The sequence below is a fragment of the Stenotrophomonas sp. CASM114 genome, assembly GCF_049384325.1.
Taxonomy (GTDB): domain Bacteria; phylum Pseudomonadota; class Gammaproteobacteria; order Xanthomonadales; family Xanthomonadaceae; genus Stenotrophomonas; species Stenotrophomonas muris.
Map to the genome: position 1 here is coordinate 1 of NZ_JBMRGJ010000006.1, position 218,128 is coordinate 218,128.

The 218,128-nt window shown below is 66.8% G+C and carries 211 protein-coding genes, 14 tRNA genes, 1 other RNA gene, 1 pseudogene and 1 riboswitch; of the genes and pseudogenes, 154 read left to right on the plus strand and 73 right to left on the minus strand.

Features of this window, described 5'->3' with window-relative positions; genetic code table 11:
* Nucleotides 1-97: 97 nt before the first annotated feature.
* Nucleotides 98-676 (minus strand): superoxide dismutase, encoded by a 579-nt coding sequence (locus VG566_RS08290; protein WP_014646588.1) that lies wholly within the window; start codon nucleotides 674-676, stop codon nucleotides 98-100.
* A 120-nt stretch (nucleotides 677-796) separates the two neighbouring features.
* Between VG566_RS08290 and grxD the strand changes: the two genes are divergently transcribed.
* The 11 genes from grxD to VG566_RS08345 all read left to right on the plus strand — a co-directional run bounded on the left by grxD (nucleotide 797) and on the right by VG566_RS08345 (nucleotide 14,176).
* Complete coding sequence (gene grxD, locus VG566_RS08295; protein WP_005415957.1) at nucleotides 797-1,117, plus strand: Grx4 family monothiol glutaredoxin; 321 nt, start codon at nucleotides 797-799, stop codon at nucleotides 1,115-1,117.
* Nucleotides 1,114-1,890 carry an SDR family NAD(P)-dependent oxidoreductase gene (locus VG566_RS08300; protein WP_241884349.1) on the plus strand — a complete coding sequence of 259 codons (777 nt, stop codon included), beginning with the start codon at nucleotides 1,114-1,116 and terminating at the stop codon, nucleotides 1,888-1,890. The genes grxD and VG566_RS08300 overlap by 4 nt, the downstream gene beginning before the upstream one ends.
* Nucleotides 1,891-2,141: 251 nt before the next feature.
* Complete coding sequence (locus VG566_RS08305; RefSeq protein ID WP_053494945.1) at nucleotides 2,142-5,330, plus strand: TonB-dependent receptor; 3,189 nt, start codon at nucleotides 2,142-2,144, stop codon at nucleotides 5,328-5,330.
* A gap of 253 nt (nucleotides 5,331-5,583) precedes the next feature.
* Nucleotides 5,584-6,972, plus strand: a complete 1,389-nt coding sequence (gene ppnN, locus VG566_RS08310) for a nucleotide 5'-monophosphate nucleosidase PpnN (protein ID WP_241884350.1) — start codon at nucleotides 5,584-5,586, stop codon at nucleotides 6,970-6,972.
* Nucleotides 6,973-7,133: 161 nt separating this feature from the next.
* Nucleotides 7,134-7,649 (plus strand): GspH/FimT family pseudopilin, encoded by a 516-nt coding sequence (locus VG566_RS08315; RefSeq protein ID WP_111205955.1) that lies wholly within the window; start codon nucleotides 7,134-7,136, stop codon nucleotides 7,647-7,649.
* A complete protein-coding gene (gene pilV, locus VG566_RS08320; RefSeq protein WP_032960895.1) occupies nucleotides 7,646-8,119 on the plus strand; it encodes a type IV pilus modification protein PilV in 474 nt (157 codons plus the stop codon). The genes VG566_RS08315 and pilV overlap by 4 nt, the downstream gene beginning before the upstream one ends.
* Nucleotides 8,120-8,121: 2 nt before the next feature.
* Nucleotides 8,122-9,282 (plus strand): PilW family protein, encoded by a 1,161-nt coding sequence (locus tag VG566_RS08325; protein ID WP_241884351.1) that lies wholly within the window; start codon nucleotides 8,122-8,124, stop codon nucleotides 9,280-9,282.
* Nucleotides 9,283-9,284: 2 nt separating this feature from the next.
* Nucleotides 9,285-9,800: a PilX N-terminal domain-containing pilus assembly protein gene (locus tag VG566_RS08330; protein WP_032960888.1), complete on the plus strand. Its 516-nt coding sequence runs from the start codon at nucleotides 9,285-9,287 to the stop codon at nucleotides 9,798-9,800.
* Nucleotides 9,801-9,811: 11 nt separating this feature from the next.
* A complete protein-coding gene (locus tag VG566_RS08335) occupies nucleotides 9,812-13,558 on the plus strand; it encodes a pilus assembly protein (protein WP_032960885.1) in 3,747 nt (1,248 codons plus the stop codon).
* 38 nt (nucleotides 13,559-13,596) lie between these two features.
* Nucleotides 13,597-14,019 (plus strand): type IV pilin protein, encoded by a 423-nt coding sequence (locus tag VG566_RS08340; protein ID WP_049416370.1) that lies wholly within the window; start codon nucleotides 13,597-13,599, stop codon nucleotides 14,017-14,019.
* Between the two features lie 80 nt (nucleotides 14,020-14,099).
* Nucleotides 14,100-14,176, plus strand: a tRNA-Asn gene (locus VG566_RS08345).
* A 72-nt stretch (nucleotides 14,177-14,248) separates the two neighbouring features.
* Here VG566_RS08345 and VG566_RS08350 read toward each other — a convergent pair.
* Nucleotides 14,249-14,821 carry a GspH/FimT family pseudopilin gene (locus VG566_RS08350; RefSeq protein WP_423172631.1) on the minus strand — a complete coding sequence of 191 codons (573 nt, stop codon included), beginning with the start codon at nucleotides 14,819-14,821 and terminating at the stop codon, nucleotides 14,249-14,251.
* 92 nt (nucleotides 14,822-14,913) lie between these two features.
* On the opposite strand from VG566_RS08350, the gene uvrB reads away from it, so the two are divergent.
* The 3 genes from uvrB (at nucleotide 14,914) to VG566_RS08365 (ending at nucleotide 17,292) form a co-directional block, all read left to right on the plus strand.
* Nucleotides 14,914-16,938 carry an excinuclease ABC subunit UvrB gene (uvrB, locus tag VG566_RS08355; protein WP_014646599.1) on the plus strand — a complete coding sequence of 675 codons (2,025 nt, stop codon included), beginning with the start codon at nucleotides 14,914-14,916 and terminating at the stop codon, nucleotides 16,936-16,938.
* Between the two features lie 106 nt (nucleotides 16,939-17,044).
* A tRNA-Val gene (locus tag VG566_RS08360) sits at nucleotides 17,045-17,119 on the plus strand.
* Between the two features lie 98 nt (nucleotides 17,120-17,217).
* Nucleotides 17,218-17,292 (plus strand) — tRNA-Val (locus tag VG566_RS08365).
* Nucleotides 17,293-17,424: 132 nt separating this feature from the next.
* Here the strand turns inward: VG566_RS08365 and VG566_RS08370 are convergent.
* On the minus strand, nucleotides 17,425-17,727 hold the full coding sequence (locus VG566_RS08370) for a hypothetical protein (protein ID WP_046429817.1): 303 nt from the start codon (nucleotides 17,725-17,727) through the stop codon (nucleotides 17,425-17,427).
* A gap of 182 nt (nucleotides 17,728-17,909) precedes the next feature.
* On the opposite strand from VG566_RS08370, the gene VG566_RS08375 reads away from it, so the two are divergent.
* Entirely contained in the window at nucleotides 17,910-18,050 is a 141-nt protein-coding gene (locus tag VG566_RS08375; protein ID WP_162838510.1) for a hypothetical protein, read from the plus strand.
* A gap of 86 nt (nucleotides 18,051-18,136) precedes the next feature.
* Here VG566_RS08375 and VG566_RS08380 read toward each other — a convergent pair whose 3' ends face one another.
* Both VG566_RS08380 and VG566_RS08385 read right to left on the minus strand, forming a co-directional pair.
* Complete coding sequence (locus tag VG566_RS08380) at nucleotides 18,137-18,421, minus strand: hypothetical protein (protein WP_014646601.1); 285 nt, start codon at nucleotides 18,419-18,421, stop codon at nucleotides 18,137-18,139.
* A 29-nt stretch (nucleotides 18,422-18,450) separates the two neighbouring features.
* The gene (locus VG566_RS08385; RefSeq protein WP_053494941.1) at nucleotides 18,451-19,218 is read right to left on the minus strand and encodes a MipA/OmpV family protein; all 768 of its coding nucleotides are present in this window, start codon (nucleotides 19,216-19,218) and stop codon (nucleotides 18,451-18,453) included.
* A gap of 145 nt (nucleotides 19,219-19,363) precedes the next feature.
* On the opposite strand from VG566_RS08385, the gene VG566_RS08390 reads away from it, so the two are divergent.
* The 19 genes from VG566_RS08390 (at nucleotide 19,364) to VG566_RS08480 (ending at nucleotide 39,315) form a co-directional block, all read left to right on the plus strand.
* Nucleotides 19,364-20,035 carry a response regulator transcription factor gene (locus VG566_RS08390; protein ID WP_241884353.1) on the plus strand — a complete coding sequence of 224 codons (672 nt, stop codon included), beginning with the start codon at nucleotides 19,364-19,366 and terminating at the stop codon, nucleotides 20,033-20,035.
* Between the two features lies 1 nt (nucleotide 20,036).
* A complete protein-coding gene (locus tag VG566_RS08395; protein ID WP_014646603.1) occupies nucleotides 20,037-21,380 on the plus strand; it encodes a sensor histidine kinase in 1,344 nt (447 codons plus the stop codon).
* Nucleotides 21,381-21,439: 59 nt separating this feature from the next.
* Nucleotides 21,440-23,839, plus strand: a complete 2,400-nt coding sequence (locus VG566_RS08400) for a DNA internalization-related competence protein ComEC/Rec2 (RefSeq protein WP_241884354.1) — start codon at nucleotides 21,440-21,442, stop codon at nucleotides 23,837-23,839.
* A 3-nt stretch (nucleotides 23,840-23,842) separates the two neighbouring features.
* Nucleotides 23,843-24,505: a MotA/TolQ/ExbB proton channel family protein gene (locus VG566_RS08405; protein WP_014036619.1), complete on the plus strand. Its 663-nt coding sequence runs from the start codon at nucleotides 23,843-23,845 to the stop codon at nucleotides 24,503-24,505.
* Nucleotides 24,506-24,508: 3 nt separating this feature from the next.
* Nucleotides 24,509-24,931 carry an ExbD/TolR family protein gene (locus VG566_RS08410; protein ID WP_014036620.1) on the plus strand — a complete coding sequence of 141 codons (423 nt, stop codon included), beginning with the start codon at nucleotides 24,509-24,511 and terminating at the stop codon, nucleotides 24,929-24,931.
* The gene (gene msbA / locus VG566_RS08415) at nucleotides 24,928-26,676 is read left to right on the plus strand and encodes a lipid A export permease/ATP-binding protein MsbA (RefSeq protein WP_014646606.1); all 1,749 of its coding nucleotides are present in this window, start codon (nucleotides 24,928-24,930) and stop codon (nucleotides 26,674-26,676) included. The genes VG566_RS08410 and msbA overlap by 4 nt, the downstream gene beginning before the upstream one ends.
* Complete coding sequence (lpxK, locus tag VG566_RS08420; protein WP_032960871.1) at nucleotides 26,676-27,695, plus strand: tetraacyldisaccharide 4'-kinase; 1,020 nt, start codon at nucleotides 26,676-26,678, stop codon at nucleotides 27,693-27,695. The genes msbA and lpxK overlap by 1 nt, the downstream gene beginning before the upstream one ends.
* 75 nt (nucleotides 27,696-27,770) lie before the next feature.
* Nucleotides 27,771-28,544, plus strand: a complete 774-nt coding sequence (gene kdsB / locus VG566_RS08425) for a 3-deoxy-manno-octulosonate cytidylyltransferase (protein ID WP_032960868.1) — start codon at nucleotides 27,771-27,773, stop codon at nucleotides 28,542-28,544.
* Nucleotides 28,541-29,029, plus strand: a complete 489-nt coding sequence (locus VG566_RS08430; RefSeq protein ID WP_075674843.1) for a low molecular weight protein-tyrosine-phosphatase — start codon at nucleotides 28,541-28,543, stop codon at nucleotides 29,027-29,029. Before kdsB ends, VG566_RS08430 begins: the two co-directional genes overlap by 4 nt.
* On the plus strand, nucleotides 29,026-30,438 hold the full coding sequence (locus tag VG566_RS08435) for a hypothetical protein (protein WP_069117271.1): 1,413 nt from the start codon (nucleotides 29,026-29,028) through the stop codon (nucleotides 30,436-30,438). The genes VG566_RS08430 and VG566_RS08435 overlap by 4 nt, the downstream gene beginning before the upstream one ends.
* Nucleotides 30,435-32,279 (plus strand): excinuclease ABC subunit UvrC, encoded by a 1,845-nt coding sequence (gene uvrC / locus VG566_RS08440; protein ID WP_014646611.1) that lies wholly within the window; start codon nucleotides 30,435-30,437, stop codon nucleotides 32,277-32,279. Before VG566_RS08435 ends, uvrC begins: the two co-directional genes overlap by 4 nt.
* An 18-nt stretch (nucleotides 32,280-32,297) precedes the next feature.
* Nucleotides 32,298-32,924: a CDP-diacylglycerol--glycerol-3-phosphate 3-phosphatidyltransferase gene (gene pgsA, locus VG566_RS08445; protein ID WP_012510614.1), complete on the plus strand. Its 627-nt coding sequence runs from the start codon at nucleotides 32,298-32,300 to the stop codon at nucleotides 32,922-32,924.
* A 249-nt stretch (nucleotides 32,925-33,173) separates the two neighbouring features.
* Nucleotides 33,174-33,249, plus strand: a tRNA-Gly gene (locus VG566_RS08450).
* 138 nt (nucleotides 33,250-33,387) lie between these two features.
* A complete protein-coding gene (locus tag VG566_RS08455) occupies nucleotides 33,388-34,503 on the plus strand; it encodes an NAD(P)/FAD-dependent oxidoreductase (protein WP_423172630.1) in 1,116 nt (371 codons plus the stop codon).
* Between the two features lie 117 nt (nucleotides 34,504-34,620).
* Nucleotides 34,621-34,696 (plus strand) — tRNA-Gly (locus VG566_RS08460).
* Nucleotides 34,697-35,065: 369 nt separating this feature from the next.
* Nucleotides 35,066-36,529 (plus strand): efflux transporter outer membrane subunit, encoded by a 1,464-nt coding sequence (locus tag VG566_RS08465; RefSeq protein WP_032959318.1) that lies wholly within the window; start codon nucleotides 35,066-35,068, stop codon nucleotides 36,527-36,529.
* Nucleotides 36,526-37,665: an ABC transporter permease gene (locus VG566_RS08470; protein WP_241884356.1), complete on the plus strand. Its 1,140-nt coding sequence runs from the start codon at nucleotides 36,526-36,528 to the stop codon at nucleotides 37,663-37,665. The genes VG566_RS08465 and VG566_RS08470 overlap by 4 nt, the downstream gene beginning before the upstream one ends.
* Nucleotides 37,666-37,675: 10 nt before the next feature.
* The gene (locus tag VG566_RS08475) at nucleotides 37,676-38,404 is read left to right on the plus strand and encodes an ABC transporter ATP-binding protein (protein ID WP_049404602.1); all 729 of its coding nucleotides are present in this window, start codon (nucleotides 37,676-37,678) and stop codon (nucleotides 38,402-38,404) included.
* A complete protein-coding gene (locus VG566_RS08480) occupies nucleotides 38,401-39,315 on the plus strand; it encodes an HlyD family efflux transporter periplasmic adaptor subunit (protein WP_241884357.1) in 915 nt (304 codons plus the stop codon). The genes VG566_RS08475 and VG566_RS08480 overlap by 4 nt, the downstream gene beginning before the upstream one ends.
* 2 nt (nucleotides 39,316-39,317) lie before the next feature.
* Here VG566_RS08480 and VG566_RS08485 read toward each other — a convergent pair whose 3' ends face one another.
* Together VG566_RS08485 and VG566_RS08490 are read right to left on the minus strand one after the other, a co-directional pair.
* Entirely contained in the window at nucleotides 39,318-39,767 is a 450-nt protein-coding gene (locus tag VG566_RS08485) for a hypothetical protein (protein ID WP_014646638.1), read from the minus strand.
* Nucleotides 39,760-40,161: a hypothetical protein gene (locus VG566_RS08490; protein WP_046429875.1), complete on the minus strand. Its 402-nt coding sequence runs from the start codon at nucleotides 40,159-40,161 to the stop codon at nucleotides 39,760-39,762. Before VG566_RS08490 ends, VG566_RS08485 begins: the two co-directional genes overlap by 8 nt.
* Nucleotides 40,162-40,291: 130 nt before the next feature.
* Here VG566_RS08490 and VG566_RS08495 point away from each other — a divergent pair.
* The 5 genes from VG566_RS08495 (at nucleotide 40,292) to VG566_RS08515 (ending at nucleotide 42,248) form a co-directional block, all read left to right on the plus strand.
* Nucleotides 40,292-40,367: transfer RNA gene (locus VG566_RS08495), tRNA-Gly, on the plus strand.
* Nucleotides 40,368-40,509: 142 nt separating this feature from the next.
* Nucleotides 40,510-40,585 (plus strand) — tRNA-Gly (locus VG566_RS08500).
* 66 nt (nucleotides 40,586-40,651) lie between these two features.
* A tRNA-Cys gene (locus VG566_RS08505) sits at nucleotides 40,652-40,725 on the plus strand.
* Nucleotides 40,726-40,846: 121 nt separating this feature from the next.
* Nucleotides 40,847-41,761: an ADP-ribosylglycohydrolase family protein gene (locus VG566_RS08510; RefSeq protein WP_241884456.1), complete on the plus strand. Its 915-nt coding sequence runs from the start codon at nucleotides 40,847-40,849 to the stop codon at nucleotides 41,759-41,761.
* A 217-nt stretch (nucleotides 41,762-41,978) separates the two neighbouring features.
* Complete coding sequence (locus tag VG566_RS08515; protein ID WP_032959304.1) at nucleotides 41,979-42,248, plus strand: hypothetical protein; 270 nt, start codon at nucleotides 41,979-41,981, stop codon at nucleotides 42,246-42,248.
* A 175-nt stretch (nucleotides 42,249-42,423) separates the two neighbouring features.
* Here the strand turns inward: VG566_RS08515 and VG566_RS08520 are convergent, their stop codons facing one another.
* Nucleotides 42,424-43,497 carry a hypothetical protein gene (locus tag VG566_RS08520; RefSeq protein ID WP_241884358.1) on the minus strand — a complete coding sequence of 358 codons (1,074 nt, stop codon included), beginning with the start codon at nucleotides 43,495-43,497 and terminating at the stop codon, nucleotides 42,424-42,426.
* Nucleotides 43,498-43,757: 260 nt separating this feature from the next.
* On the opposite strand from VG566_RS08520, the gene VG566_RS08525 reads away from it, so the two are divergent.
* The gene (locus tag VG566_RS08525) at nucleotides 43,758-44,276 is read left to right on the plus strand and encodes an ATP-binding protein (RefSeq protein WP_197556754.1); all 519 of its coding nucleotides are present in this window, start codon (nucleotides 43,758-43,760) and stop codon (nucleotides 44,274-44,276) included.
* Between the two features lie 10 nt (nucleotides 44,277-44,286).
* Here VG566_RS08525 and VG566_RS08530 read toward each other — a convergent pair whose 3' ends face one another.
* On the minus strand, nucleotides 44,287-45,204 hold the full coding sequence (locus VG566_RS08530; protein ID WP_241884359.1) for a LysR family transcriptional regulator: 918 nt from the start codon (nucleotides 45,202-45,204) through the stop codon (nucleotides 44,287-44,289).
* A 103-nt stretch (nucleotides 45,205-45,307) separates the two neighbouring features.
* Between VG566_RS08530 and VG566_RS08535 the strand changes: the two genes are divergently transcribed.
* Both VG566_RS08535 and VG566_RS08540 read left to right on the plus strand, forming a co-directional pair.
* Nucleotides 45,308-46,327, plus strand: coding sequence for an aldo/keto reductase (locus VG566_RS08535; protein ID WP_241884360.1), 1,020 nt, complete (start codon nucleotides 45,308-45,310; stop codon nucleotides 46,325-46,327).
* A 19-nt stretch (nucleotides 46,328-46,346) separates the two neighbouring features.
* On the plus strand, nucleotides 46,347-46,757 hold the full coding sequence (locus VG566_RS08540) for an SRPBCC family protein (protein WP_241884361.1): 411 nt from the start codon (nucleotides 46,347-46,349) through the stop codon (nucleotides 46,755-46,757).
* A gap of 58 nt (nucleotides 46,758-46,815) precedes the next feature.
* Here VG566_RS08540 and VG566_RS08545 read toward each other — a convergent pair whose 3' ends face one another.
* Entirely contained in the window at nucleotides 46,816-47,310 is a 495-nt protein-coding gene (locus tag VG566_RS08545; RefSeq protein WP_032959297.1) for a DUF6265 family protein, read from the minus strand.
* A 134-nt stretch (nucleotides 47,311-47,444) separates the two neighbouring features.
* Between VG566_RS08545 and VG566_RS08550 the strand changes: the two genes are divergently transcribed.
* A complete protein-coding gene (locus VG566_RS08550; protein ID WP_241884362.1) occupies nucleotides 47,445-48,278 on the plus strand; it encodes an AraC family transcriptional regulator in 834 nt (277 codons plus the stop codon).
* 3 nt (nucleotides 48,279-48,281) lie between these two features.
* On the opposite strand, the gene crcB is transcribed toward VG566_RS08550, so the two are convergent.
* Nucleotides 48,282-48,674, minus strand: a complete 393-nt coding sequence (crcB, locus tag VG566_RS08555) for a fluoride efflux transporter CrcB (protein ID WP_014646672.1) — start codon at nucleotides 48,672-48,674, stop codon at nucleotides 48,282-48,284.
* An 81-nt stretch (nucleotides 48,675-48,755) separates the two neighbouring features.
* Nucleotides 48,756-48,819: riboswitch (Fluoride riboswitch) on the minus strand.
* Nucleotides 48,820-48,841: 22 nt separating this feature from the next.
* A complete protein-coding gene (locus VG566_RS08560) occupies nucleotides 48,842-49,243 on the minus strand; it encodes a helix-turn-helix domain-containing protein (protein ID WP_005415999.1) in 402 nt (133 codons plus the stop codon).
* A gap of 111 nt (nucleotides 49,244-49,354) precedes the next feature.
* Here VG566_RS08560 and VG566_RS08565 point away from each other — a divergent pair, with 111 nt between their 5' ends.
* Both VG566_RS08565 and VG566_RS08570 read left to right on the plus strand, forming a co-directional pair.
* The gene (locus VG566_RS08565) at nucleotides 49,355-49,558 is read left to right on the plus strand and encodes a hypothetical protein (RefSeq protein WP_014646673.1); all 204 of its coding nucleotides are present in this window, start codon (nucleotides 49,355-49,357) and stop codon (nucleotides 49,556-49,558) included.
* Nucleotides 49,559-49,917: 359 nt separating this feature from the next.
* The gene (locus VG566_RS08570) at nucleotides 49,918-50,154 is read left to right on the plus strand and encodes a hypothetical protein (RefSeq protein WP_005416001.1); all 237 of its coding nucleotides are present in this window, start codon (nucleotides 49,918-49,920) and stop codon (nucleotides 50,152-50,154) included.
* 9 nt (nucleotides 50,155-50,163) lie between these two features.
* Here the strand turns inward: VG566_RS08570 and VG566_RS08575 are convergent, their stop codons facing one another.
* Nucleotides 50,164-51,219: a 4Fe-4S dicluster domain-containing protein gene (locus VG566_RS08575; protein WP_241884363.1), complete on the minus strand. Its 1,056-nt coding sequence runs from the start codon at nucleotides 51,217-51,219 to the stop codon at nucleotides 50,164-50,166.
* Entirely contained in the window at nucleotides 51,216-51,503 is a 288-nt protein-coding gene (locus VG566_RS08580; protein WP_032959293.1) for a hypothetical protein, read from the minus strand. Before VG566_RS08580 ends, VG566_RS08575 begins: the two co-directional genes overlap by 4 nt.
* A 180-nt stretch (nucleotides 51,504-51,683) precedes the next feature.
* Here VG566_RS08580 and VG566_RS08585 point away from each other — a divergent pair, with 180 nt between their 5' ends.
* Together VG566_RS08585 and hemN are read left to right on the plus strand one after the other, a co-directional pair.
* Nucleotides 51,684-52,124 (plus strand): group III truncated hemoglobin, encoded by a 441-nt coding sequence (locus VG566_RS08585; protein ID WP_053494909.1) that lies wholly within the window; start codon nucleotides 51,684-51,686, stop codon nucleotides 52,122-52,124.
* A 44-nt stretch (nucleotides 52,125-52,168) separates the two neighbouring features.
* Nucleotides 52,169-53,578, plus strand: coding sequence for an oxygen-independent coproporphyrinogen III oxidase (gene hemN, locus VG566_RS08590; RefSeq protein ID WP_241884364.1), 1,410 nt, complete (start codon nucleotides 52,169-52,171; stop codon nucleotides 53,576-53,578).
* Between the two features lie 21 nt (nucleotides 53,579-53,599).
* Here the strand turns inward: hemN and VG566_RS08595 are convergent.
* Nucleotides 53,600-53,686 (minus strand) — tRNA-Leu (locus VG566_RS08595).
* 131 nt (nucleotides 53,687-53,817) lie between these two features.
* On the opposite strand from VG566_RS08595, the gene VG566_RS08600 reads away from it, so the two are divergent.
* The 4 genes from VG566_RS08600 (at nucleotide 53,818) to VG566_RS08615 (ending at nucleotide 57,918) form a co-directional block, all read left to right on the plus strand.
* Nucleotides 53,818-54,252 (plus strand): BLUF domain-containing protein, encoded by a 435-nt coding sequence (locus VG566_RS08600; protein ID WP_014646679.1) that lies wholly within the window; start codon nucleotides 53,818-53,820, stop codon nucleotides 54,250-54,252.
* 134 nt (nucleotides 54,253-54,386) lie between these two features.
* On the plus strand, nucleotides 54,387-55,673 hold the full coding sequence (locus VG566_RS08605) for a nucleotide sugar dehydrogenase (RefSeq protein WP_080376380.1): 1,287 nt from the start codon (nucleotides 54,387-54,389) through the stop codon (nucleotides 55,671-55,673).
* Between the two features lie 55 nt (nucleotides 55,674-55,728).
* Nucleotides 55,729-57,351, plus strand: a complete 1,623-nt coding sequence (locus VG566_RS08610; RefSeq protein ID WP_101765243.1) for an FMN-binding glutamate synthase family protein — start codon at nucleotides 55,729-55,731, stop codon at nucleotides 57,349-57,351.
* A 105-nt stretch (nucleotides 57,352-57,456) separates the two neighbouring features.
* Nucleotides 57,457-57,918: a GNAT family N-acetyltransferase gene (locus tag VG566_RS08615; RefSeq protein WP_241884366.1), complete on the plus strand. Its 462-nt coding sequence runs from the start codon at nucleotides 57,457-57,459 to the stop codon at nucleotides 57,916-57,918.
* Nucleotides 57,919-58,010: 92 nt separating this feature from the next.
* On the opposite strand, the gene VG566_RS08620 is transcribed toward VG566_RS08615, so the two are convergent.
* Together VG566_RS08620 and VG566_RS08625 are read right to left on the minus strand one after the other, a co-directional pair.
* Nucleotides 58,011-59,258 carry a TIGR03862 family flavoprotein gene (locus tag VG566_RS08620; protein ID WP_423172629.1) on the minus strand — a complete coding sequence of 416 codons (1,248 nt, stop codon included), beginning with the start codon at nucleotides 59,256-59,258 and terminating at the stop codon, nucleotides 58,011-58,013.
* Nucleotides 59,245-59,679: an FKBP-type peptidyl-prolyl cis-trans isomerase gene (locus VG566_RS08625; protein ID WP_014646684.1), complete on the minus strand. Its 435-nt coding sequence runs from the start codon at nucleotides 59,677-59,679 to the stop codon at nucleotides 59,245-59,247. Before VG566_RS08625 ends, VG566_RS08620 begins: the two co-directional genes overlap by 14 nt.
* A gap of 70 nt (nucleotides 59,680-59,749) precedes the next feature.
* Here VG566_RS08625 and VG566_RS08630 point away from each other — a divergent pair, with 70 nt between their 5' ends.
* The 4 genes from VG566_RS08630 to VG566_RS08645 all read left to right on the plus strand — a co-directional run bounded on the left by VG566_RS08630 (nucleotide 59,750) and on the right by VG566_RS08645 (nucleotide 62,953).
* Nucleotides 59,750-60,115 (plus strand): DUF6164 family protein, encoded by a 366-nt coding sequence (locus VG566_RS08630; RefSeq protein ID WP_032959288.1) that lies wholly within the window; start codon nucleotides 59,750-59,752, stop codon nucleotides 60,113-60,115.
* A gap of 288 nt (nucleotides 60,116-60,403) precedes the next feature.
* Nucleotides 60,404-61,171: a sulfurtransferase gene (locus VG566_RS08635; RefSeq protein ID WP_241884368.1), complete on the plus strand. Its 768-nt coding sequence runs from the start codon at nucleotides 60,404-60,406 to the stop codon at nucleotides 61,169-61,171.
* Nucleotides 61,172-61,392: 221 nt separating this feature from the next.
* Nucleotides 61,393-62,388, plus strand: coding sequence for an LLM class flavin-dependent oxidoreductase (locus VG566_RS08640; RefSeq protein ID WP_014646687.1), 996 nt, complete (start codon nucleotides 61,393-61,395; stop codon nucleotides 62,386-62,388).
* A 67-nt stretch (nucleotides 62,389-62,455) separates the two neighbouring features.
* A complete protein-coding gene (locus VG566_RS08645) occupies nucleotides 62,456-62,953 on the plus strand; it encodes a pyridoxamine 5'-phosphate oxidase family protein (protein WP_014646688.1) in 498 nt (165 codons plus the stop codon).
* 92 nt (nucleotides 62,954-63,045) lie between these two features.
* On the opposite strand, the gene VG566_RS08650 is transcribed toward VG566_RS08645, so the two are convergent.
* Together VG566_RS08650 and VG566_RS08655 are read right to left on the minus strand one after the other, a co-directional pair.
* On the minus strand, nucleotides 63,046-63,705 hold the full coding sequence (locus VG566_RS08650; RefSeq protein WP_423172628.1) for an exopolysaccharide biosynthesis protein: 660 nt from the start codon (nucleotides 63,703-63,705) through the stop codon (nucleotides 63,046-63,048).
* Nucleotides 63,689-64,993, minus strand: coding sequence for a hemolysin family protein (locus VG566_RS08655; RefSeq protein WP_032959200.1), 1,305 nt, complete (start codon nucleotides 64,991-64,993; stop codon nucleotides 63,689-63,691). The genes VG566_RS08650 and VG566_RS08655 overlap by 17 nt, the downstream gene beginning before the upstream one ends.
* 292 nt (nucleotides 64,994-65,285) lie before the next feature.
* Between VG566_RS08655 and VG566_RS08660 the strand changes: the two genes are divergently transcribed.
* Together VG566_RS08660 and VG566_RS08665 are read left to right on the plus strand one after the other, a co-directional pair.
* Nucleotides 65,286-65,912: a DUF47 domain-containing protein gene (locus VG566_RS08660; protein ID WP_004152833.1), complete on the plus strand. Its 627-nt coding sequence runs from the start codon at nucleotides 65,286-65,288 to the stop codon at nucleotides 65,910-65,912.
* A 13-nt stretch (nucleotides 65,913-65,925) separates the two neighbouring features.
* The gene (locus VG566_RS08665; protein ID WP_014646691.1) at nucleotides 65,926-67,047 is read left to right on the plus strand and encodes an inorganic phosphate transporter; all 1,122 of its coding nucleotides are present in this window, start codon (nucleotides 65,926-65,928) and stop codon (nucleotides 67,045-67,047) included.
* 265 nt (nucleotides 67,048-67,312) lie between these two features.
* Here the strand turns inward: VG566_RS08665 and VG566_RS08670 are convergent, their stop codons facing one another.
* The 3 genes from VG566_RS08670 to parE form a co-directional block, all read right to left on the minus strand.
* Nucleotides 67,313-68,809, minus strand: coding sequence for a S10 family peptidase (locus VG566_RS08670; protein ID WP_197556748.1), 1,497 nt, complete (start codon nucleotides 68,807-68,809; stop codon nucleotides 67,313-67,315).
* A gap of 110 nt (nucleotides 68,810-68,919) precedes the next feature.
* Nucleotides 68,920-69,498 (minus strand): GNAT family N-acetyltransferase, encoded by a 579-nt coding sequence (locus tag VG566_RS08675; protein ID WP_111205705.1) that lies wholly within the window; start codon nucleotides 69,496-69,498, stop codon nucleotides 68,920-68,922.
* Between the two features lie 180 nt (nucleotides 69,499-69,678).
* Nucleotides 69,679-71,568 (minus strand): DNA topoisomerase IV subunit B, encoded by a 1,890-nt coding sequence (gene parE, locus VG566_RS08680; RefSeq protein ID WP_197556747.1) that lies wholly within the window; start codon nucleotides 71,566-71,568, stop codon nucleotides 69,679-69,681.
* Nucleotides 71,569-71,739: 171 nt separating this feature from the next.
* Here parE and VG566_RS08685 point away from each other — a divergent pair, with 171 nt between their 5' ends.
* From VG566_RS08685 to truD, 10 genes are all read left to right on the plus strand, one after another.
* Nucleotides 71,740-71,973 (plus strand): hypothetical protein, encoded by a 234-nt coding sequence (locus VG566_RS08685; protein WP_014646695.1) that lies wholly within the window; start codon nucleotides 71,740-71,742, stop codon nucleotides 71,971-71,973.
* A 400-nt stretch (nucleotides 71,974-72,373) separates the two neighbouring features.
* Nucleotides 72,374-74,038, plus strand: coding sequence for a CTP synthase (locus VG566_RS08690; RefSeq protein ID WP_241884369.1), 1,665 nt, complete (start codon nucleotides 72,374-72,376; stop codon nucleotides 74,036-74,038).
* A gap of 89 nt (nucleotides 74,039-74,127) precedes the next feature.
* A complete protein-coding gene (gene kdsA / locus VG566_RS08695) occupies nucleotides 74,128-74,958 on the plus strand; it encodes a 3-deoxy-8-phosphooctulonate synthase (protein ID WP_014036736.1) in 831 nt (276 codons plus the stop codon).
* On the plus strand, nucleotides 74,955-75,302 hold the full coding sequence (locus VG566_RS08700) for a hypothetical protein (RefSeq protein ID WP_197556746.1): 348 nt from the start codon (nucleotides 74,955-74,957) through the stop codon (nucleotides 75,300-75,302). The genes kdsA and VG566_RS08700 overlap by 4 nt, the downstream gene beginning before the upstream one ends.
* Nucleotides 75,302-75,631 carry a hypothetical protein gene (locus VG566_RS08705; RefSeq protein WP_134967098.1) on the plus strand — a complete coding sequence of 110 codons (330 nt, stop codon included), beginning with the start codon at nucleotides 75,302-75,304 and terminating at the stop codon, nucleotides 75,629-75,631. The genes VG566_RS08700 and VG566_RS08705 overlap by 1 nt, the downstream gene beginning before the upstream one ends.
* A 96-nt stretch (nucleotides 75,632-75,727) precedes the next feature.
* A complete protein-coding gene (gene eno / locus VG566_RS08710) occupies nucleotides 75,728-77,020 on the plus strand; it encodes a phosphopyruvate hydratase (protein WP_014646700.1) in 1,293 nt (430 codons plus the stop codon).
* A gap of 4 nt (nucleotides 77,021-77,024) precedes the next feature.
* Nucleotides 77,025-77,378 (plus strand): cell division protein FtsB, encoded by a 354-nt coding sequence (gene ftsB / locus VG566_RS08715; protein ID WP_005412924.1) that lies wholly within the window; start codon nucleotides 77,025-77,027, stop codon nucleotides 77,376-77,378.
* Nucleotides 77,375-78,073, plus strand: coding sequence for a 2-C-methyl-D-erythritol 4-phosphate cytidylyltransferase (gene ispD, locus VG566_RS08720; RefSeq protein ID WP_423172627.1), 699 nt, complete (start codon nucleotides 77,375-77,377; stop codon nucleotides 78,071-78,073). The genes ftsB and ispD overlap by 4 nt, the downstream gene beginning before the upstream one ends.
* 34 nt (nucleotides 78,074-78,107) lie before the next feature.
* Entirely contained in the window at nucleotides 78,108-78,605 is a 498-nt protein-coding gene (ispF, locus tag VG566_RS08725) for a 2-C-methyl-D-erythritol 2,4-cyclodiphosphate synthase (protein ID WP_014646702.1), read from the plus strand.
* Nucleotides 78,602-79,633, plus strand: coding sequence for a tRNA pseudouridine(13) synthase TruD (gene truD / locus VG566_RS08730; RefSeq protein WP_241884370.1), 1,032 nt, complete (start codon nucleotides 78,602-78,604; stop codon nucleotides 79,631-79,633). Before ispF ends, truD begins: the two co-directional genes overlap by 4 nt.
* A gap of 69 nt (nucleotides 79,634-79,702) precedes the next feature.
* Here truD and VG566_RS08735 read toward each other — a convergent pair whose 3' ends face one another.
* Nucleotides 79,703-80,242 (minus strand): Smr/MutS family protein, encoded by a 540-nt coding sequence (locus tag VG566_RS08735; RefSeq protein WP_032959185.1) that lies wholly within the window; start codon nucleotides 80,240-80,242, stop codon nucleotides 79,703-79,705.
* Nucleotides 80,243-80,451: 209 nt separating this feature from the next.
* On the opposite strand from VG566_RS08735, the gene surE reads away from it, so the two are divergent.
* The 5 genes from surE to VG566_RS08760 all read left to right on the plus strand — a co-directional run bounded on the left by surE (nucleotide 80,452) and on the right by VG566_RS08760 (nucleotide 84,295).
* Nucleotides 80,452-81,231 carry a 5'/3'-nucleotidase SurE gene (gene surE / locus VG566_RS08740; RefSeq protein ID WP_032959183.1) on the plus strand — a complete coding sequence of 260 codons (780 nt, stop codon included), beginning with the start codon at nucleotides 80,452-80,454 and terminating at the stop codon, nucleotides 81,229-81,231.
* A complete protein-coding gene (locus VG566_RS08745) occupies nucleotides 81,228-81,905 on the plus strand; it encodes a protein-L-isoaspartate(D-aspartate) O-methyltransferase (protein ID WP_014646706.1) in 678 nt (225 codons plus the stop codon). The genes surE and VG566_RS08745 overlap by 4 nt, the downstream gene beginning before the upstream one ends.
* 18 nt (nucleotides 81,906-81,923) lie before the next feature.
* A complete protein-coding gene (locus VG566_RS08750; RefSeq protein WP_014646707.1) occupies nucleotides 81,924-82,538 on the plus strand; it encodes a YqaA family protein in 615 nt (204 codons plus the stop codon).
* Entirely contained in the window at nucleotides 82,535-83,320 is a 786-nt protein-coding gene (locus VG566_RS08755) for a peptidoglycan DD-metalloendopeptidase family protein (protein WP_046429908.1), read from the plus strand. Before VG566_RS08750 ends, VG566_RS08755 begins: the two co-directional genes overlap by 4 nt.
* Before the next feature lie 486 nt (nucleotides 83,321-83,806).
* Nucleotides 83,807-84,295, plus strand: coding sequence for a hypothetical protein (locus VG566_RS08760; protein WP_046429909.1), 489 nt, complete (start codon nucleotides 83,807-83,809; stop codon nucleotides 84,293-84,295).
* A gap of 27 nt (nucleotides 84,296-84,322) precedes the next feature.
* On the opposite strand, the gene VG566_RS08765 is transcribed toward VG566_RS08760, so the two are convergent.
* Both VG566_RS08765 and yhbY read right to left on the minus strand, forming a co-directional pair.
* The gene (locus tag VG566_RS08765; protein ID WP_014646710.1) at nucleotides 84,323-84,697 is read right to left on the minus strand and encodes an Mth938-like domain-containing protein; all 375 of its coding nucleotides are present in this window, start codon (nucleotides 84,695-84,697) and stop codon (nucleotides 84,323-84,325) included.
* A gap of 13 nt (nucleotides 84,698-84,710) precedes the next feature.
* Nucleotides 84,711-85,016, minus strand: coding sequence for a ribosome assembly RNA-binding protein YhbY (gene yhbY, locus VG566_RS08770; protein WP_014646711.1), 306 nt, complete (start codon nucleotides 85,014-85,016; stop codon nucleotides 84,711-84,713).
* 65 nt (nucleotides 85,017-85,081) lie between these two features.
* Between yhbY and rlmE the strand changes: the two genes are divergently transcribed.
* From rlmE to VG566_RS08845, 15 genes are all read left to right on the plus strand, one after another.
* Nucleotides 85,082-85,714 carry a 23S rRNA (uridine(2552)-2'-O)-methyltransferase RlmE gene (rlmE, locus tag VG566_RS08775; RefSeq protein WP_005409014.1) on the plus strand — a complete coding sequence of 211 codons (633 nt, stop codon included), beginning with the start codon at nucleotides 85,082-85,084 and terminating at the stop codon, nucleotides 85,712-85,714.
* 69 nt (nucleotides 85,715-85,783) lie between these two features.
* Complete coding sequence (gene ftsH / locus VG566_RS08780; RefSeq protein WP_005409015.1) at nucleotides 85,784-87,718, plus strand: ATP-dependent zinc metalloprotease FtsH; 1,935 nt, start codon at nucleotides 85,784-85,786, stop codon at nucleotides 87,716-87,718.
* 99 nt (nucleotides 87,719-87,817) lie between these two features.
* Nucleotides 87,818-88,003: a hypothetical protein gene (locus VG566_RS08785; RefSeq protein WP_014646713.1), complete on the plus strand. Its 186-nt coding sequence runs from the start codon at nucleotides 87,818-87,820 to the stop codon at nucleotides 88,001-88,003.
* A 469-nt stretch (nucleotides 88,004-88,472) separates the two neighbouring features.
* Nucleotides 88,473-89,369, plus strand: a complete 897-nt coding sequence (gene folP / locus VG566_RS08790) for a dihydropteroate synthase (RefSeq protein ID WP_241884371.1) — start codon at nucleotides 88,473-88,475, stop codon at nucleotides 89,367-89,369.
* On the plus strand, nucleotides 89,369-90,322 hold the full coding sequence (gene miaA / locus VG566_RS08795; protein WP_241884372.1) for a tRNA (adenosine(37)-N6)-dimethylallyltransferase MiaA: 954 nt from the start codon (nucleotides 89,369-89,371) through the stop codon (nucleotides 90,320-90,322). The genes folP and miaA overlap by 1 nt, the downstream gene beginning before the upstream one ends.
* 96 nt (nucleotides 90,323-90,418) lie before the next feature.
* Complete coding sequence (hfq, locus tag VG566_RS08800; RefSeq protein ID WP_004152891.1) at nucleotides 90,419-90,694, plus strand: RNA chaperone Hfq; 276 nt, start codon at nucleotides 90,419-90,421, stop codon at nucleotides 90,692-90,694.
* A 14-nt stretch (nucleotides 90,695-90,708) separates the two neighbouring features.
* Nucleotides 90,709-92,019 (plus strand): ribosome rescue GTPase HflX, encoded by a 1,311-nt coding sequence (gene hflX, locus VG566_RS08805; protein WP_049405705.1) that lies wholly within the window; start codon nucleotides 90,709-90,711, stop codon nucleotides 92,017-92,019.
* A gap of 119 nt (nucleotides 92,020-92,138) precedes the next feature.
* Nucleotides 92,139-92,633, plus strand: a complete 495-nt coding sequence (locus VG566_RS08810) for a CinA family protein (protein ID WP_005409020.1) — start codon at nucleotides 92,139-92,141, stop codon at nucleotides 92,631-92,633.
* A gap of 34 nt (nucleotides 92,634-92,667) precedes the next feature.
* Nucleotides 92,668-94,350: a 2-polyprenylphenol 6-hydroxylase gene (gene ubiB / locus VG566_RS08815; RefSeq protein WP_032962195.1), complete on the plus strand. Its 1,683-nt coding sequence runs from the start codon at nucleotides 92,668-92,670 to the stop codon at nucleotides 94,348-94,350.
* A gap of 205 nt (nucleotides 94,351-94,555) precedes the next feature.
* A complete protein-coding gene (lexA, locus tag VG566_RS08820) occupies nucleotides 94,556-95,191 on the plus strand; it encodes a transcriptional repressor LexA (RefSeq protein WP_032962190.1) in 636 nt (211 codons plus the stop codon).
* 204 nt (nucleotides 95,192-95,395) lie between these two features.
* A complete protein-coding gene (gene recA / locus VG566_RS08825) occupies nucleotides 95,396-96,433 on the plus strand; it encodes a recombinase RecA (protein ID WP_005412937.1) in 1,038 nt (345 codons plus the stop codon).
* Between the two features lie 110 nt (nucleotides 96,434-96,543).
* Nucleotides 96,544-97,035 carry a recombination regulator RecX gene (recX, locus tag VG566_RS08830; RefSeq protein WP_046429917.1) on the plus strand — a complete coding sequence of 164 codons (492 nt, stop codon included), beginning with the start codon at nucleotides 96,544-96,546 and terminating at the stop codon, nucleotides 97,033-97,035.
* Nucleotides 97,036-97,144: 109 nt separating this feature from the next.
* Nucleotides 97,145-99,793 carry an alanine--tRNA ligase gene (alaS, locus tag VG566_RS08835; RefSeq protein ID WP_241884373.1) on the plus strand — a complete coding sequence of 883 codons (2,649 nt, stop codon included), beginning with the start codon at nucleotides 97,145-97,147 and terminating at the stop codon, nucleotides 99,791-99,793.
* 147 nt (nucleotides 99,794-99,940) lie between these two features.
* Nucleotides 99,941-100,144 (plus strand): carbon storage regulator CsrA, encoded by a 204-nt coding sequence (gene csrA, locus VG566_RS08840; protein ID WP_004152909.1) that lies wholly within the window; start codon nucleotides 99,941-99,943, stop codon nucleotides 100,142-100,144.
* 78 nt (nucleotides 100,145-100,222) lie between these two features.
* Nucleotides 100,223-100,315: transfer RNA gene (locus tag VG566_RS08845), tRNA-Ser, on the plus strand.
* A gap of 59 nt (nucleotides 100,316-100,374) precedes the next feature.
* On the opposite strand, the gene VG566_RS08850 is transcribed toward VG566_RS08845, so the two are convergent.
* Nucleotides 100,375-102,705 (minus strand): TonB-dependent receptor domain-containing protein, encoded by a 2,331-nt coding sequence (locus tag VG566_RS08850; RefSeq protein ID WP_241884374.1) that lies wholly within the window; start codon nucleotides 102,703-102,705, stop codon nucleotides 100,375-100,377.
* A gap of 221 nt (nucleotides 102,706-102,926) precedes the next feature.
* Here VG566_RS08850 and VG566_RS08855 point away from each other — a divergent pair, with 221 nt between their 5' ends.
* Entirely contained in the window at nucleotides 102,927-103,409 is a 483-nt protein-coding gene (locus VG566_RS08855) for a LuxR family transcriptional regulator (protein WP_075076276.1), read from the plus strand.
* A 51-nt stretch (nucleotides 103,410-103,460) separates the two neighbouring features.
* On the opposite strand, the gene aceE is transcribed toward VG566_RS08855, so the two are convergent.
* A complete protein-coding gene (gene aceE / locus VG566_RS08860) occupies nucleotides 103,461-106,136 on the minus strand; it encodes a pyruvate dehydrogenase (acetyl-transferring), homodimeric type (RefSeq protein ID WP_241884375.1) in 2,676 nt (891 codons plus the stop codon).
* A 320-nt stretch (nucleotides 106,137-106,456) separates the two neighbouring features.
* Here aceE and VG566_RS08865 point away from each other — a divergent pair, with 320 nt between their 5' ends.
* From VG566_RS08865 to VG566_RS08880, 4 genes are all read left to right on the plus strand, one after another.
* The gene (locus VG566_RS08865; protein ID WP_129407560.1) at nucleotides 106,457-106,972 is read left to right on the plus strand and encodes an RNA polymerase sigma factor; all 516 of its coding nucleotides are present in this window, start codon (nucleotides 106,457-106,459) and stop codon (nucleotides 106,970-106,972) included.
* Nucleotides 106,969-107,991, plus strand: coding sequence for a FecR domain-containing protein (locus VG566_RS08870; protein ID WP_241884376.1), 1,023 nt, complete (start codon nucleotides 106,969-106,971; stop codon nucleotides 107,989-107,991). Before VG566_RS08865 ends, VG566_RS08870 begins: the two co-directional genes overlap by 4 nt.
* A 141-nt stretch (nucleotides 107,992-108,132) precedes the next feature.
* Nucleotides 108,133-111,066 carry a TonB-dependent receptor gene (locus VG566_RS08875; RefSeq protein WP_241884377.1) on the plus strand — a complete coding sequence of 978 codons (2,934 nt, stop codon included), beginning with the start codon at nucleotides 108,133-108,135 and terminating at the stop codon, nucleotides 111,064-111,066.
* Between the two features lie 10 nt (nucleotides 111,067-111,076).
* Nucleotides 111,077-112,672, plus strand: a complete 1,596-nt coding sequence (locus VG566_RS08880) for an alkaline phosphatase D family protein (RefSeq protein WP_241884378.1) — start codon at nucleotides 111,077-111,079, stop codon at nucleotides 112,670-112,672.
* A gap of 108 nt (nucleotides 112,673-112,780) precedes the next feature.
* Here VG566_RS08880 and VG566_RS08885 read toward each other — a convergent pair whose 3' ends face one another.
* The 4 genes from VG566_RS08885 to VG566_RS08900 form a co-directional block, all read right to left on the minus strand.
* Complete coding sequence (locus VG566_RS08885) at nucleotides 112,781-114,889, minus strand: phosphocholine-specific phospholipase C (protein ID WP_241884379.1); 2,109 nt, start codon at nucleotides 114,887-114,889, stop codon at nucleotides 112,781-112,783.
* Between the two features lie 8 nt (nucleotides 114,890-114,897).
* Nucleotides 114,898-117,276: a TonB-dependent receptor domain-containing protein gene (locus VG566_RS08890; RefSeq protein WP_164167449.1), complete on the minus strand. Its 2,379-nt coding sequence runs from the start codon at nucleotides 117,274-117,276 to the stop codon at nucleotides 114,898-114,900.
* 115 nt (nucleotides 117,277-117,391) lie between these two features.
* Nucleotides 117,392-118,318 (minus strand): c-type cytochrome, encoded by a 927-nt coding sequence (locus VG566_RS08895; protein ID WP_014646731.1) that lies wholly within the window; start codon nucleotides 118,316-118,318, stop codon nucleotides 117,392-117,394.
* Nucleotides 118,315-119,661 carry a c-type cytochrome gene (locus tag VG566_RS08900; RefSeq protein ID WP_142234571.1) on the minus strand — a complete coding sequence of 449 codons (1,347 nt, stop codon included), beginning with the start codon at nucleotides 119,659-119,661 and terminating at the stop codon, nucleotides 118,315-118,317. Before VG566_RS08900 ends, VG566_RS08895 begins: the two co-directional genes overlap by 4 nt.
* Before the next feature lie 184 nt (nucleotides 119,662-119,845).
* Here VG566_RS08900 and VG566_RS08905 point away from each other — a divergent pair, with 184 nt between their 5' ends.
* Nucleotides 119,846-120,964, plus strand: a complete 1,119-nt coding sequence (locus VG566_RS08905) for an alpha/beta fold hydrolase (protein ID WP_241884380.1) — start codon at nucleotides 119,846-119,848, stop codon at nucleotides 120,962-120,964.
* An 81-nt stretch (nucleotides 120,965-121,045) separates the two neighbouring features.
* Here the strand turns inward: VG566_RS08905 and VG566_RS08910 are convergent, their stop codons facing one another.
* Nucleotides 121,046-122,185 (minus strand): MFS transporter, encoded by a 1,140-nt coding sequence (locus VG566_RS08910; protein ID WP_032957729.1) that lies wholly within the window; start codon nucleotides 122,183-122,185, stop codon nucleotides 121,046-121,048.
* 184 nt (nucleotides 122,186-122,369) lie between these two features.
* Between VG566_RS08910 and VG566_RS08915 the strand changes: the two genes are divergently transcribed.
* Complete coding sequence (locus tag VG566_RS08915; protein WP_032957727.1) at nucleotides 122,370-123,065, plus strand: alpha/beta hydrolase; 696 nt, start codon at nucleotides 122,370-122,372, stop codon at nucleotides 123,063-123,065.
* 27 nt (nucleotides 123,066-123,092) lie between these two features.
* A pseudogene (locus VG566_RS08920) lies at nucleotides 123,093-123,332 on the plus strand (TonB-dependent siderophore receptor); the annotation flags it as partial.
* Nucleotides 123,333-123,447: 115 nt separating this feature from the next.
* Here VG566_RS08920 and VG566_RS08925 read toward each other — a convergent pair.
* Nucleotides 123,448-124,149, minus strand: a complete 702-nt coding sequence (locus VG566_RS08925; RefSeq protein ID WP_014646736.1) for a pirin family protein — start codon at nucleotides 124,147-124,149, stop codon at nucleotides 123,448-123,450.
* A gap of 140 nt (nucleotides 124,150-124,289) precedes the next feature.
* Here VG566_RS08925 and VG566_RS08930 point away from each other — a divergent pair, with 140 nt between their 5' ends.
* Nucleotides 124,290-125,210, plus strand: coding sequence for a LysR family transcriptional regulator (locus VG566_RS08930; RefSeq protein WP_046429929.1), 921 nt, complete (start codon nucleotides 124,290-124,292; stop codon nucleotides 125,208-125,210).
* A 679-nt stretch (nucleotides 125,211-125,889) separates the two neighbouring features.
* Here VG566_RS08930 and VG566_RS08935 read toward each other — a convergent pair.
* The 10 genes from VG566_RS08935 to VG566_RS08980 all read right to left on the minus strand — a co-directional run bounded on the left by VG566_RS08935 (nucleotide 125,890) and on the right by VG566_RS08980 (nucleotide 131,841).
* Nucleotides 125,890-125,966: transfer RNA gene (locus VG566_RS08935), tRNA-Arg, on the minus strand.
* A gap of 32 nt (nucleotides 125,967-125,998) precedes the next feature.
* Nucleotides 125,999-126,075: transfer RNA gene (locus VG566_RS08940), tRNA-Arg, on the minus strand.
* A 58-nt stretch (nucleotides 126,076-126,133) separates the two neighbouring features.
* Nucleotides 126,134-126,210 (minus strand) — tRNA-Arg (locus VG566_RS08945).
* Nucleotides 126,201-127,127: an alpha/beta fold hydrolase gene (locus tag VG566_RS08950; RefSeq protein WP_069117217.1), complete on the minus strand. Its 927-nt coding sequence runs from the start codon at nucleotides 127,125-127,127 to the stop codon at nucleotides 126,201-126,203. The genes VG566_RS08945 and VG566_RS08950 overlap by 10 nt, the downstream gene beginning before the upstream one ends.
* The gene (gene thiD / locus VG566_RS08955) at nucleotides 127,124-127,933 is read right to left on the minus strand and encodes a bifunctional hydroxymethylpyrimidine kinase/phosphomethylpyrimidine kinase (RefSeq protein ID WP_069117216.1); all 810 of its coding nucleotides are present in this window, start codon (nucleotides 127,931-127,933) and stop codon (nucleotides 127,124-127,126) included. Before thiD ends, VG566_RS08950 begins: the two co-directional genes overlap by 4 nt.
* A gap of 107 nt (nucleotides 127,934-128,040) precedes the next feature.
* Nucleotides 128,041-128,709, minus strand: coding sequence for a YoaK family protein (locus VG566_RS08960; protein ID WP_069117215.1), 669 nt, complete (start codon nucleotides 128,707-128,709; stop codon nucleotides 128,041-128,043).
* A 12-nt stretch (nucleotides 128,710-128,721) separates the two neighbouring features.
* On the minus strand, nucleotides 128,722-129,228 hold the full coding sequence (locus tag VG566_RS08965; protein WP_014646741.1) for a hypothetical protein: 507 nt from the start codon (nucleotides 129,226-129,228) through the stop codon (nucleotides 128,722-128,724).
* On the minus strand, nucleotides 129,225-130,625 hold the full coding sequence (locus VG566_RS08970) for a PhoH family protein (protein ID WP_014646742.1): 1,401 nt from the start codon (nucleotides 130,623-130,625) through the stop codon (nucleotides 129,225-129,227). Before VG566_RS08970 ends, VG566_RS08965 begins: the two co-directional genes overlap by 4 nt.
* Before the next feature lie 84 nt (nucleotides 130,626-130,709).
* The gene (locus VG566_RS08975; RefSeq protein ID WP_014646743.1) at nucleotides 130,710-131,189 is read right to left on the minus strand and encodes a peroxiredoxin; all 480 of its coding nucleotides are present in this window, start codon (nucleotides 131,187-131,189) and stop codon (nucleotides 130,710-130,712) included.
* Between the two features lie 91 nt (nucleotides 131,190-131,280).
* On the minus strand, nucleotides 131,281-131,841 hold the full coding sequence (locus VG566_RS08980; protein ID WP_005409051.1) for a glycine cleavage system protein R: 561 nt from the start codon (nucleotides 131,839-131,841) through the stop codon (nucleotides 131,281-131,283).
* Between the two features lie 163 nt (nucleotides 131,842-132,004).
* Here VG566_RS08980 and dapA point away from each other — a divergent pair, with 163 nt between their 5' ends.
* On the plus strand, nucleotides 132,005-132,898 hold the full coding sequence (dapA, locus tag VG566_RS08985) for a 4-hydroxy-tetrahydrodipicolinate synthase (protein ID WP_032960833.1): 894 nt from the start codon (nucleotides 132,005-132,007) through the stop codon (nucleotides 132,896-132,898).
* A gap of 32 nt (nucleotides 132,899-132,930) precedes the next feature.
* A complete protein-coding gene (locus VG566_RS08990; RefSeq protein ID WP_032960832.1) occupies nucleotides 132,931-133,446 on the plus strand; it encodes a hypothetical protein in 516 nt (171 codons plus the stop codon).
* A 187-nt stretch (nucleotides 133,447-133,633) separates the two neighbouring features.
* On the opposite strand, the gene fdxA is transcribed toward VG566_RS08990, so the two are convergent.
* Nucleotides 133,634-133,957, minus strand: a complete 324-nt coding sequence (gene fdxA, locus VG566_RS08995; RefSeq protein ID WP_005409054.1) for a ferredoxin FdxA — start codon at nucleotides 133,955-133,957, stop codon at nucleotides 133,634-133,636.
* Between the two features lie 180 nt (nucleotides 133,958-134,137).
* On the opposite strand from fdxA, the gene VG566_RS09000 reads away from it, so the two are divergent.
* Complete coding sequence (locus tag VG566_RS09000; RefSeq protein ID WP_197556961.1) at nucleotides 134,138-135,562, plus strand: sugar porter family MFS transporter; 1,425 nt, start codon at nucleotides 134,138-134,140, stop codon at nucleotides 135,560-135,562.
* A gap of 526 nt (nucleotides 135,563-136,088) precedes the next feature.
* Here the strand turns inward: VG566_RS09000 and VG566_RS09005 are convergent.
* Nucleotides 136,089-136,163, minus strand: a tRNA-Glu gene (locus tag VG566_RS09005).
* 52 nt (nucleotides 136,164-136,215) lie between these two features.
* Between VG566_RS09005 and pcnB the strand changes: the two genes are divergently transcribed.
* The 6 genes from pcnB (at nucleotide 136,216) to pgi (ending at nucleotide 141,823) form a co-directional block, all read left to right on the plus strand.
* Nucleotides 136,216-137,595, plus strand: coding sequence for a polynucleotide adenylyltransferase PcnB (gene pcnB, locus VG566_RS09010; protein ID WP_100449798.1), 1,380 nt, complete (start codon nucleotides 136,216-136,218; stop codon nucleotides 137,593-137,595).
* Between the two features lie 3 nt (nucleotides 137,596-137,598).
* Nucleotides 137,599-138,084, plus strand: coding sequence for a 2-amino-4-hydroxy-6-hydroxymethyldihydropteridine diphosphokinase (gene folK / locus VG566_RS09015; RefSeq protein ID WP_100449799.1), 486 nt, complete (start codon nucleotides 137,599-137,601; stop codon nucleotides 138,082-138,084).
* A 34-nt stretch (nucleotides 138,085-138,118) separates the two neighbouring features.
* Nucleotides 138,119-138,934 (plus strand): 3-methyl-2-oxobutanoate hydroxymethyltransferase, encoded by an 816-nt coding sequence (gene panB, locus VG566_RS09020; protein WP_014646749.1) that lies wholly within the window; start codon nucleotides 138,119-138,121, stop codon nucleotides 138,932-138,934.
* Nucleotides 138,931-139,770, plus strand: a complete 840-nt coding sequence (gene panC, locus VG566_RS09025) for a pantoate--beta-alanine ligase (RefSeq protein WP_014646750.1) — start codon at nucleotides 138,931-138,933, stop codon at nucleotides 139,768-139,770. The genes panB and panC overlap by 4 nt, the downstream gene beginning before the upstream one ends.
* 161 nt (nucleotides 139,771-139,931) lie before the next feature.
* The gene (gene panD, locus VG566_RS09030) at nucleotides 139,932-140,312 is read left to right on the plus strand and encodes an aspartate 1-decarboxylase (protein ID WP_014646751.1); all 381 of its coding nucleotides are present in this window, start codon (nucleotides 139,932-139,934) and stop codon (nucleotides 140,310-140,312) included.
* Nucleotides 140,309-141,823 carry a glucose-6-phosphate isomerase gene (pgi, locus tag VG566_RS09035; RefSeq protein ID WP_049406249.1) on the plus strand — a complete coding sequence of 505 codons (1,515 nt, stop codon included), beginning with the start codon at nucleotides 140,309-140,311 and terminating at the stop codon, nucleotides 141,821-141,823. Before panD ends, pgi begins: the two co-directional genes overlap by 4 nt.
* Before the next feature lie 198 nt (nucleotides 141,824-142,021).
* On the opposite strand, the gene VG566_RS09040 is transcribed toward pgi, so the two are convergent.
* The gene (locus tag VG566_RS09040) at nucleotides 142,022-142,591 is read right to left on the minus strand and encodes a response regulator transcription factor (RefSeq protein WP_012510702.1); all 570 of its coding nucleotides are present in this window, start codon (nucleotides 142,589-142,591) and stop codon (nucleotides 142,022-142,024) included.
* Nucleotides 142,588-143,814 (minus strand): ATP-binding protein, encoded by a 1,227-nt coding sequence (locus tag VG566_RS09045; RefSeq protein WP_032960817.1) that lies wholly within the window; start codon nucleotides 143,812-143,814, stop codon nucleotides 142,588-142,590. Before VG566_RS09045 ends, VG566_RS09040 begins: the two co-directional genes overlap by 4 nt.
* Nucleotides 143,815-143,928: 114 nt before the next feature.
* On the opposite strand from VG566_RS09045, the gene ispG reads away from it, so the two are divergent.
* The 3 genes from ispG to VG566_RS09060 all read left to right on the plus strand — a co-directional run bounded on the left by ispG (nucleotide 143,929) and on the right by VG566_RS09060 (nucleotide 146,773).
* Nucleotides 143,929-145,194, plus strand: coding sequence for a flavodoxin-dependent (E)-4-hydroxy-3-methylbut-2-enyl-diphosphate synthase (ispG, locus tag VG566_RS09050; RefSeq protein WP_041863307.1), 1,266 nt, complete (start codon nucleotides 143,929-143,931; stop codon nucleotides 145,192-145,194).
* Nucleotides 145,175-145,924: a phosphatase PAP2 family protein gene (locus VG566_RS09055; RefSeq protein WP_032958602.1), complete on the plus strand. Its 750-nt coding sequence runs from the start codon at nucleotides 145,175-145,177 to the stop codon at nucleotides 145,922-145,924. The genes ispG and VG566_RS09055 overlap by 20 nt, the downstream gene beginning before the upstream one ends.
* Before the next feature lie 201 nt (nucleotides 145,925-146,125).
* On the plus strand, nucleotides 146,126-146,773 hold the full coding sequence (locus VG566_RS09060; protein WP_005416124.1) for a response regulator: 648 nt from the start codon (nucleotides 146,126-146,128) through the stop codon (nucleotides 146,771-146,773).
* 414 nt (nucleotides 146,774-147,187) lie between these two features.
* On the opposite strand, the gene VG566_RS09065 is transcribed toward VG566_RS09060, so the two are convergent.
* The 5 genes from VG566_RS09065 to zwf form a co-directional block, all read right to left on the minus strand.
* Nucleotides 147,188-147,847, minus strand: a complete 660-nt coding sequence (locus VG566_RS09065) for a bifunctional 4-hydroxy-2-oxoglutarate aldolase/2-dehydro-3-deoxy-phosphogluconate aldolase (RefSeq protein ID WP_014646757.1) — start codon at nucleotides 147,845-147,847, stop codon at nucleotides 147,188-147,190.
* Between the two features lie 116 nt (nucleotides 147,848-147,963).
* Nucleotides 147,964-149,880, minus strand: coding sequence for a phosphogluconate dehydratase (gene edd / locus VG566_RS09070; RefSeq protein WP_032958604.1), 1,917 nt, complete (start codon nucleotides 149,878-149,880; stop codon nucleotides 147,964-147,966).
* 58 nt (nucleotides 149,881-149,938) lie between these two features.
* A complete protein-coding gene (gene pgl, locus VG566_RS09075; protein WP_014646759.1) occupies nucleotides 149,939-150,664 on the minus strand; it encodes a 6-phosphogluconolactonase in 726 nt (241 codons plus the stop codon).
* A complete protein-coding gene (glk, locus tag VG566_RS09080) occupies nucleotides 150,661-151,668 on the minus strand; it encodes a glucokinase (protein ID WP_014646760.1) in 1,008 nt (335 codons plus the stop codon). Before glk ends, pgl begins: the two co-directional genes overlap by 4 nt.
* Nucleotides 151,665-153,101, minus strand: coding sequence for a glucose-6-phosphate dehydrogenase (gene zwf / locus VG566_RS09085; protein WP_014646761.1), 1,437 nt, complete (start codon nucleotides 153,099-153,101; stop codon nucleotides 151,665-151,667). The genes glk and zwf overlap by 4 nt, the downstream gene beginning before the upstream one ends.
* 352 nt (nucleotides 153,102-153,453) lie before the next feature.
* Here zwf and VG566_RS09090 point away from each other — a divergent pair, with 352 nt between their 5' ends.
* Entirely contained in the window at nucleotides 153,454-154,536 is a 1,083-nt protein-coding gene (locus VG566_RS09090) for an ABC transporter ATP-binding protein (RefSeq protein WP_014646762.1), read from the plus strand.
* A gap of 151 nt (nucleotides 154,537-154,687) precedes the next feature.
* On the opposite strand, the gene VG566_RS09095 is transcribed toward VG566_RS09090, so the two are convergent.
* Nucleotides 154,688-155,563, minus strand: a complete 876-nt coding sequence (locus tag VG566_RS09095) for a YgfZ/GcvT domain-containing protein (RefSeq protein ID WP_046429944.1) — start codon at nucleotides 155,561-155,563, stop codon at nucleotides 154,688-154,690.
* Between the two features lie 39 nt (nucleotides 155,564-155,602).
* Between VG566_RS09095 and VG566_RS09100 the strand changes: the two genes are divergently transcribed.
* The 10 genes from VG566_RS09100 to VG566_RS09145 all read left to right on the plus strand — a co-directional run bounded on the left by VG566_RS09100 (nucleotide 155,603) and on the right by VG566_RS09145 (nucleotide 162,554).
* Entirely contained in the window at nucleotides 155,603-155,773 is a 171-nt protein-coding gene (locus VG566_RS09100) for a DUF1674 domain-containing protein (protein ID WP_241884381.1), read from the plus strand.
* 56 nt (nucleotides 155,774-155,829) lie between these two features.
* Nucleotides 155,830-156,222 carry a succinate dehydrogenase, cytochrome b556 subunit gene (gene sdhC, locus VG566_RS09105; protein ID WP_024958620.1) on the plus strand — a complete coding sequence of 131 codons (393 nt, stop codon included), beginning with the start codon at nucleotides 155,830-155,832 and terminating at the stop codon, nucleotides 156,220-156,222.
* Nucleotides 156,219-156,605 (plus strand): succinate dehydrogenase, hydrophobic membrane anchor protein, encoded by a 387-nt coding sequence (sdhD, locus tag VG566_RS09110; protein WP_005409077.1) that lies wholly within the window; start codon nucleotides 156,219-156,221, stop codon nucleotides 156,603-156,605. Before sdhC ends, sdhD begins: the two co-directional genes overlap by 4 nt.
* 31 nt (nucleotides 156,606-156,636) lie before the next feature.
* On the plus strand, nucleotides 156,637-158,427 hold the full coding sequence (sdhA, locus tag VG566_RS09115; RefSeq protein ID WP_014646765.1) for a succinate dehydrogenase flavoprotein subunit: 1,791 nt from the start codon (nucleotides 156,637-156,639) through the stop codon (nucleotides 158,425-158,427).
* A gap of 66 nt (nucleotides 158,428-158,493) precedes the next feature.
* On the plus strand, nucleotides 158,494-159,279 hold the full coding sequence (locus VG566_RS09120) for a succinate dehydrogenase iron-sulfur subunit (protein WP_005409079.1): 786 nt from the start codon (nucleotides 158,494-158,496) through the stop codon (nucleotides 159,277-159,279).
* A 98-nt stretch (nucleotides 159,280-159,377) separates the two neighbouring features.
* Nucleotides 159,378-159,626 (plus strand): succinate dehydrogenase assembly factor 2, encoded by a 249-nt coding sequence (locus tag VG566_RS09125; RefSeq protein ID WP_005409080.1) that lies wholly within the window; start codon nucleotides 159,378-159,380, stop codon nucleotides 159,624-159,626.
* Nucleotides 159,577-160,026, plus strand: coding sequence for a hypothetical protein (locus tag VG566_RS09130; protein ID WP_041863309.1), 450 nt, complete (start codon nucleotides 159,577-159,579; stop codon nucleotides 160,024-160,026). The genes VG566_RS09125 and VG566_RS09130 overlap by 50 nt, the downstream gene beginning before the upstream one ends.
* A gap of 23 nt (nucleotides 160,027-160,049) precedes the next feature.
* Entirely contained in the window at nucleotides 160,050-161,291 is a 1,242-nt protein-coding gene (locus VG566_RS09135; protein ID WP_032958619.1) for a lipoprotein-releasing ABC transporter permease subunit, read from the plus strand.
* Nucleotides 161,284-161,997 (plus strand): lipoprotein-releasing ABC transporter ATP-binding protein LolD, encoded by a 714-nt coding sequence (lolD, locus tag VG566_RS09140; RefSeq protein WP_049407617.1) that lies wholly within the window; start codon nucleotides 161,284-161,286, stop codon nucleotides 161,995-161,997. Before VG566_RS09135 ends, lolD begins: the two co-directional genes overlap by 8 nt.
* 107 nt (nucleotides 161,998-162,104) lie before the next feature.
* Nucleotides 162,105-162,554, plus strand: a complete 450-nt coding sequence (locus tag VG566_RS09145; RefSeq protein ID WP_032958624.1) for a DUF6491 family protein — start codon at nucleotides 162,105-162,107, stop codon at nucleotides 162,552-162,554.
* 74 nt (nucleotides 162,555-162,628) lie between these two features.
* On the opposite strand, the gene VG566_RS09150 is transcribed toward VG566_RS09145, so the two are convergent.
* The 3 genes from VG566_RS09150 to ftsY form a co-directional block, all read right to left on the minus strand.
* Entirely contained in the window at nucleotides 162,629-162,898 is a 270-nt protein-coding gene (locus VG566_RS09150) for an oxidative damage protection protein (protein WP_049442323.1), read from the minus strand.
* 5 nt (nucleotides 162,899-162,903) lie between these two features.
* On the minus strand, nucleotides 162,904-164,028 hold the full coding sequence (gene mutY, locus VG566_RS09155) for an A/G-specific adenine glycosylase (RefSeq protein ID WP_241884382.1): 1,125 nt from the start codon (nucleotides 164,026-164,028) through the stop codon (nucleotides 162,904-162,906).
* 82 nt (nucleotides 164,029-164,110) lie between these two features.
* Nucleotides 164,111-165,427, minus strand: a complete 1,317-nt coding sequence (ftsY, locus tag VG566_RS09160) for a signal recognition particle-docking protein FtsY (protein ID WP_134966988.1) — start codon at nucleotides 165,425-165,427, stop codon at nucleotides 164,111-164,113.
* 129 nt (nucleotides 165,428-165,556) lie between these two features.
* Between ftsY and VG566_RS09165 the strand changes: the two genes are divergently transcribed.
* A complete protein-coding gene (locus VG566_RS09165) occupies nucleotides 165,557-165,856 on the plus strand; it encodes a hypothetical protein (RefSeq protein WP_241884383.1) in 300 nt (99 codons plus the stop codon).
* Nucleotides 165,857-166,033: 177 nt separating this feature from the next.
* On the opposite strand, the gene htpG is transcribed toward VG566_RS09165, so the two are convergent.
* Entirely contained in the window at nucleotides 166,034-167,923 is a 1,890-nt protein-coding gene (gene htpG / locus VG566_RS09170; protein ID WP_241884384.1) for a molecular chaperone HtpG, read from the minus strand.
* A gap of 526 nt (nucleotides 167,924-168,449) precedes the next feature.
* Here htpG and rsmD point away from each other — a divergent pair.
* The 6 genes from rsmD (at nucleotide 168,450) to VG566_RS09200 (ending at nucleotide 173,265) form a co-directional block, all read left to right on the plus strand.
* Nucleotides 168,450-169,028, plus strand: coding sequence for a 16S rRNA (guanine(966)-N(2))-methyltransferase RsmD (gene rsmD / locus VG566_RS09175; RefSeq protein WP_014646773.1), 579 nt, complete (start codon nucleotides 168,450-168,452; stop codon nucleotides 169,026-169,028).
* 26 nt (nucleotides 169,029-169,054) lie between these two features.
* On the plus strand, nucleotides 169,055-169,564 hold the full coding sequence (coaD, locus tag VG566_RS09180) for a pantetheine-phosphate adenylyltransferase (protein ID WP_014036814.1): 510 nt from the start codon (nucleotides 169,055-169,057) through the stop codon (nucleotides 169,562-169,564).
* A 60-nt stretch (nucleotides 169,565-169,624) separates the two neighbouring features.
* Nucleotides 169,625-170,116 carry a hypothetical protein gene (locus VG566_RS09185; RefSeq protein ID WP_032959157.1) on the plus strand — a complete coding sequence of 164 codons (492 nt, stop codon included), beginning with the start codon at nucleotides 169,625-169,627 and terminating at the stop codon, nucleotides 170,114-170,116.
* 132 nt (nucleotides 170,117-170,248) lie between these two features.
* Nucleotides 170,249-170,530, plus strand: coding sequence for a YfhL family 4Fe-4S dicluster ferredoxin (locus VG566_RS09190; protein ID WP_004153175.1), 282 nt, complete (start codon nucleotides 170,249-170,251; stop codon nucleotides 170,528-170,530).
* Nucleotides 170,527-172,257 carry a gamma-glutamyltransferase gene (ggt, locus tag VG566_RS09195; protein WP_241884385.1) on the plus strand — a complete coding sequence of 577 codons (1,731 nt, stop codon included), beginning with the start codon at nucleotides 170,527-170,529 and terminating at the stop codon, nucleotides 172,255-172,257. Before VG566_RS09190 ends, ggt begins: the two co-directional genes overlap by 4 nt.
* A gap of 120 nt (nucleotides 172,258-172,377) precedes the next feature.
* The gene (locus VG566_RS09200; protein WP_019338337.1) at nucleotides 172,378-173,265 is read left to right on the plus strand and encodes an MBL fold metallo-hydrolase; all 888 of its coding nucleotides are present in this window, start codon (nucleotides 172,378-172,380) and stop codon (nucleotides 173,263-173,265) included.
* Nucleotides 173,266-173,350: 85 nt separating this feature from the next.
* Here the strand turns inward: VG566_RS09200 and VG566_RS09205 are convergent, their stop codons facing one another.
* Nucleotides 173,351-173,644 (minus strand): PsiF family protein, encoded by a 294-nt coding sequence (locus tag VG566_RS09205; RefSeq protein ID WP_014646776.1) that lies wholly within the window; start codon nucleotides 173,642-173,644, stop codon nucleotides 173,351-173,353.
* A gap of 57 nt (nucleotides 173,645-173,701) precedes the next feature.
* Here VG566_RS09205 and VG566_RS09210 point away from each other — a divergent pair, with 57 nt between their 5' ends.
* Both VG566_RS09210 and VG566_RS09215 read left to right on the plus strand, forming a co-directional pair.
* Nucleotides 173,702-174,127, plus strand: coding sequence for an ArsR/SmtB family transcription factor (locus tag VG566_RS09210; RefSeq protein WP_229767398.1), 426 nt, complete (start codon nucleotides 173,702-173,704; stop codon nucleotides 174,125-174,127).
* On the plus strand, nucleotides 174,108-174,587 hold the full coding sequence (locus VG566_RS09215) for an SRPBCC family protein (RefSeq protein ID WP_241884386.1): 480 nt from the start codon (nucleotides 174,108-174,110) through the stop codon (nucleotides 174,585-174,587). The genes VG566_RS09210 and VG566_RS09215 overlap by 20 nt, the downstream gene beginning before the upstream one ends.
* A 114-nt stretch (nucleotides 174,588-174,701) precedes the next feature.
* Here VG566_RS09215 and upp read toward each other — a convergent pair whose 3' ends face one another.
* A complete protein-coding gene (gene upp, locus VG566_RS09220; RefSeq protein ID WP_005409099.1) occupies nucleotides 174,702-175,334 on the minus strand; it encodes a uracil phosphoribosyltransferase in 633 nt (210 codons plus the stop codon).
* Nucleotides 175,335-175,552: 218 nt separating this feature from the next.
* On the opposite strand from upp, the gene VG566_RS09225 reads away from it, so the two are divergent.
* The 6 genes from VG566_RS09225 to VG566_RS09250 all read left to right on the plus strand — a co-directional run bounded on the left by VG566_RS09225 (nucleotide 175,553) and on the right by VG566_RS09250 (nucleotide 183,507).
* Nucleotides 175,553-178,066, plus strand: coding sequence for a TonB-dependent receptor (locus VG566_RS09225; protein ID WP_423172632.1), 2,514 nt, complete (start codon nucleotides 175,553-175,555; stop codon nucleotides 178,064-178,066).
* Nucleotides 178,066-179,181, plus strand: a complete 1,116-nt coding sequence (locus tag VG566_RS09230) for a phytase (protein ID WP_032959149.1) — start codon at nucleotides 178,066-178,068, stop codon at nucleotides 179,179-179,181. The genes VG566_RS09225 and VG566_RS09230 overlap by 1 nt, the downstream gene beginning before the upstream one ends.
* Nucleotides 179,178-180,545, plus strand: a complete 1,368-nt coding sequence (locus VG566_RS09235; RefSeq protein ID WP_241884388.1) for a purple acid phosphatase family protein — start codon at nucleotides 179,178-179,180, stop codon at nucleotides 180,543-180,545. Before VG566_RS09230 ends, VG566_RS09235 begins: the two co-directional genes overlap by 4 nt.
* Nucleotides 180,546-180,555: 10 nt before the next feature.
* Nucleotides 180,556-181,170: an inorganic diphosphatase gene (locus tag VG566_RS09240; protein WP_100449808.1), complete on the plus strand. Its 615-nt coding sequence runs from the start codon at nucleotides 180,556-180,558 to the stop codon at nucleotides 181,168-181,170.
* 85 nt (nucleotides 181,171-181,255) lie between these two features.
* Nucleotides 181,256-182,671 (plus strand): cryptochrome/photolyase family protein, encoded by a 1,416-nt coding sequence (locus VG566_RS09245; RefSeq protein WP_241884389.1) that lies wholly within the window; start codon nucleotides 181,256-181,258, stop codon nucleotides 182,669-182,671.
* Nucleotides 182,672-182,811: 140 nt separating this feature from the next.
* Complete coding sequence (locus tag VG566_RS09250; protein ID WP_014646784.1) at nucleotides 182,812-183,507, plus strand: OmpA family protein; 696 nt, start codon at nucleotides 182,812-182,814, stop codon at nucleotides 183,505-183,507.
* A 398-nt stretch (nucleotides 183,508-183,905) separates the two neighbouring features.
* Here the strand turns inward: VG566_RS09250 and VG566_RS09255 are convergent, their stop codons facing one another.
* The gene (locus VG566_RS09255; RefSeq protein WP_005416157.1) at nucleotides 183,906-184,937 is read right to left on the minus strand and encodes a LysR family transcriptional regulator; all 1,032 of its coding nucleotides are present in this window, start codon (nucleotides 184,935-184,937) and stop codon (nucleotides 183,906-183,908) included.
* Between the two features lie 147 nt (nucleotides 184,938-185,084).
* Between VG566_RS09255 and VG566_RS09260 the strand changes: the two genes are divergently transcribed.
* From VG566_RS09260 to VG566_RS09285, 6 genes are all read left to right on the plus strand, one after another.
* Nucleotides 185,085-185,312, plus strand: coding sequence for a hypothetical protein (locus tag VG566_RS09260; RefSeq protein ID WP_041863314.1), 228 nt, complete (start codon nucleotides 185,085-185,087; stop codon nucleotides 185,310-185,312).
* Complete coding sequence (locus VG566_RS09265; RefSeq protein WP_075077055.1) at nucleotides 185,309-186,079, plus strand: SDR family NAD(P)-dependent oxidoreductase; 771 nt, start codon at nucleotides 185,309-185,311, stop codon at nucleotides 186,077-186,079. Before VG566_RS09260 ends, VG566_RS09265 begins: the two co-directional genes overlap by 4 nt.
* 91 nt (nucleotides 186,080-186,170) lie before the next feature.
* Complete coding sequence (locus VG566_RS09270; RefSeq protein WP_014646787.1) at nucleotides 186,171-187,394, plus strand: efflux RND transporter periplasmic adaptor subunit; 1,224 nt, start codon at nucleotides 186,171-186,173, stop codon at nucleotides 187,392-187,394.
* Between the two features lie 127 nt (nucleotides 187,395-187,521).
* A complete protein-coding gene (locus tag VG566_RS09275) occupies nucleotides 187,522-190,692 on the plus strand; it encodes an efflux RND transporter permease subunit (RefSeq protein WP_014646788.1) in 3,171 nt (1,056 codons plus the stop codon).
* 64 nt (nucleotides 190,693-190,756) lie between these two features.
* A complete protein-coding gene (locus tag VG566_RS09280) occupies nucleotides 190,757-191,494 on the plus strand; it encodes an SDR family oxidoreductase (protein ID WP_241884390.1) in 738 nt (245 codons plus the stop codon).
* On the plus strand, nucleotides 191,488-192,909 hold the full coding sequence (locus tag VG566_RS09285) for an efflux transporter outer membrane subunit (protein ID WP_241884391.1): 1,422 nt from the start codon (nucleotides 191,488-191,490) through the stop codon (nucleotides 192,907-192,909). The genes VG566_RS09280 and VG566_RS09285 overlap by 7 nt, the downstream gene beginning before the upstream one ends.
* A 41-nt stretch (nucleotides 192,910-192,950) precedes the next feature.
* Here VG566_RS09285 and VG566_RS09290 read toward each other — a convergent pair whose 3' ends face one another.
* Complete coding sequence (locus VG566_RS09290; protein WP_100449811.1) at nucleotides 192,951-193,328, minus strand: VOC family protein; 378 nt, start codon at nucleotides 193,326-193,328, stop codon at nucleotides 192,951-192,953.
* A gap of 140 nt (nucleotides 193,329-193,468) precedes the next feature.
* Between VG566_RS09290 and VG566_RS09295 the strand changes: the two genes are divergently transcribed.
* Entirely contained in the window at nucleotides 193,469-193,732 is a 264-nt protein-coding gene (locus VG566_RS09295; RefSeq protein WP_032959134.1) for a hypothetical protein, read from the plus strand.
* Nucleotides 193,733-193,751: 19 nt separating this feature from the next.
* On the opposite strand, the gene VG566_RS09300 is transcribed toward VG566_RS09295, so the two are convergent.
* The gene (locus VG566_RS09300) at nucleotides 193,752-194,609 is read right to left on the minus strand and encodes an endonuclease/exonuclease/phosphatase family protein (protein ID WP_032959133.1); all 858 of its coding nucleotides are present in this window, start codon (nucleotides 194,607-194,609) and stop codon (nucleotides 193,752-193,754) included.
* 400 nt (nucleotides 194,610-195,009) lie between these two features.
* Between VG566_RS09300 and VG566_RS09305 the strand changes: the two genes are divergently transcribed.
* Nucleotides 195,010-196,236, plus strand: coding sequence for a cytochrome P450 (locus tag VG566_RS09305; RefSeq protein ID WP_241884392.1), 1,227 nt, complete (start codon nucleotides 195,010-195,012; stop codon nucleotides 196,234-196,236).
* A gap of 20 nt (nucleotides 196,237-196,256) precedes the next feature.
* Here VG566_RS09305 and VG566_RS09310 read toward each other — a convergent pair whose 3' ends face one another.
* Both VG566_RS09310 and hchA read right to left on the minus strand, forming a co-directional pair.
* Complete coding sequence (locus VG566_RS09310; RefSeq protein WP_241884393.1) at nucleotides 196,257-196,961, minus strand: PA1136 family autoinducer-binding transcriptional regulator; 705 nt, start codon at nucleotides 196,959-196,961, stop codon at nucleotides 196,257-196,259.
* Nucleotides 196,962-196,965: 4 nt separating this feature from the next.
* Nucleotides 196,966-197,838, minus strand: coding sequence for a glyoxalase III HchA (gene hchA, locus VG566_RS09315; RefSeq protein WP_241884394.1), 873 nt, complete (start codon nucleotides 197,836-197,838; stop codon nucleotides 196,966-196,968).
* Nucleotides 197,839-198,217: 379 nt separating this feature from the next.
* Between hchA and VG566_RS09320 the strand changes: the two genes are divergently transcribed.
* Nucleotides 198,218-199,441, plus strand: coding sequence for a cytochrome P450 (locus tag VG566_RS09320; RefSeq protein WP_241884395.1), 1,224 nt, complete (start codon nucleotides 198,218-198,220; stop codon nucleotides 199,439-199,441).
* An 18-nt stretch (nucleotides 199,442-199,459) separates the two neighbouring features.
* Here the strand turns inward: VG566_RS09320 and VG566_RS09325 are convergent, their stop codons facing one another.
* A complete protein-coding gene (locus tag VG566_RS09325; protein WP_241884396.1) occupies nucleotides 199,460-201,481 on the minus strand; it encodes an alpha/beta fold hydrolase in 2,022 nt (673 codons plus the stop codon).
* Nucleotides 201,482-201,627: 146 nt separating this feature from the next.
* Between VG566_RS09325 and VG566_RS09330 the strand changes: the two genes are divergently transcribed.
* The gene (locus VG566_RS09330; protein WP_241884457.1) at nucleotides 201,628-202,089 is read left to right on the plus strand and encodes a methyltransferase family protein; all 462 of its coding nucleotides are present in this window, start codon (nucleotides 201,628-201,630) and stop codon (nucleotides 202,087-202,089) included.
* Between the two features lie 14 nt (nucleotides 202,090-202,103).
* Here VG566_RS09330 and VG566_RS09335 read toward each other — a convergent pair whose 3' ends face one another.
* Nucleotides 202,104-202,589, minus strand: coding sequence for a hypothetical protein (locus VG566_RS09335; protein WP_100449813.1), 486 nt, complete (start codon nucleotides 202,587-202,589; stop codon nucleotides 202,104-202,106).
* A gap of 162 nt (nucleotides 202,590-202,751) precedes the next feature.
* Nucleotides 202,752-203,105, minus strand: a transfer-messenger RNA (tmRNA) gene (ssrA, locus tag VG566_RS09340).
* Between the two features lie 220 nt (nucleotides 203,106-203,325).
* Here ssrA and VG566_RS09345 point away from each other — a divergent pair.
* Nucleotides 203,326-203,898 (plus strand): hypothetical protein, encoded by a 573-nt coding sequence (locus VG566_RS09345; RefSeq protein ID WP_241884453.1) that lies wholly within the window; start codon nucleotides 203,326-203,328, stop codon nucleotides 203,896-203,898.
* 26 nt (nucleotides 203,899-203,924) lie between these two features.
* Here the strand turns inward: VG566_RS09345 and VG566_RS09350 are convergent, their stop codons facing one another.
* Together VG566_RS09350 and smpB are read right to left on the minus strand one after the other, a co-directional pair.
* Nucleotides 203,925-204,356, minus strand: a complete 432-nt coding sequence (locus VG566_RS09350; protein WP_014646804.1) for a GNAT family N-acetyltransferase — start codon at nucleotides 204,354-204,356, stop codon at nucleotides 203,925-203,927.
* On the minus strand, nucleotides 204,353-204,856 hold the full coding sequence (smpB, locus tag VG566_RS09355; RefSeq protein ID WP_005409231.1) for an SsrA-binding protein SmpB: 504 nt from the start codon (nucleotides 204,854-204,856) through the stop codon (nucleotides 204,353-204,355). Before smpB ends, VG566_RS09350 begins: the two co-directional genes overlap by 4 nt.
* A gap of 57 nt (nucleotides 204,857-204,913) precedes the next feature.
* Between smpB and VG566_RS09360 the strand changes: the two genes are divergently transcribed.
* Both VG566_RS09360 and VG566_RS09365 read left to right on the plus strand, forming a co-directional pair.
* Nucleotides 204,914-205,339 carry a type II toxin-antitoxin system RatA family toxin gene (locus VG566_RS09360; RefSeq protein ID WP_032959119.1) on the plus strand — a complete coding sequence of 142 codons (426 nt, stop codon included), beginning with the start codon at nucleotides 204,914-204,916 and terminating at the stop codon, nucleotides 205,337-205,339.
* A gap of 3 nt (nucleotides 205,340-205,342) precedes the next feature.
* A complete protein-coding gene (locus tag VG566_RS09365) occupies nucleotides 205,343-205,600 on the plus strand; it encodes an RnfH family protein (RefSeq protein WP_014646806.1) in 258 nt (85 codons plus the stop codon).
* A gap of 33 nt (nucleotides 205,601-205,633) precedes the next feature.
* On the opposite strand, the gene VG566_RS09370 is transcribed toward VG566_RS09365, so the two are convergent.
* Complete coding sequence (locus VG566_RS09370) at nucleotides 205,634-206,026, minus strand: outer membrane protein assembly factor BamE (RefSeq protein ID WP_014036847.1); 393 nt, start codon at nucleotides 206,024-206,026, stop codon at nucleotides 205,634-205,636.
* 103 nt (nucleotides 206,027-206,129) lie between these two features.
* Here VG566_RS09370 and fur point away from each other — a divergent pair, with 103 nt between their 5' ends.
* The gene (fur, locus tag VG566_RS09375) at nucleotides 206,130-206,546 is read left to right on the plus strand and encodes a ferric iron uptake transcriptional regulator (protein ID WP_014646807.1); all 417 of its coding nucleotides are present in this window, start codon (nucleotides 206,130-206,132) and stop codon (nucleotides 206,544-206,546) included.
* A 63-nt stretch (nucleotides 206,547-206,609) separates the two neighbouring features.
* On the opposite strand, the gene VG566_RS09380 is transcribed toward fur, so the two are convergent.
* Nucleotides 206,610-207,917: an SGNH/GDSL hydrolase family protein gene (locus tag VG566_RS09380; protein ID WP_142234589.1), complete on the minus strand. Its 1,308-nt coding sequence runs from the start codon at nucleotides 207,915-207,917 to the stop codon at nucleotides 206,610-206,612.
* 97 nt (nucleotides 207,918-208,014) lie between these two features.
* Here VG566_RS09380 and VG566_RS09385 point away from each other — a divergent pair, with 97 nt between their 5' ends.
* Nucleotides 208,015-208,932: a LysR family transcriptional regulator gene (locus VG566_RS09385; RefSeq protein ID WP_032959114.1), complete on the plus strand. Its 918-nt coding sequence runs from the start codon at nucleotides 208,015-208,017 to the stop codon at nucleotides 208,930-208,932.
* A 110-nt stretch (nucleotides 208,933-209,042) separates the two neighbouring features.
* Here the strand turns inward: VG566_RS09385 and recN are convergent, their stop codons facing one another.
* Nucleotides 209,043-210,704: a DNA repair protein RecN gene (gene recN / locus VG566_RS09390; RefSeq protein ID WP_423172626.1), complete on the minus strand. Its 1,662-nt coding sequence runs from the start codon at nucleotides 210,702-210,704 to the stop codon at nucleotides 209,043-209,045.
* 115 nt (nucleotides 210,705-210,819) lie between these two features.
* Here recN and hrcA point away from each other — a divergent pair, with 115 nt between their 5' ends.
* The 4 genes from hrcA to dnaJ all read left to right on the plus strand — a co-directional run bounded on the left by hrcA (nucleotide 210,820) and on the right by dnaJ (nucleotide 215,847).
* On the plus strand, nucleotides 210,820-211,884 hold the full coding sequence (hrcA, locus tag VG566_RS09395) for a heat-inducible transcriptional repressor HrcA (RefSeq protein ID WP_010484463.1): 1,065 nt from the start codon (nucleotides 210,820-210,822) through the stop codon (nucleotides 211,882-211,884).
* A 63-nt stretch (nucleotides 211,885-211,947) separates the two neighbouring features.
* Complete coding sequence (gene grpE, locus VG566_RS09400; RefSeq protein ID WP_014646812.1) at nucleotides 211,948-212,463, plus strand: nucleotide exchange factor GrpE; 516 nt, start codon at nucleotides 211,948-211,950, stop codon at nucleotides 212,461-212,463.
* A gap of 182 nt (nucleotides 212,464-212,645) precedes the next feature.
* Nucleotides 212,646-214,568, plus strand: coding sequence for a molecular chaperone DnaK (gene dnaK / locus VG566_RS09405; protein WP_032959111.1), 1,923 nt, complete (start codon nucleotides 212,646-212,648; stop codon nucleotides 214,566-214,568).
* Nucleotides 214,569-214,722: 154 nt separating this feature from the next.
* On the plus strand, nucleotides 214,723-215,847 hold the full coding sequence (gene dnaJ, locus VG566_RS09410; RefSeq protein WP_014036853.1) for a molecular chaperone DnaJ: 1,125 nt from the start codon (nucleotides 214,723-214,725) through the stop codon (nucleotides 215,845-215,847).
* A gap of 60 nt (nucleotides 215,848-215,907) precedes the next feature.
* On the opposite strand, the gene VG566_RS09415 is transcribed toward dnaJ, so the two are convergent.
* A complete protein-coding gene (locus tag VG566_RS09415; protein ID WP_014646814.1) occupies nucleotides 215,908-216,705 on the minus strand; it encodes an AraC family transcriptional regulator in 798 nt (265 codons plus the stop codon).
* A 72-nt stretch (nucleotides 216,706-216,777) separates the two neighbouring features.
* On the opposite strand from VG566_RS09415, the gene VG566_RS09420 reads away from it, so the two are divergent.
* Entirely contained in the window at nucleotides 216,778-217,977 is a 1,200-nt protein-coding gene (locus VG566_RS09420; RefSeq protein WP_032959108.1) for an MFS transporter, read from the plus strand.
* Nucleotides 217,978-218,128 lie beyond the last annotated feature (151 nt).

The window sequence follows — 218,128 nt, forward strand, 5'->3', positions numbered from 1 at the left end:
CGGTAGTGCCGGCCGCTGGCCGGCAACCCCGGCATCCTTGTACGTCCAGTGGGTTGCCGGCCAGCGGCCGGCACTACCCGGTGACAGAGCCGCTGCCTCAGCGCAGCTGGCTCTCGGCGAATTCCCAGTTGACCATCTGCCAGAACGCGTCCAGGTAACGCGCGCGGTCATTCTGGTAGTCGGTGTAGTACGCGTGCTCCCACACGTCGCAGCACAGCAGCGGGGTGCTGTCGCCGGTCAGGGGCGTGCCGGCGTTGCGGGTGGCCTGGATGCCCAGCTGGCCGCCCGGGTGCTGCACCAGCCACACCCAGCCCGAGCCGAACAGGCCCAGTGCAGTGCGGTTGAATTCCTCGCGCAGGCGCTGCGCGTCACCGAACTGGCGCTTGACCAGCTCGCCCAGCCGGCCCTGCGGTTCGCCGCCGCCGCGCGGGCGCAGGCACTGCCAGTAGAAACCGTGGTTCCAGGCCTGGGCGGCCGCATCGAACAGCGTGCCCTGGGCATGGCGCACGATCTCTTCCAGCGACGCCTCCTCCCACTCGGTGCCGAGGGTGCCGGCGTTGACCGCGTCGACATAGGCGCGGTGGTGGCGGCCGTGATGCAGTTCCACGGTCTGCGCGGACAGGTGGGGCTGCAGGGAGCCGGAGAGGTAGGGCAGGGCGGGCAATTCGACGGGCATGTGCAGGTTCGTGGCCAGGGGACGGCGGCAGCCTGTTCCATCCGCTTACAATGGCGGCTACCGTGGGCAGTCTAGCCGACCATCACGGTCGGGTTGTCCGGCGAAGCAAGGAGTGTGGTTGTGGCGGTAATGCAGCAAATCCAGGCCGAGGTCGATCGTTACCCGCTCGTGCTGTTCATGAAGGGCACCCCGCAGTACCCGATGTGCGGCTTTTCCAGCCGCGCCGTGCAGGCGTTGATGGCTGCCGGCGCCGTCACCCTGCGCACCGTCAACGTGCTCGAAGAACCGGAGATCCGCGCCAACCTGCCGCGCTTCTCCAACCTGCCGACCTTCCCGCAGCTGTTCATCAACGGCGAGTTGATCGGCGGCTGCGACATCGTCATGGAACTGTTTGAATCCGGCGAGCTCAAGCGCATCGTCGAAGAGGCGACCCAGGGATGAGTGCCTGGCCGTCGACGTCACCGACTGACGGGGCGCTCGATGGCCGCCCGTTGCAGGACCGCGTGGTGCTGGTTGCCGGTGCCGGCGGCGGGCTGGGCAGTGCGGCGGCGATTGCCGCTGCGGCGGCCGGGGCTACCGTGGTCCTGCTGGGGCGCAAGCCGCGCCGGCTGGACCGGGTCTATGCCCAAGTCCAGGCGGTCGGCCCGGAACCCCTGCTGTACCCGATGGACCTGGAGGGTGCCGGCCCCGATGACTATGCCGAACTGGCCCAGGCCCTGCAGCGTGAGCTGGGGCGGCTGGATGGCCTGCTGGTCTGCGCCGCGCATTTCCCCGGCCTGACCCCGTTCGAGCTGGCCGACCCGGCCAGTTTCGCTCGTGCGGTCCATGTCACCCTGACCGCCCCGGCCTGGCTGGCCCAGGCCTGCCTGCCGCTGCTGCGGCAGCGCGAGGATGCTGCCCTGGTGTTCGCGGTCGATGCCCCCGAACGGGTGGGGCAGGCCTACTGGGGCGGGTATGGCGTGGCCCAGCACGGCCTGCGTGGCCTGATCGGCAGCCTGCACGATGAGCTGGGTCGCAGCCCTGTCCGGGTCAGTGGCCTGTACCCGGGGCCCCTGCGCACGGCACTGCGCGCCCGCGCCTATTCCGTCGATCAGGACCCGGCTGCGCAAGGGCCCGAAGCGGCCGCCGCTGCGGCCGTCATCCTGTTGTCCCCGGCCGGCCATGCCTGGCGGGGGACGATTCTCGATGCCAGCGGGGCAGTTCCCCGCGAGTGAGCCCCGGGGAAAGGCGGAGTGAAGAACCCGTCACGATTGCGTTGCGAACCGGTGCCGTTTGTCGCACAACCGTCACATTGATGGCGTAGCGTGTTAATCTAGTGTTAACCGTTATGGCTGCCTTCAGCCAAGCGGTAGGGAACCCCAGATAACTCTCCGACCAGCCACCCGCAGGGCTGTTTGGATGCGCTTTTTTTTCCGCCATCGCCAACTCGCATCGAGGCTACCGAAAAATGACCCACCCACTCCGGATGTCCAAGCTTACCCTTGGTCTCGTGGCTGCACTTGCTGCCGCTCCCGCCTTCGCCCAGAGCACCTCCGCTGGTGTCGGTGGCCAGGTCGTGACCCGCGGCGGCCAGCCCGTCGCTGGTGCTGAAGTCACCATCACCCACACCGAGTCGGGCACGGTTTCGCGTGCTACCACCGATGCGGCCGGTCGCTACAACGCACGCGGCCTGCGCGTGGGTGGCCCGTACAGCATCACCATCACCAAGCCGGGTGAAGGCACCAAGACCGAAGATGGCGTCTACCTGGGCGTGAACCAGACCGGCACCATCAACGCGACGCTGACCGGCGATCTGGCCGGCGCGACCAATCTGGACACCGTGCAGGTCACCGCCGTCGGCGGCGGCTCGGAAGTGTTCAGCGCCACCAAGATGGGCTCGGGCACCAACATCAGCCAGCAGCAGATCGAAGTTGCGCCGTCCGTCGGCGGCAACATCCAGGATCTGATGCGCCTGGATCCGCGCGTCACCTTCATCGATCGCGCCTCGGGCTCGATCTCGGCCGGCGGCCAGAACCCGCGCTTCAACTCGATCAACATCGACGGCGTCTCGGCCAGCGACACCTTCGGCCTGGAAGGCAACAACATGCCGACCCGCCGCCAGCCGGTCGCGATGGAAGCCATCGAAGCGCTGGACATCAACCTGTCCAACTACGACGTCAGCATCGCTGCCGCCGCCGGTGCCACCGTCAACGCGGTGACCAAGTCGGGTACCAATGAATTCCACGGCTCGGTGTACGGCACCTACCGTGATGGCGACTGGTTCGGCGACAACCCGGAAGGCCAGCCGTTCAAGGGCTTCACCAAGGAAGAAACCTACGGCATGACCCTGGGCGGCCCGATCGTCAAGGACAAGCTGTTCTTCTTCGCCAACTACGAAAAGTTCAAGCAGGCCGCCCCGGGCGCCGACCTGAGCGGCACCGCGCTGGGCAAGGCCAACCCGCAGTTCACCCTGGCCGACGTGACCCGCGCGCAGCAGATCGCGCAGGGCTACGGCATCAACGCCGGTGGCCTGGAAAGCAACGGCGACACGGAGATGGAAGAGTACGCGCTGAAGCTGGACTGGAACATCAGCGAGAACCACCGTGCCAACATCCGCTACAGCAAGATCGACCAGAGCAAGCTGCGCATCAACGGCATGGCCACCAGTTCGGCCTCGCTGAGCTCGTATTGGTACCAGCATGACAAGACCAACGAGAGCTACGTCGCCCAGCTGTTCAGCGACTGGACCCCGAACTTCTCGACCGAATTGAAGGCGTCGTACCGCGAGTACTCGGCGATCCGCAACGTGTCCACCGACGCACCGAGCATCCGCATCTTCTTCGGCGGCAACGAGGCTGCACCGTCGGGTGACTCGCTGTACCTGGGTACCGAAGTCAACTCGCAGAACAACATCCTGGAAACCAAGGCGTGGAACTACTACGCCGCAGCTACCTGGACCCTGGGTGACCATGACGTCAAGTTCGGTGCGTCGTACGACACCAACGACATCTACAACTACTTCGGCGCCAACTCGTGGGGTGCCTACACCTTCTACGGCCTGGACAACTTCGCCGCTGGCCGCTGGAGCAGCTACAACTACAATCCGGAGCGCACCCCGGGCTCGATTCCGGCTGACTACAAGTACAGCAACCTGGCCCTGTTCGTGCAGGACACCTGGTATGTCAACAACAATCTGACCCTGACCCTGGGTGTGCGTGCCGACCGTGCCGACACCAGCCCGGCCCCGGCCTACAACGCTGCGGCGTCGACCTTCTTCGGTCGCGATAACAGCGAAGTGCTGAGCAACAAGTTCCTGATCCAGCCGCGCGTCGGTTTCAACTACACCTTCGACAGCGAGCGTCCGACGCAGCTGCGCGGCGGCGTGGGCCTGTTCCAGGGTGATGCGCCGCAGGTGTGGCTGAGCAACAGCTACTCGGCCACCGGCTTCAACAATTCGGTGTACGCCTACACTGCCTACGATCGCACGCTGCCGTTCAACCCGAACAAGGACAGCCAGCCGGTCCCGACCACCCCGGGCTCGAACCGTCAGAACGTCAACTTCGTCGGCAGCGACTTCAAGATGCCGTCGGTGTACAAGGCCAACCTGGCCTTCGATCATGAAACGCCGTGGTACGGCATCGTGGCTTCGGCAGAGCTGCTGGTCACCAAGGTCAAGGATGCCCTGTACTACAGGAACCTGAACCTGGGCCCGGTGCAGCAGCTGGGTCCGGACGGTCGTGAGCTCTATTACGCTGCGTCGCGCAACGGCAACCTGTGGACCAACAACGATGCCCGCTTCGGGCGGAACCGCGGCTACGACGCCGTCTACGAAATCGCCAACACCGACAAGGGCCGCACCTCGCAGTTCACCGTGTCGCTGAGCAAGCCGTGGTCGGACGCCAGTGACTGGTCCTGGAACATCGGTTACACCTACACCGACGCGACCGAAGTGGGCTCGCTGACCAGCTCCACCGCAAGCTCGGGTTGGAACTACCAGTACGCCTTCAACGCCAACAGCGAAACCGAGAACACCTCGCGCTACCAGATCCGTGACCGCCTGTCGGGCTCGCTGAACTGGAAGCACAAGTTCTTCGGCGACTACGAAACCAAGGTCGGTCTGGTGTATGAGGGCCGTAGCGGCCGTCCGTACAGCTACGTGTACTCGAACGATGCCAACGGCGACGGCCGCTCCGCGAATGACCTGTTCTACGTGCCGAACCCGGGCGAGGTTCTGTTCGGCAATCTGGCGGGCAGCACCTTCACCCCGGATGCGGAAATGGAGAAGTCGTTCTACGCATGGCTGGCCGCCAACCCGCAGCTGGCCAAGTACGCAGGTGGCTACGCTCCGGCGAACCAGTTCCGTACCGGCTGGATCAACACCTTCGATATCCGCATCAGCCAGCAGCTGCCGGGCTTCATGAAGGGTCACAAGTCGGAAGTGTGGCTGGACATCCAGAACGTCGGTAACATGCTCAACAAGAAGTGGGGCAACATCTACGACTACGGCTTCTTCGCCGATGCGCGTGTGGCTACCCTGCAGGGCATGAAGGACGGCAAGTACGTCTACAACTTCCGCGGTGCTGACCTGCCGACGGTGGCCAACAACGACGCAGACGGCTTCGACGTTGGTGTCTCGCAGTGGTCGCTGCAGCTGGGCTTCCGCTACCAGTTCTGATGCACTGACGTAGCGCTGCTGTAAACGGAAACGGCCGGGGAAACCCGGCCGTTTCCCGTTCAGGCGAAAGTCCTTGCGGGGTGCTGGGCAACGGCGTAGCATCTGGAACTGTGCGCGGTGCCAATGCCGCCGATGCGGTCCCGGAAAGGCGAACGCGGGCAGCACACATCCAACGGTCGGGTTTCCCGGCCGTTTTGCTTTTTAAGGGGGCGGCAGTACAGTCGGAAACCTTGAAGGAAGCGAAAAATTGGATATGACCACGAACGAAAAATCGGCCCGTGCACTGCCGGTGCAGGATGCGCGGATCTACCCGCGCGGTGGGCTGGATGTGCTGTCGCGGGCCGAGGTGGCGCGCCTGCGCGATGCCTCCGCCGGCGGCATGCATGAGCTGCTGCGCCGCTGCGCGCTGGCTGTGCTGACCAGCGGCAGCGCTTCGGACGATCCGCGCGCGGCGCGCGACCTCTACCCTGATTTCGACATCCAGGTGGCGCAGCAGGATCGCGGCGTGCGCATCGACCTGGTCAACGCACCGGCGATGGCCTTCGTCGACGGCGAGATCATCCGCGGTGTCGCCGAACTGCTGTTCGCCGTCGTGCGCGACCTGGCCTACATGGCCATCGAGATGGGCCCGGCCTACGCGGCCGAGCTGGAGTCGACCGAGGGCATCACCAACGCGGTGTTCGGCCTGCTGCGCAATGCGCGCATCCTCAACCCGGGCGATCCGAACCTGGTGGTGTGCTGGGGCGGCCATTCGATCTCGCGCGACGAGTACCTGTACACCAAGCAGGTGGGTTACGAGCTGGGCCTGCGCGGCCTGGACATCTGCACCGGCTGCGGTCCGGGTGCGATGAAGGGCCCGATGAAGGGCGCCACCATCGCCCATGCCAAGCAGCGCCGTACCGTGACGCGCTACATCGGCCTCACCGAGCCGGGCATCATCGCGGCCGAGTCGCCGAACCCGATCGTCAACCACCTGGTGATCATGCCGGACATCGAGAAGCGCCTTGAGGCCTTCGTCCGCATCGGCCACGGCATCATCGTGTTCGCCGGTGGCGTCGGCACTGCCGAAGAGATCCTGTACCTGCTCGGCATCCTGCTGCGCGAGGAGAACAAGGACCTGCCGTTCCCGCTGATCCTGACCGGCCCGACCGTGGCGGCGCCGTACTTCGAGCAGATCGACCGCTTCATCCGCCTGACCTTGGGTGATGAGGCTGCCGAGCGCTACGAGATCATCATCGGTGACCCGGTCGCGGTGGCCAAGAAGATGGCCAACGGCATCAAGCGGGTGCGCGAGCACCGCCTGGCGCAGAAGGACTCGTTCTTCTTCAACTGGTCGATCGAGATCCCGTGGGAGTACCAGCAGCCGTTCGTGCCGACCCACGAGGCGATGGCCGCGCTGGACCTGCACCACGGGCGTGCGCCGCACGCGCTGGCGGCCGATCTGCGCCGGGCGTTCTCGGGCATCGTCGCAGGCAACGTGAAGGAGGACGGCATGCGCCGCATCGAGCAGTTCGGGCCGTTCCAGATCCACGGGGATCCGGACATGATGCAGGCGCTGGATGCGCTGCTGCGCGCCTTCGTCGAGCAGCGCCGGATGAAGATCTCCGGCGAATACCAGCCCTGCTACCAGGTGCTGGCCTGAACCCGTGCCGGCGCGATGGGGATCGCGCCGGCACGGGCAGGGGAGGGCGGGTCGTCAAGCCTTTGACGCCCGTCGCCCCGGATTGACCGTTCATCCTGCCGCCGCTTGCCGGTGGCGGGACGATGGCCCATCGTGGCCACCAACACGCTGGGGAGCGTCCAATGTCTTTGCGCCGGGAAAGCGGCTTCACCTTGATCGAGCTGATGGTCACCATCGCCGTGGTGGCGATCCTGGCTGCGATCGCCTTTCCAAGTTTCCAGGGCACGATTCGTTCGAGCCGGGTGAGCTCGACCAACAACGAGGTCCTGGGCCTGCTCAGTCTTGCCCGCAGCGAGGCGATCCGCAGCAACCGCGGTGGCGGCGTCTGTGGAAGCAGCGACGGTGCCAGCTGTGATGGTGGCTGGTCGGGCGGCATGCTGGCCTTTGCCGATGCCAATGGCGACGGTGCGCTGTCGGCAGGTGAAACCGTCCTGCGCTTCGTCAGTGGCAATCCCAAGCTGAAGATCACTGGGCCGGCCACGGAGATCGCCTTCGACGGGCGCGGCCGTCGCCGCGCCAGCGCCGAGCAGGAGGTACGGCTGGAGCCGGACGTCTGCAGCAGGGGCGCACTGCACAAGCGCACACTGACGGTGAACGCCTCCGGGCAGATCCGCAGCACCAAGGAAGCCTGTCCATGACCACCCGTACCTTCCGCGCGCGCCAGGCCGGGGGCTTCACCCTGCTGGAAGTACTGATCGCCATCATCGTGCTGGCGTTCGGCCTGCTGGGTTTTGCCCTCTTGCAGACCCTGAACGTCCGCTTCGTGCAGAGCGCCAATTATCGAACCCAGGCCACCAACCTGGCTTACGACCTGACCGAGCAGATGCGCAGCAACCGCTTCCAGGCGGCCTGGTACACCGGCGCGTCGTTCGCGGCAGGCAGCAAGACCGCCGCCACTGCGTGCACCAGCGATACCGGCGACGTCTCCATTGAAAAGAAGATCGCGCGCTGGCAATGCCAGGTGGTGAAGGCGCTGGGCGACGATGCAGGCGCCAATGTCACCTTCAGTGGTGGCGTGGTCAATGTGGCCATTACCTGGGGCGACCAGCGCTGGGATCCGGATGACCCGGACAAGGCCACCACCTTTGCACTGGCTACGGAGCTGTGAGCATGCGCCTGAACCGACGTGCCACCATGGCCGGCCTGTCGCTGGTGGAACTGATGATCGCCCTGGTGATCAGCCTGGTGCTGATGCTGGGCGTGGTGCAGGTCTTCATGGCCTCGCAGGCTGCCTCGCGCCTGTCCGAGGGGGCCTCGCGCGTGCAGGAGAACGCCCGTTTCGCGCTGGATTTCCTTGAGCGCGACATCCGCATGGCCGGGCACATGGGCTGCGTGAACGACCAGGCCCACGTGGTGAAGAACCAGGGCGATCCGGTATCGCACCTGGGTGCATCCTCGGGCGATGGCAGCCCGCTTGATTTCAGCGTTTCCATTCAGGGCTTCGATGCACCGGGAACCGCGCCGGGCGGGAGGCTCGCACTCGGGGCGACATGGTCCGCACCGTCAGCGCTGCCGACAGCGATCACCCGGCTCAGCCCCGCGCCGGCAGGCGGAAGCGATGTGCTGGTGCTGCGCTACCTGGCGCCTGAGGGGGTGCCGGTGACCGGCATTTCGTCCAGCGGCGGCAATGCGCTTCTGGACATGGACAGCACCCGGGTGGCCCGACTCACCTCGGGGGGCGTGGCGGCACCGACCTTGTTCGGCATCGCCGACTGTGCCCACGCGGACATCTTCGCCGGTACGTTGAGTGCGGCCCGTGTGACCGCGCCCTCGCTGGACCTGTCGCGCTATGCCGCGCAGCCGACCGGGCAGACGATGCTCTACCGGGCCGAGTCGATGGTCTACTACGTCGGCATCAATCCGGAGACCGGACAGCCGGGCCTGCGCCGTGCCCGCGCCAACAGTGCTGGCGCCTATGCGGTCAATGAAGAACTCGTGGAAGGCATCGAAAGCCTGCAGCTGCTGTATGGCCTGGACAGTACCGCCAACATCAGCCTGGGCACGCCACCGGCCGGCAACATCACCAACCTGGCCGCCGCAACTGGCGTCAGCACCAACGCGAACGCGTCCGGTGCCGCGCAGTGGCTGCGGGTCGGGCAGGTGCAGGTGGGGCTGCTGGCACGCAGCCCGACGCCGTCGTCTTCGAGCACACCTGCCAACCCGCTGTCGGTACTCGGCGTGGGCTTTGTCAGCAGCGACAGACCTGACGGCCGCTACCGCTCCAGCTATGAAGTCTCGATTGCACTGCGCAATCGCCTGTTCGGGAACTGACCATGACGACCTTTTCACGTTCGTTCAGGCCCGCCCCCGCTCGCACCCAGCGCGGCGCCGTGCTCTATGTCGCGTTGATCATGCTTATCCTGCTGGCGCTGCTGGGCATTGCGGGCATGCAGGTGGCCGGCATGCAGGAGAAGATGGCTGCGAACTACCGCGCCGCCAACCGGGCCTTCCAGAACTCCGAGGGCGTGGTGCGTGCGGCCGAACGCTCGGTGGAGAAAATCGCCAACCGCCAGGATGTGGGGAGCGGCAGCCTGGTGCAGTCCAGCACTCTGTCGCGGGCCTGCGATGACGGCTTCGATCCGGTTATGTGGGCGGAAAATCGCCGCAACCAGACGCGTCCTGCGGTCAATGTCCGCCAGATCGACAGCTGTGTGATGGGCGAATCGTCGCTCGACATGGGCCGTCCGCTGGAAGACGTCACGCCGATTTACCAGATTACCGGCTTCGCGACCGACGATGCCGATGCGAGCTCGTCGTCGGTGGTCATCGATACCGTATTCAAACTCTGAGGACGCAGGCCATGGCTTCGCGCAAATTCCGTTTCATGGCCGCAGGCAGCGTCGCATTGGCGCTGGGGGGGGGCTATGTCATCTACAGCCTGATGGCGGCCCAGGCCCAGGGCACGCTGGCGCAGGCACCGCTGAACATCCAGGTACAGACGCCGCCGGCCTTCCTGATGGCGCTGGATGATTCCGGCTCGATGTTGTGGGAGACGTTGAACAACACGCGCGATGGCGTGTACCGCTGGGATGGCAGTGGCTTCTACAACCAGGGTGCTGTCAACGGCTACGATGGGTCCGGGCAGCGCTACCTGTACGTCTTCCCAAGCTATGGGCGCGACGACCAGGCAGCCATTCCGCCGCTTGACAGCTTCGGTTTCGCCCGATCACCTGACGTCAACTCGTCCTACTACGATCCGCGTGAGATCTATCCTGGCTGGAAGACCGGCTTGTCCGATACAGCCCTCGCCAACTATCTGGACATCAGGGCGTCCAGTGCGCCGCTGGACCCGCGTCCGGACAATGCACCGAACAAGATCGCCGGCGCCCTGGACCTGACTGTGGACTCGCTGTTGACCAGCATGGACACCGGCGGGCGGACCGGCGCGAACTGGCGCTTCCGCTTTCGTTCCGGCATGACGCTGCCGGTCGGAACCCGTATTGAGCGTGGGCGATGCAACCTGAGCGGGGGGGCTGTCCGGCAGGAAGGCTCGTTCGACAACGTGACGCGCCAGACCACCATCAGCAGCTCAAGCTGCGATGCTGCCGTCGCCTTCTATCCGGCCACGTTCTTCCTGGCAGATCCGTCTACACTCCCGGCGGAATATGGGTACACCGCGGCACCTGTTGCCGTTGCAAATCCTCCGGGCGGCCGTCCAGGTACGTTGTACAAGTACGAAATCAAGATTGCGAACTTCGGCAACAATCAAGCGAAGTACAACGCTGCCATGCAGAGCTTCGCCAACTGGTTCAGCCTGTATCGGACGCGACGCGAAGCGCTGATCGGTGCGGCCACGAACGCGCTGTACGACACTACCAATCTGCGCGTGGGCTGGTTCCGTATCAATGGCCGCCGCGCGGTGACCATGTTCAACATGACCAACGAGCCGGAGAAGCAGCAGCTGCTCAGCCAGATCATCGGCGAAATGCGGGCCAGCAGCAGTACGCCCAATCGTTCCGCCGCACAGTACCTTGGCGAACAATTCCAGCGCACGGATCAGAACGCGCCGGTACTCCTGTCATGCCAGAAGAACGCGGGCATGCTGTTCACCGATGGCTATATCAATGAGTCCGGCAACACGACGCTGATGAAGGATCTCGTGGCGCCGTACTACAACAGTTCTCTCGTGCCGGGCAAGGAGACCAATTCCGTGCCGGTGCCGGCCGAGTGCAAGGGGCCGAATCCAAATCCGTCGCTGGATTGCAAGACCCACCTGCACATGAATTTCTACGGCGTGACGCTGGGCACGCAGGGCAAGGAGTTCGGCGTCCGGTACCTGCCGGATCCGCTGCGCCCGTGGGTGCTCAGCCCCGACCCGTACGTCGTCAAGCCCAACTTCCCGACGACGACGCAGGACCTCAAGCCCGAGGCCGTTGATGAGCTGTGGAACGCGGTCTATGACACCCGCGGTGAAATGGTCAACGCCACGCGCCCGGCCGAAATCACCGCAGCCATGCGCCGCATCATCAGCAACGTCGCCCAGGGCGCCACGCCGTCCGGCTCGCGTTCGCTGACCGGCGCACGCATCGGCGTCGGCTCGTTGTCGGTGGAACCGTTCTACGAGGCCACCAACAACGGCACCGACTGGTACAGCAAGTTGCGCGCCTTCAAGCTGAGCGTCGAGCCGTCCACCCGCAAGATCGTTTCGGAAGAGGCCTGGGAAGCATCTGCGAAGATGCCGGCGCCTGCATCACGCCGCATCCGGTTCTGGCGCAACGGCGCGCTGGAAGACTTCACCGGCAGCAATGTCAGCCTGGCCAATCTGTGCACCAAGTCATCGACGCTGTATCCGGGCATCCTGATCTGCAGCGCGTCCGAGCTGGCCGGCCTGACAACGGATTCCACCACGGCCGTGGCCTACCTGCGTGGTGAAACCTCCGGCGAGAAGCGCAACGGCGGCAAGCTGCGTGATCGCAGCACGGTACTGGGCGACATCATCACCTCCACCCCGGTGCTGAGTTCGCCTCTGGATGACTATGGGTTTGGCCGCCTCCCGGGCACGATGGGCAGCAGTTACGCCGCCTACATGACCACCAAGCGCAATGGTCGCCGCTACATGGTCTACGCCGGCGCCAACGACGGCATGTTGCATGCCTTCGATGGTGGCATGGGCGCCGACGGCCAGATGGACGCTGACGGTGGCAAGGAGCGGTTCGCCTACATTCCCTCGACCGCGTTGGGCCACATGGGCAACCTGTTGTTGCCCAACGACCCGACCAACCAGAACGCCCAGCGTTTCCAGCACCGTTACTACGTCGATGGCCCGGTGACGATCAGCGACACCTACGGCAGCAACGGGTGGACCACGTCACTGGTGGGCACGGCCGGTGCCGGCGGCCGCAGTGTGTTCGCGCTGGATGTGTCCGATCCGGGCAACTTCGGCGCCACCGGCTCCCTGCTGTGGGAGATCAGTGACCTCGATGCTTCGCTTGACGATGCTGTGCGCGCCAACATCGGCCATGTGCTGGGCAAGCCGGTGATCGTGCCGGTGAAGAATGCCGACGGTTCGGTGGGCTTCAAGGCGATCTTCGGCAACGGCTACGAGAGCAGGAGTGGCAAGGCGGTACTGTTCGTGGTTGACATGGTGGCAGGCCGCACGCCGACCATCCGCATGATCGAGGCGATCGAGTCGGGTACCAACCTGCCGTCGGGCAGCAACGGGCTGGGCAACATCGTGGTGGTTGATCGCTGGGGCGGAACCGGGCAGAACGCGCGGGTGCGCGATGGCCTGGCCGATACGGTCTATGGCGCCGACAAGCGTGGCGTTATCTGGAAGTTCGACCTGCGCGGGACCACCGCGCCAACCGTACCGTTGTTCACCACCAATACCCATGTCGATCCCGCCGACCGCCGGACCTACCGTCAGCCGATCACCGGTGGCATGACGGTGACCACCGGACCGTCCGGTGGCGTGATGCTGATCTTCGGCACCGGCAGCTTCTCCTACTACGGTGACGAGAGCGATACGGCGGTGCAGGCGTTGTACGGTATCAACGACACCGCAGCGGGCCAGCCGACGACGACGCTGACCTCGGCAAACCTGAGCTCGTATACGGCCGAGATCGGTTCCGGCGTGCGGACGTTGCGTGCCGGAACCGTGCCTACGGTCAGCCGCGGCTGGACCGTGGTGCTGGCCAACAAGGAGCGTGCCGTCGGTAATCCGAGGATCGTGTCCGGCGTGGTCTTCTTCCCGACCTATATTCCGTCCGACGCTCAGGGTTGCTCGGTGGACGGTGCGAACTGGTTGCTTGGCCTGCAGGCCAGCACCGGGCAGGCAGCGATGTCGCAGGTGCGCTTCGGTGCCCCCGACGGCCGGTCGCCGGGAGCGGGTACTGCCGGCGTTGCTCTCAACACTGGCGGCAACGCGCCGGTGAGGGATGTGACGACGTCGGTGGTGCCGCGCCTGGCGCCGCCGGACAGCACTCCCGGCAACCCGCCGCCGCAGCCGCCAGGTGAGGCGTGCCTGATGCAGATCTCGGTGGCCGGTGCTGATCCGATGTACCTGCCGTACCCCTGTGGCCGCCAATCCTGGAGGCAGATCCAGTGACCGGCGTCGATCCTTCTCCGGCAGCAGGAGCCCGTGCAATGCGCCAATCTTTCGCGGCGGGTCGCCTGGCCCGCGGTTTCACCCTGATCGAGCTGATGATTGTGGTCGCGGTCGTGGCAATCCTCGCCGCGATCGCATACCCGAGCTACAGCGAACATGTGCGCAAGTCGCGCCGGGCCCAAGCCAAGGCCGACCTGGTGGAATACGCACAGTTGGCCGAGCGCTTCCACACGGTCAACAACACCTACGTCGGTTTCAAGTTCCCGGGCAATGCCGATTCGATCAACTCCCCGCGCGAGGGCGGCACGGCGGCCTACACCCTGTCCATGCAGACTGCGCAGTCCACATTCACCTTCACCGCCACAGCCGTCAACGCACAGGCGAAGGACAAGTGTGGAAATCTGACGCTCAACCAGGCCAACGTGAAGACCGCCAAGACCACGCTGTCCGAGTGCTGGTGACACTGCTGGAAACAGACGACGCAAGCATGTGAACGGGAGTGTTGCACTCCCTGTTCGACGTGATTACAATGCGCCTCCCCGCCCGAATAGCTCAGCCGGTTAGAGCACTTGACTGTTAATCAGGGGGTCGTTGGTTCGAGTCCAACTTCGGGCGCCAGATGTTACACATCAAAGGCTTGTGGACTTCCGCAAGCCTTTTTTGTTGTCTGCTTGAAGGCCAGGGCATCGTTCAGCAGGCTTGCCCGGCCCGCAGGGTGGACGAACGCGCCCGCCCACTGTTGCTGACGATGACCCGCGCGTGCTCGCGTCCCCGCACGCAGATTTGCAGTGTCAGGTTGCTGCCGGGACTGCGGCCATCCGGTTGGAAATAGAGTTGCGGTCGCCCGCTGCTGCTGGCGGCACTGATCGTGACATCCGGGCGGCCGGCCTGATGCAGGACAATGGCATCGGCCGTGGATGGGGGCTGCCACGCGCCTGCGGCCCGGTAGGCAATCCAGCCCTGGCTCCAGTCGTCCCCGCAGCGGTGGCCGTCCGCGCTGGCGCAGAGGCCGATCAGTTCGCGACGCATGATGGCCTGGCTGCGTGCCGTTGCCAAGGCGGTTTGCAGGCTGAACCGGGTGGCTTCCGCGCGCTGGTGCAGCAGCAGCGCTCGCAGCGAGGGCCAGCCGGCGGCCAGCAGCACGGCCAGTACCACCGTGATGACCAGGATCTCGATCAGGTGCATGCCGCGCGACGCGGCGCGGCTGGAAGTGTGGTCAGGGTGCATGCATCCAGCCTCCGCGCCCGGCTGCGCGGCCGCCATCGGGAATCCCCGTGGCGGGCTGCCCGGCCACCCCTCAGCCAGCCGTCACCCCTAGCCCCGTATACTCATCCTTCCCGGGAACTGGCAACACCATGAGCGACAGTTTTGAACTTGTCTCGCCGTATTCGCCGGCGGGCGACCAGCCCGATGCCATCGCGAAGCTGACCAGCAACTTCGAGGCCGGCATCGCCAAGCAGACCCTGCTGGGCGTGACCGGCTCGGGCAAGACCTACACCATCGCCAACGTCATCCAGAACATTCAGAAGCCGACGCTGATCATGGCGCCGAACAAGACGCTGGCGGCGCAGCTGTATGGCGAATTCAAGGCGTTCTTCCCGCACAACGCGGTGGAGTATTTCGTCAGCTATTACGACTACTACCAGCCGGAAGCCTACGTGCCGTCGTCGGACACCTTCATCGAGAAGGACAGTTCGATCAATGAACATATCGAGCAGATGCGGCTGGCCGCGACCAAGACCCTGCTGTCGCGCCCGGACGCGATCGTGGTGGCGACGGTGTCGGCGATCTATGGCCTGGGCGCGCCGGAAGACTACCTGTCGCTGCGCCTGATCCTGTCCAAGGGCGAGCGCATCGACCAGCGCGACCTGATCAACCACCTGACCCAGCTGCAGTACACGCGCAATGAGTACGAACTGCAGCGCGGCACCTTCCGCGTGCGCGGCGAAGTGATCGACGTGTTCCCGGCCGAGTCGGACAGTGAAGCGCTGCGCCTCGAGCTGTTCGATGGCGAGGTCGAGAAGATCACCCTGTTCGATCCGCTGACCGGCGAGACGCTGCGCAACATGCAGCGCTTCACCGTGTATCCGAAGACCCACTATGCGACCACGCGCGAACGCGTGCTGGCGGCGATCGAGACGATCAAGGTGGAGCTGAAGGAGCGGCTGGAGCAGCTGTACGCGCAGAACAAGCTGGTGGAGGCGCAGCGTTTGGCGCAGCGCACCCAGTTCGACCTGGAGATGATGGCCGAGGTCGGTTACTGCAACGGCATCGAGAACTACTCCCGGCACCTGACCGGCAAGGCCGCCGGCGAGCCGCCGCCGACCCTGTTCGACTACCTGCCGGCCGATGCGCTGCTGGTCATCGACGAATCGCATGTGACCATTCCGCAGATCGGCGCCATGTTCAAGGGCGATCGCTCGCGCAAGGAAACCCTGGTCGAGTTCGGCTTCCGCCTGCCGTCCGCGCTGGACAATCGTCCGCTGCGTTTCGAGGAATGGGAGGAGCGTTGCCCGCGCAGCATCTACGTGTCGGCCACGCCGGGTCCGTATGAATACCGCGAGGCCGGAGACGAGATCACCGAACTGGTGGTGCGCCCGACCGGCCTGATCGACCCGGTGGTGGAGATCCGGCCGGTGGGTACCCAGGTCGACGACCTGATGAGCGAGGCCAACGCGCGCATCAAGGCGGGCGACCGCGTGCTGGTCACCACGCTGACCAAGCGCATGGCTGAAAACCTCACTGAATACCTCACCGAGCATGGCATCCGCGTGCGTTACCTGCACTCGGACGTGGACACTGTCGAGCGTGTGGAGATCATCCGCGACCTGCGCCTGGGCAAGTTCGACGTGCTGGTCGGCATCAACCTGCTGCGCGAAGGCCTGGACATGCCCGAGGTATCGCTGGTGGCGATCCTCGATGCCGACAAGGAGGGTTTCCTGCGCTCCACCGGCTCGCTGATCCAGACCATCGGCCGCGCCGCCCGCAACGTGCGCGGCAAGGCGATCCTGTATGCCGACCGGATCACCCGTTCGATGCAGGCGGCGATCGATGAAACCGACCGCCGCCGCGCCAAGCAGGTCGAGTACAACGAAGAACATGGCATCGTGCCGCGCTCGGTGGCGCGCCCGATCGTCGACGTCCTCGAGGGCGCGCGTTCGGATGCCGCGGAGAAGGAAGCCAAGAAGGGCAAGGGCAAGGGCCGGGCGGGAGTGGCTGAAGAGGCGACCGACTATCGTTCGCTGTCGCCGGCGCAGCTGGCTGTCCGTCTCAAGGCGCTGGAACAGCAGATGTACCAGCACGCCAAGGATCTGGAATTCGAGGATGCCGCGCGCGTGCGTGACCAGATCCGCCAGCTGAAGGAAGCCAGCCTGGGCTGAACGCGGCAGTGCAGCATCATCTTCACAAAAGTGTTGCGCTTCCCTGCCGGCATCCGTAATATACGCGGCCTGCACCGACGCAATCGCGGAAATGCAGAAGCAAAACGGGCGGTTAGCTCAGCGGTAGAGCACTACCTTGACATGGTAGGGGTCACAGGTTCGAACCCTGTACCGCCCACCACGAAGTCCTCGCAAAAGGGCTCTCGTGAACTGCAAAGCCCGGCCCTGGCGCCGGGTTTTTACGTAACAAGGCCAGCCTTCGGGCGGCAAGAACAAGATGGGCGGTTAGCTCAGCGGTAGAGCACTACCTTGACATGGTAGGGGTCACAGGTTCGAACCCTGTACCGCCCACCACCTGTTCCCGGCGTTGCCGGTGAAGCGGTGGAAACGATGAAAGCCGGCCCTGGGGCCGGCTTTTTTTCTATCCAGGGGCAGGACCCCGGCGTTCCCGCGAAGCCACATTCCTGCAGGTTCAGTGGCGTGAAATCAGTGGGTGATGGTGATCGAACGCTGGATCCGCCAGTGGCCATCGACGCGTTCCCACAGCTGCGCTACACCTGCCCGGGCCAGCGCAGCATGCGGGCTGCCGCCATGGTCGCCTGCCAGTTGCTGGCTGCCCAGGCGCAGCACGCGGTCCTGGCGCAGGTGATAGAGCTGCAGGGGCAGCGCTTCATGCGTGTCCTGCGGTCCTTCGGTGCGCAGGATCTGGCTGCGCAGGGCATCCTCGGTGGGCCCGCTGCCGTCGCCGAACAGGCTGGAGAACAGCAGGACCAGGGCAAGCATCGGCATGGCACGGTGCTCCAGCGGGAAAGTGCGTGCAGGCTGGCATGGCCGGCCGGGCACCGCAGCCGGCCTGCGACGAAGGCGGGGATTGCGCCGCCAAAGGCAGGCAGGCGGCGATGAATCCGGGACGCGCAGGCGTAGACTCGGCGCTACCGCGCAACCGCGCCGTCACTTCAACGAGCTGCCGCATGAGCGATCACGTCCCGGTGTCCAGGCCCAATCCGTTCCTGGAACGCCTGTTCGGCGGCAACATGCTGGAAGGCACGTTCAAGGCAGTGATCTGGGTGGCGATCCTGTGCGCGCTGCTGGCGTGGACCACGCTGCGCTGAGCGACGCTACCGCGTCGGCTTGGCTGCTGATGCAGTGAATACGGTGCCGCGGCAAGGGTGCGGCGGCAGTGTCCGTGCGTGTGCCGTCAGGCGCTGAAGGCCTGGCGCAGGCTGCGCAGGGTTGCCTGGCGGTGTTCCCTGGCCGTCGGCTCGCCCATCTCCAGTTCCTGCAGGCGCAGTCCAACCAGGGTCATCGACAACGCATAGCCGCGTGCCGCGTCGGCAACGCGTGACAGGCCCACTGCACGGCGTGCCAGTGCATTCACATGTTCGAGGTCGGGCATCAGTCCCAGATAGACGCGCTCGGCGCTGTCCAGGTCGGGTGCGCGCAGGATCGCGTGGGCTTCGGTGGCGGAGGAGACGGAGGCCATGGGGGTCCTTGTCCGTAGGGGGCGCTTGCTCAGAACGAGCGCATCAGGGAAACGAAGGCCGACGTCTGCGTGCCACGTCGTGCCATCGGGCTGTCCTTCACTGCATCACCGAACCACTGGTTGGCCACCACGCCGGTGGCGCGCCATTTCGTGCCCAGTGGCGTGCTGACCGCGATCTGCAGGCTCGGCGACGTGGTGCTGCCGGGGCGGTAGGCGGCAAGGCCCGAGCGCAGGGCTTCTTCATCGCTGATGCCGTAGTAGTAGTCGAGCAGCCGTGCACTGGAGTGCACCACGCCCGCCCGCGGCACCCAGGTGAAGCGACCCGCCTGGATCGGGTAGCTGTAATGCAGGCGCGACTCGAAACCGCCGCCATGGCCGGTCACTTCGCGCATCACGCTGGCCTCGACCATGCCCCAGTCGGCGCTGTACTCGCCGTTGATGCCGGCCATGGCCGACATCTGCCGGCTGTGCAGGCGGCGCAGCTGAGCATCGTTCACGTCGTCGGTCTTGAAGCGCAGCGTGTAGGGCGTGACCGCCGCCGACAGGCGCAGTCCCTGGCCCTTGTAGAGGTACATGCCCAGCGAGCCGGGGCTGGCGAAGAAGCGCTCGCCCTGCCAGGCAATGGCCGGTACCACCAGCGGTTTGACGTCGTAGTGCGCGTACGCACCGGAGGTCGCGCCAGCGCTGATGCCGGCCTGCACGCCCGGGTTCTGCTCGGCAGCGTGGGCGAGCAACGGCGCGCCGAGGGCAGCGGTGAACAGCAGCGGGCGCAGCAGGGTCGGGGACAGCGAAGGCATCGATCAGCCACGTTGCGGAGGATGGCTGCGCATGGTGAGGGGGCAACATTGTCAGAACATTGCGCCCGCGTGATCGGCACGCATGGGCGCAAAACCCTGGCGCCAGGCACTATGATCGGCAGCGTTTCCGGCAGACGAGTTCCTGATGCGCATCCTCCTGGTCGAAGACGATCCTGATCTGTCCCGCGCCCTGCAATCGGGCCTGGAGCGGCAGGGCGTGGTCGCCGACGTGGTCGGCAGCCTGGCCGAGGCCGCGCTCGCGTTGCGCGAACCGGTGCACCAGCTGCTGCTGCTCGATCGCCAGCTGCCCGATGGCGATGGCGCCGGATTCGTCGCGACGGCGCGTGCGCTGCGGCCGAACCTGGCGGTGATCATGCTGACCGCCAAGGGCACGCTGTCGGACAAGGTCGAAGGCCTGGACGTCGGTGCCGATGACTATCTGGTCAAGCCGGTGGCGATCGAGGAACTGATGGCGCGCATCCGCGCGGTATCGCGCAGGCCTTCGGCGATGGTGACACCGAGCCTGCGGCTGGGGCGGCTCGAGTTCGATTTCGAATCGCTGCAGGCGCAGGTGGAGGGCCAGCCTCTGGCGCTGCCACGTCGGCAGGTACTGGTGCTGCAGGCATTGGCGATGCGGCAGGGGCGCACGGTCACCCGCAGTGCGTTGGAGGCTGCGGTGTACGGTTTCGACGATGAGATCCAGTCCAATGCGCTCGACGCGCACATCTCCAAGCTGCGCAAGGCGCTGCAGCAGGCCGATGCCGGCGTCGAGATCCACGTGATACGGGGCGTCGGCTACCTGCTGGCGGAGGCCTGAGATGGCCCGTCCGATCCGTTCGATCACCCTTGGCCTGGCCTGGCGCCTGTTCCTGGCGCAGGCCTTCACCGTACTGTTCGCGGTGGTCGCGCTGATCCTGACCTGGGGTGACAAGGACTCCTGGGGCATGGACATGTTCGTTGCCGAGGCGGTGGCCAAGGCGGTGCACAGCGAAGACGGCCGCCTGGTGCTGGACCAGGCGCGCTGGGACAAGCTCGATGCCAACGCCGGGGGAAATCTCTGGTTCGCCGCGGTGGACGACAAGGGCATGTGGCTCGAGCGCGGCACCATCCCCGCGATCCACGCGCCGATGCTCGCGCGGCTGCCGACCGTGGGCGCCACCGAGCTGGGTTCGCTGGTACCGCCCTACCTGGACGTGGCGCGGGTGATGATCCGCAACGAGGATGGGCGCCGCATCACCGTGATGGTCGGTGGAGCACCCAAGGGCGGGCTGCTGGACGGTGCGCTGATGGTGCTGCGCCTGATCGGCCTGTGGTTCTTCCTGCCACTGATCGTGGTCACCCTGCTGGTGATGCCGACCGTGATCCACCGTGCCATGCGCGGTGTGCGCCGTTCCGCGCAGCAGGCCAAGGAGCTGGACATCGGCCAGCCCGGTGCGCGGCTGGATGCGCGGCTGGTCTCCACGGAAGTGGCGCCGCTGGTGGAAGCGTTCAACGATGCCATCGACAAGGTGCAGCAGGGCTACGCCGCGCGCGACAAGTTCCTTGCCGACGCAGCGCACGAGCTGCGCGTGCCGATCGCCGTGGTGCAGGCGCGCCTGTCGCAGCTGCCGCAGGGCGAGCTGAAATCGCAGTTGCTGACCGACGTGGCGCGGCTGGGCAATGTTGCCGAGCACCTGCTTGATCTGCAGCGGCTTGACCGCAATGTCGGCGCATTGCAGCGGCTGGACCTGGCCCTGCTGGTGCGTGAGGCAGCCGCGGACCTGGCGCCGTTGGTGGTGGGCGCCGGCTATGGATTCGAAGTGGACGCGCCGGAAGCGCCGGTGTGGATCCACGGTGACAGCCTGGCGCTGGGGCGGGTGATTGCCAATCTGGTACACAACGCGATCGTGCATGGTGGTGGCCGTGGCACCATCTGTGTGCGGTTGGACACGCGCGGGTTGCTGGAAGTCAGCGACCAGGGCGCGGGCATTCCAGTAGGCGACCGCGAGGCGATCTTCGAGCCGTTCCATCGCCTGCGCGCGGCGGGCAGCGGCAGTGGCCTTGGCCTGCACCTGGTGAAGGAGATCGTGCAGCACCATGGCGGCTCGGTCAGTGTCGGTGAGGCCGCGGGCGGCGGCGCAAGCTTCCGGGTCAATTTCCATCGCGGCAGCGCGCGGCGCTGACGCGTTTGCGGGGCAAGTCCCGATAGGCAACCTGCCGCCGGCAGCGGCAGGCTGGCCTCATGGCCATCGAGCGCTCCCCGTCTCCCTTGCTGGGCAGTGGCACCGCCGGGGCGCTCACACTGGGGGCGTTGGGCTGCGTGCAGCTGTCGCAGCTGCCGCCGCTGTGGGTCTGCACGGTGATGATCGTGCTTGGCATGGCCGGGTGGGGCCTGCGATGGCGGGGGCGCCTGCCGGCGGTCATGCTGCTCGGTGCCGGATGGACGTCGATGCACGCGCACTGGGCAATGCAGGACCAGCTGCCACCGGGCCAACCGGCTCGGGATGTAGTGGTCAGTGGCCGGGTCATCGATCTGCCGGATCATCGGGCCGCGCACACCCGCTTCCTGCTGCAGGTCAGCGAGAGCCGCGAACTGCCATCGCTGCGCGGCAAGCGCCTCCAGGTCACCTGGAACGACGGCTGGCAAGGCAGGTCCAGCGCCGCTGCCGAGGGGCGGCGCAGGCAGGTCCTGGCCGGTGCGCAGTGGCAGCTGGCGCTGCGTGTGCGGGCCCCTCGCTCGCGGATCAATCCCGGGGGTTTTGACAGTGAGCGTCATGCGCTGCTGCGTGGCGTAGCCGGCACTGGAACGGTGAGGGCGCCGGCCAGCGCGCGTGAGCTGCAGGCCGGACATGGCCTGCCGGCATGGCGTGAGCGCACCAGCGCCGCCATCGCGCTGCAAGTGGCCCATCCGGCCGCCCGTTTCGTGCAGGCGCTCGCCCTGGGCGACACGCGTGGCCTGTCCGACACCGATTGGGATCAGCTGCGGGCGCTGGGGCTGACCCATCTGGTGGCCATTTCCGGATTTCATGTCGGGGTGGTGGCGGGGCTGGGGGCGTTGCTGTGCCGAGGGCTGTGGTGGCTGTGCCCCCTGCTGGCCCGGCATTGGCCACGTCCACAGGCGGCGGCCTGCGCCGCGGCCCTGTCCGCAGCGGGCTATGCGGTGCTGGCCGGCGGTGAATTGCCGACCGTGCGCACGGCATTGATGATCGGGCTGGTGGCCCTGGCGCGCAGCGGGCGGCGCCCGCTCGGTCTCGTGCAGGGGCTTGCGCTGGCGGCGCTGGCGCTGCTGCTGCCGGCGCCCCTGTCGGTGCTGTCAGCGGGCTTCTGGCTCAGCTTCGGCGGCGTACTGTGGCTGGTGTGGTGCTTGCCGCAGGGACGTCCGCGCGGGGTGGCCGCCAATCTGCGCGGGTTCCTGGCCGCACAAGGGGTGGCCAGCGTCGGCCTGTTGCCGCTGGGCATCGCCTTGTTCGGTGGCACCGCCTGGCTGGGGCCGCTGGTGAACCTGCCGGTCATCCCGTGGTGGACATTGCTGGTGGTGCCCCTGTCGCTGCTGGGCACCGCCCTGCAGGCGCTGCTCGACGGCGCTGGGTGCTGGGCGTGGCGCGCGGCGGCGTGGCTGTTCGAGATCAGCTGGCAGGCCCTGCAGCCACTGGCGGCGCACCCGCAGGCGATGTGGTGGCTGGCCGAGGCGCCGGCCTGGGCGGTGCCGGCGGCGCTGCTGGGGGTGTTCTGGTGGCTGCTGCCACGGGGGGCCGGGGGCTGGCTGGCTGGCCTGCTGCTGTGCCTGCCGCTGCTGTGGCCGGCGCGTGAGCGCCCGGCCGAGGGGGAGCTGGAGCTGCTGGTGCATGACGTCGGCCAGGGCACGGCGGTGTTGCTGCGTACTGCGCGGCATGCCCTCTGGTACGACGTGGGGCCGCCGAACGGGGGCGAGGGCAGCGAGCGGGTCCTGGTTCCGTCACTGCGGGCCCTGGGCCAGGCGCCGCCCGAGCGGGTGCTGCTCAGCCACGACGATCTCGATCATGCCGGCAACCTGCCGAGCCTGCGTCTTCAGCTGCCGGGGCTGCCATTGCTGGCGCCGCCGGGAAGTACGATCGCCGGGGCCGGCCGTTGCCAGCGCGGCCTGCGCTGGCACTGGGATGGCGTCGATTTCCAGGTGCTTCACCCGGATGCCGGCAGCCAGCGGGCCGAAAACGAGGACAGCTGCGTGCTGCGCGTGGCCGGTGCCCATGGCGTGGTCCTGTTGCCGGGGGACATCGGCCGTCCGGCCGAACAGGCGCTGTTGCGGGCGTCTGCGGCGGCGCTGAAGGCGGATGTGGTGCTGGTGCCGCACCATGGCAGTGGCGGCAGCTCCAGCGCGCCCTGGGTGGCGGCGGTGTCAGCCCGGCTGGCATTGGTCTCGGCCGGCCACCAGAACCGTTTCGGCCACCCGCGCCAGGACGTGGTCCGGCGCTGGCAGGCGCAGGGCGCCGAGGTGGTGTCCACTGCGGAGTCCGGGGCGATCCGCGTATGGCTTGGCGCACAAGGGCTGCAGCTGCGTGAACAGCGCATCCATGCATCCCGGTGGTGGGATGCCGCTGGGCGGGCGCGGTCGGCTGCTATCCTATCGCCGATCGAACAAGCGGCCGTTGGGCCGGAGGGTTGAAACGTGTGGGAACTGGTCAAGGCCGGTGGCTGGCCGATGGTGCCGCTGCTGCTGTTGGGCGTACTGGCTTTGGCGATCATCCTGGAGCGTTTCTGGTCCCTGCGGCGAACGGAGGTGCTGCCGCCCGGCCTCGGCCAGGAAGTGCGCAACTGGGCCGCGCGCGGCAAGCTTGACCCGGCGCACCTGCAGACCCTGCGTGCCAACTCGCCGTTGGGTGCGTTGCTGGCGGCCGCGCTGGAAGCCCGCAACCGCCCGCGCGACCAGATCCGCGAGCGCATCGAGGATACCGGCCGTCACCTGGTGCACCGCATGGAGCGGTTCCTCAACGCGCTGGGCACCATCGCTTCGGCCGGCCCGCTGCTGGGCCTGCTGGGCACCGTGATCGGCATGATCCAGATGTTCCTGGGCATCCTCGACCATGGCGTGGGTGATGTGAACCAGCTGGCCGGTGGCATCGGCAAGGCCCTGGTGTGCACCGCCACCGGCATGATCGTGGCCATCCCGGCACTGATGTTCCATCGCTACTTCAAGGGCCGCATCCACGGCTACGTGGTGGAGATGGAACAGGAGGCCAGCGCCCTGCTGGATACGCTCGACGGCCGCCCGGGGGTGATGAACCCGTCCCCATCGGCGCGCCCGGCCAACGCCGCTACGGCGAAGGCCTGATCGATGCGTATCGGCAATGACCGATCCCAGGATGAGCCGCATATCGATCTGGTCCCGCTGATCGACGTCATCCTGGTGCTGATCATCTTCTTCGTGGTCACCACCACCTTCGATGCGCGCTCGACGTTGCAGGTGCAGCTGCCCACCGCCAGCCAGCAGCCCAACAACGAGCCGCCGCGTTCGCTCAGCGTGCTGATCAATGCCGAAGGCCGTTATTTCATCAATGACCAGGAAGTGCTGCGCAGCGATGTCGAGTCCGTCAAGCAGACCATCGCCGCCGTCGCCGGCAGTGATCGCAGCCAGCCCGTGCTGCTGCGCGCCGACGCGCGTACTCCCTACCAGGCCGTGGTGACTGCGCAGGACGCGCTCGGTCAGCTCGGTTTCCGTCGTATCGCCATTGCAACTGCGCCAGAGGTGCGTCCATGAGTTCCCATCACGCGCCGGTGTGGCCGATCTACAAACGTCTGCTGGGCTACACCCGCACCTACTGGGTGTTCATGGTCGGCGCGGTCATCGCCATGGTGGTCGAAGCCCTCGCCGGCTATCACTTCACCAAGCTGATGGAGCCGCTGGTCAACGAAGGTTTCGTCGATCCGCAGCCGCGCGCGGCCGTGGTGCTGCCGCTGACCATCCTCGGCCTGTTCCTGATGCGCAGCCTGGCCACCTGGGTCAGCGACTACACGCTGGCCAAGACCGGCCGCAGCGTGGTCCGCGACCTGCGTGAGCAGGTGCTGCAGAAGTACCTGCACCTGCCGTCGTCGCACTTCGATACCGAAGCGACGCCGGTAATGGTCAGCCGCCTCAACTTCGATACGGAACAGGTCACCCAGGCCAGTGCCGACGCGCTGAAGACCGTGGTCGCCGATACCCTCACCATCATCGCGATGCTGGCGGTGATGCTGCAGATGAGCGTCAAGGTGACCCTGGCGATGCTGCTGGTGGTGCCGCTGATCGGCGGCATCGTGTCCTACGTGGGCAAGCGCTACCGTCGCATCAGCCGCGGCATCCAGGACGGCATGGGCACGATGGCGCAGACTGCCGAGCAGTCGCTGGCCGCGCAGCAGGAAGTGAAGGTGCACGGCACCCAGCAGCATGAGATCTCGCGCTACTCGCGCCTGGCCAACCGCATGCTGGCGCTGAACATGAAGGTCGAGGTCACCCGCGCCGCCGCGTCCAGCGTGGTGCAGTTCCTGGCCGCACTGGCGCTGGCGGTGATCGTCTGGGTGTCGACCCGCGAAGCCCTGGCCGGCCGCCTCAATGCCGGCCAGTTCATGGGCCTGATGACCTCGATGATGGCCATCATTCCCTCGCTGCGCCGACTGACCAGCGTACAGACCTCGATTTCGCGCGGCGTCTCCGCCGCCGAGCGCCTGTTCGGCATCCTCGACATGCCGGTGGAGCGTGATGAGGGCCAGCACCGCGTGCAGCGCGTGCGCGGCGAACTGGCGTTCGACCACGTCATGCTGCGCTACCGCGAAGACAGCGGCATTGCCCTGGACGACATCAGTTTCGTTGCCAGGCCGGGCACGGTGACGGCCATCGTCGGCCGTTCCGGCAGCGGCAAGACCAGCCTGATCCGGCTGGTTCCGCGCTTCTACGAGCCCAGTGGCGGCGTCATCACCCTCGATGGCGTGGCCCTGGATGACTATCCGCTGGCCGACCTGCGCCGGCAGGTGGCGATCGTCGGGCAGAAGGTGATGCTGTTCGATGACACCATCGCGGCCAACATCGCCTACGGCATGGAGGCGACCGATGAGCAGATCCGTGCGGCGGCCGAAGCGGCCAATGCCTGGGAGTTCATCGCACGCATGCCGCAGCAGCTGCAGACCCCGGTCGGCGAGAATGGCGCGCTGCTGTCCGGTGGCCAGCGCCAGCGCCTGGCGATTGCCCGCGCGATCCTGCGCGACGCGCCGATCCTGATCCTCGACGAAGCCACTGCGGCGCTGGACAACGAATCCGAGCGCCTGGTGCAGGATGCGCTGCAGCGCCTGATGCCGGAACGCACCACGCTGGTCATCGCGCACCGCCTGTCGACCATCGAGCATGCCGACCAGGTGCTGGTGATGGACCATGGCCGCATCGTTGAACGTGGCACCCACAAGGAGCTGCTCGAACTGGGCGGCCTTTACCAGCATCTGCACAGCATGCAGTTCCGCGAAAGGCAGGACTGATGGCCGGCAAGGGTACCCAGACCCCGGCGTACTGGTACGACGGCAGCCCCGTTCCGTGGACGATGCGCCTGCTGGCGCCGCTGTACGCAGGTGTCACCGCACTGCGCCGGCGCGCCTATCGGCGTGGCTGGCGCAAGCGCCACTCGCTGCCGGTGCCGGTCATCGTGGTCGGCAACATCACCGCCGGTGGTACCGGCAAGACGCCGCTGACCATTGCCCTGGTCGAGCGCCTGCGCGCGGCCGGCTGGAAGCCGGGCGTGGCCAGCCGTGGTTATGGTCGCGAAGACGCCGACAAGCCGCTGTGGGTGCAGGCCGATACGCCAACTGCCAAGGGCGGTGACGAGCCGGTGCTGATCGCCTGGAAGACCGGTGTGCCGGTGCGCGTGGACCGCGACCGTGTCGCCGCCGGCAAGGCGCTGATCGAGGCCGGCTGCGATGTGATCGTCTGCGACGATGGCCTGCAGCACTACCGCCTGGCGCGCGACATCGAGATCGAAGTGGTCGATGCGCAGCGTCGCTACGGCAATGGCCGGATGATTCCGGCCGGGCCGTTGCGCGAGCCGGTCAGCCGCGCCAGCGAATGCGATTTCCGGGTGGTCAACCTCGGCCAGGCCGATGAGGAAACCGCAGCGCAGGCCTGTGGCTTCGGCCAGTGGCCGATGGCGCTGCACATCGACAGTGCGCAGCCGCTGGCCGGCGGCCGCGCTCGCCCGCTGGCGTACTTCAAGGGCCAGCGCGTGCATGCGGTGGCCGGCATTGCCCATCCCCAGCGCTTCTTCGACATGTTGCGCGCGCGCGGGATCGGCGTGGTGCCGCATGCGTTCGCCGACCACCAGGCCTACCAGCCGCAGGACCTGTCCTTCGGTAGCCAGCTGCCGGTATTGATGACCGAGAAGGACGCGGTGAAATGCCGTGCGTTCGGCAACGACTGGCACTACGCGGTTCCGCTGCGCGCCGAGCTGCCCGCGGCGTTCTGGGTGGCGCTGACCGATCGCCTGGACAAGCTGCGGCCGAACTGAGTGGCGCGGCGGCGCTTGCATTCACGCGCTGCTGCCCGCATTCCCGTTGTAACGAGCCTGCCGAGTACCGCCTGCATGACTGAATTCGTCGTCGCCATTCCGGCCCGCCATGCCGCCTCGCGGCTGCCGGGCAAGCCGTTGCGCCCGCTGGGCGGCGAGCCGCTGGTGCTGCATGTGGCGCGCCGCGCGCTGCAGGCCGGTGCCCGTGAAGTCTGGGTAGCGACCGACGATCAGCGCATTGCCGATGCGCTGTCCGGGCTGGCCGAAGTGAAGGTGGCGATGACCGCGACCACGCACGCCTCCGGCACTGATCGCCTGGCCGAATGCGCACGCATTGCCGGCTGGGCCGATGACACGGTGGTGGTCAACCTGCAGGGCGACGAACCGTTCGCACCGGCGGCCGGTATCCGTGCGGTGGCCGATGCGCTGGTCGCAGGCACTGCGCCGATGTCGACTCTCGCCACGACCGTCGAGGACGCGCACACCCTGTTCGACCCGAACGTGGTGAAGCTGGTGCGCAACGTGCGCAACGAGGCGATGTACTTCAGCCGCGCGCCGATCGCCTGGCACCGCGACGGCTTCGCACGCAGCCGCGACACGCTGCCGGACGGCCACCACTGGTTGCGCCACATCGGCATCTACGGCTATCGCGCCGGCTTCCTGCAGCAGTTCGCGGCGATGCCGCCGGGCCAGCTGGAGCAGGTCGAATCGCTGGAGCAGCTGCGCGTGCTGGAAGCGGGCTATCCGATCAGCGTGGCGATCTCGCCCGAGCCGTTCCCGCCGGGCATCGACACGCCCGAGGACCTGGAGCGCGCCGAGGGGCTGCTGCAGGCGATGGCGCCGCGATGAGGCTGCTGGTCGTCTGCCTCGGCAACATCTGCCGTTCGCCGATGGCCGAAGGCGCGCTGCGCGCACGCCTGGATGCCTCGCCGCTGGCCGGGCGGGTGCAGGTTGATTCGGCTGGCACCGGCGACTGGCATGTGGGCGAGCCGCCGGACCGCCGCGCGATCGCCTGCGCAGCCGGGCACGGCGTGGACATCGGCGGCCTGCGCGCACGCCAGCTGCAGGCCGTGGATTTCGACCGTTTCGACTGGATCCTGTGTGCCGACGAGGCCAACCTGCGTGATGCAGGGCGCCTGGCGTCGGCGGCCCAGCGTGAACGGCTGGCGTTGTACCTGCCCTGGTCGGGCGGGCAGGGGCGGGTAGCCATCCCCGACCCCTACACCGGCGGCAGCGATCATTTCGAACAGGTCTGGTCGCTGGTCGACGATGCTGCAAAACGTGCGGTGGCACGACTGTTGCATGACGCCGACTCCGGCATAATCGGGTCATGAACGTCCAGCCCGTCCCGGACCTGCCCGAGTTCGCCACCTGGCTCAATGCCACCCCCTGCACCCTGACCGAACTGCGCGGCCGGCCGGTCGCGCTGCTGTTCGTCAATGCGGCCTCCGCCTGGAGTGCGCAACGCCTGGCCGAGTTCGGCCAATGGCTGTCGCGCCACCCCGGCAAGCTGCAGCCGCTGGTGCTGCAGGTGCCGCGCTTCGATTTCGAGCGCGACGCCAGTGCCGCACTGAAGCTGCTGCGCCGCCAGGGCCTGGCCATGCCCGTACTGCTCGATGCCGATTGGGATGGCTGGCGCCGCTTCGGCGTTACCGCCTGGCCGACCGTGGTGCTGCTGGACGCGCAGGGTCGCGAGCAGCAGCGGCTGGTCGGGCAGGGAGCACCCGGTGAACTGGAGCGCGCCCTGAACACGCTGTGCCAGGGCGCGCCTTCGGCGCCGCCGCGCGGCGGCAGCGAACTGCATCCGGAACCACGCCAGGCGCTGCGGTTCCCGCTGGGCCTGGCGGTCAGCACCGAACGCCTGTACATCGCCGACAGTGGCCATCACCGCATTCTCGAATGCAGCCATGGCGGCCGCATCCTGCGCCAGTTCGGCCTCGGTACCGCCGATTTCATGGACGGCAACCTGGCCGAAGCGGCGTTTCACCGCCCGCAGGCGCTGGTGCTGGAGCGCGATTCGCTGTACGTCGCCGACACCGGCAACCATGCGGTGCGCCGCATCAACCTGCTGACCGGCATCGTCGACACGCTGTGTGGCAACGGACGTCCCGGTGCGCCGGTGGAAGGTCCGGTGGCGCAGGCGCGGCAGGTCTCGCTGGACCATCCTGTCGGCCTGGCCATCGCCGACAACCAGCTGCACATCGCGATGGCCGGCGACAACCGCATCTGGAGCTACCACCTGGGCCAGCGCAGCCTGCAATGGCGCGCCGGCAGTGGTTCCATCGACGAGCGTGACGGCAGCGGCCACCTGGCTGCCTTTGCCCAACCGACTGCGCTGGCCGTGGTGCAGCAGGTGTTGTACGTCGCCGACGCCCTGGGATCCTCGATCCGTGCACTGCAACTGCGCGGCGACCTGGTGCAGACGCTGGTCGGGCAGGGGCCCTGGCGCTTTGGCAGCGAAGACGGCCCGCGTGCGCAGGCCAGCCTGCAGTATCCGCAGGCGATCGCATTGAGCGCGGACGCTCCGCTGCTGTGGATTGCCGATACCGGCAACGGTCGCCTGCGCACGCTGCGCCTGGGCGGCGGTGAACTGACCACCCAGCCGCTGCCTCGCCGCCTGCATGGCCCGGCCGGATTGGCGGTGGGCGCCGGTGCGGTGTGGATCGCCGAGACTGACGCCCATGCCGTGCTGCGATTCGACCCCGACAGCGGCGTGCTCAGCGAAGTCCCGATCAGCGAATGACCGACGTTCCCGCCCCGGCCTTCGACGGCAAGGCCTTCGCGGCCCAGCTCAGCACCGCCCCTGGCGTGTACCGCATGTACGCCGCCGACGACACCCTGCTGTACGTGGGCAAGGCGCGCGCGCTGCGCAACCGTGTCGGCAGCTATTTCAACGGCAGCCCGAAGAACGCGCGGATCATGTCGATGATCTCGCAGATCACGCGCATGGACGTGACCGTGACGCGCTCGGAAGCCGAGGCGTTGCTGCTGGAAAACCAGCTGATCAAATCGCTGTCGCCGCGCTACAACGTCTCGCTGCGCGACGACAAGACCTATCCGCATGTGCTGCTGACCCGCGAGGACTGGCCACGCATCGCGCTGCATCGTGGTCCGCGTGCCATTCCTGGGCGCTACTTCGGGCCGTATCCCGGCGTCACCGCCGTGCGCGAGACGCTGAACCTGATGCACAAGCTGTTCAAGCTGCGCAGCTGCGAGGACAGCGTGTTCCGCAACCGCTCGCGGCCGTGCCTGCAATACCAGATCGGGCGTTGCAGCGCGCCGTGCGTGGAGCTGGTCCCGGCGCCGGAGTACGCCGAGTCGGTGCGCCGCGCCGCCCTGTTCCTGGAAGGCAAGAGTGACGAGCTGACCCGCGAACTGGGCGAGCAGATGCAGGCCGCCAGCGAGGCGCTGGAGTTCGAGCAGGCCGCGCGCCTGCGCGACCTGATCTCCTCGCTGCGCAGCATGCAGACCCGCCAGTACGTGGATGGCCGCGCCGCGGACCTCGATGTGCTGGCCGTGGCCATGCAGGGCTCGCAGGCCTGCGTGCTGCTGCTGGCCTTCCGTGATGGCCGCAACCTCGGTACCCGCCCGTTCTTCCCGCGCACCAATGGCGAGGAAAGCCCGGAGGAAGTGCTTGCCGCCTTCGTCTCGCAGTACTACATCGAATTCGAGCCGCCGCGCGAGATCCTGCTCGACCGCGAGATTCCCGACGCCGACCTGCTGGTCGCCGCGCTGTCGGCCTCGGCCGAGCGCAAGGTGCAGCTGAAGTGGAACGTGCGCGGCGAGCGCGCCGGCTATGTGGAATTGGCCAGCCGCAACGCGCAGCTGACCCTGGCCACCGAACTCAACAGCCGCAATGCGCAGCACGCGCGCAGCGATGCGCTGCGCGAGATGCTGGGCCTGGCCGAGCCGGTCAAGCGTGTCGAGTGTTTTGATATCAGCCACACCCTGGGCGAGGCCACCGTAGCCTCGTGCGTGGTGTTCGACGCCGCCGGCCCGGTGCGCGCGCAGTACCGCCGCTTCAACATCAGCGGCATCGAGCCGGGCGACGACTACGCCGCCATGCGCCAGGCCATCGACCGCCGTTTCCGCCGCGCAGTGGAAGAGCAGGGCGTACTGCCGGACGTGCTGCTGATCGACGGTGGCGCCGGCCAGCTGTCGCAGGCCCAGGCCGCACTGGCCGATCTGGGCGTGGAAGGCGTGCTGCTGGTGGGCGTGGCCAAGGGCGTGGAGCGCCGTGCCGGCCACGAAGCGCTGGTGATGCCCGATGGCCGCGAGCTGCGCCCGGGCGCGGCCAGCCCGGCGCTGCAGTTCATCCAGCAGGTGCGCGACGAGGCGCATCGCTTCGCCATCACCGGCCACAGGGGGCGCCGCCAGAAGGCGCGGATGACCAGCAAGCTGGAGGATATCCCCGGCATCGGGCCGCGCCGCCGCGCCAGCCTGCTCAAGCATTTCGGCGGCCTGGTGGGCCTGAAAGCCGCTGGCGAAGCGGAAATCGCCAAGGTGGAAGGCATCAATGACGCCCTCGCGGCACGTATCTACGCTAACCTGCACGGGTTGGCCACGCCTGATGCGGCCGAGTAGAGAGAGAAGCACGCAAGCATGAAGTTGACCCTGCCCACCTGGCTGACGTTGTTGCGGATCGTGATGATCCCGGTGCTGGTGCTGGTGTTCTACCTGCCCTACACCTGGACCAACTTCGCTTCGGCGGCGATCTTCGGCCTGGCCGCGATCACCGACTGGCTCGATGGCTGGATCGCACGCCGTTACCAGCTGGAGTCGGCCTTCGGCGCCTTCCTCGACCCGGTCGCGGACAAGCTGATGGTGGCAGTGGCGCTGTTCCTGATCGTGCAGGGCCACCCGACGCCGTGGATGGCGTTCTGGGCGGCGGTCATCGTCGGCCGTGAGATCGCGGTATCGGCGCTGCGCGAATGGATGGCCGAGCTGGGCCAGCGCGCGAAGGTGCGCGTGGCGATGATCGGCAAGGTCAAGACCACCGCGCAGATGGTCGCGCTGTTGTGCCTGCTGTACTCGGTGGCCCCGAACGTGCCGGTGGAAGACATCTGGATGGGCTGGCCGGTGTTCCATATCGGCGACTGGACTCTGGCCATTGCCGCCGTGCTGACCCTGTGGTCGGGCTTGCAGTACCTGCACGCCGCGTGGCCGAGCCTGCGCGACGATGAGCGCGCGGCGCGCGAGCGTGCGCGGCAGAAGAAGCTGGGCAACTGAGCCCGGGGTCTGAGCCCCGGGGTCGGATCCCTTTCCGAAGGAAAGGGCTCTGACCCCATCGATGCGCCTATCCCCGCACGGCGTGGATCTACTGGAAATGCCGCATCCACGGAGGGGGCGGATCCATCGGTTTGCGGGGATGCCGTGGTAGATCCACGCCATGCATGGATACGCGGTGCAAGGCGCCTCGCAGGCCCCGGAAAAACCGCTTGACGCCATCCTTGGAACAGGTAGAATTTCGCCTCCCAAGCGGGAATAGCTCAGTTGGTAGAGCGCAACCTTGCCAAGGTTGAGGTCGCGAGTTCGAGTCTCGTTTCCCGCTCCAGATTCAAGAAGAACGCTCCCGGAAGGGAGCGTTTTTCGTTTGTGTGCAGGGCACTTCATCCCTGCTTCACCGCCACCCCATCGCCTCACCACGCGTGCTCGCGAAGCTGTATCTCCGTTCCAGCCCGGCGATGCCGCGATGCCTCATCAATCCTCTGCTTACGACCACGATGTGGTCATCGTCGGCGCCGGTTTCGCCGGTTTCGCCGGTGCCGCCTGCGCCTTGGCCGCCGCGCAGTACGGTCTGCGCGTCTGCGTGCTGGAACGCAAGGTCGACCCCGGCGAGCGCCTGCACACCACCGGTATCGTGGTGAAAGAAGCGATGGAGGAGACCTGGCTGGGGCGCATGCCCGAACATCTGGTGGACCGGGTCGCAAACGTGCGCCTGTATGCGCCGAACCTTCGCAGCGTGTTGCTGGCCGCACCGGGCTATTACTTCCTCACCACCGATACGCCGAACCTGATGCGCTGGCTGGCCAGCGAGCTGCATGCGAACGGCGTCGACCTGCGCCTGCAGCAGTCCTTTACCGACGCCCATCGCAGTGGTGACGGCTGGCAGGTGGATGGGGCAGGGCGATGCGCCTATCTGGTTGGCGCTGACGGCGCACGCTCACGCGTGGCACAACGCACCGGGCTTGGCCAGGTGCGTGACAACCTCTACGGCGTCGAGCGTGAGTTCGCCGGCCTGCAGGTGTCGCAGGGCGATGCACTGCATTGCTTCGTCAGCAAGCGCTACGCACCGGGCTACATCGGCTGGGTCGCGCAGAATCCGACCGGGCTGCAGGTGGGATTGGCGCTGCGTCATGACCCGCAACAGGTACGGCCGCCGGATATCGATGGCTTCCTCGACCACGTGCGCAATGTGGTCGGCATTCCGCCTTCGGCGCGTCCCTCGGCCACCCGCGCCGGTCTGGTCCCGTGCGGCCGGCCGGATGGGCCCTTCACCGGCCAACGCGTGATCCTGACCGGCGACGCGGCAGGCATCGTCTCGCCGCTGTCCGCCGGCGGCATCCACTCCTCGTGGCGGCACGGCTGGGCGGTCGGCGAGGCGATCGCCCGGCATCTGCGCGGCCAGGGGCCGGACGCCGAGGGGGTGGCGCGGCAGGTGGCGCCGGCATTCCACGGCAAGCGCCTGCTGCGCTGGGCGATGGACCATCTGCAGGCCGACTGGCCGCTCAACGCACTGCTGCACACGGGGGCCACGCGGCGCATCGCCGAGCAGGTCTACTTCCACCGCCGTGGCCTGCGCACGTAAAGCGAGCAGGCAGGGGGCGCCTGAACGCCGTCCTTCGGTTCACGTGAAAATTCCTGTTGACGCCGTGCAGCAATATCGACACAATAGCGCTCCTTCGACGCAGGTCGAACGGAATCTGCGGGAATAGCTCAGTTGGTAGAGCGCAACCTTGCCAAGGTTGAGGTCGCGAGTTCGAGTCTCGTTTCCCGCTCCAGATTCAAGAAAAACGCTCCCGCAAGGGGGCGTTTTTCGTTTGTCATGACGTTGGCCAGGCGGGTCGCTACAGGCGGGCCACGACATTTTCATGGTGGGCGTGGTAAGTCTGCGGCTGGGGGCGATTCCGACATTGGTGTCGCAATCGGCATGACGGGGGGGGCGCAGCGATCGTGGGGACGATCGGAAGCACCTGGCACGAGGGGCTGCAACAGACGCAATGACCCGGAATCCGCACCAGTGTTCCGCCTGCTGCAGGCGCTGAAAGGCTGGCGAAAGGCCTGCGCCGGCGTTGCCTGAACCGCACGCGTGCTGTGACCTTTTTCGGACCATTTCTCCATGTTCGCTCCACAATCGCACGGTAGCCTTCATGCTCCTTCTACACGTTGGCGGGCTGGTGGTCAGGCGTATCACTTCAGTGGCAGTGCCCAGGACGGGGCGCGGACTCTCCCTGCAGGCAGTGCTGCGACCCGGCGCGCTGCTCGCAAGTCTCGCATTGGCGGGCTGCATGTCGGTGCCGGTTCCGGATCTGCCTGACCGCACGCCCAGCACCTGGACCCAGGTGCCGCAGGGCCAAGGCGTGGCGGTGGACGCCAAACAGTGGTGGAAAGTGTTGTCCGATCCAGCGCTGGATGGACTGGTCGATCAGGCCATCGCCGGCAACCTCGACCTGCAGCAGGCCACGCTGCGCCTGCAGGCCGTGCGGATTGTCGCCGGCACGTCCGATTCGCGCTTCCTGCCGGAAATCACGGCCAGCGCCAAGCAGGTGCAGGATGCCGCTGCGGTCGACACCTACTTCCACGCGGGTATCGAAGCGATCTGGGACCTGGGCCTGTTCGGCGCCGCCGAGAGCGCGCAGTTGAGCGCGCAGGCGTCGGCCGGCAACGCCGAGGCGCTGCGTGGTGCCGCGCAGGTCGCGGTGATCGCCGACGTGGTGCGCAGCTATCTGGATCTGACCGTGGCGCAGGCCCAGCAGGACCTGTTGGCCCGCCAGCAGGCGGTGGACGATCGCGGCGAACAGTTGGCCCTGGTACGCCAGCGCCTGCGCCTTGATGAGCCCGGCGAACTTGATCGCCTGCGTGCACGCCAGGCCGCCACCCGCGCGGCCACGGCGCAGGCACGGGAAAACGCGGACAACGCTGCCCGTGCGTTGGCTTTGCTGCTGGGACGCGATGGCCCGGACCCGGCTTGGCGTGCCTATCGCACGCCGCCGACGCTGGGTGCGTTCTCGCTGCAGCAGGTCCCGGCCGATCTGCTGCGCCATCGGCCGCAGATCCTGCTGGCCGAATCGGAGGTGATGCAGGCTGCTGCCAGCAAGGGTTCGGCACGCGCCGCGATGTATCCGCGTGTCAGCCTCGGTGGCTCCATCCTGTACGCCTACAACCTCACCCAGAACGCCCGCTCCAATTCCGATTCGAGCCCGTCCATCGGCCCGTACATCGATATTCCGCTGTGGGACTGGGGCCAGCGCCGCGCACGCTTCCATGCCGATGAAAAGCAGCTGGATGCCGCCTTGCTGGGTTACCGCAAGGCGGTGCTGGAAGGCGTGAGCGAAGTGGAAGGCGCGCTCGGCAGCCTGGCGCGCCAGGACAGCAGCATCCAGTCGCTGCGCGCGGCCGATGATGCCGCCGGGCAACAGGTCAAGCGGCAGGCGCGGCAGGTGCAGCTGGGGCTGTCCAGCGAATTCGACGGGCTTGACGGGCAGCGTGCGGCACTCGCCGCGCAGGCCGACCTGATCGGTGCACAGGGTGCGCGCGTGCTGGCCTTTGCGTCGCTCTACCGCGCCCTCGGTGGTGCTCCGTTGCCTGTCGAGGGTGAGGGCGAATCGCAATGATCGCGCTGGCCCGCAAGACCCTGGCCTATGAATGGCGCCGGTTCCTGCCGGTGGTGCTGGCGATGTGCTTCGCCGGTGTGCTGTTGATCGTGCAGGCGGCACTGGTGCTGGGCATCTTCGGTACCGCTGCGATCTACGTGAAAGCGTCCTCGGCCGACATCTGGGCCGGCTTCCCCGGCACCCAGAGCGTCAACTACGGCCATGCGATCAGCGCCGACGTCGAAAGCCACCTGCGCATGGACCCGGATGTCACCCGCGTCGAACCCTACGAGTGGGTCGATGGTGAATGGCGCTCGGGCGCGCAGGGTACCGGCAACGTGTCGGTGTACCTGTCCGGCATCTCCACCGGCGATGACGCAATGATGTTCGCACGCATCCTGCCTGCCGACCTGCGCGCGCAGCTGCGCGAGCCGGGGGCGGTGATCGTCGACAGCGCCGACCTGGATACGCTCGGCGTGGACCTGCAGAGCAACCGTGCATGGATCAATGGCAAGGCGGTGCGTGTGGTCGCCGCGCAACCGGGCCTGCGTGGCCTCGGTGGCGTCAACGTGCTGGCCTCGCTGGATACCGCGCGTGCCATCGCCGGTACCGATCCGCACGAGGGTAGTACCTATTTCGTGGCGGGCCTGCGCTCGCCGGACCTGGCCGACCGCGTGCGCGACCGCCTCGCCGCGTCGATGGGCCAGACCACGCCAGTCGAGTTCTGGACCGCGCCGGCGTTCGCCAGCCGCTCGCAGCAATACTGGCTGTTCGACACCGGCGCCGGCATCGCGGTGCTGTTCATGGCGGTCATCGTCTGCTTCGTCGGCGCGGTGATCACCAACCAGTCGTTCGCCTCGGTGGTGGCTGGTTCGGTGCGCGAGTACGCCACGCTCAACGCGCTCGGCGCAGGTCGCTACGCGCTGGCACGGGTGGTATTCGAGCAGGCATTGCTGATCGGTGGCGTGGGCATGTTGCTGGCGGCGGCGTTCAGTACCGTCGTGCTGTTGATCGCACAGTCCCAGCGCGTGCCGGTGCAGCTGACGCCGATGGTCATCATCGGCTGCGTGGCGCTGGTCGCGGTGATGGCCATGCTGTCGAGCATCATGGCGGTACGCAGTGTGGTCCGCTCCGATCCATCGTTGCTGCTGCGTTGAGGACCGGCCGATGACCTCCAAACATGCCGTCGCCCCCACGTTGCAGGCCGACGCACTGGAAAAAGGCTTCATGTCCGGCGATATGCAGGTGCCGGTGCTGCGCGGCCTGTCGCTGGACATCTATCCGGGCGAGTTGACCCTGGTCTCGGGCCCTTCGGGGTGCGGCAAGAGCACGCTGCTGTCGCTGCTGTCCGGCCTGTCCGCGCCGGATGGCGGTCGCGTGCACGCGCTGGGCCAGGACGTGGGCCACATGACCCGCGGCGAGGTGGAGCGCTTCCGCCTGCACCATGTCGGCTTCGTGTTCCAGGGCTTCAACCTGTTCCCGGCGTTGACTGCGCTGGAGCAGGTGCAGTTGCCGCTGGGCTACCGTGGCATGCGCAATCGCGAAAGCGAACCGCTGGCCCGCAAGGCGCTGGAAGAAGTGGGCCTCAGCCACCGCAGCCACATGCGTCCGGCGCAGTTGTCCGGCGGTGAGAAGCAGCGTGTGGCCGTCGCCCGTGCCTTCGCCAAGTCGCCGACGCTGATCTTCGCCGACGAACCCACCAGCGCGCTGGACGCCGAGAACGGCCAGCGCGTGATCGACATCCTGCACCGCTACGCACGTGCGCATGGCGCCACCGTGCTGTGCGTGAGCCACGATCCGCGCCTGATCCGGCATGCCGATCGGGTGATCGCCATGGAAGACGGCATGGTCCGTGATGACCGCCGCCAGAACGAAACCGTAGAGTCCGCCCCATGACCAAGACGTCGCACCTGCTTCCCCTCAGCCTGGCCCTGTCCGCGGCACTGCTGCTCGGCGCCTGTTCCAGGGACGCGCCCGCCCAGGCACCTGCAGGTAAAGCCAGCACTGCCACCGCCGGCAAGGTTGCGGTGGCGCGCGGCATCATCGATGTCGAGGGTGGCCTGATCGCGCTGGCGCCGCCGGTGGATGGTTCGATCACCGCCGCGTTGGTGAAGGAGGGCGCCACGGTGAAGAAGGGGCAGCTTCTGCTGTCGCTGGACGGTGCGCTGCTGCAGCAGGAAGTGGCGATGGCCACCGCTGATCTCGCACTGGCCAATGACCGCCTGAAGGGCAGCCAGGCGCAGCTGCGCGAACTGGAGCGCAATGCCACCCGCCTGTCCACGGGTGCGAGCGAAGGCGTGTCGTCCAACCAGCAGGCCGATGCGGCCAAGCAGCAGCTGGCTGGCGTACGCGCCGATGTCGACGTGGCCGGTGCGCAGGTCGACATGGCCCAGCACAAGCTGGAACACGCCAGGCTGAAACTGCAGCAGATGTCGCTGAGCGCGCCGGAAGCCGGCACCGTGGTCGGCCAGGTGCCGGGCCTCGGCGCCTTCGTGCAGGCCGGCAAGCCGGCGATATCACTGCTGCCGGCGCGCCCGCTGCAGGTACGTGCCGAACTCAGCGCGGCCTACGCCGATGCCGTGCAGGTGGGCATGAGGGCCACCGTGGTGCCAGACAGCGATGGTGCCGAGAACGCCAGCACGCTGCCGCCCGCACGCGTGGTACGCATCAGCCCGGTGTTCGCGCAGGCTCGCCTGCCTGAAGACGCGGGGCGTGGCGTGGCCAAGGTGGTGGAGTGCGTGCTGGAGTTCGATGGCGAGGCCAAGGCGCGCTTCGGCCAGCATGTGCGGGTGGAGTTCCGGAAGTAGGCCTAGTGCTGCAACGGGGGCGCATCCGCGCGCCCTCGACGCCTGAACGCCCGCCACGCGCTCACCGCCGACACCATGCACAGCGCCAGCAGCAGGCCCACGTCCAACAGCAGCAGCCACAGCAGATGCATGCCTTGTACCGGCGGCTGATGCATCGCCGACAGCATCCACGGCACGGACCACAGCAGCAGAAGGGCGAAGGCGATCAGCAGGCGCAGCCACAGGCGTTTCAGTCTCCACGGCCGCACGATCAAGGCGGCTACCACCAGTTCGACGGTGCCCAGCAACGCGAAGACGATGACGGTGCTGGTCGGGTAGGGCAGTTCGGCGCCTTCCAGGTGGTGCAGCAGCCAGTAGTCCGGAGTGAAGCCGGCATTGACCAGTGCGGCGATCAGCGCCAGCCAGGTCAGCGCGACCAGCAGCCAGAACAGGCGGATGTAACGTCTAGGCATCGGTGGTGTCCGTGGTGTAGCGGGAGGTTGCCCGCGACGAATAGCGCAGGCTTGCGGCGATTGCGGCCAGTGCCAGCAGGCCAGGTCCAACGGTGAAGTACACCAGGCGCAGCGGATGGTCGTGCATCAGCGTCCAGCTGGCGAACGCCAGCGGCGCCGCCAGCACCAGCAGCTTGGCGAACAATGGCCGCAACACTGCGATCAGCAGTTGGGCGCCAATGAACATCCAGAACAGATGGAACTGGGCGATGCCCAGGCCGATGTCGCGATGGGCGGTGAAGCCAAAATGGTCGCGATACCAGTTCATTCCCAGCGGAATCAGTGCCCAGTACAGCAGCGCCACCAGCAGATGCAGCAGCAGGGCGATCAACAAGGGTTTGCCGCGAAGGAACATGGGCGCATGGGGCTGGGCGGGGCAGCGTACCCCAGTGCGGACGCCCGTGACCGCATGATGTGAAGACTGTTGACGGCGTGAAGGAATTTGGACACAATAGCGCTCCTTCGACGCAGGTCGAACGGAATCTGCGGGAATAGCTCAGTTGGTAGAGCGCAACCTTGCCAAGGTTGAGGTCGCGAGTTCGAGTCTCGTTTCCCGCTCCAGATTCTACAGGGCCCCGGCAGGGGCCTTGTTTTTCTCCCGCCACGGCAAGGCGGGGCACGTTGAGCCGCAAGGCTTTGCGCGCAGTCAGAAAGGTGAAATCGCTGGTGTGTTTTCCGGATTTCCGGTAGCATGTCGGCTTACGCGGGAATAGCTCAGTTGGTAGAGCGCAACCTTGCCAAGGTTGAGGTCGCGAGTTCGAGTCTCGTTTCCCGCTCCATGTTCCGACAGGCCCCATCATGGGGTTTTGTCTTGTCAGGGTTCCGTTCCTGGCGCGCAGTACGTTGGCCTCATGGCAGAGTGGCTATGCACCGGATTGCAAATCCGTTTACAGCGGTTCGATTCCGCTTGAGGCCTCCAATTGAAAAGCCCTGACTCCGGTCAGGGCTTTTTTGTTGGCTACGATTGCTTTCCCGCTTGCGCGATCGTTGCGCGGCCTGGCGGCCAGTCATGGCGGATCCGGTGGCGCTACACTGGTCTGATGAACCAGATTGATCACTTCCGCGGCGCCTTGCTCGGCCTCGCGTGCGGCGATGCCGTCGGTACCACGCTGGAGTTCAAGCCTCGTGGCAGCTTCACCCCGATCACCGACATGGTGGGTGGTGGGCCGTTCCAGCTGCAGCCGGGGCAATGGACCGACGATACCTCCATGGCGATGTGCCTGGCCGAGAGCCTGGTGCGTTGTGACACCTTCGATGTGCACGATCAGATGAACCGCTACGCCAACTGGTACCGGCATGGGTACTGGAGTGCGACCGGCGAGTGCTTCGATATCGGTATGGCAACGCGGGCTGCGATCGACCGGTTCCTGCAGGATGGCCATCCGCTGGCGGGTAGTGACGACCCACGCAGCGCTGGCAATGGCTCGATCATGCGTTTGGCGCCGGTGGCATTGCGCTACGCCGGGACCCCCGACCTGCAGGCAATGGCCGAGCTGAGTTCGCGAACGACGCACGCTGCGCAGGAGTGCCTGGAGGCGTGCCGCTTGCTGGCGGTCGCGCTGGAGCGGGCGTTGGCAGGTGGCACCCGTGACGCGGTGCTGGATCTCAGCAATGTCCCCGTCGAGAGCGCGCGGCTGCAGCAGATCGCGGCGGGCGGCTACCGCGGTGCCGCGCGTGAGCAGATCCGTGGCAATGGCTATGTTGTCGACAGTGTCGAAGCTGCACTCTGGTGCTTTGATCGCCACGACACCTTTGAAGCCGTCGTACTCGAGGCGGCCAATCTTGGCGAGGACGCCGACACCACGGCCGCCATCGCGGGGCAGCTGGCGGGCGCATTCCATGGTGCGTGCGGAATCCCCGGGCGGTGGTTGCAGCGGCTGGCCCTGCGTGCCGAAATCCAGGCGCTGGCCGATGCGCTGCACGCCTTGAACCAGGGCAGCGACCGCGCTGGGTGAGTCGGTTTGCCTGCCTGTGAACTGCGCCTGCAGGACGCTCCCTGCCGTCGCCATTTCCGACGCCGCGAGAGAAACCGTGCGGCAGCTCGCATGCCGCGGCCGCCAGTCTCAGCCGGCCACGACATGGAAAGGCGCTATGGTCAGGTTCCACGTCTCAGGGAGCCGCAATGGCGAGCAAGGACATCACGCGTCGCTTCAGCCACGGAGCGAAACGGAAATGAGCAAAGTCATGGCAGATGTGCGTTGGCTGACCTTTCGCTTGAAGAACGGACAATCCATCGGGCCGGAGCGGCTGAAGGACGGATGGGTGATTGCCTCGGAAACCGCCCGCTGCGAGGTCCGCCGCGAGCATATCGAGGGATCGGGCCTGGTGTATGCGCTGTATGCGCCGGCCAGCCTGGCCTCACCGCGGCGCGCGGAAATGCGCATGCGCGAATTCCTGATGAGCTCGGGCTACACCTTCACAATGGGCACGCTGGGCGGCTGACTGGGCCCGTCATGGTTGCGCTCGCACGGTCAGCGCCTGGCCCTGCATGCCGATCGGGCGGCGTCCATCGTGCAGCACCATGCCGGTCAGGCCGAGGCCTTGGCGGCTGAACGACACACGCCACCCGAGCAGCCCCTTCCGGCACGGTGGTGATGCGTTGCGGCACGCGGTGGACTCAGCGTTGCACTGCTTTCAAGGCGTCGACCACCTGTGCCCCAGAAAAACCACAATGTCCTTCGCCCACTGGCGGCAACACGCGTGGCAGCGGGCGTGCGCCAGCCCGTGCGGCCAATTGCGGATACGCCGTCTGCATGTGCGGCACGATGGTCGGGTCGTTGTGGTTGAACTGGATCACCAGCGGTCGCTTCAGTGCGCCGGTGATTGCCAGCGAGTTGCGGACATGCGCCTGTGCCGCAGGCACGGGATCGATGCGCTGAACACCGGCATTGAATGCGGCGTCGTCACCGAATCCGCTGTACACCACCCCCAGGTTGCCGACCGGCATGCCGCCGCTGCGCGTGGCCAGTTCGTGCAGCACCAGCGCGTGCAGGCTGATGGTGCCGGCCAGTGCATCAGGGGACACCTGCAGCCGCCGCGCCAGCACTGCGGCGTGCGACGGATCACGTTGCAGGGCATTGGCGATGCCCTGGTACAACTCGCCCTGTGGCTGCGCGGCGGCTTCGCGCGCTACCAGGCCGGCGGCCGGCAGCCCATCGGCCTTGGGGAAGAAGTAATCGAATGCGACCAGCGTGGTCAGCAGATCGGTCGCGATCTGTTCGCCGCCGAGATTGGCGCCGCACAGCGACACGCCACCTGCGTAGTGCTGCGGGAAGCGCTCGAGGCTGCCGATGGTCACGGCGCCGCCCATCGAGAATCCCAGCATCCAGGTGTGGCGGACATGCTTGAGTTCACCCACTGCCTGCTGGCGCAGGCGTTCTGTATCGGTGATCGCATCGGCCACCGCCCAGCCCTGGCTGGCATAGGCGCTCTGCGCGACGGCGTAACCTGCTGCCAGCAGTGGCGCGGTGCTGTCATTGGCCGCCATGGGTGCGGTGCGTGGCATGCCGACCGGTTCATAGCCATGGGCCAGCATCACCAGGTCGCCGTTCCAGCTGGCCGGTACATCCAGCCGCCACGGTGCGCCCTGCAGCTCGCCGCTGAGCGTGCGCGGTGCCGGCGGTGGTGCAGCCAGCGATGCCATCCAAGGCAGCAGGCAGAGGGCAAGCGCACATCGAAACAAGGTTCGCATCGGGGTCATTCCATGCGGGAATGGCGCCGAGCATAGATCCCTGCACAACCTTGCGCGCGCTGCAGTGCCGCAGGGCATTGCCGGTCGGCGGTGCTGCGCTCTACGCTGGCGGCATGGCCCTGCACAGCATCGCGTCGATTATCCGCATTCCCCACGGGAAGGCGGGGTAGCGCGCGGTCATCTCGGCCAAGCAACCTGCCCGGGAAGGCGGGTTGCATGCAGCGCTCTCCCGGGTAATGAATCCACCAAGGAGAATGCAGATGCACGACCTTTCATCGAACGACGCTGCGCCGACCCTGCACCTGGTGTGCGGCAAGATCGGTGCCGGCAAATCCACCCTGTCGCAGCAGCTGGCGTTGAAGCCGCGCCACGTATTGATCAGCGAAGACACGTGGCTGGCGGCGCTGTATCCGGGCGAAATCCATTCCATTGCCGACTATCTGCAGCGTGCAGCCACGTTGCGCAATGTGCTGGCCGATCATCTGCGCGCATTGCTGCGCATGGGCGTCTCGGTGGTGCTCGATTTCCCTTTCAACACGCCGGCCGCGCGGGCATGGGCGCGCGAGCTGTTCGAACCGGAGGGAGCCGCGCACCAGCTGCATTTCCTGGATGTTGCCGACGAGGTCTGCAAGGCGCGGCTGCGTGCGCGCAATGCGCGCGGTGAGCATCCGTTCCAGGCCAGCGACGAGGAGTTCGAACGTATCACCCGCCACTTCGTTGCACCGGCCGCGGAAGAGCGCTTCGTGGTGATGCGCTATACCGAGGCAGGCCCGGCATAGCGCGGTCAGTTCAGTCGACGAAGGCCGGCTTGCCCTCGGTTGCGGTCTGCACCAGCGTCCTGCGGAAGGTCTCGACCAGCGGGCGCAGGTTGATGCGGTGCCAGGCCGCCCACAGCGGTGTGCGGTAGCTGAACCACGGCAGCTCGCGCAGTACCACGCCCTGCGGTGCCTGGTGGTCCAGGCTGCGCTGCAGGGTGGTCAGGCCCAGCCCAGCAGCGACCAGACCGAGTGCGGCCAGCGGCTCGGTCGCCTCCATGGCGATGGTCGGGGTGAAGCCGGCCTTCGCGCAGGCGGCGATGAAGGTGTCATGGCGCAGCGCGATTTCCTTGTGCATCACGCCGATCCATTGCTGGCTGGCCAGATCCTCTGGCGTGATGGTCTCTGCGCTGGCCAATGGGTGGCCGGCCGGCAGCGCCAGCAGCATTGGATCGTTCAGCACCTGCGTGGCCTCCAGGTCCGGATCGTCGAACGCGGGGGGGTCGCAGACCAGGGCGATGTCCAGGCTGCGTTGCCGCAGGCCTTCCAGCTGCGTGTCCGACTGCTGGTTGTACAGCGCGATGTGTACGGCAGGACGGTCGCCACGCAGTTCGCGCAGGGCGGCGGGCAATACGCCGGAGTGCATCGCGTACTCCAGGTAGCCGATGCACAGGCCGCCCTCGTCGCCGCGGCCGAGCCGGCGTGCCAGCGATTCCAGCCGGTTGGCGTGGGTCAACAGGGCGCGTGCCTCGGCCAGGAAGGTGCGGCCATCGGCGGTCAGCCGGATGCGCTGCTGCGAGCGTTCGAACAGCTGCAGTTCCAGCCGTTCCTCCAGCTGCGCGATCTGCCGGCTGAGCGGGGATTGGGAGATGTGAAGGCGCTCGGCAGCGCGGCCGACGTGTTCATCCTCGGCGACGGCCACGAAATAGCGCAGTTGGCGGAGATCGAGCATAAGACCGTCCGGGACTCAAGATGGACAAATTATGTCTTGGGCAGTCTTATTGGGCAAGCCTAGCCTATGCCTCAACCTCAACAACGTCCCCAAGTGGAACCCCATGAGCATCAACACTCTGCTGGCTGGCAAGGCCCTCGGCTTCGGTACCGCGCCGCTGGGCAACATGTTCCGTGACATCCCGGAAGCCGAGGCCCAGGCCACCGTGGACGCGGCCTGGGAACAGGGCACCCGCTACTTCGATACCGCCCCGTTCTACGGCGCCGGCCTGGCCGAGATCCGGCTCGGCGACGCGCTGGCCAAGCGCAACCGCGACGACTTCGTGCTCAGCACCAAGGTCGGCCGCCTGATCCTGGACGAAGTGGAAGACACCAGCGCCCGCGATCTTGGCGAGAAGGGCGGCCTGTTCGTCACCGGCCGCCCCAACAAGCTGGTCAATGACTACTCGGCCGATGCCACCCTGCGTTCGATCGATGACAGCCTCACGCGCCTGAAGACCGACCGTCTCGATATCGTCTGGGTGCACGACATCGCCCAGGATTTCTACGGCGATGAGTGGCTGTCGTACTTCGAGACCGCACGCCGCGGCGCCTTCAAGGTGCTGACCCGCCTGCGCGAGGAGGGCGTGATCAAGGCCTGGGGCCTGGGCGTCAACCGTGTCGAGCCGATCGAGCTGACCCTGGATCTGGACGAAGCCCGTCCGGACGGCTTCCTGCTGGCCGGCCGCTACTCGCTGCTCGACCACGAGCGTGCGCTGCAGCGGGTGATGCCGAAGGCGGCCGAACGCAACACCGGCATCGTGGTCGGCGGTCCGTACAGCTCCGGCGTGCTGGCCGGTGGCAGCCACTTCGAGTACCAGAAGGCGTCGCCTGAGATCCTTGCCAGGGTCGAGCGCATCAAGGCCGTCGCCGCCGGGTACGGCATCAGCATCAAGGCGGCCGCCCTGCAGTTCTCGCTGGCCAACCCGGCAGTGGCTGCGGTGATCCCGGGCGCCAGCCGTCCCGAGCGCATCGCCGAAGACGACGCCGCACTGAAGGAAATCATCCCGGCCGGGTTCTGGCAGGAACTGCGCGCCCAGGGCCTGGTTGCGGCCAATGCCCCGCTGCCGATCGACAACATCTGAGTCCCAAGGAGACCTTCCCATGGCAACTGCATCTGCCTCCATCACCGTACCGACCCCGGCCGACCAGGTCTGGAACCTCATCGGCGGCTTCGATTCGCTGCCCGACTGGCTTCCGTACATTCCCCAGAGCACGCTCAGCGATGGCGGTCGCGTGCGCCACCTGGCCAATCCCGACGGCGATGCCATCGTCGAGCGCCTGGAAGCCTTCGACCAGGCCGATCGCAGCTACACCTACTCGATCCTGCAGGCGCCGTTCCCGGTTACCGGCTATCGCTCCACGCTGCGTGTGGTCGAGCAGGGCGGCGGTTCGCGGATCGACTGGTCCGGTGAGTTCACTCCGATGGGCGTCAGCAACGAAGAAGCGTCCGCGCTGTTCGAGGGTATCTACCGCGATGGCCTGAAGGCGCTGGAAACCACGCTGGCCGGGTGAATGTCCGTGTGGTGTTGACCGTATGCAGGCGCCCCGGCCAGTCCGGGGCGCTTGTATTTCAGTGGGTGGGTGATGGTCCACCGCAGGCAACGCGATGCATCGGGAAGTCCAGGGCCTGTTTCGGGTTGTCCTGCGCGACCTCGATGCGCGCATGCGCGCGCTGTTCATCGAGGCGTCGATAGCGGATGCGCTGCGGGAAGTCGTTGGCCGGGTTCTCGAATACTGCCTCGTTGGCATCGACGCGGGTGGCGTTGAAGTCCGTGGCGTTCTGGCCGGAGGGCAGGGCGGTCAGCACCAGGCGGCCGTCGTCATGCTGGCGCAGCTGCATGAACTCGAAACCCACGGTGCGGCCGTCACGCAGGCTGCGGCTGCTGCCCAACAGGGTGTTTCCAGCCAGGGTGGACCACTGCTCGCCGGCGCCGGCCGGCTGGCCATCAAGCTGCCAGCAACCGGCCAGCCACGCCAGGTGGTCGATCTTCGACGACGGAGCGGCCAGGGCGTGCGGGGCCACGAGCAGCAGTGGCAACAGGGCCAGGGCGATGCGGATCGACATCAGTGCCTCCATGCGCGGGGATGTGCGGCCTGTATAGCGTTCGACGGATCACTCAGCCAGTGCCGCCCCTTCAACCGCCGAATCCGATACGATCTGTCGCATTGAGTTCGTCTCGCTTGATCCGGGGTCCCGTCATGGTCGACCGTCTCGCCATTCTGCTGGAACGTTTTTCGGTCACCGCCTCGGTGTTCCATGCCGGCGCGCTGTGCGGCATCAACACGCTGGACGGCGAGGATGAAGCCGGGCAGTTGCACCTGGTGCGACGTGGCCCGCTGCAGGTCCGCCACGGCCAGCAGACCGTGCAGGTCGAGGTGCCGAGCCTGCTGCTGTACCCGCGGCCGATGCCGCATCGGTTCAGCACCGATCCGCAGCACGGCGCCGACATGGCCTGCGCCAACCTGCATTTCGAGGGTGGACGGCTCAACCCGATCAGCGCCGCATTGCCCGATTTCATCTGCCTGCCGCTGGCCGATCTGTACGGCGGCAACGCAGCGCTGGAACTGCTGTTCGAGGAAGCCTTCGAGCAGCGCTGCGGGCGTGCGGCGATGGTCAACCGGCTGTTCGAGGTGGTGATGATCCAGGTGCTGCGGCAGCTGATGGAAGGGGGCGAGATGCGTGGTGGCCTGTTTGCCGGGCTGGGGCATCCGCGGCTGCGGCTGGCGCTGGTGGCGATGCATGAGGCGCCCGCACAGTCCTGGACCCTGGAAGACCTGGCCGAGGTCGCCGGCATGTCACGCAGCGTGTTTGCTGCCAGTTTCCGTGAGGCGATGGGCACCACGCCCGGTCAATACCTGCAGGGCTGGCGGGTGGGCCTGGCGCAGCAGGCACTGCGCCAGGGCAGACCGCTCAAGCGGATTGCCGACGATGTGGGGTACGGCAGCGAAGCCGCGCTGTCGCGCGCATTCAAGGCGCACACCGGGCAGTCGCCGCGCGAGTGGCGCGGGCAGGCCCGCGCCGGCGCGGCCTGAGTCTCAGCCCAGCACCAGCCGGGCCAGTTTCATGCCACCGAACAGGCCGACCAGGCCCAGTGCCACCGAACCGCCGGCGTACAACGCTGCCAGGCCGTGCTGGCCGCGCTGCAGCAGCACGCCGATTTCCAGCGCATAGGTGGAGAACGTGGTGTAGCCGCCGAGAACGCCGGTGGCCAGCAGCAGGCGCAGCTGCGGCGAGGCGCCATTGCGCAGGGCGAAGGCTTCGACCAGCACGCCCATCAGCAGCGCGCCGCTGATGTTGATCAGGAAGGTCGACCATGGCCACGGGCTGCCGACTGCCACCCGCGTACCGATCAGGTTGCAGGCATGGCGAAGGCAGGCGCCGAGCCCGCCGCCGATGAAGACCAGCAAGTAGTTGTTCAATGCGTGCATCACGTGCCTCGGGTACGGGTTCGCTGATTCGATGGCGAACGCCGAGGGCAGGCACGGCCTGCCATCGACGAACGCCGGTTCGTCCTGGCAGGAGCCATCAGCCCTTTCAGGCGGTTATCGGGGGAGCCCCATCCCCATCGGCGACCATGCTACCAGCGGTAGTGCATTCACGTCATCGAGGTCGTCAGCACCCGGATGACCTTGCTGCGGCTGAAGCCGTCCATCAGCAGTTCGAAGGCCAGCAGGTCCAGGGCCGCGTGGCGGCGGTGGTCGATCTCCAGGCCCTTCTCTTCCACCAGATGGCTGACCAGTTCGTAGGCGTCCTGCCAGACATCCAGGTGGGCCTGGCTGGGGATATAGGTATTGCCCCGCTCACCGACGCCAAGCCCGCTCACGCCATACAGCAGTTCACGCGCGTCCAGCTTGGCCGCATCGGCGATGCGGAACAGCTGTTCGGCCTTCACATGGGCGGGGCTGACGTGGTCGTTGAGCCAGTTGCTGATGGTTGCCGTCGTCGAATCGGCGGCGCGGGCCAGATCGGCCGGGCGAGGGTGCCCGGCTTTCTTCATGGCAATGGCGAGTCGTTGGCCGAGAGTATTCATCTATGCAAGCCAGCTTAACGCGTGGATCGCAAAGATCCCTTGTTCCAAGAATAAGTCTGGTTAACAGAAGGACCGACCGTGACCGAATTCTGGAGCAAGGGGCAGGTGCGCACCCGGCTGGGTTTCCGCACCGATGCCGAACTGGCGCGCTTCTTTGGCATAAGCCGATCTGCAGTGTCGCAATGGCCCAAGGATTTCCCGATTCCTGCGTTACGCCAATACATCCTGCATCAGCGCTATCCCAACCTGTTCCCGGCAACTGAAGCCACGCAGGGCGAATAAGCCTCAACTGCGCCGCCTTTTGTCGCATGTAGCACTCTAAGTGCCATTTGCTAAGTATGCTTAGCAACATAGGAAACTTTGATGGAACAGGGTCGGGCTATCGATGAGGCCTACCAGGGCAGAGGCTGGATGAATCGGGTAGGTTGTCGGCTCCGGCCCATCCGGGAAGCCTGTCATCCCGTATGTGGTTTCGTGAACGATTAATAATTTCGATCACGAAAGTCGCTGCATGTAATTGACCTGTCGTGAAATCTATGACTAATTGGCATCAACCGGGCGTGAAGCCCGGGAGTCTTTCAGTAGCTCGCAAGTGAGTCGGTAGACCGTCAACGATGCAGAACAAGTCCAACGGAGGTCGTATGGAATACGGCATGCATGGCTTGGCTGAACGGGTACGCCGCGAACTGGAAGCCAGTTATCACAAACACGGATGCGGTCCGGCGTTCTGGGATACCTACCAGCAGGTGCTGGACCGCCTGGTCCCGCAGGGGACCGAGCGTACCGAAGTCACCAATGAAATGGCGCTGATCATCGAACAGCTCGGCATCGTCCGACGTGCGCAGCTGGTGCCGCCGCACGCCAACGGGCCGCGTTGACCCGTTGATTCAAAGCAGGCGCCAGGCGCCACAGGCCAACAGCGCCAGCAGCATTGACAGCAGTGCCAGGGTCCGCGGTCGCCACCATTGCCGCGGTTGCCCGGCCATGGCCTGCGGACTGCAGTAGCGCACCAGCCCCGGGCCGAAACCGGCCTGGTGCTGCTGCCGCGAGCAGGCGTCCAGGCAGGCGCCGCAGGCCAGGCAATCGGCCTGCGGTCCCTGGCGGATGTCCAGCTGCATCGGGCAGGCGCTGACACACGCGGCGCAGTCGGTGCAGTCGCCCAGGCGATCGGCGCTGAAGGTGGGCATCGGTCCGGCCAGCAGCGGATGTGCGGCGCGGAACACGTAGTCCTGTGCGGTGGTCGGGTCGAGCAGGCCGCGTCCGCGTCCGAGCACGCCCCCCATGCCCGGAGGGCGCATGCCGCGCGGTTCGCCGCGGCGCGCGTCGTACAGCATGCGTGGTGTATGTGGATCGATCAGCAGTGGTTGCATGCGCGCGAACGGGCACAGCGAACGGCACACCTGCTCGCGCAGGAAGCCGGCATTGCCCCAGGTGGCGGCGGCATAGAACAGCACCCAGAATGTTTCCCAGCCGCTCCAGCCGGCATGCGGAGCGGCGGCCAGCAGTCCGGCGATCGGGCTGAACAGGCCGACGAAGGTGATGCCAGTCCACAGCGACAGCAACCCCCAGGCGACCTGGGTGGTCGGGCGCGCGGCTGGCACTGGCAAGACCTTGGCCATGCCGTGCGCGATCCAGTCGAAGGCACGACGCCACAGCGTCTGCGGGCAGGCATGACCGCACCAGATGCGGCCGGCGAGGTGGGTGAGCAGCGCAAGGCCCACCGCCAGCACCGCCAGCAACCCGATCAGCACGCCGACATCGCCGGGCCACAACGTCCAGCCGAACAGGTCGAAGCGCCGTGCGTTGATGTCCAGCAGCAGGGCCTGGTGTCCATTCCAGCGCAGCCATGGCAGGGCATAGAACAGGACCAGCAAGAGCGCGCTGAGCGCGCCGCGCCAACGCCAGGGGCGTGGGGTTCCGGTTCCGGTACAGGGCGTACTCATCCCAGCGGCAGCTCGTCGTCGTCATCGCTCGGCAGGGGCCGCTGCAGGTACCAGGTGACTGCGCTGGAAAGTGCGGTCACCGACCAGAACATGAAGAATCCTGCCGTATAGCCCAGTTCACGGCTGATCGCCGTGCCCGGGAAGCTGATCGCCTGCAACCGCAGCGGGTCGACGAAGGCGAAGAACACCACGCTGGCCAGGCCGGCAGCGATGAAGCTGGGCCAGAGGATGGCGCCCCAGTGCTGGATCAGCTGCTGGCGGCGGCTGGGAGAGGGTCTGTTCATGCTGTCCCGGATCGGAATGAGGGCGGCGCGTATACTCCGCCGAGGCCGGCGCAGCATCCGCAGGGCATGCTTCCTGCAATCGTGGCAGCCTAGGTGCAGCGGACTGCGCCGACATTGATCTGGATCAACGGCGGTGCCGGCCGGCTGCGGCACACTGCCGGCACGCTTTGGGTACCCCCGATGAACGCAATACCGCCACCTGTCCTGCCCGTCGCCTCGCCCGGGCTGTGCACCGAGCAGGAAGTGACCCGCCTGGTCCACGACTTCTATGCGCGCGTGCGCGAGGAAGAGCGGTTGGGGCCGGTGTTCCAGGCGCATGTCCACGACTGGCCGGAACATCTGGCGCAGCTGGTCGATTTCTGGTCGGCGATGCTGCGCGGCACGCGCCGCTTCAAGGGCTCGCCGATGTCCAAGCACATGGCCATCGAGCTGGACAAGGACTTGTTCGATCGCTGGCTGGTGCTGTTCCGGATCACCACCGCCGAGTGCGGCAACCCGCTGATGCAGGAGCTGGCCAACGACGTCGCCGCGCGCATCGGTGACACCTTCTGGAAGCGCTACCAGATGCTGCGCTGGCCGCAGGTGGGCCTGCCGGTGCTGGGAATCCCCACCCGCGATTGATCTGGGTCAAGGCGGTCATGGCCGTCCGGCGCGATGCTGGCGTCATGGACACGTTCTCTCCCGCCGCCGGTGGCCTGGCCTGGACCTTCGACCCCGACCTGCTGCGCCGGCATGACCGGCCGGGGCCGCGCTACACCTCGTATCCGACCGCGCCGCACTTCCACGATGGCTTCGACGCGCCGGCGCTGCGTCAGGCGATCGCCGACAGCAACCAGCTGGCGCGCGCGCTGTCGCTGTACGTGCATGTGCCGTTCTGCTCCAGCCCCTGCTTCTACTGCGGCTGCAACCGGGTGATCACCCGCGACCGCGGTCGGGGCCACAGCTACGTCGCGCGCGTGCTGGCCGAGGCCGACCTGCTGGCGCCGCAGTTCGAGGACGGCCGTGAGGTCATCCAGCTGCATCTGGGCGGTGGTACGCCGAACTTCCTCGAGGCCGAGGCGATGACCACGCTGGTGGAGGGGCTGCGCCGGCGCTTCGATTTCAGCGATTCGCCGCAGCGCGATTTCTCGATCGAACTCGATCCGCGCTTCATCGATACCCGCGATGTCGCCATGCTGGCGCGGCTGGGCTTCAACCGGGCCAGCCTGGGCGTGCAGGATTTCGATCCGCATGTGCAGGAATCGATCAACCGCATACAGGGCGTGCAGCAGACGCTGGACATCCTGCATGCCTGCCGCGACAGCGGCATGCGCTCTGTCAACGTCGACCTGATCTATGGGCTGCCTGGACAGAGCCTGCAGGGATTCGGCCGCACCCTGGAACGAGTGCTGGCATTGCGACCGGATCGCCTGGCGGTGTATGGCTACGCACACCTGCCACACCTGTTCCGCGCGCAGAAGCAGATCGACGAGCGCCGGTTGCCTTCACCGGAAGACAAGCTGGCGCTGCTGGGCCTGGCGGTGGAGAAGCTTTCTGCTGCGGGTTACCAGTACATCGGCATGGATCACTTCGCGCTGCCGGAAGAGGACCTGTCGCGCGCGCAGCGTGCCGGCCAGCTGCATCGCAACTTCATGGGCTATACCACCCACGCCGATACCGACCTGCTCGGCCTGGGCGTGAGTGCGATCAGTCATATCGGTGCCACCTACAGCCAGAATCCGCGTGACCTGCCGTCGTGGGAGGACGCGGTGGACCAGGGCCAGCTGCCGGTCTGGCGCGGCGTGGCACTGAGCGCCGACGACCAGCTGCGCGCTGAACTCATCCAGCAGCTGATGTGCCAGGGCGAGGTGGACGGTGCCGTGCTGGGCCAGCGCCATGGCGTCGATTTCGAGCAGTACTTCGCCGAGGACCTGCGTTCGCTGCAGCGGTTGCAGGAAGACGGCCTGGCCGAATACCGCGACGGTGTAGTGCGCGCCAGCGAGCCGGGTCGGCCGCTGCTGCGGCTGCTGGCGATGTGTTTCGACCCCTACCTGCGCGCGGCGCATGAACAGCCGCGTTACTCGCGTGCAATCTAAGGTGTACTCGCGCAGCGCGGTTGGTGCCCGGAGCCGGAATCGAACCGGCATGGGGTTGCCCCCGGCGGATTTTAAGTCCGATGCGTCTACCAGTTTCGCCATCCGGGCCTGCAGCGCGGCGCCGATTGTAGCCCAGCTGCAGAATCGCAGCCGGATTGCCGTGGAGCGGCAGCGTGTTTAACTGTCGCTCCCATTCATGTCATAGTCCCAACCATCGTTCCCAGGGGGGGAGCCGCACGATGTCGCTGCACGCGATTGCCTATGCCAGTGAGGCCCGCGCCGATCTGCAGACAACCGATCTTGACCGCCTGCTGGCCGATGCCACGGCATTCAACCGTGTAGCCGGTGTCACCGGTGTGCTGATGTTCGATGGCAGCCGTTTCCTGCAGTACCTGGAAGGCCCGGAGGACGGTATCGATTCGGTGTACCAGCGCATCGTCAATGCGCGCAGCCACGGCCAGCTGAAGGTGCTGTGCCGCGCGCCGGTGGCGCAGCGGGCGTTTCCGCGCTGGTCGATGGGAACCCGGCGCATTGATGCGGAGCTGCTGGCACAGATCGTTGAATCGGCGTGGCCGGGCTTCCTGCTTGGCAGCGGTGGCTTCGAGCGCCTGCGGCAGGCCTGGACCGGCGCCGATGGCGAACTGGAACCGGCCGCGGTCGCACTGGGCTCCTGATCCCATCTTGGCGGGCAGGCGCCCGGGCCGTTACGCTGTCGCCTTTCTGGCGTGGAATTACACGGAGTGGTGCAGCGAATGAGCAGGTCGGCCGAATCCATGGCGGCATGCATGCCGTTGCGCGGGACATGCCAGTGAGCGCGTCCCTTGCGGCAGCGGAGACCCCGCGTTTTGCGGTGATCGGCCTGGGCTACGTCGGCCTGCCGTTGGCGGTGGCCTTCGGTCGGCACTGGCCGACGCTGGGCTTCGACATCGATGCCGATCGCATCGCCGAGCTGCGCGATGGCCAGGACCATACGCTGGAGGTGGAGGCCGACGAGCTGGCCAGTGCTCGGCAGCTGCAGTACGGCAGCGATCCGGCCTTGCTTGATGCATGCAACGTCTACATCGTCACCGTGCCGACGCCGATCGATGCCTATGAGCAGCCCGATCTGGAGCCGTTGCGTTCGGCGACGCGGCTGATCGCCAGCCATCTGCGCGCGGGTGACCTGGTGATCTACGAATCCACGGTGTACCCCGGCACCACTGAAGAAGTCTGCGTGCCGCTGCTGGAAGAAGGCTCGGGCCTGCGCTTCAACGAAGACTTCTACTGCGGCTACAGCCCGGAGCGGGTCAGTCCCGGTGACCGCCAGCGGCGCCTGGCCGACATCCGCAAGATCACCTCGGGGTCGACAGCGGAAGTGGCTGCGGTGATCGATGGCCTGTACCAGCGCATCATTGCCGCCGGCACGTTCCCCGCGCCATCGATGCGCGTGGCCGAGGCGGCCAAGGTGGTCGAGAACATCCAGCGCGATGTGAACATCGCGCTGGTCAATGAGTTGGCGCTGATCTTCGACAGGCTGGGCATCGATACCCAGGATGTGCTCGATGCCGCCGGCAGCAAGTGGAACTTCCTGCCATTCCGGCCGGGCCTGGTCGGCGGCCATTGCATCGGCGTGGACCCGTATTACCTGCTGCACAAGTCCGAGAGCGTGGGCTACCACCCGGACCTGATCCACACCGCGCGGCAGGTCAACAACCGCGTCGGTGAGCATGTGGCGTCGCGGGTGCTGGCGATGCTGGCCGAACGCGGCCGCGAACCAGTGCAGTCGCGCATCCTGGTGCTCGGTGTGACCTTCAAGGAGGATTGCCCGGACCTGCGCAACAGCCGCGCGCTGGAGCTGGCGCAGCGCCTGCGTGATGCCGGCGCTCAGGTCGAGGTCAGTGATCCCTGGGTCGGCCCGGCGGCATTGGCCGATGAGGGCGTGCAGTGGCTGGCCGAACCCGTGGCAGGGGTCTATGACGCGGTGGTGCTGGCGGTTGCCCATGCCCGCTTCAAGGCGATGGACGAGGCGGGTATCCGGTCGCTGCTGGCGCCGGGCGGCCTGGTCTACGACGTCAAATCGGCCTGGCCACGCAACGTGGTTGACGATCGCCTGTAAACCCGGGCGGCGGGCAGCACGGTAGACTCGCAGGCAGTTGCAACCAAGGAACGCCATGCACCGGTATATCGTCTACCTGCTCGCCATCCTGATGTTCCCCATCTGCCTGTGGTTGGCCACGATCTGGCCGGCCTGGTACTGGGGCGTCGGCCTGACCGCCGCGATGGTGGCTCTGGGGACCTGGGACCTGCTGCAGAAGCGCAGCACGCTGCGCCGCAACTATCCGGTGATGGCGCACTTCCGCTACGGCCTGGAATCGATCGGTCCGGAAATCCGCCAGTACTTCGTGCAGAGCGACCTGGAGGACGTGCCGTTCTCGCGCCAGCAGCGTGCACTGATCTACCAGCGGGCCAAGAACGAGATGGACACGGTGCCGTTCGGCACCCTGCGCAGCACCTACGCGGTGGATTACGAGTGGATCAACCACTCGCTGGCGCCGACCGCCATCGCCAAGCACGATTTCCGCGTGCTGATCGGCGCCAACTGTGCCAAGCCGTATTCGGCGAGTGTGTTCAATATCTCGGCGATGAGCTTCGGTTCACTGTCGGCCAATGCGATCCGCGCGCTGAACGAAGGCGCGCGCCAGGGGGGCTTCTACCACGACACCGGCGAAGGTTCGATTTCACCGTATCACCGTGAGATGGGCGGCGATCTGGTCTGGGAGATCGGCTCGGGCTACTTCGGTTGCCGTGACGAAAAGGGCGGTTTCAGTGAAGAGCGCTTCGTCGCCAACGCCACCCATGACCAGGTCAAGATGATCGAGATCAAGCTGTCGCAGGGCGCCAAGCCCGGTCATGGCGGCGTGCTGCCGGCGCCGAAGGTGACCGCCGAGATCTCGGTGACCCGTGGCGTGCCGATGGGCGTGGACTGCGTATCGCCGTCGCGTCACTCGGCGTTCTCGACGCCGATCGAACTGCTGCAGTTCGTCGCCCGCCTGCGCGAACTGTCCGGCGGCAAGCCGGTCGGTTTCAAGCTGGCCATTGGCCACCCGTGGGAGTGGTTCGGCATTGCCAAGGCAATGCAGGAAACCGGCCTGCTGCCGGACTTCATCGTGGTCGACGGTGCCGAGGGCGGTACTGGCGCAGCACCGGCGGAATTCGTCGACCATGTCGGCGTGCCGATGCACGAGGCGCTGCTGCTGGTGCACAACACTCTGGTCGGCCTGGATCTTCGCGAGCGCATCCGTATCGGCGCGGCGGGCAAGATCACCAGCGCATTCGACATCGCGCGCACCATCGCGCTCGGCGCCGACTGGTGCAATGCCGGCCGTGGCTTCATGTTCGCGCTGGGCTGCATCCAGTCGTTGAGCTGCCACACCGACAAGTGCCCGACCGGCATCGCCACCCAGGACCCGGCACGCTGGAAGCACCTGGATGCACCGGACAAGGCCACCCGCGTGTACAGCTACCACGAGCACACGCTGCACGCCCTGAAGGAGCTGTTGTGTGCGGCCGGCCTGAACGATCCGGCCGAACTGGGGCCGGAGCACATCCTGCGTCGTGTTTCGCCTGTCGAGATCCGCTCGCTGGCGTCGCTGTACCGCTACCTGGAACCGGGCGAGCTGCTGCACAAGGTGCCGGATCATGCGGTGTTCCATGCATTCTGGGCCGATGCACGCAGCGATTCGTTCCAGCCGCCGCCGAAGATCCAGGCGCTGCGCGCCAGCAAGTCGCGATAATGTGTTGCTGTAGAGCCGAGCCCATGCTCGGCTGCTTCTCTCATCGCAATATTGGAACGAAGAACAGCCGAGCCGAGCATGGGCTCGGCCCTACAGGGGGATGTCATGCAGTTCAGGACCGGCACCATCGACGATGTCGCCATGCTGTGGGCACTGCGCACGCGTTGCGTTCGCGAGACGTGCAGCAGCCATTATCCGGCGGAGGTGATCGATCCGTGGTCTGCTTCGCCGCCGCCGTCGCAGTACGCACGGCTGCTGGGGCAGGGAGGCTGCGTGGTGGCCGAGGACGGGCAGGGTGTCCTGCTCGGGTTCGGCGTGTTTGATACCGACGCCAATGAAGTCGATGCGCTGTTCGTCGATCCGGATCGTGGCGGCACGGGCATCGGCCAGGCGTTGATGCAGCGTCTGCTGGCGATGGCCGATCGTGAGCGCGAGGTGGTGCTGTCAGCCTCGCTCAATGCGGTGCCGTTCTACCAACGGCAGGGATTCATTGCCGTGCGGGAGGAAGCCTACCCGCATCCCAGCGGCGTGGCGCTGGCTTCGGTGAGCATGCGCAGGCCGTGGTGAGCGCCCGGGGATTGGAGAGTCGAGCCATGCTCGACTGCTTCATCGTCTGAATCAAAGGCAGTCGAGGATGGCTAGACTCCACAATGCGGGCGTCACCGCCCAGCCAGCCACCCGATCACGCCCTCAGCGGCGCGCAGGCCACTGGCATAGCACGCCGTCAGCAGGTAGCCCCCCGTGGGGGCCTCCCAGTCCAGCATCTCGCCGGCACAGAACACGCCGGGTACTGCCCGCAGCATCAGGCCATCATCCAGCGCATCCAGGCGCACGCCGCCGGCAGTGCTGATCACCTCGGCCATCGGCCGTGGACGCAGAAGGCGCAACGGCAGGCGCTTGAGCGTGGTAGCCACGGCAGGCAGGTCGTGGCCCGCATCCTTGCCAAGGATCTCGAACACCAGGGTGGCCTTCACCGCATCCAGTCCGGCCTGACGGCGCAGATGCTCACCAAAACTGCGACCCTTGCGCGGCCGCGAAAGATCGGCCAGCAGGCTTGCTTCATCGCGTCCCGGCACCAGGTCCAGCCACAGCATGGCATGGCCATCACGGTTGATGGTCTCGCGCAGGTCTGCGGCCAGCGCGTAGATCAGGCTGCCTTCGATGCCGTACTCGCTGGATACGCATTCGCCCTGCAGCGACTGCGGTTGTCCGGCCAGGTCGAGCCAGTGCGCGACCACCGGCTTCAACGGTGCGCCTGCATTGCGCTGGGCGAAGAACGGCGTCCAGTCGATGTCGAAGCCGCAGTTGGCCGATTGCAGCGGCGCAATGTCCACGCCTCGTGCCTGCAAGGGGGCGACCCAGGCGCCATCACTGCCCAGCTGCGGCCAGCTGCCGCCACCCATCGCCAACACGGTGGCATCGGCGTGGACATCGATCTCGCCGGCTTCGGTGGCGAAGCGCAGCGCGCCGTGGTTGCCCCAGCCGATCCAGCGGTGGTTGGCATGCAGGCGCACGCCCTGTTCCTTCAGTCGGCGCACCCAGCCGCGCAGCAACGGCGCAGCCTTGCGGTCGACCGGGAACACGCGGCCGGAGCTGCCGACATAGGTCTCCACGCCAAAGCCGGCAGCCCAGTCGCGCAGCGCCTGCGCGTCGAAGCCATCCAGCCAGCGACCCACGGCCGTGGATTGCTCGCGGTAGCGGCTGTCGAACAGCGGCCGCGGATCGGAATGGGTGAGGTTGAGACCGCCCTTGCCGGCGATCAGGAACTTGCGGCCGGGTGAGCCCTTGGCCTCGTACAGGTCCACGTCCAGCCCCGCGGCGCGCAGGCGCTCGGCGGCGAACAGGCCGGCCGGGCCACCGCCGATGACGGCGACCCGAGGGGGCAATGCGGTATTACGGCTTGACATCGAGCAGCTCGACATCGAACACCAGCGACGAACCGGCCGGAATCGGCCCGACCCGGCGGTCGCCGTAGCCGTAATCCGGCGGGATCATCAGCGTGCGCTTGCCGCCGACCTTCATGCCGGCCACGCCCTCATCCCAGCCGCGGATGACCTGGCCGGCGCCGAGCGCGAAGGTGAACGGCTGGCCGTGCTTGAAGGAGCTGTCGAAGGTCTTGCCGTGCTTGGTTTCGGTGCGGTTGTCGTAGATCCAGCCGGTGTAGTGCACGGTGACCTTGCTGCCGGGAACGGCTTCGGTGCCGGTGCCAGCTACGGTATCAATGCGCTCGAAGGTGGTCAGGGTGCCGCCCGGCGGCGGACCGGAGGGCTCGCTCGAGCAGCCAGCGGCGGCGAGGGACAGCAGCAGGGGAAGCAGCAGGCGGCGCATCGGGCGTCTCCAGAAGGGCGCAGGGCGAGGGCGGCAAGGGTAGCGCATCGGCGCCGGGTATCATGGCGGCATGGCAAAACTCCTGCTCAATCTGCGCAATGTCGGCGACGACGAATATGCCGATGTCTGCACGCTGCTCGACCAGCACGGCATCGCCTGGTACCGCACCGAACCCAGCCCCTGGGGCATTTCCAACGGTGGCCTGTGGCTGCGCGAGGACGCCGATCATCCGCGCGCGAAGGCGCTGATGGCCGGGTACCAGGCGGCGCGCGGTGTGCGCGTGCGGGCCGAGCGTGAGCAGGCGTTGCGGGATGGCACGGCGGAGACCTTTGGCAGCCTGTTCCGGCGGCGGCCGGTGTTCGTGGTGCTGGTGCTGCTGGGCATGGCCGCTGCGGCGGCGCTGGTGCTGCTGCCGTTCATGCTGTTGCGGGGGTAAGGGGCTTCTGGCCGGGTTGCACCCGGCACCCGCCGATGCAACGGCAACGGCAACGTCAAAAGCCGGGCTTCAGTGGGAGGGTGGGGCGGTGTGGGCAGGCGGGGGACGGCAAAAGCTGCTCCTGCGTGCCTCGTAGAGCGCCATCCATGGCGCTCTGCGCCCCCGCCTGCCCACACCGCCCCACCCCTGACAGGTTCCGGGTGGCTGCCGGGGTCGGATCCCTCTGCTGCGCAGAGGGCTCTGACCCCTGAATCTGTCTGTGCGGGCGGGAGGCGCTAAAATGGCAGGATGATCGCCAACACCGCTGCCTACCATTTCGCCGTCATCGACGCCCCCCAGGCCCTGTGCGACCAGCTGCTGGCGCGTGCCCAGACGGCCGGGTTGCGGGGCACGATCCTGGTGGCGGGCGAGGGACTGAACCTGTTCCTGGCCGGTGAGCCGGAGGCGGTCGAGGATTTCTACGCCGCGCTGCATGCCGATGCGCGTTTTGCCGGGATGCGGGTCAAGACCAGCCTGAGCGAGCACCAGCCGTTCGCGCGGCTGAAGGCCAAGGTGAAGGACGAGATCATCAGCTTCCGCCGCGATGACGGCCAGCCGCTGGACTATCCGCGTGCACCGGCGGTCGATCCGGCCACCGTGCAGCGCTGGCTGCGGCAGGGCCACGATGACGCCGGCAAGCCGGTGGTGATGCTCGATACCCGCAACCTGCAGGAAGTGGAGTACGGCACGTTCAAGGATGCGCTGGTACTGCCCATCCACAAGTTCACCGACCTGCCCGAGGCGTTGGCGCCGCATCGCGAGGCACTGAAGGACAGCACCGTGGTCAGTTTCTGCACCGGCGGCATCCGCTGCGAGAAGGCCGCACTGTGGATGGCCAACGATGGCATGGACAACGTGCTGCAGCTCGATGGCGGCATCCTCGGCTACTTCGAGGAGGTCGGCGGCGAAGGTTATGAAGGCCGCTGTTTCGTGTTCGACGAGCGCGTGGCGCTGGATGCCGAACTGAAGCCGATGGTCGACCAGCCGCTGCCGGAGCCGCGCCCCAGCGCGTTCTGACACGCTTCGGTAGAGCCGGCCGCTGGCCGGCTGCCAGGGCACTTTGCCTGCCGGCCAGCGGCCGGCACTACCAATCGCGCTTGGCGCCGCGGATCAGGGCACCCCGGATCGGCCGGGTCAGCGCTGAACCGGCTCCGCGGGAATCAGCATCCCGCCACCGTCACTGGCCGCTGCGCCTGGCCGACCCCATGCAGGGGAGATCCTGAGACGGAAAACCGCTGATGATCCCGTTGTCGATCCTTGACCTGGCCCCGGTCTGCGAGGGCAGTGACACCACCGCCGCCTTCGCCAACATGCTGGAACTGGCCCAGCACGCCGATGCACTGGGCTACCGCCGTTACTGGCTGGCCGAACACCACAACATGCCCGGCATCGCCAGCGCGGCCACGGCCGTGCTGATCGGCCACGTCGCGGGCGGCACCCGGCGTATCCGCGTCGGTGCCGGCGGCATCATGCTGCCCAACCATGCGCCGCTGCAGGTGGCCGAGCAGTTCGGCACGCTGGCTTCGCTGTATCCGGACCGCATCGATCTCGGCCTCGGTCGTGCGCCGGGCACCGATCAGCCCACCGCGCGTGCACTGCGCCGCTACTTCGACAGCGCCGACCAGTTCCCGCAGGACGTGCGCGAGCTGCTGCACTACTTCGAGCCGGTACAGCCCGGACAGGCGGTGCAGGCGGTTCCGGGCGGTGGCCTGCGGGTGCCGACCTGGATCCTTGGGTCCAGTCTGTTCGGCGCGCGCATGGCCGCCGCGATGGGCCTGCCCTATGCGTTTGCCTCGCACTTTGCGCCCGATGCCATGGACGAGGCGCTGGCGGTGTACCGCCGAGAGTTCCGTCCCTCGGCCACGTTGAAGCAGCCGCACGCGATGCTGGCCCTGAATGTCGTCGCCAGTGACAGCGAGGCCGAATCGCGCCGCCTGTTCACCAGCCAGCAGCAGAGTTTCGTCAACCTGCGCCGCGGCCGGCCGGGCAAGATTCCGGCGCCGATCGACGACATCGAAGCCTTCTGGGAGCCGCACGAAAAGCTCGGCGTGGAGCGGGCCCTGGCCTGCACCGTGCTCGGCGATCCGCAGCAGGTGGCCGATGGCATCGCCGCGTTCGTTGAGCGCCACTCGCCGGACGAGCTGATGCTCACCGCCAACCTGCATGACCACCGTGCGCGCCTGCGTTCGTTCGAACTGGCGATGCAGGCCTGGCATGCCCGCCACGCGGGCTGAACAATGGCGTCACGGCCCGTTGCAGCCGCGACGGGTCTGATGGGGGCTCTACCCATTGGAGCCTCCCATGGCGGATACCCGCGCCGAACACATCGCCCAGCTGGCCGAACTGATCAAGGACGTGGAGGTGGCGATGTTCACCACCACCGGCGTCGACGGACGACTCTACAGCCGGCCGCTGGCCACCCAGCAGGTCACCTTCGACGGTGACCTGTGGTTCGTCATCACCGCCGACAGCCCGAAGGTTGCCGAGATCGCGCTTGATCCGCACGTCAACGTGGCCTATGCCTCGCCATCGAAGAACACCTACGTATCGGTGGCAGGGCGCGCGCGCATCGTTGACGACCGCGCGAAGATCGAGGAACTGTGGTCGCCGGCGATGAAACTGTTTTTCCCGGGCGGCAAGGACGACCCGAACCTGCGCCTGATCCACGTGCGGGCCGACTCGGCCGAGTATTGGGATGGTCCGGGTACGCTGCTGGGCAAGGCGTTGAATTTCGTGCTGTCGGCGGTGCAGGACGAGCCGGCGCAGTTGGCCGACAATGGCTTCATCGATCTTCGGTGAGGATCGATGTCCGGTATTGGTAGTGCCGGGCGCTGGCCGGCAGACCTGGAAACGTGGCAACCGGCCAGCGGCCGGCTCTACCGGGTTCCGGCTCAGAACCAGCGCTGGAACAGGTCCACCGTGTAACCCACCAGCTGCCCCGAACTGAAGCCGAAGAACGCGATCGCCGCCAACGCGGCGATCCAGTTGAACAGCATCAGCGCGCCATCGCGTTCCAGCAGCGCCAGCGAGAACAGCAGCAGCTGGAAGCCGAACAGGAAATTGGTGAAGGGAATCGGCAACGACAGCAGCAGGCCCAGCAGCACCAGCAGCAGGCCGCTGAAGGCGTGGGCGGGGAGGGGTGTCAACAGCTGCGGCAGGCGTGGCCTCAGCATCCTGTCCAGGCGCCGCAGTGGGCGGTCGATGCGGTCCAGGAAACGGTGCATGGTGCCGCGCTTGGGTCCGCGGCGGGCAATGAAGCCGGGCAGCCACGGCCGGCGCAGGCAGAACAGCATCTGCAGGCCGATCAGGATCACCAGCGGGCCGCTGACCGCGCCACCCATGCCCGGGATCGGGATGAACGAGGGCAGGATCGCCACGAACAGGAACACGCCGAACGCGCTCTGCTGCAGGTTGCTCAGGATCTGGCGGAGCGGCATGTGCTCGGCCGGGTCGCCGGAAGCGAACATCTCCAGCAGGGTGCGGATGCCCTCGTTGCGGTAGGCCGGGCGCTCGGCGCCTGGACCCTGGCCGGCCTCAGGCGGTGAGCTCATCGGCCTGCTCGTCGGACAGCGTGCGCAGCAGCAGCTTGTCCACCCGCGCACCGTCCAGGTCGACCACTTCGAAGCGCCAGCCGGCCCAGTCGAAGTACTCGCCTGCGTGCGGGATGCGGCCGAAGTAGTGGATGCACATGCCGGCCAGGGTGTAGTAATCACCGTCCTCGGCATCGGGCAGCTCGTTGCTGCCGATCAGTTCGCGCAGGTCTTCGATCGGCAGCGAGCCATCCACCAGCAGCGAACCGTCCTCGCGGGTCACCACCAGCGCGTCTTCATCGGCATTCTCCACCGCCTGCAGGCGGCCGACCACGGCGCCCATCAGGTCGCTGATGGTCACCAGGCCCTGGATCTCGCCGTACTCGTCCACCACCAGCGCCATCGACTGCTGTTCCTCGCGGAAGATCTCCAGCAGCTTCATCGCGTGGGTCGATTCGGACACGTAAAGCGGTTCGCGCAGGGTCTGGAACAGCGCGTTGTCGCCGCGCGCCATGCGCGTGGCCAGCGATTTCAGTTCAAGTACGCCGACCACGTCCATGTCGTTGTCGCGGTACACCGGGTACCGCGAGAACTCGTGCTCGGCCATGATTTCCAGGTTGCGCTCCAGCCCGGCCTGGGTGTCCAGCCAGGCAATGCGGTTGCGCGGGGTCATCAGGCTGTCGGCGGTGCGGTCGCCCAGGCGCATGACGCGGTTCATCATGTCACGCTCGTGGGCGTCGATCACACCGGCTTCGTGGCTCTCGGCCACCAGCATGCGGATCTCTTCTTCAGTCACCGAGGCGACTTCATCCTTGCCCAGGCCGAACAGGCGCAGCACCAGCTGGGTGGTCTTGGACAGCAGCCAGACGAAGGGCAGGGCCAGCTTGGCCAGCCAGCTCATCGGCATCGCGACCAGGCCGGCAATGGCCTCCGAGCGGGTCAGCGCCAGGCGCTTGGGCACCAGTTCGCCGAAGATCAGCGTGATGAAGGTGATCAGGCTGACGGCCAGCGCGGTACCGATGTTGCCCGCGTACGCAAACCCCGGCATCAGCCCCTGGATCCAGCCGGCGAAGGCCTCGCCCAGCGCCTCACCGCCGAGGTAGCCGGTCAGCACGCCGATCACGGTGATGCCGATCTGCACGGTGGACAGGAAGCTCTCCGGCTTCTCGGACAGCTCCAGCGCCTTGGCCGCGCGCTTGGAGGTGGCAGCCATCTGCTTCAGGCGGCTCTTGCGCGAGGTCATGACCGACATCTCGGACATGGCGAAGAAGCCGTTCAGCAGAACAAGCGCGAAGACAATCAGGATCATTTCAAACACGGGCGTCGTCCCCGGTTGGTGGCAGGGAGGGCGGGTGCTGGCGATGGCGGCAGGCGCTCAGGAACGGGGTCCGGCGCGGCGCAGGGGGATAAGGGTCGTCGTCCATAAGGTGCGCCCGAAGGCGCGCTGGCATCTTAGCAAAGGGGCATGGCAGGGTGGCAACCGCCTGTTCAGGTTGGGGGTTCCAAGGCCTCGAAAGGGGGCGGGGATACCCGTGATGGTCATCTAGCCGTCATAATTCCATCTGGTGCCGTCCTTCCCGCGACGGCTGACAGGTTTCTCAATGTTCTCTCTGCAGACCATTTTCGGTTCCGGCAAACAGTTCTACACCCTGCTCGATGAGGCTGCCGTCGCGGCTTCCGACGCCGCCAAGGCGCTGCATTCCATGCTGCGCGAGGCCGACCGCCAGCCCGCGCTGGACGCCTTCAAGCTGGCCCGCCTGCGCGAACGCGCGGCCTCGGACAAGATCAGCCAGGCGCTGGTGGACAGCTTCATGACCCCGATCGAGCGCGAAGACATCGAAGCGCTGGGCTCGGCGCTGTACAAGATTCCCAAGCAGATCGAGAAGTTCGCCGACCGCTATTCGCTGGCCACGACGCACCTGGAGCACATCGACTTCGCGCCGCGCGCGGCGATGCTCGAACAGGCCGCCGGCGTGGTGGTGGAGATGGTGGCCGATCTGCGCCACATGAACCTGGACCGGATGACCGCGCTCAACGAGAAGCTGCGCTCGCTGGAGAACGAGGCCGACCGCCTGATGCTCGAGCTGTACCGCGACATCTATTCGGGCCGCCTGGACAACCTGCAGATGTTCCTGCTGAAGGAATTCTTCGAGATCCTGGAAAAGGCCATCGACCGCTGCCGCGAGGCTGGCGTGGTGGCGTACCAGATCGTGTTGAAGAACAGCTGACGGACGCCGCCGCATGTTGACCCTTGTCCTGGTGGTGATCCTGGCCGCGCTCGTCTTCGAGTTCATCAACGGCTTCCACGACACTGCCAACTCCATTGCCACCGTGGTGGCGACCAAGGTGCTCTCGCCCGGCTGGGCGGTGATGCTGGCCGCCTTCATGAACCTCATCGGTGCACTGACCGGTACCGCGGTGGCGCTGACCATCGCCTCGGGCCTGCTCAACACCAACGTGGTCGAGGTCACCCCGCAGGTGATCCTGTGCGCCCTGCTGGGCGGCATCATCTGGAACCTGATCACCTGGTGGAAGGGCCTGCCGTCCTCGTCCTCGCACGCCCTGATCGGTGGCCTCTGCGGCGCCGGCCTGGCCGCCGCCCACAACAACTGGGACGCGCTGATCTGGTCCGAGCGCCTGGGCAGCTGGGCGCAGAACAAGGGCCTGCTGTGGAAGGTGTTCGTGCCGATGATCACCTCGCCGATCGCCGGTTTCCTGCTCGGCATCGTGGTGATGGTGCTGCTGTGGGCGCTGATCGCCGGCCTGGCCAAGATCGGTGGTGCCATCGGCCGCCTGGCCCGTCCGCGCATCGTCAACGCCTTCTTCGGCAAGGCGCAGATCGCCTCGGCGGCCTACATGGGCTTCGCCCACGGCCACAACGACGCGCAGAAGACCATGGGCATCATCGCCATGACCCTGATCGGTGCCGAAGCCACCGGCGCATTGAACGACCTGCCGTCCTGGCTGGCCTTCATGCACCCGGACGCGCATGCCGGTGACGGCATCGCGATGTGGATCGTGCTGACCTGCGCGGTGGTGATGGCGGCCGGTACCGCTTCGGGCGGCTGGAAGATCATCAAGACCCTGGGCCACAAGATGGTCAAGCTGCACCCGATCCACGGCTTCGCCGCGGAGACCAGCTCGGCCACCATCCTGACCCTGGCGGCCCACTTCGGCATGCCGGTCTCGACCACGCACAGCATCTCCACCGCGATCATGGGCGTCGGCTTCGCCAAGAACCCGCGCTCGCTGAAGTTCGGCGTGATCGAGCGCATCGTCTGGGCCTGGATCCTGACCATCCCGGCGGCAGGCGGCTGCGCGTACCTGATCCTGAAGCTGTTCGAGCTGTTCGGCTGGACCTGATCGCCACGCCAAGGCTGCAAACGAAAAAGCCCGCCATATCAGGCGGGCTTTTTCATGGGCAAGAATTTTTCCGCACCCACCGTGTCGACCAAGGTCGACACCTACCAGAGCAGAACCAGGGTCAGGGCCCGTTGCCAAGCAACGGGATCCGCCCCCGTGCCGACCAACGGTCGGCACCCACCAACAGCCCTCAGGAAGCCAGCTTTTGCAGTTGCCGTTGCCGTGGCTGTCAGCGGGTGCCGGGCCGCAGGCCCGGCCAAACCCCTCAATTACGCTGGAACAACGCCTGTACATCCTTGCGGAACGCCGCCTGGCTGTCCGCCCGGCTGTAGAACATGTGCCCGCCCGGATAACTGCGCACCTGCACCCGGTCCGGATTGCTGCCCATCGTCGGCATCTGGTCCACGGTCAGGATCGAGCCCATGAACGGGCACGACAGGTCATTCCAGCCATGCACGATCAGCACCTGCAGATGCGGGTCGATCGCCACCGCCTGGCGCAGCTGGGTCACCGCACCCTGGCGCAGTTCGCCATTGCGGTCCCACAGCCGGTTCACGTCGTAGTTCAGCGCCTGGTAGCGCGCATCTACTTTCCAGCCGACCACGCGCGTCACGAAGTCGACCATCGCCGTGGTGGTCGGCGCGATGATGCTGTCCAGCAGTGGATCGTTGGCGCGCTGCTCCGGATCATTCGGGAACGGATCGAACGCGGTCACGTTGGAGTCGTAGCGGCTGCCCAGCGTGCCCTTGTCGCGGAACACTTCACGCAGGTAGGCCTGGGTCTCCAGGCGCCCGCCAGCGCGGCGCACGAACTGCGGGTCCAGTCCGGTCAGCGCGGTGACCCGGCGCAGCATGGCCTCCGTAGCCTGCGGATCGCTGCGGCCCTTCATCAACGCGGTGGCGTAATCGCCACGGGTGTACTCCACCACCTCGCGCATCGCCGCATCGGTCAGCTTGCCCTGGCGCTCCAAGTGCGCCGCGGCGATCGACGGCAGCGTCTGCATCCACGCCATCGGCGAGACATCGGCGTTGTCTTCCAGGGTCGGGCTCAGGTAGGGCGAGACCAGCACCAGTCCGTTCATCGCCACGCCCAGCCGGGTCTGCAGGAAGTGGGTGATGCGCGGGCCGCGGTAGCCACCGTAGCTCTCGCCGGTCAGGTACTTGCGCGAGGCCATGCGCTGGTTGCGCAGCAGCCAGTCGTAGATCGAGCGCGACAGGTATTCGACGTCGGAACTGGGGTTGTAGAGCGCTTTCTTGGCTTCATCGTCGCCGATCCGCGCGCGGCTGAAGCCGGTACCGACCGGATCGATGAACACCAGATCGGTGAAGTCCAGCCAGGTGCCCGGGTTGTCGTGCAGGGTGGCCGGCGCCGATGCGCTGTCACCCTCGGAGCCGAAGGTCACCACCTTGGGCCCGATCGCGCCCATGTTGAGGTACACCGACGACGCACCGGGGCCGCCATTGAGCGCGAAGGTCACCGGCCGGTCCTTGCCCGGCATCGTGTAGGCAGTGAACACCACATCGGCGATCACCTTGCCCTTGGCATCGCGTACCGGCAGGGTGCCGACGGTGGCGGTGTAGTCCAGGGTGCGGCCGGCCAGGCGCATGCTCTGGCGGGCCGAGGCGTCGGCGGGCAGCGCAGGCGCTTCGGTCTTGTCGTCTTTCGGGTCGGGCTTGCCCTCGGCGTCGGGCGCGGCCAGCACGCTGGCAGGGGCGATGAGCAGGCCGACGCAGAGCGCGGCAGTGTGCAGCAGGGACTTCATGGCACCGGTTCGGCAGCGGAAGGGGGTTCCGATGCTAGGCCGGTGGCGGGCCATGCCGTATGTGTCCAAAGGCATGGCCGTGCGTTGAGCCCGCTACTGGCCAGATTGGGTCAAGCGGGGAGGGTGGCTGCGGCGGCGTCGTCGGCCAGCAGGCCGTAGACGGCCGAGTCGGCCAGCTGCCCCTGGATGCGCCAGCGCTGGCGCAGCACCCCCTCGCGGTGGAAGCCCAGGCGTTCCAGCACGTGCGCGGACGGCGCATTGCGCGGGTCGATCTCGGCTTCCACCCGATGCAGGTGCAGGGTGCGGAACAGGTAGGCCAGTACCTGTTGCAGGGCCTCGTGCATATAGCCCTGGCCCTGGCGATCGGGTGCCAGCAGGTAGCCGATCTCGGCGCGCGCCGCATCGCGGTCCACCGCGAATACCACGCAGATGCCCAGCAGCGGACCTTCCAGCGACTCGCGCACGGCCAGCTTCAGCTGGGTGCCGATGGCATGGGCGGCGAGGTCATCGTCGATCTGCTCGCGCGCTTCGGCCAGTCGCGTCCAGGCTGGATGGTTCCACCATCGCATGACATCCGGGTTGGACTGCAGCGTGAACAGCGCGGCGGCATCGTCACGACGGATCGGGCTCAGGACCAGCCGTGCACTGTGCAGCGGCAGGCCGGGGAACAGCAGCGAGTGGCTGGCCAATACGATGGTCCACACGGGTGGACGCGCATTATGGCGCTGCCGGGTTTGCCGATGGGGGCGGATGGGGTCGGAGCGCATGGGGTCGGATCCGTTTTCCTGACAGGAAACGGCTCTGACCCCACTGCCGCCAACCGGGTCAGAGCCCTTTGCCAGGCAAAGGGATCCGACCCCGTGCCGGGATCAGACCTCCAGCGAGGCCAGATCGCCCTTCGACTCCAGCCAGCCCTTGCGGTCGGACGCGCGCTTCTTGGCCAGCAGCATGTCCATCAGCGAACGGGTCTGCTCGCCATCGTCCACGGTCAGCTGCACCAGGCGGCGCGTATCCGGATGGATGGTCGACTCGCGCAGCTGGTTCGGGTTCATCTCGCCCAGGCCCTTGAAGCGGGTGACGTTGACTGCGCCCTTGATCTTCTCGCGCTCGATCTTGTCCAGCATCGAACGCTTCTCTTCCTCATCCAGGGCGTAGAACACCTGCTTGCCCACGTCGATGCGGAACAGCGGCGGCATTGCCACGAACACGTGGCCGGCATCGACCAGCGCCGGGAAATGCCTGAGGAACAGCGCGGTCAGCAGGGTGGCGATATGCAGGCCGTCGGAGTCCGCGTCGGCCAGGATCACCACCTTGCCGTAGCGCAGGCCGGTGATGTCGTCCTTGCCGGGGTCGCAGCCGATGGCCACGGCCAGGTTGTGCACTTCTTCGGAGGCCAGCACGCTGTTGGACGACACTTCCCAGGTGTTGAGGATCTTGCCGCGCAGCGGCAGGATCGCCTGGAAATCCTTGTCGCGCGCCTGCTTGGCGCTGCCGCCTGCCGAGTCACCTTCCACCAGGAACAGCTCGGTGCGCGACAGGTCCTGGCTGATGCAGTCGGCCAGCTTGCCGGGCAGGGCCGGGCCCTGCGTGACCTTCTTGCGGACGACCAGCTTCTCGGTCTTCAGGCGCGCACTGGCGCGCTCGATGGCGATCTGCGCGATCTTCTCGCCCAGCTCCACGTTCTGGTTCAGCAACAGGCTGAACGCATCGTGCGCGGCGCCCTCTACAAAGCCGGCGGCCTGGCGCGAGGACAGGCGTTCCTTGGTCTGGCCGCTGAACTGCGGGTCGGTCATCTTCAGCGACAGCACGAACGACACCCGGTCCCACACGTCTTCCGGGGCCAGCTTGACGCCGCGTGGCAGCAGGTTGCGGAAGTCGCAGAACTCGCGCAGCGCCTCGGTCAGGCCGGTACGCAGGCCGTTGACATGGGTGCCATGCTGGGCGGTCGGAATCAGGTTGACATAGCTTTCCTGGACCAGCTCACCTTCCGGCAGCCAGGCCACGGCCCAGTCCACCACCTCGGTGTCCTTCTTGAGGTTGCCGACGAACAGGTCGGCCGGCAGCGATTCGCGATCGCCCAGTTCCAGCTTCAGGTAGTCGCGCAGGCCGTCTTCGTAGTGCCAGGTATCGACTTCACCGGTGGCTTCGTCGGTCAGCTTGACGGTCAGGCCCGGGCACAGCACGGCCTTGGCGCGCAGCAGGTGCTTCAACGCGCGCACTGCGAACTTGGGCGTGTCGAAGTACTTCGGGTCCGGCCAGAAGCGCACGCGGGTACCGGTGTTCTTCTTGCCGACGGTGCCGACCACCTCCAGCGGCGTGGCGCGGTCGCCATTGCGGAAGGTGATGCGGTGTTCGGCACCTTCGCGCTTGATGTGCACCTCCACCAGGGTCGACAGCGCGTTGACCACGCTGACGCCGACGCCATGCAGGCCGCCGGAGAAGGTGTAGTTGTTGTTGCTGAACTTGCCGCCTGCATGCAGGCGGGTGAGGATCAGTTCGACGCCCGGGATCTTCTCTTCCGGATGGATGTCCACCGGCATGCCGCGGCCGTCATCGCTGACCTCCACGCTGCCGTCCTTGTACAGGGTGATCTCGATCGAGCGGGCATGGCCGGCGAGGGCCTCGTCCACCGAGTTGTCGATCACTTCCTGCGCCAGGTGGTTCGGGCGCGCGGTGTCGGTATACATGCCGGGACGGCGCTTGACCGGGTCAAGGCCGGACAGGACTTCAATATCGGCGGCGTTATAGCGGGCGTTCATCTATCTTCTAAAGCGCGGAGCGACGCGCAAGTGTGCGGTCTGGACGGCGATTTTGCACGCCTGCGGTTCAGCCTCGGCGCCGGGGAGGGGGTAAAATGGCAGCCGCTGGAATCTGAACGTCGGCGGCCCCATCGGGTCGAAACATCCAAGCCATACCGCGAGGAGGACCTCATGAAGAAGTTGCTGACCGTTGCAATCCTGGCCGCTGCCGCCGTTGCAGTGCCGCTGGTGGTGGCGCAGAACGCGGGCCAGCCGGCCCCGCAGCAGGGTGACCAGGCCGACAAGGCGCAGGCCGAGGCCGATGCCAAGGCCAAGCGTCGTGCTCAGGCCAATGCCGAAATGAAGGCGCAGGGCCAGCCGGCCCCGCAGAAGGAAGAAGAGGAAGAAGCGCGCAAGAAGCGCTGATCCCGCAACCTGCCAAGCGCCCTTGCGACAAGGGGTGCGCAACGGAACGCCCCGCTCAGCGGGGCGTTTCTTTTTAGGAACGTGGCGTCTGCCCCTTGGGTTGGCGGCCATCAATCTGTAAACTATGGCTTTCCGGGAGTAAGTGCGTGTCCACCCTTTGCGAATGGGCTGGAGCGGCCAAGCGTGGCTTCCAGCATGGCGGGTCGCAGGTGACGGTCGATTTGGCCGGCACGGCCGCCCCGACCTCGCACGATGGTCCCCGTCCGGCGCCTGCCGCCGCACGGATCCGCACCTCCCTCGCTGTCCCAGCGAACCGGAAAACCCCCTCCGAGCACCATGCCCGCCCTCCGGGTGCGCGTGGTGTTGCCGTTTTCCATTTCCAGACAGGATGCTTGCAGCCATGACTCCCTTGATTTTCGTAACCGGCGGCGTGGTGTCCTCGCTCGGCAAAGGCATTGCCGCCGCGTCGCTGGCCGCCATTCTCGAAGCCCGTGGCCTGAAGGTCACGATGATGAAGCTCGACCCGTACATCAACGTCGACCCGGGCACCATGAGCCCGTTCCAGCACGGTGAGGTGTATGTCACCGACGACGGCGCCGAGACCGACCTCGACCTGGGCCACTACGAGCGCTTCGTGCGCACCCGCCTGAGCCGCAAGAACTCGGTCACCACCGGCCGCATCTACGAGAACGTGATCCGCAAGGAGCGCCGCGGCGACTACCTGGGTGCGACCGTGCAGGTCATTCCGCACATCACCGACGAGATCCGCCGCTGCATCGACGAAGCCACCGAAGGCTACGACGTGGCGCTGGTCGAGATCGGTGGCACCGTCGGCGACATCGAGTCGCTGCCGTTCCTGGAAGCGATCCGCCAGGTGCGCACCGAGCGTGGCCCGGAGAAGGCGCTGTTCATGCACCTCACTCTGGTGCCGTACATCGGCGCCGCCGGTGAGCTGAAGACCAAGCCGACCCAGCATTCGGTGAAGGAACTGCGTTCGATCGGCATCCAGCCGGACGTGCTGCTGTGCCGTTCCGAGCAGGCCGTGCCGGATTCGGAGCGCCGCAAGATCGCCCAGTTCACCAACGTCTCCGAGCGCGCAGTGATCAGCGTGCCGGACGTGGACGTGCTGTATCGCATTCCGTCGGGCCTGCACGCGCAGGGCCTGGACGAGATCGTGGTCAACCAGCTGAAGCTGGCCGACAAGGCCGGTCCGGTCGATCTGTCGATGTGGGAGGACGCAGTCGATGCGACCCTGCATCCGCTGGATGAAGTGACCATCGCCGTGGTCGGCAAGTACGTGGATCACCAGGATGCCTACAAGTCGGTCGGCGAAGCACTGAAGCACGGCGGCCTGCGCCAGCGCACCAAGGTCAACCTGAAGTGGCTGGAAGCACAGGATCTGGAAGGCACCGACATGGCCGCACTGGCCGATGTCGACGGCATCCTGGTGCCGGGTGGCTTCGGTGACCGTGGTTTCGAAGGCAAGGTGCTGACCTCGAAGTTCGCCCGCGAGCAGCACGTGCCGTACTTCGGCATCTGCTACGGCATGCAGGCGGCCGTCGTCGATTACGCGCGCAACGTGGTCGGCCTGGAAGGCGCCAACAGCACCGAGAACGACCGCCAGTCGCCGAACCCGGTGATCGGCCTGATCACCGAATGGCGCACCGCCACCGGCGATGTCGAGAAGCGTGACGACAAGAGCGACCTCGGCGGCACCATGCGCCTGGGCCTGCAGGAACAGCGCCTGAAGCCGGGCACGCTGGCCCGTGAGCTGTACGGCAAGGACGTCGTCGCCGAGCGCCACCGCCACCGCTACGAGTTCAACAACCGTTACCGCACCCAGCTGGAAGATGCCGGCCTGGTGATCGCCGGCAAGTCGATGGACGACACCCTGGTGGAAGTGGTCGAACTGCCGCGCGACGCGCATCCGTGGTTCCTGGCCTGCCAGGCGCACCCGGAATTCCTGTCCACGCCGCGTGATGGCCACCCGCTGTTCATCGGTTTCATCCGTGCCGCGCGCGAGCGCAAGGCCGGCGGCAACCTGCTTTCCGCAGCGCGCGCCTGACTTGTGAATGGGGGCTTCGGCCCCCATCCTGCATGCTTCAACCCCCAGCGCACCGGCCCGGCCGGTGCTGCGGACAACAAGGAAACGCCATGAAACTGTGTGGATTCGAGGTCGGGCTGGACCAGCCCCTGTTCCTGATCGCCGGCCCCTGCGTGATCGAGTCGATGCAGCTGCAGCTCGATACCGCCGGCAAGCTGAAGGAAGTCACCGACAAGCTCGGCGTCAACTTCATCTTCAAGTCCAGCTTCGACAAGGCCAACCGCACCTCGGGCACCGCGTTCCGCGGCCCGGGCATGGAAGAGGGCCTGAAGGTCCTGGCCGAGGTCAAGAAGCAGATCGGCGTGCCGGTGCTGACCGACGTCCATGAGTACACCCCGATGGACGAAGTGGCCTCGGTGGTGGATGTGCTGCAGACCCCGGCGTTCCTGGTCCGCCAGACCGACTTCATCCGCAAGGTGTGCTCGGCCGGCAAGCCGGTCAACATCAAGAAGGGCCAGTTCCTGGCGCCCTGGGACATGAAGCCGGTCGTGGAGAAGGCCAAGGCCACCGGCAACGAGCAGATCATGGTCTGCGAGCGCGGTGCCAGCTTCGGCTACAACAACCTGGTCAGCGACATGCGCTCGCTGGCGGTGATGCGCGATACCGGTTGCCCGGTGGTGTTCGATGCCACCCACTCGGTGCAGTTGCCGGGCGGGCAGGGCACCAGTTCCGGTGGCCAGCGTGAGCACGTGCCGGTGCTGGCCCGTGCTGCCGTCGCGGTGGGCATCTCCGGCCTGTTCGCCGAGACCCATCCGGATCCGTCCAAGGCCCTGTCCGATGGCCCCAACGCGTGGCCGCTGGACCAGATGGAAGCGCTGCTCGAGACCCTGATGGAGCTTGACGCGGTGACCAAGAAGCACGGCTTCTCGCGCTTCGCGTGAGTCGTGACCCGAGGGTGGCGCTGGAAGCCCAGCGTCATCGCCGGCACTGGAAACAGTGGCCCTGGGGCCTGATCGCACTGGGCCTGGCCGTGCTGTTCACCGTGGGCATGTTTGGCCTGGTGCTGATCGGTGCGGCGTCGGTGCGCCCCCCGGGTGATGGCAGCAGCGCGCTTGATCTGCGTGCGTATTTCATTGCGCTGCTGGTCGCGGAGCTGTTCGGTGCCGCGGGCTGCCTCGCGGCCGCGGTGCTGGCCTGGCGGCTGAATCGCGGCAAAGTGGCGGCTGGCTTTGCGATCATCCTGCTTTCGCTGTGGCTCGGCGCCCTGTTCTACGGATTGCTTTGATGAATACGAGCACGTCGGCGCGCGGCTGGCCCTGGGGCCTGGTCGCGCTGGGGCTGTCCGTGCTCGCCTGGGCGTCCCTGCTGCTGGGAGTAATGGCCTTTGCGGCCAGCTTCGGCTCGCCGGGTGACGGAAACCATGCCATCCAGGCCATGCAGTACTGGATCGTGGCCGCGCTGGTCGCGCTGGGTGCGTCTTTCGTCGGCAGCCTGGTGGCGATGGTGCTCGCCTGGCGACGCCGTCGTGGACCCATCGCGGCGGCGGTGGCCGGTGCGTTGCTGGTGATGCTGGTGTCGCTGGCCCTGATCGTGATCGGGTCCAGCTGGGGCTGATGCCGCCCAGGCCATTTGGCAAGTGGCGGGCAGCCGGGGATAATCACGCGGCATTCGTTTTGTCGCCCCCTCTCCAGACAGGTAACCGGCCCGACCATGAGTACGATCCGCAGCATCCACGCCCGTGAAATCCTTGACAGCCGTGGCAACCCCACGCTGGAAGCCGAAGTCATCCTGGAGGACGGTTCGTTCGGTCGTGCCGCGGTTCCCTCCGGCGCCTCGACCGGCACCAAGGAAGCGGTCGAGCTGCGTGACGGTGACAAGACCCGTTATCTGGGCAAGGGCGTGCGCAAGGCCGTCGACAACGTCAACACCACGATTGCCGCCGCGCTGAAGGGCTTTGAGGCTACCGACCAGGCCGGCCTCGACCGTCGCCTGATCGATCTGGACGGCACCGAGAACAAGGGCCGCCTGGGTGCCAACGCGCTGCTGGGTGTTTCGATGGCCGCCGCGCATGCCGCCGCTGCATCGAACAAGCAGGCACTGTGGCAGTACCTGGCTGCCAGGACCGGCGTGACCCCGGCGCTGCCGGTGCCGATGATGAACATCATCAATGGCGGCGCGCATGCCGACAACAACGTCGACTTCCAGGAGTTCATGGTGCTGCCGGTCGGCTTCACCTCGTTCTCCGAAGCGCTGCGTGCCGGTACCGAAATCTTCCATTCGCTGAAGTCGGTGCTGAAGGGCCACGGCCTGAGCACCGCGGTCGGCGACGAAGGTGGCTTCGCGCCGGACTTCCGCAGCAACGTCGAAGCGCTGGACACCATTCTCGAAGCGATCGGCAAGGCGGGCTACACCGCCGGTGAAGACGTGCTGCTGGGCCTGGACGTGGCCTCCAGCGAGTTCTTCGAGAACGGCAAGTACAACCTGGTCGGCGAGAACAAGCGCCTGACCTCCGAGCAGTTCGTCGACTTCCTCGCCGACTGGGCCGCGCAGTACCCGATCATCACGATTGAAGATGGCCTGGCCGAGAACGACTGGGCCGGCTGGAAGCTGCTGACCGACCGCATCGGCAAGAAGGTGCAGCTGGTTGGCGACGACCTGTTCGTGACCAACCCGAAGATCTTCCAGGAAGGCATCGACTCGGGCACTGCCAATGCGATCCTGATCAAGGTCAACCAGATCGGCACCCTCAGCGAAACCCTGGAAGCGATCGCCATGGCCGATCGTGCAGGCTACGCCGCCGTGGTCTCGCACCGTTCGGGCGAAACCGAAGACACCACCATCGCCGACATCGCAGTGGCCACCACCGCCACCCAGATCAAGACCGGTTCGCTGTGCCGCAGCGATCGCGTGGCCAAGTACAACCAGCTGCTGCGCATCGAGGAAGCCCTCGGCGCCGGCGCGCGTTACGCCGGTCGTGACGCGTTCGTTTCGCTGAAGCGCTGAGCCGATGCGCGACTGGCGCTGGATGCTGCTGGTGCTGGCCCTGTTGCTGGGCTGGCTGCAGTACCGCTTCTGGTTTGGTCCGGGCAATTCGGGTGAAGTGATGATGCTCGAAGCCCAGGTCGCCAACCAGGAGCGGGACAATGAGGGCCTGCAGCAGCGCAATGATGCGCTCGCTGCGGAAGTGAAGGACCTCAAGGAAGGCCAGTCCGCCATCGAGGAACGCGCGCGCAGCGAGCTGGGCATGATCAAGCCCGGCGAGAAGTTCTATCGCGTGGTCGAGGATGCGCCGGTGCACCCGGCGCAGCCTGCGGCAGGTGTCAGTGCGCAGGTTGGCGACCACCCGGCGGACGTGCCATGAGTGCGGCGATCTGGGTCGTGGTTCCGGCTGCTGGCCGTGGCACCCGCTTTGGCGCGCCGTTGCCCAAGCAGTACCTGCAGGCGGGCGGGCAGATCCTGCTCGCCCATACCCTGGACGCCCTGCTGGCGCATCCGGCCGTAGCCGGGGCAATGATAGTGATCGGCCCGGACGACGCCGACTGGCCCGGCTGGAACGAGTGGGCGGGCAAGCCGGTGCTGACCTGCATCGGTGGCGCGACCCGTGCCGCTTCGGTGCTGGCTGGCCTGCAGGCGCTGCCGGAGACGGTGCGCGCTGATGAATTCGTGCTGGTCCACGATGCCGCGCGGCCGAACCTGTCCCTGGTCGATCTCGGCCGCCTGCTTGAAGTCGGTCGTGCCGATCCGGTCGGGGCGATCCTGGCCGCACCGGTACGCGACACCCTCAAGCGTGCGGGCGACGACGGTGGCATCGATGGCACCGAGCCGCGCGAGCGGCTGTGGCGCGCACTGACACCACAACTGTTCCGCCGCCACCAGCTCAGCCGCGCGCTGTCCGAAGCCGCCGCCGCCGGTGTTGAAGTCACCGATGAGGCCATGGCCATGGAGCGCCAGGGCCAGCGCCCGCTGCTGGTGGAAGGCAGCGAGGACAACTTCAAGGTCACCACCCCGGCCGATCTGGACCGGTTTGAATTCGTACTTTCCCGCCGCGCCGGCTGACCGTCCGCGCGGCCCTGCAGCAAGGGTTGCATCCATGAGCACCGCACCGTTCCCGCCCGTCCGCATCGGCCAGGGCTACGACGTCCATGCCTTCGGTGAAGGCGACCACATCATGCTTGGCGGAGTGAACGTGCCGCACAGCTGCGGCGTGCTTGCACACAGCGACGGCGACGTGATCCTGCACGCCCTCTGCGATGCCATGCTCGGCGCACTGGCGCTGGGCGATATCGGCCAGCATTTCCCGCCCAGTGACGACCGCTGGAAGGGGGCCGACAGCAGCGAGTTCGTGCGCCACTGCGACAGCCTGCTGCGTGAGCGCGGCTGGCGCGTCGGCAACACCGACATCACCGTGATCTGCGAGCGGCCGAAGGTCGGCCCGCATGCGCTTGCGATGCGTGAGCGCATCGGTGGGTTGCTGCAGCTGCCGCTGGACGCGGTCAGCGTCAAGGCCACCACCTCGGAGAAGCTGGGCTTCACCGGCCGTGGTGAAGGCATCGCCGCGCAGGCGGTCGTGTTGCTGGTGGCGGCATGATCCCGCTGCCGTTGGCGTTTGGTGCGCCGTTGTTGACGGCGCGCATCCGCACCACGCCGGACGATTTCCAGGTGGATGAACTGCCGGCGTTCGAGGCGAGCGGTGAAGGCGAGCATCTGCTGCTGCACATCCGCAAGCGCGGCGCCAACACCGTGCATGTGGCCAAGGTACTGGCAAAATGGGCGGGCCTGCCGGAAATGGCGGTGAGTTACGCCGGCATGAAAGACCGCTACGCGGTCACCACCCAGCGTTTCAGCGTGCACCTGCCCAAGCGCATTGCGCCGGACCTGGCCGAGTTGGCCAGTGACGAAATCGAAGTCATCGAGGCAACCTGGCACAACCGCAAGCTGCAGCGCGGCGCCCTGGCCGGCAACCGCTTCAAGCTGGTGCTGCGCGAGGTGCAGGGCGATGCCGCCGCGATCAGCGAGCGCCTGCAGCAGATTGCCGCGCGCGGCCTGCCGAACTGGTTTGGTGAACAGCGTTTCGGCCGCGACGGTGGCAACGTGCCGGCTGCACTGGCGATGTTCGGTGGCCGCCGCATGCGCAAGGACCAGCGTTCGCTGCTGCTCTCTGCAGCCCGTTCGGCGCTGTTCAACCGCGTGCTGGCCGCGCGCGTGGAGCAGGGCAGCTGGGACCAGCCGCTCGATGGCGAAGTCTGGATGCTCGATGGCAGTCGCAGTGTGTTCGGCCCCGAGCCGTACACGGATGTGCTGGCCGAGCGGCTGGCGCGTTTCGACATCCATCCCAGCGCGCCGTTGTGGGGCGAAGGCGAGCTGCGCAGCACCGACGCTGCGCGTGAGCTGGAGCTGGCCGCGCTGGACGACGACGAGTCGAAGGCACTGCGGGCCGGCCTGGAAGATGCGCGCCTGAAGCAGGAGCGCCGCGCGTTGCGCCTGCGTCCGGCGCTGCTGCAGCACCAGTGGCTGGCCGACGACGTGCTGGAACTGTCGTTCGCGTTGCCGCCAGGCTGCTACGCCACCGCCGTGCTGCACGAACTCGGCCCCGTCGAAGACGCCTCGCAGGCCTGACAGAAAAAAGGGGACGGAGGGAATTAAGTCGTTTGTGGCACAAACGACTTAATTCCCTCCGTCCCCTTTTCAACGCCGCGCCAGCAGCACCAGTACCGCGCCGGTGCCGCCTTGTCCGGTCGGTGCCGAATGGAATGCCAGCACGTCGTTGCGCAGCCGCAGCAGGCGATCGACCAGGTTCTTCAGCACCGGTGCGCCGCCATCGGACTGCAGTCCCTTGCCGTGGATGATGCGCACGCAGCCGTACTCGTGTGCATGCGCTTCCAGCAGGAACTGGCGCAGCAGGGCTTCGGCCTGTGCGGCGGTGGCGCCGTGCAGATCCAGTTCGTCCTGCACCGAGTACTGGCCGCGCTTGAGGCGCTGGAACAGGCGTGGTGGCAGGTTGTCGCGGCGATAGCTGGCCACGTCGCCGGCTTCCAGTGGCGCACTGTCGCGCAGCAGCCGGGCGAACTCGCCGGCCGCTTCGGCCTCGTCACGTTCGGCCATGCGCGCACGCGGTTTCGGCCGGGGCGCGGCAGGTGCCGGCTCGGCATCCTTGCGCAGCGGCTTCACTTCGCCGATGGCCGCACGGAACAAGGCGGCCGGATCTTCGTCATCAGGGTGCGACATGCGCACAGGGTAAACCGCCGGCGCAGGTCTGCCTATGACGGTTCGATGTCGGCCGTGACCGCTGACAGGGTAGGACCGGCGGCCCGCATGCGGCACAATAGACGATGCCCTTGCAGGGTCGACCGCTTCCGCAGGGGAGCGCGACGGTCCCGCCCACACTGCACGGTGATGGAATCGAATTCTTGGAAAATCAAGCGGTTAAATCGAAGATGCGAATCCTGGTCAGCAATGACGATGGTGTCGACGCCGCAGGCATCCGGATGCTTGCCGCGGTCCTGCGCGAGGCCGGTCACGAAGTCACGGTGGTTGCGCCCGACCGCGATCGCTCCGGCGCCAGCAACTCGCTGACCCTGGACCTGCCGATCCGGCTCAAGCGCATCGACCATTACACCGTTTCGGTGGCCGGTACACCCACCGACTGCGTGCACCTGGCGCTGACCGGCCTGCTTGAATTCGAGCCTGACATTGTCGTGTCCGGCATCAACAACGCTGCCAATCTCGGCGACGACGTGATCTATTCCGGCACCGTCTCGGCGGCGATGGAAGGTCGCTTCCTCGGCCTGCCGGCGGTGGCGGTCTCGCTGGTCAGCCGCAACCACGATCCGAAGCACTTCGAGACCGCCGCGCGTGCTGCGGTGGAGATTGTCGCCCGGCTCAAGGCCGATCCGCTGCCGGCCGACACCATCCTCAACGTCAACGTGCCGGACCTGCCGTGGAGCGAGGTCAAGGGCTTCGAGGTCACCCGCCTCGGCAACCGCCATCGTGCCGAAGGCTGCATCGCGCAGAAGGATCCGCGCGGCAACGAGGTCTACTGGATCGGCCCTGCCGGCCGTGAGCAGGATTCGGGTCCAGGTACCGATTTCCACGCGGTGCGCACCGGCCACATCTCGATCACCCCGATCCAGGTCGACCTCACCCGCTACCAGGCGCTGGAGAAGGTCGCCAGCTGGGTCGGCGGCCTCAGCGCCGCGCTGGACCAGCCGGCATGAGCCCACGCCTGCGATTGCAGCCGGAAGCCGTCGGTATCGGCATGACCTCGCAGCGCGTGCGTGACCGCCTGGTCGACCGCCTGCGCGAAGCCGGCATCGTCGACGAGCCGACCTTGAACGCGATCCGGGTGGTGCCGCGCCATCTGTTCATCGATGAAGCCCTGGCCTCGCGTGCCTATGAAGACACCGCGCTGCCGATCGGCCATGGCCAGACCATCTCGCAGCCCTGGGTGGTTGCGCGGATGACCGAGGCAGTGCTGCAGGTCTCGCCGAAGCGGGTGCTGGAAGTCGGCACCGGTTCCGGTTACCAGGCCGCCATCCTTGGCGCGTTGGGCCTGGAGGTCTACACCGTGGAGCGCATTGGTGATCTGCTGCGCCAGGCCCGCAAGCGCTTCCGTGCGCTGGGCATGAACATCCGCACCAAGCACGACGACGGCCGCGTCGGCTGGGCCGAGCACGGCCCGTTCGATGCCATCGTGGTCACTGCGGCGGCGCCGGCACTGGTCGACGCCCTGATCGAGCAGCTGGCCGAAGGCGGCCGCCTGGTGGCGCCGGTCGGTGGCCCTGGGGCGCAGTCGCTGGTACAGCTGGACCGCAAGGCCGACGGCAGCATCGAACAACACGTGCTGGCGCCGGTCACGTTCGTGCCGCTGCTGTCTGGCATGCTCGACTAATCCACGGAGCAGGGTTGCATGAAGATTTTCGGGCCGCTGTACGAGCGGGCGATGAAGTGGGCGGCGCACGAACGCGCGCCGACCTACCTGACGGTGTTGAGCTTCTTCGAGGCGATCATCTTCCCGGTGATGCCGGAGGTGATGCTGGCGCCGATGTGCGTGGCCCAGCCCAAGCGCGGCTGGTGGTTTGCCACCCTCAGCCTGGCCGGCTCGATGGTCGGTGCGCTGGTCGGCTACGCGCTGGGTCACTACGCTTTCGAGGCGATCAAGCCGCTGTTTGAAGTGCTGGGCATGCTGCCGGCGATCGAGCAGGGCATCACCACCGTGCAGGCGAAGATGGCCGAATCGCCGTGGGCGGTGTTCACCTTCCTGGTGCTGGGCGGCTTCATGCCCATCCCGATGAAGGTCTTCACGTGGGCATCGGGTATCGTCGGCGTACCGATGCCGCAGTACCTGTTGAGCATGCTGATCGGTCGCGGCAAGCGCGTGTTCGTGCTGGCTGCGGTCATCCGTATCGGTGGTGCGCGTGCTGAAGCGGCACTGCGTCGCTGGATTGAACCGCTGGGCTGGATCGCCACCGCGTTGGTGGTGGTGCTGATCGCCTGGCTTGTATGGAGGTCGAAGTTCGCATGAGTCCTGATCGTCTGAGCAAGGGAGTGCGCATCGGCGCGCTGGCGTTGCTGGTTTCCACCCTGGCCGCCTGCGGCACCGCCACTGTGGTTCGTCCTGGTGGTGGCAGCACCGGTGGTGGTGTGACCACGCCGAAGACCTCGGTGCCCAAGCCCGGGCAGACCGTGGTGGTGCGCAAGGGCGACACCATCTATGCGCTGGCCCGCATCCATGACATCACCCCGGCCGACCTGATTGCCTGGAACAGCCTGGACAACCCCTCGACCATCCATCCGGGGCAGGTGATCCGGCTGTATCCGGCCGGTGCCAGCGGCGGCCGCGCGCCGACCACGGTGGTCACCGCGCCGCGCCCGGGTGGCAGCAGCGCCGGCAGCACGGCGCCAACTCCGGCGCCGGCCGGTCCGGTGAAGAGCAACATCGCCTGGCGCTGGCCGGCCGATGGCGCGATCGTCGGCCGCTACGTTGCCGGCGATGCGACCAAGCAGGGCGTGGACATCGCCGGTACCAGCGGCCAGCCGGTCAAGGCCACCGCCAACGGTGTGGTGGTGTACTCCGGCGCCGGCCTGGTCGGCTACGGCGAGCTGATCATCATCAAGCACAGCGACCAGTGGCTGTCGGCCTATGGCCACAACCGCAAGCGCCTGGTGAATGAGGGGCAGAGCGTGAAGGCCGGTGAGCAGATCGCCGAGATGGGCCGCACCGGTGCGAACCGCGACATGGTCCACTTCGAGATCCGCTACAACGGCAAGCCGGTCGACCCGCAGCAATACCTGCCGGCGCGCTGATCGTCGATTCATAATCCGGGCGGATCCCCGGCCCGGCGCAGCGCGCCGGGCGTTCGCCGACGGTGCGGCCCATGGGCCGCAAACACCGCCGGCTCACCCGCTACAACGGCAAGCCGGTCGACCCGCAGCAATACCTGCCGGCGCGCTGATCGTCGATTCATAATCCGGGCGGATCCCCGGCCGGGCGCAGCGCGCCGGGCGTTTGCCGACGGTGCGGCCCATGGGCCGCAAACACCGCCGGCTCACCCGCTACAACGGCAAGCCGGTCGACCCGCAGCAGTACCTGCCGGCGCGTTGAGGTAGTGGGACGGGTGGCGCCGGGCAATGCTCGGCGTTCCCGACCTGTAGCGTCGAGCCGTGCTCGACTCACTGTACGCTGGCCGCCGTGGGTGGCCGTTTGCGACCTTGAGTGGCACATCTCAAGCTTCCCGACAAGCCAGGGAAGCGGCATGCTTCAACGGAACCAGCCTCCCGATCCGGTGCCGCATGTCTCGCCCAACAGCCCTTTTCGCGCTGCTCATCGTCGCGCCGTTGGCGACCGCCGCCAGCGATCCACGTGACGTGGTCACCCGCCTCTACGACGCCATCCAGGCGCCGCAGTCGAACGAAACGGCGATTGCTCCGCTGCTGGGTGATGCCCTCCGCTCAGCCATCGATGCGCAGCGTGCATATGAACAGGCCTGCACCGCACTGGCCGCGCCCGACGAGAAGCCGCACATGCTCGACCAGAGCCCGTATTTGTTGGCGCCGGACCGGCCGGAGACGATAACGGTGGGAGCGCCCGGATCGAGCGGTGACGCCACCTGGGTCCATGTCGACATGGCCGTGGGCGACTATCGCTGGACCGACCGGGTCCTGCTGCAGCGGCAGGGCCCGGACTGGAAGGTCATGGATATCCGCTGGGGGCAGGGTGGCAACCTGATCGGTCGGCTGCAGGCGTTCTCCGCGTTCCGCTGCACACCTTCGGGCAGCTAGTGCCCGGGCGCACCCGGCGGCTCGAACTCAGCCTTCCAGGATGAAGGCGGCCGCGACCTTGCGGCCTTCGCCGGCCAGAATGTTGAAGGTGCGCGCGGCGGCCGGATTGTTCATCACCTCCAGGCCGATGCCACGCGACAGACAGGCGGCCATCACCACCGCGGGCGGGAATACCTGACGGTCTCCCGTGCCGAGCACGATCAGCGCCGGATTCAGCGCCAGGATCGGCTCCAGGTCCGCCAACTGCAGCGCGGCGGCACTTGCCACCGGCCAGTGCGTGACCAGTTGGTCCGGGGTGAGGAAGAAACTGCCGCCCAGCACCTGGTCATTCACCTTGGCCGAGCGGCCATCTGCGGCACGCAGGCTGTAGGCGTAATCCGGCGGTTCGTGGTTCAGCTGCATGACGGTAGGACGATCAGCCGCGCGGCAGCACGATCTGGCGCTGTTCCTTGCTCGGGCGGTACAGCACCGCGACGTGGCCGATGCGCTGCACCAGCGCGCTTTCGGTGGCTTCGACGATCTCGCCGATCATCGCGTCACGGGCGTCGCGATCCTCTGCGGCGACCTTCACCTTGACCAGTTCGTGGCGCTCCAGCACTTCGTTCAGCTCAGCGATGAAGGCTGGGGTCACACCCTTGCCGCCGGTCTGCAGCAGGGCCTTCAGGTCGTGGGCTTGGCCGCGCAGGAAACGGGTCTGGGAGGCGGTCAGGGCGATGGACATGCAGGAAAACACGGTTGAATGGGACGATCAGGGTATCATGAGGACCCCATCAGCCCCTATTTTCAATGGCTACCCGCAGCAAAAGCAGCCAGCGCTGGCTCAAGGAACACTTCTCCGACCCCTTCGTGAAGAAGGCGCAGGCCGAGGGCATGCGCTCGCGCGCCGCCTACAAGCTCGAGGAGCTGCTCGAACGTGACCGCCTGCTGAAGCCGCACATGGTGGTGGTCGACCTTGGCGCGGCCCCCGGCGGCTGGTCTCAGCAGGTTCGGAGACAGATCGGGGACACCGGTCGCGTGCTGGCGCTGGACATCCTGGACATGCCGCCGCTGGCCGGCGTGGAGTTCCTTCATGGTGACTTCAGGGAAGAAGCCGTCCTATCGCAGTTTGAAGCCATGCTCGGGGATCAGCCGGTAGACCTTGTGCTGTCGGACATGGCCCCCAATAAGAGTGGTGTAGGTGCGGTCGACCAGCCGCGGATGATGCACCTGGCGGAGCTGGCCCTGGATTTTGCCGACAACCACCTGAAGACCGGTGGGGCGTTCCTGATCAAGCTGTTCCAGGGTGAGGGCTTTGACGACTACGTGCGCGACATGCGCCGCCGTTACGACAAGGTCTCCATCCGCAAGCCGGAGGCGTCGCGCAAGCGCTCTCCCGAGGTGTATGCCTTGGGTCAGGGAAAACGCGCCCACATGAAGTAAGCTCGCAACGTACGCAAGTTCGACCCCAACGCAACGCCAGCACTGAGAGGAACACCGGAGCCAATGAGGATGAACGACTTGACCAAGAACCTCCTGCTATGGGTGGTCGTCGCCGTCGTGCTGATGGTGGTCTTCCAGAGCTTCTCGCCGAAGTCCTCCGGGGCCGGCGCGCAGGGCGCGTCGTACTCGCAGTTCCTGGACCAGGTGGACAGCGGCAACGTGCAGAAGGTCGCCTTCGGCGGCGACATGCGCGGCGGCACCAGCCAGCTGACCTACACCACCCGCGGTGGGCAGTCGTCCACCATCACCGCGCCGTTCGATCGTGACCTGATCAACGTGCTGCGCACCAAGAACGTGGAGATCGTGCAGGAGGAGCCGTCCAGCGGCATTTCCCTGGGCGCGATCCTGATGAATTTCCTGCCGGTCATCCTGATCATCGGCTTCTGGTTGTTCATCATGCGCCAGATGCAGGGCGGCGGCGGCGGTGCCAAGGGCGCGATGTCCTTCGGCAAGTCGCGCGCCAAGCTGCAGGGCGAGGACCAGATCAAGGTCACCTTCGCCGACGTCGCCGGCTGCGACGAGGCCAAGGAAGAAGTGGGTGAGCTGGTCGACTTCCTGCGCGACCCGTCCAAGTTCACCAAGCTGGGCGGCAAGATTCCGCGCGGCGTGCTGATGGTGGGCCCGCCGGGCACCGGCAAGACGCTGCTGGCCAAGGCCATTGCCGGCGAAGCCAAGGTGCCGTTCTTCTCGATCTCCGGTTCGGACTTCGTGGAAATGTTCGTCGGCGTGGGTGCCAGCCGCGTGCGTGACATGTTCGAGCAGGCCAAGAAGCACGCCCCGTGCATCATCTTCATCGACGAAATCGACGCCGTCGGTCGCCACCGTGGCGCAGGCCTGGGCGGTGGTCATGACGAGCGCGAGCAGACCCTGAACCAGCTGCTGGTCGAGATGGATGGTTTTGAAGGCGGCGAAGGCGTGATCGTGATCGCGGCGACCAACCGTCCGGACGTGCTGGATCCGGCGCTGCTGCGTCCGGGCCGTTTCGATCGCCAGGTGGTGGTCGGCCTGCCGGACGTGAAGGGCCGCGAGCACATCCTGAAGGTCCACATGCGCAAGCTGCCGCTGGCCGACGATGTCGAGCCGATGGTGATCGCACGTGGTACCCCGGGCTTCTCCGGCGCCGACCTGGCCAACCTCTGCAACGAGGCGGCCCTGTTCGCCGCGCGCGGCAACGAGAAGGAAGTCCGCATGGACCACTTCGACCGTGCCCGCGACAAGATCCTGATGGGTGCCGAGCGCCGCTCGATGGCCATGAGCGAGGACGAGAAGACCCTGACCGCGTACCACGAAGCGGGTCACGCCATCGTCGGCCGCCTGGTGCCCGAGCACGATCCGGTCTACAAGGTCACCATCATTCCGCGCGGCCGTGCGCTGGGCGTGACGATGTACCTGCCGGAAGGCGACAAGTACTCGATGAACCGCGTGGCGATCCAGTCGCAGCTGTGCTCCCTGTACGGCGGCCGTGTCGCCGAAGAGCTCATCTTCGGCGAGGACAAGGTCACCACCGGCGCCTCCAACGACATCGAGCGCGCAACCAAGATGGCCCGCAACATGGTCACCAAGTGGGGCCTGTCGGAGCAGCTCGGCCCGATCGCCTATGGCGAAGAGGACGACGAGGTGTTCCTGGGGCGTTCGGTCACCCAGCACAAGAGCGTGTCCAACGACACGGCGCGCCGGATCGACGAGGAAGTGCGCAACATCCTCGACAAGGCCTATGCCCGCACCACCCAGCTGTTGACCGAGAACATCGACAAGCTGCATGCGATGTCGCAGTTGCTGCTGCAGTACGAGACCATCGACGCACCGCAGATCGACGCCATCATGGAAGGCCGCGATCCGCCGCCGCCGGCGGGCTGGAGCAAGTCGAACAAGGACGGTGGCAACGACAAGGGCGGCGACGCCCGCCCGCTGCCGCCGATCGCAGGCCCGGCCGAATCGCATTGACGGCCCGCTGCACGTGACACCAGACGAGGCCGGGGAAACCCGGCCTTGTCGTTTCTGGGCCTTCGGCCCCTTCCGAACCGAACTGATGCTGGAGCCTGCATGTCCGCCCCGAAGCCTGAACCGATTTCCCACACCGCCGAAATGATCATCGCCACCGTGGTCGGCGTGGGCGTAGGGCTGGGCGCCGACAACCTGCTGCTGGGCTGCGTGGTGGGTATCGGTGTCGGCATCGTGCTGAGCATCGCCAGAACCCTGTACGTGGACCGCAAGCGTCGGCGGCGTTGACGGCGCCGCGGCAGGGCTGCGCCCTGCACCCGCGGTAGTGCCGGCCGCTGGCCGGCAACCTCAGCAGCAACAGCAACAGCAACATTCCGTGGGTTGGCGGGGCGGTGTCGGAGTGCGGGGACGCCGTGAACCCATCCATGGGGGCTTGGCAGCCGCATCCATACGGCTGACACCCCGCCCTCCGACACCGCCCCACCTCTGACAGATTCCGGCCGCTGTTGGCAGGTGTCGACCTTGGTCGACACGGTAGATCCACGCCATGCGTGGATGAATCTCTGTCAGATATCGAATCAATTCGGGGTCAGATCCGTTTTCCGTAGGAAAACGGATCTGACCCCACGCCATCCCTCAGTACACCTGCTGTTGCTTCGGCTGTTGCTTCGGCTGTTGCTGTAGCCCGGGCCTCTGCGGGTGCAGGGCGCCGCCCTGCCGAACTAAACTACCCGCCGTCGTCCCTGCAGGATTGCCCATGTTCGATACCTCGCCCCAGCTCGATTGCGCCGGCCGCATCCTGCGCCTCGACCGTGCCCGGGTCATGGGCATCGTCAACGTCACCCCGGACTCCTTCTCCGATGGCGGCGCGCATGACACCACCGAGGCTGCGGTCGCCCATGGCCTGAAGCTGGTCGAGGAGGGCGCCGACCTGCTCGATATCGGCGGCGAATCGACCCGCCCGGGCGCTGCGCCGGTCCCGGTCGAGGAGGAGCTGCGCCGGGTGATTCCGGTGATCGAGCAGCTGGCCGCCCGCACCCGGGTGCCGATCAGCATCGATACCTTCAAGCCGGAGGTGATGCGCGCGGCGGTGGCCGCTGGCGCCGGCATGATCAACGACATCTTCGCCCTGCGCCAGGGCGGTGCGCTTGAAGCTGCCGCCGAAACCGGCGTGCCGGTGGTGCTGATGCACATGCAGGGCGAGCCGGGCCACATGCAGGCCGATCCGCACTACGACGACGTGGTCGCCGAGGTGCATGGTTTCCTGGTGCAGCGCCTGTTCGCTGCCGAGATGGCAGGCATCGTGAAGAAGAACCTGCTGATCGATCTCGGTTTTGGCTTCGGCAAGAGCACCGCCCACAACATGACCCTGCTGGCGCGTTCGGAGCGCTTCCTGGAGCTGGGGGTGCCGGTGCTGGCCGGCCTGTCACGCAAGCGCAGCCTGGGGGAACTCACTGGCCGCGACACGCCCTCCGAACGCGTGGCGGCTTCGGTGGCCGCGCACCTGATCGCGGTCCAACGTGGCGCGCGCATCGTGCGCGTGCATGACGTGGCGGCCACCGTCGATGCGCTGAAGATCTGGCAGGCAGTGGAGGCCGTGCCGACGCCCCGTGCCGACGCTGCGCCGACGATCCTCTGGCCGGACGAAGACTGATGGGCGTCGATCGGCGGCCGCTGGCGATCGCCGTGATGGGGCCGACCGCCAGTGGCAAGACCGCCACCGCAATCGCTTTGGCACAGCAACTGGACGGCGAAATCGTCAGCGTCGATTCGGCGCTGGTATACCGCCACCTGGACATCGGCTCGGCCAAGCCTGATGCGGCCGAGCGTGCACAGGCGCCGCACCATCTGCTGGACCTGCGCGATCCCTGGCAGACCTATTCGGCGGCCGAGTTCGCCGCCGATGCCGGCCGGGTCGTGGCCGACATCGTGGCACGCGGCAAAACGCCGATCCTGGCAGGTGGCACGGGGCTGTACTTCCGGGCCCTGCTGCAGGGCCTGTCGCCGATGCCGGAGGCCGACCCGGTGATGCGCGAAGCACTCAGCACCGAGGCGGCCGAGCGGGGCTGGGCGGCATTGCACGCAGAGCTGGCCGAGGTCGATCCGGCCGCCGCGGCACGCATCCATGCCACCGACCCGCAACGCATCCAGCGGGCACTGGAGGTCTATCGCCTGACCGGTACGCCCATCACTGAATGGCAGCGCCGTCCGGGCGTAGCGCGGCTGCCGGTGCGCACCCTCAAGCTGATCCTGGCCCCGCGTGACCGCGCGGTACTGCACCAGCGCATCGAGGCGCGCTTCGACACCATGCTGGCGCAGGGCTTCCTGGACGAAGTGCGGGCACTGCGCGCGATGCCGGAAATGGCCGCCGTGGAGGCCCCGTTGGACCTGCCGGCGGTGCGTGCGGTCGGCTATCGCCAGGCCTGGGAGTACCTGGACGGGGAGGGGGATGCCGCCCGTTTCCGTGACAAGGCGATCTTCGCCACCCGCCAGCTGGCCAAGCGCCAGCTGACGTGGCTGCGCGGCGAGCTTGATGCGCGTTGGTTCGACCCCCATATCGACCAGGAGCGCCTTGCCGGCGCGGTGTCGGCCTTCGTCGCACGCTGAACCCCCGCCAGCCGTGTAACATCATCGGTCGGCGGGCGGCTCGGGGGCCGTGGCAACCGTCGGCAACCCAATAAGAACAATAATCAGGAGTGTGCAATGTCCAAGGGGCAATCGCTGCAGGATCCTTTCTTGAACGCACTGCGGCGCGAGCGCGTGCCGGTTTCGGTGTACCTGGTGAACGGCATCAAGCTGCAGGGCACGATCGAGTCGTTCGACCAGTTCGTGGTCCTGCTGCGCAACACGGTCAGTCAGATGGTCTACAAGCACGCCATTTCCACGGTGGTTCCGGCACGCAACGTGAAGGTCGGTCCGGGCGGTGGTTACGTGCAGTCGGGTGAAGGTGGTCAGGCAGGTGATGAAGCAGACGAGTAATACCGGAGCGGTGAATGTTTGACCGCTCGAAAAAGGGCGAACACGCCCTGTTGATCCAGCCCCATTTCGGCAAGCTGGAAGACGATGTGCTGGAAGAGTTCGGTGATCTGGCCCGCTCGGCTGGGGCCAGCATCGCCGCGACGATCACCGCGCGCCTGGACCGTCCGAATCCGTCAACCCTGATCGGCAGCGGCAAGCTGGACGAGATCAAGGCCGCCGCCGATGCCAGTGGCGCCGACCTGATCCTGGTCAACCATGCGCTGAGCCCGGGTCAGGAGCGCAACCTGGAACGCTTCCTCGAGCGCCGGGTGATCGACCGCACCGGTCTGATCCTGGACATCTTTGCCCAGCGTGCACACAGCCACGAGGGCAAGCTGCAGGTCGAGCTGGCGCAGCTGCGTCACCTGGCTACGCGATTGGTGCGCGGCTGGACCCACCTGGAGCGCCAGCGCGGCGGTTCGATCGGCCTGCGTGGCCCGGGTGAAACCCAGCTGGAAACCGACCGCCGCCTGTTGCAGAAGCGGGTCGAGCAGCTGCAGAAGCGCCTGGAGAAGGTTGAAGTGCAGCGCACCCAGATGCGCCGCGCGCGTGTGCGCAGCGAGCTGCCGCGCGTGGCCCTGGTGGGCTACACCAACGCCGGCAAATCGACCCTGTTCAACGCCATGACCGGCGCCGAGGCCTATGCCGCCGACCAGCTGTTCGCCACGCTGGACCCGACCGTGCGCCGCATCGCGGTCCCGGGCGGCAGCGTGGTGCTGGCCGACACCGTCGGTTTCGTCCGCGACCTGCCGCATGATCTGGTCGCCGCGTTCCGCTCGACGCTGTCCGAGGCGCGCGAGGCCGATTTCCTGCTGCATGTGGTCGACGCCGCCGATCCGCACCGCGAGGAGCGCATCGCCCAGGTGGACGAGGTGCTGACCGCGGTCGGTGCCGGTGACCTGCCGCAGCTGCTGGTGTTCAACAAGATCGACCGCATCGACGGTGCCGACGTCCGCCACGATGGCCAGGATGGCGTGCCCGACGAGTCGCGTCGTGAACGTGTCTGGATTTCCGCGCGTGACGGGCAGGGCCTTGAGCTGCTGCAGGCAGTGCTGGGCAAGCGCCTGGGCCTGCAGCACGTGACCGGTGAATTGCGCCTGCCGCCGGATGCCGGGCGCCTGCGTGCGCGCCTGCACCAGCTGGAAGTGATCCGCAGCGAACAGGCCGATGAAGAGGGCTGGCTGCTGCAGGTGGACCTGCCGATTGCCGAAGCCGAGAAGCTGGCCGCCAGTGCCGATGGCGCGCCGATCCGGGCGCTGCTGCCGGAGAAACTGCCGGAGTGGTGAGCTAGCGGCCCATGGCTGGTAGTGCCGGCCGCTGGCCGGCAACGCAATCGTGCCCGAGGGGCGCGACATCCGCCTGTCATCTGCGGTACAACGGGGTTCTTCACCCCACCGTCATGCCGATGTCCATCCCCACCGACGCCGATCTCAATGCCCAGTCCGCCGCGCTCGGGCAGCGCCTGCAACAGGCCTCGCTGCAGCTGGTCACGGCCGAAAGCTGCAGTGGCGGCTGGATCGCCAAGTGCATGACCGACATCGCCGGTTCTTCGGCGTTCTTCGACTGCGGCATGGTGGTCTACAGCTATGAAGCCAAGCAGCGCCTGCTGGGCGTGCGTGCGCAGACGCTGGAACAGTTCGGCGCGGTCAGTCGCGAAACCGTTCTGGAGATGGTGTCCGGTGCGCTGGTCAACTCCGGTGCCGGCATCGCCGTGGCGGTGACCGGTATCGCCGGCCCCGGCGGTGGCAGTCCGGACAAGCCAGTTGGCAGTGTCTGGATCGGCTGGAAGCGCCGCGGTGGCTACGCCCGCGCCGAGCTGTTCCAGTTCGATGGCGACCGCGAAGCCATCCGCCGGCAAACCGTGGCGGCGGCATTGCGCGGTATCGACGCCCAGCTGTGACATGCTGCTCCGGTAATCGTCCGGAGCACGCATGATGTGGGAAACGCTGGGCACGGTCCGTGACCTGGGCCGACTGCAGGAAATCGCCGTTGTCCTGATCCGCTACGGCTTCGGCGACGTGGTGCGGCGCATCGGCCTGGCCAGCACGCTGGAGCGGGCAGGGCGCCTGTTGCACTGGAACGAGGACCGGCAGGAACTGCTGCGGATGACCGCACCGGTGCGCGTGCGCAGTGCGATGCAGGATCTTGGCCCGACCTTCGTCAAGCTTGGCCAGGTGCTGGCAACGCGCGTCGACCTGTTGCCGCCGGAGTGGATTGCCGAGCTGTCCGAACTGCAGAACGCGGTGCCGGCCCTGCCGTACGCCGAGATCCGCGGGCAGCTCGAAGCCGACCTGGGCGCGTCGCCGGCGGAGGTATTCGCCTTCCTTGACGAAACCCCGATGGCCGCCGCCTCGCTGGCGCAGGCCCATCGCGCGCGGCTGCATGATGGTCGTGAGGTGGTGCTGAAGGTGCGGCGTCCCGGCATCCGCGACGTGGTCGAGGCCGACCTGCGGCTGCTGGCGCGGCTGGCCGAGATCGTCGAGGCCCGGTTGCCGGACCTGCGTCGCTATCGCCCGGCCGAGGTCGTGCAGCAGTTCACCGTATCGCTGCGCCGCGAGCTGGATTTTGCCGCCGAATGCCGCAATGCCGAACGCATCGCGCGCAACTTCAGCGGCCGTGACGACATACTGATTCCGAAGGTGCACTGGCAGTGGACCTGCGAGAGCTTGAACGTGCAGGACTTCGTCGACGGCATTCCCGGCCGCGATCTGGCTGGCGTCGATGCGGCGGGCCTGGACCGGCGCGAGCTGGCGCGGCGTGGTGCCGGCATCGTGCTCAAGATGGTGCTGGAGGACGGCAGCTTCCACGCCGATCCACACCCCGGCAACATCATCTACCTGCGTGACGGCCGCATCGGCGTGATCGATTTCGGCATGGTCGGCGCGCTGTCCGAAGTGCGCCGCTTCCAGGTCGCGCAACTGCTGCACGGCCTGGTCGAGCAGGACCCGCAGGGCGTGGCCGACGTGCTGCTGGACTGGGCCGGCGGCGTGGAAGTGGACGAGAACCGGCTGCAGCACGACATCAGCCAGTTCGTCGACCAGTACCGTGGCGTGCCGCTGAAGGACCTGCGCATCGGCCTGATGCTGGGCGACATCACCCAGCTGCTGCGCAGCTACAGCCTGACCCTGCCGGCCGACCTGGCACTGATGATCAAGGCCTTCCTGACCCTGGAAGGCATGGGCCGGCAGCTGGATCCGGATTTCGACATGGCCAGCGCCGCCCGCCCGTTCCTGGAGCGTGTGGTGCTGCAGCGTTATGCGCCCAGGGCGCTGCTCAAGCGCGGCCGGCGCAGCCTGTTGGGCCTGGTCGACTTCGCTGGCGAGTTGCCGCGCGACCTGCGCAAGCTGGTCCAGGCGGCGCGCCGTGGGCGCCTCCAGCTGAAGGTGGAGACCACCGCGCTGCAGGGCTTTGGCGAGCAGGTGAACCGGGCCGCGAACCGACTGGTGGTGGGCGTGATCACGGCCGCGCTGATCATCGGCTCGTCGATCGTGATGCACAGCGTCGGCGGGGTTTCCAGCCGCTGGTTGCTGGCGCTGGGCGTGTGCGGATTCATCGGCGCCGGCTTCTGCGGCGTATGGATCCTGGTTTCGATATGGAGAAGCGGCAAGCACACCTAGTGTGCTTGCCGCAGCGGTTCCCGCTGGGAACCACGGAATCGCGCAGCGATTCCTGTAGCGCCGACTGCCAGTCGGCTGCATTTGCTTTTGCCCGCCGGCCGGGCGTTCGCGCGCTTGCCGAGCGTGCCTCGGCCCAACAGGCACGCACCATCCCGTATCGCCCCGGCACTTGCAGTCGCGCATATTAGTAGTAATACTACTAACCATGGACCTGACCGACACCCAGCAGGCGATCCTGCAGTTGATCGCCGAGCGTATCGAGAGCGAAGGCGCACCGCCGTCGCAGACTGAAATCGCACGCGCATTCGGCTTCAAGGGCGTGCGCGCGGCCCAGTACCACCTGGAAGCCCTGGAGCAGGCCGGTGCGATCCGTCGCATCCCGGGTCAGGCCCGCGGCATCCGCCTGGTGCAGGCACCGCCGGTCGAGAAGCTGGCCGAGCCGGGCCTGGCCGACAGCGTGCTGCGGCTGCCGGTGCTGGGCCGGGTTGCGGCCGGCCTGCCGATCGGTGCCGACATCGGCTCGGACGATTTCGTGGTGCTGGACCGGGTGTTCTTCTCGCCGGCGCCGGACTACCTGCTGAAGGTGCAGGGCGACTCGATGATCGATGAGGGCATCTTCGACGGTGACCTGATCGGCGTGCACCGCACCCGCGACGCCCATTCCGGGCAGATCGTGGTGGCCCGCATCGATGACGAGATCACGGTCAAGCTGCTGAAGATCGCCAAGGATCGCATCCGCCTGCTGCCGCGCAATCCCGACTACAAGCCGATCGAGGTGCTGCCGGATCAGGACTTCGCGATCGAGGGCCTCTATTGCGGCCTGTTGCGGCCCAACCGTTGACCCGTTCCGTAGCGCATTACCCCGCGGTCTTTTGTGGCGATTCTCTGGTTCCACTGAGGTTGGTACGGATGTCCGATAATTCTTTTCAGAGCGCCGGGCAGAATCTCAGCCTGTGCGATACGTCCGACTTAAAGTGAACCCATGGCAAAGAAGACCCCCAAAGACAGCAACTCCAACGACACGACCTCTGCAAGGACCAATCCGATGGACGAGAATAAGAAGCGCGCCCTCGCTGCAGCTCTGGGCCAGATCGAAAAGCAGTTCGGCAAGGGCTCGGTGATGCGCATGGGCGACCGCGTGGTCGAGCCCGTCGAAGCCATCCCGACCGGTTCGCTGATGCTCGACATCGCGCTGGGCATTGGTGGTCTGCCGAAGGGCCGTGTCGTTGAGATCTACGGGCCGGAATCCTCGGGCAAGACCACCCTGACCCTGCAGGCCATCGCCGAATGCCAGAAGATGGGCGGCACCGCGGCCTTCATCGACGCCGAGCACGCGCTGGACCCGATCTACGCCGCCAAGCTGGGCGTGAACGTGGACGACCTGCTGCTGTCGCAGCCGGACACCGGTGAGCAGGCGCTGGAAATCGCCGACATGCTGGTCCGTTCGGGTTCGGTGGACATCCTGGTGATCGACTCGGTCGCCGCGCTGACCCCGAAGGCCGAAATCGAAGGCGAGATGGGCGACCAGCTGCCAGGCCTGCAGGCCCGCCTGATGAGCCAGGCGCTGCGCAAGCTGACCGGTAACATCAAGCGCTCCAACACCCTGGTGATCTTCATCAACCAGCTGCGCATGAAGATCGGCGTGATGATGCCGGGCCAGAGCCCGGAAACCACCACCGGCGGCAACGCGCTCAAGTTCTACGCCTCGGTCCGCCTGGACATCCGCCGTATCGGCGCGATCAAGAAGGGTGACGAGATCATCGGTAACCAGACCAAGATCAAGGTCGTCAAGAACAAGCTGGCACCTCCGTTCAAGCAGGTCATCACCGAGATCCTGTATGGCGAAGGCATCAGCCGTGAAGGCGAGCTGATCGACATGGGTGTGGATGCCAAGCTGGTGGAGAAGGCTGGCGCCTGGTACAGCTACGGTGAAGAACGCATTGGCCAGGGCAAGGACAACGCCCGCGGCTACCTGCGCGACAACCCGACTGTCGCCGCCAAGCTCGAGGCCGAGCTGCGCGAGAAATTCCAGCCGGCCGAAGCGGCCCGCGAGGAAGGCGACGACGAAGGCGAAGACGAATAAGGCTTGCTGTGGGGCAGGGTGGCGCCGTCAGTGACGTCGCCCTGCCCCGCAGGTTCGAATCGCCCAGGGATGGGCTGGGCGCCACGGATGGCGCCACCCTTGGAGTACCCATGTCCGACGCCGAAGACATTCCGACCGGCCGCAAGCGCCGGCCTCGTGAGCAGACCCCCGTGCAACGGGCGTTGGGCCTGCTGGTCCGCCGCGAGCACTCGCGCAAGGAACTCACCCGCAAGCTGACCTCCCGTGGCATCGAAGACGAAGCCGCGCAGGCCGCTGTCGCCAAGTTGACCGAGGCCGGCTGGCAGGACGACACCCGTTTTGCCGAGAACCTGGTGAGGATGCGCGCCAACACCGGTTATGGGCCGATCCATGTCCGCGCCGAGCTGGGGACCCATGGCCTGGACAGTGCCGCGATTGCCGCAGCGATGGACAGCTACGAAGGCGACTGGCAGGAAAACGCCCGTGATCTGGTCCGCCGACGCTTTGGCGAGGCCGGCCCGCAGGACCTGACGCAGCGGCGCAAGGCTGCCGATCTGCTGGCCCGGCGGGGCTTCGACGGCGACAGCATCCGCCGCGCGACCCGCTACGACCCGGATGACTGAGACTGGCGGCGCCGGGCCTGATACCCTTTAGGTTTTCGGCGGTCCGTCGCGACCCTGGCCAACGCGGCCGGTGGTCCGGGTCCGCCGGCCCGCAGACTGCCAGCCCCCAATGAACGCATCCGCCAAATTCACGACATCCCAGATCCGCAGCGACTTCCTTGAATTCTTCAAGGGTAAAGGCCACACCATCGTGCCGTCGGCGCGGCTGGTGCCGGGCAATGATCCGACCCTGCTGTTCACCAACTCCGGCATGGTGCAGTTCAAGGACGTGTTCCTTGGCGCGGAAAAGCGCAGCTACGTGCGCGCGGCCGACGTGCAGCGCTGCCTGCGCGCGGGCGGCAAGCACAACGACCTCGACCAGGTCGGCTACACCGCGCGCCACCACACCTTCTTCGAAATGCTGGGCAACTGGTCGTTCGGCGACTACTTCAAGAAGGACGCGATCGCCTGGGCCTGGGAGCTGCTGACCCAGGTCTGGAAGCTGCCGGCCGAACGCCTGCTGGTCACCGTGTACCAGACCGACGACGAAGCCTACGAACTGTGGCGCGACATGGTCGGCGTTCCGGAAGAGCGCATCGTACGCATCGGCGACAACAAGGGCGCGCCGTTCGCTTCGGACAACTTCTGGCAGATGGCCGACACCGGCCCGTGCGGCCCGTGCACCGAGATCTTCTACGACCACGGTGATCATATTGCCGGTGGTCCCCCGGGTTCCCCGGACGAAGACGGCGACCGTTTCATCGAGATCTGGAACCTGGTGTTCATGCAGTTCGACCGCCAGCCCGACGGCACCCTGGTGCCGCTGCCGGCACCGTGCGTGGATACCGGCATGGGCCTGGAGCGCCTGGCGGCGATCCTGCAGCACGTGCACACCAACTATGAGATCGACCTGTTCCAGGCGCTGATCCGCAAGGCTTCCGAGCTGACCGGCACCGCCGACCTGGAGAACAAGTCGCTGCGCGTGATTGCCGACCACATCCGTGCCTGTTCGTTCCTGATCGTCGATGGCGTGCTGCCGTCCAACGAAGGCCGCGGTTACGTGCTGCGCCGTATCATCCGCCGCGCCCTGCGCCATGGCTGGATGCTGGGTGTGCGCCAGCCGTTCTTCAGCAAGCTGGTGCCGACCCTGGTCGAGCAGATGGGCGAGGCCTATCCAGAGCTGCCGGCGGCGGTGGACACCGTCACCCGTGCGCTGCAGGCCGAAGAAGAGCGTTTCGCCGAAACCCTCGACGCCGGCATGAAGATCTTCGAGGACGTGGCCGGCAAGGCCAGCAATGGCGTGATCCCGGGCGTTGACGCGTTCCGCCTGTACGACACTTATGGCTTCCCGCTCGACCTGACCCAGGACATCGCGCGCGAGCGCGACCTGACCGTCGACATCGCCGGCTTCGATGCCGCGATGGAACAGCAGCGCGAAACCGCACGGGCGGCCGGCAAGTTCGGCGGCGGCGTGACCCTGCCGGCCGAGCTGGTGGCAACGCTGAGCCCGACCCTGTTCCTGGGCTATGACCGCCTGCAGGCCGACGGCCTGAGCGTGCTGGCCCTGCTCAAGGACGGTCGTCCGGTGCAGTCGGCCGATGCCGGTGATTCGGTCATCGTCATCACCAACCAGACCCCGTTCTATGCCGAATCCGGCGGCCAGGTCGGTGACACCGGCGTGCTGGCCGGCAACGGCGTGCGCCTGGCGGTGGAGGACACCCAGAAGTTCGCCGGCCAGTTCCATGGCCACGTCGGCACCTTGTCCGAAGGCGGCCTGAAGGTCGGCGATGTACTGTCCGGCCAGGTCGATGGCGAGCGCCGTGGCGCCACCATCCTCAACCACTCGGCCACCCACCTGCTGCACGCCGCGCTGCGCGAAGTGCTGGGCACCCACGTGCAGCAGAAGGGCTCGCTGGTCGCGCCGGACCGCCTGCGTTTCGACTTCTCGCACTTCCAGCCGATCAGCGCGGAAGAGCTGGCGGTGATCGAGCGCAAGGTCAACCAGCAGGTGCGTGCCAACAACGCCGCTGAAGTGCACACCATGGCCATGCAGGAAGCGCTGGACTTCGGCGCGATGGCCCTGTTCGGCGAGAAGTACGGTGAGCATGTGCGCGTGCTGAAGATGGGTGACTACTCCACCGAGCTGTGCGGTGGCACCCACGTCAACCGTACCGGCGACATCGGTCTGTTCAAGATCACCTCCGAGGGCGGTGTTTCCGCCGGCGTGCGCCGCATCGAGGCGGTTACCGGCCAGGGCGCCCTGGACTACGTGGACGCCGAAGAGGCCCGCCTGGCCGAGGCCGCTGAACTGCTCGGTGGCAGCGCTGCCGACGTGGTCGAGAAGATCCGTGCCCTCGGCCAGCGCCAGAAGCAGCTGGAACGCGAACTGGAGGCCGTGAAGGCCAAGGTCGCGGCCGGTGCCACGGCCGACCTGTCCGGTCAGGCCGTCGAGGTCGCCGGCGTGAAGGTGCTGGCTGCCCGCCTGGAGGGCTTCGACGCCAAGGCCCTGCGTGACGGCATGGACCGCCTGAAGCAGCAGCTGGGCGACGCGGTGATCGTGCTGGCCGGTGCCCAGGACGGCAAGGCCGCCCTGGTCGCGGGTGTGAACGGCAGCGCAATGGGCAAAGTCAAGGCCGGGGAACTGTTGTCCCATATCGCCGGTCAGATCGGGGGCAAGGGCGGCGGACGCCCGGACCTCGCCCAGGGTGGTGGCGAGGACGGGCCCGCCCTTGCCACTGCGCTGGCTGCAGTCGTCGAATGGGTCAGCCCCCGCCTGTGATGAACCCCGCCGTCCCCCTCCTTGTAGGAGCGGGACGGCTGACGGTACCATTGCGAATCTTTTCCCTTTGTCGTGGTAGCGCTTCTTGACGGAGCGTCAAGCCGGTGGGGGATACCCTTCCACACGGTTCCATGGAGACTTACAAAAATGTTGATCCTGACTCGCCGCGTCGGCGAAACCCTGATGATCGGTGACTCGGTGAGCGTCACCGTGCTTGGCGTCAAGGGTAACCAGGTGCGTATCGGCATCACTGCGCCGAAGGACGTCGCTGTGCATCGCGAAGAGATCTACCAGCGCATCCAGCGTGGTGATGAAGCCGGTGGCACCGGTAGCGAAAATTCTGCCGAATAACGCTTTACCTTCGCACTCGATTAACGTTATGATTCACGCCCCGCTGAGGTGCAACGCACCAGACGCGGAGAATACCCCGGAGTGATGCCCGAGTGGCCGAAGGGGCTCCCCTGCTAAGGGAGTATAGGGTCAAAAGCTCTATCGAGGGTTCGAATCCCTCTCACTCCGCCAGATACAAAGAAGCGCCTGCAGATCCTCGATCTGCAGGCGTTTTTCTTTATGGCCGGCCTTCAGAGCCGTATCGTCACGCCGACCTGGAAGCCCCGCCCCGGCAGGGGCGCGATGTACTTCAGCGGCGAGTTGTGCGGCCGCGCTTCTTCATTGAGCAGGTTGCTGCCATTGACGAACACTTCCACGCCTGCGATGTAGCTGTTGCGCACTGGAAGTTCGCGGCTGACCTGCAGGTCGACCAGGTTGAATGCGTCGAGCGGAATTTCCTCACTGACATTGCGACCCAGGTACTTCTGCGCGTCGTAGTAGGTGCTGGACAGTTGTGCCTTCCAGCCTTCGCGCTGCCACTGCAGGTTGGCGCCGTAGCGGTTGGTCGGCATGTTCGGCAGATACTCGCCGTCGTTGTGGGCGCGCAGCGAATCCGGGTGGTCGGCCTTGTTCTTCACCAGGTCGGCGAAGGCGGAGACGTTCAACGTGCCATAGCGGCCCAGGTCCAATGCCTGCGACGCGTCGATCTCGAAGCCCTTCACCGTGGTGTCGGTCTGCTTCCAGTACTTCAGCGGCAGGCGGTTGGCGGTCTGCAGGCCGGAATAGCCGAGGTAGAGGTAGTTCTCGTACCGCATCCGGTACGCGGTGGCCGACAGTTCGAAACCACCAAGGTGGAACAGGCCGGTCAGTTCCAGGTTCTTCGCGCGCTCCGGTTCGAGGTTCTGGTTGCCTTCTTCCTGGGTCATCACCGAATAGTGAGCATTGCTCGCGTACAACTCGTTGATCTCCGGTGCGCGCTGCGAGGACGAGTAGCGCACCTTGGCGGCGAACAACGGACCGAGCTCGACGTACGAGCCGAGGCTGTAGCTGTTGAGCCGGTAGTCGCGGTCCTGCAGTTTCGTGTTGGCGGCATTGCGCGCGATCTTGAAGCGGCTTGGTTGCAGGTCATGGTCAACGCGCTCGTGGCGCACGCCAGCGTCGAAACTGGCCCAGCCGAAGTCCAGCGTCTCCTTCAGGAACACCGCGTTGCTGCGGGTGTCGACGTCAGGCAGGTAGCGCAGCGAGCCACTGCCGGTGACATCACGCGACTGGTGGCTGAAACCCAGCATGCCGCTGAGCGGACCGACGCGCTGATGGCTGAGCAGCAGCTCGGCCTGGGTGCTCTCGAAATCGTAGTCGTTGGCGCGGGTGGCACCCAGCCGCTCGCCCGAGGTGTTGTCCAGCTTGGAAACGCGCAGTTCGGCGCGCTCGAACCACGGCAGCGGATTGCGCAGCAGGGCTTCCAGTGCATAGCGTTCCTGCTTGATCACCACCCCCACCGGCAGCCCGTTGGCATAGTTGGAACCGAACGACAGGTTCTGCATCGAGAACCCCGGCACGCCGTACTCGCTGTCCTTGGCATCGATGCTGATACCCACGTAACCACGGTCGAAGAACAGGGTCGACCCGAGCGCCACCTGCGAATTTCTCGCGTAGCCGTTGCCCAACCGGTGATGGTAATCGGGCGTCACGTCGTTGTTGATCTGCTTCTGCACGTACGAAGGCGTGCCGGGTACGTAGGCCGGGTTGACCGGATTGATGTAGGTGCGGCGCTGCCAGACCGAAGTCGGATTGTTGGTGTAGAACGAGAATTCACCATCGGCCCAGTCAGGATTCTCGGTCATGAACTGGTCGATGTAAGGCTGCGAGGCCTTGTTGTAGATCTGCTGTACGCGTGCTTCCTTCTGGCAGCTGTCGGCCAGCGCCGAGTTGACGCCGCCTGTCGGCGGGAACAGTCGGGTGTTGCAGACACGGGCCTTGCTGTTGCCGGGGATGTCGTAGTGCGAGATGCGCTGGCGCGAGACCTGCAGGTTGGTCGAGAGGTTGCGCTGGTTGTTGAAGTTCATGCGGAAGCCCTGCGCATCGGCGGCATTGAAGCCCTTGCGCAGGACCAGTTCCATCGACTGGTCCTTGTCTTCCATGCTGCGCGAGATCAGGCCCGAATCGATCTCCACGCTGCCGCCGATCGCATTGCCGCCATAGCGCACCGTGTCCGAGGACTTGTTGACGGTGACGCTGCGCACGAACAGTGGATCGAACGGAATGTTGATGTCGCCGCTGATCGCGTTCATGCCGAGGATGGACTGGCCGTCCTGCAGGATCTGCACGCGGTTGCCACTGAGGCTGCGGATGACCGGGGCGCCCGCGTTCGGCCCGAAGGCGGTGCTCTGCACGCCGGAGACGTGTTCGAGCAGGCCGCCGAGGGTGCGGTTCTGCGCCTGCGGATTGTCGACGGTGACCCGGCTGTCGATGCGCGAGGGCTGGGAGGCCTGGACCTGGAGGGTGGGGAGGGTGGGTTCGTCCGCGGCCTGGGCGGTGTGGACGGCGAACAGAATGGCAGCAGCAAGCAGGTGGCGACGCATGGCAGGACTCGTGAAGGCGAAGTGAAATGTTATAACGTAACTCTTTGTATCGGCAAGGACGGATGAGACCTTGCCGCCAGACCGAAATCGCGGGGGCGCGAATGAGGTTGCCGCGTGTTCAGCGCCCCGCCTTGCGCCGGGCGCCGATGCTGTGCACGATCCGAGGCGCTGCGCCCCACAACGCGTCACGCAGAATCTTCTTCACTGGAACGGAGCAACGTATGAAGCTGTTGTCCGCTGTGTTGTTGTCTGCGCTTTCACTCCCCGCCGTTCCGGCGCTGGCAGTGGAGACTTCGCCTTCCCCCCTGCTGGGGCGCTGGTCGCTGGATATCGCCACGTCTGCGCTACCCGAAGCGCAGCGCCCGAAGCACGTGGTGCTCGAGTTCAAGGACGCCGGTGGTGGCCGCTGGAGCTCGCACGTGGACATCGTCCTGAACGACGGCAAGACCATGAAATCCGACGGCACGCTGGCCCTGGATGGCACGCCCGGCGCCCTGTCCGGCACCTATGGCGCGGACAAGGCCAACCTGAAACTGCCTGCACCGAACACGCTGGTGATGCAGCTGGTGGACCATGGCACGCCGGCCTCCACCCGCATCTACACCGTGGCGGATGACCAGGCGACGATGACCGAGACCAAGGCGTTCTACGGTCATGACGGTACGCCGATCCTGCAGACCAACCTGTTCAAGCGCATGCCGTAGCGATGCTGCATTCACCACGCCCGCAGGGCAGGCGTGGTGAATGCAACGGCCCTACACGGCGGCGGCCGGATCGCGCTTGCCGGTGTCGATGCCGTACTTGTCGATCGCGTCCTGCATCCGCGAGCGTTCGATGCGGCCTTCGTCGGCCAGCGACTTCAGGGCCGCCAGTACGATGAAGTGGCGATCCACTTCGAAGAACGTGCGCAGCGATTCACGCGTGTCGGAGCGGCCGAAGCCATCGGTGCCCAATGCGGTGAAGCGGCGGTCGTTGATGAAGGGACGGATCTGGTCGCCGACGATCTTCATGTAGTCGGTGGCCACCACCACCGGGCCTTCATGACCCTGCAGGCATTGCTGCACGTAGGGCACGCGCGGTTCTTCGGCCGGATGCAGCAGGTTCCAGCGCTCGGCGGACAGCCCGTCGCGGCGCAGTTCGGTCAGGCTGGTCGCGCTCCACACATCGCTGGCGATGCCGAAGTCCTGCTGCAGCAGGTCTGCCGCGGCTTCCACTTCGCGCAGGATCGAGCCGCTGCCCATCAGCTGCACGCGTGGCTGCAAGGCGTTGTCGGCGGCTGCCGGATGCAGCAGGTACAGGCCCTTCAGGATGCCGGCTTCGGTGCCTTCGGGCAGTGCCGGCTGCGGGTAGTTCTCGTTGAGTACGGTGATGTAGTAGTAGATGTCTTCCTGGTCGACATACATGCGGCGCAGGCCGTCGTGGATGATCACCGCCAGTTCGTAGTTGTAGGTCGGGTCGTAGGACACGCAGCTCGGAATCACCGACGACAGCACGTGGCTGTGGCCGTCATCGTGCTGCAGGCCTTCGCCCATCAGCGTGGTGCGGCCCGACGTGGCACCGAGCAGGAAGCCGCGGGTACGCGCGTCGGCAGCGGCCCAGGCCAGGTCACCGACGCGCTGCAGGCCGAACATCGAATAGAAGATGTAGAACGGAATCGTGGCCAGGCCGTGGTTGCTGTAGGCAGTGCCGGCGGCGATCCATGAACAGATCGCACCGGATTCGTTGATGCCTTCCTGCAGGATCTGACCGTCCTTGGCTTCCTTGTAATAGCTCAGCTGGCCGGCATCCTGCGGGGTGTACAGCTGGCCCAGGTAGGAGTGGATGCCGATCTGGCGGAACAGGCCTTCCATGCCGAAGGTGCGCGATTCATCGGGCACGATCGGAATCACCAGCTTGCCCAGATCCGGGTCCTTCAGCAGGCTGGTGAGGATGCGCACGAAGCCCATGGTGGTGGACTGGCCGCGATCGCCACTGCCCTGCAGCTGGGTGTTGAAGATCGACAGCGGCGGCAGCGGCAGCGGATCCACCTTGGCCAGGCGCGCCGGCAGCTGCCCACCCTGGATGCGGCGGCGTTCGGCGAAGTAGGCGGCCTCGGCGCTGCCGGGTTCCGGGCGCAGATAGGGCATTTCCTCCAGCTGGTCGTCGCTGACCGGCAGGTTGAAGCGGTCACGGAAGGCGCGTACTGCATCGGCGCTCATCTTCTTCAGCTGGTGGTTGATGTTCTGGCCTTCGCCGGCTTCGCCCATGCCGAAACCCTTGACCGTCTTGGCCAGGATCACCGTCGGCCGGCTGCGGGTGTTCACCGCCTGCTGGTAGGCGGCGTACACCTTCTGCGGATCGTGGCCACCACGTGCCAGCGCCCAGATGTCGTCGTCGCTCATGTGCGCGACCAGCTCCAGCAGCTCGGGGTAACGGCCGAAGAAATGCTCGCGCACGTAGGCGCCGCTCTGCGACTTGAAGGTCTGGTAGTCGCCATCCACGCATTCCATCATGCGCTGGCGCAGCAGGCCGCTGTGGTCGCGGGCCAGCAGGTCGTCCCAGCCACTGCCCCAGATCAGCTTGATCACGTTCCAGCCGGCCGCGCGGAACGCGCCTTCCAGTTCCTGGATGACCTTGGCGTTGCCGCGCACCGGACCGTCCAGGCGCTGCAGGTTGCAGTTGACCACGAATACGATGTTGTCCAGCCGCTCGCGGCCGGCCAGCGAAATCGCCGCCAGCGATTCGGGCTGGTCCATCTCGCCGTCGCCGAGGAAGGCCCAGACCTTGCGGTCCTGGTGCTGCTTCAGGCCGCGGTACTCGAGGTAGCGCATGTAGCGCGCCTGGTAGGCGGCGGTCAGCGGGCCCAGCCCCATCGACACGGTGGGGAACTGCCAGAACTCCGGCATCAATCGCGGGTGCGGATACGAGGACAGGCCTTCGCGACCGGCTTCGCGGCGGAAGTTGTCCATGCGCGCTGGATCGATGCGGCCTTCCACGTACGCGCGGCCGTAGATCCCCGGCGCGGAGTGGCCCTGGATGTAGATCATGTCGCCGTCGAAGGTGTCAGTACGGCCACGGAAGAAATGATCGAAGCCCACGTCGTACAGGACAGCCGCCGACTGGTAGGTGGCGATGTGGCCGCCGACGTTGGAGTGCTTGCCGGCACGCAGCACCATCACCATCGCATTCCAGCGGATCATCGCGTTCAGGCGGCGCTCGATGGCCAGGTCGCCCGGGTAGGCCGGCTGGCGCTCCGGCGGGATGGTGTTGACGTAGGCGGTCCACGCGCGCGCATGCAGGTCGCCGTGCCGCTGCGCATCCAGCTCGCTGAGCTGGTCGATCAGGTAATGCGCGCGTGGCCGGCCACCGGCCTGCATCACCGCCTCCAGTGATTCCCGCCACTCCCGCGTTTCCAGCGGGTCGGTATCGAAGGGGGTCAGGGCTTGGTTCATGAGTGTCTCCAGAGGGCGCCGGCTCTGCCTGGGCGACAACACCGGCAGGGCGCACAGCACTGGAGCGGGGTCGCAATGGCGGGGCCGTGACGCGAAGGGCGACCGTCGCGGCCACCGGGGAGGCAAGCGTAGGCCCGGCCCCGCGGCTTCGATAGGCGGGCCTGGCTTGGATCTCTGGCAAGCAAGGGTTGGCAGGGTGCGCCGTATCATGGGCGAATGTGCCGGGCGGAGAGTGCCTGGCATGGCCGCCTGCTGCAACGCCACTGTCATCGATGGCCGTCACCCTGCGGGGCTTTCCAGCCTCGGGGTGTTGGCCGGCCGTGAACAGCGTGAGGATCTGGGAGAAGAGCTACGCGCTGCGCCGACGGCTGCTGCGTGGCTTCTTCCTGCGTCGCGGTTCTGCCAGCGAAGACGCCGAGGACCTGGCGCAGGAGGTATACCTGCGGCTGCTGCGGGCCACCGGCGAGAATGCCGCAGCGATCGAGAACCCGGAGGCCTACCTGTTCACGGTCGCGGCCAACCTGGCACGCGAGCACGCGCGCGCGCGTTTGTCGCTGCCGCCGCTGGAAGACGTGGATCAGCTGGCCGAAGTGCTGAAAAGCGAAGAAGACATCGAGGGTGAGTTCGAGCGCGCGCAGCGCTGGAACGATATCCGCATCACCATCGCACGTCTGCCGGCGACCACGCGACGGGTGATGGAGCTGCATTACCGCGACGGGCTGGACTGCCCGGCAGTCAGCCAGCAGTTGCAGGTGTCGGTGCACATGGTGCGCAAGCACATCGGCAAGGGGCTGGAGGCCTGCAGGAAGGCGCTGGGCGCCAGGGAGCACGCATGAACCGGAACGCATCGCCCATGGCCGACGACACGCTCGCCTGCGAGGCAATGGACTGGTTCCTGCGCAATCGCGAGGGAGTGCTGGACGAGGCCGAGCGGGTTGCGTTCCTGGACTGGATGAAGCGCTCGCCGGAGCACGTGCGCGCCTACATGCACGCCCTTGCGTTGCACCGGCAGGTGGGCGAGGCGCTGCAATCGCCGTTGCCTGACGACGCGGCGGTTCCACCGCGGCAGGTCGCCGCCAAGGTGGTACCGCTGTTCGGTAGCGTGCACGCGCCGCCGCGCGCTGTGCCGCGTCGCGGTCGTGCGCGCTGGTGGGTGGCGGCTGCCGCAGCCTGTATCACCCTGCTCGGCGTGGGCCTGGTTCCGCAGGTGATGCCCACCGAGCAGCTTTACAGTGCCGGACAGGGTGAACTTCGCGACCTGGTGCTGCCCGACCAGACCTTGGTGCGGCTCAACGCGGACAGCCGCCTGCGGGTACGCATGGGCTGGTTCAGCCGCAAGGTGGAGCTGCTGCAGGGTGAGGCAACGTTCGACATCGCCCGCGACCGCCGTCCGTTCGAGGTGGCGGTGAACGGCCTGGAGATCCGCGACATCGGCACGGTGTTCGATGTGTCGCGACGGCTGCAGAGCACGCGCATCGGCGTGGTCTCCGGCGAGGTGGAGGTATGGAGCCGGGGTGCGGACGCCCGGCGTCTTGCGCAACTGCGCGAAGGCCGGGTGGTGCAGGTCGACGCGCGCAGCCATGCGGTCGAGTCATTGGACCTGCCATTGTCGATGCTGCTGGATTGGCAGCAGCGCAAGGTGTCCTTCCTGGATGAGCGGCTGGACGAGGTGGCCGCTGCCTTCAACCGGCACAACCAGGTGCAGGTACGCGTGCTGGACGAGGGTGCGGCATCGGCACGGTTGTCCGGCAGCCTCGATGCGCATCGCATCGGTGCGCTGCAGGCCTTCCTCGAACGTGACCCGCGCTTCGTGGTGAGCCGCGAGGGCGACACAGTGCGGGTTGGCAGCCGCTGAGGCCGAGGTGGCCGTGGACTGTCAGAAAAAATTCATTGAATCCGCGTTCTCCACTTTGGTGGATGCGGGCTCTTACTTGGGAGAAGCCGCTGCCGATCCGCGCAGCGGCGCCTGCTGCCTTCTCTCTTCCAAGGACCCGTGATGCGCAACACGCTCTACCTGTCGATCATCCTCGCCCTGTCTCCCGGCAGCATGCCATTGGCCTTCGCCGCCGCCGCCGATGGCCTGGAGGCGCGTGTGTCCACGCCGATCGCGGCACAGCCGTTGGCGCGTGCACTGGAGCAGTTGTCACGCAGTTCCGGGGTGCAGTTCCTGTACTCGGCCGATGGCGATGCCCGCATGGCCGGTGCGGTGCCGCGCGGTGCCACCGTCAGGCAGGCGCTGGATGCACTGCTGGCCGGTACCGGCCTGGGCTACACCGTGGTGGATGGCAATGTCATCGCCATCGATCCGGCACCGGTACGCAACGCGCCGAAGCCCGCCGCACCGAAGCCGCGCGAGGCCGAGGCGGTGGTGGCGCCGACCCTGGACACGGTGAAGGTGATTGCCGCGCACGAGGTGATCGACCAGAAGAAGACCTCACCGGTGATCAAGGATTCGGTGGTCTACGACGAAATGGACAGCTACGGCGACGAGACCCTGGCCGAGAGCCTGATGGCCGCTCCAGGCCTGAGTGCGGTGGAGGATGCCGGCGAGCCACGTTACGTGACGGTGCGCGGCGTGCAGGCCAATCTCAACTACACCACCATCGATGGCATCGCGATTGCCAGCGTGGGTGGCAGTGGCTCCGGCGAACGCATGAACAACCTGCAGCTGATTCCCAGCGACATCGGCACCCGTACCGACATCTACAAGAGCTTCAGTGCCGAGCAGGCACCGGATGCGATCGGCGGCGTGATCGACATCATCAGCCGCAGTGCCTTCGACCGGTCAGGCAAGTACGTGTTTGCCGATGTGGCAGGCATCTATTCCACCGCCGAGACCAACGTCGAGCGCAGCGCAGGCGGCAACCACGAGACCCTGGGCCACTTCGGCAAGAGCGCCAAGATGGTGTTCTCCAACCAGTTTGGTGTCGACCAGGAGTTCGGCATCGTTGCGGTGGCACGCTACGAGCAGCGTTCGCGCAACAGCGTCAAGCGCTGGGTGGAGTCGAACTACTACTACAACGACGCCGGCAAATACCTCACCGACGGTACCACGGGTCCGGACGAGGCCAAGGGCTGGAACGGGCTGCGTGCGCCTGGCAACTTCAGCACTGGCACCTATACCAACTTCATCACCAACTTCGGTGGCTCCGCCAAGCTTGAGTGGAAGCCGTCGGATGATCCGTTCTACGCATCGCTGCTGCTGTATTCGTACCGGTTCTACGAGAACTCGACGATGAACAAGACGGATCTGTACGGAAACGCCAAGTTTCCGGTCCGCAACCAGACCGAAGACAGCGGCACCACCCAGATCAACAGTATCTACATCAAGAACCGCCACGACCGCTGGGACCGCAGCAACCGTGGCGCCATCGCCAGCTTCAACTGGGACATGGGTGACCGTTCGCGGCTGACCCTGCGCGGTGGCCATACCGAAGAGACCTTCCACAACAGCCAGGTCTACTGGGGCGTGCGCGCCTATCCAAGCAACCTGTTCGTCGACTACGAGAACGACAGCCACGGATTCCCCAACGCGGTGGCCGTTTCCGATTCCAGCCTGCTGACCAGTTCCGCATTCAAGCTCAATCCGGCGCAGGCCTACGTCTCCCCGCGCGATGCCAAGGAGAGCATCGACAACCTGCGCGCCGACTTCAGCTACAACATCGACGCCGATGCGAGAGGTTTCGGCCTGGCCGCCGGCGCCGAGTACCGCCACCTGAAGATCTGGCAGGACATCGACTTCGACTACTACAAGAGCAGCGCGACACTGAACGATTACCTGTACCCGGGTTCGACGCTGCTGGGCAGCGTGCCGGGCTTCCCGCTGATCGACAACCGCAAGTGGAACGAGGAGCTGGCGCCGACGCTGGGCAGCAACAACAAGGCCTATCCGAATGCCAACTTCACCAGCGACTACAAGTACGTGGAGGACATCACCAATGCCTATGTGTCCGCGCACTACGCCTGGGATCGGCTGCTGCTGATCGGCGGCCTGCGCTACGACCACACCCGCTTCGATGCCTACAGTCCGTTCAGCGATGATGGCGGCACTACCTATACCTCCGCCTTCCGCAATACGAGTGGTGGCTACAACAACCTGCTGCCCTCGTTGAATGCAACCTTCAAGCTCACGGAGGACCAGCGCCTGCGCTTCTCCGCCAGCCGCACGCTGGGCCGGCCGACGCCGAGCAACATCGCCCAGGCCACCAGCACCAGCTGTGGCGATGACGAGGAGGGCAGGGGCTTCTGCAGCATCAAACAGGGCAATGCCGACCTGCAGCCGCGCCGTTCCACCAACATCGACCTGGCGTGGGACCTGTATTTCAACGGCAACAACGGCCTGGTCTCGGTGGCGCTGTTCGACAAGGTGATCAAGGACGACATCTACACCCTGACCACCTTCGAGGACGTGGGTGATACCCGCTACCGGGTGACCCAGCCGATGAACACCGATGAGTCCAGGCTGCGCGGCGTCGAGTTCGCGGTGGCCAACCGCAACCTGCAATGGGGCCGCCAGCGCTTCGACATGTACTTCAACGCCACGCGGCTGGAAGGCAGGACCAACTACCGCATCACCGATGGCACCGAGCGACGCCTGGACCGGCTGCTGTACCAGCCGGACTGGTCGCTCAATGGTTCGGTGATCTGGCGCATGCCGTGGAAGAACTCGCAACTGCGCCTGTCCGGAACCTACCGCAGCCGGATGCTGGTCGACTTCGGCGACACCCAGTGGCTGGATTCGTACTACGACCCGTACATGACCTTCAACATGGCCTTCAGCCACAAGGTCAGCAGGCACGTGACGCTGAAGTACGAAGCCAAGAACCTGTTCAACACCCAGCCGACCTACAGCACCGGCCCGAACGGGCGCTTCCGTACCGAGATCGACGACTACGGCCGCTTCTTCTACTTCCACATCATCTACAACTGAGGGCACAGCCGTGGAGACGATCAATCGCAGGCGATTCCTGGCCCTGGCCGGCCTGTCCGCTGCCGGCGCCTGGATGGGCACGGCACGCGCGCTGGCCGCGCAGGCCGATGCCACCACGCTGAACCCGCGCAACCTGCTGGCCAAGCCGCGCTTTGCCAGCACGCCCTTCACCCTGGGCGTGGCCTCGGGTGATCCCACGGCCGACGGCATGGTGCTGTGGACGCGGCTGGCGACGGAGCCGCTGGTGTTCGGCGGTGGCATGCCGACCCGGCCGATGGTGGTCGAATGGCAGCTGGCAGCGGACGAAGGCATGCGCAAGGTGGTACGCCAGGGTTCGGCGCTCGCGCATCCCGAACTCGGCCACGCGGTGCACGTGGAACTGGAAGGATTGGCGCCCGGACGGCCCTACTGGTACCGCTTTACCGTGGGTGGCCACGCCAGTGCAGTCGGTTGTACCCGCACGCTGCCGGCAGCCGCGGCAGCGGTGGATCGCGTGCGCTTTGTGGTGGCCGGCTGCCAGCACTACGAAGAAGGCCACTACACCGCGTGGCGGCGCATCGCCGAGGAACCGCTGGATTTCGTCTTCCACTACGGTGATTACATCTACGAAGGTGAAAGCCAGCCTGGCCTGCGGAAGATGAACGGCCAGCCGTTCACCAACCTGCGCAACCACGTCGGCCCGCAGACCTACACGCTGGATGATTACCGCCGCCGCTATGCCCAGTACAAGAGCGATGCCGACCTGCAGGCCGCGCATGCGTCGGCACCGTGGTTCGTCACTTTCGATGACCATGAAGTGGACAACAACTGGGCCGGCGCCGAAGACCAGGACGATACGCCCAGCGAAGTGTTCCTGCTGCGGCGCGCACAGGCGTTCCAGGCCTACTACGAGAACATGCCGCTGCGCCGTTCGGCATTCCCGCGCGATGGCCACATGCAGCTGTACCGGCGCGCACGCTACGGAACGCTGATGGACCTGCACCTGCTCGACACACGCCAGTACCGCAGCAAGCAGGTGAACATGGCGCTGCGTGAGGACGTGGAATCGCCGGAGCGCAGCATTGTCGGTGCGAAGCAGGAGCGCTGGCTGTTCGATGGCCTGGCCGATGCCGCGCCGCGTTGGCACACCATCGCCCACCAGGTAGCGCTGGGCAACTACATGCGCGAGAAGGACGGCGTGGTGCAGTCGTCCGATGACCAATGGTCGGGTTACCTGAACAGCCGCCGGCGCCTGCTCGACCACATCCAGAAGGTCGGCTTCGGCAACGTGGTGACCGCCTGTGGCGACGCGCACCGGCATTACGCCAGCGACCTGGTGCAGGACCATCGTGATTCGGGCGTGGTCTCCAGCGAGTTCCTTGCCACTTCGATCACTTCGGGGGCCGATGGCCAGGGCGTGGACGCTTACGCCCGCAACCAGCTTGCGCACAGCCCCAATCTGAAGGCGACCACCGACAAGCGTGGCTATGTGCTGTGCGATGTCACCCCTGATGCGTGGATCGGCGACATGAAGACGCTGGATACCGTGATGCGGCCGAACGGTACCGTGCAGAGCTGGAAGCGCTACGCGGTGGAGCACGGCCGGCCGGGGCTGCAGGAGGCCTGAGTCTACCGGTCTGCGCTGTAGAGCCGAGCCCACGCTCGGCTGCTTCTTTCGGGGCAATGCGACCGGGGCGAAAGCAGCCGAGCATGGGCTCGGCTCTACAGGGATTCTTCAATCGTGCTCGAACCGCAGCGGTTCGGTGCCCATCGCCGGGTCACTGGTGCCGGGGCGACCATCCTCGGCGCGGCCGGCCAAACGCAGCACACTCCCACCCGCGCTGATGCGCAGGTCATACCAGCCGGCGGTAGGCGTTGCATCCCACGCCAATGAAGTCTGCGCATGTGCGGGCAGCGCCAATGTCTGTTCGGGCATGTGTCCTGCATAGGCGCCGCCATGCACGCGCACCTGCTGTGCACTGTCACCCAGATTGCGCAGGTGCAGCCGCAGCTGGCCATCCGCGCGATCAATTGAAGCCTGCACGGCAGGAGTCTTGGCCGCACCCTGGAAGTGGCGGTGGAAGCCGTTCGGACCGAGCAGCCACAGGTCATAGCGGCCCTGGGCGTCCAGCGGCCAACGCTCGCGCAGCGGCATGCCCGGCAGCAGCGTGTAACGGCGCGGCACCGCCTCCAGCCGCAGCCGATCGTAGACATGCAGCACTGCCGCTGCGCCCTCGCAAGACAACGCCAGGTCAACGCCCGCGACGTCGACCGCAGCAATCGACGCCTGCGGTCGATAGGGAAGGGCACGCGCCGGGCGTACACCGCTTTCCTGTTTCGCTGGCTTCAGCCCCTCTGGCAGCGCGGGCACGGTGCGCCCCGGCAAAGCAGCGGCGCGTGCGGCCACCGCGCTCACGTCGGGCAGGCCGCGGACGAACGGGCGGGTATCGCGCTGGGCAAAGTCGAACGCAGTGCTGAGGTCGCCGCAGACCGCGCGGCGCCACGGCGAGATGTCCGGCGCGGACACACCAAAGCGGCGTTCGATCAGTCGAATGACCGAGGTGTGGTCGTACACCTGCGAATCGACCCAGCCACCGCGGCTCCAGGGCGAGATCACGTACAGCGGCACGCGCGGGCCCAGTCCATACGGGCGGCCGCGCAGTTCGGCGAAGTCGTACTTCTCATCTCCCGGTGCCGGGTGACGGTGGTACTCGCCTTCGGTGCTGACCGAGGACGCACCTGCCCAGCCACCGTCCACAGGCGAAGGCGGTGCCGGTGGTGGCATGTGGTCGAAGAAACCGTCGTTCTCGTCGAACATCAGCAGCAGGGCGGTGCGGCTCCACACCTGCGGATCGGCGGTCAGTGCATCCAGCACGCGCGCGGTATAGGCCGCGCCCTGGGCCGGGCTGGAGGGGCCGGGATGCTCGCTGCCGGCCGCGTCGGCGATGATGAAGCTGACCTGCGGCAGGCGTCCGTCGATGACGTCCTGGCGCAGCTGCGCCAGGCCACGCGTGCTGACCCCGCGTGCGCGCAGCTGCGGGTCATGCCCCGGCGCAGCGCGGTAGGCCTGGCGGAACGCCTCGAAGCCGGCCAGCGGGTTGTCGGTGAAGTTGTCGGCCATGTCCTGGTAGATCTGCCAGGATACCCCCGCCTTCTGCAGGCGTTCGACATAGCTGGCCCAGCGGTACGACGCAGGATGCCCGCCGTGCTCGGGGAAGTTGTCGTGCGAGTTGGCGATCACCGGGCCGCCGGCGCGGGCGGCAGCATCGTTGTGGCCGGTCCACAGGAACACCCGGTTCGGGTTGGTTCCGGCCTGCATCGCGCAGTGGTAGGCGTCGCAGATGGTGAAGGCATCGGCCAGGGCGAACTGGAAGGGCAGGTCGCTGCGCTGGAAGTAGCCCATCGAGTGGTTCTGCTTGGCTTTCGGCCATTGCCCCATGCGTCCGTGGTCCCAGGCCCGCTGTGCATCCGGCCAGGTGTGCGGCGTGCCTTCCACGCGCATGTAGCCGAAGTGCGCGGCGGTATCCAGCGGGAACGGCGCAATCGCGCGCTTGCCGCTGGCGTCGGGCTGCAGCCACAGGCTGCGCGCGCGGGCGCCGGCCTGCAGTGCCTGCGCCGGAGCGACGAAGCGATCGCCGAAACCCCGCACACCCGGCAGCGTGCCGAAGTAGTGGTCGAACGAACGGTTCTCCTGCATGAACACCACGATGTGCTGCAGGTCTTCCAGGCTGCGGGTCCGCGCGGCGGGGGCGATCGCGGCGGCCCGGGCGATGCTGGGCAGCAGCGGGGAAAAGCCGGCGGCAACGCCGGCCTGCAACAACCGGCGTCGGCCGATATCGGTCACGGGCTCACTCACAGGTCCACACGGAAGGAGATGCCGACGGTGCGCGGAGCGCCGATGAAGGCGTTGTCGCGGCCGTCCACCCCCGCAAGATACCGCTTGTCGGTGAGGTTGCTCACCACCAGGTTGGCACCCATGCCCTTCAGGCGCGGCGAAAGGCCCTGCAGGTCGAAGCCGATGTTCGCGTTGAACACGGTGGCCGAGGGCAGCTTGTTGACGTTGGCGGCGTCGAGGTAGCGGGTGCCCAGGTAACGGCCGGACAGGCCGAAGTTCCAGTTCTCGCCCTGCCAGTCCGCCGAGAGTACGAGGGTCTGTTCGGGTTGGCCGATCACCTTGGCGCCGTCGACGATGCCCAGCTGGGTATCACGCGCGGCATCGCCACTGCCCAGGTACTTGGAGCGGTTGTAGGTATAGGCGGCGTTGAGGCGCCAGCCGTTGTCCCAGCCATAGCCGAACGCCGCTTCCAGGCCGTTGCTTTCCACGCCGCCGAAGTTCTCGTAGACGCCGTCGGTCTCGCCCAGGTAGTCGATGCCGCTGACGAAGCCGGCCGGCAGGTAGACGATGCGGTTGTCGAACTTGATGTTGTACAGCGTGACCGAGGCGGTCAGGGGCCAGCGGCTGATGCGCATGCCCATTTCAATGTTGTCGGCGGTCTCCGGCTCGACGTTGCGGAAGCGCTGCGGGTCGATCTCGCCGAGCACGCCGGAGGGGATGGCGGCGAAGTTCTGCGAGAAGCCCGCGAACAGCTCCATGCCTTCCACGCCGGGCGCCCAGGTGAAGCCGGTGGACAGCAGCGGATCGGACCTGGAGTCGGATGTGACGTGCTCGCTGGCACCGATCACGCGGCGGCGCGACTGGTCCACGAAGAACTGCTTCACGCCGAGGCGCGCGCTGAACGGGCCGAATCGGGCCACGTCCTCGACGTAGTACATCTGTTCGTCGACCTTGTACTTGTCCTCGAACTGTACCCAGTACGGCTGGTGGTCGAAGGCGATGTCCTGGCCGACGTTGAGCAGGCGATGCCAGTCGCGGCGTGCCGAACGGTCCAGCTTCTCCACCCACAGGCCGCCGCGGATCGTGTTGTCGACTGCGCCGAAAGTCTGGCGCCATTCGACGTCGGCGGTCACGCCCATGCGGTCGTTGTCGTAGTGGGTGTGGCGATACGACTGCGCGCCCAGCACGTTGCCGGCGTAGCAGTTCGGATCGTACTCGGCGGTGAAGCCCAGGCGCGGGCTGCAGCTGGCCAGGCGCTGCGCGGCACTGCCATCGGGATTGACGAAGAAAATCTGGCCACGGTTGCTGCCGCCGTACACGCTCTTGCCACCGAGGTATTCCGACTCCGGGCGACCGGCTCCGTCATCGCTGACCTGCGCCAGATACGGTGGCAGCCAGTCGCCGCGGCCTTGCATGCGGTGCCCGTAGGCGGCCACCGAGGCCTTGAAGCCGTTGCCACCGTCGAAGGCCGCGCGCAGGTAGCCGAAGGTGTTCTCGCGCAGCGCACGCGAGCCGGAACGGTAGTTCTGGTCCAGGTAGGGAATGCCGGTGAGGGTACCGACCAGGTTGTCGCGATCCGGATTGGTCGCGAAGCCCTTCGGTGAGACGCTGGTGTACTCCGGCTCGTCCGCATCGTTGTAGGACAGGTAGCCGGTCAGGGTCCAGCGATCCAGTTCGGTGATGAACTTGCCGGCGATGTGGTCATTGCTGGTCCTGCCGCTGCCATCGATCCAGTCATGCACGCGCGCCGACGAGGCACTGACCCAGGCGCGGGTGTGGCCGCCGAGCAGGCCGGTGTCGTAGCGCACGTAGTACTTGCGTGCCTCGTTGTCACCGGCGCCGACCACGAAGCGCAGGCGGCTGTCCTGCAGCGGATCGCTGGTGAGGAAGTTGAGGGTGCCGCCCAGGGCCTCGTTCGAGCGCGAGGAGATATCGGCGGTGCCCTGGCTGACTTCCACCGTTTCCAGGTCGAGGGTGTCGATGTAGCGGTTGGCCAGCGAGCCGCCGCCGTAACCCGAGCCACCATTGGGCAGGCCGTCGATGGTGGTGCCGATCTGCTGGGTATCACGGTTGGTGACGAAGCCACGCATGCTGATCTGCGTGCCCCACACCGACGAGCCGGTGGCATCGGCCTCGCTGACCACCACGCCGGGCACTTCGTTGAGCGCGTCGTTGACGCTGCTCATCACGGTCTGCCGGTTCAGCGTTTCCGCACGCACGGAAGTCTTGGCATAGCTGGTGGCCTGACCGATCACCTGCACCTGGTCGAGGGTGCGGGCCTCACTGCTGCGCGCTTCAGCGGCATCGCCCTGCGGTGCTTCGGCCAGGGCGTCCAGTGCGGGAGCGATCAGCAGGGCAAGCAGCGAGACACGGGGAAAGCGCGCAGACGTTCGCATCGAGACCGGACCTTCAGAGCAGGGAAGCCCCGGAGTGTCGGCAGCGCCAATGACATCGGCATGACGTGGCGATGCAGGAATCGTGTTGTGCGACGGCCGGCACCCGCCGCCTGCTTCAGTACCGTGCGTCCTTGGGCTTCGGGTCACGCGGCCAGTCCTTGCCCTTGTTGGCGAAGTCCGGCCGCGGCTGGTTGATGAAATAGCCGGCGATGTCCACCGCATCCTGGTCCGGCATCACCTGCTGCCCCAGCGGCGGTGCGCGGGTCACTGCCGGTGGCATGTTGTGCTTGATGAAACCGGCCGCCTTGTACAGGCGCGCCATGCCGGCACCGATGTTGAAGCTGTGGTCGCCCCACAGCGGCGGGAAGGCGATGTCACCGCTGGCATCGCGTCGGCCTTCGCCGTTGTCGCCATGGCAGGCGGCGCACTGCACGGCATACAGCGCCTGGCCGCGGACCGGGTCCGGAGTCAGCGTGCTGTCGATGGGGCCCTCACTGGGCGCGGCCACTTTTGCACCCTCTGGCACCGGGCTGCTCAGCCACGCCATGTAGTCGAGCATCGCGCGCATCTGCGGTGCGTCCTTCGGCAGCGGCTTGCCGTTCATCGAGCGCTGCAGGCAGCCATTGATGCGCTCGGTCAGCCCGATCACCTTGCCCGGGCGCGGCATGTAACGCGGATAGGCACCGCCGCCGGTATTGAAGTAGTGGTTGCCGAACGGTCGCTTGCCCTCGGCCATGTGGCACGAATTGCAGTTCAGATCGTTGCCGACGTTGTCCGGAAGCAGGCGCGCGGTCTCGTTGAGGATGCGCCGGCCGAGCATCACCGATTCGGCATTGCCCAGGCCGGCGATCTCCTCGGCACTGGGCGCGTGGTAGTGGGCGACCACCTTGCCCTGTGCATCGAGGATATCGATCGTACTGGCTACGGCGGCATCCAGGCCCGGGTGCAGGTGACGATAGGCGAGGGTGCCCGCACCGGCCAGCAGCACCACGGTGATCGCACTACCGAGCAGCAGGCGGGAACGTTTGCGCGAACGCTTCATCGTGCGGCCTCCTGCGGAACGTAGTGCACCGGCTTGTCACGCACCACCCGGCGCATGCGTGCCACCTCGACCTCGCTCACCGCGCTGGCCTGGTTGCCCCAGCTGCTGCGGATGAAGGTCAGGATCTGTGCCAGCTGCGCGTTCGGCAGCTGCTCGAAGCCGGGCATGGTGAAGGCCATGCGGTCGTGCGGGGTATGCGGCGTGCGACCCCCGATCAGGGTCACCTGCACCAGCGAACTGGGGTCGTCGGCGAACACGATCGAGTTGCCGGCCAGGGCCGGATAGACGCGTGGCATGCCGCGCCCGTCGGCACGGTGGCAGGCCTGGCAGTGCTCGGCATAGGCCAGCGAACCGGCCACGCGATAGTCGCCACTACGCAGCGCGGCGGTGGTGGTGTCGGTACCAGGCGACCACTGCGCACTGCGTCCCTCACGCGCCGGCAGCTGCTTCAGGTAGCGCGCCATGGCCAGCAGGTCAGCGTCGGACAGGTACTGCGTGCTGTGCTCGACCACGTCGGCCATGCCACCGAAGGCTGCCGATCGATCGGTGCGCCCGGTGCGCAGGAAGTCGACGATCTCGCCCTCGCTCCAGCTGGCCAGGCCGGTCGATTCATTGCGCAGGTTCTTCGCATACCAGCCTTCCAGCACCGAGCCGGACAGGAACTGGCGGCTGCCATCGTCGGCCATCGCCTTCTCCTGGAACGCCAGCCCACGTGGTGTATGACAGGCGCCGCAGTGGGCCAGGCCCTCAACCAGTTCAGCGCCACGCTGCTGGCCCACATCCAGCGACGGATCCGGGTTGAAGCTGCGCGGGCGCGCGAACAGCAGCTGCCACCATGCCAAAGGCCAGCGCATGTTGGCCGGCCATGGAATCGTGCTGTCGGCGTTGCTTTGCTTCACCGGCTTCACCGAGCCCATGAAATAGGCATACAGCGCCTTGATCTCGGCATCGCTGGCGATCACGTACGAGGCATACGGCATCGCCGGATACAGCGGCTGGCCGTCGTGGCGGATGCCGCGGCGGACCGCGCGTTCGAAATCGGCGTAGTCGTAGGCACCAATGCCGGAGTCCGGATCGGGGGTGATGTTGGTCGAATAGATCGTGCCCATCGGCGTCTGCATGCCCAGGCCACCGGCGAACGGCTTGCCGCCCGGCGCGGTGTGGCAGGCCGCGCAGTCGGCGGCACGTGACAGGTAGCGCCCCTGCGCGATCAGCGCCGGGTCGTGGATGTCGACCTGCGCGGTCTGTCGCGGTGCGAACCAGTAGGGCGTGCTGCGGGCGATGCCGTAGGCGGCGGCCACCGTGGCGGCCAGGGCAATGGCGAGCTTGAACGAGATGCGCATGGCGGCACTGTGGGCACTCCCGGGCGCGCGTTCATTGATCCGGATCAATGACTGAACGGATACAGCTTTTACACCAAACTGAATCGTTCCTGCGTTGTCATCAAGCCGTCATCCGTGCGCGATAGATGGCCGGTCTATTGGGCGTTACCGTCCCAATCTGTCTGATTCACCCCTATGACGTGATATGAAGCGCCTGCTGCTGTTGTTGCTGGCGTGCGCCGGCCTGTGGCTGGCCGCATGCTCATCCTCGATCAACGCCTCGTCCACCTCACTCGCCGATCAGCTGATCGCGCCGGGCGGCGTGTCGACCCTGCTCGATCGTCCGCGCATCGCCGCGGCCATCGCCGAACTGCCCAACCGCCATGGCTTCGCGGCGGGCCGCGATGGCGTGCCGATCTTCTGGCGCGTATTCGATCCGGGCGACTACGGCGCGCGTTACCGCTACCTGCCGCAGCGCCACGAGAACGGCCTGCCGCTGGATACCGGCCTGAGCCTGGCCGTGCCGCAGCCGTTCCGCGCGCAGGCGCCGCGCGGCACCGTGGTGCTGCTGCATGGGTGGATGATGAACGGTGATTCGATGCTGCCATGGTCGCTGCAGCTGGCCGAATCCGGCTACCGCGTGGTCACGCTCGACCTGCGCAACCATGGCCAGTCCGGCACCGGCCCGTCCGGCTATGGCACCTATGAGTCGGATGACGTGGTCGATGTGATCGGCGAGCTGCGCGCGCGCGGCGAAGTGACCGGGCCCCTGTACCTGTTCGGTGTGTCCTATGGTGCGGCCACGGCGGTGTTCACCGCCGACAAGCTGGGTGACCAGGTCGAAGGCGTGGTGGCGATGGAATCGTTCGCCAATGCCGGCGTGGCGATCCGCACCATGATCCCGCACCTGATGGGGCTGCAGCCGGAAGGCCTGAAAGCGCAGGCGGTGGCGTCGTACGCGCGCTGGCGCTACGGCGGCCAGGACATCAACCAGGTGATCGCCGCCGCCAGCCGCCGCATCGACGTCGATCTGGACCGCGTGGACGTCGCGCGTGCGTTGGCCGATACCCGCGCCTGCGTGCTGTTGCTGCACGGGCAGGGCGACCAGCACATTCCGGTCAGCCAGGGCCGCGAACTGGCCCAGGCCAACCCGCGCGCGCACTACATCGAAATGCGCGGCGAGGACCACATCACCCTGCCGCTGCGGCTGGACCTGCTGGCGGGCGTGGTCGATGACTGGATGGCGCGCGACGAGCACCATCCGCAGAGCGCGTGCCCGGCACCGCAGCTGCCGGCCCAGGCGGAGTGGCTGACGCGCAGCTGAGAAAAGGGGACGGAGGGGATTAAGTCGTTTCCAGGCCAGGTGTGCGGGAAACGACTTAATCCCCTCCGTCCCCTTTTTCTGTCAGGCCACGCGTCGTGCCAGTGCGCGGGCAGACGCCGCGACGCCGAGCAGCAGCGCGGCCACGCACAGGAAGGCGAAACCGAGGCTGGTGGCATGCGCCAGTGCGCCGATCGCTGCCGGACCGGCGAGGATGCCGGCGTAACCCAGTGTGGTCACCGCGGTGATGGCGATGCTCTCCGGCATCACCCGCTGCTGGCCCGCCATCGAGAACAGCGCCGGCACGATGTTGGCGCAGCCCAGCCCGACCAGTACGTAGCCGGCCAACGCCACCGGGAACGAGGGCACCAGCGTGGCCAGGGTGAAGCCCGCCGCAGCGGTGATGCCGCCGATGACCAGCGTGCGGGTCCGGCCGAGGCGCTCGACGATGCCGTCGCCGAACAGGCGCATCGCGGTCATCGCCAGGGTGAACAACGCAAAGCCGGCCCCGGCCTGGTCGCGCGGTACCTGCCGCACTTCCGCCAGGAACACCGCACTCCAGTCCAGCATTGAGCCCTCGGCAAGGAACACCACGAAGGCCAGCACGCCGATGAACAGGACCACGCCGTGCGGCAGCGCCAATAGCGGGCCTTCGTGCAGGATCCGTTGCGGACGCCAGTGCGGTGCCGACAGCACGGCAACCAGCAGCAGCGCGGCCACCGAAAGCAGCGCGGCCAGCCACAGCGGCGTGCCGAGGATCAGCAGCCCGGTCATGCAGCCGGCGCCGACGAATCCACCGATGCTGTAGAAGGCGTGGAAGCCGGACATCATCGCGCGTCCGGCGTCGCGCTCGACCGCCACGGCCTGCATGTTCATCGCGCAATCCAATGCACCGACGCCGGCGCCGAACACGAACAGCGCTGCGCCCAGCGCCACGGGCGAGGGTGCCAGCACCAGCAAGGGCAGGGCGCCCAGCATCATCGCGCAGGTGATCACCATCACCCGACGGCATCCCAGCCGTCCGGTCAGCGCACCTGCCAGTGGCATCGCCAGCAGCGAGCCGAGCCCGAGGCACAGCAGCACGGCGCCGAGGCTGGCGTCGGACAGCCCGGCCTTGGCCTTGGCGTAGGGGACCATCGGTGCCCACGCGGCGGTGGCGAATCCGGGAATGAAGAAGGCGGCGCGGGTGGCGTGCTGCTGGGCACGTGGGGATGAAGGCGTCATGCTTGATGCGAAGCTCCGGGAGAGCTCCATGAAATCGTTATCAGGCCAGGTCGGCAAGTGCCATGCATGACATCAAACGACGCATACGATTGCAGTGACCCGATTGCGTCACCAGCGATTAACGCCACGCACGGACAGTGGCTGCACAGTCGGCATTCCGCCGGCCGCTGCCGGAGACCTGTACATGAGCACGACACCGACCATCCTCCTTGTCCATGGATTCTGGGGCGGGGCCGCACATTGGGCCAAGGTGATCCTGGAACTGCATCGCAACGGCCACGACCGTGTGCAGGCGGTGGAACTGCCGCTTACCTCGCTGGCCGACGACGCAGAACGCACCCGGAAAATGATCCGGCAGATCGACGGGCCGGTGCTGCTGGTCGGCCACTCCTACGGCGGCGCGGTGATCAGCCAGGCCGGTAGCGAGCCCAACGTGAAGGGCCTGGTCTACATCGCTGCCTTCGCGCCTGATGCCGGCGAGAGCCCCGGTGGCATCACCCAGCAGCACCTGCCGGAGGCAGCGCCGAACCTGGCACCGGACAGCGATGGCTACCTGTGGCTGCGTGCGGACAGGTTCCATGAGAGCTTCTGCCAGGACCTGAGCGCCGACGAGGGCCGGGTGATGGCGGTGACCCAGAAGGCGCCGTTGGCGAGCACCTTCGGTGATGCGGTCAGCGATCCGGCCTGGAAGCACAAGCCGAGCTGGTACCAGCTGTCCCGCCAGGACCGCATGATCGCGCCGGACAACCAGAAGGCCATGGCCACGCGCATCCAGCCCAAGCGATTGCTGGAGCTGGATGCCAGCCATGCCTCGCTGGCCTCGCAGCCGAAGGAAGTGACCGCGCTGATCCTGGAGGCCTGCGCCGCCATCGGCGGCTGAGCCTGCGCGGCGCGTCGCACCGCACGACAGGATTCCACCTTCGGCGAGATCACCAACCCGGCCACGCAGGCCAAGGTGGTACATCGCACCCAACCGTATTGGTTGCTGGATGCGATGGCGCGTTATGAATTCAGTGATCGCCTGTCGGCCACGCTCAACGTCAACAACCTGCTGGACAAGCGCTACTACACGATCTTCAGCTGGTACAGCACCTACACCTGGGGTGAGCCGCGCAATGTGCGGCTGGCGATGACGTACAGGTTCTGACGCGGGTCCTGTAGAGCCGAGCCCGCGCTCGGCTGGCTGTCACACCGCAGCCGAGCGTGGGCTCGGCTCTACGGAAATGCGCCCGCGATGCTTTGCGGCATCGCGGGCGTTGTGGTTACAGCGGCAGGTCGAACACCAGCACTTCGGCGTCGTTGCCGTTTTCCAGGGTCAGCTGCGCTTCGTCGCTGACCTGCAGTGCATCACCGGCTTCCAGGGTGATGCCATTGACCTGCAGCTGGCCTCGGGCAACCTGCACATAGGCACCACGGCCATTGCCGAGCGCGTGGTGCAGCTTCTGGCCGCCATCGAGGATGGTGGCGAAGATGCGGGCATCCTGGTGGATGCGCAGCGAACCGTCGGCGCCGTCCGGCGAAGCGATCAGGCGCAGCTGGCCGCGCTTGGTCTCCGGGGCGAAGTGGGTCTCCTCGTAGGACGGCGTGATGTTCTCGCGGTCCGGGAAGATCCAGATCTGCAGGAAGTGCACGGTCTCGTCGGCCGAGTGGTTGAATTCGCTGTGGCTGACACCACTGCCGGCACTCATGCGCTGCACGTCGCCGTAGCGCAGCACCGAGCCGGTGCCCATCGAGTCCTTGTGCTCCAGCGCGCCGCCCAGCACATAGGAAACGATCTCCATGTTGCTGTGGCTATGGGTGCCGAAGCCCTGGCCGCCGATCACCTTGTCTTCGTTGATCACCCGCAGCGGGCCGAAGCTGACGTAGCGGGGGTCGTAGTAGTTGGCGAAGGAGAAGGTATGGCGCGAGGACAGCCAGCCATGCTCGGCCAGGCCACGGGTAGCGCTCTTGCGGATCTGCAGCATGATGGAATCTCCTTGTTCGATGGTTTCGATGGGGCGGGGTGAGGCGGGAGTTGCCGTGTTTCCCCGTTGGAGAGAAGTATCCGCTTGCGCCCGGGGTTTGAAAAACGGATAGTTTTGACGGCCATCATCGAAAAATTCGAATGCTCAAGCTCAGCCTCGATGCCCTGCAGATCCTGGATGCCATCGACCGCCGCGGCTCCTTTGCCGGCGCCGGCAAGGCCCTGCACAAGGTGCCCTCGACCATTTCCTACACCGTGGCCAAGCTGGAGGAGGACCTCGGCGTGCAGCTGTTCGACCGGGTCGGCCCGCGTGCCGAACCGACCGAGGCCGGACGCGCCCTGCTGGACGAGGGTCGGCATCTCCTGCGTGCGGCCCGCGAGCTGGAGCTGCGGGTGCGCCGGGTGGCGTCGGGCTGGGAGACCGAACTGACCCTGGCGGTGGACTCGGTGTTCCCGACCTGGCTGCTCGGCCCGGACATCGCCGCGTTTCGTGAAGCGGAGGCGCCGACCCGGCTGCGGCTGATCGGCGAGGCCCTGTCCGGCACCTGGGAGGCCCTGCTGGACCGGCGCGCCGACCTGCTGGTCGGGGCGCCGGGCGAGGGGCCCAGTGGCGGTGGTTACGTGGTCGAGCCGCTGGGCACGGTGGAGTTCGTGTTCGCGGTCGCACCGGATCATCCGTTGGCCAAGGTGCCGGGCGTGCTCGGTCGCGAGCAGCTGGTCGAGCACTGCGCGATCGCCGTTTCTGATTCGGCGCGGCGGTTGCTGCCGCGCACGGTGGGCCTGTTGATGGGGCAGGAGATGCTGACCGTGCCTGACATGGCCAGCAAACTGAAGCTGCAATGCGAAGGTGTGGGCTTCGGCTTCCTGCCCGAGCCGTGCGCGCGCGCTGCAGTGGCGCGTGGCCAGCTGGTGATCCGCGAGGTGGAGGAACACAAGCCGGAGGAAACGTTCTGGCTGGCCTGGCGCACCGGCGAGGACGGCGCGGCACTGCGGTGGTGGCGCGAGCGCCTGCGCAGGCCGGAGCTGCTGTCGCAGTGGTGGCAGGCAATGGCCAAGGGGTAGGGGTTTGGCAGGGCTGCGCCCTGCACCCGCCGAGGCCAAAGCAACAGCAACAGCAACAGCAACGGCAACAGCAACAGCGTGCATTCCGTGAGGTGGCGGGTTGGGTCCGGCTGCGGGAGACGCTGCAAGTACGTCCATGTAAGCTCGGTCGCCGCATCCATGCGGCTCACGCCCCCGCAACCGGACCCACCCCGCCTTCGACAGTTTTCCGCGATCTGTCGGAACGGCGTACTGCTCTGGTAGGTGTCGACCTTGGTCGGCACGGTGGATCCACGTCATGCGTGGATGAATTCACTCGATATCTGACAGATGTGTCGACCAAGGTCGACACCTACCAACAGCCGCGTGAACCTGTCGAAGGTCGGGCGGTGTCGGAGTGCGGGGTGTCAGCCGCATGGGCCCGAGGCATGCCTCGGGCGGGTTGGGCAGGACGCCCAACCCCGGTCTTGCCGTGTGCGCAGGAAAGCGCACACGAGCAAGCGGCTGCCAAGCCTGCATGGACGTACTTGCGGCGTCCCCGCACTCCGACACCGCCCCGCCAACCTACGGAATGCGTGCTGCTGCTGTTGTCGTTGAGGTTGCCGGCCAGCGGCCGGCACTACCAGGGGTGCAGGGCGCAGCCCTGCCGAAAAACACGCATAAAAAAAACAGCAGGCCGAGGCCTGCTGTTTCGGTGTAATGGTGCGCCCGGAGAGATTCGAACTCCCGACCGCCTGGTTCGTAGCCAGGTACTCTATCCAACTGAGCTACGGGCGCCAATTACATAAACTTGTTGTGCTGACTGTGTATGGTGCGCCCGGAGAGATTCGAACTCCCGACCGCCTGGTTCGTAGCCAGGTACTCTATCCAACTGAGCTACGGGCGCGCGGTACACAATCAAATTTTACTGCATTTCCAGCGGCGGATGCTGAAAACCTGTCGAGTGGTGCGCCCGGAGAGATTCGAACTCCCGACCGCCTGGTTCGTAGCCAGGTACTCTATCCAACTGAGCTACGGGCGCCCTGCGACAGGAGCGGAATTATGCGGATGTCGGCGCGCACCGTCAACAGTTTTGTGAAAATTTTCATCCAACTGAATGAAAAAGCGGTCCGCCACAGCGTCAGGGGCCTTCAGCCAAGCGAAATGATCGGCACGCGTGCCCAGTTCCTGCGCCGACAGCACGCGCAGCTGCGCGTCCACATTCGGCAGCTTGGCCAGCAATGTCTGCATCGATCCGGTCGGTGCCAACCAGTCGTGTTCCATCAACACCGCCTGCGCGCTGCCATGCACGCGCGCCATCTGTGCGTCGAGGTCTTCGTCCATGCCGGCCGCGGCATAGTGGTTGTTCAGGCCCACGCGCGCCCAGTCGGCGATCAGTCCGCGCGCTTCGGTGCCGCCGAAGCCGAGGCGCCGGCCATGCAGCACGCCTTGGCGCTGTGCGATCCACGGCAGGAAGCGGTAGACCAGTGGCAGCAGCCAGCCCCGCGGTGGCGGGAAGCCGCGCCAGAACGGTGAGCCGCTGGCCGCCAACCACAAGCGGTTGAAGTGCTGCGGATTGCGGCCGGCATGCACGCAGGCCAGCTGACCGCCGAGGCTGTGGCCACCGATGATCCAGGGCAGCGCGCCGGCCTCGTCATCCGCCGCGACAAGGACCGCCTGGCTGGTGGGCAGATCCTGTTCGAGTACCTCGCGATAGCCCCAGTCCTGCGTGCGCGACGGCCGCAGTGAGCTGCTGCCATTGCCGCGCCACTCGTGCAGGTACACCGCCACGCCCTTCGCCGCCAGCGCCTGCGCCAGCGGCAGGTAGTGGCGCGCGGCCACGCCCAGTGCAGGCAGCCACAGCAGGCGCGCGATGGGCTGTGCAGGCACGCAGGCAATCACTTCGTAGCGATGGCCATCAGCGCACTGCACGGCGAGGACGTCCGGTGTGAGGCTCATGCGTGTGGTGCCGCGCCGAAGTGATCGAGCACCAGCACCTCGCTGCGGCCGGGGGCATAGCCCTGCTGCAGGCCGCGTGCAACGTAGTCGATACCGGCTTCGCAGGCATTGGCCAGGCTCAAGCCGTTGCACAGTTGCGCGGCGATGGCCGAGGCCAGCGTGCAGCCGGTGCCATGTGCGTCCAGCGGCAGGCGGGCATGGATGAATTCTTCGCTGCTGACGCCGTCGAAGTAGCGGTCGATCACGCGGTTGCCTTCCTGCAGATGGCCACCTTTGAGCAGCACCGCACCTGCACCCAGGTCGAGCAGGGCGGAGGCCGCCCGTTCGGCGTCATCGCCGTTGCCGATCTTCCGTCCGACCAGCAGCTCTGCTTCCGGCGTGTTCGGGGTGATCAGCGTGGCCAGCGGGATCAGCCGCTCGCGCATCGCCTGCAGGGCGCTGTCTTCCAGCAGGCGCGCGCCGCTGGTGGCGACCATCACCGGGTCCAGCACCACGTGTGGCGGGTGATGGCGCTCCAATGCATCGGCGACGGCATTGATCACCTCGGCGTTGGCCAGCATGCCGAGCTTCACCGCGTGGATGTCGAAGTCGTCGAAGCAGGCGTCCAGTTGCGCGCGCAGGAAATCGATCGGCGGCACATGCACGGCGATGACGCCGCGGGTGTTCTGCGCGGTCAGTGCGGCGATCGCGGAGAGGCCGTGCACGCGATGCGCTGCAAATGCCTTCAGGTCGGCCTGGATGCCGGCACCGCCGCCGGAGTCGGAGCCGGCGATGGTGAGGGCGGAAACGGGAGTGGTCGGGCTCATCCAGCGATTGTGCCGTGGTCACCGTAAAGGCGGTAGCGTCGCCGCTGATAGATGGGGTCAGATCCCTTTTCCGCAGGAAAAGGGATCTGACCCCCGGAGCGCGGCCCTCAATGTCGCCAGCGCGCCCACTGCTGGTACAGCACATAACCCAGTCCGGTCAGGCCGGTCAGCAGGGCCGGGGCGAGCAGGGCGTCGTACTGCCAGCGCACGAACAGCCAGGCGCCGAGGATGCCGCCGGCGAGGAAGCCGCTGATGATCAGGCCGCTGAGGGTCAGTCGCCGTACCTGCAGTGGCAACCCGCGCAGCAGGTGGCCCAAGCCGATGCCGAGGTCGGTGAACATGCCGCTGAGGTGGGTGGTGCGCACCACCGCGCCGCTGAAGGTGGTGGCCATCGCATTCTGCAGGCCGCAGGCCATGGCAGCAGCCAGTGCACCCCATATCTGGTGCCGTTCGAACAGCGGAATGGCTATCAGCAACAGTGCTGACTCCAGCGCCAGCGCCACGCCGTAGCGTCGGCCCAGCTGCAGGGTGCTGTCCTGGATCAGCAGGCCGCTGAGCATTGCCCCCAGCGAGAACGCGATCAGCAGTCCCCACAGGTGGCCGACCGCGCGCCAGTCACCCTGGGCCAGTGCCATGCCGAGCTGGCTGGTACTGCCGGTCATGTGGCTGACCGCCTGGTGCTCGAAACCGAGGAAGCCGACCACGTTGACCATGCCGGCCACGCACGAGAGCGCGACCGCGCCGATCCAGACCCAGGTGGGCAGGCGTATTCCCATCGGCGGGGCCCCTCAGGGCCCGCCGAAGCCGCCGTTGAACTGCAGCTCGCTGAAGGTGTTGCTGGCCGGGTCGAACACCGCGCCCCAGAACTGCGCGCCGCCATCGCAGACGCGGATCGCTTCGCGGGCCGGATTGATGCCGCTGTCGTCGGGCAGGTGGAAGGCATTGATGTAGATCAGCCGTCGGCCTGCGCTTTCGATGCCGACGTACTGCCGGTCAAAGTCGAGCACCTTCGGCACCTGGGCCTCCAGCGAGGACAGATTCGCTTCCAGCTGGTCGATCTGCTGCCGGCTGGGTGCCCAGTAGCCGCTGACCCGCCCGGCCTCGCGGCCGGGGCTGGGCCGCGAGCAGGTGTCGAGCACCTGCGCGGCGATGATCGGGCGGGTGACCACCCAGGACTGGCCGGTGCGCTCGGCGGTGGGCACACTGGCCGGGCCGCGCGTAGTCGTGCAGGCGCCCAGCACGGCTGCGAGGGTGATTGCAGCCGTGGGCAGCAGCAGGCGGGTGCGGCGGTTCACAACACCTCCGAAGCGTAATCGGCCAGGCGCGAACGCTCGCCACGGCGCAGGGTGATGTGTGCACTATGCGGCCAGTTCTTGAAGCGATCCACCGCGTAGGTCAGGCCCGAGGTGGTCTCGGTCAGGTACGGGGTGTCGATCTGCTCGACGTTGCCCAGGCAGACGATCTTGGTGCCGGGGCCGGCGCGGGTGATCAGCGTCTTCATCTGCTTCGGGGTGAGGTTCTGCGCCTCGTCCAGGATCAGGTAGCGCGACAGGAAGGTGCGGCCGCGCATGAAGTTCATCGAGCGGATCTTGATGCGGCTGGCCAGCAGGTCGTTGGTCGCCTGGCGTCCCCACGTGCCGCCTTCCTGGTTGTGCGTGAGCACTTCCAGGTTGTCGGTCAGCGCGCCCATCCACGGCGTCATCTTCTCTTCTTCGGTGCCGGGCAGGAAACCGATGTCCTCGCCGACGCTGACCGTGGCGCGGGTCATGATGATCTCGCGGTAGCGCTGCTGGTCCATCGTCTGCGCCAGGCCGGCGGCCAGCGCCAGCAGGGTCTTGCCGGTGCCGGCGGTACCCAGCAGCGTGACGAAGTCGATCTCCGGATCCATCAGTGCGTTGAGGGCGAAGTTCTGCTCGCGGTTGCGTGCGCTGATGCCCCACACGGCGTGGCTGCCGTGGCGGAAATCATCGACCAGCGACAGCACCACCTTGCCGTCACCGACCACGCGGCTGACGCGCAGCTCGACTTCATCTTCGCCGGGCAGGTAGACGTACTGGTTCGGGTACCACTCCTCGCCGTCCTGCGCCTGGATTTCGTAATGGGTACGGCCCTTGTCGCTCCAGCTGCGCAGGTCGTCGCCGTGGCGCTTCCAGAAGTCTTCCGGCAGCTCGGTAGCGCCGGTGTAGAGCAGGCTGAAATCGTCCAGCGCGCGGTCGTTCTCGTAGTCCTCGGACACGATGCCGGCGATGGCGGCCTTGATCCGCAGGTTGATGTCCTTGGAGACGAACACCACCGGCAGGTCGGGGGTTTCTTCCTTCAGGGCCAGGATCGCGCCGAGGATGGCGTTGTCCGGGATCACCTTGCCGAAGCTCTTGCCGGCGTCGAAATGGCTGGTCTGGAAGCGCAGCTTGCCGGCGCTCTGCTTGCCGCGCAGCTGCAGCCCATTCGGGCGCTGCAGCGGAATGCCGTCGGCCAGGTTGTCCAGGCCGGAGGCCTGCACCAGCTCGTTGAGGAAGCGGCTCACCTGGCGGGCGTTTCGGCTCGCTTCGGAGGTGCCCTTCTTGCCGTTGTCCAGCTCCTCGATCACCTGCATGGGCAGGTAAACGTCGTGCTCCTCGAATTTGAACAGCGCGGTCGGATCGTGCATCAGCACGTTGGTATCCAGCACGTAGATGCGCTTGCCTCGGGTCATCGTCGATTCCTGGTTACGGACAGGGAAAAACCACCACGGCCTGCTGCCGGGCAGGGTGATGGCAGACACAGTAGGCAGTGGGACTCACTTGGACTGGGAGGCCTTCAGTTCGGCGAGAACGGCATCGGCATGGCCGGCGACCTTGACCTTGCGCCAGGACTGCACGATGCGGCTGTCGGGGGAAATCAGGAAGGTGCTGCGTTCGATGCCACGTACCTGCTTGCCGTACATGTTCTTCATCTTGATCACGTCGAAGGCGCTGCACAGCGCTTCGTCGCCATCGCTGACCAGGGGGAAGCCGAAGCCCTGCCTGGCACAGAAATTGTCGTGCGACTTCACCGAATCGCGCGAGACGCCCAGCACGACCGCGCCGGCCTTCTTGAACTTCGGCAGCAGCGCGTTGAAGTCGATGCCTTCGGTGGTGCAGCCGGGAGTGCTGTCCTTGGGGTAGAAGTACAGCACCAGCCACTGGCCGGCATAGTCGCCGAGGGTGGCCTGGTCGCCACCGGACAGCGCCAGCGGCAGGGAGAGGGTGGTGCTGTCCAGGGTATCGCCGTTGTTCATGAGGTCCTTCTGTCGAGCCTGGGTTCTTTCCAAGACAATTGCATGAAACGCCACGCGCCCGTGAGAGGCGCGCGAAAAATCAGGAATTCATTCAGAACTTCATCGGGTCCATGATCGCGTCCAGGTTCAGGTGGTCGCAGAACTCAAGGAAATCGTCGCGCAGCGCGGCAATGTGCATGTTGGCCGGCACGCCGATGGTGACCTGTGCACTGAACATTTCCGCACCGGTCTGCATGGCGCGGTAGCGCGTGCTCTGCAGGTTCTCGATGGTGATGCCCTGGCGGTCGAAGAAGTCGGCCAGCTGGAACAGGATGCCCGGCTTGTCGGCGGCGATCACTTCGACGATGTACGGCAGCAGGTTGGACTGCGCCTGCTTGGCGGCGGTGCGGTACCAGACCAGCTTCAGGCCCTCCTCGCGCTCCAGCCGGGTCAGCATCGCCTCGAGCTTGGCCACCGAGTCCCAGGAGCCGGTGGCCAGGGCGGTGACCGAGACATCGCGGCCGACCGTGGCCAGGCGTGCGTCCACCAGGTTGCAGCCGCTGTCGGCGATGCGGCGGGTGACGGACAGCAGGGGGGACTCCGGATGCGTCGTATAGGCGTTGATCAGGAGGTGGTTTTCGCTCGGCGCGGGGCGCGGGGTGGTGTCGGTCAAGGCGATTCCGGGTAATGCATGCGTGAGTCTGAATGCCCGCCAGAGGCGGGGATCCACCGGTGTCCAGCATACTTGCCCGTGCTTTCGCGCCGCAAGTAACATTCAGGCCGCCCCCAGCCTTTCGTGGCGGGCGTTTCCCTTCCCAGCCAAGAGCAGCACGTCCTTGTCCCTTTCCGGCCTCATCACCGCGCTGGCGACCCCGTTCCGGGCCGACGGCGCCCTCGATCCCGATGGTTGGCAGCGCCTGCTGCACCTGCAACTGGAGGGTGGCGTCCATGGCGTTGTCGTGGCTGGCTCGACCGGCGAAGCGGCGACCCTGACCGATGCCGAGTACGACCAGCTGCTGGCCAGCGCCGTCGAACGCATCGGCGGCCGCATTCCGGTCATGGCCGGTACCGGCCTGTCGGGTACCGCCAAGACCATCGAACAGACCCGCCGTGCCGCCGCCCTTGGCGCCAGCCACGCGCTGGTGGTCACCCCGCCGTACGTGCGGCCGACCCAGGCTGGCCTGATCGCGCACTACCGCGCGGTGGCCGACCAGGGAGGGCTGCCGGTCGTGCTGTACAACGTGCCCGGCCGTACCGGCTGCGACATGCAGCCGGAGACCGTGGCCGAGCTGGCCAGCCACCCCAATATCGTCGGCATCAAGGAAGCGGTGGGTGACACCGGCCGGGTGCAGGCGCTGCTGGCGCTGCGCAGCCCGACGTTCGCGGTGCTCAGTGGCGACGACGGCACCGCCGCGCGTTCGATCCGGGCCGGCATCGATGGCCTGATCTCGGTCGGTTCCAACGTGCTTCCGGGCGCGTATCGCCGGATGTGCGAGCTGGCTGCCGCGCACGACCACGAAGCCACCGAGTCGTGGGACGCGCGCCTGCATCCCTTCCATGATTTCTGTGGCGTCGAACCCAACCCGATCCCGGTCAAGGCGCTGCTGCGCCGCATCGGCATCGGCCATGACCTGCGCCTGCCGCTGCTGCCGCTGTCGGCAGCACATCATCCCGCGGCCGACCACCTTGCCGGCGACATCGCCGCCCTCGAAGCCCTTTCCAGCCACTGACCTTCCGTCTTGGTCTGACCCAGGAGATTCACATGCGTCAATCCGTTTCCACTGTCCGCGTGCTGTCCTACGCCCTGCTTGCTGTAGCTGTTGCGGCCGGCACCACCGGCTGCTTCAAGCGTGGCGTCAAGGGCGACTACGCCCTGGCCCCGGAAATGCGCCCGCTGGAAGTACCGCCGGACCTGAACCTGCCCAACGCCACCACCGACAACAAGGTGCCGACACTGGCCTCGGCCACCAAGCCGGCGGCGCCGGTCGCCGCAGCCCCGGCGGTGGGCAACACCGGTTTCACCATTGCCGGTGGCAAGGATGAAGCCTTCGCCAAGGTCGGTACCGCACTGGAAGGCGTGGAAGGCGTGACCATTGCCAGCCGCGCGCAGCTGCTGGGCTCGTACGACGTGGCCTACGAAGGCAGCAACTTCCTGGTCCGCGTGGTGGCGGTTGATGCAGGTGCCTACATCTCCGCGGTCGACCCGCGTGGCCTGCCGGCCACCGCCGAAGCGCCGGTGAAGCTGATCGCCGCGCTGAAGGCGAAGCTGGCTCAGTAAGGGCCGCCCTGGTGGAGGCCGACCTTGGTCGGCGCTTCCGTGCCAACCAAGGTTGGCACCTACCGGAAGACGTGCCTTGGTAGAGGCCGACCTTGGTCGGCGCTTTTGTGCCAACCAAGGTTGGCACCTACCGAGAACAGAAAAGGGCGCCATGGGCGCCCTTTTCCGTTGCCGCCGCGGGCGCTTCTCAGCGCTCCAGCAGCTTCAGCTTGTCCGGCTTGCCGTCCCATTCGCCGGCGTCGGCGGGCGGGTCCTTGCGCACGGTCAGCACCGGCCATTCCTTCGCCAGCTCGGCATTGAGGGCAACGAAGCCTTCCTGGCCGGCGGGGACGTCGTCCTCGGGGAAAATCGCGTTGACCGGGCACTCCGGCTCGCAGAGGGTGCAGTCGATGCACTCATCCGGGTCGATCACCAGGAAGTTCGGGCCTTCGTGGAAGCAATCCACGGGGCACACTTCCACGCAATCGGTGTGTTTGCACTTGATGCAGTTTTCGGTGACGACAAAGGGCATGGGCTGGGGGTGGATCGATTCCTGAACCCGCCAATTCTAGAACAGGTTGGCCCCCGGTGTCGGGATGGGACGGAAAACGGGCGTCTGGCAGGCGCGGCCATTGGCGGCACGGCAGGGCGTGTGCGAGGCTGCGCGACAACCGGTCCTGGTGGCCGGGCTCCCTTCCCAGCAGGATCGTCCATGTCCCAGGCCCCGTCCCGCACCGCCTCCCACGGTGGTGAAAACACGGCGTTCATCGTCCTGATCAGTTGCGTGGCCACGCTTGGTGGCTTCCTGTTCGGCTTCGACAGTGGTGTCATCAACGGCACGGTCGATGGCCTGCGCCAGGCCTTCAACTCCAGCGAGGCGGCGCTGGGTTTCGAAGTTGCCTCGATGCTGCTGGGCTGCGCGATCGGTGCCTTCCTGGCCGGTTGGTTGGGCGACCGCCTGGGGCGCCGTGGTGTCCTGATCGTGTCCGCGCTGATGTTCCTGGTCTCGGCGCTGGGCGCCGGGGCGGCCCACGCGTCCTGGCTGTTCATCGCAGCCCGCGTGCTGGGCGGCTTTGCGGTGGGGGCGGCCAGCGTGATGTCACCGGCCTACATCGCCGAAGTCGCCTCGGCGCGCTATCGCGGCCGGCTGGCCACGGTGCAGCAGATGGCCATCATCTGCGGTTTGTTCGCGGCCTTCCTCAGCAATTACCTGCTGGCCCGCGCTGCCGGCGCCTCGACCGAGCCGCTGTGGCTGGGCCAGGAGGCGTGGCGCTGGATGTTCTGGATGCAGGCGCTGCCCTCCGCGCTGTTCCTGCTGTTGCTGCTGGTGATTCCGGAAAGCCCGCGCTTCCTGGTGCTGAAGGGCCGCCAGGGGCAGGCGAGGGCGGTGTTGTCGCGACTGTACGGCGAGGCCGCTGCCCGGGCCAAGCAGGCCGAGATCGAAGCCAGCCTGGCACAGGACCAGCACAAGCCGCGCTTCGGCGACCTGCGCAGCAGGGCTACCGGCAGGCTGCGCCCGATCCTCTGGGTGGGCATCGGCCTGGCCATGTTCCAGCAGCTGGTCGGCATCAACGTGGTGTTCTACTACGGCGCGGTGCTGTGGCAGGCGGTGGGCTTCTCTGAAAGCGACGCACTGCTGATCAATGTGCTGTCCGGCGCGCTGAGCATCGGCGCCTGCCTGCTCACCGTGCTGCTGATCGACCGCATCGGGCGCCAGCCGCTGCTGTGGGTCGGCTCGGTCGGCATGTCGGTGGCGCTGGTGCTGATGGTGGTGGCGTTTGCCAGCGGCAGCCTGGCCGGCGGGCGCCTGCAGCTGTCCGATGGCATGGGGCGGCTGGCGCTGGTCGCCGCCAACGTCTACGTGGTGTTCTTCAACATGTCCTGGGGCCCGGTGATGTGGGTGATGCTGGGCGAGATGTTCCCCAACCAGATCCGCGGCCCGGCGCTGGCGGTGGCGGGTGCGGCGCAATGGACCTCGAACTTCGCGATCACCGTGACCTTCCCGATGCTGCTGGCCGGCATCGGCCTGGCCGGCGCCTATGGCATCTACGCGGTCGCGGCGATCCTCTCGATCGTCTTCGTGGTCCGCTACGTGCGCGAGACCAAGGGCAAGGAGCTGGAGCAGATGGAAGGCTGACGGCGACTGGCTTCGGTTGCGTTCCGTTGGTGCCTGCTTGTCCAGAGTGTGAGGGGGCAGGCCGCCCTCTCCAGGACACGCAAGAGCCCACCCATGGTGCTCGATGGCGCCTTGCTCGCGTGCGCTGTCCTGCGCACTCGGCAAGACCAGGCTTGGGCTCCTGCCCAACCCGTCGGGCGCATGCGCCCAACCCATCGCGCCAACGGTCCTGGAGAGGGCGGCCTGCCCCCTCCTGACAGTTTCATGGTGCGTGCGGATGCGGCGAAGCGCTGGTCGGTTGTTGCCGCAGCTGGCGGGAAACCGTCCAGAGTCGGTGGGGTCACCCAGGGCAGGACCGTTGGCGCCAAGGATGGCGCCATCGAGCCCCCATGGATGGGTTCACGGCGTGTCCTGCCCTGGGTGACCCCACCGGCTCGAGCCGATTGCAGGGAGGCGCCAAAGCGACCAACCCGACCGCAATCACTGCAATCCCGGAAAACAGAAAAGCCCGCACAAGGCGGGCTTTTTCGGTTCCTGCTGCGGCGACTGGCGCTCCCTAGGGGACTCGAACCCCTGTTTTAGCCTTGAGAGGGCCACGTCCTAACCACTAGACGAAGGGAGCGTAACTGTGTCGCTGCCGAGGCAGGAGCGCTAGTATATGCACCTCGATGCCATTGGGCAATCCCGAAACTTCAACCGGAAGCGCCAACATCATTTCCTCTGCTACATCACCGTTCAGCCTGCGCGTCATCCCGCGCGACCAGCACACGATCTCCCGCAAGGACATCAGCCCGAACGCCCTGCGCGTGCTTTACCGCCTGCGCGATGCCGGCTTCGGCGCCTACCTTGTCGGCGGCGCGGTGCGCGATCTGCTGGTCAATGGCCAACCCAAGGATTTCGACGTGGCCACCGACGCCACGCCCGAGCAGGTCAAGCAGCTGTTCCGCAACTGCCGCCTGATCGGCCGCCGGTTCCGCCTCGCCCACGTAGTGTTCGGTCGCGAAATCATCGAAGTCGCCACCTTCCGTGCCAACAGCGATGACGGCAGCGGCGACCGCGAGATGGAAAACGGCATGCTCGTGCGCGACAACGTGTACGGCACCATCGAAGACGACGCCATCCGCCGCGACTTCACCTGCAACGCCCTGTACTACGCCATCGAGGACTTCTCGGTGCGCGACTACACCGGTGGTTTCGAGGACGTGCAGGCGCGCCTGATGAAGCTGATCGGCGACCCGGTGCAGCGCTACCAGGAAGACCCGGTACGCATGCTGCGAGCGGTGCGCCTGGCGGCCAAGCTCGGCTTCCAGATCGAAGAGGGTACTGCCGCGCCGATCCCGCACCTGGCCGGCCTGCTCAACGAAGCCGCGCCAGCGCGCCTGTTCGAGGAAGTGCTCAAGCTGTTCCTGTCCGGACACGGCGTGGCCAGCTTCGAAGGCCTTGAGCGTTACGGCCTGCTCGACGTGCTGTTCCCGGAAAGCGCCAAGGCGCTGAAAGCCAACCGCACCGGCGCGCTGCGCCGCATGCTGGTCGAGGGCCTGGCCAATACCGATGCGCGGGTGGCCAACGACGAACCGGTCTCGCCGGCGTTCCTGTTCGCGCTGCTGCTGTGGCCGGCGTTCTGCCGTGCACAGGCGACCCTGCTCAAGCAGGGCGTGGCACCGGAAGAGGCGCAGCGCCGCGCCGCCGACCGCGTCACCGTGCAGCAGTTGAGCACCATCGCGCTGCCGCGCCGCTTCTCGCTGCCGATGCAGGAAATCTGGCTGCTGCAGTCGCGCTTCAGCTCGCGCCAGCGCAAGCGCGTGTTCCGCACCCTGACCCATCCGCGCTTCCGTGCCGCGTTCGATTTCCTCAGCCTGCGCCAGGTGGCGTCGTCCGAGCACGCCGCCGATGTCGAGTTCTGGCGCGAAGCGCAGGCGCAGTCCGGTCGTGAGCTGGAGTCGTCGCTGGATGCGATGCACAGCGAAGATGGCGATGACGAGAGCGGAGCGCCGCGCAAGCGCCGCCGTCGCCGCCGTCGTCCGGGTGCCCCGGCCGGTGCAGCGGGCGAGTAGGCGATGACCCTTGCCTGGATCGGCCTCGGCGCCAACCTCGGCGACGCGGCCGCCACCGTCGGCGCGGCGATTGCCGCGCTGGACGGCCTGCCCGGGACCCGGCTGCGCCAGGCCTCGCGGCTTTACGCAACGCCGGCCTGGGGCAATGAAGACCAGCCGCCGTTCGTCAATGCGGTGGCCTCGGTCGAAACCACCTTGCCGGCCGATGAGCTGCTGCAGGCCATGCTGGCGCTGGAGCAGCGCTTCGGTCGCACGCGTGATCCGGCAGTGCACTGGGGCCCGCGCGCGCTGGACCTGGACCTGCTGCTGTATGGCGCGCAGGCGCTCGACCAGCCTGGGCTGAAGGTGCCGCATCCGTACCTGCACGAGCGTGCCTTCGTGCTGGTGCCGCTGGCCGAAATCGCGCCGGAACTTACAATTCCTGGCCATGGACGCGTGCAGGATGCAGTGATGCAGGTCGATGCCTGCGGGATCGCGCCGATAGGGTGATAATGCCCGGGTTATCTCCCCCGGTTATCAGCACATGAGCACCCACGCAGACAGCAAGCCCTGGACCGTTCCCGCCCTGGCCGAGGCCAAGCGCAATGGCCAGAAGCTGGTCATGTTGACCGCCTACGACGCCGGCTTCGCCCGCACCTTCGATGCCAACGGCGTCGATCTGATCCTGATCGGCGATTCGCTGGGCATGGTCGTGCAGGGTCATGATTCGACCCTGCCGGTGACCGTGGCCGACATGGTCTACCACACCCGGGCCGTGGCCCGCGTGCTGCAGCGTGCGCTGCTGGTGGCCGACCTGCCGTTCGGCGCCGATGCCACCCCGGAACGCGCGCTGGATGCCTCGCTGCAGCTGCTGCAGGCCGGTGCCGAGATGGTCAAGATCGAAGGTGCCGGCTTCAAGGTCGACATCATCCGCTACCTGGTCGAGCGCGAGATTCCGGTCTGCGCGCACCTCGGCCTGACCCCGCAGTCGGTGCTGCGACTGGGCGGCTTCAAGATCCAGGGCCGCGGCGATGCTGCGCGCCAGCTGGTGGAGGACGCCAGGGCCGTGGCCGCCGCAGGCGCCAGCATCATGGTGCTCGAATGCGTGCCGACCCCGGTCGCTGCCGAAGTGACCGCTGCGGTGGATGTGCCGACCATCGGCATTGGTGCTGGCCCGCAGTGCGATGGCCAGGTGCTGGTGCTGCACGATTTCCTCGGCCTGGACAGTGGCCATCGCCGTCCCAAGTTCGTCAAGGATTTCCTTGCCGAAGGTGGCTCGGTGGCCGGTGCCACCCGCGCCTTTGCCGACGCGGTGCGCGACGGCAGCTTCCCCGACGAACAGCACGCCTACGCCCAATGATCCAGACCTTCAACGAGCTCGGCGCGTTGCGCGAGCAGATCGCCCAGTGGAAGCGTGAGGGCCTGCGCGTGGCGCTGGTGCCGACCATGGGCAACCTGCATGGGGGGCACCATTCGCTGGTGACCCTGGCCCGCCAGTACGCCGACAAGGTGGTGGCGAGCATCTTCGTCAATCCGACCCAGTTCGGCCCCAACGAGGATTTCAGTCGCTACCCGCGCACGCCCGAGGCCGACGTGGCCGGGCTGGAGCAGGTCGGCTGCGATGCCGTGTGGCTGCCCAGCGTGGAGACGATGTATCCGCTGGGCGTGGACAGGACCACGCGCATGCACGCGCCGGGTGTCAGTGAAGTGCTGGAAGGCGCCAGCCGCCCGGGGCACTTCGATGGCGTCTGCACGGTGGTGGCGCGCCTGTTCCTGCAGGTGCAGCCGGACGTGGCCGTGTTCGGCCGCAAGGACTACCAGCAGCTTGCCGTGATCAGGCAGATGGTGGCCGAGCTGTCGTTCCCGATCCAGATCGTCGGTGCTGAGATCGTGCGCGACGAGGATGGCCTGGCCAAGAGTTCGCGCAACCAGTACCTGAGCGACGAACAGCGCCCGGTCGCGACCACCATCCACCGCACCCTGCTGGGCATGCGCGAGGGCTACGTGGCGGGGCAGGCACGTGATCGCATCGAAGCCGACGCCACGGCCGCATTGCAGGCAGCCGGGTTCCAGGTCGACTACGCGGTGCTGCGCACCCCGGAGCTGGCCGAGCCGACCTTCGACGGCGGTGGCCGCGTGGCGCTGATTGCCGCGCGCCTGGGAACCACCCGGTTGATCGACAACCTGGAGTTCTGAGTTCCGGCGGCGCCGCGCGATGCATGGGGTCAGATCCCTTTTCCAGGGGAAAAGGGTTCTGACCCCGGTTTCACCGCCTACCTGAACAGGTTGCCGGCCGTGATGCCCCGCGCTGCGCGGGTGCTAGAATCCGCTCTTTCCTTTGCCGTTGCAGCGCCCCCATGCACCTGTCCCTGCTCAAGACCAAGATCCATCGCGCCACCGTCACCCATTCCGAGCTGAACTACGAAGGCTCGATCGCCATCGATGACAACCTGCTGGCTGCCACCGGCATCCGCGAGTTCGAGCAGGTGCACATCTGGGACGTGACCAATGGTGCGCGTTTCTCGACCTATGCCATCCGCGCCGAAGCCGGCAGCGGCGTTGTCTCGCTCAACGGTGGCGCTGCGCGCCACGTGCAGGTCGGTGACATCATCATCATCGCCGCGTTCGCCAGCATGACCGAGCAGGAAGCTGACAGCTTCAGGCCGAAGCTGGTGTACGTTGATGGCAACAACCAGATCACCCACACCAACGACACGATCCCGACCCAGGCCGCATGACAACGAACAACGGATTCGACTCGCTGCATTCCCACGCCCAGCGCCTGAAGGGCGCAAGCATTCCCAGCCTGCTCGCCGCCGAACCCGGCCGTGTACAGGAGCTGGCGCTGCGGGTCGGTCCGTTGTACGTCAATTTCGCCCGGCAGAAATACGATGCCGCGGCGTTGCAGGCGCTGTTGGCGCTGGCTGCCGAGCGTGATGTCGGCGGTGCCATCACGCGCCTGTTCCGCGGCGAACAGGTCAACCTGACCGAAGGGCGCGCCGCGCTGCATACCGCGCTGCGCGGCGATGTGGTCGATGCGCCGGTGGCGGCCGAGGCCTATGCCACCGCGCGCGGGATCCGCCAGCGCATGGGCGTGCTGGTGCGCGCGCTGGAAGACAGTGGCGTGACCGATGTGGTCAGCGTCGGCATCGGTGGTTCCGACCTTGGCCCGCGCCTGGTCGCCGACGCGCTGCGTCCGGTCAGCGGTGCGCGCCTGCGCGTGCATTTCGTCTCGAACGTGGACGGCGCCGCCATGCAGCGCACGCTGGCCACGCTGGATCCGGCCAAGACCGCCGGCATCCTCATCTCCAAGACCTTCGGTACGCAGGAAACGCTGCTCAACGGCCAGATCCTGCACGACTGGCTGGGCGGCAGCGAGCGCCTGTATGCAGTCAGCGCCAATCCGGATCGCGCCGCCAAGGCCTTCGCGATCGCCGCCGATCGCGTACTGCCGATGTGGGACTGGGTGGGTGGCCGCTATTCGCTGTGGTCGGCGGTCGGTTTCCCGATCGCATTGGCGATCGGCTTCGAGCGCTTTGAGCAGCTGCTGGAAGGCGCCGCACAGATGGATGCGCATGCGCTGGATGCACCGCTGGAGCGCAACCTGCCGGTGCTGCATGGCCTGACCGACATCTGGAACCGCAACCTGCTGGGCCATGCCACGCATGCGGTGATGACCTACGACCAGCGTCTGGCGCTGCTGCCGGCCTACCTGCAGCAGCTGGTGATGGAAAGCCTGGGCAAGCGCGTGCAGCGTGATGGTGCGCCGGTCACCACCGACACCGTGCCGGTGTGGTGGGGTGGGGCAGGCACCGATGTGCAGCACAGCTTCTTCCAGGCGCTGCACCAGGGCACCAGCGTCGTTCCGGCCGACTTCATCGGCTGTGTGCACAACGATGATCCCTACACGATCAATCACCAGGCCCTGCTGGCCAACCTGTTGGCACAGACCGAGGCGCTGGCCAATGGCCAGAGCAGCGACGATCCGCACCGTGATTACCCGGGCGGGCGGCCGAGCACGCTGATCCTGCTCGACGCGCTGACCCCGCAGGCACTGGGTGCGCTGATCGCCATGTACGAACACGCCGTGTACGTGCAGTCGGTGATCTGGAACATCAACGCGTTCGACCAGTTCGGTGTCGAGCTCGGCAAGCAACTGGCCAGTGGCCTGCTGCCGGCGCTGCAGGGCGAGGATGTGGCGGTTGCCGATCCGATGACCCGCGAGATCCTGGCGCAGCTGAAGCGCTGATGCTCTGGTAGTGCCGGCCGCTGGCCGGCATCCAGGTGATGCTTCAATCGTTCATGAGGTTGCCGGCCAGCGGCCGGCACTACCGCAGCAGATGGGTTGCCGGCCAGCGGCCGGCACTACCGCAGCGGATGGGTTGCCGGCCAGCGGCCGGCACTACCGCAGCAGATGGGTTGCCGGCCAGCGGCCGGCACTACCGCGTCACCGGCTCGGGTCGCGCTCCGGGCTTGGCCGCTTGGCCAGTTTGCGCTGCAGCGAGCGCCGGTGCATGCCGAGCAGGCGCGCGGCCGCTGACACATTGCCGCCGGTCTCGTGCATCGCCTGCTGGATGTGTTCCCACTGCAGGCGGCTGATCGGCGTCATCGCATCGGGCACTTCCATTTCGCCATCGTCGGCCGGGCCGTCGTCTTCCTCGCCGAGGGCGCGCAGGATCATCGGCACCGTGGCCGGCTTGGGCAGGTAATCGTCTGCACCGAGCTTGATCGCCTCCACCGCGGTGGCGATGCTGGCGTAGCCGGTCACCAGCAGGATCCGCATGTCCGCGCGCAGCGCGCGCAGCGGCTGGATCAGTGCCAGGCCGGAATCGCTGCCCAGCTTCAGGTCGATCAGCGCGAACGCCGGTGGATGCTGCCGGGCCAGCGCCAGCGCACTGGCGGCATCCTGTGCGGTCTGCGTTTCAAGCCCCTTGCGGGCCAGGCTGCGTTGCAGGGTACGCAGGTACAGCTCGTCGTCGTCGACCAGCAGGCCCAGGGTGGAATGGTGAAGGCTCATGGGGTGTCCTCGCGTGGGGCCAGCGGCAGGCGGAAGCCGACGCGGCTGCCGGCCCCCTGGGCCGGACGCATCCACATCTCGCCGTCGAGGCGTTCGATGGTGGCATGGGACAGGGCCAGGCCGACGCCCATGCCCTCGCTCTTGCTGCTGCCGAACAGCTTGCCCGGCAGCACGGCGGCACGGGCGTCGAAGCCATGGCCGTAGTCGCGGACTTCGCCGATCAGGTCGTCGCCTTCGATGCGCAGGTCCAGGTCCACGCGTGGCCGGCCGGCTTTCTCGCCGGCATCGGCGGCGTTGTTGAGCAGGACCATCAGCAGATGGCCAACGCCCGGGTCCAGCGGTAGCCGCAGCGGCGCATCATCGTTGCGGTGCAGGTCGATGGTCGGCCGCACCAGGCGCCATTGCTCCAGCACCTGCTGTGCGCTGGAATGGCTGCGGCCCGGTGCGTCGGCCGAGGCCGGAGCAGCCAGCGCCAGCACGCGCTCCCGGCACTGCACCAGCAGCTCGCGCAGGGTTTCCATGTCCTCGCGCACTTCCGGCTCTTCGCTGCGCTCGGCCACATCGTCGGCGAGCAGGGTCATGGTCGCCAGCGGCGTGTTCAGTTCATGCGCCACCGAGGCGGCATGGGTGGCCAGCGCGACGATGCCCTCGTTGCGGGCGAAGCGCTCGCGCAGTGCCGACAGTTCCAGTTCGCGCTCCCGCAGGGCCAGCGCCAGCCGGGTGGAGAAGGCCAGTACCACCGCGGCGGAAATCAGGAAGTTGGCGACCACGCCCCAGCGATTCAGGTCCTGCGCGCGGAAATAACCGTCCGGCAATGGCTGGCCGAAGATGCCGCTGGCGGCGTAGCCGAGCAGGCAGGCCAGTGCGACCGCCAATGCCCAGCGCAGGGGCAGGGCGAACGCGGCCAGCGCGATCAGGATCAGGAACAGCGAGCTGAACGGGTTGGCCATGCCGCCGCTCCAGCCGACCATCCAGGTCAGGATGATCACGTCCACCAGGATGTGGCCGAACGCGGTCAGCGGTGCGGTGTCAGCCGCGTCCGGACGCAACTGGGTATAGATGTTGAACAGGGCCAGCACCGCCACGCCGGCCCATAGCGGCAGCTGCGGCAACGGCAGGCCCAGCACCCAGGTGGCAACCAGGATGGTGGCGGCCTGGCCGCCTACGGCAAGCCAGCGCAGGCTGCACAGGGTACGGAGAAACGGGGCGTCGGGACCGGTCATTCACGCTCATCGTATGCGTTCACGGGCGGCTGTGCCTGCGACAATCGGCCGCAGCCGTGCCACCGGCTGAATGCGAGTCACCCGGAATGCGGGGGCGGGCGGTAGAATGCGCCCATGCACGACGCCGTCACCCGCCCGACTCCTCCCTCCGATGCCACCTCCTGGCCCCGCCGCCAGACCCATGCCGTGCAGATCGGCGGGGTCACCGTAGGCGGAGGCAAGCCGGTCGTGGTGCAGTCGATGACCAACACCGACACGTCCGACGTGGCCTCCAGCGTGAAGCAGGTGGCCGAGCTGTGGCGGGCCGGTTCGGAAATGGTGCGTTTGACCGTCAATACCGTGGAAGCCGCTGCGGCGATCCCGCGCATCGTCGACAAGCTGGCGATGATGGGCATCGACGTGCCGCTGATCGGTGATTTCCACTACAACGGCCACCAGCTGCTGACCGCCGAGCCGGCATGTGCCGAAGCGCTGGCCAAGTACCGCATCAATCCGGGCAACGTCGGCTTCGGCAAGAAGAAGGATCTGCAGTTCGCTCAGTTGATCGAGTTCGCGATCCGCTACAACAAGCCGGTGCGCATCGGTGCCAACTGGGGCTCGCTGGACCAGGCCCTGGCGGCGAAGTTGATGGACGAGAACAACCTGCGCGAGCAGCCCTGGGATGCCGGTCGCGTGCTGCGCGAGGCGCTGATCCGTTCGGCGCTGGATTCGGCCGAGCAGGCGGTGGAGCTCGGCCTGCCGCGCGATCGCATCGTGCTGTCGGCCAAGGTCAGTGGCGTGCAGGAGCTGATCGCGGTGTACCGCGACCTGGCCCAGCGCTCCGATTTTGCCCTGCACCTGGGCCTGACCGAGGCCGGTATCGGCAGCAAGGGCATCGTCGCCTCGTCGGCGGCGTTGGGCGTGCTGCTGCAGGAAGGCATCGGTGACACCATCCGCATCTCGCTGACCCCGGAACCGGGCCAGTCGCGCACGCAGGAAGTGATCGTCGCCCAGGAACTGCTGCAGACCACCGGCCAGCGTGCCTTCACGCCGCTGGTCACGGCTTGTCCGGGCTGCGGCCGCACCACCTCCGAGTTCTTCCAGGAACTGGCCAAGGTGGTGCAGAACCACGTGCGCGAGAAGATGCCGCTGTGGAAGATCCACCATCCGGGTGCGGAGAACATGACCCTGGCGGTGATGGGCTGCATCGTCAATGGGCCGGGTGAGTCGCGGCACGCCAACATCGGTATTTCCCTGCCGGGCACCGGTGAAACCCCGGCCGCGCCCGTGTTCGTCGATGGCGAGAAGAAGGTGACCCTGCGTGGCGAGAACATCGCCCAGGAGTTCGTCGCCCTGATCGACGATTACGTCGAACACAAATATGTCCGAAGCGCCGGATAAGCCTGCGATCCTCGCTGCGCCGGAGTCCGCCTCCGGTTTCCGCCACTGGATGGCGCACAATGCCTGGCGCCTGGTGCTGCTGTTCGGTGGCGTGCTGCTGCCGTTGGCGGGATTCGTCGCCCTGGCCGACGAAGTGCACGAGTTTGAATCGTTCCATTTCGATGCGCCGCTGCTGTGGCAGATGCATGGCCTGCACTCACCGCTGCTGGACCGTTTCTTCGTGCTCATTTCCAGGCTGGGCTACGAATGGTTCCTGATTCCCGCCGACGTGCTGATCATCGGCGTGCTGCTGGGCTACCGGCGTTGGCGTGAGGCCACGTTCGTGGCGGTCAGCTTCGTCGGCTCGGCGCTGCTGAACATGGGCAGCAAGCATTTCTTCCAGCGCCAGCGCCCCAGCCTGTGGGAATCGATCGCGCCGGAATCGACGTTCAGCTTTCCCAGCGGCCACGCGATGGGCTCGATGACCCTGGCCGTGACCCTGGTGCTGCTGGCCTGGAACACCCGCTGGCGCTGGCCGGTGCTGCTGCTGGCGCCCGCGTTCAGCCTGCTGGTCAGCGTCTCCCGGGTCTATCTGGGCGTGCATTACCCCTCCGATATCCTGGCCGGATGGTGTGCCGCGCTGGTTTGGGTGGTAGGGTGCTATCTGGTCATGTTCAGTCGCCGGCATCCTTGGCGACGTCAGGATTCGCCGCCAGCGACGGCCAGCGAAGCATCATCACAGGGGGATTGACGTGGATGGCCCCTCCGGGGCGTCTACGTAATAGATCAGTTGTTTCGTTGCAGCAGGTTCTGCAAGACAGGGGGCAAGCACAACGCGCGGTACTGTGATGCGCAAGGCAGAATGCCCGGGTCGCATCTCGAACGTGCTTGCAGGGGTATCGGCGCCCTGCCTAGCTTGACCTGCAATGGCCGCATTCGAAGAGGTACGTGAATGACGATTCGAGTCTACCTGGTGGATGACCACGCACTGGTCCGCACCGGGATGAAGATGATCCTGTCGGGGGAGACCGACATCGAGGTGGTGGGCGAAGCCGAGACCGGCGAAGATGCGCTGCGCGACGTCCGCCAGCTGCTGCCGGACGTGGTGCTGTGCGACCTGCACCTGCCCGGCGTGAGTGGCATGGAGGTGACCGAGCGCATCGTCCGCAGCCATCGCAACACCCGCGTGGTGATCGTGTCGGTGCTGGAAGACGGTCCGCTGCCGAAGCGCTTGCTGGAAGCCGGGGCTGCGGGCTACATCGGCAAGGGCTGCGATGCACAGGAGCTGCTGCGTGCGGTGCGCGATGTGGCCATGGGCCGTCGCTACCTGGGCACCAGCATCGCGCAAAACCTGGCCTTGTCGACCGTTGAAGGCAACGGCTCTCCATTCGACAGCCTGTCGCCGCGCGAGCTGGAAGTGGCGTTGCTGCTGACCCAGGGCCTGCGCCAGGAAGACATCGCGCGGCGCCTGAGCCTGAGCGCGAAGACAGTGAACACGCACAAGGCGCGGCTGTTCGAGAAGATGGGGATCCACGACAACATCGCGCTGGCGCGCATGGCCAGCCAGTACGGGCTGGTGGATCCGGCACGGCCGCTGTAAGGGATTCGGCCAACGGCTGAGCCCCTCGCGGTGGTGGTGCGGTTGGATTGTGGTGGTTGGCCGGGCGGATGGGCTGTGCAGGGGGCGCTGCAAGTACGTCCATGTAAGCTCGGTCGCCGCTTGCTCGTGTGCGCTGTCCTGCGCACACGGCAAGGCCAGGGTTGGGCGTCCTACCCAACCCGCCCGAGGCGTGCCTCGGGCCCATGCGGCTCACGCCCCTGCACAGCCCATCCGCCCGGCCACGGACAGGTTCCGTGCGCGTCCACCGCGGAAAGAAGAAGGGAAAGGCGGGAGCGGGTCGCGCGCTGTGCGCGCTCGTCGCCCGGGGTCGGATCCCTTTCCCGGTGGGAAAGGGCTCTGACCCCCGATGATGCTGGAGCCGAGCGTGGGCTCGGCTCTACAGCTGTGTCGGGCTCAGTGGCCGCGTACGCGCTTGATGATCTTCGCGGCGTCGGCGGCGCTGGCGCGCACCTTGTCCCACTGACCGTCGGCGATCCAGCTGCCCGGCACCATCCACGAACCACCGATGCAGACCACGTTCTTCTGCTCGAGGTACTCGGCGGCGGTGTTTTCGGTGATGCCGCCGGTCGGGCACAGCTTGAGGTCGGCAACCGGGCCGGCCAGACCCTTGATCATCGCCAGCCCCCCCACGGCGGTGGCAGGGAACAGCTTGCACACGCGGAAGCCGCGCGCATACAGCGACAGCAGTTCGGTCGGCGTGGCCGCACCCGGCACTACCGGCAGCGGTGCCGCCGCCAGCGCATCGGCCAGCGCCGGTGGCGTACCCGGGGTCACCAGGAAGTCCGCGCCCGCATCGATCGACTGCTGCATCTGCTCCACGGTCAGCACCGTGCCGGCGCCCACCACCACGTCCGGCAGCTCGCGCTTGAGCATCGCCAATGCTTCCATCGCCACTGGCGTACGCAGCGTCAACTCGATCGCCGGCAGGCCACCTTCCAGCAACGCCGCACTGACCGCACGCGCCTGGTCCAGCGTATGAATCGTCACCACCGGCAGGATGCCCGCCGCACGCAACAACTCCGCCGCCTTCACCTGATGTTGTTCGATACCCATGCTTTTGCCCTTGCCTTTGCTCTTCTAGATTCAGTGGCCGCAGCGCAAATGACGCGCCGGGAATTGTCCAGGGCGCTCTACTGCCCAGGCCGGGAAGCCTGCCGCGGCTTTTCGCTTCAGGCGTCTTTTGCCTCATGCGGCGCCGCCGCCGCTGCGGCATCGTGCCCCAGCTCGTACTCCGCGTCGTATTCCCACGGCCCGCCATCGGCCGCCGCCGGCCCGCACGAAATCGAAATCGCGCCCTGATCAGCCGGACCCACCACGCGACGGTTGATCGCGAACAGGTTGCGGCCCAGGTCATGCGCGGCAGGCGCCGTGTTCGGGGCCAGCGGACGCGCGGCCCACTCGGCCGCGTCCACCAGCACTTCCAGCGTGCCGGCCTCGCCATCAAGGCGGATCATGTCGCCCTCGCGGACCTTGGCCAGCGGACCACCGCGCGCCGCTTCCGGCGTCACATGGATCGCCGCCGGAATCTTGCCCGAGGCGCCGGACAGGCGGCCGTCGGTGACCAGCGCCACGCGCCGGCCCTGGTTCTGCAGCAGCCCCAGCAGCGGCGCCAGCGAATGCAGTTCCGGCATGCCGTTGGCACGCGGGCCCTGGTAACGCACCACCGCCACGAAGTGCTCGGGCAGCAGGCCGCCGGCATGCAGCTTGTTCAGCACCTGCGGCGCATCGACAACCACGGCCGGTGCTTCGATCGTGCGGTACTGCGGCTTCACCGCCGACAGCTTGATCAGCGACTTGCCCAGGTTGCCGCGCAGCAGGCGCAGGCCGCCCTGGTGCTCGAACGGATTGTCGACGCCACGCACCACTTCGTCATCGGCGCTGTGTTGCAGGCCCGGCAGGTAGACCAGCTGGCCGTCGCGCAGCTGCGGCTCGCGCGCGTAGTCGGCCATGCCGCCGCGCGCCACGCTGACCAGGTCACCGTGCATCAGGCCCGCCCTGATCAGCTCGCCGAACACGAAGGCCGGTCCGCCAGCGGCCGCGAAACGGTTCACGTCGGCCTCGCCGTTCGGATAGACGCGGGCCAGCAGCGGAATCAGCTGCGACAGTTCGTCGAAGTCGTCCCAGGTCAGCACGATGCCGGCGGCACGCGCCACTGCGATCCAGTGGATGGTGTGGTTGGTCGAACCGCCGGTGGCCATCAGCGCGATGACCGCGTTGATGATCGCGCGCTCATCGATGATCCGGCCCAGCGGACGGAAGTCGTCACCGAGCGCGGTGATGTCCAGTGCACGTTCGGTGGCTTCGCGGGTGAGGGCGTCGCGCAGCGGCGTGCCCGGATTGACGAACGATGCGCCCGGCAGCTGCACGCCCATCGCTTCCAGCAGCACCTGGTTGGAATTGGCGGTGCCGTAGAAGGTGCAGGTGCCGGCGCCGTGGTACGAGGCGGACTCGGCTTCCAGCAGCTCTTCGCGGGTGGCTTCGCCGGCGGCATAGCGCTCGCGCACTTCCGCCTTCTGCTTGTTCGGGATGCCCGGGGTCATCGGGCCAGCCGGCACGAACACCGCCGGCAGGTGGCCGAAGGCCAGCGCGCCGATCAGCAGGCCCGGCACGATCTTGTCGCACACGCCGAGGTAGACGGTGGTATCGAACATGTCATGGCTGAGGCCGATCGCAGTGGCCTGGGCGATCACATCGCGCGAGAACAGCGACAGTTCCATGCCGCCGCGGCCCTGGGTGACGCCGTCGCACATCGCCGGCACGCCGCCGGCCACCTGTGCCGTAGCACCCAGCTCGCGGGCGATCTCGCGGATCTGCTCGGGATAGGTCTCGAACGGCTGGTGCGCCGACAACATGTCGTTGTAGGCGGTGATGATGCCCAGGTTCGGCGTCACGCCGCCGCGCAGGCGGCTCTTGTCGGTACCGCCACAGGCGGCGAATCCATGGGCGAGGTTGCCGCAGCTCAGGCGGCTGCGGAACGGGCCTTCGCGCAGGGAGGCGTCGATCGCGGCCAGGTAGGCGGCACGCGAGGCGGCGCTGCGGCGGATGACACGCTCAGTGATGGCTTGCAATTGCGGATGGAGGCTCATTGGCTACCGGCGTTCAAGGTGGCGAGAGGCAAGCGGCGGCAGGGCACCGCCGCCGACATCAATCAGCCCAGTGGACGCGCAGGCGCGCGCCTTCCAGGTTGATCGCGTTGAGGATCGGATACTGCTGGGCGTCGTTGCTGTCCAACGCTTGGCGCAGCACCTGCAGCTTCTGCTTGCCGCGCAGCAGCAGCAGGCGCTGTCGGCACTGGCGCAGCCCATGCGGGGTCAGCGTGATGCGCAGCGGCCACTGGTTCGCGCCCGGGCAGCCGGTGGCATCCAGCGCGGCATAGGGCAGGGTGCTTTCCAGTGCGCGGGCGAGGTCCTTCGAGCCCGGGAACAGCGAGGCGGTGTGGCCGTCGTTGCCCATGCCCAGTGCCACCAGGCTCGGCGGCTGGCTGTGCTGTGCCTGCAGGTTGGCGGTGTACACGCATTCGGGCAGGGGCTTGCCGATCCGCACCAGTGGATCGAAATGCGCACCCTCGGCGCGTTTCAGCAGGTGCTCGCGCACCAGCCAGGCATTGCTGTCGCGATCCTGCGGCGACAGCCAGCGCTCGTCGGCCAGGCTCACTTCCACCCGGTCCCAGTGCACGTCCAACTCGGCCAGCGCCTGGTAGACCGGCGCCGGTGTAGTGCCGCCAGACAGCAGGATGCGGGCGCGGCCCACTTCGTTGATGTCGTGGTTGAGGGTGTGCGCCATCTCGGCGGCAACGGCTTCGATCCAGCCATCGGCATCGCCATGGTTGATGAACTCGATGCGGTCGTCGTGGAAGGTGGTGGGGCTCATGCGGCAACTCCAGGTGCGTCACGTTCGGCGTCGGCGGCATAGGCGGCGGCGCCCAGCAGTCCGGCGTGGGGATGCATCACCGCCAACGAGGGCACGCGCGCCATGATGGAAGAGAACCGGCCCTTGTGCTCGAAGCGCTGGCGGAAACCGGAGTGCTGCAGCGAATCGAGCATCTTCGGGGTCAGCCCGCCGGTCAGGAACACGCCGTCCCAGGCGCCCTGGGTCAGCACCAGATCGCCAGCAATGGCGCCGAACACGGCGCAGAACACATCCACGGTGCGCATCGCCTGCGGATCGCCGTGCAGGGCGCGGGCGGTCACGTCCACCGGCTGCAGCTGGCCCGGATCGATGCCGGCCATCTCGCACACGGCGCGATGGATGTTGACCAGGCCGGGGCCGCAGATCAGGCGCTCGTTGGAGACGCGGCCGAACTGCTCGGACAGGATCTCCAGGATGCGGATCTCTTCCGGGGTTCCCGGCGGGAAGCTGACATGGCCGCCTTCGGTTTCCAGCGGATAGCAACGGCCGTGGCGCATGATCAGGCCGCCGACGCCGAGCCCGGTACCGGGCCCGATCACCGCGTAGTTGCGTGGCTGGCCGGGCTTGCCCGGTACCCAGGCAGCCCCACCGACCTGGACCACGTCATCGGGCTGCAGCAGCGAAATCGCCATCGCCTGCGCGGCGAAGTCGTTGATCAGGTGCAGTTCGTCGAACCCGAGCATGGCAGCGGTGCGGCTGCGCGAGATCACCCACGGATGGTTGGTGATGCGTGCTTCGTCACCATCCACGCGACCGGCCACGGCGAACACGCCGCGGCTTGCCGTGGCGCCGATCTGTTCCAGATGGTGGCGCGCGGCATCACCCAGCGACGGGAACTCCGCCACCGCGTACTCGCGGATGCTGTCCTTCTGCAGCGGTGCGTCCAGCGAGGTGTCGGCCAGGGCGAAGCGCGCGTTGGTGCCACCGATGTCGGCGACCAGCACTGGCTGCGAGCTGGCACTCATGCCGACGCTCCGCTGTCGGGCGCGTCCAGGTCCTGCGGCAGGAACCCGCCCGCATTGCCCGGGCCCCATTGGCCGGCGGGGTAGGGCTCCAGCGGCAGCTTGGCGTCCTTCCAGGCGTCGGCGACGCTGTCGATCCAGGCCCAGGCCGCACGCACTTCGTCATCGCGCACGAACAGCGTGTGGTTGCCGTTGAAGGCATCCAGGAACAAGCGTTCGTAAGCGATACGGCGGTGCAGGCCGGTCGGCACCGACAGTTCCAGCTCCAGCGGATGCAGCTCCAGCGCGCCCCATTCCGGGCCTGCCAGGCTGCTCATCAGGCCCAGTTCGATGTTTTCCTGCGGCTGCAGCTGGAACACCAGGCGGTTCGGTGCGGCCTGCGCGCGCTGCGGGCGCTCGAACAGCCAGTGGGTGACCGGCTTCAGCGTGACCACCACGCGGGTGGTGCGCTCGGGCAGGCGCTTGCCGGTGACCAGGTGGAACGGCACGCCGCTCCAACGCCAGTTGTCGATATGCGCGGTGACACCGGCGAAGGTTTCCACGTCGCTGCCTTCCGGCGGCTGGTAGGCCTGTGCCGGCTGGCCATTGATGGTGCCGGCGGTGTAGCGGCCACGGATGCTGTCACGCGCGGCGTGCCGGGCATCGAGCGGGCGCAGGGCGCGCAGCACCTTGACCTTCTCGTCGCGGATGCGATCGGCTTCCAGCGATGCCGGTGGTTCCATCGCCACCATGCACAGCAGCTGCAGGATGTGGCTCTGCACCATGTCGCGCAGTGCGCCGGAGCGGGCGTAATAGGCATCGCGGCCATCCACGCCTTCGCTTTCGGCCACCAGGATGTGCACCGATTCGATGTAGTTGCGGTTCCACACCGCTTCCAGCAGCGTGTTGCCGAAGCGCAGTGCGATCAGGTTCTGCACCGCGGCCTTGCCCAGGTAGTGGTCGAGGCGGAACACGCGGTCCTCGTCGATCCACTGGCCGATGGTGCTGATGATTTCCTCGGCGCTCTCGCTGTCGCTGCCGATCGGCTTTTCCAGCATCAGGCGTGCCGGCGCGGCGAGGGCGCCGCCCTTGGCCAGGCCTTCGCAGGTGGAGATGTACAGGCCCGGCGGGATGGCGAGGTAGCTGACGCACTTGCGGTGCACGAGGTCGGCGACCGCGGCGGCAACCGAGTCGACGTCGCGCAGGTCCACAGAGCGGTAGTCGATGCGACGCAGCAGGGCGCTGATGTCGTCCTGCGTGGCCATCGGCATGGCCTGCTGCAGGCGCGGCCGCAGGATGTCATGGAAGGCTTCGGTGTCATGCCCGGACAGGGCCAGCGCACGGATGCGGAAGTCCTCCGGCAGCAGGCCGTCGCCAAGCAGGCGAAGCAGCGAAGGGAACAGGTAGCGCTGGGCCAGATCACCTGTGGCACCGAACAGGAAGAGGGTGTCGTGCATCGCTCGAGTTTCAGATCCGGGTGACATCGTTGTCAATCGCTTCATGGCTGGGTTCGGGGGACATCCGCGCAACTGCCTGTCCGAGGTTCGTCAGGGGCGTTCTCCGGGGTGCCGGAAGACCGTTCCATTCGAAACCACTGCCTCGGCGGAACCTTCGTTCAACCGCCGACGCAGATCGGTGCGCACCGATCATCGGATAGTGCCACGTGAAAACGTTTACATGGCAGAATGGGCAACTGTATTCGATTGCAGTGCTCGCCGTCATGCGGCAAGCGCGCAATCATCACTGCCATCGGGAGGGCCGAGGCAGTCCCAAAAGACAGCCCGGCTTCGGGCGGACCGGATAGGTGATATGGCAAAAGTGCAGTTGCAGGGTGTGCGCAAGGTCTATGACAACGGCCAGGTCGCGGTGAAGGACGCCAGCTTCGAGGTCGCCGATGGCGAGCTGATGGTGCTGGTCGGCCCGTCCGGCTGTGGCAAGTCGACCCTGCTGCGGATGGTGGCTGGCCTGGAGGAGATCAGCGGCGGCACGCTGACCATCGGTGATCGCGTGGTCAACGACGTGGCGCCGAAGGATCGCGACATCGCGATGGTGTTCCAGAGTTATGCGCTGTACCCGCACATGACCGTGGCCGAGAACCTGGCCTTTGGCCTGAAGCTGCGCGGTCACGACAAGGCGACCATCGACAAGCGCATCGCCGAGGCGGCGCAGACGCTGGGCCTGACCGAGATGATGGACAAGCTGCCCAAGGCGATGTCCGGTGGCCAGCGCCAGCGTGTCGCGCTGGGCCGTGCGCTGGTGCGCGAGCCGGCGGTGTTCCTGCTCGACGAACCGCTGTCCAACCTGGATGCCAAGCTGCGCCACAGCGTGCGTACCGAGATCGCGCAGCTGCACCGCAAGCTGGGCACCACCATGATCTACGTGACGCACGACCAGGTCGAAGCGATGACCCTGGGCCAGCGCATCGTGGTGCTGAAGGATGGCGTCATCCAGCAGATCGATACGCCGATGGCGCTGTACGATCGCCCCGCCAACCTATTCGTGGCCGGCTTCCTCGGCAGCCCGGCGATGAACGTGCTGCGCGGTACGCTGCAGGGCGATGCCGGTGGCGTGACCGTGGTCGATGGTGAGTGGCGTGCACCGCTGGGCCAGGCCACCATCGATCCGGCCTGGCTGCAGAAGCCGATCGCGGTGGGCGTGCGTCCGGAGCACCTGCAGCCGGCGGCCGCCGACGATGCGCATGCGTTCGTCGCACGCATTGAAGGCATCGAACCGGTCGGTAACGAGATCTTCGTCAACCTGAGCAGTGGCCAGCACGCGCTGACCATGCGCGTGGCGCCGCAGGCGCTGCCCGAGGTGGGCGAGCAGATCCGCGTGGCGATCCACCCGCAGGGCCTGCATTTCTTCAACCCGGAAACCGGCGCGCGCCTGTAAGGAGTAGTGCCGGCCGCCGGCCGGCAACCTCAACCCTGCATGGTTGCCGGCCAGCGGCCGGCACTACCATTTCAGGCGTGCGGACCAACGGTCCGCACCCACTGGGTCGGTCAGTAGATCCACGCCATGCGTGGATGAGAGCCCTTCAGATTCAGCGGGCCAGGCCATCCAGCAACGGCACGCGCTGCGCAATGGCATCGCCCACCTGCAGGTCAGCGTCGCTGGCCTCCAGTGGCAGTACCGCCAGTGCCAGGTCGCCGGCCACGCTGGCAATCGTGCCCAGCCCCGCGCCATCCTGCTGCACGCCATCGCCGGCCTGTGCCGGTGCTGCGGTATGCAGCAACTGCACCGCACGCTTGGCCTTGCCGAGGAAGTGGGTGCGGGCGACGATTTCCTGGCCGGGATAGCAGCCCTTCTTCACGCTGTAGCCGTTCAGGCGGTCCAGGCCCAGCTGTTGGGGGGTCCACACTTCGCGCTGGCCTTCTTCCAGCCGCGGCAGGCCGTAGCGCAGGTCGGCCTGGCGCCAGGCCAGGGCGAAAGCGGCCTCATCGGCTTCATTGCCGGCCGCGAACGCGTCGGCGCTGCCAATGCGCAGGGTGCGCGGCAGGGCATCGCTGCCCAGGTCCAGCTCCCAGCCGTCGCCTGCGGTCTGCGCAATCGCCGCGCCGCTGGCGGCCTCGGGCGCGGTGAACGCGCCAGCCGCCGCCAGATCGCTGCGCACCTGCACCTTCACCTTGCGGCGGAACACGAAGCGCTGCAGTTGCGACGCAATCGCATCGGCATCGCCGTCAGCCAGCACCAGCATCACGTGGTCGTCGGCCAGCCGAAGCAGCTGGAACACCGCCAGGGTGCGGCCCTTGGCGCTCAGCCAGGCACTCCACTGCCAATGCTGCAGGGGCAGGGCGGTGACATCGCTGCTGAACTGGGCGTGGGCAAAGACAGCCGCATCCGGGCCCTGCAGGCTCAGCAGCTGGTGGCCGGGCAGGCGCGGATATCCGACGAAAGCAGGGGGCAGGTTGTCAGGCACGTGAACGAGGTCTAAAATTTGTGCGTTGCGAGACCGAACATGATAGGCCAAACAACCCCCACTCCCGACGGCGAATCTGAAGCCCCGCTGGTCCCCGCGGCACCCGTGCCCGTGGAACAGGAAAAAGCGGAAGAATTCGGCGGCCGCGGCGGACTTGATCCGGTGCGGTATGGCGATTGGGAGAAAAACGGACGCTGCATCGATTTCTGATCAGCATTGAGCCAACGCGGCCGTGTGCCGCCCAGCCGAGACAACGAGCCCAGCGAATGGCGACCAGACAACGCCCACTTTCCCCGCACCTTCAGGTGTATCGCTGGCAGATTCAGATGGCCACCTCGATCCTGCATCGAGCCACTGGCGTCTTTCTGTCTGTTGGTGCCCTCATCATCGCCGCCGGCCTGCTGGCCCTGATGATGGGGCCCGAGTCCTGGAACTGCTTCACCGGCCATGCCGGGGCCTGGTATGGCCGCGTGTTCCTGTTCGCGTGGACATGGTCGTTCGCCTATCACCTGTGCAATGGCATCCGCCACGTCGTGCAGGACTTCGCCATCGGCTTCAGCATCCCCGCCTTCATCCGCAGCAGCTGGCTGTCGGTCATCGGCAGCCTGGTGATCACCCTGCTGGTGTGGGCCTATGTGATGTTCGGAGGTGCCGCGTGAGCAAGTTCCGTACCCCGTTGAAGAACGTGCGCGGCCTTGGCTCGGCCAAGACCGGCACCGAGCACTTCGTGCACCAGCGCCTGACCGCCGCCGCACTGGTGGTGCTGGGCATCTGGTTCCTGGTCTTCGTGCTGGGCCTGCTGGGCTCGGACTACGCCACCGCCGCCGCCGCCGTGGCCAAGCCGTGGAACGCGGTGCCGTTGATCGGCCTGCTGATCGCCATGTTCTGGCACGCGCAGCTCGGCATGCAGGTCGTGCTGGAAGACTACATCCACGAATCGCTGCTGGCCCTGGTGCTGCAGACCGCGGTGAAGTTCGTCGCCGTGCTCGGCATGATCGTCAGTGTGTTTGCGGTGGGCCGCATCGCCCTCGGCGTTGCCTGAGCCCAGGCACCTACACAGGAATCCAGATTAGATGTCCGCTTACAAGATCACCGAACACAAGTACGACATGGTCGTGGTCGGCGCCGGCGGTGCCGGCCTGCGCGCCACGTTCGGCCTGGCCGCCAAGGGCCTGCAGACCGTGTGCCTGACCAAGGTCTTCCCGACCCGTTCTCACACCGTTGCCGCCCAGGGCGGTATCTCGGCCGCGCTCGGCAACATGGGCGAGGACGACTGGCGCTACCACTTCTTCGACACCATCAAGGGGTCGGACTGGCTGGGCGACCAGGACGCCATCGAGTACATGTGCCGTGAGGCCATCCCGGCCATCATCGAGCTCGAACATTACGGCGTGCCGTTCTCGCGCACCGCCGAAGGCAAGATCTACCAGCGTCCGTTCGGTGGCATGACCACCAAGTATGGCGAAGGCCCGGCGGCGCAGCGTACCTGCGCGGCGGCCGACCGTACCGGCCACGCGATGCTGCACACGCTGTACCAGCAGTCGCTGAAGCACGACGCGCGCTTCATGATCGAGTACTTCGCGCTCGACCTGATCTTCGACGAGGAAGGCGCCTGCCGCGGCGTGCTGGCCCTGGACATGTCCGACGGCACCCTGCACCTGTTCCGCGCCCAGGGCGTGGTACTGGCCACCGGCGGCTACGGCCGTGCCTACTTCAGCGCCACCTCGGCGCACACCTGCACCGGCGACGGTGGCGGCCTGGCCATGCGTGCCGGCATCGCCATGCAGGACATGGAGTTCGTGCAGTTCCACCCGACCGGCATCTACGGCGCCGGCTGCCTGATCACCGAGGGTGTCCGCGGTGAAGGTGGCATCCTGCGCAACAGCAGCGGCGAGCGCTTCATGGAGCGTTACGCGCCGCACTACAAGGACCTGGCCTCGCGCGACGTGGTCAGCCGTTCGATGACCATCGAGATCCGCGAAGGCCGCGGCGTCGGCGAGCACAAGGACCACATCCTGCTCGACCTGACCCACCTCGGCCCGGGCGTGATCGACGAGAAGCTGCCGGGCATCGCCGAGAGCGCCCGCATCTTTGCCGGCGTCGACGTGCACAAGCAGCCGATTCCGGTCATCCCGACCGTGCACTACAACATGGGCGGCATCCCGACCAATTACCACGGCGAAGTGGTGCAGAAGGTCGGCGACAACGACAACGCGGTAGTGCCGGGCCTGTACGCCATCGGCGAAGCGGCCTGCGTGTCCGTGCACGGCGCCAACCGCCTGGGCTCGAACTCGCTGCTGGACCTGGTGGTGTTCGGCCGTGCCGTGGCCAACCGCTGCGCCGAGACCATCAAGCCGGGCGCCGCGCACAAGCCGCTGCCGGCCGATGCCTGCGACAAGGCGCTGGGGCTGCTGGACAAGCTGCGCCACGCCAACGGCGATACCCCGACTTCGGTCATCCGCGATCGCATGCAGCGCACCATGCAGGCCGACGCGGCGGTCTTCCGCACCAGCCAGACGCTGAAGGAAGGCTGCGAGAAGATGGACAAGATCTTCGACTCGTTCCAGGACGTGAAGGTCTCCGACCGTTCGCTGGTGTGGAACTCGGACCTGATCGAGACCTACGAGCTGAACAACCTGCTGCTCAATGCGGTGGCGACGATCAACTCGGCCGAACAGCGCAAGGAAAGCCGCGGCGCGCATGCGCACGAGGACTTCCCGGACCGCGACGACGTCAACTGGCAGAAGCACACCCTGGTCAGCGTCGACGAGAAGGGCAAGTGCAGCTTCGACTACCGTCCGGTGCACATGTACACGTTGACCGACGACGTGTCCGTGGTGCCGCCGAAGCCGCGCGTGTACTGATCCGACCCCGCCTACCATGCAATCCGCGCCCACGGGCGCGGGCCGCCTGAGCCAACGAGAGCAGCCATGGCCGAGTTTTCACTCCCCAAGAATTCCAAGATCACGAAGGGCAAGCATTTCCCCGTCAAGAACGGCGGCAAGAATGTGCGCACCTTCAAGATCTACCGCTGGAGTCCGGACGACGACAGCAACCCGCGCACCGATACCTATGAAGTCGATCTGGACGCCTGTGGCCCGATGGTCCTGGACGCCCTGATCAAGATCAAGAACGAGATCGACCCGACCCTGACCTTCCGCCGCTCGTGCCGCGAAGGTATCTGTGGTTCGTGCGCCATGAACATCGACGGCACCAACACCCTGGCCTGCACCCGAGCCATCTCGGACTGCGGCAAGAAGGAAGTGCCGATCTACCCGCTGCCGCACATGAACGTGGTCAAGGACCTGGTTCCGGACCTGACCCACTTCTACGCGCAGTACGCGTCGATCAAGCCGTGGATCCGCACCCAGACCCCGGCACCGCCGGACCGCGAGCGCCTGCAGTCGCCGGAAGACCGCAAGAAGCTGGACGGCCTGTACGAGTGCATCCTGTGCGCCTGCTGCTCGACCAGCTGCCCGAGCTACTGGTGGAACGGCGAGCGTTACCTGGGCCCGGCGATCCTGCTGCAGGCCTACCGCTGGATCATCGACTCGCGCGATGAGGACACCGGTGCGCGCCTGGACGATCTGGAAGATCCGTTCAAGCTGTACCGCTGCCACACCATCATGAACTGTGCCCGGACCTGCCCGAAGGGCCTGAACCCGGCGCTGGCGATTGCCGAGATCAAGAAGCTGATGATGGAACGCCGCGCCTGATCAGGCCTGGCTGTACCGGGTAGAGCCACGCCACGCGTGGCTGTGCCACCCCAGTAGAGCCACGCCATGCGTGGCTTTGCTGTATCTGGAGAAGCTCGATGGAAGAAGATGTTCTGCTGAAGAAGCTGCGCTGGCGCTGCCGCCGCGGCATGCGTGAGCTGGACCAGCTGTTCGGCCGCTACCTGGACCACGAGTGGAGCACTGCGCCGACCGAAGAGCGCGAGGTTTTCCTGTTCCTGCTCGACTGCGAGGACGATAAGTTGTGGCGCTGGTTCATGGGCTACGAGGCCTGCCCGCATGCGCACGCGATCCCCCTCATGCAGAAGATCCTCGCCCTCAAGCCTTGAGTGGCGCCCCTCGCGGCTGCAGGCCGCCGCCCAGTTGGCGGTGCTGCTGGCTGCGCCGTGGCTGCTGCGCGCATCGGATCTGCCTTCACGGCTGCTGATGCCCGCAGTGGTGCTGGCCTGGTGCACGGGCCTGGCCGAACTGGCCTGGCGCCAGCGCAGGCCGCGCGTGCAGGTGCTTCTGCCGCCGCTTCCCGAGCCACTGCAGGTGGCCGGGCAGGACGTTGATACGCCACGGCTGGTGGTGCGTGGCCCATGGCTGTTGTTGCTGTGGCGTGAGGATCGGCGCCGCCAGCGCCTGCTGTTCTGGCCGGATGTGCTCGATTCCGGGCAGCGACGTGAACTGCGACTGGCCGTGGCCGCACGCGCCGTTTCCCGTCAGCCCCGGACGATGGCACCATAAGCTGAATTGACCGGCGTGCCTGCATGTTCAAACCCATTCCCGTGGCCATTGGCCTGCGCTACCTGCGCGCCAAGCGCCGCAACGGCTTCATCTCCTTCATCTCGATGGCATCGATCCTGGGCATCGCGCTCGGCGTTACGGTGCTGATCACCACGTTGGCGGTGATGAGCGGATTCCAGAAGGAAATCCGCAGCCGCCTGCTGCAAATGACCGCGCACACCACCATCAGCCGCGACGGCGAGCCGATGCCGGACTGGATGCGCGTGGTCGACGTGGCCCGCAAGGATCCGCGCGTGGCCGGTGCCGCGCCTTACATCGAGATCCAGTCGATGATCAGCGGCCCGCGCGTGCAGGGTGCGATCATCCAGGGCATCGATCCGGCGCTGGAGCCGAAGGTATCGGTGATCGACAAGAAGGTCACCAAGGGCAGCTATGCCAGCCTGACGCCGGGCAGCTTCAACCTGCTGCTGGGCAAGGAACTGGCGATCTGGCTCGGCGTCGACGTCGGTGACCAGGTGCTGGTGACCTTCGCCGAAGTGCAGGGCACGCCTGCCGGTGCCGTGCCGCGGATGAAACGCTTCACCGTCAGCGGCATCTTCGAGGCCGGCTACAACGAGGTCGACCGGGGCGTCGGCTTCGCCAACATGCAGGACCTGGAGCGCGTGCTGCGCAGCGACGGCGCCACCGGCGTGCGGCTGAAGCTGCACGACATGGACCGCTCGCTGGAAGTGGGCGTGGACCTCGCGCAGAGCCTCGGTGGTGCCTACCGCGTGAGTGACTGGACCCAGCAGAACGCCAACCTCTACCACTCGCTGCGCATGGAGAAGGTGGTGATGGGCATCCTGCTGTCGCTGATCATCGCCATGGGTGCCTTCAACCTGGTGTCCTCGCAGGTGATGCTGGTGACCGACAAGCAGGCCGACATCGCCATCCTGCGCACCCTCGGCCTGACCCCGGGCGGGGTGATGCAGGTGTTCATGGTGCAGGGTTCGCTGATCGGCATCTTCGGCACGCTGGCCGGCCTGATCGGCGGCATCACCCTGACCCTCAACCTGGAACGCATCCTCGGTGCCATCGAGAGCGTGTTCAACGTCAAGCTGCTGCCGGAGGATGTCTACTACATCACCGGGCTGCCGACCGACATGCAGACCGGCGACGTGGTGGCGATCACCGTGGTCGCGCTGCTGATGAGCTTCCTGGCCACCCTGTATCCCGCCTGGCGGGCAGCACGCACCCAGCCGGCGGAGGCCCTGCGTTATGAATAAGGTCTTCAACCGCGGCGATGAGGTGATCCGCGCCGAAGCACTGGGCAAGACCTACGCCGAAGGGCGCATGCAGACCCCGGTGTTCGATGGACTGGACCTGACCGTGACCGCCGGCGAGACGGTGGCGATCATCGGTGCCTCCGGTGCCGGCAAGAGCACGCTGCTGCACCTGCTGGGCGGGCTGGATGTTCCGACCGCAGGCGAGGTGTACGTCACGGGCCAGCGCATGTCGGCGCTGTCGGATACCGCGCGCGGCCTGCTGCGCAACCAGGCGCTGGGCTTCGTCTACCAGTTCCACCACCTGTTGCCGGAATTCACCGCGCTGGAAAACGTGATGATGCCGGTGCTGCTGGCCGGCACTGCCGTGGCCGAAGCGAGCAGCCGGGCCACCACGCTGCTGGAAGCGGTCGGCCTCGGCCATCGCCTGGACCACAAGCCGGGCGAGCTGTCCGGCGGCGAACGCCAACGTGCCGCGGTGGCACGTGCGCTGGTCAATCATCCGGCCTGCGTGCTCGGTGACGAGCCGACCGGCAACCTGGATGACCGCACCGCGGGCACCGTGTTCGAGCTGATGCTGGAACTCAACCGCGCGCGTCATACCAGCCTGGTGCTGGTCACCCACGACCGCAGCCTGGCGCGGCGCCTGGACCGGGTGCTGGAGCTGCGCGAAGGGCGCCTGCACGCACTGGCCCACGCCGACGTCTGAGCGGCCGGCAACGGCCGCCTCCCGGCGCCTGAACGGGTTTACCTGCCCTCGCGCCGGCCGCACATCGGCCGGCGCATGATCGCAGCAGGTTCCCCGAGGAGATCGCCATGAAGACCCCGATCCTGATCGCCGGACTCTGCCTGGCGCTGGCCGCCTGCGCGACCACCGGCCGGCTCAGCAGTACCGAGAAACTGGATCTGTACCGCGCCCACGCCGGCGCGCCGCAGAACGACATGCAGTTCTTCGGCAGCCTCAATGGCTGGACCGAACTGGGTGACAGCGCGCTGGCGGTGTGGACCCGGCCGAGCGAGGCTTACCTGCTGGAACTGAGTGGTCCGTGCCCGGACCTGTCGTACGCCACCGCCATCGGGTTGACCAGCAGCATGGGCCGCGTGTCATCGCGTTTCGACAAGGTGCTGGTGCGCGACCCGACCGGTGGCCCGCGCATGCCGTGCTTCATCAACAGCATCCGCAAGCTGGACGTGAAGGCACTGCGTGCCTCCGAGCAGGAGCTGCGCCAGGCGCAGGTGCAGGAGCGCGAGGAAAATACGAAATAGCGCGGTAGTGCCGGCCTCTGGCCGGCAACCTGGCATCTGCGCGATGCCGGCCAGCGGCCGGCACTACCTGTGGGTCAGGCTTCCGGGGTGAAGCCGGCGGGCTTTTCCGCGTCCTTCTCGAACAGGAACTTGACCAGTTCGCCCTCAAGGAATGCGCGATGCTCCGGGGTGCGCGGCGACAGGCGGTTTTCGTTGATCAGCATGGTCTGGTGCGCGAGCCACGCGGCCCAGGCCTGCTTGCCGATGTTGCTGAAGATGCGCTGGCCCAGTTCGCCGGGGTAGGGCACGAAGTCCAGGCCCTCGGCATCGCGTTGTTCGTACTGGCAGAAGACGGTTCGGGACATGGTACTCACTCGTGGTTGCGGGGTTTCTTGGGCGTTCGTTTCGGCGCCTTGATCGTGGCGCCATCGAGCAGCTTGCGGATGGGGGCCGGCAGGCCCAGCGCGGGCAGTTCGTCGGTGGCGACCCAGCGCAGCGTGGGTTCTTCCACGCGCAGGCCGTGCACCTGCCGCGACAGCACCTGCAGGTGCAGCTTGTAGTGGCTGAAGGTGTGCTGCAGCACGGGCAGCTCCTCGGCGTCTTCCAGCGTGCCGTCAACGTGCGCGTCGAACCAGTCCTGCAGTTCGCTGCCGGCCTCGGCCTGCGGCAGCGTCCACAACTGTGCCCAGATGCCGGTGTCCGGCCGCTTCTGCAGCAGCACGCGCTGCTGGGCGTCGCGCAGCAGCAGGGCCATCGCTTCGCGCTCGGGCAGGGCCTTGCTGGGCTTGGGCGTGGGCAGTTCGGCGGTGCGGCCTTCGTGGCGCGCCGCGCACGCGTCCTGCAGCGGGCAGATCACGCAGGCTGGCTTGGCGCGGCTGCACACCGTCGCACCCAGGTCCATCTGGGCCTGGGTGTAATCAGCCATTCGCCCGGCCGGCACCTGCGCCACGTGCGCCTCGGCAATCGACCACAACTGTTTCTCGATGGCCGGCAGGCCGGGAAAGCCGTCGATGCCGTGGTAACGGCTGAGCACGCGCTTGACGTTGCCATCGAGGATCGCGAACGGATCGTTCCAGGCCTGGCTGAGGATCGCACCTGCGGTGCTGCGGCCGATGCCGGGCAGGGCATGCAAGGCATCGAAATCGCGCGGCAGGTCGCCGTCGTGCAGTTCCACGCAGCGCTTCGCGGCGGCATGCAGGTTGCGTGCGCGGGCGTAGTAGCCGAGCCCGGCCCACTGCGCCATCACCGCGTCATTGCTGGCGGCGGCGAGGTCGGGCAGCGTCGGGAAATGCTGCAGGAACCGCTGGAAGTACGGGATGACCGTGGCTACCTGGGTCTGCTGCAGCATGATTTCCGACAGCCAGACCCGATAGGGGCTGCGTGGGTGCTGCCAGGGCAGGTCGTGGCGACCATGGTCGTCGAACCAGTGCAGCAGGCGGGCGACGAAACCGTCCCGTTCTGCAGTTTCGGCGCTGGCGTGCGGCTGGCGGGGCATTGGAGTTCCAGAGAGGCAGCCACCCGTGGGGTGGCTCTACCAGGCTGCGGTAGAGCCACGCCATGCGTGGCTGCGCGGTGTATCAGGCGCCCAGCGCTTCGGGCAGCAGGGCGTCGACGAAGGCTTCCGGGTCGAACACGCGCAGGTCTTCCGGGCGCTCACCGATACCGGCAAAGCGGATCGGGATGCCGAACTCGCGGGCCAGCGCGAACACCACGCCGCCCTTGGCAGTGCCGTCCAGCTTGGTCACCACCAGGCCGGTCACGTTCACTGCGGCATTGAACTGGCGCAACTGCGACAGCGCGTTCTGGCCGGTGGTGCCGTCGATCACCATCAGCACTTCGTGCGGGGCGGTGGGGTCGATCTTGCCGAGCACGCGGCGGATCTTGCCCAGCTCGTTCATCAGGCCGGACTGGGTGTGCAGGCGGCCGGCGGTATCGGCGATCAGCACCGAGGTGCCGCGGGCCTTGCCGGCCTGCAGCGCGTCGAATGCCACCGAAGCGGCATCGGCGTTCTGCCCCTGCGCGACCACGGCTACGCCGTTGCGCTCGCCCCAGGCCTGCAGCTGGGCCACGGCGGCGGCGCGGAAGGTATCGCCGGCAGCCAGCATCAGGCTGTGGCCGTCGTCCTTGAAGCGCTTGGCCAGCTTGCCGATGGTGGTGGTCTTGCCGACGCCGTTGACGCCGACGGTGAGCACCACGAAGGGCTTGGCGTTGCGATCGATCACCAGCGGCTTGGCCACCGGCTGCAGGATCGCGATCAGCTCGGCGCGCAACGCGGCCAGCAGCGCATTGGCGTCGGCGAACTCGCGCGACTTCATGCGCTTGCGCAGGCCCTCGACCAGATCGGTGGTGGCGCCCACGCCGACGTCGGCGGTGATCAGTGCGGTTTCCAGCTCGTCCAGTAGATCGTCGTCGAGCTTGGGGTTGCGCGAGAACAGTCCACCGAAGCTGCGCGCGATGACGCTGTTGCGCAGGCGTTCGCGCCAGCCGGGCTTGCCGGCAGGCGCCGGAACGGCATCGATCGAGGCGGCGGCAGGCAGGTCGTCGGTGACCGGTGCCGGGGTGGGCTGAGGCAGTGGCGCGGGTGCCGGTTCGATGGCCGGGGCCGCCACCGGGGCGACGTCGATCCGGGCGGCCGGTTGCGGAGCGCTCGGAGCGGGAACGACCGGAGCCGGAACCACCGGGGTGGGCTCGACAGCGACCGGAACGACGGCTGCCGGCGGCGGCTCGACCGGCGCAGGCGCGGCCGGTACGGCTACCGGTGCTGGCTCTTTGTCCTCGATCGGCGCGGCCGACGGGAACGCCGCCGCCAGCTCTTCAGCCGAGTAGTGCTGGGTCTTGGGTGCCTCCGCTGCGGGGGCATCCTGGGGCTTCTTGCGGCGGAAAAAACTGAGCATTGGCAAAAGGCGCTGAAATCAGGGGGATATGCTACCACTCGGGCCTGTCGGGCCGATGTGGACTCAAGGTCGCGGTCCGCCGGCCGTTAACCGGTCCGGAGGGCCACGTCGTGCGGCCCGGAGACCGCCATGGACAACGTGATGGGAATTGCCCTCGGCGGGATGCGTGCGGCCCAGCAGGGCGTGCAGGTGGCTGCGCACAACGTGGCCAACCTGGCGACCCCGGATGCCCAGCGCCTGCAGCTGCAGCGCAGTGCTGCCGGGCAGGGTGGGGTGCAGGCCGCGGTGATTCCCGTCGGCGTCGATGCCGGCGCGCCGCTGGGTGACCTGCTGGCCGCGAAAGCCGAGGTGGTGGCCTTCGCCGCCAATGCCGCGGTGATCCGCCGCCAGGACCAGATGCTGGGTTCGCTGCTGGATCGCGACGCCTGAACCCCTTCGGCAGGCGCCAACCGCCGCCCCTGGTGGGTGCCAACCTTGGTTGGCACGCTCGATCCGCCCCGGTAGGTGCCAACCTTGGTTGGCACGCTTTTGGGGCGCCAACCAAGGTCGGCCTCTACCAGAGCACCGCCGGGTAAGCCGGGCCATGCCCGGCGACCACCCTGTCGATCAGGCCGACAGCTCCAGCAGCAGCTTGTTCAGCCGCGCCACGTAGGCACCCGGGTCCTTCAGGCTGTCACCGGCGGCCAGCGCGGCCTGGTCGAACAGCACCCGGCCGAGGTCGTCGAAACGCGCGCCATCGGCTTCGGCATCCAGCTTGGCAATCAGTGGGTGGCCCGGGTTGATTTCCAGCACCGGCTTGCTGTCCGGCACCTTCTGCCCGCTGGCTTCCAGGATCTGGCGCATCTGCAGGCCCAGGTCCTGTTCGCCGATGGCCAGCACCGCCGGCGAATCGGTCAGGCGGTGTGACACGCGCACTTCGGCCACGTCATCGCCCAGCACGGTCTTCAGGCGCTCGACCAGGCCCTGCTTGTCCTTCGCCGCGGCTTCCTGTTCCTGCTTGTCCGCTTCGGTTTCCAGCGCGCCCAGGTCGAGATCGCCACGAGCGATGTCGACGAAGCCCTTGCCGTCGAAATCGGTCAGGTAGCCCATCAGCCACTCGTCGATGCGGTCGGTCAGCAGCAGCACTTCCACGCCCTTCTTGCGGAACACTTCCAGGTGGGGGCTGTTGCGCACCTGGCTGTAGCTCTCGCCGGTCAGGTAGTAGATCTTGTCCTGGCCTTCGGTCATGCGGCCGAGGTAATCGGCCAGCGACACCGTCTGTGCATCGCCGTCGCCGCGGGTGGAGGCGAAGCGCAGCAGCCCGGCCACCTTCTCGCGGTTGTTGTAGTCCTCGGCCGGGCCTTCCTTCAGCACCTGGCCGAATTCCTTCCAGAACGTGGCGTATTGCTCCGGCTTGTCGGCGGCCAGCTTGTCCAGCATGTCCAGCGAGCGTTTGGTCAGCGCCGCCTTCATCGAATCGATGACCGGGCCGGACTGCAGGATCTCGCGCGAGACGTTCAGCGACAGGTCGTTGGAGTCGACCACGCCCTTGATGAAGCGCAGGTACAGCGGCAGGAACTGTTCGGCCTGGTCCATCACGAACACGCGCTGCACATAGAGCTTCAGGCCCTTGGGCGCATCGCGGTGGTACAGGTCGAACGGCGCGCGGCCGGGCACGTACAGCAGCGAGGTGTACTCCAGCTTGCCCTCAACCTTGTTGTGGCTCCACGCCAGCGGGTCGCTGTGGTCGTGCGCGACGTGCTTGTAGAACTCGGTGTACTCGGCGTCGCTGATCTCGGTGCGCGGGCGGGTCCACAGCGCGCTGGCGCGGTTGACGGTCTCCCACTCGACGGTGGCGCCTTCTTCGCCTTCCTTCGGCATCTGGATCGGCAGGCCGATGTGGTCCGAGTACTTCTTGAGGATGCTGCGCAGGCGCCAGCCGTCGGCGAAGTCGTGCTCGCCGTCCTTCAGATGCAGGACGATGCGGGTGCCGCGCTCGGCCTTGTCGACAGTGGCGACGTTGAAATCGCCTTCGCCGCGCGAGGTCCAGCGCACGCCTTCGCCTGCAGCCAGGCCGGCGCGGCGCGAGGTCACTTCCACTTCGTCGGCAACGATGAAGGCGCTGTAGAAACCGACGCCGAACTGGCCGATCAGCTGCGAATCCTTCTTCTGGTCGCCGGACAGCTGGCGCAGGAAGTCGCCGGTGCCGGACTTTGCGATCGTGCCAAGGTGGGCGATGGCTTCGGCGCGGCTCATGCCGATGCCGTTGTCTTCGATGGTGATGGTGTGCGCGGTGGGGTCGAAGCTGACGCGCACGCGCAGCTCGCTGTCGCCTTCCAGCAGCGCCGGCTGGGTCAGGGCCTCGAAGCGCAGCTTGTCGGCGGCGTCGGCGGCGTTGGAGACCAGCTCGCGCAGGAAGATCTCCTTGTTGGAGTACAGCGAGTGGATCATCAGCTGCAGCAGCTGCTTGACTTCGGTCTGGAAGCCAAGGGTTTCGGTCTGGGTGGTCTCGGTCATCGATAGGGCTCCATGTGCAATGCCGCGCCAGCGCGTGCGGCCTCGCCAAGGGGTATGGCTGATTGTCCCGAAATCAAGGGGTTGGTCGGCCGGGCGGCGCCCGGCACCTGCAGAGGCCGAAGCAACAGCAACGCCAACCCACACCGCCCCGCCTCTGACAGATTTCCCGCGGCTGTTGGTAGGTGTCGACCTTGGTCGACACATCTGTCAGACATCGAAATAAATCTGGGGTCAGATCCGTTTTCCGCAGGAAAACGGATCTGACCCCAAGAGCCGTTCCGACAGATCGCAGGAAACTGTCGAAGGCGGGGTGGGTCCGGTTGAGGGGGCGTGAGCCGCATGGATGCGGCGACCGAGCTTACATGGACGTACTTGCAGCGTCCCCCTCGACCGGACCCACCCCGCCATCCCACGGGGATGCCCGCTGTTGCTGTTGCTTCGGCTTCTGCGGGTGCCGGGCGCCGCCCGGCCGAACTACAATCCCGCTCATGCTGAATTTCTCGAATTCCTCCCGCCGGGGGCGCCGATGAGCGGCCGCGGTGGCAATGACGGCCAGGTCCGCATCATCGGCGGGCGCTGGCGCAATACCCGGCTGCCGGTGCCGACCCTGCCGGGCCTTCGCCCCAGCAGCGACCGCGTGCGCGAGACCCTGTTCAACTGGCTGATGCCCAAGCTCGGCGGCGCCCGCGTGCTGGACCTGTTCGCTGGCAGTGGCGCGCTGGGCCTGGAGGCGGTCTCGCGTGGCGCTGCCCACGCCACCCTGGTCGAGCGCGATGCGCAGCTGGGACGCAACCTGACCGCCGCCGTCGCCAGGCTGCAGGCCAGCGACCAGATCACCGTCGTGCAGGCCGATGCCCTGCGCTGGCTGCAAGGGGCGCAGGCGCAGCAGGCCGACCTGGTCTTCATCGACCCGCCGTTTGCCGATGGCCTGTGGCAGGACGTGCTGGCCCAGCTGCCGCGGCACCTGGCCGCCGACGCCTGGCTGTACCTGGAATCGCCAGCCGGCCACGTGCCGGTGCTGCCGCCGGACTGGCTGCTGCACCGCGAGGGTGGCACCCGCGAGGTGCGCTTTGCCCTGTACCGCCGTGCCACTGCTACACTTTGACCTCATCTGAACATCTGCATCCGCCCATGACCGTGGCCAATCGCCGCATTGCCGTCTACCCCGGCACGTTCGACCCCATCACCAACGGTCATATCGACCTTGTGAGCCGGGCCGCGCCGCTGTTCGAAAAGGTCGTGGTCGGCGTGGCGCAGAGCCCGTCCAAGGGCCCGGCGCTGCCGCTGGAGCAGCGCGTGCAGCTGGCGCGTGGCGCGCTGGCCCACCACGGCAACGTCGAGGTCATCGGCTTCGATACCCTGCTGGCCCATTTCGTACGTTCGGTGCAGGGCGGGGTGCTGCTGCGCGGCCTGCGCGCGGTGTCCGACTTCGAGTACGAATTCCAGATGGCCAGCATGAACCGCCACCTGATCCCCGAGGTCGAGACCCTGTTCCTGACCCCGGCCGAGCAGCACAGCTTCATTTCGTCCTCGCTGGTCCGCGAGATCGCGCGCCTGGGCGGCGACGTGTCCGGTTTCGTGCCGGCCGCGGTGCTCGAAGCCCTGCGCAAGGTCCGCGAAGCGAAGTCGGCACAGTCGTAAGCCCCGCTGTACCCGCACCCCATTACGTACACCACCACGCACCATTCCGGGAGGAAACCCATGAACACCACCATGCGCGCGATGCTGATCGCTTCGTTGGCCCTGGCCTTCACCGCCTGCAAGAAGGAAGAGGCCGCTCCGGTCGACGAGGCCAAGCCGGCCCTGGTCGCCCCGGCCAAGGACGACGATGCAGGCTGGAAGAAGTACCTGCAGGAAGTGGCGATCCAGAACATGGGCAACATCACCAACAGCCCGTTCCTGTACTACCTCTCGCCGGAATCGGACCCGGACTTCCAGGCCAAGTACGAGCGCCAGACCGAAAGCGCGACCCAGGCCGTGGCCCGTGGCGTGCAGCCGGGCAACATGCTGGCCTTCGGTTCGTCGGCCTCGGGCAAGATGGCTGACATGATCCAGGCCGTGTTCAAGGACGTGTCGCCGGATTCGATGAAGGGCGTGCGCGTCGTCTTCATCGGCCAGTCGGCCGACAACGCCCGCGTGCAGGCTGCGATCCAGCCGACCGGTGCCGAGTACATTTTCGTCGAAGCCAAGTAATACCGAGCCATGGCGGCCATGCTCCGGCATGGCCCGGGCGGCATCCTGCAAGGGCGCCGCTGATGACCTGACCGGCCCGCGCGCCCGCGCTGGCCGGTCCTTTGTCCCAGGGCGCGGGCGAGGAGTATCGCCGTGTCGCTGAAAATCAACGAGCTCTGCGTCAACTGCGACGTGTGCGAGCCGGCCTGCCCCAACCAGGCCATTGCGATGGGTGAAACCATCTACGTGATCGACCCTGCGCGCTGCACCGAATGCGTGGGTCATTTCGACGAGCCACAGTGCGTGGTCGTCTGCCCGGTCGAGTGCATCGACCCGGACCCGGAGATCGTGGAAACGGAAGACCAGCTGCTGGCCAAGCTGCGCCAGCTGCAGCACGATCACCCCGAACTCTACGCGGAGCCCCCATCCGAATGAAGACGCTGATCGTCCGCCCCCTGTTGCTGCTCGGCCTGCTGCTGAGCCCCATGGCCTGGGCCGACAGCCCGGCCCGTGCCGATCGCCCTGATGGCGCGGCCATTGCCAGCGGCCACGCACTGGCCACCCAGGCCGGCATCGATATCCTGGCGCAGGGCGGCAACGCCTTCGACGCTGCAGTGGCGGTGTCGTCCACGCTGGCGGTGGTCGAGCCGATCAGTTCCGGGTTGGGCGGCGGCGGCTTCTTCCTGCTGCACGACGCGGCCACCGGCAAGGATGTGATGCTGGATGCGCGCGAGACCGCCCCGGCTGCGGCGACCCCGCAGGCCTTCCTCGACAAGCAGGGCGACCTGGACCGTGATCGTTCGGTCAACGGTGCCTGGTCGGCGGGTATTCCCGGCCTGCCCGCAGCGCTGGTCGAGCTGTCGGCCAAGCACGGCAAGCTGCCGTTGTCGGCCTCGCTGCAGCCGGCGATCCGCATCGCGCGCGAAGGTTTCCCGGTGTACGACCGCATGGCCAAGGGCTACGCGTCGCGGCGTGAAGTGATGGAGCGCTATCCCGGCACGCGCGAGGTCTACCTGCGCAATGGCAAGCCGATCGCCAGCGGCGACCTGTTCAAGCAGCCGGAACTGGCGCAGACGCTGGAGCGCCTGGCCGCGGGGGGCTTTGATGGCTTCTACAAGGGCCAGACCGGAAAGCTGTTGCTGGCGGGCGTGAAGCAGGCTGGCGGCAAGTGGACCGCTGAAGAACTGGCCGGTTACCGCGTCAAGCAGCGCGAGCCGATCGTGTTCAACTACAACGGCTGGAAGATCACCACCGCGCCGCCGCCGTCGTCCGGTGGCATCGCGCTGGCGAGCATGCTGCAGATCCTGGAAGGCTGGGACATCAGGAAGATGGACCCGGCCCACCGCACCCACCTGGTGGTGGAGTCGATGCGCCGCGCCTACCGCGACCGCACCTTCTTCCTCGGCGATCCGGACTTCGTGCAGATCCCGCAGAAAGTGCTGACCAGCAAGGATTATGCGCAGGGCCTGCGGGCGACCATCCATCCGGAGAAGGCCACGCCCAGCGACCTGCTGTCGGGCAATCCGACGCCGCTGGAAGACGACGAGACCACGCACTTCTCGATCATCGACCGCGACGGCAACCGCGTCGGCGCCACCCAGACCGTCAACCTGCTGTATGGCTCGGGGCTGATTCCCAAGGGCACCGGCGTGCTGCTGAACAACGAGATGGACGACTTCGCGCTGAAGCCGGGCACGCCCAATGCGTTCGGCGTGATGGGCTATGAGGCCAATGCGCCGAAGGCCGGCAAGCGCATGCTCAGCTCGATGACGCCGACCTTCATGGAGAACGCCGACAAGGTCGTGGTGCTGGGCACCCCGGGTGGCAGCCGCATCATCACCATGGTGCTGCTGGGCATCCTCGGCTACGACGACGGCCTGGATGCACAGCAGGTTGCCGCGCTGCCGCGCTACCACCACCAGTGGCTGCCGGACCTGATCGAAGCCGAGGACGATGCGTTCGACGCGGCGACGGTGAAGCAGTTGCAGGCGATGGGCCACAAGATCGACCTGCCGGGTGACGTCGCCGCAGGCGGCCGCGGTTCCAGTCACGTGTGGGGCAACCTGCAGACCGTGGAATGGGACCGCAAGGCGAACAAGCTGTTCGGCGGCAGCGACCCCCGCAACCCGGTGGGCAGCGCCCAGGTCGTGCCGGCACGCTGATCCGGTAGCGCCGGCTGCTGGCCGGCAATCCGGCAGATTAGCGAAACCCCGCCTTTGCCGGCGGGGTTTTCTGTTTCCTTTCTAGCGATTATTTAACGGGCTGGCGCCGATAATCGACGCATGAAACTCTGGTCTATTCGTGGAAACTCGCAGCGCCTCGATGGCGGTGCGATGTTCGGCAACGCACCGCGTGCGTTGTGGGAAAAATGGGCGGCACCCGACGAGCTCAATCGCATCGAGCTGGCCTGCCGCGCACTGCTTGCCAGTCCGCTGGAAGGCAAGACCGTGCTGTTTGAAACCGGTATCGGGGCGTTCTTCGATCCGCGCATGCGCGAGCGCTACGGCGTGCAGGAAAGCCAGCACGTACTGATCGATTCGTTGCGCGAAGCCGGCTTCGAGCACGAGGATATCGATGTGGTGGTGCTCAGCCACCTGCATTTCGATCATGCTGGCGGCCTGCTGGCGGCATGGAGCGAAGGGCGTGAACCCGAGTTGCTGTTCCCCAACGCGACCTACGTGGTCGGTGCGCAGCATTGGCAGCGCGCCGTGCAGCCGCATCCGCGCGACCGTGCCAGCTTCATTCCGGAACTGCCGGGCCTGCTGCAGGCCAGTGGCCGGCTGGAAGTGGTGGACGGGGAGTACTCGAAGGCACTTGGCCGCAGCGTGCGCTTCAGCTACAGCGACGGGCATACGCCGGGACTGATGCTGGCCGAGATCGTCGGTCACGCGCATGCCGGCGAAAGTGCGCATGGTGGCGTGGTGTTCTGTGCCGACCTGATCCCGGGGCGCTCATGGGTACACGTGCCGATCACCATGGGCTACGACCGCAACGCCGAGCTGCTGATCGACGAGAAGCGGCAGTTCCTTGAAGACAAGCTGGCGCGCAACGTGCGGCTGTTCTTCACCCACGACCCGCAGGTGGCGCTGGCGCAGCTGGGCCGTGATGACAAGGGACGTTTCGTGACCCTGCACGAACAGGGCGAGCTGAAGGCGCGCGCCCTGGGGTAATGAAAAGGCCGGGCAATGCCCGGCCTTTCACTGACGGTGGCAAATCCACGCCATGCGTGGATGGCGTTCGATCCGGACGCGACGATTATGACGACTTCAGGCAGCTGCTCATGAAGGTCTTGCGCGCATCACCGGCCAGCTTCTTCGCGCCCGCGTCAGCGTTGCACTTGCGCATCCGTTCCTGCTGCGGATTGACCGCCTTGGTCTCGGCGGCGTGGCCGCTGAGGCAGGAGCTCTGCGCGGTCTTGTAGGCATCACCCTTCAAGCCCTTGTTCTTGGCCGAGCATTCGGCCATGCGCTGCTGCTGCGGGGTGGCGGCGTTGGCAGCCAGGGGCAGGCCGACCAGCAGGACGGCGGCCAGCAGGAAAGAGGCTTTCATCGGGAGCTCCAAGGGTGGCGGGTGCGCGGAGCATTCGCTTCAGGCCGGCAAGGCCACGTGAAGAATCACGCCAGTGCCGCGCCTGCTTGCGGCAACGTTCAGACCGGCGTATTACTTAGCCATATGGGTAAGTATTATCCTGCCATTGAAGACGTCTTCCAGGCACTGGCCGACCCGACCCGTTGCGCGATCGTAGCGGCGCTGGGGCAGGGGCCGCGCACGGTGTCGATGCTGGCCGAACCCTTCGAGATGGCCTTGCCCTCACTGATGAAACACCTGGCCGTGCTGGAGCGCAGCGGCGTGGTGCGCAGCCACAAGCAGGGGCGCACACGCACCTGCGAACTGGTGCCGGCGCGGCTGGGCCAGGCCGAACAATGGCTCGCAGAACAGCGTGCGGCTTGGGAAGCGCGTTCCGACCGCATGGTCGATTTCGTCGAGACCCTTCACCGACAGGAGCAGGCCCATGGCCGTAGACGCAGGTAACAACCCCGACACCGATCTGGTGATCAGCCGTGTGCTGAACGCACCGCGCGCCGCCTTGTGGCGGGCGTGGACCGACCCGGAACTGCTGCGCCAGTGGTGGTGCCCGAAGCCGTGGACCACCGAGGTACGCGCATTCGACCTGCGCCCCGGCGGGGCCTTCCACACCTTCATGCAGGGCCCCGATGGCGGCAGCAGTGACAATCCGGGCAGTTTCCTGGAGATCGTGCCGCAGCAGCGCCTGGTGTTCACCTCGATGCTGGGTGCGGGCTGGCGACCGCAGTCACCCTGGCTGGGCTTTACCGCCGTGATCACGATGGAGGACGAGGAGCAGGGCTGCCGCTACACCGCGCGGGTGATGCACCCGGACAAGGCCCTGCGTGACCAGCATGAGCAGCTGGGCTTCTTCGACGGCTGGAACACCGCCATCGACCAGCTGGAAGCCTTCGCCGCCGGGCTGTAGGCAGGAATGCGGGGTGGTGGGGTCAGAGCCCTCTCTGCGAAAGGGGTCCGACCCCCGCGATGTTGGGGTCAGATCCCTTTCGCTGTGAAAGGGCTCTGACCCCGGTTCACCGGATCAACCGACGCGGGTACCGAAGATGCGGTCGCCGGCGTCGCCCAGGCCCGGCAGGATGTAGCCCTTGTCGTTGAGCTGGGCATCGATGGCTGCGGTGTAGATCTCCACGTCCGGGTGCACGGCCTTGACCGCTTCGATGCCTTCCGGCGCGGCCACCAGGAAGATGCCCTTGATGCGGCGGGCACCGGCACGCTTGAGCATGTCGATGGTGGCGATCAGGGTGCCGCCGGTGGCCAGCATCGGGTCCAGGATCAGCGCGTCGCGCTCTTCCAGGCGGCCGGTCAGGCGCTCGAAGTAGGGCACCGGCTGCAGGGTTTCCTCATCGCGCTGCAGGCCGACCACGCTGACGCGTGCCGCCGGGATCAGCGACAGCACGCCGCTGAGCATGCCCAGGCCGGCACGCAGGATCGGCACCACGGTGATCTTGGCACCGGCGATGCGCTGCACGGTGACCGGACCGGCCCAGCCGGGCAGGGTGTGCGGCTCGGTGTCCAGGTCGGCGGTGGCCTCGTAGGCCAGCAGCGTACCCAGCTCGTTGGCCAGTTCGCGGAAATCCTTGGTGCTGAGCGCAGCGTTGCGCATCAGGCCGATCTTGTGCTGCACCAGCGGGTGGCGCACTTCGACGATCTTCATGGTCGGGAAGGGGGGCAAAGGAGAGAGGAGGCCATTTTGCCGGATTGGCGTGTCGAACCCCAAACCGGGCCTGGATCTGATGTACATGAAATGTGCAGGCGCATGTCACGGCCATGCAACCTTGCGGACATACCGTGCAGCCCCATTCTTAACAGGAATGGGGATTCCCAGTGCATATCAAGACTCCGTTGGCCGTTGCCATCACCCTGACCCTGGCGATGGGGGCCGCGGCACCGCTGCAGGCTGCCGGGCAACAGGCGGTAGCCGCTACCGGCGCCGTGGCGGCCGACGCGGTCGACCTGGACCGTATCGAAGTGCGCGCCCAGCTCGAATCGCAGATCCGCGCGGTCGACCTCAAGCGCAGCAGCGACGCCATCGAGGACGCGGTGTCCTCCGATGCCCTGGGCCAGTATCCGGACAAGAACGTGGCCGAATCACTGCAGCGCCTGCCGGGCGTCAGCGTGACCCGCGACCAGGGCGAAGGCCGCTTCGTGGTCATTCGCGGCCTGGATGCCAATCTCAACAGCGTCAGCGTGGATGGCATCGCCATCGGTACGCCGGAAGATTCCAGCCGCGCCGCGCCGCTGGACGTGATCCCATCGGACTCCACCGAGCGCCTGCGCGTGGTCAAGTCGCCGACCCCGGACATGCCCGGTGATGCCATCGGCGGCGCCGTGCTGGTCGAATCGGCGTCGGCCTTCGACCGCGACGGCCGCAGCCTGCGCGGCAAGATCGAGGGCAGCCACCAGCAGCTGTCCGGCGAGACCAGCCCCAAGGCCGCCTTCAACTACAGCGAAGTGTTCAACGACACGTTCGGCGTGGCGCTGGGCGTGAACTACCAGAAGCGGAAGTTCGAGTCGGACAACACCGAAGTGGAATATGACGGCGAGGACGATGCCGCCCCCGGTGACGTGACCGCGATCAACCTGCAGCACCGCAAGTACGAGATCGAGCGCAGGCGCATCGGTGCCAACCTCAACCTCGACTGGCGCCCCAACGAAGACAGCAAGTACTACCTGCGCACGCTGTACAGCCAGTTCGACGATGCGGAGACCCGCCAGCGCGTGATCTTCAACTTCGACGACGCGAAGATGGTCAAGACCGGCACCGACCAGTACCGGCTCGATGGCATGCCGAAGGACTCGATCGACAAGCGCATGCGCTACCGCACCAAGAAGGAGAACACCTTTGCGGCCAGTCTTGGTGGCGAGAACAAGCTGACCAACGCCGTGGTCGATTACCGGATCGGCTACACCCGTACCGAAGAGCGCGTGAACGACGAGATGGAGGCGCGCTTCAAGCTCAACGGCAAGGCCTTCAATGGCACCCTGGACCAGAGCAGCCGCCTGCCCAGCTACAGCTTCGATAACCCGCAGTGGCTGGACAACGGCAACTACGCGTTCGACCGCGTCGTGCTTTCGCCCAAGCAGGTGAACGACAAGGAACACAGCGCGCAGGTCAACGTGCGCTTCGACGGCGACAGCAGCAGCATCAAGTTCGGCCTGCTCGGCCGCTGGCGCGACCGCGACGTGAATGTCGATGAGCGCGAACTGCGCGTCGGCCCGAAGGTGGTGCTGTCGAGCTGGACCACCTCTTCGCCGGAGCATCGCCACGGCAACATGGGGGATGGCATGGACTCGGCTGCGATGCGCGCGTTCTGGGCCGCCAATGGTGGCCAGTACAGCGCCCGCCCGCAGGATGTCGGCGGCAATGCGATGACGTCGCTGGAAGAGGATTACGTGGCCAGCGAGGACATCTTCGCCAGCTATGCCATGGGTACCTGGGATGTGGGCGCGCTGCGCATCATCGGCGGCTTGCGCGTGGAGAACACCCGCTTCAAGGCAGTCGGCAACCAGGTGGACGTGGCCGCCAACGGCCGCAGCTTCACCGTCACCCCGCGCGTGGCCAACAGCAGCTACACCAACGTGCTGCCGGGCCTGCATCTGCGCTATGACGCGGCCGATGACTGGGTGCTGCGCGCCTCGGCCAACAAGACCGTATCGCGCCCGTCCTTCGGCGACGTCTCGCCGCGCGTGGGTTACAGCCGCGGTGACGAGGAAGTGCGCCTGGGCAACCCCGAACTGGATCCGTACGAGTCGAAGAACATCGACCTGTCGGTGGAGAAGTACATCGGCAGCAGCGGCATCGTTTCGCTGGGACTGTTCCACAAGTCGATCGATGGCTACATCGTGGAGACCGTGCGGACCAATGATCCGGCCTACGGTGGATTCGACGTGACCCAGCCGATCAATGGTCGCAAGGCCACCGTGCGTGGCGCGGAGTTCAACTGGCAGCAGCAGCTGGCCTTCCTGGCGGAGGGCCTGGATGGCCTGCTGGTCGGTGCCAGTGGCACCTGGCTGGACACCACGTTCGATGCCGGCATCAAGGGACGTGAGGGCGAGGACTTCACCCTGCCGCGCGCTTCCAAGCATGTCTACAGCGCACACATCGGCTATGAAAAGTACGGTGTAAGCACGCGTCTGGCGGCCGTGTACCGCAGCGAGTATTTGGACAGCATCGGCAAGGGGCGTGCATTCGACATCTACGTGGCACCCAACACCCAGCTCGATTTCTCGCTGGACTACAAGTTCACCCCGCGCGTGAGCATGTACTTCGAAGCGCAGAACCTGCTGGACAAGCCGCTGGAGCTGTACCAGGGCACCCGCTCGCGCACCCTGCAGATGGAAGAGTACGGCCGCACCTATGCGCTGGGCCTGAAGGTGGCGCTGTGATGGGGCGTGGCGTCACTGTCCTGGCCGCCGCGCTGGCGGCTACGCTGGTCGCCGGCTGCACGCCGGCCACCGGCAACGATCCGGTTGCGGGAGCGGCCGCGCCGGCCGCCAATGGCGAGCGCGTGGTGAGCACCATCGCCGAAGCGTTCCTGTCACCGATGACCCCGGCCGACAACATCGACTCGCCGGCGGCCTGGCGCGCGCCGGACGGCGCGCTGTGGCTGATCGCCACCGCCAAGGCCACCGACAAGCTGGTGGTCTACGACGGCAGCACCGGCCAGCACCTGCGTGACGTCGGCAGCAGCGGCACCGCACCGGGGCAGTTCGACCGCCCAAACGGCATCGCGGTGACCGACGACCTGCTGTGGATCGTCGAGCGCGACAATCACCGCGTGCAGGTGCTGAGCCTGCCGGACTTCGCGCCGCTGGCGACCTTCGCTGCGGACGACCTGCGCAAGCCGTACGGTCTGTGGGTCGACCGCCGTGCCGATGGCTACAGCGTCTACGTCACCGATTCCTGGGACAACGGCGAGGATGCGCAGGGGCGTGACATCCTGCCGCCGCTGGCCGAGCTGGACAAGCGCGTGCGCCAGTACCATGTGACCCGCGACGGCGCGAAGGTCGAGGCGAAGCTGGTGGCCAGCATCGGCGATACCACCGAGGCCGGTGCACTGCGCGTGGTCGAGTCGATCTGGGGCGACCCCGAGAACGACCGGCTGCTGATTGCCGAAGAGGACGAGCGCTACGCCAGCGAGTTCAAGGTCTACACCCTGGCGGGCCGCTTCACTGGCACCACCTTTGGCCGCGACGTGTTCAAGGCCCAGGCCGAAGGCGTGACCCTGCGCACCTGCGGCAAGGACGGCTGGTGGATCACCACCGAACAGGGCAAGCAGCGCAGCGTGTTCCACCTGTTCGACCGGCACACGCTGAAGCCGGTCGGCGCGTTCCAGGGCAATACCGTGGCCAACACCGATGGCATCTGGATGATGCAGCAGCCCAGCGCGCGCTTCCCACACGGTGCGCTGTATGCAGTACATGACGACCAGGGCGTGGTGGCCTTCGACTGGGAGAGCATCGCCAAGCAGCTGGCGTTGCCGCTGGAGTGTGGCGCATGAGCGGGCAGTGCGTAATGCGCGCGCTGGCGCTGGGCCTGCTGCTGGCGCTGCCGTCGCTGTCGTTCGCGGCGGCCGAACCGAATACCCAGGTGCCGGCAGGTAGCCGCCACTACGCGGCGACGACGGTGCCGGACCGCATCGTCGCCTCGCCGGCGGTTGATTCCAGCCATGGGTTCGCCGTGGCCTGGCGTACCGACGACAGCGTGCAGGCGCCGCTGCTGGAAATCGCGCTGGCCGCAGATTCGCCGGCCATTGAAGGCATCCGCCAGGTGCGTGCGACGACCCGCGCGCTGCAGACCGAGAACGGTCTGTCACACCACCATCGGGCAGATATCGATGGCCTGCAGCCGGATACCCAGTACGTCTACCGTGTGCAGGGCAATGGCAGCTGGAGCGCCTGGAACCAGCTGCGCACGCTGGCCAGCGCCGATCAGCCGCTGACCCTGCTGTACTTCGGCGATACCCAGAACAAGAACGTCAGCCACGTCAGCCGCGTGGTGCGTGCCGCGCAGAAGGCCGCGCCGCAGGCGCGCATGAGTCTGTTTGCCGGTGACCTGGTCAGCGGAGGCGACAACATGGATGACAGCGAGTGGGGTGAGTGGTTCGCTGCGACCAGTTGGCTGGCGCAGGAAACGCTGGTGGCGCCGGCCATCGGCAACCACGAGTACTTCGAGGAATTCGAGGACACCCCGCAGGAGCGCCGCGTGCTGGGTCGCCACTGGCCGGTGACGTTCGCGCTGCCGGGCAATGGTGCCACCGCCGCGCAGCAGACCAGCTACTGGTTCGATGCGCAGGGCGTGCGCGTGGCCGTGGTCGATGGCACATCGGCACTCGACCTCGGCACCGCCAAGGCACAGGCACAGTGGCTGGACAAGGTGCTGACCGGCAATCGGCCGGCGTGGACCATCGTGCTGCTGCACCAGCCGTTCTACTCGCCGCGCGAAGGGCGCGAGAACGCCGCGTTGCGTGACGTGCTGCTGCCGGTGGTACGCCGCCACAACGTCGATCTGGTGCTGCAGGGCCATGACCACACCTATGGCCGCCGTGGCGAAGGGCAGGCCGCGACGCCGCAGTATGTGGTGACCGTGGCCGGACCGAAGCAGTACCGCCTTTCCGACGAAGCGCGCAGGACGATGGACCCGGTGGCCGAGGACACCCCGCTGTTCCAGGTGCTGAACATCGACCCGCAGCACCTGCGCTATGAAGCACGCACCGTGACCGGCCGTCTTTACGATGCCTTCGAATTGCGTCGTGATGCCAAGGGTGGAAAGCAGCGCACGGAGTTGACCGAAGGCCGCATCACGCCACGCGACTGCCCGCGTGCGCAGACCGCCAAGGGTCGCGCCGACCGCTGCTGGGAATGAGGAGACGCCGATGACCACACCCCGCCGCATCATTCCATTGGCTGCCATCGGCGCGTCCCTGCTGTTGCTGGCCAGTGCGGTAACCGCCGCCGATACCGTGCTGCATCCCTTCCTGGTCGCCCAGCCGGCGCAGGCCCCGCAGGAGGTGAACCTGGCGGTGGAGATCCCGGCCGGCAGCTTCACCAAGTACGAGATCAAGGAAGACGGCCTGGTGCACGTGGACCGCTTCCAGTCGATGCCGGTCGCCTATCCGGCCAACTACGGCTCGATGCCGCGCACCCTGGCCGGCGACAACGATCCGCTGGATGCGCTGGTGTTGACCCGCGAACCGCTGCATCCGGGCGTGATCGTGCGTTTCCGGCCGATCGGTTACCTGAAGATGATCGATGGCGGCGAGCACGACGAGAAGATCATCGGGGTGCCGACCGACAAGGTCGACCCGACCTACGCCAGTATCCGCGACCTGGCGGACCTGCCGGAGGCCGAACGGCAGCGGATCGAAGCGTTCTTCCGCGTCTACAAGGACCTGCCGGCCGGGCGCAACCCGGTGCAGCTCAATGGCTGGGGCAACGCCGCCGAGGCACGGTCAGTGATCCGCGAGGCCATGCAGCGGTTCAAGCACTAGCACCCCGCCGTGGGTGGCCGGACGCGCGCATCACCTTCACCGCCCCTGGCTATCATGTCCGCCTTCCACATCGAAGGCGGTGCATGTGTCGGTAGCGTTGGTATGGTTCCGCCGTGATCTGCGGCTGCAGGACAATCCGGCCCTGCAGGCCGCGCTGGATGCGGGTCACGACGTGGTGCCGGTCTATCTCCACGCGCCACACGAGGAAGGGGACTGGGTGCCTGGCGCGGCCTCCGATGCGTGGCGCCACCGTTCACTGGGTGCCTTGGACGCCGACCTGCGCACGCGCGGTTCCTCGCTGGTGCTGCGTAGCGGTGACAGCCTGCCGGCCCTGCAGTTGCTGATCGAGCAGACCGGCGCCGAGGCGGTGTACTGGAACCGCAAGTACGAGCCGGCCACCCAGCCACGCGACGCCACCATCAAGCGCACGCTGCGTGAGCAGGGCATCGACGCGCAGAGCTGCAATGGCAGTCTGTTGTTCGAGCCCTGGGACATCGCGACACAGCAGGGTCAGCCGTACAAGGTGTTCACTCCGTACTGGCGCAACGTACTCAGTCATTGGCGCCTGCCGACGCTGAGTGCCGCGCCGAAGGCACTGACCGCGCACTCGGTCGACGGCCTCGCATTGGACGAGCTGCGGCTGGCGCCCACGCTGGACTGGGATTCCGGTTTCTGGGAGCACTGGCAGCCGGGCGAGGCCGGCGCGCTGGAGGCGTTGTCCGTGTTCGAGGACGGCGCGTTGCGCGGTTACCGCGAGCAGCGTGACCTGCCGGACCGGGTCGGCACCTCGCGGCTGTCGCCGCATCTGCATTTCGGTGAGATCGCACCGTGGCGCATCGCGCATGCGCTGGAGAGATTGCGCAGTGCCGGCACTGACGCCGACATCGACGGCTATCTGCGGCAACTGGGCTGGCGCGATTTCGCCTACCACCTGTTGCATCACTTCCCGAAGACGCCGACCGACAACCTCAATCCGCGTTTCGACCGCTTCCCTTGGGCCACGCCCACTGCAGCGCAACTGCATGACTGGCAGCGCGGCAACACCGGCGTGCCGATCGTCGATGCGGGCCTGCGCGAGTTGTGGCACACCGGCTACATGCACAACCGGGTACGGATGATTGTTGCCAGCTACCTGTGCAAGCACCTGCGTGCGCACTGGCTGCAGGGCGCGCGCTGGTTCTGGGACACCCTGGTCGATGCCGACCTGGCCAACAACACGATGGGCTGGCAGTGGGTGGCAGGCACCGGCGCCGACGCGGCCCCGTACTTCCGGGTGTTCAACCCGGTCACCCAGGCCGAGAAGTTCGACCCGCAGGCCCGCTACATCAGCCGCTGGGTGCCCGAACTGGCGGCGTTGCCGGTGAAGGCGCGCTTCGCGCCGTGGCAGCATCCGCTGCTGCTGGCGGCGCATGCCCCGCGCTATCCGCGTACGCCGCTGGTGGATCTGGCCGTCGGCCGCGATGCTGCGCTGGCCGCCTACCGGCAGACGGGGGCTGGGTAAAGCGCGGGCTGAGCGTTCCAGTCAGTTAGCTGAACGCGGCCCTGTTGCCGCGACCGATCATCATCCCGACATCGCATCGGGCTGTTTATTCTCTCTGCGCCCGTAAGCCGCCGACCCGACCGGAAAACAAGGAGAACCACATGATCCGCAACACCACCCGCAACGTCGCACTGGCCCTGATGAGTGCGGCCGTCCTGTCGGCCTGCGCCACCGGCGGCTCCTATGTGCAGAGCGACCAGTACGGCAACCCGACCGAACAGCAGAACCGTACCGGCCGCAACGCGCTGATCGGTACCGCCATCGGTGTGGCTGCCGGCCTGCTGACCGGCGACAGCGCCACCGAGCGTCGTCAGCACGCACTGATCGGTGCCGGTATCGGTGCGCTCAGCGGCGCCGCCGTCGGCCAGTACCAGGATCGCCAGGAACGCGCGCTGCGCGAGCGCACCGCCAACACCGGCATCGATGTGCAGCGCCAGGGCGACAACATCATGCTGAACCTGCCGGACGGCATCACCTTCGACTTCGGCAAGGCCACCCTGAAGCCGCAGTTCTACGGCTCGCTCAACGGTGTGGCCGGTACGCTGCGCGAGTACAACCAGACCATGATCGAAGTGGTGGGCCACACCGACAGCATCGGCAGCGACGCGGTCAACAACCGCCTGTCGAAGGAACGCGCAGATTCGGTGGCGCAGTACCTGATCGGCCAAGGCGTGCAGAGCGTGCGCATCGAAACGCTGGGGGCCGGCAAGTCGTATCCGATTGCCGACAACAGCACCGATGCCGGCCGTGCCAAAAACCGTCGCGTTGAAATCCGCGTGATTCCGCTCAAGCAGTAACGCGTAGCGTTGTTGCTGTTCCGGCCTGGCCGGAACGAAAATGCCGCCCTTGCAGGCGGCATTTTCTGTAGGTGCCGAGCTTGCTCGGCACGCCGATAGCGCGTCCGGTTGCGGCTTCTCCGAACGGCGCCGACCAAGGTCGGCATCTACCGAAAGCCACGCAGCCGGAACGAAAATGCCGCCCTTGCAGGCGGCATTTTTGTGGGTGCCGAGCTTGCTCGGCACACCGACAGCGTTCCCGTTCGCGGCTTCTCCGAACGGCGCCGACCAAGGTCGGCATCTACCGGACGCCCGGCGCAGCGGGAAGGAAATGCCGCAACTCATCTCCTGGTAGATGCCGACCTTGGTCGGCGCGGTTCCAACCGCAGTCGAGCATGGCTCGCCTCTACGAAATCCGGTTACGCCGCCGAGGCGGCGACCTTCTCCAGGATGCGCTTGCCGCTGCTCTCCAACGCCGCGTCTTCCTGGGCCTTCTGCTGCTGTGCCAGCTTCGCACCCGGGCACTGCGCCAGCATGTAGTTGGCGTCGAAGTTGAGCTTTTCCACCAGGAAATCGACGAACGCCCGCACCTTCGGCGAGACCAGGCGGCCACCGGCGAACACGGCGTTGAAGTCCACTTCCGGGCCGGTCCAGCCGGCCAGCACGCGCCGTACCATGCCGGACTCCACGAACGGCTTGGCCATCACATCACCGGTCAGCAGCAGGCCTTCGCCACAGACCAGCGCACCATTCAGCGCAGACATGTCGTTGGCGGTCATCAGCGGGGTGACCGGGAAGTCACGCAGTTCGCCGCCGTTCTCGCCCAGCTGCCAGGTGAAGCGCGGTGAATTGCCAGTGTGATACGGCTTGCGCATCGCCAGGATGCGATGGAACTGCAGTTCTTCCGGATGCAGCGGCTCACCATAGCGCTCGATGTAGGCCGGGCTGGCGAACACCTGCGTGCGCAGGCTGCCCAGCTTGCGCGCGACCAGGTTGGAATCGGGCAGGGCGCCCACACGCAGCGCCAGATCCGCTTCGCCGGCAATCAGGTCCAGCTTCTCGTTGCCCATGTGCATGTCCAGGCGGATTTCCGGATACTGCGCATGGAACTGGCCCAGCAGCGGGGCGATCCAGGTGATGCCGATCGAATAGGGCACGGTGAAGCGCAGCCAGCCGCGCGGGCCGGACTGCAACTGGCTCACCGCGCTTTCGGCTTCTTCCAGCTCGCGCGCGATGCGCTGGCAATGCTCGTGGTAGATCGAGCCGGCTTCGGTCAGGCCGAGGCGGCGGGTGGTCCGGTGCAGCAGCCGCGCGCCCAGGCGCGTTTCCAGCTCCTGCACTTTGCGGCTGACCGTGGTCTTGGGCAGGCCGAGCGATTTGGCAGCGGCGATGAAACTGCCTTGCTCGACCACCTTGACGAAGATCAGCGTCTCGTTGAGATCGTGGGACATGGTCGGGGATCCTGGACGTCGGGGATGGGACAATCGTGACAGAACGATTGGACCGGGAGCGGGATGATTATTCCCCTTAATCAGGACTAATCAAGTAAAGGTTTGAGGTCTATCGTGGCGCCATTCGTGAAATGGAGCCCCCTCGCCATGAGCCTGCGCAACATTCTTGCCCGCTTCCGGCATGTCGGCCAGAACACCCTGGACCTGGCGATGACCGTCGAAGCCCGTCCGAGTTCCTTGGTACACAAGGACTTTCGTGAGTTTACCGCGCCCATGCGTCAGCAGCGTGGCGGTGCCATCCGCCTGGCCCCGCACAAGGGTGACCGGCTGCGCCGGATCGGGACTATCCCGGATTTGGGAGGAAATGTCCCGTGAATGGGATACTGACGCCCGAAGTCCTGGTCCTCGGCGGCACCGGTGCCGTCGGCCAGGGCGTGGTCGGCGCATTGCTGGAAGCCGGCAGCCCGGTGCTGGTGGTTGGCCGCGACCCGGGTCGGCTGGCGGCGCTGCATGAGCAGTTCGCCGACGAGCCCGGCCTGGAGACGCTGCTGGGCTCGCTCAGCGATGACGGCTCGGCGCGTGCCTTGGCCGAACGCATCGCGCAGCGCCCCCGTCCGCTGGCGGCGGTCATCGCCGCAATGGGTGGCCCCTACCGTCGCGGCCGGGTGACCGACCGCAATGGCGAAGAGCTGTTGGGGGCGATGCAGGCCGATCTGATGCCGCACGTGCACGCGGTGCGTCACCTGCTGCCGCTGCTGCAGGACAACGTGCATGCGCGCCGCTACGTGATGATCGGCAGCCCCGCCAACGCCAAGCCCTGGGCGGGTTACGGCGAGACCTCGATCACCACCGCCGCGCTGCGCATGTACGCGCAGGTGGTGCACCAGGAAGCGCAGGCACTGGGTGTGCGCGCGCAGATGCTGGAAGTCTGCAGTCCGGTGTGCACCCCGGCCAACGCGGCCAATGCGTGCATCGAGTGGCCAAGCTCGTTGCTGGTCGGTCGTCGTGTGGTCTCCCTGCTGGACGGCTGCCGCGACAACCGCGCCATCGTCCGCTGCGACAGCAGCGATGCCGAACTGCCGCGCGGCCTGCTGCACCTGGATGTCCCTCCACTGTGGCGCGATACCGCGGGCATCGCTTGACCTCGACCATGGTTGAGGTCGCAGTATGCGCCGCCGATTTTTGCAACACGTTCTCATATAGCTGTACCACCCCTCCGTACGGATGCATGCCATGACTTCCCCCAATACCACCCCACATCGTTTCGGCCATCGCATCGCGATGGTCGGCGTGTCGATCCTCGCCGCGGCCGTGCTTGCGGCCTGCAGCGGCGGCCATGCCGAAGAGGCCGGTGCTCCGCCGCCGCCGCAGGTCAGCGCCGCGCCGGTGCTGGTCAAGCAGGTCAGCCAGTGGGACGAGTTCAGCGGCCGCGTCGAAGCGGTGCAGAGCGTTGAACTGCGCCCGCGCGTGTCCGGCTACATCGACAAGGTCAACTACGTCGAAGGCCAGGAAGTGAAGAAGGGCGAAGTGCTCTTCACCATCGACGCGCGCAGCTACCAGGCCGAGTACGATCGCGCGGCCGCCGAGCTGGCCCGCGCCCGCACCCAGGCCACGCTGGCCCGCAGCGAGTCCGAGCGTGCCAAGCGGCTGTCCGAGCAGCAGGCGATCTCCACCGAGACCGCCGAGCAGCGCCGCGCGGCTGCCGACCAGTCCGGCGCCGCCGTGCAGGCCGCGCAGGCGGCTCTGGATGCAGCCCGCCTCAACCTGGAGTTCACCAAGGTGCGTGCACCGATCGATGGCCGTGCCGGCCGCGCGATGGTCACCGCCGGCAACCTGGTCACCGCCGGCGACAGCGCCAGCGTGCTGACCACGCTGGTCTCGCTGGATACCGTGTTCGTCTACTTCGATGCCGACGAAAGCACCTTCCTGCGCTATGCACAGATGGCACGCAAGGGCGAGCGCCCCAGCGAGCGTGACAGCGCGCTGCCGGTGAAGGTCGGCCTGTCCGGGGAAGAGGGCTACCCGCATGCGGGCAAGGTCGACTTCCTCGACAACCAGGTGGCCCGCAGCACCGGCACCATCCGCGTCCGTGCGCTGCTGGACAACGCCGACCGCCAGTTCACGCCGGGCCTGTTCGCCCGCGTGCAGCTGCTTGGCAGCGGCCAGTTCCAGGCCATGCTGATCGATGACAAGGCCGTGCTGACCGACCAGGACCGCAAGTACGTCTACGTGGTCGACAAGGATGGCAAGGCCCAGCGCCGCGACATCCAGCTCGGCCGCACCGCCGACGGCCTGCGCATTGTCGAGCACGGCCTTGCCGCCGGCGACAAGGTGATCATCGACGGCGTGCAGAAGGTCTTCATGCCGGGCATGCCGGTGCAGGCCAAGGCCGTGGCGATGCAGCCGCAGGCTGCGCCGGCACCGGGCCGCGATGCCACCGCCGCCCTGAACCACTGATCCGCCGGCTCCTGATCCGCGTCCCCGCTTAGCTGCCGGCGCCAGCGGCAGCCTTCCCTGCCTTCGTCATCCCGGCGAGGGGCAGGGTGGCTGTTGCCCGCCGAACGCCTTTCCCAGGAATTCCTCCATGGACTTTTCCCGTTTCTTCATCGACAGGCCGATCTTCGCGGCGGTGCTGTCGATCGTGATCTTCGCCGCAGGCCTGATCACGATTCCAATCCTGCCGATCAGCGAGTACCCCGAAGTGGTGCCGCCGTCGGTGGTCGTGCGCACGGTGTATCCGGGCGCCAACCCCAAGGTCATTGCCGAGACCGTCGCCACGCCGCTTGAAGAAGCGATCAACGGCGTCGAAGGCATGATGTACCTGAAGTCGGTTGCCGGCTCGGACGGCGTGCTGCAGATGACCGTCACCTTCCGCCCCGGTACCGATCCGGACGCGGCGGCGGTGAAGGTGCAGAACCGCGTGGCGCAGGCGCAGGCGCGCCTGCCCGAGGACGTGCGCCGGCAGGGCGTGACTACGCAGAAGCAGTCGCCAACCTTCCTGATGGTGGTGCACCTGACCTCGCCGCAAGGCAAGTACGACACCCTGTACCTGCGCAACTACGCCCGCCTGCACGTCAAGGATGCGCTGGCGCGTATTCCGGGCGTGGGTGACGCGCAGATCTTCGGTGGCGGCGACTACGCCATGCGTGCCTGGCTGGACCCGGACAAGGTGGCTTCGCGTGGCCTGACCGCCAGCGACGTGGTGCGTGCCATGCGCGAGCAGAACGTGCAGGTTTCGGCGGGCCAGCTCGGCGCCGAACCGTTGCCGAACAGCCAGTTCCTGACCCTGATCAACGCCCAGGGCCGCCTGAAGAGCGAAAAGGAATTCGGCGACATCGTGCTCAAGAGCGGCACCGATGGCGAGATCGTGCGCCTGGCCGACGTGGCCCGCCTTGAACTGGGTGCCGGTGACTACACCCTGCGCTCGCAGCTGGATGGCAAGAACGCGGTCGGTATCGGTATCTTCCAGTCGCCCGGTGCGAATGCGCTGGAGATTCGTGACCAGGTCATCTCGACGATGGACGAGATGCAGAAGACCATGCCGGCCGACGTGAAGTACGAAGCGGTGTATGACACCACCATCTTCGTGCGCGACTCGATCAAGGCCGTGGTCTCCACGCTGCTGGAAGCCATCGCCCTGGTGGTGCTGGTGGTGATCCTGTTCCTGCAGACCTGGCGTGCCTCGATCATCCCGTTGATCGCGGTGCCGGTGTCGGTGGTGGGTACCTTCGCCGCGCTGTACCTGCTGGGCTTCTCGATCAACACGCTGAGCCTGTTCGGCCTGGTGCTGGCGATCGGCATCGTGGTCGACGACGCGATCGTGGTGGTGGAGAACGTCGAGCGCAACATCGAGGAAGGCCTGTCACCCACCGCTGCGGCCCACCAGGCCATGCGTGAAGTGTCCGGCCCGATCGTGGCGATCGCGCTGGTGCTGTGTGCCGTGTTTGTGCCGATGGCCTTCCTGTCCGGCGTCACCGGCCAGTTCTACAAGCAGTTCGCAGTCACCATCGCCATCTCCACGGTGATCTCGGCGATCAACTCGCTGACCCTGTCGCCGGCCCTGGCCGCGCGTCTGCTGAAAGCCCATGGTGCTCCGAAGGATGCGCCGAGCCGCCTGATCGACCGCCTGTTCGGCTGGGTGTTCCGTCCGTTCAACCGCTTCTTCAAGTCCAGCTCGGAGAAGTACGAGCGTGGCGTAGCCCGCATCCTCGGCCGTCGTGGCGCGGTGTTCGTGGTCTACGCGATCCTGCTGGTCGGTACCGGCGTGATCTTCAAGCTGGTGCCGCCGGGCTTCATCCCGACCCAGGACAAGCTGTACCTGATCGCCGGTGTGAAGCTGCCGGAAGGTTCGTCGATCGCGCGCACCGATGAAATGCTGCGCAAGGTTGCCAAGATCGCCCAGGAAACCGATGGCGTGGCCCACACCATCTCGTTCCCGGGTCTGAACGCGCTGCAGTTCACCAACACGCCGAACACCGGTGTGGCGTTCATCCCGCTCAAGCCGTTCGCCGAGCGCCATGGCCGCACCGCCGCACAGATCAATGCCGAGATCAACCAGAAGATCGCCGGCCTGCAGGAAGGCTTCGCGTTCGCGATGATGCCGCCGCCGATCCTCGGCCTGGGCAACGGCAACGGCTACCAGATGTTCATCGAGGACCGTGGCAACCTGGGTTACGGCGCGCTGCAGAATGCGGTGCAGGCAATGCAGGGCACCGTTGCGCAGACGCCGGGCATGGCCTTCCCGATCAGCAGCTACCAGGCCAACGTGCCGCAGCTGGATGCCGAAGTGGACCGCGTCAAGGCCAAGGCGCAGGGCGTGCAGCTCACCGAGCTGTTCGACACCCTGCAGACCTACCTCGGTTCGGCCTACGTCAACGACTTCAACCAGTTCGGCCGTACCTGGCAGGTGATCGCCCAGGCCGACGGTCCGTTCCGCGAGACGGTCGAGGACATCGGCAAGCTGCGTACCCGCAACGACCGCGGCGAGATGGTGCCGATCGGTTCGATGGTCACCATCAAGCAGACCTTCGGCCCGGACCCGGTGCTGCGCTTCAATGGCTATCCGGCAGCAGACCTGGCCGGTGAGGCCGACCCGCGCCTGCTGTCCTCGGCCGAGGCGATGAACAAGCTGACCGAGATCGCCGGCAAGGTGCTGCCGGTGGGCATGACCACCGAATGGACCGACCTGAGCTACCAGCAGGCGACCCAGGGCAAGGCGGCCTTCATCGTGTTCCCGGTGGCGATCATGCTGGCCTTCCTGGTGTTGGCCGCGCTGTACGAGAGCTGGTCGCTGCCGCTGGCGGTGATCCTGATCGTGCCGATGACCCTGCTGTCCGCGCTGTTCGGCGTGTGGCTGACCGGTGGCGACAACAACGTGTTCGTGCAGGTCGGCCTGGTGGTACTGATGGGCCTGGCGTGCAAGAACGCGATCCTGATCGTCGAATTCGCCAGAGAGCTGGAGATGGGCGGCAAGGGCATCGTTGAAGCCGCGCTGGAAGCCTGCCGCCTGCGTCTGCGCCCGATCGTGATGACCTCCATCGCCTTCATCGCCGGTACCGTGCCGCTGGTGCTGTCGCATGGTGCGGGTGCCGAGGTGCGCTCGGTGACCGGTATCACCGTGTTCGCCGGCATGCTGGGCGTGACCCTGTTCGGCCTGTTCCTCACCCCGGTGTTCTACGTGGCCCTGCGCAAGTTCGTCACCCGCAACGGTGGTGGCCAGCTGGTGCAGCACGGCGAGCCGACCATCCACCACTGACATGGAACCCCGTCGCCGCCGGTCACTGGCCGGCGGCGGCTTTCCCCTCACAAGGCATGCATCCATGAATACCCATCAGAACAAGATCGCGCTGGTCACCGGCGCCACCCGTGGCATCGGCCTGGAAACCGTGCGCCAGCTGGCCCAGGCAGGTGTGCATACGCTGCTGGCCGGTCGCAAGCGCGATACGGCGGTGGAGCTGGCACTGAAGCTGCAGGCTGAAGGCCTGCCGGTCGAAGCCCTGCAACTGGACGTGACCGACGCGGCCAGCATCGCCGAAGCGGTGGAGCAGGTGCGCCAGCGTCATGGCCGCCTCGACATCCTGGTCAACAATGCCGGCATCATGATCGAGAACCCGGCGCAGGCGCCGTCGGAGCAGTCGCTCGACACCTGGAAGCGCACCTTCGACACCAACGTGTATGCGCTGGTCGCAGTAACCCAGGCATTCCTGCCGCTGGTCAAGCAGGCCAAGTCCGGGCGCATCGTCAACGTGTCGAGCATGCTCGGCTCGCAGACCCTGCACGCGGATCCCTCATCGGGCATCTACGACTTCAAGATTCCCGCCTACAACGCGTCCAAGGCCGCGGTGAACAGTTGGACCCTGAGCCTGGCCTACGAGCTGCGCAACACCCCGATCAAGGTCAATACCGTGCATCCGGGTTACGTGAAGACCGACATGAACGGCGGCAACGGCGAAATCGAAATCGCCGAAGGCGCGCGCTCCAGCGTGCAGATGGCGCTGATCGGCGAATCCGGTGCCAGCGGCAGATTCACCTACCTGGGCGAGGTGCTGCCATGGTGATCCGCACGTTGGCGATGGCCGTCTCCAGCCTGGTGCTGGCAGGCTGTGTCAGCGTCGGCCCGAACTACAAGGCCCCGGTGCAGGAACCGGTGGTCCTGCAGAGCGCACAGCAGCCGGTCTTCAGCAGCGTTTCGCCGGTGGCCAGCTGGTGGGCGCAGTTCGATGATCCGGTGCTGGAACAGCTGGTGCATGGCGCCCTGTCGGACAACCTGGACCTGCGCGTGGCCGTGGCCCGCGTCAGCCAGGCCCGCGCGGTGTTCGTCGAAAGCCGTTTCGACCAGGCGCCGCACATCACCGCTGGCGGCAGCTACGACCGCCGCAAGCAACCCGATCCGCAGCTGGGTGGGCAGCAGGTGTTCAGTGAAAGCTACCAGCTCGGCTTCGACGCCGGCTGGGAGCTGGATCTGTTCGGCCGCAAGCGCCGTGCCGCTGAGGCCGCACGCGCCGACCTCGGTGCCGAGCAGGCCAACCTGGCCGATGCGCAGGTACTGGTCGCCGCCGAAGTGGCACGCAATTACTTCGAGCTGCGCGGAACGCAGAAGCGCATCGCGGTGGCCCAGCACACGCTGGAAAACCTGCGCGATACGCAGAAGCTGACCGAGGCGCGCTGGGAACTGGGCGCGGGAAGCGAGCTGGATGTGCAGAGCAGCCGCGCCCGCCTGAAGGCGATCGAGGCCGACATCCCGTTGCTGGAAGTGGCCGAGGCGCAGTCGCGCAACCGACTGGCCGTGCTGCTCGGCCAGCGCCCGGAAGTGCTGACCGACATGCTCGCGCCGCACGACGTGCCGGCCTTCGCCAAGGCGCTGCCGCTGGGCGATACCCGCGAACTGCTGCGCCAGCGCGCCGACGTGCGCGTGGCCGAGCGTCGCCTGGCGGCTGCGACCGCACGCGTGGGCGTGGCCACCGCGGACCTGTTCCCGCGGTTGTCGCTGTCCGGCTTCGTCGGGTTCCTCGGCGGCGATGCCAGTGGCCTGGTCAATGGCAACAACAAGGCCTGGTCGCTGACCCCGTCGCTGAGCTGGGCAGCATTCGACTTCGGTACCGTGCGCGCACGCCTGCGTGCCAGCAAGGCTGAAGCCGAAGGCGTGGCCGCGCAGTACGAGCAGGCCGTGCTGCTGGCGCTGGAAGATACCGAGAACGCGCTGACCCGCTATTCCAAGCAGCAGGCACGGCTGGCGATCGTGGTCGAGCAGGCACAGGCGGCACGGCGTGCCGAATCGCTGGCACAGATCCGCTATCGCGAAGGCTCGGAAGACTTCCTGACCCTGCTGGATGCGCAGCGCACGCAGCTGGCGGCCGATGACGCTCTGGCGGCGGCCGAGTCCGAAGTCAATGTCAGCGTGGTGGGCGTGTACAAGGCGCTGGGCGGCTGGGGGCAATCACCGCAGCAACCGAGCGTGGCGCAGGTGCAGTAACCGCAGGGGACGGAGGCAGTGGCTTCCGTCCCCTCCTGCTTTCAGGGCCACTGATTGGCCGGCACCTCGCGCTCGCGCATGCGCACGATGCAGAAGCGATGGCCGGTCGGTGCTTCCATCACCCACCAGCGTTTGACGAAGCCTATCCGGCGCGCGCCGAGCTTCTCCAGGCGGTCGGCCTCGGCATCGATGTCGTCGCTCTCGATGTCCAGGTGCACCCGTGACGGGTGACCGACCCGCTGGACTTCCACGTTCAAGCCCGCCGGTGCACCCAGCAGGTCGGCATACTCGGCGCCCCCTTCGACACGCGCCGCCTGTGCCTGCAGGCCGAGCGCGGCGGCCCAGAAGCCGGCACCTGCGTCGGAGGGAAGGTCCTGGCAGTCGATGATGAATCCAGCCAGCCGGCTCTGGTGGGCCATGTCCTGCTCCGCAGTTCGGGGGAGGAGGCAGGGTAACGCGATGCGTTCCGCGTACATCTTCACCTTCGTGACGTTTCTGACTCTGCCGGAATGCCGGCCCGACGTGTAACAAGTGGGTCAGGCACTCGGGAGGACAGGCGATGGCGGATGGAAGGCGGGATACCCAACGGATGTTGTTCGGCGATCCGGGTCCACCGGGTGCAGGTCTGTCAGTGGCGGTCGTGGTACTGCTGGTGCTGGCGACGATGGCGGCGGCGGTCGGTTTCCTGCGCCTGCAGGATTCGATGTTGGGGCTGGGCCTGATCGGCGTGGCCGTGTTCCTGGCGATCGGGGCCCGCATCTGCCAGGCGCGCGACCAGCATCAGGCGCTGTATCGCCTGCTGTCGCGGCAGCCACCGCCGTAGCGGCGGCTGCCGTGGCTGCTCAGTGCCTGGGCCAGTCCAGTTCGACCACCAGCGGGAAATGATCCGAAGGCAGCACGCCACCGATGCGGCGGTCATCGGTCAGGAAGCTGCGCGCATGGAAGCCGCGCACCAGGACCCAGTCCAGCTGCACGGTGGCCTTGCCGGTGAAATCGTGGAAGGTCAGCCGCGGGCCCTGCGGAGCCTTCACCTGGGTACGGGTGTCCTGCAGCACGCGGGTGAATGCCTTGTAGGTGTCGCCGCCGGGTTCGCTGTTGAAGTCGCCGGTCAGCACGACGGGCAGATCGGCCGGCAGGTTGGCCACGCGCTTGCCGATCAGTTCGGCACCCTTGACCCGCCGCGGCTCGTCTTCGTCGCGGTAGGGCAGGTGGGTGTTCATGAAGTAGAAGCGGCGGCCGTCGTCGATGCGGCGGAACAGCGCCCAGGTGACCATGCGTGGATACAGGTTGCCCCAGGTGATGCTGCCGGGCACATCGGGCGTATCGGACAACCAGAAGTTGCCTGATTCCTCGATCGCCAGCACCTTGCTGTCGTAGAACACGCCCATGTGCTCGTCGCCGCTGCCGCCGCGGCGGCCCTCGCCGAACCAGCGGTAGCCGGGGAGGTGTCCTGCCAGGTACTCGGCCTGCTCCTGCACCAGTTCCTGGGTGCCGATCACCGCCGGGTGCGCATCGAGGATGACCTTCACCATCGCGTCGCGACGGTCGGGCCAGCGCTTGCCCGGCTCGGTATCGGCCGGGGTGCGCACATTGAACGACATCACCTTCAACGGCGCGGGGGCTGCGGCCCAGGCGCTGGTCGCAGGCAGGGCAAGCGCCAGCAGCGCAGACAGTACAGGGCGACGGAAACGCGACAACATCGTGGAATCCCTCCATTCCATGAAAACGGTTTCATGGAGCATCGCACGGATTGCCTGTTCATTGCTGTGCGCGCGCTGGCGGTATCCGCCGGTCGCTGCGGCGTATTCAGCAGGGCCTTGACAGCGCATTGACCCGCCCGCGCGGGTCTGCGTGCTAGAACGGCGCTGCCGGCCACTGAGTCCGGCACCGCAGCAACCATCAACGGAACCACAAGGAGCTGTGCCATGACACGATTGATTCGCGCCCTGCAGGTGTCGCTGAACCTGCGTTCGGACAATTCCACGCAGTGCATCCGTTCCAAGTATCGCTACTGGAATATCTTCTGACCGGAAGGACTCCACGTATTCGATGACATCGCCAGGGAAGGTCGATGATCTTCCCTGGCATTGGAGGCAGGGCATGGATGAGCGTGCAGCGGATGCGGAAGTGGTTTCCATCGACGACCTGCTCGAACGCGTGCGTCGCGAAGGGCCGGTACTGCGCTTCAACAATGATGTCGTCGGCATCTTTGATCCGGCCCTGGCGGTCAGGATCGACAAGGCCAACACCGACCAGCACACCGTACCGGATTCACTGATTGATTTTCTTGGGCTGCGCAGTGGCAGGGACCCCGTTGCGTGGCGTGAGGTGCGGGCGTTGCTGAGCGAGCAGGCCGGGCGGCTGGCCAGTCCCGGCCACATGCGCGACCTCTACACGCGCATGCACGGCTTCCTTGCCCAGCGCGCGGACAGGCCGCATGACCTCAGCGAACTGAGCTGGTGGACGATCTCGCAGTCGCTGTTGCCGCTGCTGATCGACGGCCTCAGTCGATCCGACGTCGATGCGCTCATCGGTGAGCAGAAGACCCGATACAACGCCATCGTGCTGCAGAACTTCTCGTTCTGGCGGCGGATCATCGACTTCCATCTTTCCCGCCGCGCGGCGCGCACGGTGTCGCGGCACATCCGGCGTCGTGCGCGCCAGACCGTGCCGCGCGAGGACTTCCTGCAATCCCTGCTGCCGCTGGTGCAGCGGGTCGGGGTGGATCGCGTGGCCTATCTGGTGTCGATGGTGCTGGCCGGCATGTCGGGCCTGCCGGGCATCACGGCGGCCAGCCTGCTGTACGCGATGCACCGATTTCCGCACTGGCAGGCGCGCATCCGCGAGGAAACCTCGGCGCTGAGCCTGGAGCAGTTGCATGCGCTGCCGATCAAGTCGCTGCCGTGCACGTCGCGTTTCGTCAAGGAAACCCTGCGGCTGTGGCCGGGACTGTTCGCGCTGCATCGTCCGGCCTCGCACGATATCGATATCGAGGGCGTGTGCATCCGCAAGGGCGGGGCATACGAGTTGTCGTCCTACTTCCAGCATCATTCGCCGGAGTACTGGCAGAACCCGGACAGCTTCGATCCTGATCGCTGGTTGCCGGAGCGACGCCAGGCCAACAAGGGCGCCTACGTGCCCTTCGGATTTTCCTCGCGGGCCTGCATCGGCAGTGCGGTCGGCCACGCGCAGCTGCTGCTGTTCTGCGCATTGGTGACCCGCGATTTCGAGTTGACGGTGCAGGATGAGCCCACGCCGTGGATGCAGCTGGAAGGCTTCGCCATTCCGGTCGATTTCATCGGTACGCTGACGCCGCGGCACGCCTGACAGCATCTGTACTGCCTGGCTCAGTCTTCAATCTCGCCACTGCGGCCTGCCGCGCGCACCGCCTGCGCGGTGGTGGCCACGCCGAGCCGTTGTCGCGCTCGCCGCAGGTGGTTCTCCACCGTGCGTGCAGACAGCCCCAGCGTGGCCGCGATCTCCGCCTGGCGCCGTCCAGCGGCGACCCAGCGCAGCACCTCGCGTTCGCGTGCGCTCAACGCGCCTGCGCGAACATCCGCGGGCGCCTCGGCGAGCTGGCGCGCCGCACGGAAGGCTGACGTTCCGACCAATTCCAGCAGCAGGCGCGCGCTGGCGGATGCATCAATCGAGGTGCCGGCGAAACTGACCGCACCCTCCAGGCCGGTCGGGCCGAACACCGGAACCTGTAATCCATGCAGGCCATCGCCGCGCGGCTGCTTCACCACCTGATAGCGTTCGCCGCGCACGCCCTGGCGCTTGCTCCAGAAGAACGGCGCATTGCTGTCCAGCACATGACGGTTGACCGGGCAGGCATGCAGGTAGCGGGCGAGTGCGGTATCGCTGCCGTCATCGAACCAGTCGCCCTCGATCCAGTACACACGCTGCGCGTCGCGGTCCAACCCGGTTCCGGTGGCAAACACCAGGAGGCGGTCGTAGCCCAGGGGTGAGGCGGCGGCGCGCAGTACGCCGCCCACCGCGGGCAGTGACCGCGCCTGTTCCAGTTCCAGCAGCGCGGGCACCAGCGCAGGCATGGGCTCAGCGCCCCGCCAGTGCATCGAGCAGCGTACGTGCGGCCAGCTTGCCCAACGCGTTGCCGGCCAGCGGGCTGTCGCCGGTCAGCAGCAGGCGATCCTGCAGCACGCTGCCATCAATCCCCTCGTTGACGATCTGCACGCCCTGCTGCGCCAGGCGTTCACCGAAGAACCAACGCAGCTGCCCCGGCATGTAGCCGATCTCCGGTGTCTGCCGGTCCATTGCGTCGGGGAAGGCGCAGATGCGGTAACCACGGAACAGCGAGCCACCGTCGGCTTCGTCGACGCCCGCCGCCAGCAGCGCCGCCGGGCCATGGCAGAGCGTGATGATGTGGCGCTGGCTGGCCATGGCCCACTGCAGCGTGGCCTTCACCGCCGCGCTCCCGGGCAGGCCGATCAATGCGCCATGGCCACCGGGAATGAAGATGGCGGCATAGTCTGAATCGGCCCCCAGGCCAGCCACCACCTCGCCCAGTTGCAACGGCTGGCGGAAGCGCGCCTCGTAGCGTTCGTACAGTGCGCCGATTTCGCGGTCCTCGCGCGGGAAGGCCCACCACTCGAACTTCACGGCGTTGCCGGACAGCGTCGCCACGTCGATGTCGAAGCCGGCCTTGTCCAGGTGGTACATCGGCAGCAGGGTTTCCACTGGGTGGTTGCCGGTGGAGAACAGGTGGCCATTGGCGGTCGGCAGATAACGCTCGTCGGCGGCGATCATCAGCACCTTCCAGCGGCCATCGCGGCGTGCATCCGGATAGTCGGCCCCGGACAGGTCGCTCCTGGGCGATGTGAACTGCGAGAGCGAGTACGGCGACGGGAAGAAGGCATCGCGCTCGGCCGGATCGGGGCTGGGCTGGCGGCTGGGCTCTTGCGTGTTCATGCGGACCTCCGTTGGGGGAAAGTGAGCCCAGCATAGGAGGCCGCATGCGCAGGCGCGATGAGGGATTCCCCTCAATGGACCACCACCCGGATGCTGCGGTGCGCCACCCGGCCGGTTGGACAGGGGGATTATGTCGTGTTATCTAGCCGGTGCCGGGATAATCCCGGCATAACCACACAGCAAGCAAAGGAATGAAAATGAAAAGATTCGCCCGAGCATTGCGCGTCACTCTGAATATCCATCCGAACGAGAAGAGCAGTGTGTGGAATACCTGGCCGCTCTGGGTCGAGTTCTGATCCCGCGGGGCAACCCCGCGATTGAGCGGTAGCAAGACGAAGGGACTCGTCTTTCGAGTCCCTTCCTGCCGGAGACGCACTGCATGCAAGGGATGTCGAATGAAGGCAGCGCCATTGCTGCCGAGCGCCTGGCTGCGCGCGTGGAGCGCGAAGGGCCGGTGCTGAAACTGGAAACCGGCGGTATCGGGGTGTTCTGCCCGGAACTGGCCGGCAAGGTCGACAAGGAGAATTCCGAGCACCTGTTCGTGGTCGAGTCGCTGGCCGACCTGTTCCGCCGGCACGAACGCGTGCGCTGGACCGAAGTGCGCAGCCTGATTGCCACGCGCAGTGCTGAGCTCACCAGTGCACAGACTCTGGAGGCGTTGCAGTCGCGCATGCGGCAGGCATTGGACGCACTGTGCGGGCGCGAGCTGGATGCCACGCCAGCCGTGTGGAAGGTGATGGCGCATCCGCTGGTGCCACTGGTGATCGATGGGCTCGACGCGCGCGGCACCGCGGCCATCGAACGCGCCCTGCATCTGCGCTATACCACCCAGGTCGAGCAGGTCATCCATCGGCGTCATCTGCTGCGCAACTTCCTCATCGGTCGCGGCGAATCGCGGGCGATCGCCGCCGAACTCAAGCGCCGGGTCCGCAGCGGACGTTCGGCGCTGGACTACGCGCAGTCATTGCTGAGCCTGCGCGAGCGCATCGGCCTGGACAAGGTCACCTACCTGGTCACCGTGCAGCTGATCGCCATTTCCGGCGTGCCTGGCATGATGGCCGCCTGCCTGCTGCTGGCGATGCAGATGCATCCGCGCTGGCGCCAGCGCATCGAGGAGGAATTCGCGCCGCTCTCGGATGCGGAGATCCATGCGCTGCCGATGGCCAGGATTCCCTGCACGATGCGCTTCCTGAAGGAAGTGATGCGACTGTATTCCACGCCCTTCAACAACCGTCGGGTGGCCGCCTGCGATCTGCAGGTGGAAGGGCAGGCCATCGCCGAGGGCACGGTGTTCGAGCTGAGCTCGTTCATCCAGCATCGCTCGGCGAAATACTGGGATGACCCGCTGCAGTTCGATCCCGATCGCTGGCTGCCCGAGCGGCGCAAGCGCACCGCCGGCATCTATGTGCCTTATGGCTTCCCCACGCGCTCGTGCGTGGGATCGGCGGTGGGCAACGCGCAACTGGTACTGCTGTGTGCGCTGCTGGCGCGCGAATTCCGTTTCACCCCCAGCGCCGGCTACCGGCCCGAGGTGCGCATGGAAGGCTTCGCGATTCCCGCGGCGCTGCACGGCACGTTCTCGCGCCATACGGCCGGTGCCTGATCTGCAGGGGCGGACGGCTTACTTTGCCGTACGCCCGTGTTCCTGCATGTCCTCACGCAGGATCCGCCGCAGCTCGACGATGGCCGGCGTGGCTTCCTGCACGCTGTGACCGGACACGATCACCTTCTCCGAAACGGCGTGTGGCAGGTGCGAGCTCCAGTAGGGCACCAGCCCGTCATCGGTTTTTTCCAGTGGGCCATCGGCCTTGGCGCGGGCGATGATCGAGTGGTAGTGCACCTTCGGTGACATCGGCAGGTCGGCCACGGCGCGGACGAACGGGTCGTCCTTGTCCAGGTTCTGGATGCTGTTCATCTGGTAGCCGTGCTTGCCATCGTTGCGATCGATCTGGCCGTCGTTGGCCAGCATCGCCACGTCCTCCAGCACGGTCAGCGGCAGCCGTACCAGGCGGCCGATCCAGCGGCCGAGGCGGGTACCGGCCACGTCGGTGCCGCGATGCGGTGTGGCGATGAAAACCACCCGCGATACTTCCCGTTCCGGCAGGAAGGTCAGTACCGGCGCGCCCTTGGTGCGCAGCAGCTCGCGCTGGGCGGGCGTCATCTGCGCGGTGGCCAGCAGGGTGTCGACCAGGTGGTCGCCGGAGGAAGAGACCATCAACCGCGCGATCACCCCGCCCATGCTGTGCCCGACCAGCACCATGTCATGCGAGGCCTGCGCCTTGCCGCTGGGGTCGAAGTGCTTGAGCACTTCGGCCAGCGTGTGGCGCATCGCATCGTGGCTCATCGCGATGGGCATGTTGGTCGGGTAGTAGAACTGCCAGACCTGGAAGTCATGGCGGATCTCGTCGTCGCGCATCAGTTCGTTGGCCACGTTCACCCAGGCCTCGGGACTGCTGGCCAGGCCATGGATCATCAACAGCACGCGGCGGTTCGGGTCGTAGGGCTGCATCATGTACAGATGCGGCGCGTCGATGCCGCCCTTGCCACCAAACAGCGAGCGCAGCGACTGGTGGCTGAAGTTGGAGCGCGCCAGCCACAGTGCGTAGCCCGCAGTGAAGTTGGCCGCCAACGGCACCTGCTGGCCGTGCAGGGTTACTTCCGAGACCTGGTAGGGATCGTGGATCTCCAGTTCCGGCTCGTCGTCGTGCAGCACTTCCCACAGGTTCTTTCCCGAGAAGCGCAGCAGCACCGTCATCGAAGGCGAGGGCATCTCGCTCCAGCTCTGCGCGGCCGGGGTGCTTGCCTGCGCGGCGGGCGTCGCTGCCGAAGGCGGGGTGGCCGTGCTGCCAGCCGGATCGTCCATCACCGCCACCAGCTCGGCACCGAAGCCATCGCGGCGATGCACGCTGCGCAGCGTACCGGTGAATGACAGCGAGGCCGCCGGTACCAGCTCGGTGGGGGTGCGCGTGTCCAGCGGCGACGCTTCGCCTGAAGGGGCCAGCACGAAGGTCCAGCGACCCAGCTGGAAATGGCTGGCCTGGCTGTGCACGCGCCCGGTGGCGTACGCGTTGTACAGCTGCACCGAGGCTTCCTGCACAGCCAGGTTGTAGTAGTCGCGCACCTGGGTCTGGCGGTCCTCGAAACCACGCTGGTTGGCGGTGCGCTCGGTGAAGAACAGATAGGCATAGGCCTGGCGCGCGACCTGCATCCACGCATCGAGGCGCGGCTGGAAGTCGGCATCCAGTTCGGTGATCGCGGTCTTGGCGCGGCCGGATGCCGAGTACTCGCGCTTCGGTGCCGGCAGGGTCATCGCATGCTGCAGCCACAACTCGGCCAGGCTGGAGCGCTTGTCTTCCTCGCGCACCACGATGCTGCTTTCCATGGCCTCGATGCAGGGCAGGCCGGGCTTGGCACAGACGCCCTCATCGAGCCCGGCCACGCGCAGGGTCTCGGTGGTCGCCGCGCTGAGCTTGCCGGAGGTGAGGATGTCACCGCGCTTGAGCGCGATGTACTGGCCGGGCGTGACCGAGGCGACCTGCACCGACGGTCCGAACTGGCGCAGCGTCGCGCAGCCCCCCAGGGTGAGCAGCACGGTGATGATGAGGGTCGTGCGGCCGATGAAGCCCATGCCCGTGGTAGCCATACGATGCTCCTGCGCGGTGGCGTCACTCTAGCGGCCGGCCTGTCAAAGCGGAATAGACCGAACGGTCGGTTTGGGCCTGGCCGCCGTGGGCGATTCAGCCATTCCCGTGTGACACTGCGGCGAATGGAAGGGACACGGTGATCGCGATGGCCTGGCTGGAAACCCGCATTCCCCCGCCCGTGGTGATGCTGCTGTGCGCCGCTGCGGGCTTTGCAGCACGCTGGCTGTGGCCGGGTTTCCACCTTCGGGTGCCGATGCCGGTTCTGCTCGCAGGCGTGACGGTGACGCTGGGTGTCGTGCTCAATCTGCTGCCCAAGCTGTCTTTCCAGCGCGCCGGTACCACCGTCAATCCTCTGCGACCTTCGGCGTCGAGCGCGCTGGTTACCAGCGGAATCTACCGCCGCACGCGCAATCCGATGTATCTGGGCCAGGCGTTGGTCCTGCTTGGCGCCGTGGTGTACCTGCAGAACCTGATCGCGCTGCTGGTAGTGCCGCTGTTCCTGGTGTACATCACCCAGCTGCAGATCCTGCCGGAGGAGCGGGCATTGATGGCCCGCTTTCCCGAGGCGTACGCGCAATACCGTCATCGCGTGCCGCGCTGGCTGTAGCGTCGGCTACGCCATCAGCGGCTGATCTGGCACTTCACCGCAGCCGAATAGCCCTCGTAGTCGTCGCCCGCGATCACGTGCAGGGTGTGGCGCTTGTCAATGCGCTTCACGTACGACGGTTCTTCGGTGTTGGCATGCTCGTTGACCTCGGTCACCGACCAGGCCTTGGCCAGGCGCTTGGAATCGACGCCGTTCAAGTACACGAAGAGGCTCTTCTCGCCTTCGGCCACGTTTACATCGGCACTGGTGACCGTGCCGCCAAACAGCGCGACCGGCTTGTCCTCCGGCTCGAAGGTGCCGCCCGGTTTCTTGGCCAGGCCGGCGGCCTGCAGCGCATCGATGGCGTCGGCCGCACTGAAGTTCGAGCCGGCCTTGCAGGCCAGCAGCGCTTCCAGCGTGGCGGTGCCGGGGGGCGCGATGGCCGGTGCCGCAGCGTGCGTGGCTGGGGCTGCGGCGAGGGTGGTGAGGAGCAGGACGAGCGTGGTTGTGGCGGTTTTCATTGCAGATCCTTCTGGCGGCAGCAGGCCGGGGCAATGCAGCGATGGAGCGAAAGCTCCATCCCGATTATGCCCCACGCTTCCCGCACGACGAGCAGGCACAAAAAAGCCGGAACCCCTTCGACGGGAGATCCGGCTTCTTGCGGCCTCGACAGGCCATAAAGATGGTGGAGGTGGGCGGAATTGAACCGCCGTCCGAAGGCACTCCATCCCCAGCACTACATGCTTAGCTCACCGTTGGATCTCGTCCCCGAACAGCACGGTGCGCAAAGCGCATCCGGGAACCAGCCTGTTGTGTTCTAGTGCCGGACTGACAGGCAGCCATCCAGCGCGATTCCATGATAGTGACTCTACACCGCGAGCATGGACACAAGCGGTTTCGAGGCTTAGGCCTTAAGCGGCCAGAGCGTAGTTGTCGTCGTTGGCAACTAGAGTTTTGCAGCTGGATTTACGAGGAAAGCTACCCCCTCGGCATGCGCCAGGCGACTTCACAACCCCCGTCGAAACCAATGCACCCCCGGTTTCTTCAAGTTCTGCAAGGTACGAGGCCTGTTTCGTGTCGCCACGGCCAGTGCCTGCCCAACGCTGCCAATGCTACGCCAAAACAGCTGAACAGTCACCGTGGCAATCCACAACATGTTGTAGAGCCAGCGGCATAGCGGATTGGTAACGTCACTGGCACGAATTTGCGACACACTGGCGGCGACCATCCGGGCCAGGACAGACACGGAGACTGTGGGTGACCGATGCAAGCCAACAACGCAGCCTGCGGCAGCTGATCGGGCCGGTCGGTGCCGACTACCAGCGGCGCGCCCTGCCGCCCGGCTGGGTCTGGGCGGTGCTGGCGGTGTTGCTTGCGGCCACCGCACTGACCGAGCTGCCGGCGACTGCGGCCGCGGCATTGGTGGCCAGTGCGGTGGTTGTGCACTGGTCGCAGCGCGGTCGCATCCATTGGCTGGGCTGGCGCCTGCCGGGCCTGGCCGTGTTGGCGGCCCTGCTGTGGGGGCCGGAAGTGCTGTCGCAATGGTTCGAGCACGGGCTGGCCGTGGTCCTGATGTCGCTGGCCAGCCTCAGCATCGGCGTGCATGTATGGCAAGCGCGACAGATGGCGCGGCAGCTCCAGGGCGCGGCCGATTCGCTGGATGACGCCCAGCTGCTGGCCCTGCTGCCGGCCGACGCGGCCCAGCTGGCGCAGCGGTGGCGCGCCGGCGATGACCGGCATGCGCCGGAACTGGCAGTGGTGATGCACCTGGCCGTGATGCACGCAGCGCTGGCACCGCGCATGTGCGGGCAGGGCGTGCTGGCAGGGTGACCGGTCGGCGGTTTCCGCGGCCGCGGTCAGGAACCTGACAATGGCTTGCGCAGGTAGATCCGCTCGTGCCCGGGCGGGCAATCGGGCAGCCGCCCATAGACGGTGTAGCCCTGCCGCAGGTAGAAAGCTTCGGCCTGCCAGTCGAAGGTATCCAGCATCACGTTGCGGGCGCCAAGCTGGCGCGCGGCGGCTTCTGCTTCCGCCAGCAGGCGCTGGCCGATGCCTTGCCCGCGCAGTTCCGGATCCACCCACAGCACATGTACCTGCAGCCAGCCGGCACAGACGTCGGCCAGCACACCACCGCGCAGCGCGCCGTGCTCGTCATGCCAGGCCAGGCGGACTGGAGTCTCATCGAGTGAATCGCCGCCGTGGGCCTGGTTGAAGGCCAGCAGGCGCGCGCACAACGTGCGCGTTTCATCGGCGCTGGCAGTCACCATGGCGCCGATGGGGGCGGTCATGCGTCGCGGTTGCCGCGACGCATCACACGCTGCTTCTCGATCGCCCAGTCGCGGTCCTTGGCGGCATCGCGCTTGTCGTGGGTCTGCTTGCCCTTGGCCAGCGCGACTTCGAGCTTGATCTTGTTCTTGCTCCAGTACATCGCAGTGGGCACGATCGTGTAGCCATCGCGCTCGACCTTGCCGACCAGCTTGTCGATCTCGCTACGGTGCAGCAGCAGCTTGCGCTCGCGCCGGTCATTGGCCACCACGTGGGTGGAGGCCTGGATCAACGGGGTGATCTGCGCGCCGATCAGGAAGATCTCGCCGTGCTTCACATAGGCGTAGGCGTCGATGATGTTCCCGCGGCCAGCGCGGATCGACTTCACCTCCCAGCCCTGCAGGGCCAGGCCGGCCTCGAAGCGCTCTTCGATGTGGTACTCGTGGCGGGCACGCTTGTTCAACGCGATGGTTTTGTTGGCCGTCGCGCTCTTTGCTTTATCCTTGCCGCTGTTCTTGCTCATTTCCGTATTGTCTCCGATTCGGGCCCGCCCGGTCGATTGCCGAAACGTCCTGTATTCATGCCTACTATCCGCCGCAGCGCCCTGGTCGAACATTCGGCCGCGCGCATGTTCGACCTGGTCAACGACGTCCAGGCCTATCCGCGCCGTTTCCGCTGGTGCTCGGCTGCCCAGATCCTGGAGCAGGGCGAGGACCGCCTGGTGGCGCGCCTGGACCTGGGCCTGGGCTCGTTCAGTACCTGGTTCCAGACTGAAAACACCCTGCAGCGCCCGCACAGCATCGACATGCAGCTGCGCGATGGCCCGTTCAAGCAGCTGCACGGCCGCTGGGAATTCCATGCGCTGGCCGAGGATGCGTGCAAGGTCACCCTGACCCTGGAGTTCGAACCCAGCTCGCGCCTGCTCGGTCCGGCCCTGGCGATCGGCTTCCAGGGACTGGCCGATCGCATGGTCAATGATTTCGTCCGCGTCGCCGACGAGGGCTGAGCGATGATCGAGGTCGAGGTGGTGCTGGCTTGGCCGGAGCGCGTGCTGTCGCGCCACCTGCAGCTGGAAGAGGGAGCGACCGTGGCCGACGCCATCGCCGCCGCTGCGCTGGAAGGTAGTGCCGACTGTCCGGCCGCCGCGGTGCATGGCGTGCTGGCCCGTCCACAGCAGGCGCTGCTGGACGGGGACCGCATCGAGCTGCTGCGCCCGCTGCTGGCCGACCCCAAGGACAACCGCCGGCGTCGCGCGCTCGGCGGTTGATCCCGGCAACCCGTCCCTGCGGACGGGCAGGCCTCAGCGGCCCTTCTTCTTCTTGTCCTTCGGCAGGTTGCGGCCGAACTGGCGCACCGTCTGCTGGGCCAGGGCCTTGTCGTTGCCCGGGAAGTAGTCGCCTTCCCAACGTGTCACGGCGTCATTCTCGAAGAACACCACGAAGTTCTTCACTTCGGTGCGGCCGAGGCGGTTCACGCGCTGGCTGGAGGTGTAGTCCCAGCGCTGGGCGTGGAACGGGTCGGGGATGGACGGGGTGCCCAGCAGCGCGGTGACCTGCTGCTTGCTCTGCCCGACCTGCAGCTTGGCCACGGCATCTTCCCGGATCAGGTTGCCCTGATAGATGGGTTGCTTGTAGATGATGCCGCACCCGGTGGTGGACAGGGCGACGGCGGCGACCAACAGGAGATTGCGCATCGGGACTGGCGGTTGGGGAAATCAAACCGATGATACACTCCCGGCGTGCCACCGCGACCCAATCCGAGGCAGCTGGCGCTAAATCGCCAATGAACGGAGACCTATGGAAACCCACGACCTGCGTAAAGTCGGCCTGAAGGTGACCCATCCGCGGATGCGGATCCTGGCGCTGCTCGAACAGCGCAATGCCCAGCACCACCAGCACCACATGACCGCCGAGGACATCTACCGCCAGCTGCTCGAGCATGGCGACGAGATCGGCCTGGCGACGGTCTACCGGGTGCTGACCCAGTTCGAGGCCGCCGGCCTCGTGCTCAAGCACAATTTCGAGGGTGGCCAGGCCGTTTACGAGCTGGACCGTGGTGGCCACCACGACCATATGGTCGACGTGGACAGCGGCAAGATCATCGAATTCGAAAGCCATGAGATCGAGGAGCTGCAGCGCAAGATCGCGGCCGATCACGGCTATGAGCTGGAAGAACACTCGCTGGTGCTCTACGTGCGCAAGAAGCGCAAGTAGGCCGTTCCGGCCAGCCGCTAGCGACGAAACCCCGGGCTTGCCCGGGGTTTTTCGTTGCCGGGGTCAGGGCCCTTTCCCTCCAGGAAAGGGGGCCGGCCCCGGGCGCTCTGCGGGGTCGGATCCCTTTGCGCCAGCAAAGGGCTCTGACCCCTTGCAACCGAGCAGGATCTCCAGGTCCACCGCCTCGGCCATCGCCCGGTTGCCGGCATCCCCCGGGTGGAGGTGGTCGCCGGAGTCGTAGGCGGCGGCCATCCGTGACGGATCGGCCGGGTCGCGCAGCGCCGCGTCCAGGTCGATCACCGCGTCGAACGGGCTGTTGCTGCGCAGCCATGCATTGAGCTGTTGGCGCAGGGCCTCCTTGTCCGGGTGGTAGTAGTCGTCCAGCGGCGTGCCGGGCAGGGCGCCCGCGAACGGCATCAGGGTGGCGCCGAATATGCGTAGACCCCGCCGGTGGGCCTGTTCGGCCAGGGCACGATAGCCGGCCTGCAGCTCGGGCAGGCTGGGCCGGGGCTGCGCGCGGGCGAAGGCAGTACCGGGCCAGCTGATGTCGTTGATGCCGATCAGCACGATGACGCTGGCGACGCCGGGCTGATCCAGTGCGTCACGCCGCAGGCGGGCCAGAACCGACTCGCCCATGCCGTCGCTCAGCAGCCGATTGCCGGAAATGCCCGCGTTGACCACCGCGACGCCGCGCGGTGCCAGACGCGCGGCCAGATGGTCGGTCCAGCGCTGGTCCTGGTCGAGGCTGGCGGTGGCGCCGTCGGTGATCGAGTCGCCAATCACCACCACGCTACGCGCACTGGCGGCGGCCTCGACCTCGATCCCGGTGAGGAACAGGCGTGCGGTAGTGGAACTGGCACCCTGCAGGTCGCGCGCCCGGGCCTGATTGCCGCCGGCGATCCAGCTGGTCTGGCGGCCGTCCCAATGGAACGTCTGCACCGGCGTCGGCCCCGGCACGAAGACGCTGACCTGCAGCGCCTGGTGGTCTTCCGTGGCCACCGCCAGCGGATCGCTCAGCCGTTCCTGACCGGCACCGATCAACACCCCAGGCTGGCCGTCGAAGCTGAGCGGTTGCGGGGTGGCGCCCGCGCCCGCGGCCACGCTGGCCGCCCCGATCCGCAGCGGCTGGGTGCCGTAGGCATTGCTCAGCCGCACCCGCAGCCGGGACCCGCCCAGGCTGATGCGCGCGGTCTGGCGGAAGGTCTGGTCCTGCAGCGTGGCCGGAACCAGGGTCGGGAACAGGAAATCCGCGTCCCAGACCGGTTGCGGGCTGGCCTGCCAGCTGGCGACCCAGTGCGGGGCGGATGCGGCACTGGCGACGCCGGACAGGGCGAGCAGGGCGGTGGCGGTGAGCTGGCTCAAGCGGTTCATCGGGCAATCCAGGTGGGAGGGAACGCCATGGTGATTCCGGGGTCATCTGTGAACTAGACTGCGCATGGACAATCATCTGTGAACTGGATTCATCGCCATGGCGCGACCCGACATCAACCGATCCGGCGAACTGGAAGTGTTCGTGCGGGTGATCGAGACCGGTGGCTTCTCCGCCGCCGCACGCACCCTGGACATGACGCCGTCAGCAGTGAGCAAGCTGGTGGCCCGGCTGGAGCAGCGGCTGGGTACGCGCCTGCTGCAACGCTCCACCCGCCAGCTGCAGCTGACCCCGGAAGGCTGCGCGTTCTACGAGCGCGGCCTGCGCGTGCTGGCCGACCTGGAGGAGGCCGAGCGCTGTGCCAGTGCCCATGCCGAGCCGCGTGGACGGTTGCGGGTCAACTCCAACGTGCCGTTCGGCCAGCATTTCCTGCTGCCGCTGCTGCCGGCGTTCCTCGAACGCAACCCGCAGGTAGGCGTGGACCTGACCCTCAATGACGAGGTGATCGACCTGCTTGAGCAGCGCACCGACGTGGCGGTGCGGGCCGGTCCACTGAAGAGTTCCAGCCTGGTGGCGCGGCGGCTGGGTGCGACGCGGATGATGATCGTGGCTGCACCGGCCTACGCGCAGCGGCACGGGCTGCCACGCACTGCCGAGGAGCTGCAGTCGCACAACCGGCTGGATATCGGCCATGCGCGCGCGATGCAGGGCTGGCCGTTGCTGCAGGACGGGCGCGAACGCATGCTGCTGCCCAGTGGCAACGCGCGCGCCAGCAACGGCGATGCGCTGCGCCAGCTGGTGCTGGGTGGGCTGGGCATGGCGCGGCTGGCAGCATTCCAGGTGCAGCAGGACATTGCCGCCGGGCGCTTGCTGCCGGTGCTGGAGGACGCCAATCCCGGTGACCTGGAAGAGGTGCACGCGGTGTTCCTGGGGCAGGGCGGCTACCTGCCGCTGCGGGTGCGCGCGTTTCTTGATTTCCTGGTGGAGAACGTCGATCTGACGCAGCCACAGGGGTAGTGCCGGCCGCTGGCCGGCAACCTCATGATCTTCATCCACCCGCATCGGGGTGCCGGCCAGCGGCCGGCACTACCTTGCGGAAGCCGAGCCAATGCTCGGCTCGGCCGGCGTTACACCTGCAGCAGCTTGCGTGCGACGGCGCGCGCTTCCTTGCTCACTTCCACGCCGCCGAGCATGCGCGCCAGTTCTTCCTCGCGCGCCTTGCTGTCCAGCTTTTCCACTGCGCTCTGGGTCATGCCTTCCACCGGGGCCTTGCTGACCCGGTAATGGGCATGGCCCTTCGAGGCGACCTGCGGCAGGTGGGTCACGCACAGCACCTGGCGCTTCTCGCCAAGGGCGCGCAGCTTCTGGCCGACGATGTCCGCCACCGCGCCACCGATGCCGGAGTCGACTTCGTCGAACACCATGGTCGGCACTGCATCCAGGTCCAGCGCGGCCACTTCGATGGCCAGCGAGATGCGCGACAGTTCGCCACCCGAGGCCACCTTGCGCAGGGCACGCGGTGGCTGCCCGGCATTGGCCGCCACCAGGAATTCCACGCGCTCGGCACCCTGCGGGTCGGGCTTGCCGGCGTCCTGCGGTTCCAGCTCGATCAGGAACTGGCCGCCGCCCATGCCCAGCTCGGCGATGATGCCGGTGGTGGTGGCCGACAGCTCGGCAGCGGCGGCGCGGCGGCTGGCGGTCAGCAGCCCGGCCTGCACGCGCCAGGCCGCAGCGGCCTTGTCGATCTCGCCGGCGAGGCGCTGCAGGCGTTCGTCAGCCCCACGCAGCTGTTCCACTTCGGCGTGCATGCGCTCGCGCTGCGCGCCCAGCTCGTCCATCGGCACACGGTGCTTGCGGGCCAGGTCGTGAAGGCGGCCGAGGCGACGCTCGTTCTCCTCGAACTGTTCCGGGTCGGCGTCGAGGTCGTCATGCACGCGGTCCAGCAGCGACAGGGCTTCGTGCAGCTGGATCGAGGCGTTTTCGATCAGGCCGTCGACCTCGCCCAGGCGCGGGTCGTGTTCGATCAGGCGCGACAGCTCGTGGCGCACCTGCTGCAGCAGGTCCAGCGCGGAACTGCCGTCGTCGCCATTGAGCTGGTTGCTGGCCGCCTGGCAGGCACCCAGCAGGGCACTGGCATGGGCCTGGCGGCGGTGGCTGGCGCCCAGCGCGGCAATCGACTCCGGTTCCAGGTCTTCGCGGTCCAGTTCGCGCAGCTGGTGCTCCAGGAAGCCGATCCGGTCACTGACGTCGCCCTGCTGCGACAGCGCCAGCGATTCATCGACCAGCGCCTGCCAGGCCGCAGCGGCGCGGCGCACCTGGCGGCGCTCGTCCTCGTTGCCGGCATAGGCGTCCAGCAGGGCCAGCTGCGAAGGGCGCGTCAGCAGGGCCTGCTGCTCGTGCTGGCCGTGGATCTCCACCAGCAGCGAGGCCAGGTCGCCCAGCTGCGCCAGGGTCACCGGGCGGCCGTTGATCCAGGCCCGCGATCCGCCATCGGCACGGATCACGCGGCGCAGTTGGCATTGTTCTTCGTCGTCCAGCTCGTTGTCGGCCAGCCACTGGCGCGCGGCCTGCAGCTGGTCCAGCGCGAACTCGGCCGACAGCTCGGCGCGCGCGGCGCCGTGGCGGACCACGCCGCTGTCGGCGCGCAGGCCGGACAGGAAGCCCAGCGCGTCGACCATCAGTGACTTGCCGGCGCCGGTCTCGCCTGAAACCACGGTCATGCCTGGCCCGAACTCCAGTTCGGTGGCGCGGACGACGGCGAAATCCTTGATCGAAAGATGTCTGAGCATGGGTAAGGGGGTGTCAGCAGCCGCGCAACGCTAGCACGCGGGCGCGGGAGGTCCAATGACTTGCCAAGGTGATCCGCCGCCATTATCTAGTGTCCGTGTCTCACAGGTTGATTCCATGCACGGTTCTCCCGACCAGCTTGCCCCGCGTGCGCGCCATCTGCTGCGCACGCTGATCGCGCGTTACATCCAGGACGGTGAGCCGGTCGGCTCGCAGACGCTGGCGCGCGTGGCCGGGCTGGAGGTCAGCCCGGCCACCATCCGCAACATCCTGGGTGACCTGGAAGACCTGGGGCTGCTGGCTTCGCCGCACACCTCGGCCGGGCGCGTCCCGACCGCACATGGCTACCGGGTGTTCGTCGACAGCCTGCTGCAGATGCAGCCGCCGGGCGAAGGCGAGCTGGCCCGGCTGCGCCAGGAACTGGCCGGCGGCGGCAGCACCCAGGCCCTGCTTGGCAGCGCCTCGGAGCTGCTGTCGGCGATGAGCCACTTCGTCGGCGTGGTCAGCGCCCCGCGGCGCGAGCAGTTCGCGTTCCGCCAGATCGATTTCGTGGCGCTGGACGGGCGCCGGGTGCTGGCGATCCTGGTGTTCGCCGACAACGAGGTGCAGAACCGGGTCATCGAGACCCGCCAGGAGTTCGCGCCGGGCCAGCTGGAGCAGGTCGCCAACTACCTCAACGCGCATTTCGCCGGCCTGCCGATGGCCGAGATCCGCACCCGCCTGCTGCTGGAACTGCGTGATGCCCGTTCGGAGCTGGAGCAGCTGCTGGCGCACAGCATCGAGCTGGCCGAGCAGGCCCTGCAGCCGGCGGCCGATGACATGCTGGTGGCCGGGCAGACCCGTCTGATGGGGGTGCAGGACCTGTCCGACCTGGAGCGGCTGCGCGAGCTGTTCGAGCTGTTCTCCAGCAAGCGCGAGATCCTGCAGCTGCTGGAGCGGACCATCCAGGCGCCCGGCGTGCGCATCTTCATCGGCGAGGAGACCGGGATGATGCCGCTGCAGGGCGTCTCGCTGGTCACTGCCCCTTACACGGCCAATGGCCAGGTGCTGGGCGTGCTGGGCGTGATCGGCCCCAAGCGGATGGCCTACGACCGGATGATCCCGCTGGTCCAGGCCACTGCCGATGTACTCGGCGCGGCGTTTTCGCCAGCCGGGCGCACTCCTGGAACATCCGACGCTTGAAACGCAGCATCCCGCCCACACTAGGGTGGGTGGAGGCGGAGACTGACCGCCAGGGACCCAGACATGAACCACGAACATCCAGATATCGAATCCCAGCAGACTGCCGCCGATGCGGCCGCCGCCGCCGGCGTCAACGACGAAGTGGAGCGCCTGCGCGCCGAGGTCGAGCAGATCAAGGCCGATGCGCTGCGTGAGCGCGCCGACCTCGAGAACCAGCGCAAGCGCGTTGCCCGTGACATCGAGCAGGCCCGCAAGTTCGCCAACGAGAAGCTGCTGGGCGAGCTGCTGCCGGTGTTCGACAGCCTGGATGCCGGCTTGAAGGCGGCCGGCGATGACCCGCATCCGCTGCGCGAGGGCCTGGAGCTGACCTACAAGCAGCTGCTGAAGGTTGCCGCCGACAACGGGCTGGTCCTGCTGGACCCGATCGGCCAGCCGTTCAACCCGGAACACCACCAGGCCATCAGCCAGGTGCCGGCCCCAGACGCCGCCCCGGGCAGCGTGGTGACCGTGTTCCAGAAGGGTTACCTGCTCAACGAGCGCCTGCTGCGGCCGGCGCTGGTGGTGGTGGCCGCCGACTGACCCCTCCAGGGCCGGAAGGCGGGAATGTCCCGTCAACCGGCCCGACGCTGAACGCGCCGGGCGACCGGAAACACAGCGTTCGGGAGATGGCTTGAATGTTCCACGAGCCTCCCCCACATCGTATTCATCCACCGGCCGAACGGCCGGACTGACCCCAACAAGCATCCTCAGGAGTCTCCCCCATGGGCAAGATCATTGGTATCGACCTCGGCACCACCAACTCGTGCGTGGCGATCATGGACGGCGGCAAGGCCCGCGTCATCGAGAATTCGGAAGGCGATCGCACCACCCCGTCGATCGTCGCCTACACCAAGGACGGCGAAGTCCTGGTGGGCGCCTCGGCCAAGCGCCAGGCCGTCACCAACCCGAAGAACACCTTCTACGCGGTGAAGCGCCTGATCGGCCGCAAGTTCACCGACGCCGAAGTGCAGAAGGACATCGCCCACGTCCCGTACAGCATCCTGGCCCATGACAACGGCGATGCCTGGGTGGCCACCAGCGACGGCAAGAAGATGGCGCCGCAGGAAATCTCGGCCAAGGTGCTGGAAAAGATGAAGAAGACCGCCGAGGACTTCCTCGGTGAGAAGGTCACCGAAGCGGTCATCACCGTGCCGGCCTACTTCAACGACAGCCAGCGCCAGGCGACCAAGGACGCCGGCCGCATCGCCGGCCTGGACGTCAAGCGCATCATCAACGAGCCGACCGCGGCCGCGCTGGCCTATGGGCTGGACAAGGGCGACAACAAGGATCGCAAGATCGTGGTGTACGACCTGGGCGGCGGCACCTTCGACGTCTCGGTGATCGAGATCGCCAACGTTGACGGCGAGAAGCAGTTCGAAGTGCTGGCCACCAACGGCGATACCTTCCTGGGCGGCGAAGACTTCGACAACCGCGTCATCGAGTACCTGGTTGAAGAATTCAACAAGGACCAGGGCATCGACCTGCGCAAGGATCCGCTGGCCCTGCAGCGCCTGAAGGACGCTGCCGAGCGCGCCAAGATCGAGCTGTCCAGCGCCCAGCAGACCGAAGTGAACCTGCCGTACGTCACCGCTGACGCCTCGGGTCCGAAGCACCTGAACATCAAGCTGACCCGCGCCAAGCTGGAAGCGCTGGTGGAAGACCTGATCAAGAAGTCGATCGAGCCGTGCCGCGTCGCCCTGAACGATGCCGGCCTGCGTTCGAGCGACATCAGCGAAGTGATCCTGGTCGGTGGCCAGACCCGCATGCCGAAGGTGCAGCAGGCGGTGACCGAATTCTTCGGCAAGGAACCGCGCAAGGACGTCAACCCGGACGAAGCCGTGGCACTGGGCGCTGCGATCCAGGGCGGCGTGCTGGGCGGCGACGTCAAGGACGTGCTGCTGCTGGACGTGACCCCGCTGTCGCTGGGCATCGAGACCATGGGCGGCGTGTTCACCAAGATCATCGAGAAGAACACCACCATCCCGACCAAGGCCTCGCAGGTGTTCTCCACCGCCGAGGACAACCAGTCGGCCGTGACCGTGCACGTGCTGCAGGGTGAGCGCGAGCAGGCCCGCTTCAACAAGTCGCTGGCCAAGTTCGACCTGTCCGGCATCGAGCCGGCCCCGCGTGGCCTGCCGCAGGTGGAAGTGTCCTTCGACATCGACGCCAACGGCATCCTGCACGTGTCGGCCAAGGACAAGAAGACCAACAAGGAACAGAAGGTCGAGATCAAGGCCGGTTCGGGCCTGTCCGAGGAAGAGATCGCACGCATGGTCGCCGACGCGGAAGCCAACCGCGAAGAAGACAAGAAGTTCCAGGAGCTGGTGCAGGCCCGCAATCAGGCCGATGCCCTGATCCACGGCACCCGCAGTGCCATCACCGAGCACGGCAGCAAGGTCGGCGGCGATGTCATCGGCAAGGTCGAGGCGGCCCTGGCCGACCTGGAAACCGCGATGAAGGGTGACGACAAGGCACAGATCGAAGCCAAGTCGAAGGTGCTGGAGGAAGCCGGCCAGTCGCTGTTCGCCGCTGCTTCGGCCGACCAGGGCGGTGCCCCGGGTGCCGACGCCGGCAACGCCGGCAAGGCGCAGGACGACGTGGTCGACGCCGAGTTCACCGAAGTCAAGGACGACAAGAAGTCCTGATCCGGACCGACACGGGACGCTGGCCATCAGCGTCCCGTTGTCGCATCAGGGTCCTGACCGCCCACCGGCGTGTCGGGGCGCCCGACGCAAGAGCGGACCTGGTTCCGCTCTTCCGCTTTGACGAATCCCGACTTTCCGGAACCAGATTCACCATATGAGCAAGCGCGATTACTACGAAGTGCTGGGCGTTGCCCGCACCGCCACCGACGACGAGCTGAAGAAGGCCTACCGTCGCTGTGCGATGAAGTTCCACCCGGACCGCAACCCGGGTGATGCGGCGGCCGAAGCCTCCTTCAAGGAGTGCAAGGAAGCCTACGAAGTGCTGTCCGATGGCAACAAGCGCCGCATGTACGACAGCCACGGCCACGCCGCGTTCGAGCACGGCATGGGCGGTGGTGGTCCGGGCGGCCCGGACATGAACGATATCTTCGGCGATATCTTCGGCAACATTTTTGGCGGGGGCGGCGGTGGGCCGCGCCAGGCCCGTCGCGGCGCCGACATCGGCTACGTGATGGAGCTGGACCTGGAAGAGGCGGTACGCGGCGTTGAGCGCCGCATCGAGATCCCGACCCTGGCCGAGTGCGGCGACTGCGATGGCAGTGGCTCCGAAGACGGCAAGGTCGAAACCTGCAATGTGTGCCATGGCCGCGGCCAGGTGCGCATCCAGCGCGGCATCTTCGCCATGCAGCAGGCCTGCCACAACTGCGGCGGCCGTGGGCAGATCATCGCCAAGCCCTGCAAGACCTGCCACGGCAACGGCCGTGTCGAGGAAGACAAGGTGCTGTCGGTGAAGGTGCCGGCGGGCGTCGATACCGGCGACCGCATCCGCCTGCAGGGTGAAGGTGAGGCCGGTCCGGCCGGTACGCCGCCGGGTGACCTGTACGTGGAAGTGCGCGTGCGCGAGCATGCGATCTTCCAGCGCGATGGCGACGACCTGCACTGCGAAGTGCCGATCCGCATCTCGCAGGCAGCGCTTGGCGACACCGTACGCGTGGCGACCCTCGGCGGCGAAGCGGAAATCCGCATCCCGGCCGAGACCCAGACCGGCAAGCTGTTCCGCCTGCGTGGCAAGGGCGTGCGTTCGGTGCGCAGCCGCAGCGAGGGCGACCTGTACTGCCGCGTGGTGGTGGAGACCCCGGTCAACCTCACCAACGAACAGCGCAAGCTGCTGGAGCAGTTCGAAGCCACCTTTGTCGGCGAGGAAGCACGCAAGCATTCGCCGAAGTCGGCGACGTTCATGGATGGCGTGAAGGGCTTCTGGGACCGGATGACGTCCTGAGTTTTTCAACCGAAGCGTTGAGCGGTAGCGCCGGGTCATGCCCGGCGTTTTCGTTTGCGATCAGCGGAAAAACGCCGCGGGCGTCTGCCCCAGTTGGCGTTTGAACATGCTGGTGAACGCGCTGGGGCTGTCGTAGCCCATCGCCAGCGCCACATCGATGACCTTGTCGCCGACTGCCAATCGCTCCAGGGCGGCCAGCAGGCGCGCCTGCTGCCGCCACTGCCCGAAGGTCATGCCCAGTTCGCCGGCGAAATGGCGCTGGATGGTCTTCACGTCCACCTGCAGCGCCTGGGCCCAGTCCTGCAGCGTGGCGTCGTCGGCGGGATGCTTCTGGATGTGCTGGCAGATCCTCTGCAGGCGCGGGTCAGTGGGCGAGGGCAGGTGCAGCGGCAGCACGTCCATGCGGTGCAGCTCGTCCAGCAGCAGGCGCACCACGCGACCGTCGCGGCTGTCGTCCACGTGCGCGGACTCGATCAGGCTGGCCGCCAGCAGTAGTTCGCGCAGCAGCGGCGCCACCTGTACTGCGAACGCCCCATCCGGCAGTTGCGGCGCGAAGTCCGGTTCCACGTACAGGCTGCGCATGTGCACCTCGGCGATGCAGTCCACCGCATGCACCATGCCGGCCGGAACCCAGATCGCGCGGGTGGAGGGCACGACCCAGCGGCCACCGTCCGCGCGCACCACCATCAGGCCGGACATGGCGAAGACCAGTTGGTGACGGCGATGCCGGTGTGGCGCGATGTGGGTACCGGGCGGGTAGTGCCGGGCGCGGCTGGTCACCGGGCGGTGTACCGGCACTTCGTTCCACGGCGCGGTCTCGCGGATCGGGCAGGGAGTGTCCTTTTTGCGATATGCCATGACCCGAACGCGGCAGAAGGGAGTGGGGGTCCACCGTAGCATGCGTGGCTCGCCCCCAACCTGACTGTGTCCATGTCGACCCTGGCTTCTCCCGCAACGACCTCACGCCCGGTGGTTCCCGGCGTGCTGGCCGCCATCTCCACCTCGCATGTCGTCAACGACATGATGCAGTCGCTGATCCTGGCCATCTATCCGGTGATCAAGGGCGGCTTCAACCTCAGCTTCACCCAGATCGGCCTGATCACGCTGACCTACCAGCTCACCGCGTCGATCTTCCAGCCGTTGATCGGCATGGCCACCGACCGCCGCCCGGCACCGTATTCGCTGCCGATCGGCATGGCCTCGACCCTGTGCGGCATGCTGCTGCTCGGCTTTGCGCCGAACTACGCGGTGGTGCTGATGGCTGCGGCGATGGTCGGCATTGGTTCGGCCATCTTCCACCCGGAGGCCTCGCGCATCGCCCGGCTGGCCTCGGGCGGTCGCCATGGCTTCGCGCAGTCGGTGTTCCAGGTGGGTGGCAACTTCGGTACCGCGCTGGGGCCGTTGATCGCTGCGGCCGTGATCGTGCCGTATGGCCAGCGTGCCGCATCATGGTTTGCCGGCGCCGCGCTGATCGGCATCGCGCTGCTGACCTATGTTGGCCGCTGGTATGCACTGCACCTGGGCACACCGCGTCCGGCCAGCACCGCGTCTATGGCCCCGCGGCATCCGCCGCGCACCGTGGCCAAGGTGCTGGCGATCCTGCTGGTGCTGATCTTCAGCAAGTACTTCTACATGGCCAGCATCGGCAGCTACTTCACCTTCTACCTGATCCACCACTTCGGCATTCCGGTGGCACAGGCGCAACTGCATCTGTTCGCGTTCCTGGTGGCGTCTGCCGCCGGTGGTTTCCTCGGCGGCCCGCTGGGTGACCGCATCGGCCGCAAGCCGATCATCTGGACCTCGATCCTCGGCGTGGCCCCGTTCGCACTGATGCTGCCGCACGCCGATCTGCTATGGACCACAGTGCTGGCGGTGCTGATCGGCTTCGTGCTCTCCTCGGCGTTCTCGGCCATCGTGGTGTACGCGCAGGAGATGATGCCGCACCGCATCGGCATGGTGTCCGGCCTGTTCTTCGGCTTTGCATTCGGCATGGGCGGGCTTGGCGCGGCCGTGCTGGGCATGCTGGCAGACAGGACCAGCATCGAATACGTCTATCAGCTGACCGCGTTCCTGCCGCTGCTCGGTATCGTCGCAGCGTGGCTGCCACCGTCGCGGCCTGCTGCTCACTGAGGGGCTTGGGTTTGCAGGGCTTGCAGCCCTGCACCTGCAGAGGCAACAGCCGAAGCGCGCTATCCCTGGTGTGGCGGGGTGGGTCCGGTTGAGGGGGACGCTGCAAGTACGTCCATGTAAGCTCGGTCGCCGCATCCATGCGGCTCACGCC

Excerpts from the sequence above, each read along its gene's own strand:
- VG566_RS08290 (WP_014646588.1), bottom strand. The coding sequence starts at position 676 with ATGCCCGTCGAATTGCCCGCCCTGCCCTACCTCTCCGGCTCCCTGCAG.
- VG566_RS08300 (WP_241884349.1), top strand. The coding sequence starts at position 1,114 with ATGAGTGCCTGGCCGTCGACGTCACCGACTGACGGGGCGCTCGATGGC.
- VG566_RS08305 (WP_053494945.1), top strand. The coding sequence starts at position 2,142 with ATGTCCAAGCTTACCCTTGGTCTCGTGGCTGCACTTGCTGCCGCTCCC.
- ppnN (WP_241884350.1), top strand. The coding sequence starts at position 5,584 with ATGACCACGAACGAAAAATCGGCCCGTGCACTGCCGGTGCAGGATGCG.
- VG566_RS08315 (WP_111205955.1), top strand. The coding sequence starts at position 7,134 with ATGTCTTTGCGCCGGGAAAGCGGCTTCACCTTGATCGAGCTGATGGTC.
- pilV (WP_032960895.1), top strand. The coding sequence starts at position 7,646 with ATGACCACCCGTACCTTCCGCGCGCGCCAGGCCGGGGGCTTCACCCTG.
- VG566_RS08325 (WP_241884351.1), top strand. The coding sequence starts at position 8,122 with ATGCGCCTGAACCGACGTGCCACCATGGCCGGCCTGTCGCTGGTGGAA.
- VG566_RS08330 (WP_032960888.1), top strand. The coding sequence starts at position 9,285 with ATGACGACCTTTTCACGTTCGTTCAGGCCCGCCCCCGCTCGCACCCAG.
- VG566_RS08335 (WP_032960885.1), top strand. The coding sequence starts at position 9,812 with ATGGCTTCGCGCAAATTCCGTTTCATGGCCGCAGGCAGCGTCGCATTG.
- VG566_RS08340 (WP_049416370.1), top strand. The coding sequence starts at position 13,597 with ATGCGCCAATCTTTCGCGGCGGGTCGCCTGGCCCGCGGTTTCACCCTG.
- VG566_RS08350 (WP_423172631.1), bottom strand. The coding sequence starts at position 14,821 with ATGGCGGCCGCGCAGCCGGGCGCGGAGGCTGGATGCATGCACCCTGAC.
- uvrB (WP_014646599.1), top strand. The coding sequence starts at position 14,914 with ATGAGCGACAGTTTTGAACTTGTCTCGCCGTATTCGCCGGCGGGCGAC.
- VG566_RS08370 (WP_046429817.1), bottom strand. The coding sequence starts at position 17,727 with ATGCCGATGCTTGCCCTGGTCCTGCTGTTCTCCAGCCTGTTCGGCGAC.
- VG566_RS08375 (WP_162838510.1), top strand. The coding sequence starts at position 17,910 with ATGAGCGATCACGTCCCGGTGTCCAGGCCCAATCCGTTCCTGGAACGC.
- VG566_RS08380 (WP_014646601.1), bottom strand. The coding sequence starts at position 18,421 with ATGGCCTCCGTCTCCTCCGCCACCGAAGCCCACGCGATCCTGCGCGCA.
- VG566_RS08385 (WP_053494941.1), bottom strand. The coding sequence starts at position 19,218 with ATGCCTTCGCTGTCCCCGACCCTGCTGCGCCCGCTGCTGTTCACCGCT.
- VG566_RS08390 (WP_241884353.1), top strand. The coding sequence starts at position 19,364 with ATGCGCATCCTCCTGGTCGAAGACGATCCTGATCTGTCCCGCGCCCTG.
- VG566_RS08395 (WP_014646603.1), top strand. The coding sequence starts at position 20,037 with ATGGCCCGTCCGATCCGTTCGATCACCCTTGGCCTGGCCTGGCGCCTG.
- VG566_RS08400 (WP_241884354.1), top strand. The coding sequence starts at position 21,440 with ATGGCCATCGAGCGCTCCCCGTCTCCCTTGCTGGGCAGTGGCACCGCC.
- VG566_RS08410 (WP_014036620.1), top strand. The coding sequence starts at position 24,509 with ATGCGTATCGGCAATGACCGATCCCAGGATGAGCCGCATATCGATCTG.
- msbA (WP_014646606.1), top strand. The coding sequence starts at position 24,928 with ATGAGTTCCCATCACGCGCCGGTGTGGCCGATCTACAAACGTCTGCTG.
- lpxK (WP_032960871.1), top strand. The coding sequence starts at position 26,676 with ATGGCCGGCAAGGGTACCCAGACCCCGGCGTACTGGTACGACGGCAGC.
- kdsB (WP_032960868.1), top strand. The coding sequence starts at position 27,771 with ATGACTGAATTCGTCGTCGCCATTCCGGCCCGCCATGCCGCCTCGCGG.
- VG566_RS08430 (WP_075674843.1), top strand. The coding sequence starts at position 28,541 with ATGAGGCTGCTGGTCGTCTGCCTCGGCAACATCTGCCGTTCGCCGATG.
- VG566_RS08435 (WP_069117271.1), top strand. The coding sequence starts at position 29,026 with ATGAACGTCCAGCCCGTCCCGGACCTGCCCGAGTTCGCCACCTGGCTC.
- uvrC (WP_014646611.1), top strand. The coding sequence starts at position 30,435 with ATGACCGACGTTCCCGCCCCGGCCTTCGACGGCAAGGCCTTCGCGGCC.
- pgsA (WP_012510614.1), top strand. The coding sequence starts at position 32,298 with ATGAAGTTGACCCTGCCCACCTGGCTGACGTTGTTGCGGATCGTGATG.
- VG566_RS08455 (WP_423172630.1), top strand. The coding sequence starts at position 33,388 with ATGCCTCATCAATCCTCTGCTTACGACCACGATGTGGTCATCGTCGGC.
- VG566_RS08465 (WP_032959318.1), top strand. The coding sequence starts at position 35,066 with ATGCTCCTTCTACACGTTGGCGGGCTGGTGGTCAGGCGTATCACTTCA.
- VG566_RS08470 (WP_241884356.1), top strand. The coding sequence starts at position 36,526 with ATGATCGCGCTGGCCCGCAAGACCCTGGCCTATGAATGGCGCCGGTTC.
- VG566_RS08475 (WP_049404602.1), top strand. The coding sequence starts at position 37,676 with ATGACCTCCAAACATGCCGTCGCCCCCACGTTGCAGGCCGACGCACTG.
- VG566_RS08480 (WP_241884357.1), top strand. The coding sequence starts at position 38,401 with ATGACCAAGACGTCGCACCTGCTTCCCCTCAGCCTGGCCCTGTCCGCG.
- VG566_RS08485 (WP_014646638.1), bottom strand. The coding sequence starts at position 39,767 with ATGCCTAGACGTTACATCCGCCTGTTCTGGCTGCTGGTCGCGCTGACC.
- VG566_RS08490 (WP_046429875.1), bottom strand. The coding sequence starts at position 40,161 with ATGTTCCTTCGCGGCAAACCCTTGTTGATCGCCCTGCTGCTGCATCTG.
- VG566_RS08510 (WP_241884456.1), top strand. The coding sequence starts at position 40,847 with ATGAACCAGATTGATCACTTCCGCGGCGCCTTGCTCGGCCTCGCGTGC.
- VG566_RS08515 (WP_032959304.1), top strand. The coding sequence starts at position 41,979 with ATGAGCAAAGTCATGGCAGATGTGCGTTGGCTGACCTTTCGCTTGAAG.
- VG566_RS08520 (WP_241884358.1), bottom strand. The coding sequence starts at position 43,497 with ATGCGAACCTTGTTTCGATGTGCGCTTGCCCTCTGCCTGCTGCCTTGG.
- VG566_RS08525 (WP_197556754.1), top strand. The coding sequence starts at position 43,758 with ATGCACGACCTTTCATCGAACGACGCTGCGCCGACCCTGCACCTGGTG.
- VG566_RS08530 (WP_241884359.1), bottom strand. The coding sequence starts at position 45,204 with ATGCTCGATCTCCGCCAACTGCGCTATTTCGTGGCCGTCGCCGAGGAT.
- VG566_RS08535 (WP_241884360.1), top strand. The coding sequence starts at position 45,308 with ATGAGCATCAACACTCTGCTGGCTGGCAAGGCCCTCGGCTTCGGTACC.
- VG566_RS08540 (WP_241884361.1), top strand. The coding sequence starts at position 46,347 with ATGGCAACTGCATCTGCCTCCATCACCGTACCGACCCCGGCCGACCAG.
- VG566_RS08545 (WP_032959297.1), bottom strand. The coding sequence starts at position 47,310 with ATGTCGATCCGCATCGCCCTGGCCCTGTTGCCACTGCTGCTCGTGGCC.
- VG566_RS08550 (WP_241884362.1), top strand. The coding sequence starts at position 47,445 with ATGGTCGACCGTCTCGCCATTCTGCTGGAACGTTTTTCGGTCACCGCC.
- crcB (WP_014646672.1), bottom strand. The coding sequence starts at position 48,674 with ATGCACGCATTGAACAACTACTTGCTGGTCTTCATCGGCGGCGGGCTC.
- VG566_RS08560 (WP_005415999.1), bottom strand. The coding sequence starts at position 49,243 with ATGAAGAAAGCCGGGCACCCTCGCCCGGCCGATCTGGCCCGCGCCGCC.
- VG566_RS08570 (WP_005416001.1), top strand. The coding sequence starts at position 49,918 with ATGGAATACGGCATGCATGGCTTGGCTGAACGGGTACGCCGCGAACTG.
- VG566_RS08575 (WP_241884363.1), bottom strand. The coding sequence starts at position 51,219 with ATGAGTACGCCCTGTACCGGAACCGGAACCCCACGCCCCTGGCGTTGG.
- VG566_RS08580 (WP_032959293.1), bottom strand. The coding sequence starts at position 51,503 with ATGAACAGACCCTCTCCCAGCCGCCGCCAGCAGCTGATCCAGCACTGG.
- VG566_RS08585 (WP_053494909.1), top strand. The coding sequence starts at position 51,684 with ATGAACGCAATACCGCCACCTGTCCTGCCCGTCGCCTCGCCCGGGCTG.
- hemN (WP_241884364.1), top strand. The coding sequence starts at position 52,169 with ATGGACACGTTCTCTCCCGCCGCCGGTGGCCTGGCCTGGACCTTCGAC.
- VG566_RS08600 (WP_014646679.1), top strand. The coding sequence starts at position 53,818 with ATGTCGCTGCACGCGATTGCCTATGCCAGTGAGGCCCGCGCCGATCTG.
- VG566_RS08610 (WP_101765243.1), top strand. The coding sequence starts at position 55,729 with ATGCACCGGTATATCGTCTACCTGCTCGCCATCCTGATGTTCCCCATC.
- VG566_RS08615 (WP_241884366.1), top strand. The coding sequence starts at position 57,457 with ATGCAGTTCAGGACCGGCACCATCGACGATGTCGCCATGCTGTGGGCA.
- VG566_RS08620 (WP_423172629.1), bottom strand. The coding sequence starts at position 59,258 with ATGTCAAGCCGTAATACCGCATTGCCCCCTCGGGTCGCCGTCATCGGC.
- VG566_RS08625 (WP_014646684.1), bottom strand. The coding sequence starts at position 59,679 with ATGCGCCGCCTGCTGCTTCCCCTGCTGCTGTCCCTCGCCGCCGCTGGC.
- VG566_RS08630 (WP_032959288.1), top strand. The coding sequence starts at position 59,750 with ATGGCAAAACTCCTGCTCAATCTGCGCAATGTCGGCGACGACGAATAT.
- VG566_RS08635 (WP_241884368.1), top strand. The coding sequence starts at position 60,404 with ATGATCGCCAACACCGCTGCCTACCATTTCGCCGTCATCGACGCCCCC.
- VG566_RS08640 (WP_014646687.1), top strand. The coding sequence starts at position 61,393 with ATGATCCCGTTGTCGATCCTTGACCTGGCCCCGGTCTGCGAGGGCAGT.
- VG566_RS08645 (WP_014646688.1), top strand. The coding sequence starts at position 62,456 with ATGGCGGATACCCGCGCCGAACACATCGCCCAGCTGGCCGAACTGATC.
- VG566_RS08650 (WP_423172628.1), bottom strand. The coding sequence starts at position 63,705 with ATGAGCTCACCGCCTGAGGCCGGCCAGGGTCCAGGCGCCGAGCGCCCG.
- VG566_RS08655 (WP_032959200.1), bottom strand. The coding sequence starts at position 64,993 with ATGATCCTGATTGTCTTCGCGCTTGTTCTGCTGAACGGCTTCTTCGCC.
- VG566_RS08660 (WP_004152833.1), top strand. The coding sequence starts at position 65,286 with ATGTTCTCTCTGCAGACCATTTTCGGTTCCGGCAAACAGTTCTACACC.
- VG566_RS08665 (WP_014646691.1), top strand. The coding sequence starts at position 65,926 with ATGTTGACCCTTGTCCTGGTGGTGATCCTGGCCGCGCTCGTCTTCGAG.
- VG566_RS08670 (WP_197556748.1), bottom strand. The coding sequence starts at position 68,809 with ATGAAGTCCCTGCTGCACACTGCCGCGCTCTGCGTCGGCCTGCTCATC.
- parE (WP_197556747.1), bottom strand. The coding sequence starts at position 71,568 with ATGAACGCCCGCTATAACGCCGCCGATATTGAAGTCCTGTCCGGCCTT.
- VG566_RS08685 (WP_014646695.1), top strand. The coding sequence starts at position 71,740 with ATGAAGAAGTTGCTGACCGTTGCAATCCTGGCCGCTGCCGCCGTTGCA.
- VG566_RS08690 (WP_241884369.1), top strand. The coding sequence starts at position 72,374 with ATGACTCCCTTGATTTTCGTAACCGGCGGCGTGGTGTCCTCGCTCGGC.
- kdsA (WP_014036736.1), top strand. The coding sequence starts at position 74,128 with ATGAAACTGTGTGGATTCGAGGTCGGGCTGGACCAGCCCCTGTTCCTG.
- VG566_RS08705 (WP_134967098.1), top strand. The coding sequence starts at position 75,302 with ATGAATACGAGCACGTCGGCGCGCGGCTGGCCCTGGGGCCTGGTCGCG.
- eno (WP_014646700.1), top strand. The coding sequence starts at position 75,728 with ATGAGTACGATCCGCAGCATCCACGCCCGTGAAATCCTTGACAGCCGT.
- ftsB (WP_005412924.1), top strand. The coding sequence starts at position 77,025 with ATGCGCGACTGGCGCTGGATGCTGCTGGTGCTGGCCCTGTTGCTGGGC.
- ispD (WP_423172627.1), top strand. The coding sequence starts at position 77,375 with ATGAGTGCGGCGATCTGGGTCGTGGTTCCGGCTGCTGGCCGTGGCACC.
- ispF (WP_014646702.1), top strand. The coding sequence starts at position 78,108 with ATGAGCACCGCACCGTTCCCGCCCGTCCGCATCGGCCAGGGCTACGAC.
- truD (WP_241884370.1), top strand. The coding sequence starts at position 78,602 with ATGATCCCGCTGCCGTTGGCGTTTGGTGCGCCGTTGTTGACGGCGCGC.
- VG566_RS08735 (WP_032959185.1), bottom strand. The coding sequence starts at position 80,242 with ATGTCGCACCCTGATGACGAAGATCCGGCCGCCTTGTTCCGTGCGGCC.
- surE (WP_032959183.1), top strand. The coding sequence starts at position 80,452 with ATGCGAATCCTGGTCAGCAATGACGATGGTGTCGACGCCGCAGGCATC.
- VG566_RS08745 (WP_014646706.1), top strand. The coding sequence starts at position 81,228 with ATGAGCCCACGCCTGCGATTGCAGCCGGAAGCCGTCGGTATCGGCATG.
- VG566_RS08750 (WP_014646707.1), top strand. The coding sequence starts at position 81,924 with ATGAAGATTTTCGGGCCGCTGTACGAGCGGGCGATGAAGTGGGCGGCG.
- VG566_RS08755 (WP_046429908.1), top strand. The coding sequence starts at position 82,535 with ATGAGTCCTGATCGTCTGAGCAAGGGAGTGCGCATCGGCGCGCTGGCG.
- VG566_RS08760 (WP_046429909.1), top strand. The coding sequence starts at position 83,807 with ATGTCTCGCCCAACAGCCCTTTTCGCGCTGCTCATCGTCGCGCCGTTG.
- VG566_RS08765 (WP_014646710.1), bottom strand. The coding sequence starts at position 84,697 with ATGCAGCTGAACCACGAACCGCCGGATTACGCCTACAGCCTGCGTGCC.
- yhbY (WP_014646711.1), bottom strand. The coding sequence starts at position 85,016 with ATGTCCATCGCCCTGACCGCCTCCCAGACCCGTTTCCTGCGCGGCCAA.
- rlmE (WP_005409014.1), top strand. The coding sequence starts at position 85,082 with ATGGCTACCCGCAGCAAAAGCAGCCAGCGCTGGCTCAAGGAACACTTC.
- ftsH (WP_005409015.1), top strand. The coding sequence starts at position 85,784 with ATGAACGACTTGACCAAGAACCTCCTGCTATGGGTGGTCGTCGCCGTC.
- VG566_RS08785 (WP_014646713.1), top strand. The coding sequence starts at position 87,818 with ATGTCCGCCCCGAAGCCTGAACCGATTTCCCACACCGCCGAAATGATC.
- folP (WP_241884371.1), top strand. The coding sequence starts at position 88,473 with ATGTTCGATACCTCGCCCCAGCTCGATTGCGCCGGCCGCATCCTGCGC.
- miaA (WP_241884372.1), top strand. The coding sequence starts at position 89,369 with ATGGGCGTCGATCGGCGGCCGCTGGCGATCGCCGTGATGGGGCCGACC.
- hfq (WP_004152891.1), top strand. The coding sequence starts at position 90,419 with ATGTCCAAGGGGCAATCGCTGCAGGATCCTTTCTTGAACGCACTGCGG.
- hflX (WP_049405705.1), top strand. The coding sequence starts at position 90,709 with ATGTTTGACCGCTCGAAAAAGGGCGAACACGCCCTGTTGATCCAGCCC.
- VG566_RS08810 (WP_005409020.1), top strand. The coding sequence starts at position 92,139 with ATGTCCATCCCCACCGACGCCGATCTCAATGCCCAGTCCGCCGCGCTC.
- ubiB (WP_032962195.1), top strand. The coding sequence starts at position 92,668 with ATGTGGGAAACGCTGGGCACGGTCCGTGACCTGGGCCGACTGCAGGAA.
- lexA (WP_032962190.1), top strand. The coding sequence starts at position 94,556 with ATGGACCTGACCGACACCCAGCAGGCGATCCTGCAGTTGATCGCCGAG.
- recA (WP_005412937.1), top strand. The coding sequence starts at position 95,396 with ATGGACGAGAATAAGAAGCGCGCCCTCGCTGCAGCTCTGGGCCAGATC.
- recX (WP_046429917.1), top strand. The coding sequence starts at position 96,544 with ATGTCCGACGCCGAAGACATTCCGACCGGCCGCAAGCGCCGGCCTCGT.
- alaS (WP_241884373.1), top strand. The coding sequence starts at position 97,145 with ATGAACGCATCCGCCAAATTCACGACATCCCAGATCCGCAGCGACTTC.
- csrA (WP_004152909.1), top strand. The coding sequence starts at position 99,941 with ATGTTGATCCTGACTCGCCGCGTCGGCGAAACCCTGATGATCGGTGAC.
- VG566_RS08850 (WP_241884374.1), bottom strand. The coding sequence starts at position 102,705 with ATGCGTCGCCACCTGCTTGCTGCTGCCATTCTGTTCGCCGTCCACACC.
- VG566_RS08855 (WP_075076276.1), top strand. The coding sequence starts at position 102,927 with ATGAAGCTGTTGTCCGCTGTGTTGTTGTCTGCGCTTTCACTCCCCGCC.
- aceE (WP_241884375.1), bottom strand. The coding sequence starts at position 106,136 with ATGAACCAAGCCCTGACCCCCTTCGATACCGACCCGCTGGAAACGCGG.
- VG566_RS08870 (WP_241884376.1), top strand. The coding sequence starts at position 106,969 with ATGAACCGGAACGCATCGCCCATGGCCGACGACACGCTCGCCTGCGAG.
- VG566_RS08875 (WP_241884377.1), top strand. The coding sequence starts at position 108,133 with ATGCGCAACACGCTCTACCTGTCGATCATCCTCGCCCTGTCTCCCGGC.
- VG566_RS08890 (WP_164167449.1), bottom strand. The coding sequence starts at position 117,276 with ATGCGAACGTCTGCGCGCTTTCCCCGTGTCTCGCTGCTTGCCCTGCTG.
- VG566_RS08895 (WP_014646731.1), bottom strand. The coding sequence starts at position 118,318 with ATGAAGCGTTCGCGCAAACGTTCCCGCCTGCTGCTCGGTAGTGCGATC.
- VG566_RS08900 (WP_142234571.1), bottom strand. The coding sequence starts at position 119,661 with ATGCGCATCTCGTTCAAGCTCGCCATTGCCCTGGCCGCCACGGTGGCC.
- VG566_RS08905 (WP_241884380.1), top strand. The coding sequence starts at position 119,846 with ATGAAGCGCCTGCTGCTGTTGTTGCTGGCGTGCGCCGGCCTGTGGCTG.
- VG566_RS08910 (WP_032957729.1), bottom strand. The coding sequence starts at position 122,185 with ATGACGCCTTCATCCCCACGTGCCCAGCAGCACGCCACCCGCGCCGCC.
- VG566_RS08915 (WP_032957727.1), top strand. The coding sequence starts at position 122,370 with ATGAGCACGACACCGACCATCCTCCTTGTCCATGGATTCTGGGGCGGG.
- VG566_RS08925 (WP_014646736.1), bottom strand. The coding sequence starts at position 124,149 with ATGCTGCAGATCCGCAAGAGCGCTACCCGTGGCCTGGCCGAGCATGGC.
- VG566_RS08930 (WP_046429929.1), top strand. The coding sequence starts at position 124,290 with ATGCTCAAGCTCAGCCTCGATGCCCTGCAGATCCTGGATGCCATCGAC.
- VG566_RS08950 (WP_069117217.1), bottom strand. The coding sequence starts at position 127,127 with ATGAGCCTCACACCGGACGTCCTCGCCGTGCAGTGCGCTGATGGCCAT.
- thiD (WP_069117216.1), bottom strand. The coding sequence starts at position 127,933 with ATGAGCCCGACCACTCCCGTTTCCGCCCTCACCATCGCCGGCTCCGAC.
- VG566_RS08960 (WP_069117215.1), bottom strand. The coding sequence starts at position 128,709 with ATGGGAATACGCCTGCCCACCTGGGTCTGGATCGGCGCGGTCGCGCTC.
- VG566_RS08970 (WP_014646742.1), bottom strand. The coding sequence starts at position 130,625 with ATGACCCGAGGCAAGCGCATCTACGTGCTGGATACCAACGTGCTGATG.
- VG566_RS08975 (WP_014646743.1), bottom strand. The coding sequence starts at position 131,189 with ATGAACAACGGCGATACCCTGGACAGCACCACCCTCTCCCTGCCGCTG.
- VG566_RS08990 (WP_032960832.1), top strand. The coding sequence starts at position 132,931 with ATGCGTCAATCCGTTTCCACTGTCCGCGTGCTGTCCTACGCCCTGCTT.
- fdxA (WP_005409054.1), bottom strand. The coding sequence starts at position 133,957 with ATGCCCTTTGTCGTCACCGAAAACTGCATCAAGTGCAAACACACCGAT.
- VG566_RS09000 (WP_197556961.1), top strand. The coding sequence starts at position 134,138 with ATGTCCCAGGCCCCGTCCCGCACCGCCTCCCACGGTGGTGAAAACACG.
- folK (WP_100449799.1), top strand. The coding sequence starts at position 137,599 with ATGACCCTTGCCTGGATCGGCCTCGGCGCCAACCTCGGCGACGCGGCC.
- panB (WP_014646749.1), top strand. The coding sequence starts at position 138,119 with ATGAGCACCCACGCAGACAGCAAGCCCTGGACCGTTCCCGCCCTGGCC.
- panC (WP_014646750.1), top strand. The coding sequence starts at position 138,931 with ATGATCCAGACCTTCAACGAGCTCGGCGCGTTGCGCGAGCAGATCGCC.
- panD (WP_014646751.1), top strand. The coding sequence starts at position 139,932 with ATGCACCTGTCCCTGCTCAAGACCAAGATCCATCGCGCCACCGTCACC.
- pgi (WP_049406249.1), top strand. The coding sequence starts at position 140,309 with ATGACAACGAACAACGGATTCGACTCGCTGCATTCCCACGCCCAGCGC.
- VG566_RS09040 (WP_012510702.1), bottom strand. The coding sequence starts at position 142,591 with ATGAGCCTTCACCATTCCACCCTGGGCCTGCTGGTCGACGACGACGAG.
- VG566_RS09045 (WP_032960817.1), bottom strand. The coding sequence starts at position 143,814 with ATGACCGGTCCCGACGCCCCGTTTCTCCGTACCCTGTGCAGCCTGCGC.
- ispG (WP_041863307.1), top strand. The coding sequence starts at position 143,929 with ATGCACGACGCCGTCACCCGCCCGACTCCTCCCTCCGATGCCACCTCC.
- VG566_RS09055 (WP_032958602.1), top strand. The coding sequence starts at position 145,175 with ATGTCCGAAGCGCCGGATAAGCCTGCGATCCTCGCTGCGCCGGAGTCC.
- VG566_RS09060 (WP_005416124.1), top strand. The coding sequence starts at position 146,126 with ATGACGATTCGAGTCTACCTGGTGGATGACCACGCACTGGTCCGCACC.
- VG566_RS09065 (WP_014646757.1), bottom strand. The coding sequence starts at position 147,847 with ATGGGTATCGAACAACATCAGGTGAAGGCGGCGGAGTTGTTGCGTGCG.
- edd (WP_032958604.1), bottom strand. The coding sequence starts at position 149,880 with ATGAGCCTCCATCCGCAATTGCAAGCCATCACTGAGCGTGTCATCCGC.
- pgl (WP_014646759.1), bottom strand. The coding sequence starts at position 150,664 with ATGAGCCCCACCACCTTCCACGACGACCGCATCGAGTTCATCAACCAT.
- glk (WP_014646760.1), bottom strand. The coding sequence starts at position 151,668 with ATGAGTGCCAGCTCGCAGCCAGTGCTGGTCGCCGACATCGGTGGCACC.
- zwf (WP_014646761.1), bottom strand. The coding sequence starts at position 153,101 with ATGCACGACACCCTCTTCCTGTTCGGTGCCACAGGTGATCTGGCCCAG.
- VG566_RS09090 (WP_014646762.1), top strand. The coding sequence starts at position 153,454 with ATGGCAAAAGTGCAGTTGCAGGGTGTGCGCAAGGTCTATGACAACGGC.
- VG566_RS09100 (WP_241884381.1), top strand. The coding sequence starts at position 155,603 with ATGATAGGCCAAACAACCCCCACTCCCGACGGCGAATCTGAAGCCCCG.
- sdhC (WP_024958620.1), top strand. The coding sequence starts at position 155,830 with ATGGCGACCAGACAACGCCCACTTTCCCCGCACCTTCAGGTGTATCGC.
- sdhA (WP_014646765.1), top strand. The coding sequence starts at position 156,637 with ATGTCCGCTTACAAGATCACCGAACACAAGTACGACATGGTCGTGGTC.
- VG566_RS09120 (WP_005409079.1), top strand. The coding sequence starts at position 158,494 with ATGGCCGAGTTTTCACTCCCCAAGAATTCCAAGATCACGAAGGGCAAG.
- VG566_RS09125 (WP_005409080.1), top strand. The coding sequence starts at position 159,378 with ATGGAAGAAGATGTTCTGCTGAAGAAGCTGCGCTGGCGCTGCCGCCGC.
- VG566_RS09130 (WP_041863309.1), top strand. The coding sequence starts at position 159,577 with ATGCGCACGCGATCCCCCTCATGCAGAAGATCCTCGCCCTCAAGCCTT.
- VG566_RS09135 (WP_032958619.1), top strand. The coding sequence starts at position 160,050 with ATGTTCAAACCCATTCCCGTGGCCATTGGCCTGCGCTACCTGCGCGCC.
- lolD (WP_049407617.1), top strand. The coding sequence starts at position 161,284 with ATGAATAAGGTCTTCAACCGCGGCGATGAGGTGATCCGCGCCGAAGCA.
- VG566_RS09145 (WP_032958624.1), top strand. The coding sequence starts at position 162,105 with ATGAAGACCCCGATCCTGATCGCCGGACTCTGCCTGGCGCTGGCCGCC.
- VG566_RS09150 (WP_049442323.1), bottom strand. The coding sequence starts at position 162,898 with ATGTCCCGAACCGTCTTCTGCCAGTACGAACAACGCGATGCCGAGGGC.
- mutY (WP_241884382.1), bottom strand. The coding sequence starts at position 164,028 with ATGCCCCGCCAGCCGCACGCCAGCGCCGAAACTGCAGAACGGGACGGT.
- ftsY (WP_134966988.1), bottom strand. The coding sequence starts at position 165,427 with ATGCTCAGTTTTTTCCGCCGCAAGAAGCCCCAGGATGCCCCCGCAGCG.
- VG566_RS09165 (WP_241884383.1), top strand. The coding sequence starts at position 165,557 with ATGGACAACGTGATGGGAATTGCCCTCGGCGGGATGCGTGCGGCCCAG.
- htpG (WP_241884384.1), bottom strand. The coding sequence starts at position 167,923 with ATGACCGAGACCACCCAGACCGAAACCCTTGGCTTCCAGACCGAAGTC.
- rsmD (WP_014646773.1), top strand. The coding sequence starts at position 168,450 with ATGAGCGGCCGCGGTGGCAATGACGGCCAGGTCCGCATCATCGGCGGG.
- coaD (WP_014036814.1), top strand. The coding sequence starts at position 169,055 with ATGACCGTGGCCAATCGCCGCATTGCCGTCTACCCCGGCACGTTCGAC.
- VG566_RS09185 (WP_032959157.1), top strand. The coding sequence starts at position 169,625 with ATGAACACCACCATGCGCGCGATGCTGATCGCTTCGTTGGCCCTGGCC.
- ggt (WP_241884385.1), top strand. The coding sequence starts at position 170,527 with ATGAAGACGCTGATCGTCCGCCCCCTGTTGCTGCTCGGCCTGCTGCTG.
- VG566_RS09200 (WP_019338337.1), top strand. The coding sequence starts at position 172,378 with ATGAAACTCTGGTCTATTCGTGGAAACTCGCAGCGCCTCGATGGCGGT.
- VG566_RS09205 (WP_014646776.1), bottom strand. The coding sequence starts at position 173,644 with ATGAAAGCCTCTTTCCTGCTGGCCGCCGTCCTGCTGGTCGGCCTGCCC.
- VG566_RS09215 (WP_241884386.1), top strand. The coding sequence starts at position 174,108 with ATGGCCGTAGACGCAGGTAACAACCCCGACACCGATCTGGTGATCAGC.
- upp (WP_005409099.1), bottom strand. The coding sequence starts at position 175,334 with ATGAAGATCGTCGAAGTGCGCCACCCGCTGGTGCAGCACAAGATCGGC.
- VG566_RS09225 (WP_423172632.1), top strand. The coding sequence starts at position 175,553 with ATGGGGGCCGCGGCACCGCTGCAGGCTGCCGGGCAACAGGCGGTAGCC.
- VG566_RS09230 (WP_032959149.1), top strand. The coding sequence starts at position 178,066 with ATGGGGCGTGGCGTCACTGTCCTGGCCGCCGCGCTGGCGGCTACGCTG.
- VG566_RS09235 (WP_241884388.1), top strand. The coding sequence starts at position 179,178 with ATGAGCGGGCAGTGCGTAATGCGCGCGCTGGCGCTGGGCCTGCTGCTG.
- VG566_RS09240 (WP_100449808.1), top strand. The coding sequence starts at position 180,556 with ATGACCACACCCCGCCGCATCATTCCATTGGCTGCCATCGGCGCGTCC.
- VG566_RS09250 (WP_014646784.1), top strand. The coding sequence starts at position 182,812 with ATGATCCGCAACACCACCCGCAACGTCGCACTGGCCCTGATGAGTGCG.
- VG566_RS09255 (WP_005416157.1), bottom strand. The coding sequence starts at position 184,937 with ATGTCCCACGATCTCAACGAGACGCTGATCTTCGTCAAGGTGGTCGAG.
- VG566_RS09260 (WP_041863314.1), top strand. The coding sequence starts at position 185,085 with ATGAGCCTGCGCAACATTCTTGCCCGCTTCCGGCATGTCGGCCAGAAC.
- VG566_RS09270 (WP_014646787.1), top strand. The coding sequence starts at position 186,171 with ATGACTTCCCCCAATACCACCCCACATCGTTTCGGCCATCGCATCGCG.
- VG566_RS09275 (WP_014646788.1), top strand. The coding sequence starts at position 187,522 with ATGGACTTTTCCCGTTTCTTCATCGACAGGCCGATCTTCGCGGCGGTG.
- VG566_RS09280 (WP_241884390.1), top strand. The coding sequence starts at position 190,757 with ATGAATACCCATCAGAACAAGATCGCGCTGGTCACCGGCGCCACCCGT.
- VG566_RS09285 (WP_241884391.1), top strand. The coding sequence starts at position 191,488 with ATGGTGATCCGCACGTTGGCGATGGCCGTCTCCAGCCTGGTGCTGGCA.
- VG566_RS09290 (WP_100449811.1), bottom strand. The coding sequence starts at position 193,328 with ATGGCCCACCAGAGCCGGCTGGCTGGATTCATCATCGACTGCCAGGAC.
- VG566_RS09295 (WP_032959134.1), top strand. The coding sequence starts at position 193,469 with ATGGCGGATGGAAGGCGGGATACCCAACGGATGTTGTTCGGCGATCCG.
- VG566_RS09300 (WP_032959133.1), bottom strand. The coding sequence starts at position 194,609 with ATGTTGTCGCGTTTCCGTCGCCCTGTACTGTCTGCGCTGCTGGCGCTT.
- VG566_RS09305 (WP_241884392.1), top strand. The coding sequence starts at position 195,010 with ATGGATGAGCGTGCAGCGGATGCGGAAGTGGTTTCCATCGACGACCTG.
- VG566_RS09310 (WP_241884393.1), bottom strand. The coding sequence starts at position 196,961 with ATGCCTGCGCTGGTGCCCGCGCTGCTGGAACTGGAACAGGCGCGGTCA.
- hchA (WP_241884394.1), bottom strand. The coding sequence starts at position 197,838 with ATGAACACGCAAGAGCCCAGCCGCCAGCCCAGCCCCGATCCGGCCGAG.
- VG566_RS09320 (WP_241884395.1), top strand. The coding sequence starts at position 198,218 with ATGCAAGGGATGTCGAATGAAGGCAGCGCCATTGCTGCCGAGCGCCTG.
- VG566_RS09325 (WP_241884396.1), bottom strand. The coding sequence starts at position 201,481 with ATGGCTACCACGGGCATGGGCTTCATCGGCCGCACGACCCTCATCATC.
- VG566_RS09330 (WP_241884457.1), top strand. The coding sequence starts at position 201,628 with ATGGCCTGGCTGGAAACCCGCATTCCCCCGCCCGTGGTGATGCTGCTG.
- VG566_RS09335 (WP_100449813.1), bottom strand. The coding sequence starts at position 202,589 with ATGAAAACCGCCACAACCACGCTCGTCCTGCTCCTCACCACCCTCGCC.
- VG566_RS09350 (WP_014646804.1), bottom strand. The coding sequence starts at position 204,356 with ATGACCGCCCCCATCGGCGCCATGGTGACTGCCAGCGCCGATGAAACG.
- smpB (WP_005409231.1), bottom strand. The coding sequence starts at position 204,856 with ATGAGCAAGAACAGCGGCAAGGATAAAGCAAAGAGCGCGACGGCCAAC.
- VG566_RS09360 (WP_032959119.1), top strand. The coding sequence starts at position 204,914 with ATGCCTACTATCCGCCGCAGCGCCCTGGTCGAACATTCGGCCGCGCGC.
- VG566_RS09365 (WP_014646806.1), top strand. The coding sequence starts at position 205,343 with ATGATCGAGGTCGAGGTGGTGCTGGCTTGGCCGGAGCGCGTGCTGTCG.
- VG566_RS09370 (WP_014036847.1), bottom strand. The coding sequence starts at position 206,026 with ATGCGCAATCTCCTGTTGGTCGCCGCCGTCGCCCTGTCCACCACCGGG.
- fur (WP_014646807.1), top strand. The coding sequence starts at position 206,130 with ATGGAAACCCACGACCTGCGTAAAGTCGGCCTGAAGGTGACCCATCCG.
- VG566_RS09380 (WP_142234589.1), bottom strand. The coding sequence starts at position 207,917 with ATGAACCGCTTGAGCCAGCTCACCGCCACCGCCCTGCTCGCCCTGTCC.
- VG566_RS09385 (WP_032959114.1), top strand. The coding sequence starts at position 208,015 with ATGGCGCGACCCGACATCAACCGATCCGGCGAACTGGAAGTGTTCGTG.
- recN (WP_423172626.1), bottom strand. The coding sequence starts at position 210,704 with ATGCTCAGACATCTTTCGATCAAGGATTTCGCCGTCGTCCGCGCCACC.
- hrcA (WP_010484463.1), top strand. The coding sequence starts at position 210,820 with ATGCACGGTTCTCCCGACCAGCTTGCCCCGCGTGCGCGCCATCTGCTG.
- grpE (WP_014646812.1), top strand. The coding sequence starts at position 211,948 with ATGAACCACGAACATCCAGATATCGAATCCCAGCAGACTGCCGCCGAT.
- dnaK (WP_032959111.1), top strand. The coding sequence starts at position 212,646 with ATGGGCAAGATCATTGGTATCGACCTCGGCACCACCAACTCGTGCGTG.
- dnaJ (WP_014036853.1), top strand. The coding sequence starts at position 214,723 with ATGAGCAAGCGCGATTACTACGAAGTGCTGGGCGTTGCCCGCACCGCC.
- VG566_RS09415 (WP_014646814.1), bottom strand. The coding sequence starts at position 216,705 with ATGGCATATCGCAAAAAGGACACTCCCTGCCCGATCCGCGAGACCGCG.
- VG566_RS09420 (WP_032959108.1), top strand. The coding sequence starts at position 216,778 with ATGTCGACCCTGGCTTCTCCCGCAACGACCTCACGCCCGGTGGTTCCC.